Source organism: Nocardioides sp. SRI_004, assembly GCF_057586415.1.
Genome location: NZ_JBYCZV010000001.1, coordinates 55,097 through 277,139, shown reverse-complemented (window position 1 = coordinate 277,139; position 222,043 = coordinate 55,097). Strand labels below are relative to the sequence as shown.

The 222,043-nt window shown below is 72.2% G+C and carries 216 protein-coding genes and 4 tRNA genes (1 of these 220 only partly in view); 77 read left to right on the top strand and 143 right to left on the bottom strand.

Annotated features, from left to right (window positions below):
- From AC2YHB_RS01395 to AC2YHB_RS01360, 8 genes are all read left to right on the top strand, one after another.
- Positions 1-344, top strand: partial view of an MFS transporter gene (locus tag AC2YHB_RS01395; protein WP_179649319.1) — the end only. 1,033 nt of this gene lie to the left of the window's left edge; only the last 344 of its 1,377 coding nucleotides appear in the window; its start codon lies beyond the left edge, outside the window; the stop codon is at positions 342-344.
- Complete coding sequence (gene aroQ / locus AC2YHB_RS01390; RefSeq protein WP_487353299.1) at positions 341-817, top strand: type II 3-dehydroquinate dehydratase; 477 nt, start codon at positions 341-343, stop codon at positions 815-817. Before AC2YHB_RS01395 ends, aroQ begins: the two co-directional genes overlap by 4 nt.
- Positions 814-1,668 (top strand): shikimate dehydrogenase, encoded by an 855-nt coding sequence (locus tag AC2YHB_RS01385; protein ID WP_036550391.1) that lies wholly within the window; start codon positions 814-816, stop codon positions 1,666-1,668. The genes aroQ and AC2YHB_RS01385 overlap by 4 nt, the downstream gene beginning before the upstream one ends.
- Positions 1,665-3,440 (top strand): sugar phosphate isomerase/epimerase and 4-hydroxyphenylpyruvate domain-containing protein, encoded by a 1,776-nt coding sequence (locus AC2YHB_RS01380; RefSeq protein ID WP_218864697.1) that lies wholly within the window; start codon positions 1,665-1,667, stop codon positions 3,438-3,440. Before AC2YHB_RS01385 ends, AC2YHB_RS01380 begins: the two co-directional genes overlap by 4 nt.
- A gap of 197 nt (positions 3,441-3,637) precedes the next feature.
- Positions 3,638-4,603 (top strand): MetQ/NlpA family ABC transporter substrate-binding protein, encoded by a 966-nt coding sequence (locus AC2YHB_RS01375; protein WP_179649314.1) that lies wholly within the window; start codon positions 3,638-3,640, stop codon positions 4,601-4,603.
- A gap of 2 nt (positions 4,604-4,605) precedes the next feature.
- Positions 4,606-5,637, top strand: a complete 1,032-nt coding sequence (locus AC2YHB_RS01370; protein WP_179649312.1) for a methionine ABC transporter ATP-binding protein — start codon at positions 4,606-4,608, stop codon at positions 5,635-5,637.
- Positions 5,634-6,326: a methionine ABC transporter permease gene (locus AC2YHB_RS01365; RefSeq protein ID WP_179649310.1), complete on the top strand. Its 693-nt coding sequence runs from the start codon at positions 5,634-5,636 to the stop codon at positions 6,324-6,326. Before AC2YHB_RS01370 ends, AC2YHB_RS01365 begins: the two co-directional genes overlap by 4 nt.
- Before the next feature lie 523 nt (positions 6,327-6,849).
- On the top strand, positions 6,850-7,509 hold the full coding sequence (locus AC2YHB_RS01360; RefSeq protein ID WP_179649308.1) for a hypothetical protein: 660 nt from the start codon (positions 6,850-6,852) through the stop codon (positions 7,507-7,509).
- A gap of 90 nt (positions 7,510-7,599) precedes the next feature.
- Here the strand turns inward: AC2YHB_RS01360 and AC2YHB_RS01355 are convergent, their stop codons facing one another.
- The 3 genes from AC2YHB_RS01355 to AC2YHB_RS01345 are packed head-to-tail and all read right to left on the bottom strand — an operon-like array spanning position 7,600 to position 11,920.
- Positions 7,600-9,576, bottom strand: coding sequence for an ABC transporter ATP-binding protein (locus AC2YHB_RS01355; RefSeq protein WP_218864696.1), 1,977 nt, complete (start codon positions 9,574-9,576; stop codon positions 7,600-7,602).
- Positions 9,573-11,312: an ABC transporter ATP-binding protein gene (locus AC2YHB_RS01350; protein WP_179649306.1), complete on the bottom strand. Its 1,740-nt coding sequence runs from the start codon at positions 11,310-11,312 to the stop codon at positions 9,573-9,575. The genes AC2YHB_RS01355 and AC2YHB_RS01350 overlap by 4 nt, the downstream gene beginning before the upstream one ends.
- On the bottom strand, positions 11,312-11,920 hold the full coding sequence (locus AC2YHB_RS01345; protein ID WP_179649304.1) for a TetR/AcrR family transcriptional regulator: 609 nt from the start codon (positions 11,918-11,920) through the stop codon (positions 11,312-11,314). The genes AC2YHB_RS01350 and AC2YHB_RS01345 overlap by 1 nt, the downstream gene beginning before the upstream one ends.
- A gap of 229 nt (positions 11,921-12,149) precedes the next feature.
- On the opposite strand from AC2YHB_RS01345, the gene AC2YHB_RS01340 reads away from it, so the two are divergent.
- The 9 genes from AC2YHB_RS01340 to AC2YHB_RS01300 all read left to right on the top strand — a co-directional run bounded on the left by AC2YHB_RS01340 (position 12,150) and on the right by AC2YHB_RS01300 (position 21,955).
- Positions 12,150-13,088: a patatin-like phospholipase family protein gene (locus AC2YHB_RS01340; RefSeq protein WP_036550380.1), complete on the top strand. Its 939-nt coding sequence runs from the start codon at positions 12,150-12,152 to the stop codon at positions 13,086-13,088.
- A gap of 187 nt (positions 13,089-13,275) precedes the next feature.
- Positions 13,276-14,280: a 3-oxoacyl-[acyl-carrier-protein] synthase III C-terminal domain-containing protein gene (locus tag AC2YHB_RS01335; RefSeq protein WP_179649302.1), complete on the top strand. Its 1,005-nt coding sequence runs from the start codon at positions 13,276-13,278 to the stop codon at positions 14,278-14,280.
- Positions 14,271-15,131, top strand: coding sequence for an MBL fold metallo-hydrolase (locus AC2YHB_RS01330; RefSeq protein ID WP_179649300.1), 861 nt, complete (start codon positions 14,271-14,273; stop codon positions 15,129-15,131). Before AC2YHB_RS01335 ends, AC2YHB_RS01330 begins: the two co-directional genes overlap by 10 nt.
- A gap of 4 nt (positions 15,132-15,135) precedes the next feature.
- Complete coding sequence (locus AC2YHB_RS01325) at positions 15,136-16,398, top strand: F390 synthetase-related protein (RefSeq protein WP_179649298.1); 1,263 nt, start codon at positions 15,136-15,138, stop codon at positions 16,396-16,398.
- On the top strand, positions 16,395-17,360 hold the full coding sequence (locus AC2YHB_RS01320; RefSeq protein WP_179649296.1) for an NAD-dependent epimerase/dehydratase family protein: 966 nt from the start codon (positions 16,395-16,397) through the stop codon (positions 17,358-17,360). Before AC2YHB_RS01325 ends, AC2YHB_RS01320 begins: the two co-directional genes overlap by 4 nt.
- Positions 17,357-18,511 carry a glycosyltransferase gene (locus AC2YHB_RS01315; RefSeq protein WP_179649294.1) on the top strand — a complete coding sequence of 385 codons (1,155 nt, stop codon included), beginning with the start codon at positions 17,357-17,359 and terminating at the stop codon, positions 18,509-18,511. Before AC2YHB_RS01320 ends, AC2YHB_RS01315 begins: the two co-directional genes overlap by 4 nt.
- Positions 18,508-19,113, top strand: a complete 606-nt coding sequence (locus AC2YHB_RS01310) for a hypothetical protein (protein ID WP_179649292.1) — start codon at positions 18,508-18,510, stop codon at positions 19,111-19,113. The genes AC2YHB_RS01315 and AC2YHB_RS01310 overlap by 4 nt, the downstream gene beginning before the upstream one ends.
- Complete coding sequence (locus AC2YHB_RS01305; protein ID WP_179649289.1) at positions 19,110-20,369, top strand: glycosyltransferase; 1,260 nt, start codon at positions 19,110-19,112, stop codon at positions 20,367-20,369. The genes AC2YHB_RS01310 and AC2YHB_RS01305 overlap by 4 nt, the downstream gene beginning before the upstream one ends.
- A 308-nt stretch (positions 20,370-20,677) precedes the next feature.
- On the top strand, positions 20,678-21,955 hold the full coding sequence (locus AC2YHB_RS01300) for a hypothetical protein (protein WP_487353298.1): 1,278 nt from the start codon (positions 20,678-20,680) through the stop codon (positions 21,953-21,955).
- Here the strand turns inward: AC2YHB_RS01300 and pdxH are convergent.
- Positions 21,907-22,560 (bottom strand): pyridoxamine 5'-phosphate oxidase, encoded by a 654-nt coding sequence (gene pdxH / locus AC2YHB_RS01295; protein WP_179649285.1) that lies wholly within the window; start codon positions 22,558-22,560, stop codon positions 21,907-21,909. The two genes, AC2YHB_RS01300 and pdxH, sit on opposite strands and share 49 nt — an antisense overlap.
- Before the next feature lie 112 nt (positions 22,561-22,672).
- On the opposite strand from pdxH, the gene AC2YHB_RS01290 reads away from it, so the two are divergent.
- Positions 22,673-23,776, top strand: a complete 1,104-nt coding sequence (locus tag AC2YHB_RS01290) for a citrate synthase 2 (protein ID WP_036550374.1) — start codon at positions 22,673-22,675, stop codon at positions 23,774-23,776.
- Between the two features lie 185 nt (positions 23,777-23,961).
- On the opposite strand, the gene AC2YHB_RS01285 is transcribed toward AC2YHB_RS01290, so the two are convergent.
- Positions 23,962-24,522, bottom strand: coding sequence for a VldE C-terminal domain-containing protein (locus tag AC2YHB_RS01285; RefSeq protein ID WP_487353297.1), 561 nt, complete (start codon positions 24,520-24,522; stop codon positions 23,962-23,964).
- Positions 24,523-24,590: 68 nt separating this feature from the next.
- The gene (locus AC2YHB_RS01280) at positions 24,591-25,463 is read right to left on the bottom strand and encodes a LysR family transcriptional regulator (RefSeq protein WP_179649281.1); all 873 of its coding nucleotides are present in this window, start codon (positions 25,461-25,463) and stop codon (positions 24,591-24,593) included.
- A gap of 78 nt (positions 25,464-25,541) precedes the next feature.
- Between AC2YHB_RS01280 and AC2YHB_RS01275 the strand changes: the two genes are divergently transcribed.
- Positions 25,542-26,456 (top strand): EamA family transporter, encoded by a 915-nt coding sequence (locus tag AC2YHB_RS01275; RefSeq protein ID WP_487353296.1) that lies wholly within the window; start codon positions 25,542-25,544, stop codon positions 26,454-26,456.
- On the opposite strand, the gene AC2YHB_RS01270 is transcribed toward AC2YHB_RS01275, so the two are convergent.
- Positions 26,446-27,108, bottom strand: coding sequence for a FadR/GntR family transcriptional regulator (locus tag AC2YHB_RS01270; RefSeq protein ID WP_257026884.1), 663 nt, complete (start codon positions 27,106-27,108; stop codon positions 26,446-26,448). The genes AC2YHB_RS01275 and AC2YHB_RS01270 overlap by 11 nt on opposite strands.
- 36 nt (positions 27,109-27,144) lie before the next feature.
- Here AC2YHB_RS01270 and AC2YHB_RS01265 point away from each other — a divergent pair, with 36 nt between their 5' ends.
- The gene (locus tag AC2YHB_RS01265) at positions 27,145-28,368 is read left to right on the top strand and encodes a CynX/NimT family MFS transporter (RefSeq protein WP_179649277.1); all 1,224 of its coding nucleotides are present in this window, start codon (positions 27,145-27,147) and stop codon (positions 28,366-28,368) included.
- On the opposite strand, the gene AC2YHB_RS01260 is transcribed toward AC2YHB_RS01265, so the two are convergent.
- On the bottom strand, positions 28,349-29,695 hold the full coding sequence (locus AC2YHB_RS01260) for an aminotransferase-like domain-containing protein (protein WP_487353295.1): 1,347 nt from the start codon (positions 29,693-29,695) through the stop codon (positions 28,349-28,351). The genes AC2YHB_RS01265 and AC2YHB_RS01260 overlap by 20 nt on opposite strands.
- Positions 29,696-29,760: 65 nt before the next feature.
- On the opposite strand from AC2YHB_RS01260, the gene AC2YHB_RS01255 reads away from it, so the two are divergent.
- Positions 29,761-30,465, top strand: a complete 705-nt coding sequence (locus AC2YHB_RS01255) for a pyridoxamine 5'-phosphate oxidase family protein (RefSeq protein WP_487353294.1) — start codon at positions 29,761-29,763, stop codon at positions 30,463-30,465.
- Here the strand turns inward: AC2YHB_RS01255 and AC2YHB_RS01250 are convergent.
- Positions 30,440-31,102, bottom strand: a complete 663-nt coding sequence (locus AC2YHB_RS01250; RefSeq protein ID WP_036550364.1) for a response regulator transcription factor — start codon at positions 31,100-31,102, stop codon at positions 30,440-30,442. The genes AC2YHB_RS01255 and AC2YHB_RS01250 overlap by 26 nt on opposite strands.
- Positions 31,099-32,208: a sensor histidine kinase gene (locus AC2YHB_RS01245; protein WP_487353293.1), complete on the bottom strand. Its 1,110-nt coding sequence runs from the start codon at positions 32,206-32,208 to the stop codon at positions 31,099-31,101. The genes AC2YHB_RS01250 and AC2YHB_RS01245 overlap by 4 nt, the downstream gene beginning before the upstream one ends.
- A 132-nt stretch (positions 32,209-32,340) precedes the next feature.
- Here AC2YHB_RS01245 and AC2YHB_RS01240 point away from each other — a divergent pair, with 132 nt between their 5' ends.
- Both AC2YHB_RS01240 and AC2YHB_RS01235 read left to right on the top strand, forming a co-directional pair.
- The gene (locus tag AC2YHB_RS01240; RefSeq protein WP_487353292.1) at positions 32,341-33,261 is read left to right on the top strand and encodes an ABC transporter ATP-binding protein; all 921 of its coding nucleotides are present in this window, start codon (positions 32,341-32,343) and stop codon (positions 33,259-33,261) included.
- On the top strand, positions 33,258-34,157 hold the full coding sequence (locus tag AC2YHB_RS01235; protein ID WP_487353291.1) for an ABC-2 transporter permease: 900 nt from the start codon (positions 33,258-33,260) through the stop codon (positions 34,155-34,157). Before AC2YHB_RS01240 ends, AC2YHB_RS01235 begins: the two co-directional genes overlap by 4 nt.
- Before the next feature lie 301 nt (positions 34,158-34,458).
- On the opposite strand, the gene AC2YHB_RS01230 is transcribed toward AC2YHB_RS01235, so the two are convergent.
- Positions 34,459-34,950, bottom strand: a complete 492-nt coding sequence (locus tag AC2YHB_RS01230) for a GNAT family N-acetyltransferase (RefSeq protein ID WP_487353290.1) — start codon at positions 34,948-34,950, stop codon at positions 34,459-34,461.
- 108 nt (positions 34,951-35,058) lie between these two features.
- Between AC2YHB_RS01230 and serC the strand changes: the two genes are divergently transcribed.
- The gene (gene serC / locus AC2YHB_RS01225) at positions 35,059-36,180 is read left to right on the top strand and encodes a phosphoserine transaminase (RefSeq protein ID WP_179649262.1); all 1,122 of its coding nucleotides are present in this window, start codon (positions 35,059-35,061) and stop codon (positions 36,178-36,180) included.
- Positions 36,181-36,338: 158 nt separating this feature from the next.
- Here the strand turns inward: serC and AC2YHB_RS01220 are convergent, their stop codons facing one another.
- The 6 genes from AC2YHB_RS01220 to AC2YHB_RS01195 all read right to left on the bottom strand — a co-directional run bounded on the left by AC2YHB_RS01220 (position 36,339) and on the right by AC2YHB_RS01195 (position 40,771).
- On the bottom strand, positions 36,339-36,620 hold the full coding sequence (locus AC2YHB_RS01220) for a hypothetical protein (protein ID WP_036550354.1): 282 nt from the start codon (positions 36,618-36,620) through the stop codon (positions 36,339-36,341).
- 110 nt (positions 36,621-36,730) lie between these two features.
- Positions 36,731-37,225, bottom strand: coding sequence for an O-acetyl-ADP-ribose deacetylase (locus AC2YHB_RS01215; RefSeq protein ID WP_218865114.1), 495 nt, complete (start codon positions 37,223-37,225; stop codon positions 36,731-36,733).
- Between the two features lie 10 nt (positions 37,226-37,235).
- The gene (locus AC2YHB_RS01210; protein WP_179649258.1) at positions 37,236-37,538 is read right to left on the bottom strand and encodes a DUF1905 domain-containing protein; all 303 of its coding nucleotides are present in this window, start codon (positions 37,536-37,538) and stop codon (positions 37,236-37,238) included.
- A 12-nt stretch (positions 37,539-37,550) separates the two neighbouring features.
- On the bottom strand, positions 37,551-38,537 hold the full coding sequence (locus AC2YHB_RS01205) for a DNA topoisomerase IB (protein ID WP_179649256.1): 987 nt from the start codon (positions 38,535-38,537) through the stop codon (positions 37,551-37,553).
- A 45-nt stretch (positions 38,538-38,582) separates the two neighbouring features.
- Complete coding sequence (locus AC2YHB_RS01200) at positions 38,583-39,548, bottom strand: hypothetical protein (protein ID WP_179649254.1); 966 nt, start codon at positions 39,546-39,548, stop codon at positions 38,583-38,585.
- 5 nt (positions 39,549-39,553) lie between these two features.
- Positions 39,554-40,771 (bottom strand): class I SAM-dependent methyltransferase, encoded by a 1,218-nt coding sequence (locus AC2YHB_RS01195; RefSeq protein ID WP_179649253.1) that lies wholly within the window; start codon positions 40,769-40,771, stop codon positions 39,554-39,556.
- A gap of 216 nt (positions 40,772-40,987) precedes the next feature.
- Between AC2YHB_RS01195 and AC2YHB_RS01190 the strand changes: the two genes are divergently transcribed.
- Positions 40,988-43,135 carry an SGNH/GDSL hydrolase family protein gene (locus AC2YHB_RS01190; protein WP_179649251.1) on the top strand — a complete coding sequence of 716 codons (2,148 nt, stop codon included), beginning with the start codon at positions 40,988-40,990 and terminating at the stop codon, positions 43,133-43,135.
- Positions 43,136-43,156: 21 nt separating this feature from the next.
- Here AC2YHB_RS01190 and AC2YHB_RS01185 read toward each other — a convergent pair whose 3' ends face one another.
- Complete coding sequence (locus tag AC2YHB_RS01185) at positions 43,157-44,434, bottom strand: hydroxyacid-oxoacid transhydrogenase (RefSeq protein WP_036550664.1); 1,278 nt, start codon at positions 44,432-44,434, stop codon at positions 43,157-43,159.
- A gap of 91 nt (positions 44,435-44,525) precedes the next feature.
- On the opposite strand from AC2YHB_RS01185, the gene AC2YHB_RS01180 reads away from it, so the two are divergent.
- Positions 44,526-45,563, top strand: coding sequence for a FlgD immunoglobulin-like domain containing protein (locus AC2YHB_RS01180; protein WP_487353289.1), 1,038 nt, complete (start codon positions 44,526-44,528; stop codon positions 45,561-45,563).
- Positions 45,564-45,588: 25 nt separating this feature from the next.
- Here the strand turns inward: AC2YHB_RS01180 and AC2YHB_RS01175 are convergent, their stop codons facing one another.
- The 18 genes from AC2YHB_RS01175 to rplJ form a co-directional block, all read right to left on the bottom strand.
- Positions 45,589-46,473, bottom strand: coding sequence for an NUDIX hydrolase (locus AC2YHB_RS01175; protein WP_036550336.1), 885 nt, complete (start codon positions 46,471-46,473; stop codon positions 45,589-45,591).
- Between the two features lie 49 nt (positions 46,474-46,522).
- Positions 46,523-47,767 (bottom strand): geranylgeranyl reductase family protein, encoded by a 1,245-nt coding sequence (locus tag AC2YHB_RS01170; protein WP_179649247.1) that lies wholly within the window; start codon positions 47,765-47,767, stop codon positions 46,523-46,525.
- A gap of 26 nt (positions 47,768-47,793) precedes the next feature.
- Complete coding sequence (locus AC2YHB_RS01165; protein WP_179649245.1) at positions 47,794-48,315, bottom strand: DUF4232 domain-containing protein; 522 nt, start codon at positions 48,313-48,315, stop codon at positions 47,794-47,796.
- Between the two features lie 106 nt (positions 48,316-48,421).
- Positions 48,422-52,303: a DNA-directed RNA polymerase subunit beta' gene (locus AC2YHB_RS01160; protein WP_036550332.1), complete on the bottom strand. Its 3,882-nt coding sequence runs from the start codon at positions 52,301-52,303 to the stop codon at positions 48,422-48,424.
- 83 nt (positions 52,304-52,386) lie between these two features.
- Positions 52,387-55,896 carry a DNA-directed RNA polymerase subunit beta gene (gene rpoB, locus AC2YHB_RS01155; protein ID WP_036550330.1) on the bottom strand — a complete coding sequence of 1,170 codons (3,510 nt, stop codon included), beginning with the start codon at positions 55,894-55,896 and terminating at the stop codon, positions 52,387-52,389.
- 326 nt (positions 55,897-56,222) lie between these two features.
- The gene (locus AC2YHB_RS01150) at positions 56,223-57,251 is read right to left on the bottom strand and encodes a DnaJ domain-containing protein (protein WP_179649241.1); all 1,029 of its coding nucleotides are present in this window, start codon (positions 57,249-57,251) and stop codon (positions 56,223-56,225) included.
- A gap of 6 nt (positions 57,252-57,257) precedes the next feature.
- Entirely contained in the window at positions 57,258-58,004 is a 747-nt protein-coding gene (locus AC2YHB_RS01145; protein ID WP_179649239.1) for a hypothetical protein, read from the bottom strand.
- Positions 58,001-59,293 (bottom strand): MlaD family protein, encoded by a 1,293-nt coding sequence (locus AC2YHB_RS01140; protein WP_179649237.1) that lies wholly within the window; start codon positions 59,291-59,293, stop codon positions 58,001-58,003. The genes AC2YHB_RS01145 and AC2YHB_RS01140 overlap by 4 nt, the downstream gene beginning before the upstream one ends.
- Positions 59,290-60,714, bottom strand: coding sequence for an MCE family protein (locus AC2YHB_RS01135; protein WP_179649235.1), 1,425 nt, complete (start codon positions 60,712-60,714; stop codon positions 59,290-59,292). The genes AC2YHB_RS01140 and AC2YHB_RS01135 overlap by 4 nt, the downstream gene beginning before the upstream one ends.
- Positions 60,711-61,847, bottom strand: coding sequence for an MCE family protein (locus tag AC2YHB_RS01130; protein ID WP_242530491.1), 1,137 nt, complete (start codon positions 61,845-61,847; stop codon positions 60,711-60,713). Before AC2YHB_RS01130 ends, AC2YHB_RS01135 begins: the two co-directional genes overlap by 4 nt.
- On the bottom strand, positions 61,847-62,818 hold the full coding sequence (locus AC2YHB_RS01125) for an MCE family protein (RefSeq protein WP_179649233.1): 972 nt from the start codon (positions 62,816-62,818) through the stop codon (positions 61,847-61,849). Before AC2YHB_RS01125 ends, AC2YHB_RS01130 begins: the two co-directional genes overlap by 1 nt.
- On the bottom strand, positions 62,815-63,870 hold the full coding sequence (locus AC2YHB_RS01120; RefSeq protein WP_051932868.1) for an MCE family protein: 1,056 nt from the start codon (positions 63,868-63,870) through the stop codon (positions 62,815-62,817). The genes AC2YHB_RS01125 and AC2YHB_RS01120 overlap by 4 nt, the downstream gene beginning before the upstream one ends.
- Positions 63,870-65,120 carry an MCE family protein gene (locus tag AC2YHB_RS01115; protein WP_036550317.1) on the bottom strand — a complete coding sequence of 417 codons (1,251 nt, stop codon included), beginning with the start codon at positions 65,118-65,120 and terminating at the stop codon, positions 63,870-63,872. The genes AC2YHB_RS01120 and AC2YHB_RS01115 overlap by 1 nt, the downstream gene beginning before the upstream one ends.
- Before the next feature lie 7 nt (positions 65,121-65,127).
- Positions 65,128-65,955: an MlaE family ABC transporter permease gene (locus tag AC2YHB_RS01110; protein WP_036550315.1), complete on the bottom strand. Its 828-nt coding sequence runs from the start codon at positions 65,953-65,955 to the stop codon at positions 65,128-65,130.
- A gap of 4 nt (positions 65,956-65,959) precedes the next feature.
- Complete coding sequence (locus AC2YHB_RS01105) at positions 65,960-66,742, bottom strand: MlaE family ABC transporter permease (protein ID WP_036550314.1); 783 nt, start codon at positions 66,740-66,742, stop codon at positions 65,960-65,962.
- Positions 66,743-66,760: 18 nt separating this feature from the next.
- The gene (locus AC2YHB_RS01100) at positions 66,761-67,723 is read right to left on the bottom strand and encodes an ABC transporter ATP-binding protein (protein ID WP_036550309.1); all 963 of its coding nucleotides are present in this window, start codon (positions 67,721-67,723) and stop codon (positions 66,761-66,763) included.
- 253 nt (positions 67,724-67,976) lie between these two features.
- Complete coding sequence (rplL, locus tag AC2YHB_RS01095; RefSeq protein ID WP_036550303.1) at positions 67,977-68,369, bottom strand: 50S ribosomal protein L7/L12; 393 nt, start codon at positions 68,367-68,369, stop codon at positions 67,977-67,979.
- Between the two features lie 80 nt (positions 68,370-68,449).
- Positions 68,450-69,127 carry a 50S ribosomal protein L10 gene (rplJ, locus tag AC2YHB_RS01090; protein ID WP_036550302.1) on the bottom strand — a complete coding sequence of 226 codons (678 nt, stop codon included), beginning with the start codon at positions 69,125-69,127 and terminating at the stop codon, positions 68,450-68,452.
- Positions 69,128-69,392: 265 nt separating this feature from the next.
- Here rplJ and AC2YHB_RS01085 point away from each other — a divergent pair, with 265 nt between their 5' ends.
- A complete protein-coding gene (locus AC2YHB_RS01085; RefSeq protein ID WP_036550301.1) occupies positions 69,393-70,673 on the top strand; it encodes an aspartate aminotransferase type Ic in 1,281 nt (426 codons plus the stop codon).
- A gap of 89 nt (positions 70,674-70,762) precedes the next feature.
- Here AC2YHB_RS01085 and AC2YHB_RS01080 read toward each other — a convergent pair whose 3' ends face one another.
- From AC2YHB_RS01080 to AC2YHB_RS01055, 6 genes are all read right to left on the bottom strand, one after another.
- Positions 70,763-71,437, bottom strand: coding sequence for a DUF4232 domain-containing protein (locus AC2YHB_RS01080; protein ID WP_179649231.1), 675 nt, complete (start codon positions 71,435-71,437; stop codon positions 70,763-70,765).
- Between the two features lie 86 nt (positions 71,438-71,523).
- A complete protein-coding gene (rplA, locus tag AC2YHB_RS01075) occupies positions 71,524-72,243 on the bottom strand; it encodes a 50S ribosomal protein L1 (RefSeq protein WP_036550299.1) in 720 nt (239 codons plus the stop codon).
- Positions 72,244-72,306: 63 nt separating this feature from the next.
- Positions 72,307-72,738, bottom strand: a complete 432-nt coding sequence (rplK, locus tag AC2YHB_RS01070; RefSeq protein ID WP_036550298.1) for a 50S ribosomal protein L11 — start codon at positions 72,736-72,738, stop codon at positions 72,307-72,309.
- A gap of 135 nt (positions 72,739-72,873) precedes the next feature.
- Positions 72,874-73,800 carry a transcription termination/antitermination protein NusG gene (gene nusG / locus AC2YHB_RS01065; protein WP_179649229.1) on the bottom strand — a complete coding sequence of 309 codons (927 nt, stop codon included), beginning with the start codon at positions 73,798-73,800 and terminating at the stop codon, positions 72,874-72,876.
- A 46-nt stretch (positions 73,801-73,846) separates the two neighbouring features.
- On the bottom strand, positions 73,847-74,110 hold the full coding sequence (gene secE, locus AC2YHB_RS01060; protein WP_036550658.1) for a preprotein translocase subunit SecE: 264 nt from the start codon (positions 74,108-74,110) through the stop codon (positions 73,847-73,849).
- Positions 74,111-74,150: 40 nt separating this feature from the next.
- Positions 74,151-74,223, bottom strand: a tRNA-Trp gene (locus AC2YHB_RS01055).
- Positions 74,224-74,385: 162 nt separating this feature from the next.
- Between AC2YHB_RS01055 and AC2YHB_RS01050 the strand changes: the two genes are divergently transcribed.
- A complete protein-coding gene (locus AC2YHB_RS01050) occupies positions 74,386-75,405 on the top strand; it encodes an adenosine deaminase (protein WP_179649227.1) in 1,020 nt (339 codons plus the stop codon).
- A 39-nt stretch (positions 75,406-75,444) separates the two neighbouring features.
- Positions 75,445-76,077, top strand: coding sequence for a DUF4190 domain-containing protein (locus AC2YHB_RS01045; RefSeq protein WP_179649225.1), 633 nt, complete (start codon positions 75,445-75,447; stop codon positions 76,075-76,077).
- Positions 76,078-76,081: 4 nt separating this feature from the next.
- Here the strand turns inward: AC2YHB_RS01045 and AC2YHB_RS01040 are convergent, their stop codons facing one another.
- The 10 genes from AC2YHB_RS01040 to AC2YHB_RS00995 all read right to left on the bottom strand — a co-directional run bounded on the left by AC2YHB_RS01040 (position 76,082) and on the right by AC2YHB_RS00995 (position 82,305).
- On the bottom strand, positions 76,082-77,113 hold the full coding sequence (locus AC2YHB_RS01040) for a UDP-N-acetylmuramate dehydrogenase (protein WP_179649223.1): 1,032 nt from the start codon (positions 77,111-77,113) through the stop codon (positions 76,082-76,084).
- Positions 77,106-77,507, bottom strand: coding sequence for a MaoC/PaaZ C-terminal domain-containing protein (locus AC2YHB_RS01035; protein ID WP_036550289.1), 402 nt, complete (start codon positions 77,505-77,507; stop codon positions 77,106-77,108). Before AC2YHB_RS01035 ends, AC2YHB_RS01040 begins: the two co-directional genes overlap by 8 nt.
- Positions 77,504-77,899: an FAS1-like dehydratase domain-containing protein gene (locus AC2YHB_RS01030; protein ID WP_036550287.1), complete on the bottom strand. Its 396-nt coding sequence runs from the start codon at positions 77,897-77,899 to the stop codon at positions 77,504-77,506. Before AC2YHB_RS01030 ends, AC2YHB_RS01035 begins: the two co-directional genes overlap by 4 nt.
- 126 nt (positions 77,900-78,025) lie before the next feature.
- Positions 78,026-78,196: a 50S ribosomal protein L33 gene (gene rpmG / locus AC2YHB_RS01025; protein ID WP_028654832.1), complete on the bottom strand. Its 171-nt coding sequence runs from the start codon at positions 78,194-78,196 to the stop codon at positions 78,026-78,028.
- 58 nt (positions 78,197-78,254) lie between these two features.
- Positions 78,255-78,328: transfer RNA gene (locus AC2YHB_RS01020), tRNA-Met, on the bottom strand.
- A 66-nt stretch (positions 78,329-78,394) separates the two neighbouring features.
- Positions 78,395-78,467, bottom strand: a tRNA-Thr gene (locus tag AC2YHB_RS01015).
- Positions 78,468-78,540: 73 nt separating this feature from the next.
- The gene (locus AC2YHB_RS01010) at positions 78,541-79,944 is read right to left on the bottom strand and encodes an amidase (protein WP_179649221.1); all 1,404 of its coding nucleotides are present in this window, start codon (positions 79,942-79,944) and stop codon (positions 78,541-78,543) included.
- 257 nt (positions 79,945-80,201) lie between these two features.
- On the bottom strand, positions 80,202-80,918 hold the full coding sequence (locus tag AC2YHB_RS01005) for an LrgB family protein (protein WP_179649219.1): 717 nt from the start codon (positions 80,916-80,918) through the stop codon (positions 80,202-80,204).
- A complete protein-coding gene (locus tag AC2YHB_RS01000) occupies positions 80,915-81,307 on the bottom strand; it encodes a CidA/LrgA family protein (RefSeq protein WP_036550282.1) in 393 nt (130 codons plus the stop codon). The genes AC2YHB_RS01005 and AC2YHB_RS01000 overlap by 4 nt, the downstream gene beginning before the upstream one ends.
- Positions 81,304-82,305, bottom strand: a complete 1,002-nt coding sequence (locus tag AC2YHB_RS00995; RefSeq protein ID WP_308645568.1) for a pirin family protein — start codon at positions 82,303-82,305, stop codon at positions 81,304-81,306. The genes AC2YHB_RS01000 and AC2YHB_RS00995 overlap by 4 nt, the downstream gene beginning before the upstream one ends.
- 72 nt (positions 82,306-82,377) lie before the next feature.
- On the opposite strand from AC2YHB_RS00995, the gene AC2YHB_RS00990 reads away from it, so the two are divergent.
- A complete protein-coding gene (locus AC2YHB_RS00990) occupies positions 82,378-83,496 on the top strand; it encodes a glycosyltransferase (RefSeq protein ID WP_179649217.1) in 1,119 nt (372 codons plus the stop codon).
- A gap of 129 nt (positions 83,497-83,625) precedes the next feature.
- Here AC2YHB_RS00990 and mptB read toward each other — a convergent pair whose 3' ends face one another.
- Positions 83,626-85,134: a polyprenol phosphomannose-dependent alpha 1,6 mannosyltransferase MptB gene (gene mptB, locus AC2YHB_RS00985; RefSeq protein ID WP_179649216.1), complete on the bottom strand. Its 1,509-nt coding sequence runs from the start codon at positions 85,132-85,134 to the stop codon at positions 83,626-83,628.
- Between the two features lie 151 nt (positions 85,135-85,285).
- Here mptB and AC2YHB_RS00980 point away from each other — a divergent pair, with 151 nt between their 5' ends.
- From AC2YHB_RS00980 to AC2YHB_RS00955, 6 genes are all read left to right on the top strand, one after another.
- Positions 85,286-85,756, top strand: coding sequence for a nitroreductase family deazaflavin-dependent oxidoreductase (locus AC2YHB_RS00980; protein ID WP_179649214.1), 471 nt, complete (start codon positions 85,286-85,288; stop codon positions 85,754-85,756).
- A 62-nt stretch (positions 85,757-85,818) separates the two neighbouring features.
- A complete protein-coding gene (locus tag AC2YHB_RS00975) occupies positions 85,819-88,416 on the top strand; it encodes a non-ribosomal peptide synthetase (RefSeq protein ID WP_179649212.1) in 2,598 nt (865 codons plus the stop codon).
- Positions 88,416-89,432 carry an iron ABC transporter substrate-binding protein gene (locus AC2YHB_RS00970; protein ID WP_487353288.1) on the top strand — a complete coding sequence of 339 codons (1,017 nt, stop codon included), beginning with the start codon at positions 88,416-88,418 and terminating at the stop codon, positions 89,430-89,432. Before AC2YHB_RS00975 ends, AC2YHB_RS00970 begins: the two co-directional genes overlap by 1 nt.
- Positions 89,433-89,665: 233 nt before the next feature.
- Entirely contained in the window at positions 89,666-91,000 is a 1,335-nt protein-coding gene (locus tag AC2YHB_RS00965; protein WP_308645567.1) for an ABC transporter permease, read from the top strand.
- Positions 90,997-92,031 (top strand): ABC transporter ATP-binding protein, encoded by a 1,035-nt coding sequence (locus AC2YHB_RS00960; RefSeq protein WP_179649209.1) that lies wholly within the window; start codon positions 90,997-90,999, stop codon positions 92,029-92,031. The genes AC2YHB_RS00965 and AC2YHB_RS00960 overlap by 4 nt, the downstream gene beginning before the upstream one ends.
- A gap of 131 nt (positions 92,032-92,162) precedes the next feature.
- Positions 92,163-92,747: a hypothetical protein gene (locus AC2YHB_RS00955; protein WP_257026883.1), complete on the top strand. Its 585-nt coding sequence runs from the start codon at positions 92,163-92,165 to the stop codon at positions 92,745-92,747.
- Between the two features lie 85 nt (positions 92,748-92,832).
- Here the strand turns inward: AC2YHB_RS00955 and AC2YHB_RS00950 are convergent, their stop codons facing one another.
- Entirely contained in the window at positions 92,833-93,969 is a 1,137-nt protein-coding gene (locus AC2YHB_RS00950; RefSeq protein ID WP_036550253.1) for a response regulator transcription factor, read from the bottom strand.
- 214 nt (positions 93,970-94,183) lie between these two features.
- Here AC2YHB_RS00950 and AC2YHB_RS00945 point away from each other — a divergent pair, with 214 nt between their 5' ends.
- The gene (locus AC2YHB_RS00945; protein ID WP_179649207.1) at positions 94,184-95,560 is read left to right on the top strand and encodes an FAD-binding oxidoreductase; all 1,377 of its coding nucleotides are present in this window, start codon (positions 94,184-94,186) and stop codon (positions 95,558-95,560) included.
- A 60-nt stretch (positions 95,561-95,620) separates the two neighbouring features.
- Here AC2YHB_RS00945 and AC2YHB_RS00940 read toward each other — a convergent pair.
- A tRNA-Tyr gene (locus tag AC2YHB_RS00940) sits at positions 95,621-95,702 on the bottom strand.
- Positions 95,703-95,831: 129 nt separating this feature from the next.
- On the opposite strand from AC2YHB_RS00940, the gene AC2YHB_RS00935 reads away from it, so the two are divergent.
- Positions 95,832-96,323: a YajQ family cyclic di-GMP-binding protein gene (locus AC2YHB_RS00935; protein WP_179649205.1), complete on the top strand. Its 492-nt coding sequence runs from the start codon at positions 95,832-95,834 to the stop codon at positions 96,321-96,323.
- 28 nt (positions 96,324-96,351) lie between these two features.
- Here AC2YHB_RS00935 and AC2YHB_RS00930 read toward each other — a convergent pair whose 3' ends face one another.
- Both AC2YHB_RS00930 and AC2YHB_RS00925 read right to left on the bottom strand, forming a co-directional pair.
- Positions 96,352-97,860 carry a hypothetical protein gene (locus tag AC2YHB_RS00930; RefSeq protein ID WP_179649203.1) on the bottom strand — a complete coding sequence of 503 codons (1,509 nt, stop codon included), beginning with the start codon at positions 97,858-97,860 and terminating at the stop codon, positions 96,352-96,354.
- Between the two features lie 65 nt (positions 97,861-97,925).
- On the bottom strand, positions 97,926-98,429 hold the full coding sequence (locus tag AC2YHB_RS00925; protein WP_179649201.1) for a hypothetical protein: 504 nt from the start codon (positions 98,427-98,429) through the stop codon (positions 97,926-97,928).
- 216 nt (positions 98,430-98,645) lie between these two features.
- Between AC2YHB_RS00925 and AC2YHB_RS00920 the strand changes: the two genes are divergently transcribed.
- From AC2YHB_RS00920 to AC2YHB_RS00895, 6 genes are all read left to right on the top strand, one after another.
- Entirely contained in the window at positions 98,646-99,023 is a 378-nt protein-coding gene (locus tag AC2YHB_RS00920; protein ID WP_179649199.1) for a hypothetical protein, read from the top strand.
- Complete coding sequence (locus AC2YHB_RS00915; protein ID WP_179649197.1) at positions 99,020-99,685, top strand: ABC transporter ATP-binding protein; 666 nt, start codon at positions 99,020-99,022, stop codon at positions 99,683-99,685. The genes AC2YHB_RS00920 and AC2YHB_RS00915 overlap by 4 nt, the downstream gene beginning before the upstream one ends.
- A gap of 62 nt (positions 99,686-99,747) precedes the next feature.
- The gene (locus AC2YHB_RS00910; protein WP_179649195.1) at positions 99,748-100,845 is read left to right on the top strand and encodes an ABC transporter permease; all 1,098 of its coding nucleotides are present in this window, start codon (positions 99,748-99,750) and stop codon (positions 100,843-100,845) included.
- Between the two features lie 135 nt (positions 100,846-100,980).
- A complete protein-coding gene (locus AC2YHB_RS00905; RefSeq protein WP_179649193.1) occupies positions 100,981-101,361 on the top strand; it encodes a hypothetical protein in 381 nt (126 codons plus the stop codon).
- Between the two features lie 149 nt (positions 101,362-101,510).
- On the top strand, positions 101,511-102,155 hold the full coding sequence (locus AC2YHB_RS00900; RefSeq protein ID WP_179649191.1) for a hypothetical protein: 645 nt from the start codon (positions 101,511-101,513) through the stop codon (positions 102,153-102,155).
- Between the two features lie 24 nt (positions 102,156-102,179).
- Positions 102,180-102,941, top strand: coding sequence for a lytic transglycosylase domain-containing protein (locus tag AC2YHB_RS00895; RefSeq protein WP_308645565.1), 762 nt, complete (start codon positions 102,180-102,182; stop codon positions 102,939-102,941).
- A gap of 19 nt (positions 102,942-102,960) precedes the next feature.
- On the opposite strand, the gene AC2YHB_RS00890 is transcribed toward AC2YHB_RS00895, so the two are convergent.
- Positions 102,961-103,995 (bottom strand): maleylacetate reductase, encoded by a 1,035-nt coding sequence (locus tag AC2YHB_RS00890; protein ID WP_218864694.1) that lies wholly within the window; start codon positions 103,993-103,995, stop codon positions 102,961-102,963.
- Between the two features lie 40 nt (positions 103,996-104,035).
- Between AC2YHB_RS00890 and AC2YHB_RS00885 the strand changes: the two genes are divergently transcribed.
- Entirely contained in the window at positions 104,036-104,524 is a 489-nt protein-coding gene (locus tag AC2YHB_RS00885) for an SRPBCC domain-containing protein (protein ID WP_179649189.1), read from the top strand.
- Here AC2YHB_RS00885 and AC2YHB_RS00880 read toward each other — a convergent pair.
- The 5 genes from AC2YHB_RS00880 to AC2YHB_RS00860 all read right to left on the bottom strand — a co-directional run bounded on the left by AC2YHB_RS00880 (position 104,472) and on the right by AC2YHB_RS00860 (position 108,731).
- On the bottom strand, positions 104,472-104,930 hold the full coding sequence (locus AC2YHB_RS00880; RefSeq protein ID WP_036550244.1) for a hypothetical protein: 459 nt from the start codon (positions 104,928-104,930) through the stop codon (positions 104,472-104,474). The genes AC2YHB_RS00885 and AC2YHB_RS00880 overlap by 53 nt on opposite strands.
- A gap of 70 nt (positions 104,931-105,000) precedes the next feature.
- Positions 105,001-105,996, bottom strand: coding sequence for a sulfate/molybdate ABC transporter ATP-binding protein (locus tag AC2YHB_RS00875; RefSeq protein ID WP_179649187.1), 996 nt, complete (start codon positions 105,994-105,996; stop codon positions 105,001-105,003).
- Complete coding sequence (locus tag AC2YHB_RS00870) at positions 105,993-106,841, bottom strand: sulfate ABC transporter permease (protein WP_036550239.1); 849 nt, start codon at positions 106,839-106,841, stop codon at positions 105,993-105,995. The genes AC2YHB_RS00875 and AC2YHB_RS00870 overlap by 4 nt, the downstream gene beginning before the upstream one ends.
- On the bottom strand, positions 106,834-107,703 hold the full coding sequence (gene cysT, locus AC2YHB_RS00865; protein WP_036550233.1) for a sulfate ABC transporter permease subunit CysT: 870 nt from the start codon (positions 107,701-107,703) through the stop codon (positions 106,834-106,836). The genes AC2YHB_RS00870 and cysT overlap by 8 nt, the downstream gene beginning before the upstream one ends.
- On the bottom strand, positions 107,700-108,731 hold the full coding sequence (locus AC2YHB_RS00860; RefSeq protein ID WP_036550231.1) for an extracellular solute-binding protein: 1,032 nt from the start codon (positions 108,729-108,731) through the stop codon (positions 107,700-107,702). Before AC2YHB_RS00860 ends, cysT begins: the two co-directional genes overlap by 4 nt.
- Before the next feature lie 317 nt (positions 108,732-109,048).
- Between AC2YHB_RS00860 and AC2YHB_RS00855 the strand changes: the two genes are divergently transcribed.
- From AC2YHB_RS00855 to rarD, 3 genes are all read left to right on the top strand, one after another.
- On the top strand, positions 109,049-111,055 hold the full coding sequence (locus AC2YHB_RS00855; protein ID WP_051932948.1) for a 2-oxoacid:acceptor oxidoreductase subunit alpha: 2,007 nt from the start codon (positions 109,049-109,051) through the stop codon (positions 111,053-111,055).
- Positions 111,052-112,176 (top strand): 2-oxoacid:ferredoxin oxidoreductase subunit beta, encoded by a 1,125-nt coding sequence (locus AC2YHB_RS00850; protein ID WP_179649185.1) that lies wholly within the window; start codon positions 111,052-111,054, stop codon positions 112,174-112,176. Before AC2YHB_RS00855 ends, AC2YHB_RS00850 begins: the two co-directional genes overlap by 4 nt.
- A 373-nt stretch (positions 112,177-112,549) precedes the next feature.
- Positions 112,550-113,458 carry an EamA family transporter RarD gene (rarD, locus tag AC2YHB_RS00845; RefSeq protein WP_179649183.1) on the top strand — a complete coding sequence of 303 codons (909 nt, stop codon included), beginning with the start codon at positions 112,550-112,552 and terminating at the stop codon, positions 113,456-113,458.
- A gap of 16 nt (positions 113,459-113,474) precedes the next feature.
- On the opposite strand, the gene AC2YHB_RS00840 is transcribed toward rarD, so the two are convergent.
- The 19 genes from AC2YHB_RS00840 to AC2YHB_RS00750 form a co-directional block, all read right to left on the bottom strand.
- On the bottom strand, positions 113,475-113,879 hold the full coding sequence (locus AC2YHB_RS00840; RefSeq protein ID WP_036550223.1) for a hypothetical protein: 405 nt from the start codon (positions 113,877-113,879) through the stop codon (positions 113,475-113,477).
- A 153-nt stretch (positions 113,880-114,032) separates the two neighbouring features.
- Positions 114,033-114,545 (bottom strand): flavin reductase family protein, encoded by a 513-nt coding sequence (locus AC2YHB_RS00835; protein ID WP_036550222.1) that lies wholly within the window; start codon positions 114,543-114,545, stop codon positions 114,033-114,035.
- A 112-nt stretch (positions 114,546-114,657) separates the two neighbouring features.
- Entirely contained in the window at positions 114,658-115,680 is a 1,023-nt protein-coding gene (locus AC2YHB_RS00830; RefSeq protein ID WP_308645564.1) for a polyprenyl synthetase family protein, read from the bottom strand.
- Positions 115,677-117,278, bottom strand: a complete 1,602-nt coding sequence (gene nuoN, locus AC2YHB_RS00825) for an NADH-quinone oxidoreductase subunit NuoN (RefSeq protein ID WP_179649181.1) — start codon at positions 117,276-117,278, stop codon at positions 115,677-115,679. The genes AC2YHB_RS00830 and nuoN overlap by 4 nt, the downstream gene beginning before the upstream one ends.
- Complete coding sequence (locus AC2YHB_RS00820; protein WP_036550218.1) at positions 117,278-118,810, bottom strand: NADH-quinone oxidoreductase subunit M; 1,533 nt, start codon at positions 118,808-118,810, stop codon at positions 117,278-117,280. The genes nuoN and AC2YHB_RS00820 overlap by 1 nt, the downstream gene beginning before the upstream one ends.
- On the bottom strand, positions 118,810-120,756 hold the full coding sequence (nuoL, locus tag AC2YHB_RS00815) for an NADH-quinone oxidoreductase subunit L (RefSeq protein ID WP_179649179.1): 1,947 nt from the start codon (positions 120,754-120,756) through the stop codon (positions 118,810-118,812). The genes AC2YHB_RS00820 and nuoL overlap by 1 nt, the downstream gene beginning before the upstream one ends.
- 9 nt (positions 120,757-120,765) lie before the next feature.
- Positions 120,766-121,065 (bottom strand): NADH-quinone oxidoreductase subunit NuoK, encoded by a 300-nt coding sequence (gene nuoK / locus AC2YHB_RS00810; RefSeq protein ID WP_179649177.1) that lies wholly within the window; start codon positions 121,063-121,065, stop codon positions 120,766-120,768.
- Positions 121,065-121,973, bottom strand: coding sequence for an NADH-quinone oxidoreductase subunit J (locus tag AC2YHB_RS00805; RefSeq protein ID WP_179649175.1), 909 nt, complete (start codon positions 121,971-121,973; stop codon positions 121,065-121,067). Before AC2YHB_RS00805 ends, nuoK begins: the two co-directional genes overlap by 1 nt.
- Positions 121,970-122,578 carry an NADH-quinone oxidoreductase subunit NuoI gene (gene nuoI / locus AC2YHB_RS00800; RefSeq protein ID WP_051932860.1) on the bottom strand — a complete coding sequence of 203 codons (609 nt, stop codon included), beginning with the start codon at positions 122,576-122,578 and terminating at the stop codon, positions 121,970-121,972. The genes AC2YHB_RS00805 and nuoI overlap by 4 nt, the downstream gene beginning before the upstream one ends.
- On the bottom strand, positions 122,571-123,878 hold the full coding sequence (gene nuoH, locus AC2YHB_RS00795) for an NADH-quinone oxidoreductase subunit NuoH (protein ID WP_051932859.1): 1,308 nt from the start codon (positions 123,876-123,878) through the stop codon (positions 122,571-122,573). The genes nuoI and nuoH overlap by 8 nt, the downstream gene beginning before the upstream one ends.
- Positions 123,875-126,310: an NADH-quinone oxidoreductase subunit G gene (locus tag AC2YHB_RS00790; protein ID WP_179649173.1), complete on the bottom strand. Its 2,436-nt coding sequence runs from the start codon at positions 126,308-126,310 to the stop codon at positions 123,875-123,877. The genes nuoH and AC2YHB_RS00790 overlap by 4 nt, the downstream gene beginning before the upstream one ends.
- Complete coding sequence (nuoF, locus tag AC2YHB_RS00785) at positions 126,307-127,617, bottom strand: NADH-quinone oxidoreductase subunit NuoF (protein WP_179649171.1); 1,311 nt, start codon at positions 127,615-127,617, stop codon at positions 126,307-126,309. The genes AC2YHB_RS00790 and nuoF overlap by 4 nt, the downstream gene beginning before the upstream one ends.
- A complete protein-coding gene (gene nuoE / locus AC2YHB_RS00780; protein ID WP_179649169.1) occupies positions 127,610-128,326 on the bottom strand; it encodes an NADH-quinone oxidoreductase subunit NuoE in 717 nt (238 codons plus the stop codon). Before nuoE ends, nuoF begins: the two co-directional genes overlap by 8 nt.
- A complete protein-coding gene (locus AC2YHB_RS00775) occupies positions 128,323-129,663 on the bottom strand; it encodes an NADH-quinone oxidoreductase subunit D (protein ID WP_036550207.1) in 1,341 nt (446 codons plus the stop codon). Before AC2YHB_RS00775 ends, nuoE begins: the two co-directional genes overlap by 4 nt.
- Positions 129,663-130,403: an NADH-quinone oxidoreductase subunit C gene (locus tag AC2YHB_RS00770; protein ID WP_036550205.1), complete on the bottom strand. Its 741-nt coding sequence runs from the start codon at positions 130,401-130,403 to the stop codon at positions 129,663-129,665. The genes AC2YHB_RS00775 and AC2YHB_RS00770 overlap by 1 nt, the downstream gene beginning before the upstream one ends.
- The gene (locus tag AC2YHB_RS00765; RefSeq protein WP_036550203.1) at positions 130,400-130,957 is read right to left on the bottom strand and encodes a NuoB/complex I 20 kDa subunit family protein; all 558 of its coding nucleotides are present in this window, start codon (positions 130,955-130,957) and stop codon (positions 130,400-130,402) included. Before AC2YHB_RS00765 ends, AC2YHB_RS00770 begins: the two co-directional genes overlap by 4 nt.
- Before the next feature lie 19 nt (positions 130,958-130,976).
- Complete coding sequence (locus AC2YHB_RS00760) at positions 130,977-131,333, bottom strand: NADH-quinone oxidoreductase subunit A (RefSeq protein ID WP_036550201.1); 357 nt, start codon at positions 131,331-131,333, stop codon at positions 130,977-130,979.
- 262 nt (positions 131,334-131,595) lie between these two features.
- Positions 131,596-132,063, bottom strand: a complete 468-nt coding sequence (locus AC2YHB_RS00755) for a hypothetical protein (RefSeq protein ID WP_179649167.1) — start codon at positions 132,061-132,063, stop codon at positions 131,596-131,598.
- Positions 132,064-132,086: 23 nt separating this feature from the next.
- Positions 132,087-132,776 (bottom strand): demethylmenaquinone methyltransferase, encoded by a 690-nt coding sequence (locus AC2YHB_RS00750; protein ID WP_036550198.1) that lies wholly within the window; start codon positions 132,774-132,776, stop codon positions 132,087-132,089.
- Positions 132,777-132,840: 64 nt separating this feature from the next.
- Between AC2YHB_RS00750 and AC2YHB_RS00745 the strand changes: the two genes are divergently transcribed.
- On the top strand, positions 132,841-133,818 hold the full coding sequence (locus tag AC2YHB_RS00745) for a L,D-transpeptidase family protein (protein WP_242530484.1): 978 nt from the start codon (positions 132,841-132,843) through the stop codon (positions 133,816-133,818).
- Positions 133,819-133,849: 31 nt separating this feature from the next.
- Here the strand turns inward: AC2YHB_RS00745 and AC2YHB_RS00740 are convergent, their stop codons facing one another.
- From AC2YHB_RS00740 to AC2YHB_RS00715, 6 genes are all read right to left on the bottom strand, one after another.
- Positions 133,850-134,536 (bottom strand): hypothetical protein, encoded by a 687-nt coding sequence (locus tag AC2YHB_RS00740; protein ID WP_179649165.1) that lies wholly within the window; start codon positions 134,534-134,536, stop codon positions 133,850-133,852.
- Positions 134,537-134,605: 69 nt separating this feature from the next.
- Positions 134,606-135,244 (bottom strand): MBL fold metallo-hydrolase, encoded by a 639-nt coding sequence (locus AC2YHB_RS00735; protein WP_036550195.1) that lies wholly within the window; start codon positions 135,242-135,244, stop codon positions 134,606-134,608.
- Between the two features lie 30 nt (positions 135,245-135,274).
- Entirely contained in the window at positions 135,275-137,146 is a 1,872-nt protein-coding gene (locus tag AC2YHB_RS00730) for a Na+/H+ antiporter (protein WP_179649163.1), read from the bottom strand.
- Between the two features lie 5 nt (positions 137,147-137,151).
- Entirely contained in the window at positions 137,152-138,777 is a 1,626-nt protein-coding gene (gene menD, locus AC2YHB_RS00725) for a 2-succinyl-5-enolpyruvyl-6-hydroxy-3-cyclohexene-1-carboxylic-acid synthase (RefSeq protein ID WP_179649161.1), read from the bottom strand.
- A complete protein-coding gene (locus AC2YHB_RS00720) occupies positions 138,774-139,703 on the bottom strand; it encodes an o-succinylbenzoate synthase (protein WP_218865096.1) in 930 nt (309 codons plus the stop codon). Before AC2YHB_RS00720 ends, menD begins: the two co-directional genes overlap by 4 nt.
- 17 nt (positions 139,704-139,720) lie before the next feature.
- The gene (locus AC2YHB_RS00715) at positions 139,721-140,785 is read right to left on the bottom strand and encodes an AMP-binding protein (RefSeq protein ID WP_308645563.1); all 1,065 of its coding nucleotides are present in this window, start codon (positions 140,783-140,785) and stop codon (positions 139,721-139,723) included.
- Between the two features lie 37 nt (positions 140,786-140,822).
- Between AC2YHB_RS00715 and AC2YHB_RS00710 the strand changes: the two genes are divergently transcribed.
- The gene (locus AC2YHB_RS00710) at positions 140,823-142,121 is read left to right on the top strand and encodes an MFS transporter (protein ID WP_179649154.1); all 1,299 of its coding nucleotides are present in this window, start codon (positions 140,823-140,825) and stop codon (positions 142,119-142,121) included.
- Here the strand turns inward: AC2YHB_RS00710 and AC2YHB_RS00705 are convergent.
- Entirely contained in the window at positions 142,084-142,560 is a 477-nt protein-coding gene (locus tag AC2YHB_RS00705) for a MarR family winged helix-turn-helix transcriptional regulator (protein WP_179649152.1), read from the bottom strand. The two genes, AC2YHB_RS00710 and AC2YHB_RS00705, sit on opposite strands and share 38 nt — an antisense overlap.
- 54 nt (positions 142,561-142,614) lie before the next feature.
- Here AC2YHB_RS00705 and AC2YHB_RS00700 point away from each other — a divergent pair, with 54 nt between their 5' ends.
- The 6 genes from AC2YHB_RS00700 to AC2YHB_RS00675 all read left to right on the top strand — a co-directional run bounded on the left by AC2YHB_RS00700 (position 142,615) and on the right by AC2YHB_RS00675 (position 147,995).
- Positions 142,615-143,592 carry a glutamate-cysteine ligase family protein gene (locus tag AC2YHB_RS00700; protein ID WP_179649151.1) on the top strand — a complete coding sequence of 326 codons (978 nt, stop codon included), beginning with the start codon at positions 142,615-142,617 and terminating at the stop codon, positions 143,590-143,592.
- Positions 143,589-144,575, top strand: a complete 987-nt coding sequence (locus AC2YHB_RS00695) for an ATP-grasp domain-containing protein (protein WP_179649150.1) — start codon at positions 143,589-143,591, stop codon at positions 144,573-144,575. The genes AC2YHB_RS00700 and AC2YHB_RS00695 overlap by 4 nt, the downstream gene beginning before the upstream one ends.
- Positions 144,572-144,967: an MAPEG family protein gene (locus AC2YHB_RS00690; RefSeq protein WP_036550175.1), complete on the top strand. Its 396-nt coding sequence runs from the start codon at positions 144,572-144,574 to the stop codon at positions 144,965-144,967. The genes AC2YHB_RS00695 and AC2YHB_RS00690 overlap by 4 nt, the downstream gene beginning before the upstream one ends.
- A complete protein-coding gene (locus AC2YHB_RS00685; protein WP_179649149.1) occupies positions 144,964-145,644 on the top strand; it encodes a gamma-glutamyl-gamma-aminobutyrate hydrolase family protein in 681 nt (226 codons plus the stop codon). Before AC2YHB_RS00690 ends, AC2YHB_RS00685 begins: the two co-directional genes overlap by 4 nt.
- Positions 145,645-145,654: 10 nt before the next feature.
- The gene (locus tag AC2YHB_RS00680; protein WP_179649148.1) at positions 145,655-146,944 is read left to right on the top strand and encodes an MFS transporter; all 1,290 of its coding nucleotides are present in this window, start codon (positions 145,655-145,657) and stop codon (positions 146,942-146,944) included.
- A 169-nt stretch (positions 146,945-147,113) separates the two neighbouring features.
- Positions 147,114-147,995: a 1,4-dihydroxy-2-naphthoate polyprenyltransferase gene (locus AC2YHB_RS00675; RefSeq protein ID WP_179649147.1), complete on the top strand. Its 882-nt coding sequence runs from the start codon at positions 147,114-147,116 to the stop codon at positions 147,993-147,995.
- A gap of 351 nt (positions 147,996-148,346) precedes the next feature.
- On the opposite strand, the gene AC2YHB_RS00670 is transcribed toward AC2YHB_RS00675, so the two are convergent.
- Positions 148,347-148,607, bottom strand: a complete 261-nt coding sequence (locus AC2YHB_RS00670; RefSeq protein WP_036550169.1) for a DUF4229 domain-containing protein — start codon at positions 148,605-148,607, stop codon at positions 148,347-148,349.
- Between the two features lie 83 nt (positions 148,608-148,690).
- On the opposite strand from AC2YHB_RS00670, the gene AC2YHB_RS00665 reads away from it, so the two are divergent.
- Complete coding sequence (locus AC2YHB_RS00665) at positions 148,691-148,927, top strand: hypothetical protein (protein WP_036550166.1); 237 nt, start codon at positions 148,691-148,693, stop codon at positions 148,925-148,927.
- A gap of 86 nt (positions 148,928-149,013) precedes the next feature.
- On the opposite strand, the gene ccsB is transcribed toward AC2YHB_RS00665, so the two are convergent.
- Genes ccsB through hemL form a run of 6 tightly spaced genes read right to left on the bottom strand, consistent with a single transcriptional unit; the run spans position 149,014 to position 154,917 of the window.
- Positions 149,014-150,000 (bottom strand): c-type cytochrome biogenesis protein CcsB, encoded by a 987-nt coding sequence (gene ccsB / locus AC2YHB_RS00660; protein ID WP_179649146.1) that lies wholly within the window; start codon positions 149,998-150,000, stop codon positions 149,014-149,016.
- Entirely contained in the window at positions 149,997-151,553 is a 1,557-nt protein-coding gene (resB, locus tag AC2YHB_RS00655; protein WP_308645562.1) for a cytochrome c biogenesis protein ResB, read from the bottom strand. The genes ccsB and resB overlap by 4 nt, the downstream gene beginning before the upstream one ends.
- A complete protein-coding gene (locus tag AC2YHB_RS00650) occupies positions 151,550-152,314 on the bottom strand; it encodes a cytochrome c biogenesis CcdA family protein (protein ID WP_036550156.1) in 765 nt (254 codons plus the stop codon). The genes resB and AC2YHB_RS00650 overlap by 4 nt, the downstream gene beginning before the upstream one ends.
- 13 nt (positions 152,315-152,327) lie before the next feature.
- Positions 152,328-152,891, bottom strand: coding sequence for a TlpA disulfide reductase family protein (locus AC2YHB_RS00645; protein ID WP_179649144.1), 564 nt, complete (start codon positions 152,889-152,891; stop codon positions 152,328-152,330).
- Complete coding sequence (locus AC2YHB_RS00640) at positions 152,888-153,586, bottom strand: histidine phosphatase family protein (protein WP_179649142.1); 699 nt, start codon at positions 153,584-153,586, stop codon at positions 152,888-152,890. The genes AC2YHB_RS00645 and AC2YHB_RS00640 overlap by 4 nt, the downstream gene beginning before the upstream one ends.
- Positions 153,583-154,917: a glutamate-1-semialdehyde 2,1-aminomutase gene (hemL, locus tag AC2YHB_RS00635; RefSeq protein WP_242530480.1), complete on the bottom strand. Its 1,335-nt coding sequence runs from the start codon at positions 154,915-154,917 to the stop codon at positions 153,583-153,585. Before hemL ends, AC2YHB_RS00640 begins: the two co-directional genes overlap by 4 nt.
- A gap of 321 nt (positions 154,918-155,238) precedes the next feature.
- Here hemL and AC2YHB_RS00630 point away from each other — a divergent pair, with 321 nt between their 5' ends.
- Positions 155,239-156,483, top strand: coding sequence for a lytic murein transglycosylase (locus tag AC2YHB_RS00630; RefSeq protein WP_051932852.1), 1,245 nt, complete (start codon positions 155,239-155,241; stop codon positions 156,481-156,483).
- Positions 156,484-156,694: 211 nt separating this feature from the next.
- On the opposite strand, the gene hemB is transcribed toward AC2YHB_RS00630, so the two are convergent.
- From hemB to AC2YHB_RS00565, 13 genes are all read right to left on the bottom strand, one after another.
- Positions 156,695-157,690, bottom strand: a complete 996-nt coding sequence (gene hemB / locus AC2YHB_RS00625; protein WP_179649140.1) for a porphobilinogen synthase — start codon at positions 157,688-157,690, stop codon at positions 156,695-156,697.
- Positions 157,691-157,711: 21 nt separating this feature from the next.
- Positions 157,712-159,061 (bottom strand): hypothetical protein, encoded by a 1,350-nt coding sequence (locus tag AC2YHB_RS00620; protein WP_179649138.1) that lies wholly within the window; start codon positions 159,059-159,061, stop codon positions 157,712-157,714.
- A complete protein-coding gene (locus AC2YHB_RS00615; RefSeq protein WP_179649136.1) occupies positions 159,055-159,582 on the bottom strand; it encodes a SigE family RNA polymerase sigma factor in 528 nt (175 codons plus the stop codon). The genes AC2YHB_RS00620 and AC2YHB_RS00615 overlap by 7 nt, the downstream gene beginning before the upstream one ends.
- A 132-nt stretch (positions 159,583-159,714) precedes the next feature.
- Positions 159,715-161,376, bottom strand: coding sequence for a bifunctional uroporphyrinogen-III C-methyltransferase/uroporphyrinogen-III synthase (locus AC2YHB_RS00610; protein WP_179649134.1), 1,662 nt, complete (start codon positions 161,374-161,376; stop codon positions 159,715-159,717).
- Positions 161,373-162,404, bottom strand: a complete 1,032-nt coding sequence (gene hemC, locus AC2YHB_RS00605) for a hydroxymethylbilane synthase (protein WP_036550140.1) — start codon at positions 162,402-162,404, stop codon at positions 161,373-161,375. Before hemC ends, AC2YHB_RS00610 begins: the two co-directional genes overlap by 4 nt.
- Positions 162,401-163,708, bottom strand: coding sequence for a glutamyl-tRNA reductase (locus AC2YHB_RS00600; protein ID WP_487353287.1), 1,308 nt, complete (start codon positions 163,706-163,708; stop codon positions 162,401-162,403). The genes hemC and AC2YHB_RS00600 overlap by 4 nt, the downstream gene beginning before the upstream one ends.
- Positions 163,705-164,403: a redox-sensing transcriptional repressor Rex gene (locus tag AC2YHB_RS00595; RefSeq protein WP_036550135.1), complete on the bottom strand. Its 699-nt coding sequence runs from the start codon at positions 164,401-164,403 to the stop codon at positions 163,705-163,707. Before AC2YHB_RS00595 ends, AC2YHB_RS00600 begins: the two co-directional genes overlap by 4 nt.
- Positions 164,404-164,520: 117 nt before the next feature.
- Positions 164,521-164,967, bottom strand: a complete 447-nt coding sequence (locus AC2YHB_RS00590) for a GtrA family protein (protein ID WP_308645708.1) — start codon at positions 164,965-164,967, stop codon at positions 164,521-164,523.
- A gap of 29 nt (positions 164,968-164,996) precedes the next feature.
- A complete protein-coding gene (locus tag AC2YHB_RS00585; protein WP_179649128.1) occupies positions 164,997-166,052 on the bottom strand; it encodes a glycosyltransferase family 2 protein in 1,056 nt (351 codons plus the stop codon).
- 78 nt (positions 166,053-166,130) lie between these two features.
- Entirely contained in the window at positions 166,131-167,624 is a 1,494-nt protein-coding gene (locus tag AC2YHB_RS00580) for a hypothetical protein (protein ID WP_179649126.1), read from the bottom strand.
- Positions 167,621-168,172: a hypothetical protein gene (locus AC2YHB_RS00575; protein ID WP_487353286.1), complete on the bottom strand. Its 552-nt coding sequence runs from the start codon at positions 168,170-168,172 to the stop codon at positions 167,621-167,623. The genes AC2YHB_RS00580 and AC2YHB_RS00575 overlap by 4 nt, the downstream gene beginning before the upstream one ends.
- A 30-nt stretch (positions 168,173-168,202) precedes the next feature.
- Positions 168,203-168,460 carry a glutaredoxin family protein gene (locus AC2YHB_RS00570; RefSeq protein ID WP_036550129.1) on the bottom strand — a complete coding sequence of 86 codons (258 nt, stop codon included), beginning with the start codon at positions 168,458-168,460 and terminating at the stop codon, positions 168,203-168,205.
- Positions 168,457-170,067: a class I adenylate-forming enzyme family protein gene (locus AC2YHB_RS00565; RefSeq protein WP_179649122.1), complete on the bottom strand. Its 1,611-nt coding sequence runs from the start codon at positions 170,065-170,067 to the stop codon at positions 168,457-168,459. The genes AC2YHB_RS00570 and AC2YHB_RS00565 overlap by 4 nt, the downstream gene beginning before the upstream one ends.
- 69 nt (positions 170,068-170,136) lie before the next feature.
- On the opposite strand from AC2YHB_RS00565, the gene AC2YHB_RS00560 reads away from it, so the two are divergent.
- The 3 genes from AC2YHB_RS00560 (at position 170,137) to AC2YHB_RS00550 (ending at position 173,226) form a co-directional block, all read left to right on the top strand.
- Positions 170,137-171,024, top strand: coding sequence for an HAD family hydrolase (locus AC2YHB_RS00560; protein WP_179649120.1), 888 nt, complete (start codon positions 170,137-170,139; stop codon positions 171,022-171,024).
- A gap of 161 nt (positions 171,025-171,185) precedes the next feature.
- The gene (locus AC2YHB_RS00555; RefSeq protein ID WP_036550122.1) at positions 171,186-171,989 is read left to right on the top strand and encodes a sigma-70 family RNA polymerase sigma factor; all 804 of its coding nucleotides are present in this window, start codon (positions 171,186-171,188) and stop codon (positions 171,987-171,989) included.
- A gap of 139 nt (positions 171,990-172,128) precedes the next feature.
- Positions 172,129-173,226: a DUF5667 domain-containing protein gene (locus AC2YHB_RS00550; RefSeq protein ID WP_257027403.1), complete on the top strand. Its 1,098-nt coding sequence runs from the start codon at positions 172,129-172,131 to the stop codon at positions 173,224-173,226.
- Positions 173,227-173,359: 133 nt separating this feature from the next.
- Here the strand turns inward: AC2YHB_RS00550 and AC2YHB_RS00545 are convergent, their stop codons facing one another.
- The 4 genes from AC2YHB_RS00545 to AC2YHB_RS00530 form a co-directional block, all read right to left on the bottom strand.
- Positions 173,360-174,646, bottom strand: coding sequence for a lysophospholipid acyltransferase family protein (locus tag AC2YHB_RS00545; protein WP_179649116.1), 1,287 nt, complete (start codon positions 174,644-174,646; stop codon positions 173,360-173,362).
- Positions 174,639-175,700 (bottom strand): NAD-dependent epimerase/dehydratase family protein, encoded by a 1,062-nt coding sequence (locus AC2YHB_RS00540; protein ID WP_051932846.1) that lies wholly within the window; start codon positions 175,698-175,700, stop codon positions 174,639-174,641. Before AC2YHB_RS00540 ends, AC2YHB_RS00545 begins: the two co-directional genes overlap by 8 nt.
- 61 nt (positions 175,701-175,761) lie before the next feature.
- Positions 175,762-175,863, bottom strand: a complete 102-nt coding sequence (locus AC2YHB_RS00535; protein WP_008356322.1) for a 30S ribosomal protein bS22 — start codon at positions 175,861-175,863, stop codon at positions 175,762-175,764.
- Between the two features lie 274 nt (positions 175,864-176,137).
- Positions 176,138-176,353 carry a helix-turn-helix domain-containing protein gene (locus tag AC2YHB_RS00530; RefSeq protein WP_036550118.1) on the bottom strand — a complete coding sequence of 72 codons (216 nt, stop codon included), beginning with the start codon at positions 176,351-176,353 and terminating at the stop codon, positions 176,138-176,140.
- A gap of 225 nt (positions 176,354-176,578) precedes the next feature.
- Here AC2YHB_RS00530 and AC2YHB_RS00525 point away from each other — a divergent pair, with 225 nt between their 5' ends.
- Entirely contained in the window at positions 176,579-177,292 is a 714-nt protein-coding gene (locus AC2YHB_RS00525) for an HAD family hydrolase (RefSeq protein WP_036550624.1), read from the top strand.
- 16 nt (positions 177,293-177,308) lie between these two features.
- On the opposite strand, the gene proC is transcribed toward AC2YHB_RS00525, so the two are convergent.
- Positions 177,309-178,109: a pyrroline-5-carboxylate reductase gene (proC, locus tag AC2YHB_RS00520; RefSeq protein WP_207008504.1), complete on the bottom strand. Its 801-nt coding sequence runs from the start codon at positions 178,107-178,109 to the stop codon at positions 177,309-177,311.
- Positions 178,110-178,122: 13 nt separating this feature from the next.
- The gene (locus AC2YHB_RS00515) at positions 178,123-179,055 is read right to left on the bottom strand and encodes a proline dehydrogenase family protein (RefSeq protein WP_179649114.1); all 933 of its coding nucleotides are present in this window, start codon (positions 179,053-179,055) and stop codon (positions 178,123-178,125) included.
- Between the two features lie 242 nt (positions 179,056-179,297).
- On the opposite strand from AC2YHB_RS00515, the gene AC2YHB_RS00510 reads away from it, so the two are divergent.
- On the top strand, positions 179,298-180,350 hold the full coding sequence (locus AC2YHB_RS00510) for a TerC/Alx family metal homeostasis membrane protein (protein WP_487353285.1): 1,053 nt from the start codon (positions 179,298-179,300) through the stop codon (positions 180,348-180,350).
- A 56-nt stretch (positions 180,351-180,406) separates the two neighbouring features.
- Here the strand turns inward: AC2YHB_RS00510 and AC2YHB_RS00505 are convergent, their stop codons facing one another.
- Genes AC2YHB_RS00505 through AC2YHB_RS00485 form a run of 5 tightly spaced genes read right to left on the bottom strand, consistent with a single transcriptional unit; the run spans position 180,407 to position 184,267 of the window.
- Positions 180,407-181,153, bottom strand: a complete 747-nt coding sequence (locus tag AC2YHB_RS00505; protein ID WP_487353284.1) for an ABC transporter permease — start codon at positions 181,151-181,153, stop codon at positions 180,407-180,409.
- Positions 181,150-181,872: an ABC transporter ATP-binding protein gene (locus AC2YHB_RS00500; RefSeq protein WP_487353283.1), complete on the bottom strand. Its 723-nt coding sequence runs from the start codon at positions 181,870-181,872 to the stop codon at positions 181,150-181,152. Before AC2YHB_RS00500 ends, AC2YHB_RS00505 begins: the two co-directional genes overlap by 4 nt.
- 27 nt (positions 181,873-181,899) lie before the next feature.
- A complete protein-coding gene (locus AC2YHB_RS00495) occupies positions 181,900-182,490 on the bottom strand; it encodes a TetR/AcrR family transcriptional regulator (RefSeq protein WP_179649106.1) in 591 nt (196 codons plus the stop codon).
- On the bottom strand, positions 182,487-183,332 hold the full coding sequence (locus tag AC2YHB_RS00490; protein WP_036550108.1) for a sugar phosphate isomerase/epimerase family protein: 846 nt from the start codon (positions 183,330-183,332) through the stop codon (positions 182,487-182,489). Before AC2YHB_RS00490 ends, AC2YHB_RS00495 begins: the two co-directional genes overlap by 4 nt.
- Positions 183,329-184,267: a Ppx/GppA family phosphatase gene (locus AC2YHB_RS00485; RefSeq protein ID WP_036550106.1), complete on the bottom strand. Its 939-nt coding sequence runs from the start codon at positions 184,265-184,267 to the stop codon at positions 183,329-183,331. Before AC2YHB_RS00485 ends, AC2YHB_RS00490 begins: the two co-directional genes overlap by 4 nt.
- Positions 184,268-184,326: 59 nt before the next feature.
- Here AC2YHB_RS00485 and AC2YHB_RS00480 point away from each other — a divergent pair, with 59 nt between their 5' ends.
- The 3 genes from AC2YHB_RS00480 (at position 184,327) to AC2YHB_RS00470 (ending at position 186,531) form a co-directional block, all read left to right on the top strand.
- Positions 184,327-185,103 (top strand): DUF3109 family protein, encoded by a 777-nt coding sequence (locus AC2YHB_RS00480; RefSeq protein WP_207008500.1) that lies wholly within the window; start codon positions 184,327-184,329, stop codon positions 185,101-185,103.
- A gap of 74 nt (positions 185,104-185,177) precedes the next feature.
- Positions 185,178-185,816: a VOC family protein gene (locus AC2YHB_RS00475; RefSeq protein ID WP_036550101.1), complete on the top strand. Its 639-nt coding sequence runs from the start codon at positions 185,178-185,180 to the stop codon at positions 185,814-185,816.
- 22 nt (positions 185,817-185,838) lie between these two features.
- On the top strand, positions 185,839-186,531 hold the full coding sequence (locus tag AC2YHB_RS00470; protein ID WP_487353282.1) for a class I SAM-dependent methyltransferase: 693 nt from the start codon (positions 185,839-185,841) through the stop codon (positions 186,529-186,531).
- Positions 186,532-186,573: 42 nt separating this feature from the next.
- Here AC2YHB_RS00470 and AC2YHB_RS00465 read toward each other — a convergent pair whose 3' ends face one another.
- Together AC2YHB_RS00465 and AC2YHB_RS00460 are read right to left on the bottom strand one after the other, a co-directional pair.
- Positions 186,574-188,103: a S8 family peptidase gene (locus AC2YHB_RS00465; protein ID WP_487353281.1), complete on the bottom strand. Its 1,530-nt coding sequence runs from the start codon at positions 188,101-188,103 to the stop codon at positions 186,574-186,576.
- 49 nt (positions 188,104-188,152) lie between these two features.
- Positions 188,153-189,184 carry a LacI family DNA-binding transcriptional regulator gene (locus AC2YHB_RS00460; RefSeq protein ID WP_036550095.1) on the bottom strand — a complete coding sequence of 344 codons (1,032 nt, stop codon included), beginning with the start codon at positions 189,182-189,184 and terminating at the stop codon, positions 188,153-188,155.
- A gap of 65 nt (positions 189,185-189,249) precedes the next feature.
- Here AC2YHB_RS00460 and radA point away from each other — a divergent pair, with 65 nt between their 5' ends.
- Both radA and disA read left to right on the top strand, forming a co-directional pair.
- Positions 189,250-190,689 (top strand): DNA repair protein RadA, encoded by a 1,440-nt coding sequence (gene radA / locus AC2YHB_RS00455; RefSeq protein WP_036550093.1) that lies wholly within the window; start codon positions 189,250-189,252, stop codon positions 190,687-190,689.
- Positions 190,690-190,786: 97 nt separating this feature from the next.
- Positions 190,787-191,860 (top strand): DNA integrity scanning diadenylate cyclase DisA, encoded by a 1,074-nt coding sequence (gene disA / locus AC2YHB_RS00450; RefSeq protein ID WP_036550086.1) that lies wholly within the window; start codon positions 190,787-190,789, stop codon positions 191,858-191,860.
- 255 nt (positions 191,861-192,115) lie between these two features.
- On the opposite strand, the gene AC2YHB_RS00445 is transcribed toward disA, so the two are convergent.
- Complete coding sequence (locus AC2YHB_RS00445) at positions 192,116-192,907, bottom strand: hypothetical protein (protein ID WP_487353280.1); 792 nt, start codon at positions 192,905-192,907, stop codon at positions 192,116-192,118.
- A 97-nt stretch (positions 192,908-193,004) separates the two neighbouring features.
- Between AC2YHB_RS00445 and AC2YHB_RS00440 the strand changes: the two genes are divergently transcribed.
- Positions 193,005-193,898: an HhH-GPD family protein gene (locus AC2YHB_RS00440; RefSeq protein ID WP_487353279.1), complete on the top strand. Its 894-nt coding sequence runs from the start codon at positions 193,005-193,007 to the stop codon at positions 193,896-193,898.
- Here AC2YHB_RS00440 and AC2YHB_RS00435 read toward each other — a convergent pair.
- Entirely contained in the window at positions 193,883-194,461 is a 579-nt protein-coding gene (locus AC2YHB_RS00435) for a TetR/AcrR family transcriptional regulator (RefSeq protein WP_036550078.1), read from the bottom strand. The two genes, AC2YHB_RS00440 and AC2YHB_RS00435, sit on opposite strands and share 16 nt — an antisense overlap.
- An 80-nt stretch (positions 194,462-194,541) precedes the next feature.
- Between AC2YHB_RS00435 and AC2YHB_RS00430 the strand changes: the two genes are divergently transcribed.
- Positions 194,542-194,868: a DMT family transporter gene (locus tag AC2YHB_RS00430; protein WP_036550075.1), complete on the top strand. Its 327-nt coding sequence runs from the start codon at positions 194,542-194,544 to the stop codon at positions 194,866-194,868.
- 72 nt (positions 194,869-194,940) lie between these two features.
- Here AC2YHB_RS00430 and AC2YHB_RS00425 read toward each other — a convergent pair whose 3' ends face one another.
- Positions 194,941-197,505 carry an ATP-dependent Clp protease ATP-binding subunit gene (locus AC2YHB_RS00425; RefSeq protein ID WP_036550071.1) on the bottom strand — a complete coding sequence of 855 codons (2,565 nt, stop codon included), beginning with the start codon at positions 197,503-197,505 and terminating at the stop codon, positions 194,941-194,943.
- A 130-nt stretch (positions 197,506-197,635) separates the two neighbouring features.
- Complete coding sequence (locus AC2YHB_RS00420; RefSeq protein WP_036550068.1) at positions 197,636-197,977, bottom strand: histone-like nucleoid-structuring protein Lsr2; 342 nt, start codon at positions 197,975-197,977, stop codon at positions 197,636-197,638.
- 156 nt (positions 197,978-198,133) lie between these two features.
- On the opposite strand from AC2YHB_RS00420, the gene AC2YHB_RS00415 reads away from it, so the two are divergent.
- Entirely contained in the window at positions 198,134-200,236 is a 2,103-nt protein-coding gene (locus AC2YHB_RS00415; RefSeq protein WP_487353278.1) for an acyltransferase family protein, read from the top strand.
- Positions 200,237-200,273: 37 nt separating this feature from the next.
- On the opposite strand, the gene AC2YHB_RS00410 is transcribed toward AC2YHB_RS00415, so the two are convergent.
- From AC2YHB_RS00410 to AC2YHB_RS00365, 10 genes are all read right to left on the bottom strand, one after another.
- A complete protein-coding gene (locus tag AC2YHB_RS00410) occupies positions 200,274-201,047 on the bottom strand; it encodes a type III pantothenate kinase (protein ID WP_179649093.1) in 774 nt (257 codons plus the stop codon).
- Positions 201,048-201,050: 3 nt separating this feature from the next.
- Complete coding sequence (gene nadC / locus AC2YHB_RS00405; protein WP_308645561.1) at positions 201,051-201,971, bottom strand: carboxylating nicotinate-nucleotide diphosphorylase; 921 nt, start codon at positions 201,969-201,971, stop codon at positions 201,051-201,053.
- A complete protein-coding gene (locus AC2YHB_RS00400; RefSeq protein WP_179649092.1) occupies positions 201,968-203,665 on the bottom strand; it encodes an L-aspartate oxidase in 1,698 nt (565 codons plus the stop codon). Before AC2YHB_RS00400 ends, nadC begins: the two co-directional genes overlap by 4 nt.
- 13 nt (positions 203,666-203,678) lie before the next feature.
- Complete coding sequence (panD, locus tag AC2YHB_RS00395) at positions 203,679-204,098, bottom strand: aspartate 1-decarboxylase (RefSeq protein ID WP_036550064.1); 420 nt, start codon at positions 204,096-204,098, stop codon at positions 203,679-203,681.
- 37 nt (positions 204,099-204,135) lie between these two features.
- Positions 204,136-205,026 (bottom strand): pantoate--beta-alanine ligase, encoded by an 891-nt coding sequence (panC, locus tag AC2YHB_RS00390; protein WP_179649091.1) that lies wholly within the window; start codon positions 205,024-205,026, stop codon positions 204,136-204,138.
- A complete protein-coding gene (locus AC2YHB_RS00385) occupies positions 205,023-205,976 on the bottom strand; it encodes a Rossmann-like and DUF2520 domain-containing protein (RefSeq protein WP_179649090.1) in 954 nt (317 codons plus the stop codon). The genes panC and AC2YHB_RS00385 overlap by 4 nt, the downstream gene beginning before the upstream one ends.
- Positions 205,977-206,132: 156 nt before the next feature.
- Positions 206,133-206,552 carry a hypothetical protein gene (locus AC2YHB_RS00380; protein WP_487353277.1) on the bottom strand — a complete coding sequence of 140 codons (420 nt, stop codon included), beginning with the start codon at positions 206,550-206,552 and terminating at the stop codon, positions 206,133-206,135.
- A 103-nt stretch (positions 206,553-206,655) separates the two neighbouring features.
- Positions 206,656-207,402: an SDR family NAD(P)-dependent oxidoreductase gene (locus AC2YHB_RS00375; protein WP_036550059.1), complete on the bottom strand. Its 747-nt coding sequence runs from the start codon at positions 207,400-207,402 to the stop codon at positions 206,656-206,658.
- Positions 207,395-208,621 (bottom strand): AMP-binding protein, encoded by a 1,227-nt coding sequence (locus tag AC2YHB_RS00370; RefSeq protein WP_179649088.1) that lies wholly within the window; start codon positions 208,619-208,621, stop codon positions 207,395-207,397. Before AC2YHB_RS00370 ends, AC2YHB_RS00375 begins: the two co-directional genes overlap by 8 nt.
- Entirely contained in the window at positions 208,618-208,869 is a 252-nt protein-coding gene (locus tag AC2YHB_RS00365) for a phosphopantetheine-binding protein (RefSeq protein ID WP_036550057.1), read from the bottom strand. Before AC2YHB_RS00365 ends, AC2YHB_RS00370 begins: the two co-directional genes overlap by 4 nt.
- A gap of 71 nt (positions 208,870-208,940) precedes the next feature.
- Here AC2YHB_RS00365 and AC2YHB_RS00360 point away from each other — a divergent pair, with 71 nt between their 5' ends.
- Positions 208,941-209,477 carry a GNAT family N-acetyltransferase gene (locus AC2YHB_RS00360; protein WP_179649087.1) on the top strand — a complete coding sequence of 179 codons (537 nt, stop codon included), beginning with the start codon at positions 208,941-208,943 and terminating at the stop codon, positions 209,475-209,477.
- Positions 209,474-210,529, top strand: a complete 1,056-nt coding sequence (pseI, locus tag AC2YHB_RS00355; protein WP_179649086.1) for a pseudaminic acid synthase — start codon at positions 209,474-209,476, stop codon at positions 210,527-210,529. Before AC2YHB_RS00360 ends, pseI begins: the two co-directional genes overlap by 4 nt.
- Before the next feature lie 159 nt (positions 210,530-210,688).
- Here the strand turns inward: pseI and AC2YHB_RS00350 are convergent, their stop codons facing one another.
- The 3 genes from AC2YHB_RS00350 to AC2YHB_RS00340 are packed head-to-tail and all read right to left on the bottom strand — an operon-like array spanning position 210,689 to position 214,440.
- Positions 210,689-211,705, bottom strand: coding sequence for a hypothetical protein (locus AC2YHB_RS00350; RefSeq protein ID WP_036550050.1), 1,017 nt, complete (start codon positions 211,703-211,705; stop codon positions 210,689-210,691).
- A complete protein-coding gene (locus AC2YHB_RS00345) occupies positions 211,702-213,375 on the bottom strand; it encodes a hypothetical protein (protein ID WP_179649085.1) in 1,674 nt (557 codons plus the stop codon). Before AC2YHB_RS00345 ends, AC2YHB_RS00350 begins: the two co-directional genes overlap by 4 nt.
- Positions 213,376-213,387: 12 nt before the next feature.
- Positions 213,388-214,440, bottom strand: a complete 1,053-nt coding sequence (locus AC2YHB_RS00340; RefSeq protein ID WP_179649084.1) for a PseG/SpsG family protein — start codon at positions 214,438-214,440, stop codon at positions 213,388-213,390.
- 104 nt (positions 214,441-214,544) lie between these two features.
- Between AC2YHB_RS00340 and pseB the strand changes: the two genes are divergently transcribed.
- Genes pseB through AC2YHB_RS00320 form a run of 4 tightly spaced genes read left to right on the top strand, consistent with a single transcriptional unit; the run spans position 214,545 to position 219,069 of the window.
- Positions 214,545-215,534 (top strand): UDP-N-acetylglucosamine 4,6-dehydratase (inverting), encoded by a 990-nt coding sequence (gene pseB / locus AC2YHB_RS00335; protein ID WP_036550045.1) that lies wholly within the window; start codon positions 214,545-214,547, stop codon positions 215,532-215,534.
- Between the two features lie 4 nt (positions 215,535-215,538).
- The gene (locus tag AC2YHB_RS00330; protein WP_179649083.1) at positions 215,539-216,663 is read left to right on the top strand and encodes a DegT/DnrJ/EryC1/StrS family aminotransferase; all 1,125 of its coding nucleotides are present in this window, start codon (positions 215,539-215,541) and stop codon (positions 216,661-216,663) included.
- Positions 216,664-216,671: 8 nt separating this feature from the next.
- Positions 216,672-218,285: an aldo/keto reductase gene (locus AC2YHB_RS00325; RefSeq protein WP_487353276.1), complete on the top strand. Its 1,614-nt coding sequence runs from the start codon at positions 216,672-216,674 to the stop codon at positions 218,283-218,285.
- Position 218,286: 1 nt separating this feature from the next.
- Positions 218,287-219,069, top strand: coding sequence for an SDR family NAD(P)-dependent oxidoreductase (locus tag AC2YHB_RS00320; protein ID WP_179649081.1), 783 nt, complete (start codon positions 218,287-218,289; stop codon positions 219,067-219,069).
- Positions 219,070-219,164: 95 nt separating this feature from the next.
- Here AC2YHB_RS00320 and AC2YHB_RS00315 read toward each other — a convergent pair whose 3' ends face one another.
- The 4 genes from AC2YHB_RS00315 to AC2YHB_RS00300 form a co-directional block, all read right to left on the bottom strand.
- Entirely contained in the window at positions 219,165-219,533 is a 369-nt protein-coding gene (locus AC2YHB_RS00315) for a hypothetical protein (RefSeq protein ID WP_179649080.1), read from the bottom strand.
- Positions 219,530-220,243, bottom strand: a complete 714-nt coding sequence (locus AC2YHB_RS00310; RefSeq protein ID WP_218864690.1) for a glycosyltransferase family 29 protein — start codon at positions 220,241-220,243, stop codon at positions 219,530-219,532. The genes AC2YHB_RS00315 and AC2YHB_RS00310 overlap by 4 nt, the downstream gene beginning before the upstream one ends.
- Positions 220,236-221,360, bottom strand: coding sequence for a hypothetical protein (locus AC2YHB_RS00305; protein WP_179649079.1), 1,125 nt, complete (start codon positions 221,358-221,360; stop codon positions 220,236-220,238). Before AC2YHB_RS00305 ends, AC2YHB_RS00310 begins: the two co-directional genes overlap by 8 nt.
- A 65-nt stretch (positions 221,361-221,425) precedes the next feature.
- The gene (locus tag AC2YHB_RS00300; RefSeq protein ID WP_179649078.1) at positions 221,426-222,019 is read right to left on the bottom strand and encodes a hypothetical protein; all 594 of its coding nucleotides are present in this window, start codon (positions 222,017-222,019) and stop codon (positions 221,426-221,428) included.
- Positions 222,020-222,043 lie beyond the last annotated feature (24 nt).

Genomic DNA, 222,043 nt, shown 5'->3' with positions numbered 1-222,043 from the left:
TCAGCGGCATCGCGCTGGCCGGTGTCGTCTACAGCATGCCGAACGCCGTCTGGCCCGCGACCTACGCGGAGTACTTCCCCACCTCGGTCCGCCTCTCCGGCATGGCCGTCGGCACGCAGTTCGGCTTCGCCCTCGCCGGCTTCACCCCGACCATCGCCGGCTGGCTGATCGACGGCGACGCCGCCAACTGGTACCGCGTCGCCGCCTTCGTCGTCGCCGCCTGCGGGATCTCCGCGATCGCCGTCCTCAGCGGCCCGTCCGGCACGCACAGGGTCCCCACGCCCGAGGTCGGCCGCACCCGCGCCGAGGCCGCCGCCCTGCGCGTCCCGGAGCTGGCCCGATGAGCGATCCCGTACGACGCCCGGTGGTCGCCGTGCTCAACGGCCCCAACCTCAACCTGCTCGGCGAGCGGGACCCGCAGGCCTACGGCACCGCGACCCTGGCCGACATCGAGAAGCTCTGCCTCGAGACCGGCGACCGGCTCGGCCTCGACATCGACTTCCGCCAGACCAACCACGAGGGCGTGCTGGTCGACGCCATCCACGAGCTGCGGCGTACCGCCGCCGGCGTCGTCATCAACGCGGCGGCCCTGTCGCACACCTCGGTCAGCGTGCGCGACGCGCTGGCCGTGGTCGAGGGCCCCGTCGTCGAGGTGCACCTGAGCAACATCCACCGCCGCGAGGCCTTCCGGCACCACTCGTTCGTGGCCGAGGTCGCGGACGGGGTCGTCACCGGCTGTGGCGCCCGTGGCTACGCGATGGCCGTCGAGCACGTCGCCCACCTGGTCGCCGGCGCGGTCGAGGAGGTCGCGTCATGAGCGGGACGTCCTTCGCGCTCGGCCTCGTCGGCGCGGGCATCGGCCGCTCCCTGACGCCCGCGATGCAGGAGGCCGAGGGCCGCGCCCACGGCCTGAACCTGACCTACCGACGCATCGACGCGGAGGTCCGCGGCCTCGCCGTCGAGGATCTGCCGTCCGTCGTGCACTGGGCCCAGGCGCTCGGCTTCGACGGCCTCAACATCACCCACCCGTTCAAGCAGGCGGTGCTGCCCCTGCTCGACGAGGTGTCCCGCGCCGCCGACGACCTCGGCGCCGTGAACACCGTGGTGATCCGCGACGGCCGGCTGGTCGGCCACAACACCGACTGGTCCGGCTGGGGCCGCGCCTTCCGCAGCACGCTCCCCGACGCGGTCACCGACCGCGCCGTCGTGGTCGGCGCCGGCGGCGCGGGCCTGGCCGTCGCCTACGCGCTGCTCGACCAGGGCGCGGCGCACGTCGCGATCCACGACACCGACATCGACCGCGCCGAGGCCGCCGCGATCCGGCTGGGCAAGCGGTTCGCGGCCGAGCGGATCGACGCGGTCACCGACGTCGCCGCCGCGATCACCGACGCCGACGGACTCGTCAACGCGACCCCGATCGGCATGCACGGCCACGCCGGCCTGCCGGTCCCGGCGGCGCTCGTCGAGGAGCGGCTGTGGGTGGCCGACGTCGTCTACTTCCCGCTGGAGACCGAGCTCGTCGCCCTGGCCCGCGGCCGGGGCTGCCGCGTGCTGCCGGGTGGCGGGATGGCCGTCGGCCAGGCGGTCGACGCGTTCGAGCTCTTCACCGGACGCCGCGCGGACGCCGACCGGATCGCCCGCCACTTCGCGGAGCTGACGTCGTCATGACCCTGCGCCGCAGCATCGCGACCGTGTCCCTCTCCGGCGTGCTGGCCGACAAGCTCGACGCCGCGGCGGCCGCCGGCTTCGACGGGATCGAGGTGTTCGACAACGACCTCGTCGCGTCCCCGCTCAGCCCGGCCGAGGTGGCCGCCCGGTGCGCGGACCTCGGTCTGCGCGTCGAGCTGTTCCAGCCGGTGCGGGACGTCGAGGGCGTCGCGCCGTCCGACTTCCCTGCCGTCGTACGACGGGTGGCGCGGAAGCTCGACGTGGCGGCCGCCCTCGGGGCGCCGGCGGTGCTGCTGTGCTCCAACGTGCAGCCCGACGCGATCGACGACCCCGACCTGTCGGCCGCCCAGCTGGCGACCCTCGGTGACCTCGCCGCCGAGCGCGGCCTCGTGCTCGCCTTCGAGGCACTCGCCTGGGGGCGCCACGTGCACCGGGTCGGACAGGCGTGGGACATCGTGCAGCGCGCGGCCCACCCGGCCGTGACCCTCGCCGTCGACACCTTCCACATGCTCTCCCGGGGCGATGGGCCCGAGGCGCTCGAGGGCGTGCCCGGTGACCGGATCGGCTTCCTGCAGGTCGCGGACGCGCCGCTGCTCGACATGGACGTCCTCGAGTGGAGCCGCCACCACCGCTGCTTCCCCGGCCAGGGGACGATGGACGTCTCCGGCGTCGTCGACGCCGTCATCCGCTCCGGGTACGACGGCCCGCTGTCCCTCGAGGTGTTCAGCGACGTCGTCCGGGAGGCCCCGGCGGCCGAGACCGCGCGCGACGCGCTCCGCTCGCTGGTGTTCCTGGAGGACGAGCTGGCCCGGCTCCGCCCGGGCGGGACGCCGCTCGCCCCGGCGGTGCCGGAGCGCGCCGACGCCGCCTTCCTCGAGCTGCCCGCCGGCCCGGCGACCGACGACCTTCTGGTGCGGCTCGGCTTCACCCTGGCCGGCTGGCACCGGCACAAGCCGGTCGCCTGGTGGCGCAACGGGAGCGCCGACGTGCTCGTCAACGCCGCCGCCACGGAGCCCGCACTCGGCATCGTCGCCTCCCCGGTCGCCCAGGTCGCCGAGCGCGCGGAGGCCCTCCTGTGGCCGAGCGTCGCGGTCTCCCGCACCCCCGGCGACAGCCTGCTGCCCGGGATCACCTCCCCTGCCGGCGTCCCGGTCTTCGTCAGCGCGCCGGCCGGCGAGCAGGACGACTGGCAGCGCGACTTCGCCGCCGCGCCGGGGCGCTCGCCCGAGGGGTGGGTGGGGCTGGACCACCTCGGCGTCGCCGTACCGGCGGGACGGCTGAACGAGGAGGTGGCCTTCCTGCGCACCCTCCTCGGCCTGGAGCCCGCGCCGCTGGAGGAGTTCATCGACCCGCACGGGCGCATCCGCAGCCGCGCGTTCCGGCCCGCCAAGGGCGAGCTGCGCGTGGTGGTCAACGTCGCGGAGGTGGCCGACGTGCCGCGCCCGACGGGCGTCGTCCAGGTGGCCTTCGGCTGCACCGACCTGCTGGCGGAGGTCCGCCGCCTGCGGGCGGCCGGCGTCCCGCTGATGGCCGTCCCGGACAACTACTACGTGGACCTCGAGGCGCGCCTCGACCTCGACGCCGCGTTCGTGGCGACCCTGCGCGAGCACGGCGCCCTCTACGACCGCAGCGCGCAGGGCGAGCTGCTGCACGCCTACACCCCGGTGCTGCCGCAGGGCTTCTGCATCGAGCTGCTCGAGCGGCGCGGCGGCTACGACGGCTACGGCGCTGCCAACACGCACGTCCGGCTGGCCGCGCAGTCCCCGCGATGACCACTGACTGAGATCACACCCGTTCGCCGGCGCTGCGGGGAATGTCGCGCCGTGGGAGCACCTTGTGACTCCTGTCGCCCACGGCATGGTCGATTAACACTATCGACATACATGTCTTTAAGGTGACGGCAGTCCGCGGCACACCCCGCCGCTCCCCTTGGTGCGCCCACCAGCGCGCCCCGACGAACAGGAAGACGATGTCGGACGAGATCCCCCTCATCGAGGCCCCCAAGTCCCGGCTGCCGCTGCTGGCCGCAGTCGTGGTCGTCGTGCTCGCGATCATCGGCGCCGTCGCGTTCCTCGCGACCCGCGGCGACGACGCCCCGCGTGCGACCGGCGACGACGCCCCCGCCGAGCTCTCGAAGGACAAGCCGGTCAAGCTCGTGCTCGGTGCGGTCGGCGCGAGCGACCCCTACTGGGAGACGCTGACCGAGGCGGCCAAGGAGGCCGGCATCGACCTCGAGGTCCGCGACTTCGCCGACTACACACAGCCGAACCCCGCCCTCAAGGAGGGCGAGCTGGACGCCAACCAGTTCCAGCACATCGTCTACCTCGCCGAGTACAACGTCGCCAACGACGACGACCTGGTCCCGCTCGGCTCGACCGCCATCTACCCGCTCGGCCTCTACTCGCAGAAGTACGACGACGTCGCCGACATCCCCGACGGCGAGACCGTGATCGTCCCCGACGACGACTCCAACCAGGCCCGCGGCCTGCTCGTGCTGCAGTCGGCCGGCCTGATCGAGCTCAAGGACGGCGGCTCGATCTTCTCGACCGTCGCCGACGTCGACACCTCCGCGTCGCGGGTGAAGGTCAAGGCCCTGCAGGCCGACCTGACGCCGACCTCGCTGCCCGACGTCGCCGCGGCGATCGTCAACAACGACTTCGTCGAGGACGCCGGGCTGAAGTTCGACGACGCGATCGCGGTCGACGACCCGAGCGACCCGAAGGCCGTGCCCTATGTCAACATCTTCGCCGTCCGCGCGGAGGACAAGGACAACCCGGTGCTGAAGAAGCTCGTCGAGGTCTACCAGCAGACGCAGGCCGTGCTCGACGGCGCCGACGAGGCGTCGGGCGGCACCGCGGAGTTCGTCACGATCAGCCAGGCCGACCTCGAGGCCAGCCTGCGCGAGGTCGAGGCGCAGATCCGCGACCAGAAGTGACCATGGCACTGGTCGAGCTGCACCGCGTCGTCAAGGAGTTCCCCGGCGCGCGCCGCGGCGACCCCGTCCACCGTGCGGTGGACGGGGTCGACCTCAGCGTCGAGCAGGGCGAGATCTTCGCGATCATCGGCTACTCCGGCGCCGGCAAGTCCACCCTCGTCCGGCTCGTCAACGCGCTCGAGCCGGTCACCTCGGGCAGCGTGGTCGTCGACGGCGTCGACGTCACCACGCTCTCCGAGCGCGCCCTGCGCGAGCTCCGCCAGGGCATCGGCATGGTCTTCCAGCAGTTCAACCTGATGGAGTCGCGCACCGTGTGGGGCAACCTCGCGTTCCCGCTCACGGTCGCCGGCGTCGCGAAGGGCGAGCAGCAGAGGCGGATCTCGGAGCTGCTGCACTTCGTCGGCCTCGCCGACAAGGCCCACGCCCACGTCGCCGACCTGTCCGGCGGCCAGAAGCAGCGCGTCGGCATCGCCCGCGCGCTCGCGACCAACCCGCGCCTGCTGCTCGCCGACGAGGCCACCAGCGCCCTCGACCCGGAGACCACGCGCGACGTCCTCGACCTGCTCGCGAAGGTCAACCGCGAGCTCGGTACGACGATCCTGCTGATCACCCACGAGATGGACGCCGTACGCCGCATCGCCCACCGGGTCGCGGTGATGGAGAACGGCCGTGTCGTGGAGACCGGGCCCGTCCTCGACGTCTTCGCGGACCCGCAGCACGCCGTGACCCGCCGCTTCGTCGGGACCGTCGTCGACGACCTGCCGCCGGACGAGGTGCTCGCCGCGCTGCGCGCGACCCATCGGGGCCGCTTCGTGCGGCTCGCCTTCCGCGACCCCGCCGTACGCCAGTCCGACGCGTTCGCCGCGCTGCTGCGCCACGACGTCTCCTTCGAGCTCGTCTACGGCGGCATCGAGGAGATCCAGGGCAGCAGCTTCGGGAACCTGACCCTCGCCCTCACCGGCGACGACGCCGCGATCGACGCGGCGCTGGCCGAGATCGGCACGACCGTGCCCTGGACGGAGGTGGCCCGATGAGCGCGCCCGCCCTGGAGAGCCTTGCGATCGACACCCGGCTCGGCGACCTGCAGCCGGAGTTCTGGTCGGCCGCCGGCGAGACGATCATCATGGCGTCGTCCGCGCTGCTCATCGGCGGCGCGCTCGGCCTCGCGCTCGGGCTGGGCCTCTACCTGACCCGGGCCGGCGCCCTGTTCGCCAACCGGCCGCTGTTCGTCGTCCTCAACGTGGTCGTCAACTTCTTCCGGCCGATCCCGTTCATCATCTTCATCGCCGCCCTGCAGCCGCTGGCCCGTCACGTCGTCGGCACCGGCATCGGCATCCGTGCCGCCACCTTCGGCATCACCGTCGCGGCGGTCTTCGGCATCAGCCGGATCGTGGAGCAGAACCTCGTCACGGTGAGCCCCGGCGTCATCGAGGCCGCCCGCGCGATGGGCGCCAGCCGCACCCGGATCACGCTGACCGTGCTGGTGCCCGAGGCGCTCGGCCCGCTCGTGCTCGGCTACACCTTCGCGTTCGTCGCGATCGTCGACATGACGGCGATCGCCGGTGTCATCGCGGGTGGCGGGCTGGGCTCGTTCGCGCAGCGCTTCGGGTTCCGCCAGTTCGACCAGGTGGTGATGTGGGCGGCGATCCTCGTGCTGGTCGCGATGGTGATGCTGATCCAGCTCGGCGGCAACGTGCTCGCGCGACGGATCCTGCGGCGCTGACAACCCATCGGCGGCTCCGCGGGCGGGGGTCGGCGGCGGCGGGTCGGCGGCGGTCGGGACGTCCTCCGCTGCGGCTGCGGTTTGCGTCATACGAAGCGAGCGTCCGGGCGACCGGTTCGTATGACGTCCCCGCGCCGTTGGGGGCCGACCCCCCACCCCTCCCACCCGCCGGGTATGCGTCATACGAAGCGAGCGTCCGGGCGACCGGTTCGTATGACGTCCCCGCGCCGTTGGGGGCCGACCCCCCACCCCTCCCACCCGCCGGGTTTACGTCATACGAAGCGAGCGCCCCGGCGACCGGTTCGCATGACGTCCCCGCGCCGTTGGGGGCCGACCCCCCACCGCCCCCACCCGCCGGGTTTACGTCATACGAAGCGAGCGCCCCGGCGACCGGTTCGTATGACGTCACCAGCCGACGACCACCACCCGACGACCACCAGCCGCTGACAACCAATCGGCGGGTCGACGCATCACACCCGGCAGACGCTCGCCACCGCGGCGGGCCCCTGACTCGGGAGAGCTCATGTTCCGTCGTACCCCTGCCGCCCTCGCCCTGCTCCTCGCCCTCGGCGCCGCGTCACTGAGCGCCTGCAACGACGACGACAAGGCGTCCGACAGCACACCGTCGGGTACGCCGACCAGCGACACGGCGACGACCGACACGTCGAGCGACGCCCCGGCGCCGACCACGGACGCCGACCTCGGCGACGACGCCGACGCCGACGCGGGCGACGTGGTGATCGAGCCCGGCGCGATCGGTGCGGCACGGGTCGGGATGACCCGTGCCGAGTGGGAGGGCACCGGCCTCTTCGAGGACGGCGCACTCGTCTGCGAGGGCGAGCTGATCCACTGGGCGGGTGAGCCGAAGGGCTTCGGCGTCCTCACCGACGAGGACGCCACGATCACCCAGCTGACGGTGGGCACCCCGGGACCGCACACCAAGCACGGCGACATCGAGGTCGGCTCCACCTACGGCGAGCTCAAGGCCGCCTGGCCGGACCTGACCGAGCCGGTCGAGGACGGCTTCGACCAGGCGTCGGTCTACCCGCCGGGCGAGGAGGACGGCGACGTCTACATCGCCTTCCTCCTCGACGCCCCGGTCGACGAGGTCACCGATGACACCGAGGTCGCCGTGATCGGCGTCAGCGGCGGGCAGAAGCCGAACTTCCAGTACGACTGCTGATCGGCGCCTCCCCGGTTGGCGACGCACCTACCAGAATTGTCGTGAATCCCTCACGGGAGCAGCGAATTCGGTAGGTGCGTGGCCAACCCCTCAGGCCGAGGCCGCCGCGAACTGCGCCGCGTGGAGCCGGGCGAACGCGCCGTCCCGCTCCAGCAGCTCGGCGTGCGAGCCCTGCTCGACGATCCGGCCGTGCTCCATGACGAGGATCAGGTCCGCGTCGCGGATCGTGGAGAGCCGGTGGGCGATGACGAACGACGTCCGGTCGGTGCGCAGCGCCGCCATCGCCTGCTGCAGCAGCAGCTCCGTGCGGGTGTCGACGGACGAGGTCGCCTCGTCCAGGATCAGCAGCGCCGGCTGGGCGAGGAACGCCCGCGCGATGGTGATCAGCTGCCGCTCGCCGGCCGAGAGGTTCGAGCCCTCGTCGTCGACGCGGGTGTCGTAGCCATCGGGCAGCGAGTGCACGAAGCGGTCGACGTACGTCGCCCGGGCGGCCTCGCGGATCTCCTCCTCGCTCGCGCCGGGTCGCCCGTAGGCGATGTTGTCGCGGATGGTGCCCTCGAAGAGCCAGGTGTCCTGGAGGACCATGCCGATCCGCGAGCGCAGCTCGGCGCGGGACAGGCCCTTCACGTCGACGCCGTCGAGGGTGATCCGGCCGCCGTCGAGCTCGTAGAAGCGCATGATCAGGTTGACCAGCGTGGTCTTCCCCGCGCCGGTCGGGCCGACGATCGCGACCATCTGGCCGGGGTGCGCCACGAGCGAGAGGTCCTCGATGAGCGGCTCGTCGGCGTCGTACGAGAAGGACACGTGCTCGAACGCCACCTCGCCCCTCGTGTCGGCCGCGCGGACCGGCTCGGTCGAGAGCGAGGACGGGTCGACCTCCTCCTCGGCGTCGAGCAGCTCGAAGACCCGCTCGGCCGACGCGACGCCGGACTGCAGGAGGTTGGCCATCGACGCGATCTGGGTGATCGGCTGGGTGAACATCCGCGTGTACTGGATGAACGCCTGCACCTCACCGAGGCTGAGCGAGCCGGACGCGACCCGCAGCCCGCCGACGACGGCGATCACGACGTAGTTGAGGTTGCCGATCAGCATCATCATCGGCATCACGAGGCCGCTGATGAACTGCGCCCGGTACGACGACTGGTAGAGCTTCTCGTTGGCGTCCTCGAACTCCGCCTCGACCTGCGCGCGCTGGCCGAAGACGGTCACCAGCGCGTGCCCGGAGATCGACTCCTCGACCTGGGCGTTGAGCCGGCCGGTCTCGCGCCATTGCGCGATGAACTGGCCCTGCGAGCGCTTCATGACGCGTCCGGTCGTGAACATCGCGATCGGCACCGACACCAGCGCGATCAGGGCGAGCAAGGGCGAGACCCAGAACATCATCCCGAGCACGCCGACGACCATCAGGATCGAGGTGAGCAGCTGGCTCATCGTCTGCTGGAGGTTCTGCGCGACGTTGTCGATGTCGTTGGTGACCCGGCTGAGCAGCTCACCGCGCGGCTGGCGGTCGAAGTACGACAGCGGCAGCCGGTGGACCTTCTCCTCGACGTCGGTGCGCATCCGCCGCACGGTCGCCTGCACGATGTCGTTGACGAGGAAGCCCTGCAGCCAGCCGAGCACCTGCCCGCCGACGTAGATCGCCAGCGTGATCAGCAGGATGTGGCCGACCTTGTCGAAGTCGACGCCCTGTCCGGGCACGAAGTCGAGGCCGCGCAGGAAGTCGGCAAGGCCCTGGTCGCCCTTCGCCTCGGCGTCGGCAACGACCTCCGCCTTGGTGGTGCCGGCGTCGATCCGGCCGCCGATGTAGCCGTTGAACACGGCGTCGGTCGCCTTGCCCATCAGCCATGGGCCGACGGCGACGGAGGCGACCGAGCCGATGCCGAGGAGGAGTACGGCGACGGCGCGGCCGCGCGCCGGACGGAGCAGCCCGAGCAGGCGGCGCCCGGAGCTGCGGAAGTCGTCGGCCTTCTGGCCGACCATGCCGCCGGCCGGGCCCCGGCCGGGACCGCCCTGCTGGACGATCCGCTCGGTCGTCTTCATCGTGCTCTGGGGCTTCGTCCCGCTCATGCCATGACCTCCTCTCCCTTGATGCCTTGCGAGGCGGCGATCTCCTGGTAGGTCTCGTTGTCCCGCATCAGCTCCTCGTGCGTGCCACGCCCGACGACCCGCCCGTCCTCGAGGACGAGGATCAGGTCGGCGTCGCGGATGGTCGCGATGCGCTGGCCGACGATGAGGACGGTGGCGTCGCGGGTGACCGGCTCCAGGGCCGCGCGCAGCCGGGCGTCGGTGGCGACGTCCAGCGCCGAGAAGGCGTCGTCGAAGAGGTAGATCTCCGGGCGTCGTACCAGTGCGCGGGCGATGGCGAGGCGCTGCCGCTGGCCGCCGGAGACCGTCGTACCTCCCTGCGCGACGGCGGTGTCGAGGCCCTCGGGCATCTCGCGCACGAAGTCCGCGGCCTGGGCGATCTCCAGCGCCTCCCACAGCTCCTCGTCCGTGGCGTCCGGCCGGCCGTAGCGCAGGTTGGACGCGATGGTGCCGGAGAAGAGGAAGGCCCGCTGGGGGACGAGCCCGATCCTCGACCACAGCAGCTCGGGGTCGAGCTCGCGGACGTCGACGTCGTCGACCCGGACCACGCCCTCGGTCGCGTCGAGGAGCCGCGGCACCAGGTTGACCAGGGTGGTCTTGCCGGCGCCGGTCGACCCGATCAGCGCGACCGTCTGTCCCGGGCGGGCCGAGAAGCTGACGCCCGACAGCACCGGAGCCTCGGCGCCGGGGTAGGTCAGGCCGACGCCCTCGAGGTCGAGGTGGCCGGCGACGTGGACCTCGGTGACCGGTTCCCTCGGTCGTACGACGCTGGTGTCGGTCGCGAGCACCTCGCTGATCCGGTCGGCGCTGACCGCGGCACGCGGCACCATCATCAGCATGAAGGTGCCCATCATCACCGACATCAGGATCTGCATCAGGTAGGACAGGAACGCCGTCAGCGCACCCACCTCCATCTGCCCGCTGTCGACGCGGTGGCCGCCGAACCAGATCACGCCCACGCTCGCGACGTTGGACACGCCCATGACCAGCGGGAACATCAGCGCCATCCAGCGGCCCGCGCGCAGCGAGACCGCGGTCAGGTCGCCGTTGGCGTCGTCGAAGCGCTTGGTCTCGTAGGGCTCGCGCACGAACGCGCGGACCACGCGGATGCCGGTGATCTGCTCGCGCAGGATCCGGTTGACGTCGTCGAGGCGCTCCTGGACCGAGCGGAACGCCGGCACCATCTGCGAGACGACGAGGCCGATGCACAGGAAGAGGACGGGTACGACGGAGACCACCAGCCAGGAGAGGCCGAAGTCCTCGCGCATCGCCATGATCACGCCGCCGACCATCATGATCGGGATGGTCACGGCCATCAGGCAGGTCATCATCGCCAGCATCTGCACCTGCTGGACGTCGTTGGTGGCGCGGGTGATCAGCGACGGGGCGCCGAAGGTCGAGACCTCGCGGGCGGAGAAGCTGCCGATCCGCCCGAAGATCCGCTTGCGGACGTCGCGGCCGAAGGCCATCGCGGCCTGGCCGCCGAACCATGCGGACGTCATCGAGCAGGCCGCCTGGACCAGCGAGATGGCGAGCATGATCGCGCCGATCCTCAGCACGTAGCCGTTGTCGCCGCGGGCGATGCCCTTGTCGATGATGTCGGCGTTGAGGTGGGGCAGGTAGAGCATCGCGACCGTCGAGGTGAACTGCAGGACGACGATGGCTGTGAGCCAGCCGCGGTACGGCGCGAGGTGGGTGCGCAGGAGTCGGACGAGCATCAGGGGGCGCTCCTCTCGGTGCCCTTCTCGACCGTCTTCTCGACACCGTGCAGGACGGTGTCGACGATCTGGGCGGGGGTGAGCAGGTCGTTGTCGGCGATCTCCCGGTGGGAGCCGGCGAAGGTCAGCAGGCGCCACACGTGCAGCACCTGGGCGGGCGGCATGGTGAGGCGGTCGGCGTCCGGCTCGATCAGCGCGAGCAGCCGGCGTCGTACCTCCTCGAGGCCGTCGGCGATCTCGGGCCGGTCGTGCAGGTGCCGCGGCGGGCCGACCGCCCCGATCGCCCGCATCAGCTCGAAGATGGCGAGGAAGCGCTGCTGGAGGATCGAGGTCATCGCGAGCATCCGGTCGCGAAGGGGCAGCGAGAGGTCGATCTCGTCGAGCCGGGTCAGCACGTCACCGGGCTCGAAGCAGCGGGCGATCGTCGCGTCGACCAGGTCGTCCTTGGAGTCGAAGACCCGGAAGATCGTGCCCTCGGCCACCCCGGCCGCCTCGGCGATCAGCTTGGTCGTCACCCGCGTGCCGTGCTCGTACAGCAGTGGCCGGGTGGCGCGGATCAGCGCCTCCCGGCGGTCCTCCGGGGAGAGCGGCGCGGCACGAGGTGGCATGCCTGCCACTGTAAGTGAGTGAGCACTCACTCACAACTGCTTATTCGTCCGAGGGTCCGCGCATTGGTCTGGTGGGTCGGCTCAGCTCAACCACGACCTCGTCGTACCGGACCCATTGGCTGCAAATCCCCCAGATTCACAGCCAATGGGTCCGGTACGACGAGCATTATGTCCACCGTCACGCCCGTGGGGGCTGGGGCGCGGACCACCGACCCCGGACAATGGAGCCATGGCCCGCGTCGCACTCGTCCTCGGCTCCGGAGGCGCTCGCGGCTACGCGCACCTCGGTGCGGTCGAGGAGCTCCGCTCGCGCGGCCACGAGATCGTGGCCGTCTCCGGTACGTCGATGGGTGCCGTCGTCGGCGGCCTGGTCGCGGCCGGCAAGGACCGGGAGTTCGCCGACTGGGCCTCCACCCTGACCAGCCGCCGGGTGCTGCGCCTGGCCGACCCGACGTGGGCGGGCGGCGGCGCAGCGACGGCCGAGCGGCTGATGGCGGCCCTCGACGAGCTCGTCGGCGACGTGATGATCGAGGACCTCCCGATCCCCTACACCGCCGTGGCGACCGACCTCGCCGCCCGGCGCGAGGTGTGGTTCCAGCGCGGCCCGCTGCTGCCGGCGATCCGCGCCTCGATCGCGATCCCGGGCCTGTTCACGCCCGCCGTCGTCGACGGCCGGATCCTCGTCGACGGCGGCCTGCTCAACCCCCTGCCGCTCGACCCGACCGCCGCCGCGGCCGCCGACTTCACGCTCGCCGTCTCCCTGCAGGGCCCCCGTGAGCCCAACGAGCCCTCCTCGCCCGCCCGGGGCTTCTCCGTACGACGAGCCGAGTGGGCGGCCGACCTGCGCCGCCGGTTCCGCCGCGGCGAGGCGCTCGCTGCCGTGGACGATCTCGCGGACGTCGTACCGATCGGGGCGGTGGAGGCGCCCGCCGAGGTGGGCCCGGAGGTCGACGTACGCCCGGACGTGCGCACCTCCGAGGTGGTGTCGCTGTCGTTCGACGCGATGCAGAGCCTGATCACGCGCTACCGGCTGGCCGCGCTGCCGCCCGACGTGCTGGTCACCGTGCCGCTCGGCGCCGCCCGCACGCTCGACTTCCACCGGGCCGAGGAGCTGGTCGAGCTGGGCCGCCAGCTCACGAAGCAGGCGCTGGACGACGCCGATCGTTGATGCGGATCCGGGTGGTGGGAGTTTCACCGGCCGGCCGGTGAAACTCATGGTTGGACGACGAAGTTTCATCGTCCAGGCATGAGTTTCGTCGTCCAAGGACGCCAGTTTCACCGGCCGGCCGGTGAAACTCACGGGACCGCCACGCACGCCGGTTATCCTCCGAGTCACCACGACGAAGGGGGACCCGGTGCCAGCGCAGTCATCTCGGGAGAAGCGCGCACTCCGCATCCTCGGCACCGGCGCCGCGCTGCCGGACGAGGCGCTCACCAGCGCCGAGCTCGACGAGCGCCTCGGCCTCCCCGCCGGCACGGTCGAGGCGCGGACCGGCGTCCGGGTGCGGTACGTCGAGCGCGGCTCCGCCGCCGAGCTGGGCGCTCGTGCCGCCCGCAAGGCCCTCGCGGCCGCCGGGGTCGACCTCGACGACGTGGACGTGATCATCGGCGCCAGCGCGACGCCCGACCAGCCGCTGCCCTGCAACGCGTCGCTGATGCACGAGCAGCTCGCGCCGGGGCGGCCGATCCCCGCGTGGGACGTCAACGCCAGCTGCATGAGCTTCCTCGTCGCCCTGGACCTCGCGGCGACCCTCGTCGACGCCGGGCGCCACGAGCGGATCCTCATCGTGTCCTCCGACCTCGCCTCGGTCGGCCTGGACTGGGACGACCTCGGCGCGTCCGGGATCTTCGGCGACGGAGCCGCCGCGGCGGTCGTCGGTCCCGCCGGCGAGACCGGGTCGGCCGTGCTGTCGTCGGGCTTCGAGACCTACAGCGAGGGCGCGCACACGTGCGAGATCCGCGGTGGCGGCTCGCGCTACGCCCCCGACCGGGTCGAGGGCGAGTACGCCGACTGGGGCCGCTTCCGGATGGACGGCGGCGCCGTGTTCCGGCTGGCCTTCCGCCACCTGCCGCCGTTCGTGGCGGGCCTGCTCGCCGAGGCGGGCGTGACGATGGACGAGCTCCCGGTCGTCGTACCCCACCAGGCGAGCCACCACGGTCTCGACTGGGTGCGCCAGCAGTTCGGAGTCGGCGACCGGCTGGTCGACATCTACGCCGACCACGGCAACCAGGTCGGCGCCTCGCTGCCGACGGCGCTGCACACCGCGATCGAGAGCGGTCGCCTGCAGCGCGGCGACCACACACTCCTGCTCGGCACCGGCGCCGGGATCAGCCTGGGCGGGATGGTGCTGTGCTACTGACGATCGAGCAGCCCGAGGTCACCTTCCACTGGCTCCGCGTGGGCCACTGCAAGGGTCCCGAGGCGCTGGCGCGGCAGGGCGGGCGGCTGCGGCCGGTCGAGTTCCCGTCGTACGTCGGTGCGCTGCACCACCCGAGCCACGGCTGGACGCTCTTCGACACCGGCTACTCGCAGCACTTCTTCGACGCGACCCGGCGGCTGCCCGAGCTGCTCTACCGCACCACCCTGCCGGTGAGCCTGCCCGACGAGGAGCACCTGCCGCGCCAGCTCGCGGCGCTCGACGTCGACCCGGTCGACGTACGCCGGATCGTGGTCTCGCACTTCCACGGCGACCACGTCGGCGGTCTCCTCGACCACCCGCGGGCGCGGATCATCGCCGGTGCCTCCGGCGCCGAGCACGCGCTGTCGCTGCGCGGGTTCAATGCCACCCGGCACGCGATCCTGCCGGCGCTGCTGCCCGACGACCTGCGCGACCGGCTCGACCCGGTCGACGGGTTCCCGTCACTCGCCGTCGCTGGGCTGCAGACCTGGGACCTGCTCGGCGACCGCAGCCTGCTCGCCGTGGACCTGCCGGGCCACATGCCCGGCCACCTCGGCCTGCTCTTCACCTCCGGCGGCCGGCAGGTGCTGCTGGTCGGCGACGCCGCGTGGACGACGCGCTCCTTCCGCGACCTCAAGCCGCCGTCGCGGCTGGCGAAGGGGGTCATGCACGACTGGCCCAGCACCGTCCGCACGCTCGGGGTGCTGCACGAGCTCGACGCCGCCAACCCCGGCCTGCTCGTACTGCCGGCGCACTGCCCGGAGGGCCACGCGGCGTGGACCGCGGGCGCCACCGGAACCGCCGGGGCCTGAGCCGATGCCCGGAAGCCAGGCGGCGGTCGCCGCCTCGTTCGCCCGCGAGCGCTGGCTCCTCCCCGGCGTGTACGACGCCGCGCGGGCCCGTGCGCTCGAGCGGTTCCTGCGCGAGGACCTCCCCCGGGCGTCCTTCTACGCGGGCCTCGCCGGCCGACCGCTGGGGGACCTCCCGGTGGTCGACAAGCGCACCGTGCTGGCCGACTTCGCGGCCTTCAACCGCTACGGCATCACCCTCGAGCAGGCGCTCGCCGTCGCCGAGGCGGCCGAGCGCTCCCGCGACTTCACCGCCACCCTGCCGGGCGGCGTCACCGTCGGGCTGTCGTCCGGCACCACCGGCACCCGCGGCGTCTTCCTCGTCTCGGAGCAGGAGAGCCGCCTGTGGGCAGGGATCCTGCTCGGTCAGATGATGGCGCCCGCGTCCCTGCGCGTGCTCGCCCGGCGACCGCTCCGGGTCGCGCTCTTCCTCCGCGCCAACAGCAATCTCTACGAGACCCTCGACAGCCGACGCGTGGCGTTCTCGTGGCACGACCTGACCGTCCCGGTCGAGGACCACCTGCCCGACCTGCCCGGCACCGACGTCCTCGTCGCGCCGGCGAGCGTGCTGCGCCGGATCGCTGCGTCGAAGCCGGCCGGGCTGCGGCCGATCCAGGTCATCTCCGTCGCCGAGACCCTCGACCCCGAGGACGAGGCCGTCATCCGCGGGTCGTTCGGCCTGCCGGTCGAGCAGATCTACCAGGCCACCGAGGGCCTGCTCGCCGTCAGCTGTCCAGCCGGGCGGCTGCACCTCAACGAGGGCCACGTGCACATCGAGCCGGAGTGGATCGACCACCGCCGCTTCCACCCGGTCGTCACCGACTTCACCCGCACCACCCAGCTCGTCGTCCGGCACCGCCTCGACGACGTGCTCCTCGCCGCGCCGGGTCCGTGCCCGTGCGGGCGTCCGGGCCGCAGCATCGCCGCCGTCCTCGGCCGCGCCGACGACGTGCTGACGCTGGCCGGCGACGGAGGCGCCGTGCCGGTCTGGCCCGACGCGCTGCGCCACGCCGTGGCGCTCGCCGGCGAGCTCGGCGACTACCGGATCGAGCAGCACGGCGACGAGTGGCGGGTCGCCGTGACCGGCCTGCCCGCCGGGATCTCCCGCGTCGGCGTGGAGATCGAGCGGCTGGCGGAGCGGCTGCGCGCGCGGCCGCCGGTCGTCGTACCCATGGGGTGGCCGGTGGAGGCCCCGGACCAGAAGCGCCGTCGGATCAGGAGGGTCTCGTGAGGCTGTTGGTGACCGGAGCGTCCGGGTTCGTCGGCGGACGGCTCGTGGAGAGGGCGCAGGAGGCCGGGCACGAGACCTTCGGGATCGGCCGGCGGCGGCTCGACCGCGACGACTACGCCAGCGTCGACCTCGGCCGCGTCGGCGACCCGGCGGGGCTGCCCGCGCTGCCCTGGCAGCCCGACGCCGTCATCCACTGCGCGGCCCGCGCGACGCCGTACGCACCCCGCAAGGCCTACGACCGCGACAACGTCACCGCCACCCGCACCGTCGTCGAGTGGTGCCGGCGGCTCGGCAACCCGCGGCTGGTGCACGTGTCGTCGAGCTCGGTGCTCTACCGCGACGGCGACCAGCTCGACCTGACCGAGGAGTCGCCGGTCGGCCCGACGTTCGCCAACGACTACGCCCGCACCAAGGCCGAGAGCGAGGCCGTCGTCCGCGAGTACGACGGCAGCTGGGTCGTCGCGCGCCCGCGCGCCGTCTTCGGGCCGGGCGACACGGTGCTGTTCCCGCGGATCATCGCCGCCGCGAAGGCCGGCCGTGTCCCGCGGCTGACCGGACGTGCCGAGCCTGCCGTCGGCGATCTGATCTATGTCGACAACCTGGCGGCCTACCTGATCGAGCTGGCAGCCCGGCCCGAGCTCGGCGGCGTCTACCACCTGACCAACGCCGAGCCCGTGGAGATCCAGGCGATGCTGCTCGAGGTCATCGACCGGCTCGGCCTGCAGCCGCCGACCCGCGAGGTCAGCCTGACCACGGCGATGCGCGCGGCGACCGTGCTGGAGCGGGCGTGGCGGCTGCTGCACCTGCCGGGCGAACCGCCGATCACTCCCTACGGCGTCGGCGTGCTGAGCTGGTCGAAGACGTTCGTGCCCGACAAGATGCTCCGCGACCTCGGCACGCCCCGGGTGTCGGTGGCCGAGGGCGTCGACCGGTTCGTCGCGTGGCAGCGGGAGCGCCTGTGAGTCGCCGAGCCACCACCGCCGCTGCCGTCGGCTACCTGGGCCTGCAGGCGGCGAAGGCCGCGATCACGCTGCGCACCGCCTCCCGTGCGCCCGCGGCCGTCGAGCCCGGCCCCGCCGAGATCGGGAAGGTCGTCGTCGTGCAGCCGATCCTCTCCGGCGACCCGGGCCTGGAGGACGCGCTGCGCGACAACCTGCTGTCGCTGGACGGGGCGCGATTCTGCTGGCTGGTGGACGAGGACGACCCGGAGGCGCAGCGGATCGTCGGCCGCCTCCGCGACCAGCTCGCACGCTCCGGCGCGACCGGCACCCGCCTCGACATCCGCATCTGCCCACCCGCCCCCGACGGCACCAACCCCAAGCTCGCCAAGCTGCAGCCCGCCCTGGACGAGGCCGCGGACGACGAGATCTTCCTCGTGCTCGACGACGACACCCGTCTGCCCCGGGCGAGCCTGGGCGCGCTGCTCGGCGGCCTGGAGCGGGCGACGCTGGCGACCGGCCTGCCGGCGTACCTCCCGGGCGGGACGCCGTGGGCGCAGCTCGTCGAGCAGTTCGTCGACAACAACGCGGCCATGACCTACCTGACCCTCGACCCCGTCACGATCAACGGGATGACGTGGGCGATGCGGGTGCGCGACCTGCGCTCGCTCGGCGGGTTCACGCCGATCCTGCGCAATCTCACCGACGACCTCGCCGTCGCGGGCGCCGTGCAGCGCACTGGCGGGACCATCTGCCAGACCGCGTCGCCGCAGTGGATCACCACGACGGTCGACTCCCCCGGCGCCTACGTCCGCCTGCTTCACCGCTGGATGCTCTTCGCCAACCTGCTGCTGCGGCGCCAGCCGCTGAGGACCGTCGCCGCGATCAGCGTCCTGCACGGCACCCACCCGAACCTGCTGTGGGCGGTGCTCCTCGGGACCGTCCGCGAGCGGCGTCTCGGGCCCCTAGCGGCGCTGCTCGGTGGACGGTTCCTGCTGCTGCGGCTGGTCCAGCTGCGCATCTACGGACGGCCGCTGCACCGCCCGGGGATCTCGCTGGTGTCCGAGCTGGTGCAGCCCCTCCACCTGGGGCACGGCGCCGTGCAGCGGACCATCCGGTGGCGGACGCACACCTACCGCGTCGTCGCCGACGACGACTTCCGGGAGGTGCGGTGAGGCTCCAGGTCCTCCACCTGACCGGCCAGAGCGACCCGCGCAGCTGCGCGCTCTCCCCCGTCCAGCAGGCCTTCCTCGACGACCTGCCCGTGCCGGAGGCCGCGAAGGTCCGGCTGAACTTCCCGTACGACGCCACGCTGGCGCCGTACCGTGCCGTGCCGTTGTGGCTGGGCAGCCTCCGGCACCTCGTGCTCTTCCTGCGGGTCCGGCTCCTCAGGGCGGGCTGGGCCGCGACACACCGACCGCGGGTCGAGGAGCAGCTCCGCAGGGCCGAGCACACCCTCGTCCTGGCCGGCTCGATCGGCCTCGACCTGCTCGGGCGGCTGGACCTTCCCCGCGACGTCCTCGACCGGCTCACCGTCGTCGCGTACGGCGCCGTCGCCACCCGGCCGCCGGACTGCCGCACGATCCGGGTCGCGAGCAGCAGCGACCACCTCGCGCGGTGGTGGCCGCGCGACCTCGAGGTCGCCGCGGGGCACCTGGACTACCTCGCCTCGCCGGAGCTCGCGGCGCTCTGCCGGCGGCTGGCCGTCGAGCTGACGCCCGCCCCGGTCGTCGAGGAGGTTGCGCAGCAACCGTCACGAGACGCACTGGACGCATGAAGCACGTCGACCTCGTCGCGCCCCCGATGGCCGGGCACCTGCACCCGGTGCTCGGCATCGCCGAGCGCCTGGCCGCGGAGCCCGGCCTGTCCGTGCGGGTGGTCAGCACCGCCGCCGCACAGCCGGCGATCCGCGCCGCGGGCCTGACCGGGCAGGCGCTGCTGGACGGCGCCGACGAGGTCATCGAGACGGTCGTGAACCCGCCGTACCGGATCGGCAGCAACCCGCGGAGGCTCTTCCGCCAGTTCCGCGCCGCGGTGCGGCTGCAGCAGGACTTCCGGGCCGAGCTGCTGGCCCTGTGGGAGCAGGGACGGCCCGACCTGGTCATCGCCGACTTCACGATGGGCGCCGTCGGCACCGCCGCCGACGAGGCCGGCCTGCCCTGGTGGACGGTCCACCCGTCGCCGTGCGCGATCGAGGGACGGAGCGGTCCGCCGGCGTACCTCGGCGGGTGGCGGCCGGGCGTCGGGCTGCCCGGCCGCGCCCGCGACGCGATCGGGCGCCGGTGGGTGCGCGGCTTCAAGCGGATCGCTCCGCGGCTGGCCGGGGTGCGGCTCGCCGACGTCGGCGTGGAGCGGATCTACCGCCCCGACGGCTCCGAGGCGATCTACTCCGCCGACCGCACCTTCGCGCTCACCCCCGCCGCGATCGAGTACGAGCGCCACCTCCCCGCCGCCGTCCGGTACGCCGGCCCGGTGCTGTTCACCCCGCCCGTGGACGCCGCTCCCGTGACCCTCGCGCCGGGCCGGCGGCACGTCCTGCTCACCGCGGGCACGCACCTGCCCTGGCACAAGCAGGCGCTACTCGACACGGCCGTCGCCGCCGTCGCGGACCTGCCCGACGACGTGATGGTGCACCTGACCCTCGGCGGCTGCGCGGGCCCCGTCGGCGGACCCGGAGTCGGGCTGCCGGAACGGGTGGTCGTGCACGACTACGTCAGCTACGCCCGCGACCTCCCCCGGTTCGACGCGGTCGTGCACCACGGCGGGGCGGGCGTGCTCGGCCACACGCTGGCGGCCGGCCTGCCGTCCGTGGTGTGGCCGGTGGACTACGACCAGTTCGACCACGCCGTGCGACTCGTCGATGCGGGCGTCGCCGTACGCCTCTTCCAACCCGCCGGACTCGCGAACCGGATCCGCCAGGTCCTCGACGACCCCCGGTACCGTCGCGCCGCCCAGCAGGTCGCCGCCGACATCGCCGCCCGTCCCGCGGTCGACCTCATCGCCGACGAGGTCCGCGCCCGCCTCCTCCCCTGACCCCCTCCCGCCGAGTTGCCGCTTCGGCCGCGCGACTTGCCACTTTCGTCGGTCGACTTGCCGGTGTCGTCGGTCGACTTGCCGGTTTCGTCGGTCGACTTGCCGGTTTCGTCGGTCGAGATCGCACGAAGGGGCAACTCGACGCACCTCACCGGCAACTCGGCGGGCGGAACCGGCAACTCGGCGGGCGAAACCGGCAACTCGGCGGGCGGAACGCACAAGTCGGCGGGTACGACGGCCGCGTCCCACGCCCGCGCGGGTTATCGGATTCGGCCACGAAATCGGCATCTGCGGGGCATCATGCGCCCATGGACATGGGGCAACCGTCGGACGAGCGCGCCCAGCTGGACGCGCTGATCTCTGCGGCCGCACCCGACCCGCTCCCCGCCGGGCAGGCCCTCCCCCTGCTGCAGCAGTCGGGCGAGAAGGATGCGGCGGTCCTCGGGCGACTCGCTTATCACGCGCTGACCGGTGTCGACCCCGGGGAGGGCGACCCGCCCCCGCCCGGTGAGGTCGCTCCCGGCTTCCCGCCGTTCGCGGCCGAGGTGCTGATGCGCGCCATCTGCGGCCCGGACCACCGGCGCCCGACGGCGCAGGCGCTGCTCATCGTGCTGGACACGGTGCCGCTGGCGTCCTGGCCGGGCGCCGACCGGCCGTTCGTCACGCTCGGCGAGGCGGCGCCGGCAGCAGTGGCCGACGTGGCGCCGGCGACCGTCGAGACGCCGGTCGTGGACCGCGCACCCGCCACGGTCGAGACTCCCGTCGTCGCCCTGCCCGAGCCTGAGGTCGAGCCCGAGGCCGAGCCCGCGGTCGAGGTCGAGGTCGACGAGGAGGTCGAGGAGCGCGCTCCCGAGCCGAGCGTCGCCGCGATCCACCATGACGAGTTCCGCAGCCTGCTGACCCCGTCGCGGGCGGTGCCGCGGTTCGACCCGCTGAACGACCCGCTCACCGATCCGTGGGATCCCGACACGGGCGAGATCGCCCGCATCGACCTTGACCTCGTGACCGGTACGACGGAGCCGGAGCCGGTCGTCGAGGAGCCGGACGCCATCGAGGCCGACGTCGAGCCCGTCGAACCCGAGCCCGTCGAACCCGACCCCGAGCCGGTCGACGAGGTCGTCCAGGAGGTCGAAGAGGTCGAGGAGGAGGTCGTCGACGACGGGCCGCGCGGCATGCACGACGAGTTCCGCAACTTCGTCTCGCCGAGCTTCGCGGTGCCCCACTTCGAGCCGCTCGAGGGCACGCTGCCGGCGGGGAGCGACCGGGTCCGGCGGCGTCGTACCCGGAAGTCCTCGCGGGACGTGGAGCCCGAGCCGGCCAGGGAGCCGGCGAAGCCCGCCAAGGCCCCGAAGGCATCAAAGGCATCGAAGCCCCCGAAGGTGCGCGCCGAGCGGACCCCCGTCGCGAACGCCTCGTCCGACGACGACCGGCGCCAGACCCTGCTCCTGGTGGGCGTGATCCTGGTCCTGATCATCCTCGGCGTGCTCTGGGCGACGCAGAACGGCGGCGACGAGGACAGCAACGGGGCCGGTGCGCCTCAGGGCGCGAGCCGGGTGACCTCCCAGCCATTCGACGCCCTGCCGTAGCGGATCCGGTCGTGCAGGCGGCCGGGCCGGCCCTGCCAGAACTCGAAGGACGCCGGCTCGACCCGGTAGCCACCCCACTCCGGGGGCACCGGGACGTCCTGGCCGGCGAAGCGCTCCTCCGCCTCGCGGTGGCGCAGCTCGAGCTCGTCGCGCCCCGCGACCACCTGGGACTGGGGTGAGGCCCACGCGCCCAGCTGGGAGCCCCGCGGCCGCGAGGCCCAGTACGCCGCCACGTCGCCGGCCGGCAGCGGGCGAGCGAGCCCCTCGACCCGCACCTGCCGCTCGAGCGGGTGCCACGGGAAGAGCAGTGCACAGCGGGACTCGTGGGCCAGCGCCGCGCCCTTGCGGGAGGCGGTGTTGGTGAAGAAGCGGAAGCCGTCCGGCCCGACGCCCTTCAGCAGCACGGTCCGGGCGGACGGCGCGCCATCGGGGTCGACGGTGGCGACGACCATCGCGTTCGGCTCGTGCAGGCCCGCTGCGGCCGCCTCGTCGAACCACTGCTGCCACAGCTGCCAGGGATCCGCGCCGGCACTCGCCTCGTCGAGCCCGGCGTCGCCGTACTCCGCTCGCAGGGCGGCCAGGTCCACCGATCGGTCATCCGACATGGACCCAATCTAGGCCGCGGCTCCGAGGCCCGATGCGGGGTGGGGCAGAATGCCTGTGGCCCGCGGCCTGCCGGCTCCCGGCCGGCCGCCCGAAGGAACGAAGGAGTCGCCGATGGTCGAGGTACACCACGGACTGGAAGGCGTCGTCGCCTTCGAGACCCAGATCGCGGAGCCGGACAAGGAAGGCTCGGCGCTGCGCTACCGCGGCGTCGACATCGAGGACCTGGCCGGCCGGGTCCCCTTCGAGAACGTCTGGGGCCTGCTGATCGACGGCTCGTTCACCCCCGGCCTGCCGCCGGCGGAGGCGTTCAGCCTGCCGGTCCACACCGGTGACGTCCGCGTCGACGTCCAGGCCGCGATCGCGATGCTGGCGCCGGCGTTCGGCTTCGGCCAGACCTATGACATCTCCGACGAGCAGGCCCGCGAGGACCTCGCCCGGGTCGCCGTGATGGTGCTGTCGTACGCCGGCCAGTCGGCCCGCGACATCCACCTGCCCGTCGTACCCCAGCGGCTCGTGGACGAGGGCAGGACCCTCGCGGAGAAGTTCCTCATCCGCTGGCGCGGCGAGGCCGACCCCAAGCACGCGCACGCGATCGACGCCTACTGGTCGTCGGCCGCCGAGCACGGCATGAACGCCTCCACCTTCACCGCGCGTGTCATCACCTCCACCGGTGCCGACGTGGCGGCTGCCTTCTCCGGCGCCATCGGCGCGATGAGCGGCCCGCTGCACGGCGGCGCCCCCTCGCGTGTGCTCGGCATGATCGAGGAGGTCGAGAAGTCGGGCGACGCGCGTGCCTACGTCAAGGGCCTGCTGGACTCCGGCGAGCGGCTGATGGGCTTCGGCCACCGCGTCTACCGGGCCGAGGACCCGCGCGCGCGGGTGCTGCGTCGTACCGCCAAGGAGCTGGGCGCCGCCCGCTACGAGGTGGCCGAGGCGCTCGAGCAGGCCGCCCTCACCGAGCTGCGCGAGCGTCGCCCCGACCGCGTGCTGGAGACGAACGTGGAGTTCTGGGCGGCGATCGTCCTCGACTTCGCCGAGGTCCCGGCCAACATGTTCACCTCGATGTTCACCTGCGCCCGCACGGGTGGCTGGTCGGCGCACATCCTGGAGCAGAAGAAGACCGGTCGCCTGATCCGTCCGTCGGCGGTCTACACCGGCCCCTCGACCCGCCCCGCGAGCGACATCGAGGGCTGGAACCCCGACTGGGCGAAGTGACGTCGTAGCCCCAACGGGCCCGTACGACGGGGGGAGCTGCCAGCCGGCGGCTCCCCCCGTCGGCCGTTTTCGCCGCGAAGTGTGAGGGTTTCTCCTGCGAAGTGCGAGGGTTTCTCCATCGAGATGTCACGTCTCGATGGAGGGGAAGACGCACTTCGGCGGAGAAAGCCTCACACTTCGCGCCCTCAGAGGCGCCCCACGAACCAGGAGGTGTGGCCGGCGGCCGCGCTCCGGGTGAGGGAGACGTGCACGTGGTCGAGGTGGCGCAGGGTGCGGGAGCAGCGACGCAGGGACGGGCAGGAGGAGCTGCGGTAGGGGCGCGGCTCGAAGCCGTCCCACGCCGACCAGATCCGGTCGTTCCAGATGAGGTACATGATGCCCATCCGCCGGGCGAGGGCGTCGGCCTCGCCGGCCGCGTCGGCCGCGTCGGCCGCGAAGAGGTCACGCATCAGGCGGGCGACGCGGGCGCGGTCGGCCGGGCGTCGTACGTCGACGGACCAGTCGAACGCGCGACCCTCCTGGTGCTCCGAGCGGCTCCCGCCGCAGGCGCGGGAGATCCCGCCGAAGCGGCCGCCGTACCTGTTCACCGTCCAGCGGGCGAACAGCACGGTGCCCGGCTTGGCGGCGGGCGCGCAGCGCGTCGCCGGCTGGTACGGCGCGTAGTCCTCCAGGTCCGCGGCAGCGGCCGGGCGCGCGAGCGCCAGCGAGGTGACGACGACGAGCAGGAGCAGGGACAGGCGGCGCACGGTTCCTCCAGGGCGGATGACAGATCTGTCCCATCGGCAGCGCCGACGGCGACCTGAGCGGGGGCTCGTCAGACCGTGATGCCCAGCTGCCCCAGGAGTACGACGGCCGCGGGCGCCGGCCCGAACGGGCTCCACGCGACGTGCTCGGTGCGGCCGGGACCGCCCACCACGGGGATCGAGACGAGCTCCGGGAGATGTGCGACGAAGGTCGACGGCAGCAGGGCGACGGCGAGGCCGGCGCGCAGGATCCGCGCCATCAGCAGCATGTCGGTCACCTCGAACGCGACCTCGCGGACCAGTCCCGCGCGCTCGAAGGCGAGGTCGGTCTGCAGCCGCCCCGGGCTCGTCGCCGGGAAGTCCACGAAGGTCTCGTCGGCCAGCCGGTCGAGCCGGAGGCGTCGCCGGCCGGCGAGTGGGTGGTCCGGCGCGACGACGGCCCGGTGCCGGTCCCGGGCCAGCACGCGGCTGGCGACCCCGGCGACCTCCTGCCCCTCGGGCAGGCCGAGGAAGGCGAGGTCGAGCCTGCCCTCCGCCACGCTCCGGACCAGCTCGTCGCTGCTGCCGCTGGCGAACCGCACCTGGACGCCGGGGTGCTCGGCGCGGAAGGCCTGGAGCGTGGCGGGGACGTCGACCGCGGCGACCGTCGGGATGACACCGACCGACAGGGGGCCGCGGATCTCGCCGGTCGCGGCGGCGACCTCGGCGGCCGCCCGGTCGGCCGCCTCCAGGCACTGCCGCGCGACGGGCAGGAAGGCCTCCCCCGCCGCGCTCAACCGCACCTGGCGGCTGGTGCGGTGGAACAGCCGGGCGCCGAGCTCCTGCTCCAACCGCGCGACCTGGTGGCTGAGGGCGGACTGGACGACGAAGCACCGCTCGGCCGCGCGGGTGAAGCTGCCGAGCTCGGCGACCGCCACGACATACCTCATCTGCTGGAGCTCCATCGATCAATCGTGCATCACGATCGATCCGATGAAAAGCATGCGTTGGACTCATCAATGCGGAGGCCGCAGGCTGGATGCATGACCACCGCCACCGTCTCCGCCCCGGCGCCCAGCTCCGACTCGGCAGCCGGCTCCACCGCCGCGCTCACCCTGCTCACCGCGCTGGCGCCCATGGTGTGGGGGACGACGTACGTCGTCACCACCGAGCTGCTGCCGCCCGGGCACCCGCTCTTCGCCGGCCTCCTCCGGGCCCTGCCCGCGGGCCTGGTCCTCCTGGTCCTGCTCCGCCGGCTGCCCGAGGGCGTGTGGTGGTGGCGCGCACTGGTGCTCGGCACCCTCAACATCGGCCTCTTCTTCCCGCTCCTCTTCATCGCGGCGGAGCGGCTTCCGGGTGGTGTCGCCGCGACGGTCGGTGCGATCCAACCGCTCCTCGTCGTCCTGCTCGCACTCCCCGTCCTCGGCGAGCGGCCGACCCGGTCGCGGGTCGGCTGGGCGCTGACCGGCGCCGCCGGCGTGGCCCTGGTCGTCCTCAACCCGGCGGCCGAGCTCGATGCGCTGGGCATGGTGGCGGGCGCCGGTGCGGCGCTGTCGATGGCGGCCGGCATCGTGCTGACCCGGCGCTGGGGCCGGCCGGACGGCGTCTCCTCGCCGGTGCTCGTGAGCTGGCTGCTCACCGCCGGCGGGCTGGTGCTGCTGCCGGCCACCTTCCTCGTCGAGGGGGCTCCCCCGACGATCGACGGCCCGGCGGCAACCGGCTACCTGTGGCTGGGCGGTGTCGGCGGGCTGGCGGCGTACCTGCTCTGGTTCCGCGGGGTCGGCCGACTCCCGGTCGCCGCCACGGCGCTGCTCGGCCTGCTGTCACCGGTGGTCGCCGCGACCCTCGGCTGGCTGCTGCTCGGCCAGGACCTTCGCCCGGTGCAGCTCGTCGGGTTCGCCGTGGCGCTGGCGGCGATCGTCGGCGGCCAGCTCGCCGCCTCCCGGGTCAGCGCGTGACGTGGTCGAGCAGCTCGGCGCCGGCCGCGGCGGCCCCGTCGGCGTCGCCGCGGCGGATCGCCTCGAGCACGGCGTCGTGCTCGGGGAGCATGGCCGGGTAGCCCTTCGTCGGGTCGTCGATGCTGGCCCGCAGGGTCTCCACGAGGCCGTCGTAGAGCTCGCTCAGCAGCGGATTGTGGGCGGCCGCGACGACCGCGACGTGGAAGTCGACGTCGGCGTCGACGAAGCCGGCGCCGTCACCGGCGTCGAGCGCCGCGAGCCGTCGGGCGGCGATGGCGTCGAGCGCCGCCAGGTCCGCCCGTGTACGACGACCGGCGGCCAACGCCGCGGCCCGTACCTCGATCGCGTGCCGCACCTCCAGCAGGTGCTCGATCTCGACGCGCTCCGCCTGCCGGCGCATCAGCGCCTGGACCTCGGTGGTGGCGGCGACATAGGTCCCGTCGCCGCGGCGTACCTCGAGGACGCCGACGTGGGCGAGCGCCTTGACCGCCTCGCGGACGGTGTTGCGGCTGACGCCGAGGTCGGCGGCGAGCTGCGGCTCGGGCGGGATCCGGGTGCCGAGGGTCCACTCGCCGGTGGCGAGCAGGGCGCGCATGCCCTCGATGGCCTGGTCGACCAGGGAGGTGGGAGCGGCGGGAGCCAGCGGCATCATTCGTCCAATCATCCGATGTCTGTCATGCTAGGGGACATGGCCACCGTCGTCCACCAGATCCCCACCGGTGCCACCCCATCATCCCCCGGCCCGGACGCGGCCTCGCGCCGCCGAGCCGGGGCCGGACTGGTCCTCGCGGTGCTCCTGATCGCGTTCAACCTGCGGATCGCGGTCACCAGCCTCGGCGCGCTGCTCGACCGCCTCGGCGACCTCGGCGTCTCCGCGACCACGCAGGGCCTGCTGACCTCGCTGCCCGTGCTCTGCTTCGCCCTCGTCGGCGCCACCGCGATGGCCGTGACCCGCTGGATCGGCGTCGACCGCGGCCTCGCGCTCGCGCTCGTCATCCTCACTGCCGGCCTCGTGCTGCGCGTCCTCGACGGCACCCCCGCGCTGCTCGCCGGCACCTTCGTCGCCTGCGCGGGCATCGCCCTGGCCAACGTGCTGATCCCGGCGATCGTCAAGGAGCACTTCCCCGGCCGCGTCGGCGCGATGACCGGCGCCTACACCGCCGTCCTCTCGCTCGGCTCCGCCGCCGGGGCCGCCCTCGCCGTGCCCCTCACCAACGCGACCGGCACCTGGCGCCTCGGCCTCGGCCTGTGGGCGCTCGTCGCCGTCGCCGCCGCCCTCGCCTGGGCGCCCTTCGCCCGCGGCCGCGCCGTCGCGCGCTCCACGGAGCGCGGCGCGTCGATGTGGCGCAGCCCGACCGCGTGGGCCGTGACGGTCCTCTTCGGCACGCAGTCCCTCTACGCCTACGTGATGATGAGCTGGCTCCCGAGCCTGTACGCCGACGCCGGCTTCAGCGACGAGACGGCCGGCCTGCTCCTGGCGATCAGCATCGTCATCGGCGTCCCCTTCTTCTTCCTCGTCCCGAGCGTGGCCGGCCGGCTGCGCCACCAGGGCCACCTGGTCGCCGGCCTGACCCTGCTGACCGTGATCGGCTGGACCGGCCTGTGGGTCGCCCCCGAGGGCGGCGCCTGGGTCTGGGCCGCCCTGCTCGGCGCCGGCGGCGCGGTGTTCCCGGTCGTGCTGCTCTGCTTCGCGCTGCGCACCTCGACCAGCGCGGACACCGCCGCGCTGTCCACGATGGGCCAGAGCGTCGGCTACCTGCTCGCGGCCGGCGGTCCGTTCCTGATCGGCACCCTGCACCACGCCACCGGCGGCTGGGCGCTCCCCTGTGCGCTGCTCGTCGGGCTCGGGGTCGTCCAGGTGAGCGCCGGCTACCTCGCGGGGCGGCCGGTCGTCATCGGCGCGCGCCGCTGAGCGAGCCGACCAGCACCGCCAGCGCACGGTCCAGCTCCTCGTCGGTCGGGCCGCCGAAGCCGACGACCAGACCGCTGAGCCGCGCCGTCCGGCAGTAGTCGCGCAGCAGGTTGACCCGGAAGCCCGCCTCCTCCGCCGCGGCCCGCGCCCGGGCGGCCCGGGCGTGCGGCAGCAGCCACGTCGAGTACATCCCGGCGACCGGCCCCGCGAGCTCGGCGTACGGCTCCAGCGCGGCGACCACCCGCGGCGCCCGCTCCGCGTAGACCCGGCGCGCGGAGCGGACCACCGCGTCGACGTACCCGTCGCGCAGCAGGGTCACCATCGCCCGCTGCACCGGCCACGGCGGCGCGTCGTGGATCAGGTCGCGGTGGCGGTCGAAGGCGTCGAGCAGCCGGTCCGGTACGACGGTCCAGCCGAGCCGCAGCGAGGGCAGGATCGACTTGGACGCGGTCCCCAGGTAGGCCACCTGCTCGCGGTCGAGCGTGGCGAGCGCCGGCACCGGCGCGACGTCGTACCGGAACTCCGAGTCGTAGTCGTCCTCCACCACCAGCGCCCCGTCCCGGCGGGCGGTGGCCAGGAGCGTGAGCCGGTCCGCGGCCGGCATCACCCGCCCGAGCGGGTGCTGGTGCGCCGGCGTCGTGTACGCCGCCACGCAGCCGGCGAGGTCGTGCACGGGCTCCAGCGCGGGCAGGTCGCGCACGGTGCGCCCGGACTCGAGGACGGTCGCCACCGCCGCGCGGTAGCCGGGGTCCTCGACGGCGACGGGGCCCCGCGGGAGGACGGCGAGGAGGTGCCGAAGGCCGGCGCCGGTGCCGCCGGTGATCCGCACGCGGTCGGCGTCGACGGCGAGCCCCCGGGTGCGGCCGAGGCGCTCGGCCACCAGGGTGCGCAGCTCGAGCAGGCCGCGCGCGTCGTCGTACCCCCGCGGCGGGGTGGCCGACGACACCTCGCGCCACGCCCGGCGCCAGACGGCCTCGTGGCGTGGGTCGATCCACGGCGTGCCCGCGTCGAGCATGACCAGCGGACGCGCGGGACCCGGCGCCCGGCGGCGCGCGGGCCGCGCCGCACCCTCGGCGCCGGCACCCCCCGCGACCCAGGTCCCCGATCCTTGCCGGGCCTCGAGCCAGCCCTCGGCGAGCAGCTGGTCGAAGGCCTGCTCCACCACCGACCGCGACACCCCGAGGTCGGCGGCCAGCCGCCGGGAGGCGGGCATCCGGTCGCCGTGGTCGAGGACGCCGTCGAGGACCAGCCGGCGGACCTGGTCGGCCAGCTGGGTGCCGAGCGGACGGGGGTCGGCGCGGTCGAGACGGACGGGGAGAGTCGGCATTGGCCTGTCCAAGTCGATCGGAACTGGCCCGTGCATGCAGGCCACTTGTCGCCCACGATGGTGCCATGAGCACCGTGACCGAGGCGAGACTCGAGCCCACCGGACGCACCCGGATCAACCGCGGCCGCAACCGCGCCGTCGCCGACCGTGCGGAGCTGCTGGACCTGCTGGCCGATGCACTGGTCGCCCACGTCGGCGTCCAGGCGCCCGGCACCGACGGCCGGCCCGGCCACCCGGTGGTGCTGCCGACGGCGTACGCGGTCGACGTGGACGGACCCGACGGGGGCGGGACGCTCTACGTGCACGGCTCCGTCGCGGCCCGGTGGCTGCGCGCGTCGGTCGATCGAACGGTCTGCGTCACGGTCACCGAGCTCGACGGCCTGGTCGCCGGCCGCTCGGCCTTCCACCACTCGATGAACTACCGCTCGGCCGTGGTGATCGGCCGGGCGCGCCTGGTCGACGACCCCGACGAGCGGCAGCACGCGCTCGACCTGATCGTCGACCACATGCTCCCCGGGCGTGCGGCGACACTGCGCCCGAGCACCCGCAAGGAGCTGGCCGCGACGGCGGTGCTCGCGGTCCCGCTGCACGAGGCATCCATGAAGGCCCGCGCCGGCGGTCCGGTCGACGAGCCCGAGGACGTCGAGGCCGGCGTCTGGGGCGGGCACGTGCCGGTGCGCCGGGTGATCGACGCGCCGGTCCCCGCCGAGGACAACCTCCCCGGCCTCGCCGTGCCCGACGACGTCAGCGGCGCAGGCCGGACTCGATAGCGAAGACGACCAGCTGGGCCCGGTCGCGCGCCTGCAGCTTCACCATCGCGCGGCTCACGTGGGTGCGCACGGTGTCGGGGCTGACGACCAGCTCGGCGGCGATCTCCGCGTTGGACCGGCCGGTCGCGACCCAGCCGAGGATCTCGCGCTCCCGCTCGGTCAGGTCGCCCAGCCGCGGGTGCGGCTTCTCCGCGCGGCGGGTGCCGAAGTGGTCGATGACCCGGCGGGTGACCGACGGGGCGAGCAGCGAGCCGCCCTCGGCGACCACCCGCACCGCGTCGAGCAGCGCCGTCGGCTCGGCGTCCTTGAGCAGGAAGCCACTGGCGCCGTTGCGCAGGGCCTCGAAGACGTACTCGTCGAGCTCGAAGGTCGTCAGCACGACCACCCGCACGTCCGCGAGCGACGGGTCCGCCGCGACCTCGGCGAGCAGCGCCAGACCGTCCATCACCGGCATCCGGATGTCGCAGAGCACGACGTCGGGCGTCGTACGCCGCAGCAGCGCGAGGCCCTCCCGGCCGTCGGCGGCCTCGCCCACCAGCTCGAGGTCGGGCTCCGCGTCGACGAGGGTGGCCAGGCCCATCCGGACCAGCGGCTGGTCGTCGACCAGCGCGACCCTGATGCTCCCGCCGGCCCTCATGCCGGGAGCACCGCGGTGACCTCGAAGCCGCCGTGCTGCTGCGGCCCGGCCCGGAACGTGCCGCCGATCGCGGTCACCCGTGCCCGCATGCCGCCGATGCCCATGCCCTCATCCTGCACCTCACCGCCGCGGCCGTCGTCGGAGACGCGCAGCGCGACCGAGTCGCTCCCCCGCTCCCACACGATCGTCGCGGTGGTCGCGACCGCGTGCCGCAGCACGTTGGTCAGCGCCTCCTGCAGCACCGCGTACGCCGCCTCGCCGACCGGCTCCGCAAGCGTGCCCGGGTCACCGATCACCTCGACCCGCAGCCCGGCCGAGCGCACCCGCTCCACCAGCGCCGGCACCGCCTCCACGCCCGGCGCGGGCCGGCGCGGCGCCGGCTCCCCCGCGATCGTCGCGAGCTCGGAGCGCAGCGACTCGAGCGCCTCGCGGCTGGTGGCGCGGATCGCCTCCAGGCTCTCCCGCGCCTTGGCCGGGTCGCGGTCCAGCACGTGCAGCGCCACCCCGGCCTGCATCGCGATCACCGCGAGCCCGTGGCCGACGCCGTCGTGCAGGTCCTGGGCCATCCGCAGCCGCTCCTCGGTCGACGCCCGCTCGACCCGCTCCGCGCGCGCCTCGAACCGGTTGCGCGTCGCGGTCGCCACCGCCCCGGCCGCGAGCACGACGCCGAACATGCCGATGCCCTGCCACAGGCTCTTGTGGGGCTCGTCGGCGTACCACTGCCAGCGTCCCGCCAGCCCACCCGCGAGCAGCGCGGCGCCGACCAGCGCGCCGGGCAGCCAGCGGCGGACGGCGACCACCGAGGCGACGAGGAAGGTCGCGGTCGGCAGGGCGAGGAAGATCGGCCCGTCGGCGTACCCGAGCGCGAAGTAGGCGCCCGACAGCGCGCCGGACGCGAGGAGCGGCCCCGAGGCCAGTGCGCCCGGCAGCACCGGCAGCACCGCCGGCACCGTCGCGAGCACGGCCAGCAGCACCCCGCCGAGGACCGCGTTCTCGACGTCGTTCTTCCCGTTGGAGGCCGCCGTGCCCAGCAGGACGATCGCCAGCACGGCCCACGGCCACCACGAGCGGTGGGCGCGGTGCATCTCGGCCAGGGAGTGGTTCATGGCACCGAGGCTAGGCGCGCCGCGTCCCACGCGTGTACGACGACGGGCGCCGTCGGCGTACGCAGTCCTGCGTACGCCGGAGCCGCGCTCCGTCGGACGCGCGAAAGGCGCGGCCGCAGCACGCTGGAGGACATGAACGCACACGACACGGTGGCCTCCACCGAGAACCTCACGAAGGTGTACGGCGACCGGGTCGCCGTGGACAAGGTGACGATGACCGTGCGGCGCGGCGAGGTCTACGGCTTCCTCGGGCCCAACGGCGCCGGCAAGACCACGACCCTGCGGATGCTGCTGGGCCTGATCCGGCCCACCTCCGGCACGGCGTACGCGACCTCGCCGGTCGGCGCGCTGATCGAGGGCCCCGGCTTCTTCCCCTACCTGTCCGGGCGCGCCAACCTGCGCACCCTCGCCCGGTACCGCGGCTTCGACGACGCCGAGGTCGAGCGGGTGCTCGAGCGGGTCGACCTGGCCGGCCGCGGCGACGACAGGTTCAAGGGCTACTCGCTCGGCATGAAGCAGCGACTGGGCGTCGCCGCCGCGCTGATGGGCGACCCGGAGCTGATCGTCCTCGACGAGCCGACCAACGGCCTCGACCCCGCGGGCATGGCCGACATGCGCGCACTCGTCGTCGACCTGGCCCGCGGCGGCCAGACCGTTCTCCTGTCCAGCCACCTGCTGGCCGAGGTGCAGGAGATCTGCCACCGCGTCGCCGTGATCAACGACGGCCGGCTCCTGCGCGAGGGAGGCGTGGCCGAGCTCCGCGGGGGCATCTCGATCCGGGTCCGGGCCACCCCCGAGCCGGAGGCGCTGGCGGTCGCGATGCGGCTGGCCGGCGACGACGGCATGCAGCGCACCACCGACGGAGCGCTGCAGCTGACCCTGCCGCCCGACCAGGCCCCACGGGTCACCCGCGAGCTGGTCAGCGCCGGCATCGACGTCCACGAGATCACCGCCGCCGAGCGCAGCCTGGAGGAGGTCTTCTTCGACCTCACCTCCGGCAGCACCACCGGCAGCACATCCGGCAGCACTGCAACCAAGGAGGCCGTCCGATGAGCGCCACCACCGCACCCCGCACCGTCGTACCGTCCACCGGCCTCGTCGCCAGCACCCTGCGCAGCACCCGCGCCGAGCTGGGCCGGCTGCGCGCCTGGCCCGCCGTGTGGATCACCCTCGGCGCCTGGCTCGCGCTGAGCCTGATGTTCGGCTACCTGTTCACCTACCTGTCCTACACGACCGGCGACGCCAGCTTCGCCGACGAGGGGACCACGCAGGCCGAGCAGCTCGCCCGGCTCCTGCCGGACGCCGTGCCCAACGTCTTCCTGCAGGGCATGCCGATGTTCGGTGGCGCGCTGATGATGGTGCTGGGCGCGCTCGTGGCCGGCAACGGCTACGGCTGGGGCACGTGGAAGACCGTCTTCTCCCAGGGGGTACGCCGCAGCTCCGCCGTCATCGGCTCCGTCGCCGCGCTGACCGCGTTCGTCGTCGCGACCCTGGCCGTGACGCTGGTCTTCGACCTCGGCATCTCCCTCGTCATCACCGCGACCGAGGGCCAGGACGTCGTGCTGCCGTCGCTCGGCTCGACGGCGGAGGCGTTCGGCGCGGGCTTCCTCGTGCTCGAGATGTGGGCGGTGCTCGGCTTCGCGCTCGGCACCCTCGCCCGCGGCCCGGCCCTGTCGGTCGGCCTCGGCCTGGTCTGGGCGCTGGTCGTGGAGAACCTGCTGCGCGGCGTCGGCCAGCTCCTCTCGTGGGTCGAGGCACTGACCGAGGTGCTGCCCGGGACGAGCGCCGGCTCGCTGATCGGCTCGATCGTCGGGGTCGGCGAGGGCGACGGGACACCCGGCGTGCTCGACACCGTCCCGGGTCCGCAGGCGGCGCTCACGGTCACCGTCTACATCGTCGCCGCGATCGCGCTCAGCCTGCTGCTGGTCCGCCGTCGCGACGTCGCCTGAAGTCTTTACCTTCACGCGTGTTTGGGGCGGGCGGCCCCGGGCATGGACCGGTCGGGAGAACTGAGCGGCCGTCCATCTCGGGGCCGCTCAGCCCGTTTTTGGGGCTCCGCCGGGGCTCGCCGTCAGGACGTCATACGAATCGAGCGTCATCGCGCGCGGTTCGCATGACGTCACCCGCTTGCGGCGGCCCCTGGCCCGGGAGGTCATGCGAAACGGTCGTCCGGGCGACCACTTCGCATGACGTCCGGACGTCCGCCCCCAGACCGTCGCCCTACTGTCGAGGCTCGCCGGCACGCGGACCTCAACCAGCGGCGGCGATCCGCTTCCCGAAGCACCGCGACAACGGATAGCCGGCGTAGAAGCCGAAGCCCGGGATCTCCACGTAGCCCTCGCTGAGGTAGAGCGCGATCGCCTCCGGCTGCTTCAGGCCCGTCTCGAGGACGACGAGGTCGTGCCCCAACGCGGCCGCGGTCGACTCCAGCTCCGCCAGCACGGCCCGCGCGAACCCCCGCCCCCGCCGCTCCGGGACGACGAACATCCGCTTCACCTCGACCGCGCTGGACCCGCCGAGGGCGTGGACCGGCGAGCGACGCCAGGCGCCCGTCGCGACCGGGTCCGCGCCGTCGTACCCGACGAGGAAGAGGCCCTCCGGCGGGTCGAAGAGCGCGGGGTCGACGGGGCTCTCGTCGGGCGAGCCGTAGCGCTCGACGTACTCCCGCTGGACGCGGGCGACGAGGCTCGTCGCGTCGGGGTGGAGGTAGCCGACGGGGCGGAGGTCGAACGGGGCTTGCATGGCGAAACCGATTGAACACGGGCGTGATCTGCCTGTCACAATGGGGACATCTCTGACAGCGTCGTCAGCCTGTCCTCTCTGCCTGTGCCGATCGAGAAGGTTGACCACGTGACCGACATCCAGATCCCCGCTGACCTCAAGCCCGCCGACGGCCGCTTCGGCGCGGGACCGTCGAAGATCCAGACCAGCCACCTCGACGCGCTGGCCGCGACCGGCGACGCGCTCATGGGTACCTCGCACCGCCAGGCACCCGTGCGGAACACCGTCGGCCGCGTGCTCGAGGGCCTCGCCGACCTGTTCTCGCTGCCCGAGGGCTACGAGGTCGTGCTCGGCAACGGCGGCGCGACCGCGTTCTGGGACATCGCCGCGTTCGGACTGGTCGAGAGGAAGTCGCAGCACCTGGCGTTCGGCGAGTTCTCGTCGAAGTTCGCGTCGTCGGTGAAGGCCGCGCCGTGGCTCGACGAGCCGTCGGTCATCAAGGCCGACCCGGGCTCGCGGCCGGTCGCCGTCGCCGAGGAGGGCGTCGACGCCTACGCCTGGGCCCACAACGAGACCTCGACCGCCGTGATGGCCCCCGTCGTGCGGCCCGAGGGCACCGAGGGTGCGCTGGTCCTCGTCGACGCCACCTCGGGCGCCGGCGGCCTGCCGGTCGACCTGACCGAGTCGGACGTCTACTACTTCGCCCCGCAGAAGTGCTTCGCCTCGGACGGCGGCCTCTGGTTCGGCATCTTCAGCCCGGCCGCGATCGAGCGGGCCGAGCGGATCGCCGCGTCGGAGCGCTACATCCCGCCGTTCTTCGACCTCAAGACGGCCATCGACAACAGCCGCCTCAACCAGACCTACAACACCCCGTCGGTCGCCACCCTGTTCCTGATGGCCGAGCAGCTCGACTGGATGAACGGCCAGGGCGGACTCAAAGGCATGGTCGAGCGGACCACCGCGTCGTCGGACGCCCTCTACGGCTGGGCCGAGCGGACGTCGTACACGACGCCCTACGTGGCGGACCCGAGCCACCGCTCGCTGGTCATCGGCACCATCGACTTCGACGACGCGATCGACGCCGCCGCGGTGGCGAAGGTGCTGCGCGCCAACGGGATCGTCGACACCGAGCCCTACCGCAAGCTCGGCCGCAACCAGCTGCGGATCGCGATGTACCCGGCCATCGACCCGGCCGACGTCGAGGCGCTGACCCGGTCGATCGACTACGTGGTGGAGCAGCTCGGGGTCTGAGCGGGGCGGCTGGCGGGAGTTTCACCGGCCGGCCGGTGAAACTCATGGCTGGACGACGAAGTTTCGTCGTCCAGGCATGAGTTTCGTCGTCCAAGGACGGGAGATTCACCGGCCGGCCGGTGAATCTTGTGACAGGAGTGACGCCCCCCGCGGCCCGATCAGGCCATCACGTCCACCCGTGGGGCCCCGAGCGCGACCATCAGGTCGCGCCGGGCCTCGCCGGTGACGGCACCGGGCGTGGCGAGGGCCTCGGCGACCGAGCGCCGCAGGTCCTTGTGCTCGTGGAAGTGGTGCAGCGCCGCGGAGCGCCACTCGTCGGCACTCGCGGGAGCGGCGGGCACGGGGGCCAGCGCGATGACGTCGCGGCCGCGGGCCAGGCTGCCCGCGCAGACGAAGGCGACGACGACCAGCAGGGCTGCTGCGAGGAGCTCGATCGACATGGTCCGCACCTTTCGTCGGGGCTGGTTGGTTCGGTAGCGGACCAACGACGCCCGGGCGCGTGCGGTGACGACCGGTCAGTGGATTCGGGACGAAGTCCCGGCCCGTGGCCTCAGAGCCGCCGCACGATGAGCTCGTACGACGACCGGCCGAACGCCACCATCCGCGCGAGCTCGACCCGGGTGGGCGTCCCCCGGAGGGTCTCGAGCGCGGCGTCGACCGCGTCCTCCTGCGGCCACCCGTAGGCGCCGGCGCTGACCAGCGGGAAGGCGACGCTGCGGGCGCCGAGATCGTCGGCGACCTCGAGCGCGCGGCGGTAGCAGGAGGTGAGGAGCGACCGGTCCCGCTCGCCCCGGTGGTGGTTCGGGCCGACGACGTGGATCACCCAGCGGGCCGGCATGTCTCCCGCCGTCGTCCAGCCGGCGTCGCCCGTCGCCAGCCCGTCGGGGAAGCGCCGCCGGCAGTCCTCGAGCACGGCGGGCCCGCCGGCGCGGTGGATGGCGCCGTCCACGCCGCCGCCGCCCCGCATCGCCCGGTTGGCGGCGTTGACCACGGCGTCCACCTGCTGCGCGGTGATGTCGCCCTCGACGACCTCGATCTCCATCAGCGGGTCCTCCTCAGACCGTCCGCAGCCGAACGCGGCACGGGCCGCCCTCGACCAGTCCCTCGGCGGCGCGGACCGCCTTCTTCACCGGCAGCACGAAGGTCTTCTCCTCGGCGCTCGGGAACACCGACGTCCGCCACGTGCTCGCCCCGATGTTGACCTCCACCCGCACGCTGCCGAAGCCCTTGCGCGGACCGGCCTCGTCCAGCAGGTCGGAGACCTCGAAGGGCAGGCTGACGAAGAACCACGCACCACCGGTCTCCTCGTCGCGGGCCTGCCAGCGCCACAGGTCGGCCGTGAACTCGTGCTCGGTCACGAGCCGATCGTGTCACCGACCACCGACCAGGCGCAGCGTCGCGCGCTCCAGCGCCGCCCGGCGGGCGTCCGGGTCCACCTCGCCGGCCGTACGACGGACGGCGGCCCGGATCGTCCGGTCCTCCTCGTAGGCGTCGACGACGCGCGGGTCCACGTACGCGGAGCGGGCGAGGGCGGGCGTGTTGCCGAGGAACTCGGAGACCTCCCGCATCGCGGCCGCCACGGCTCGCTTCCGTGCGGTCTTCGACGACTCGGACGCCGGCGGCGCCTCGGCGAGCGCCGCGGCCGCCAGCACGGTCCCGTGCCAGGTGCGGAAGTCCTTGGCGGTCACGTCCAGTCCGCTGACGCCGCGCAGGTACTCGTTGACGTCGGTCCCCGTCACGTCCAGCAGCCTCCGGTCCGACCGGCGGCGCCGGCGCCGCCGGTCGAGCGCCTCGACGGCCACGACGTCGTCGATCTCCACGTGGTGCTCGACCCCGGACTTGCCCATGAACTCGAACACCATCGCGTCCCCCGACCGGCGCACGTGCTGGCGCTCGAGGGTGGTCAGCCCGAACGAGCCGTACTCCTCGGCGTACATGTCGTTGCCGATCCGGAAGCAGCCCAGGTCGATCAGCCGGACGGCGAGGGCGCAGGTCGCCTTCTGCCCCAGGTCGTCCTCGCCGAGGTCGGCGAGCACCTCCTCACGGATCCGCGGCAGCCGGCGCCCGAGCCCGATCACCCGCGCGTGCTTCTCGTCGCTGCGGCGGGAGACCCAGTCCGGGTGGTAGATGTACTGGCGACGGCCGGCGTCGTCGGTGCCGACGGCCTGCAGGTGCCCGTTCGGGAACGGGCAGATCCACACGTCGCGCCAGGCCGGCGGGATCACCAGCGCGCGGCACCTGTCGGCGTCCTCGGCGGGCAGCGGCCGGCCGGACTCGTCGAGGTGAACGAAGCCTCGCCCGGCGCGACGCCGGGTCCAGCCCGGCTGGTCGGGTGAGCTGCGACGGAGACGGGCCACGGCTCGTCGGTATCCCGCGACGCCCGGTTCAGCCTCTCGGACCCGTCAGCGGGGTCGGAGCGAGCGCACCAGCACCGCGATGATCGCCGCGCCGGCCAGGCCGCCGAGCGCCCACGGCCACCACTCCGTGTGGTTGGCGACCTCGTCGTGGCCCGTCGCGGCGTCCGGTGACAGCGACGGCGACGGCGACGCGGAGGTGCCGGCCAGCTGCGCGCGGACGTCGGCCGGCAGCTCCACCCGCAGCACCTCGGCGTCCTGGCCCTCCGAGCTGAGCAGGATCTCGCCGTCGGCGGTCACCGCGACGCCCTCGCCCTGCTGCTGCGCGGGCAGGTCGAGCAGGGCGACCCGGTCGAGGTCGGGCCAGGTGTAGACGGCCGCCTGCGTGTAATTGCGGATGATCACGTGCCTCCCGTCAGGGAGGAAGGCGCCGTCGGTCGCGATCCCGAGGACCTCGTCGACCGGGGTGAGCTGGTTGACCGCATCGGGGTCGAGCTCCTCCGGCGCCGCGTAGACCCGCCCGAACACGCCCTTGGTGACGACATAGAGCCGCCCCGTCGTCGGGTCGCTCAGCAGCGTCTCGGCGTCCTGCGGCGCCCCACCGTAGGAGAGCTCGTACGACGCCCCGCGGACCTCGCGCTCGCCGCGGCCGAAGGGCACCTCGGTCACCGTGATGGTGTCGCGGGCATGCTCGTTGTCGCCCGTGTCGCCGACCCACACCTGCCCGTCACCGGCCGGCGCGAGGGACTCGATGTCGTCGGCCTCACCCTGCCAGCGGGTCACCCCGACGGTGTCGCCCGTCGCCGGGTCGACGGTGAAGATCCGGTTGCTGTCGCCGGAGTCGTTGACGGTGACGACGAGCCCGTCCTGCGCGACCAGGCCGCTGGACTCGACGATCTCGGGGTCGGTGAAGTGGAAGGCCACCTCGGACGCGATCGGCTCCTCGACCGGTCCGGGGGCGAGGAAGCCGATCCCGAAGGGCACGGGCAGCAACGCGAGCAGGACCTTCTCCACCCGCCTCACGTCCCCAGGAGCTCGCCGAGGCGAGGGTGGATGCCCCACGTGGCCACCAGGTCGTCGTACTCGGTCAGGGGCTGCACGCCGCCGGTGCGCACCGCGCGCAGCAGGGTGTTGCGCGGGGTGTGCGCGCTGTCGACGAACTCCATCACGTCGACCCGGTAGCCGCGGCTGCGCAGCAGCTGCGCCCGCAGCGCGTCGGTGAGGGTGTCCGCGAAGCGCTCGCGGAGGATGCCGTCGCGCACCAGCGCCGTGTACGGCGTCGGGGTGTCCGCCTTGCGCAGCTGGGCCGCGATGTCGTGGTGGCAGCAGGGCGCGGCCAGCACGAGCGAGGCCTCCCAGTCGACGGCGCGGGCGAGGGCGTCGTCGGTGGCGGTGTCGCACGCGTGCAGGGCGAGGACGACGTCCGGCGCCTCCGCCAGGACGGCCTCGCCGATCGTGCCCGCCACGAAGGAGGCGTCGATGCCGAGGCCGGCCGCGACGGCGGCGTTGTGGTCGCGCGACTGCTCCTTCACGTCGACGCCGGTCAGGTGCACCGGCAGGCCGCGGCGCTCGGTGAGGAAGCGGTGCGCGGCGAAGGTGAGGTAGCCGTTGCCGCAGCCCAGGTCGACGACCCGCAGCGGGTCCTCGGCGGTCGGCTTGCGCAGGTGGCCGCGCGCCCGGGCGTCGGCGACCGAGCGGTCGAGGATGCGCAGGAAGTCCTCGACCTGCCGGTACTTCGCCATCCGGCTGGGCTTGATCCGGCCCTGCGCGTCGGCCAGCCCGAGGGCGGCGAACAGCGGGTCGTCCTCGGCGAGCATCCGCTCCTTGGCGCGGTCGTGGCCCCGGTCGGGCGCCACCGCCGCGCCGGCCGCCGGCAGCGTGCGGGCCGAGGTGTGCAGTGCGGCGTCGCCCTTCTTGGTGACCCGCAGCGACAGCAGGTGGGCCGTGGTCTCGACCGTCCAGTTGCCGAACGGCTCGGCGAGGAGGTCCTCGACCACGGCAGCGGCCGCGTCGCCGGCGAGGTGGTTGGAGGTGTGCGCCTGGGTGGCGTCGTACCGGACGACCTGCAGGTGCCGGCCCGCCTTGAGGTCGACCCAGCGCAGCTCGACGCGACGCCAGTCGGGGGTCGCCGAGCGGCGCCGGCCGGACGCGACGGCCCGGACCAGCCGGTCGTCGGCCAGCAGGTCCTCGCGCACCCGGGCCAGTCCCTGCTCCAGCGTCTCCGTACGGCTCGCCATCAGGGCCTCACTTCACGAGCGCGGCGACGACCACGATCAGCAGCAGGACCACCAGCGCAGCCGGGATGACGAGTCGACGGTGGCGCGGGTTCACACCCCCAGCCTACGGAGCCGCGAGCACGCGTGAAATTTCGGCCGAACCGGTGAACGGCAGCGCGACCCGTCGCTACCCTCGCCAGGGTCCACCCCTGGGGAGGGGGACGAGGAGCTCGCAGCGTGCGGAACGCCCTGCGCATCGCGCTGGTCGTGGCCCTGGCCTGCCTGCCGCTCGGGCCGGTCCTCGCGTCGCCGGCCGCCGCGGCGACCCCCACGGTGGAGTCGGTCACGGTCTTCCCGCAGGTCGGCGGCGAGCTCACCCTCCTCGGCTCGTCGGCCGGCGACGGGCCTGCCTCGCCGGCGGACGTCGCCGTCGAGCGTTGGGTCTCCGGCCCCGGCTGGACCGCGGTCGACGCGACCGCGCGCCTCCTCGACGACGGCCGGCTCGCCGTCACGGTCCCCCTCGACCACGGCCCGATGGCCCTCGCGGGCGCCGGCTGGGTGCGTCTCGTCGTCCCCGCGTCGACCGGTACGACGAGCGTGCCGTCGGAGGCGCTCGGCATCTACGTCTTCGCGGACGCCGCGCCGCCGTTCACGACCGCTCCCCTGCCGACCGTGACCGGCGAGCTGACCGTCGGCTCGGTGCTCGAGGCCACGACGGGCACCTGGTCGCCCACGCCGGCGACGACCGGTCTCGAGTGGAACCGCGACGGCGTACGCACCTCCGTGACCGGGTCGTCGTACCCGCTGACGGGCGCCGACCTGGGCCACGTGATCACCGTGTCCGCGACCGCCTTTCCCAGCGGCGGCTCGTCGTCGAGCTTCGTCGTGCGCGACAGCCGGCCGACCGGCGTCGTGCGGGAGGGCAGCTTCGTCGCCCCGCAGCCTGCGGTCATCGGACTGCCCCGGCTGGGCGAGGAGGTCCGGGTCGACCTGGACGGCTGGCGCCCGGCGCCCACCACGCTCACCTACCAGTGGTCCCGCGACGGGGTGCCGGTCGAGGGCGCGACCGGGGCGTCGTACACGCTGACGGCGGAGGACGCCGGCACCACCCTCACGGTCGCCGTGCACGCGGAGGCCGACGGGGTCGCGCCCGTCGACCGGACGACGGCGCCCTACGCCGTCCCCGACGACCTCCACCCCCGCGGGCCGCGGCTGGCCGAGCTGATGAGGCCGAGCAGCACCACCCCGCTGACGACCAGCCAGGTACGGGTCGCGGTCACCACGACCCGGCCCGGGTGGAGGGACCTGCGGCGCCGGTGGTGGTACGACGGGACGGCGTTCACCCACGCCGGCCGGCCGGTGCCCTTCCTCACCCTCGCGAGCGCGAAGTCCGGGTCGAACATCGCCAGCGCCTCCAAAGGCGGCGAGTACGCCGGCACGAACGCGAGCGTCAAGAACGTCGACGTCACCTTCACCATCACCGCCCGGCGGTTCGCCATCGCCTTCCGCGGCACCCGCACCCACGACGCGATGGTCTGGCTGAACGGGCGCCCGGTCGCGGCGCGCCCGCTGCGCGTGCAGAGCTCCGGCGACCGCACCTACGTCCTCAACTGGGTCGTGGTGGTCCTCCCAGCACGGGCGACCACCCGGGTCCGCTTCGCCGGCCCGCTGTCGTTCACCGGCGTCGACACGCCCGCCGGCGACAAGGCGGTCATCAAGGCGACGCCGGCGCCCTTCACCGTCGGCGTCGTGTCCGACTCGATGTTCGACAAGTGCACCCAGGCGCTGTGCATGAGCCGTGCGGCCGTCCCCACCCTGGGCCGGCTCACCGGCTGGCGGGTGTGGAACCTCGCCGAGGGCGGCACCGGCTACCTGTCGAAGTCGTCGGCGCCGTCGTACGGCAGCTTCGTGCCGAGCGTCTTCGGCTCCGACCGACGCCTCGCCGCGGTCAGGCGGGCACCGCTCGACCTCCTCATCGTCAACGGCTCGTTCAACGACGCGCCCGTCGCCTCCTACAGCGCTGAGGCACACCGGGCCGCGGTGGACGCCTACCTCGACGACCTGGCCCGGCTGCGGCCCGACCTGCCCGTCGTCCTCGTGGGCATCGAGCCGCTCGGGCGCTACCAGGCGAGCTACTGGGACACGCGGTCGCGGGCGATGAACGCCACCCTGGCCGCGACCCTGGGCCGCCACCCGAACGTGATCGGGTTCATCGACCCGTACACCGACCGCTGGCTGACCGGGACCGGCTCGATCGTCGACCCCCACGGCGACGGCAACCAGGACGTGTACGTCGGCACCGACGGCGTGCACCCGAGCGTCGCCGGCGTCGCCTACTACGTCGTCCGGGTGGTCACCGGGCTGCGCGAGGTGCGCCTGCCCTGACCGGTCGTGACCGGCGCGGGATCACCAGTGCTCGAGGGAGGCCCCGATGATCCCCGCGAGGTCCTCGCCCGTGACGTCCTTCGGCGCGGTGGCCAGCAGGCGCTGCTGCTTGAGCGCGCCGTCGACGAGGTCGTCGACGTCGGCCTCGCCGTAGCCGACCGCGCCGAGGCCGTTGGGGATGTGGATGTCCTGCATCAGCCGGGCGAGCACGTCGGGCAGCACGTCGGGGCCGTTGCCCTGCGCCGCCGGGTCCAGCAGCCGCGCGGCGCGCAGGTGGCGCTCCGGCGAGGCGTCGAAGGTGAACCGGAAGGCCTCCGGCGCGGTCAGCGACACGGCCATCCCGTGCGGCACCATCGGCTCGTCCTGCGGGTAGTCCGCGGGCGTGAAGTCCCGCACCCGCCCGGCGATCGGGTAGGCGTTGGCGTGCGGGATGTGGACGCCGGCGTTGCCGAAGCCGAGGCCGGCGAAGGTCGCCGCGAGCGCCATCTCGTCGGCCGCGGCCACGCCGGCCGGGTCGTCGGGGTCGCGGTGCACGGCGGCCCGGAAGGCGGTGGAGAGCAGGCCCAGCGCCTTCTCCGACCACAGGTCGGCGATCGGGTTCGAGCCGCAGTAGGGCACGCGCTGCTCCGGCGTCTTCGCGTCGAAGTCGGCGTACCAGCGCGCGGTGTAGCTCTCCAGCGCGTGGCACAGGATGTCCATCCCCGCGGCCGCCGTGACGCCCGCCGGCTGGGTGGCCGACAGGGCCGGGTCGACGACGGCCAGTCGCGGCCGCAGCGCCGCGTGGCTGATGCCGGTCTTCACCTTCAGCGACAGCACGTCCATCACGCAGATCGTCGTCGACTCGCTGCCCGTCCCGGTCGTCGTCGGTACGGCGACCAGCGGGAGCACCGGGTTCTGTGGCGCCCGCGCCTTGCCGACGGGAGCGTTGACGTAGTCCATCAGCTCGCCGGGGTTGGTCACCAGCAGGGCGACCGCCTTCGCCGTGTCGATCGACGACCCACCGCCCACGGCGACGACGGCGTCGAAGGGCCCCTCGGAGCGGGCGAACGCGACCGCCTCCTCCAGCGAGACGTCGGTCGGCTCGACCCGCGAGCGGTCGAAGACCACGACCTCGATGCCGCGGCCGCGCAGGCCGCCCGCGACGTCGTCCGCGTGCCCGGCAGCGGCGACCCCGGGATCGGTCACCAGCAGGACCCGGCGCGCGCCCCAGCCGCTGACGTCGTACCCGATCTCGCGGGAGGCACCGCGGCCGAACTTGAGCGCCGGTGCGGCGTAGGTGAAGACGGTCTCGAGGCTCATCCGGTCACCGTAGGCCATCCCGGCGAGGGTTCCGTCGGGCGCCCGCCCTACTGTCCGGGGCGTTGCACCCGTCCGACCGGAGGTTCCTTCCATGTCCGTCCTCGTCCGGAGGCTCGTCCTCCTGCTCGCCACCCTGGCCTGCGTGTCGGCCGTCATGGCCGTCGTGTCCGCGCCGGCGCGCGCCGGGACCAACCCCGTCCTCATCGCGCCTGTCGACGGCAGCCAGGTCGAGCTCGGCTTCACCGGCCCGATCCAGCTCGACATGGGCGACTCCGGCGACTGGTTCGACGTACGCGTCGCCGGTCCGAGCGGCGTGATCGCCGAGACCACGCTCTACGGCTACGACAGCGTCGAGGAGTTCAGCGTCCCCGCTCTCGTCGAGGGCGGCGACTACCGCGTCCAGGTGTCGTCGTCCACCACCGCCGGCTGGACCACGATCGGCACCTTCAGCGCGCCGTGGGCCCCGCTGAGCCTGGGCGACCCGGTCGTCTCACCGGCGACCTTCTACCCGATCGTCCGCGACGGCTACCGCGACCGCGTCGGGTTCAGCATCACGCTCAACCAGCGCGCCGAGGTCACCACCATCGTGCGCAACTCAGCCGGGCGCACCGTACGGATCTTCTCCCAGGAGCTGCACCGCGGTCGCCGCACCGTCTATTGGAACGGGCTGACCAATGCGGGCGCGAAGGTGCCGGCGGGCCGCTACAGGATCACCCTCGAGGCACAGAACGGCGCCGGCGAGTCCCGGTCGGTCAGCCGCGTGGTCACGGCGACGACGGCCGTGGTGACCCGGACGGCCACCAAGCGCCCCAACGCCACCCAGGCATCCCCCGCGACCCGCGGCAGCTGCTACATCACCTGGCAAGACGGCTCGGCCGAGCTCGACTGCTGGGGCGGACGCTATGCCCGGCTGTCCTTCGGCTTCGCGATCCCGGCTAGCGCCTGGGAGATCAGCTGGTCCGTCAGCGGCGAGCGCTCCGCCCTCGACCGCTGCTGCGACGGCTCCATCCGCAAGAGCGGATCGCGTCCGAGCCAGACCCGTTACGTGGTGGCCACGACCGTCACCGGCTGGCGGGCCTACTGGGTGCACTCCGCGACGCTGCGCTACAAGTACCGCGCGCGGATCTGAGCCCACCGGCTGCGGGGTCGCCGGCTCACACCTGCACGGTATCGCCGGCGACCTCGATGGCCGCGCGCACCGAGCCGTAGACCTTGAGCCGGCCGGCCGCGATGTCGGCGAGCGGCACCCAGGCCACCGCGTCCGTCGTACCACCCTCCTCCACGACGCGCGGCTCCCCCGGGCCGACCTCGGCGCGGTAGATGATCCCGATCGCGTGGAAGTCCTCGGCCCGGCCGTTGGGCGCGGTGCCGGTGAAGTGGTGGTCGAGCACCGTGAGCAGGGCGGTGGCCGAGCCCTCCAGGCCGGCCTCCTCCCACAGCTCGCGCCGGATCGTGTCGGTCGGCGACTCACCGTGGTCGATGCCGCCACCGGGCAGGTGCCACGTGCCGGGGTCGGGTGCGAGGTCGGAGGTGCGGGTCAGCAGGATCGCGCCGTCGCGGACCACATAGGCGTAGGCGGCCGTGCGCTGCCGCTGCCGGACCGTGTACGACGCCAGGGCGTCACCCACGAGGCTGACCGTCGGCACGGAGCCGTCCAGCACCCCGGCGACCGGCTTCCACGCCGCCTCGGCGGTGCTCCCGTCGACCTCGGTGACGTGCGGCTCGGGCGCATCGGCCGGGACCCAGCCCTCGTAGACGATCCGCACCGAGTGGGCGTCGACGCGCCGGCCGCGCCGCCAGGAGTCCTCGACGTGCAGCGAGTGGACCTGGGCCGTCCGGTCGATGGTGACGTCGAGCCCGGTCTCCTCGTAGACCTCGCGCACCACGGCGTCCGCCGGGTCCTCGCCGTGGTCGACACCGCCACCCGGCAGCGACCACAGCTCCTTCTTCGTCACCCGCTCGGAGAGCCGGGAGAGCAGGATCTGGTCGCCCCGGACGATGACGGCGTACGCCGCCAGTCGTTGCACCCGCTGCGCCATCGCCGCCTCCTGTCCGTCGCCCTCCACCCTAGTGGCGCGACGGTTCGGGTCAGGCAAAGGGCGGTCGGGCGTCGCGCGCCAGCGAGCGCCGGCCGGCCCACCGCCAGACCCGGGCGGAGCGGTCGCGGTCCTCGTCGGTGACCAGGTTGCCCATCCAGCGAAGGGCGAGGGTCATCAGCAGGTCCGAGCGCATGCCGACCGGCCCCAGGGCCGGCAGCAGGCGCGGCACGGTGACCAGGCCGGCGAGGCGGCGGGCGATGGAGAAGGACTCGCCGTAGTGGGCGCGGAGGATCTCCGGCCACACGGTCGCGAGGTCCACGTCGGGGGTCTCGGCGAGCAGCTCGGCGACCAGGCGGCCGGTCTCGAGGCCGTAGTCGATGCCCTCGCCGTTGAGCGGGTTGACACAGGCAGCGGCATCGCCGATCAGGGCCCAGTTGCGGCCGGCGACGTGCGAGACCGCGCCGCCCATGGGCAGCAGCGCCGACGTCGGCATCCGCAGCTCGTCGCCGAGGCCGAACTCCTCACGCAGCCGGTCGGCGTAGAGCTTCATCAGCGGCTTGATCGCCACGTCGGCCGGACGCTTCGCGGTCGCGAGGGTGCCCGCGCCGAGGTTGACCTCGCCCGCCCCGGCGCCGAGCGGGAAGATCCAGCCGTAGCCGGACAGGATCTCGTCCTGCTCGCCCCGCAGCTCCAGGTGGGAGCTGATCCAGGGGTCGTCGGCACGGGTCGACTTCACGTAGCAGCGCCCGGCCACGCCGTACACGGTGTCGCGGTGCCACTCGCGCCCGAGCACCTTGCCCAGCGGCGAGCGGACGCCGTCGGCGACGACGAGCCGCTTGCAGGCGACCTCCCGGCCGTCCTTGAACACCACGGCCGCGACCCGGTCGCCGTCCATCCGTACGTCGACCGCCCGGGCGCCCTCGAGCCCGGCCGCGCCCGCGTCGAGGGCGGTGGTGCGCAGGTGGTCGTCGAGCTCGGTCCGGGCGACGGCACTGCCCCAGTCCGGCAGATTGCCGCCGGGCCAGGGCAGGTGCAGCGTCTGGCCGAAGCCGTGGGCCCGCAGGCCCTGGTTGACCGTGTGCGAGCGCACCCAGTCGCGCAGGCCGAGCCGCTCGAGCTCGCCGATGGCGCGCGGCGTGAGGCCGTCACCGCAGGTCTTGTCGCGGGGGAAGGTCGCCGCATCGGCGAGGACGACGTCCAGGCCGGCCCGGGCGGCCCACGCCGCTGCCGCGGAGCCGGCCGGCCCCGCGCCGACCACCAGGACGTCGGTGCTCAGGGAGGGCGCGTCGCTCATGCGCCCATTCTCGCAGTTGCCCCGACTCACCCGACCTTGCGGTACGCCGTGTGGGAGATCAGGTGCACGGCCGGGTTCAGGCAGCCGCGGGTGCGATGGGCGATGAACTGCGACCGGGTGGCGTTCGGGACGTAGACCCGGAAGCCGTCCACGGCGCGCGGGCGGCAGGTCGCGGCGTCGTACAGATCGGCGACGACCTCGTCGACCCGGCTCACGGCACGCTGCCCGGGGGCCAGGACGAACGACGTGGCGGTGCCCTCGCGGGTCGCGGGTGCGCCGATCTGCGTGCCGTCGCCACCGCCGACGTACGACAGCCCGCCGAAGCCGCCGGTGCGGCAGGAGTGGGTCGACACGTTGGTCAGCACGATCTTCCCGTAGCGGTGTCCGGCCCCGTTGTCGGTCGCCCGGTAGCGCGCGTGGAGGTCGGCGTTGCGACATCCGGGCACGCCCACCGCTGCGGCGGCGGTCGCGGGGCCCGGGGAGGGCACGAGGAAGGATCCCGCCACGAGGAGTGCGGTGGCGGCCAGCAGGCGGAGGAGGGTCTTCATGCCAGGTGTGACGCCGCCTGCGGCCCTCCGGTTCTCGCCTCCGGTGCGCGGAAATGCGGAACGCCCGCCCTCCCCGAGGGAGGACGGGCGTTCCGTTGCGACGGACTCAGTTCTGGTAGGAACCGAAGTCGAAGTCGTCGAGGGCCACGGCCTGGCCGGCCGCGTTGCCGAACTCGTAGTCGTACGACTCGTAGCCCGTGACGGCGTACGCCGCGGCGCGCGCCTCCTCGGTCGGCTCGACGCGGATGTTGCGGTAGCGCTCCAGGCCGGTGCCGGCCGGGATCAGCTTGCCGATGATCACGTTCTCCTTCAGGCCACGCAGGCTGTCGGAGCGGCCGTTGATCGCGGCGTCGGTGAGCACCCGGGTGGTCTCTTGGAAGGAGGCCGCCGAGAGCCACGACTCGGTCGCGAGCGAGGCCTTGGTGATGCCCATCAGCTCCGGACGACCCGAGGCCGGCTTGCCGCCCTCGGAGACCACGCGACGGTTCTCCTCCTCGAAGAGGACGCGGTCGACCAGGTCGGACGGCAGCAGGTTGGTCTCACCCGACTCGAGCACCGTGATCCGGCGCAGCATCTGCCGCACGATGATCTCGATGTGCTTGTCGTGGATCGACACACCCTGGCTGCGGTAGACCTCCTGGACCTCATCGACGAGGTGCTGCTGCGTCCGGCGGACACCGAGGATGCGGAGCACCTCCTTCGGGTCCGGCGTGCCCTTGGTCAGCATCTGGCCGACCTCGATGTGGTCGCCGTCGCCGACCAGCAGCGCCGAGCGGCGGCTGACGACGTACTCGATGACCTCGCCACCGTCGTCGGGCGTGACCAGGACCTTGCGGGCCTTGTCGGTCTCCTCGATCTCCACGCGGCCGGCGGCCTCGGAGATCGGCGAGACACCCTTCGGGGTGCGGGCCTCGAACAGCTCGACGACGCGGGGCAGACCCTGCGTGATGTCGTCGGCCGACGCCACACCACCGGTGTGGAAGGTACGCATGGTCAGCTGCGTGCCGGGCTCACCGATCGACTGGGCGGCGATGATGCCGACCGCCTCACCGATGTCGACGAGCTTGCCGGTCGCCAGCGAGCGGCCGTAGCACTTCGCGCAGGTACCGGTGCGGGCGTCGCAGGTGAGGACCGAGCGGACGGTGACCGTCTCGATGCCGGCCTCGATGAGCTCGGCGATCTTGACGTCGCCCAGGTCCTCGCCGGCGCCGGCGAGGATCTCGCCGGTGTCGGGGTGCGCGATGTCCTTGGCAGCGGTCCGGGCGTACGCCGCGGTCTCGGCGTTGTCGTCCTTGACGACGACGCCGTCCTCGCCACGGACACCGATCACCTTGGGCAGGCCACGCTCGGTGCCGCAGTCGTCCTCACGGATGATGACGTCCTGCGAGACGTCCACCAGACGACGGGTCAGGTAACCCGAGTCGGCGGTCCGCAGCGCGGTGTCGGCCAGACCCTTGCGGGCACCGTGCGTCGAGATGAAGTACTCGAGCACGGAGAGACCCTCGCGGAAGTTGGCCTTGATCGGCCGCGGGATGATCTCGCCCTTCGGGTTCGCCACCAGGCCTCGCATGGCGCCGACCTGGTTGATCTGGTTGAAGTTACCCGAGGCACCCGAGTGCACCTGCACGTAGATCGGGTTGGTCGGGTTGGCCTCGAACGTCGACCGCAGCGCCTTGCCGACCTCCTGGCTCGCCTTGGTCCAGATCTCGATGAGCTCCTGGCGGCGCTCCTCGTCGGTCACCAGACCGCGCTCGAACTGCTTCTGGATCTTGGCGGCCTGGGCCTCGTACTCGCCGAGCAGCTCCGCCTTGTTCTCCGGCGTGATGACGTCGTCGATCGAGACGGTGACACCCGAGCGGGTGGCCCAGTGGAAGCCGTTGTCCTTGAGGGCGTCCAGGGACGCCGCCACGACCACCTTGGGGTAGCGCTCGGCGAGGTCGTTGACGATCGCGCCGAGGCGCTTCTTGCCGACCTCCTCGTTGACGTACGGGTAGTCGGCCGGGAGCGCGTCGTTGAAGATCGTGCGGCCCAGCGTGGTCTCGAGCAGGACGGCCTCGCCCTGCTCGTGGCCCTCGATGGCGTAGTCGGTCAGCATGATGCGGACGCGGTCCTGCAGCGTGATCTCGTTGCGGTCGTAGGCCATGATCGCCTCGGCCGGCGACGAGAAGGAGCGCAGGTGCGCCTCGCCGTCCACCTCGACCGTCGCCTCGCCACGCTCGGTGGTGAGGAAGAACAGGCCGATGATCATGTCCTGGGTCGGCATGGTCACCGGACGGCCGTCCGACGGCTTGAGGATGTTGTTGGTCGACAGCATCAGGATCCGGGCCTCGGCCTGCGCCTCCGCGGAGAGCGGCAGGTGCACGGCCATCTGGTCACCGTCGAAGTCCGCGTTGAAGGCGGTGCAGACGAGCGGGTGGAGCTGGATGGCCTTGCCCTCGATCAGCTGCGGCTCGAAGGCCTGGATGCCGAGGCGGTGCAGGGTGGGCGCACGGTTGAGCAGCACGGGGTGCTCGGTGATGACCTCTTCGAGGACGTCCCACACGACCGGGCGGCCACGCTCGACCATCCGCTTGGCCGACTTGATGTTCTGCGCGTGCGACAGGTCGACGAGCCGCTTCATGACGAACGGCTTGAAGAGCTCCAGCGCCATCTGCTTGGGCAGACCGCACTGGTGCAGCTTCAGCTGCGGACCCGACACGATGACCGAACGGCCCGAGTAGTCCACGCGCTTGCCGAGCAGGTTCTGGCGGAAGCGACCCTGCTTGCCCTTGAGCATGTCGGAGAGCGACTTGAGCGGGCGGTTGCCCGGGCCGGTCACCGGACGGCCGCGGCGGCCGTTGTCGAACAGCGAGTCGACGGCCTCCTGGAGCATCCGCTTCTCGTTGTTGACGATGATCTCCGGCGCGCCGAGGTCGAGCAGCCGCTTGAGGCGGTTGTTCCGGTTGATGACGCGGCGGTACAGGTCGTTGAGGTCGGAGGTCGCGAAGCGGCCACCGTCGAGCTGCACCATCGGGCGCAGGTCCGGCGGGATGACCGGGACGGCGTCCAGGACCATGCCGACGGGCTTGTTGCCGGTCTTGCGGAAGGCCTCGACGACCTTGAGCCGCTTGAGCGCGCGGACCTTGCGCTGGCCCTTGCCGGTGGCGATGGTCTCGCGCAGGCTCTCGACCTCGGCGTCGAGGTCGAAGTCCTGCAGGCGCTTCTGGATCGCCGTGGCGCCCATGTGGCCCTCGAAGTACTTGCCGAACCAGTTCTTCATCTCGCGGTAGAGGACCTCGTCACCCATGAGGTCCTGCACCTTGAGGGTCTTGAACGTGTCCCAGACCTCGTCGAGGCGGTCCAGCTCGCGCTGGGCGCGGTCACGCAGCTGCTTGAGCTCGCGCTCGGCACCGTCGCGCACCTTGCGGCGCTGGTCGGCCTTGGCACCCTCGGCCTCGAGGGCCGCGAGGTCCTCCTCGAGCTTCTTGGTCCGGTCCTCGAGGCCCGCGTCGCGGCGCTTCTCGATGGACTGGCGCTGCAGGCCGATCTTGCCCTCGAGGTCGGAGAGGTCGCGGTGGCGCGCGTCCTCGTCGACGGAGGTGATCATGTAGGCCGCGAAGTAGATGACCTTCTCGAGGTCCTTCGGGGCCAGGTCGAGCAGGTAGCCGAGGCGGCTCGGGACACCCTTGAAGTACCAGATGTGGGTGACCGGGGCGGCGAGCTCGATGTGGCCCATCCGCTCACGGCGGACCTTGGACCGGGTCACCTCGACGCCGCAGCGCTCGCAGATGATGCCCTTGAAGCGGACTCGCTTGTACTTGCCGCAGTAGCACTCCCAGTCCCGGGTGGGACCGAAGATCTTCTCGCAGAAGAGGCCGTCACGCTCGGGCTTGAGCGTGCGGTAGTTGATGGTCTCCGGCTTCTTCACCTCGCCGTGGCTCCACGTACGGATGTCGTCCGCGGTGGCCAGGCCGATCTGAAGCTGGTCGAAGAAGTTCACGTCGAGCACGATGGCTGCTGTCCTTCGTTAGTTCTTGGAAAGTGAAGTAGGTGGGGTGGAGGCGTGGCGCGCCCGGAGGCGCGCCACGCGGCTCACACCTCTTCGACCGAGCTGGGCTCGCGACGGGACAGGTCGATGCCGAGCTCCTCGGCGGCGCGGAAGACGTCCTCCTCCGCGTCACGCATCTCGATGGGGGTGCCGTCCTGGGACAGGACCTCCACGTTGAGGCAGAGCGACTGCATCTCCTTGACGAGAACCTTGAACGACTCCGGGATGCCCGAGTCGGGGATGTTCTCGCCCTTCACGATGGCCTCGTAGACCTTGACGCGACCCGGCACGTCGTCGGACTTGATGGTCAGCAGCTCCTGGAGGGCGTAGGCGGCGCCGTACGCCTCCATCGCCCAGACCTCCATCTCACCGAACCGCTGGCCACCGAACTGGGCCTTACCGCCCAGCGGCTGCTGCGTGATCATCGAGTAGGGGCCGGTCGAACGCGCGTGGATCTTGTCGTCGACCAGGTGGTGGAGCTTGAGGATGTACATGTAGCCGACCGAGACCGGGTCCTTGAACGGCTCGCCGGAGCGACCGTCGAACAGGTGGGCCTTGCCGGTCTCCTTGACCATCCGGACGCCGTCGCGGTTGGGCAGCGTCTGGCCGAGGAGGCCGGTGATCTCGTCCTCGCGGGCGCCGTCGAAGACGGGGGTCGCCAGCTTGGTGTTCGGGTCGGCCTGGTCGGCACCGATGGCCGTCAGGCGCTGGGCCCAGTCCTCGTTCTTGAGGTCGGCGTCGATGTGCCAGCCCTGCTTGCCGAGCCAGCCCAGGTGCAGCTCGAGGATCTGGCCGATGTTCATGCGTCGCGGAACACCCAGCGGGTTGAGCACGACGTCGACCGGCGTGCCGTCCTCCATGAACGGCATGTCCTCGACGGGCAGGATCTTCGCGATGACGCCCTTGTTGCCGTGACGGCCGGCGAGCTTGTCACCCACGGAGATCTTCCGCTTCTGCGCGACGTAGACGCGCACCAGCTGGTTGACGCCCGGCGGGAGCTCGTCGCCCTCCTCGCGGTCGAAGACCCGGACGCCGATGACCGTGCCGGTCTCGCCGTGGGGGACCTTCATCGAGGTGTCGCGGACCTCGCGCGCCTTCTCACCGAAGATCGCGCGGAGCAGGCGCTCCTCGGGGGTGAGCTCGGTCTCGCCCTTGGGCGTGACCTTGCCGACCAGCAGGTCGCCGTCGCGGACCTCGGCACCGATGCGGATGATGCCGCGCTCGTCGAGGTCGGCCAGCATCTCCTCGGAGACGTTCGGGATGTCCCGCGTGATCTCCTCCGGGCCCAGCTTGGTGTCGCGGGCGTCGACCTCGTGCTCCTCGATGTGGATCGAGGTGAGGACGTCCTCCTGCACCAGGCGCTGGCTGAGGATGATGGCATCCTCGTAGTTGTGGCCCTCCCACGGCATGAACGCCACGAGGAGGTTGGTGCCCAGGGCCATCTCGGCGTTGTCCGTGCAGGGGCCGTCGGCGATCGGCGAGCCGACCTCGAGGCGGTCGCCGGCCTCGACCAGCGGACGCTGGTTGATGCAGGTGCCCTGGTTGGAGCGCTTGAACTTCGCGAGGCGGTACGACGAGTAGCCACCGTCGTCGTCCATGGTCTCGACCAGGTCGGCCGACACGGACTTCACGACGCCGGCCTTGGTCGCGACGACGACGTCACCGGCGTCGACCGCGGCGCGGAACTCGATGCCGGTGCCGACGATCGGGCTGTCGCTCTTGATGAGCGGAACGGCCTGACGCTGCATGTTGGCGCCCATGAGCGCACGGTTGGCGTCGTCGTGCTCGAGGAACGGGATCAGGGCGGTCGCGACCGACACCATCTGGCGCGGCGAGACGTCCATGTAGTCGACCTCGTCGGCCGGGACCTCGGCGACCTCGCCGTTGCGCTGGCGGACCAGCACGCGGTCCTCGACGAACTTGTTGTTCTTGTCGAGCGCCGCGTTCGCCTGGGCGATGACGTAGCGGTCCTCGTCGTCGGCGGTGAGGTAGTCGATCTGGTCGGTGACCGTGCCGCCCGCGACCTTGCGGTAGGGGGTCTCCACGAAGCCGAACGGGTTGATCCGGCCGTAGGAGGCCAGCGAGCCGATCAGACCGATGTTCGGGCCTTCCGGCGTCTCGATCGGGCACATGCGGCCGTAGTGCGACGGGTGGACGTCACGGACCTCCATGCCGGCGCGGTCACGGGACAGACCACCGGGGCCGAGCGCCGAGAGGCGACGCTTGTGCGTCAGGCCGGCGATCGGGTTGGTCTGGTCCATGAACTGCGAGAGCTGCGAGGTGCCGAAGAACTCCTTCAGCGCCGCCACGACCGGGCGGATGTTGATCAGCGACTGCGGCGTGATCGCCTCGACGTCCTGGGTCGTCATCCGCTCGCGGACCACGCGCTCCATGCGGGCAAGGCCCGTGCGGAGCTGGTTCTGGATCAGCTCGCCGACCGTGCGCATGCGGCGGTTGCCGAAGTGGTCGATGTCGTCGGCGGAGACCGGGAGGTCCTTGCCGTCGGCGTCCTTGCGGATCTCGCCACCGATGGCGGTGACGAACTCGTCGCCGTTGTGCAGCTGGACGATGTACTTGATGGTCGCCACCATGTCGGCGATCGTCATCGTCTGCTGGTCGAACGCCTCGTGCTGGCCGAGCTTCTTGTTGACCTTGTAGCGACCGACCTTGGCCAGGTCGTAGCGCTTCGGGTTGAAGTAGTAGTTCTTCAGCAGCGTCAGCGCGGCCTCGCGCGTCGGCGGCTCGCCCGGACGGAGCTTGCGGTAGATGTCGAGCAGCGCGTCGTCGGGACCGGAGGTGTTGTCCTTCTCCTCGGTCAGCTGGATCGACTCGTACTGGCGCAGGTCGGCCATCACGGCGTCGTAGTCGTAGGCCTCGCCGGTGTCCTCGGCGATGGCCTGCAGCGCCTTGAGCAGGACGGTGACGTTCTGCTTGCGCTTGCGGTCGAGACGGACGCCGACCATGTCGCGCTTGTCGATCTCGAACTCGAGCCAGGCCCCGCGGCTCGGGATGAGCTTGGCGGTGTAGATGTCCTTGTCGGACGTCTTGTCGGCGGTGCGCTCGAAGTACACACCGGGCGAGCGGACCAGCTGCGAGACGACGACGCGCTCGGTGCCGTTGATGACGAAGGTGCCCTTGGGGGTCATGAGCGGGAAGTCGCCCATGAAGACCGTCTGGCCCTTGATCTCACCGGTCTCGTTGTTGGTGAACTCGGCCGAGACGTAGAGCGGAGCGGAGTAGGTGAGGTCCTTCTCCTTGCACTCGTCGACGGTGTACTTCGGGTCGTAGAACACGGGGTTCTCGAACGAGAGCGACATCGTCTCGGAGAAGTCCTCGATCGGGGAGATCTCCTCGAAGATCTCCTCGAGACCGGACTTGAAGGTGGCGTCGACGCCGGCGGCGATACGAGCCTCGATACGAGCCTTGTGGGCCTCGTTGCCGATCAGCCAGTCGAAGCTGTCGGTCTGGAGCGAGAGGAGCTGCGGCAGTGCCAGCGGCTCGGAGATCTTCGCGAAAGAAATGCGGGACTTACCGGGGGTGGTGCGCGCGGCCAAGAGTTGTCCTTCGACGGGTTCGACTCTTCGAGAGCGCCCTGTCCACCACGTCATCGGCCACCGGGCAGGCCGAAGCGCATCTGAGGGCAGGCGCAAGGAGCCACGATACCCGATACTCGAGCACTCCACAATGTCGGCTGCGCAACTTTCTCGCAGTCGAGGAGCGGCTCGGCCTCACAGCCGTCGAACCGGTGCGCCGATCATGCTGCGCGAGACCGCCAGAGGTCAAGGCCGCCACGCCTGAGCGCAGCGAAGGCGTGGTCGAAGGCCGCACGTCGAGACGCGTCACGAGACGCGGCCGCCACGCGTGCGGACCACAGCGACCGCTAGCTGCCGGGCTTGTCGCAGTTCGAGTCGACGCACACGTCGTCGATCAGCCAGCCGTCGGCGCTGCCGTCGTCGTGCACCATCCGGAGCGACACCCACATCCGCAGCGGCGTCTGGTCGACCCCGTTGCGGGTGCTGTCCTGCACCAGGAACACCACCACCGTGGCGTCCTTGCGGTCGGGGCTGACCCGGGTGAGCGCCACCGCCTCGGCACGCGCCTGGACCACGAGCTTCTGGTCGGCGGCGTCCTTGGCGATGTCGGGCCATCCCTTGGCCTGCTTCGCGCCGAGCTCCGGCGTGACGTACCGCTGGGCGCGCTCGAGGTCGGCGTCCATCGTCTTGTAGTTGTACGAGAAGACGTCGGCGATCATCCGCTCGGCAGCACCCTCGACCGACAGCGACGCCTTCTCGAAGCTCGCGTTGGCGGCGGCGACGTCCTTGGGCGAGTCGTCGGCGAACACGTTGCCGCCGGGCTGCAAGAGCAGCACGACCGCGAGGGCCAGCGCGGCGAGCGCGCCCACGCCGGCCGCGCCCAGCGCCCAGCCCGGAGGACCGGCACTCACCGGCTTCGCCGGCGCCGGGTCGGGAGCCGGCGCCGGGACCGGCTTCGGTGCCGTGACGGTGCTCGCTGCGCTGGCGGTGTCGGCGGTGCCAGCGGTGTCGACGGCGTCCTTGACGGCGGTGTCTTCCCCGGCCGCAGTGCCGGTCTTGGTGAGGGTCACGGGTGCCGGTGCCGGCTCCTCCCCCGCGGTGCTCGCTCCGGCGTCGTCGGCGGCGGCGGCAGCCAGCTCGGCGTCGTCGGCGGCGGCGGCAGCCAGCTCGGCGTCGTCGGCGGCGGCGGCAGCCAGCTCGGCGTCGTACGCCGCCCGCTTGTCGGTGTCCAGCAGCACGGCCGCGGCGTCGTTGAACGCACGGAAGCGGCGGTCGGTCGGGTCGAGGTCGGCGACCGCGGCCTTCCACGCGGACCGGATCTCGTCGACGCTCGCGGACTCGTCGACATTGAGGATGTCGTAGAGGTTGGCGCTCACGGTGCGTCACTCACTCCCCTCGGTGGCCGCGCCGGACGGCTCGCTCGTCGCACTGCCCGACGGCGCGCCGCTCGGCGTGCCCGACGGGCCCTGGCCGTCGGGCACGGTGTCCTGGGAGGAGGAGTTGGCGAACGACGGCAGCCCGTCGTCGACGTCGTCGAGGTCGTCGACGACCCAGGTGCCGTCGATGCGGACCAGGGTCACCTCGTAGCGGAAGCGCTGCGGCTCGAAGTCGACCCGCTCGTCCGGGTTGTCCCCGCTCGGGTACGACGACACGACCTCGGCGCCGACCAGCACGGTCGCGGAGTCGGCATCGATCGCGGAGATGCCCACGCCGTACACCGTGGCGACGCGGTCGATGCCCGTCTGGGCGACGGCCTTCTCGGCGATGGTGAGGTTCTCGTCGAAGGCCTTGCGGAACTTCGCGGTCATCAGGTCGCCGACGGCGCGGTAGTCCGGCATCTCGCCGGACTCCTCGAGCATGTCGGGGCCGTAGGTGTTGAACCGCTGCACGAAGGTGCGCGACGCGGCCAGCACCTCCTCGCGGTCGCGGGAGCCGTCCTTCGGTGGGTCGAAGACGGACGAGACGCGGTTGCCCAGCCCCGGCCCCGCCCCGTTGCCGAAGACGACGAGGGCGGACACGGCCAGGCCCGCGACGAGGACGCCGACCAGGACGGCGAGGACCGTCCAGCGCAGGGCAGCGCGACCGCCCGTGCTCGTCGTGCCGTCCGTCGCCTTGTCGTCCGCCGTCACCGGCTGCTGAGCATCGGTTGGACGTACAGCCACTTCCACGAGTCCTCTCCGAGCGTCGGAGGGGCCACGTTACCCCGGCCACTCGAAGCACCCTCGGGGACATCCCAGGTCAGGTCGCCGGTGGCCCTGTCGTAGCGGACGGCGATGTCGTACGCCGCACCACCGGGCGCCGGGCGACGGAGGTTCTGCAGGCCGCGCGGGTTGCTCTTGGTCGCGGGCTCGGTGCAGCCGACGTCGCTGGGCAGCGGCAGGTCACCGCGGTCCGACTCCGGGTTGCGCCGCTTCTTGAGGTAGCCGTCGTAGCAGGGGGTGGAGGTCGGGGCGATGATCAGGCCGAAGTGGGCGTCCCAGAAGCCACTGCCGCCCTGGGCGACGGAGCGCCTGCCGACGACGACCTGGCCGGCGCCGACGGCGTACGGGTAGACCACCAGGAGCTGCTTGATCCCCGCCAGGTGCTTGATCGTCACGCGGCCGGTCGTGACCAGGTTGGAGAGCAGCTCGCTGAGCTCGACGCCGTTCTGCTCGAGGAAGGTGCGCAGCTGGGTGGCCGCGACGGAGCCGGAGTCGATGACCTTGCGCAGGTCCTTGTCGGCGCCCGCGAGCGAGGAGGTGAAGGCCGACAGCTGCGACGCGAAGGCCCGCAGCGAGGTCTCCGAGGCGAGCTGGCCCCGCAGCACCGTGTTGCTGTCGCGGATGAGCGCGGTGGTCACGTCGAAGTTGTCGTCGGCGGTCTCGATGAACGAGTTGCCGGTGTCGATGATCTTCTGCAGGTCCGGGCCGGTGCCGGCGAAGGCCTTGCCGAGCTCCTCGACCGTCGTCGCGAGCGAGTCGCGGTCGACGCTGGCCACGGTCGCGGACAGGTCGCCGAGGAGCTTCTCGGTGGCGATCGGCGTGGCCACGTCGTCGATCTCCGAGCCCTCGACGAGGTAGGGACCGTCGTCGGTCTGCGGCTGGAGCTCGACGTACTGCTCACCGACCGCGGAGCGGTTGCCGACGAGGGCGATCGTGTCGCGCGGGATCTTGTCCCACTTGTTGTCGATGTCGAGCTTCACGTCGACGCCGTCGGACGTCAGCACCAGGTCGCCGACCTTGCCGATGCCGACGCCGCGGTAGGTGACCTCGGCGCCGGTGAAGATGCCGCCGGAGTCGGGGTAGTGCGCCGTCACGGTGTAGTCGCTGTCGACGATCGCCTTGTCGAGCTGCGCGTAGCGGGCGCCGACATAGGTCACGCCGAGGAGCGTGATGACCGCGAACACCAGGAGCTGGATGCGGGTACGACGGGTGATCATCGGTCGGCGCTCCGTCCCTGGGCCGGCGCCACGAGGGCGGCAGAGTACACGTCGACCAGGTCGGCGTCGTACCTGTCGTCGAAGGTGCGCCACATGTCGTTGACGTCGTCGGTCGCGCCCGGTCGTGGTCGGCCCAGGCCGCCACCGTCGAGCACGCTGCCGAGCAGGTTGCCGATCGGGTCACCGCTGGCCCGGGCTCCACCGAGATTCAGCCCGCCACCACACAGCAGCTTGACCGCGTCGCAGACGTCGTCGAGGAGGTACTGCGGGAGCTTCGCGCAGGCGGCGACGTCGGGCGGCGTGCGCAGGCAGCCCTGCAGCGTCTTGGTGACGCCGTTGCACAGCGTCTTGACGTCGATGAGCACGTCGAGCGGCAGGTCCGGGATCTCGTTGATCGGGATGCAGGCCAGGTCGGGCAGCCGGAGGTTGCCGAGGTCGAGCTGGAGGTCGACCGACAGGTTGACGTAGTCGCCCATGTGCAGGTTGCGCGCGGTCTGCGGGTTGCGGCCGACCGACTCGTCGATGAACGGGTAGGTCAGGAAGGTGCTGAAGCCCTTGGCGAAGTTGTCGCCGGACGCCGCGATCTGGGTCAGGATCGGGTCGAGCGACTTCAGCGTGTTGACGGTCGACGCCTGGGTCGCCTTGATCACCCGGACACCGACGTCGCTCAGCTTGGTCAGGCCGTCGAGCATGGCCACCAGGTCATCGCGCTGCCGGTCGAGCGAGTCGAGCGCGCTCGGCAGCTCCTCCAGCGCCGCGTCGATGCTGTCCTGGTGCTGCCGGGCGCTGATCGCGAGCCGGTTGATGGACTCGATCGCGTCGACGATGTCGCCCTTGCGCGCGTCGAGCCGGCTCATCAGCGACTCGACCTGCGTGAGCACCGACTTCGCGGAGTCCTCGCGGCCGTCGAGGGCGAGGTTGAGCTCGGAGGCGATGGTCTTGATCTGCGCCACGCCACCGCCGTTGAGGACCAGGCTCAGCGCGCCGAGGACCTCCTCGACCTCCGGGTTGCGGCCACCGTTCTCGATCACGTCGCCGTTGCCGAGCCGGCCCTCCCCGCCGTTGGACGGCGCGGCGAGGGAGACGAACTTCTCGCCGAGCAGGCTGGTCTGGCGGATCGAGGCCACCGGCTGGTCGGGCAGCTTCACGTCGTTGCGGAGCTGGAGCTTGACGACGGCCTGGTAGCCGTCGAGCTCGACGTCGGTCACCTGGCCGACGGTCACGTCGTTGACCTTGACCGACGACTTCGGGACCAGGTCGAGCACGTCGTCGAACTTGACGGTGACCTCGATCGGGTCGTCGCCGACGTCGGCGCCGCCGGGCAGCGGCAACTGGTAGACGTCGAAGTCGCAGCCGGACAGCGCGACCATGCCGACGAGGACGGCAGCGACGGTGCGGGCTCGGTTTCGCAGGCTCTTCATCGCTCGGCCCCCACCAGTCCGAACAGGGTCGGGTCGTAGGGCTGCGAGAAGGCCGAGCCGGTGCCGAACGGTGCGCCGCGCGGCAGCAGGGCCCCGATCAGGTCGCACAGGTCGCCCTTCGGGTCGTTGGCCGACACCAGCGTGCACAGCACGGCCTCCGGGTCGGACGTGAGCTCGTGCACCAGGTTGCCGATATTGGCGTTGGTGTCGAGCGTGCCGTCCTTCGGGTTGTAGGTGTGGTAGAGGTTCGTGAGCGCGAGCGGACCGGCGTCGAGGATCTCGTCGAGGTTCTCGCGCTGGCGGACCAGCACCTTGGCGACCCGGTTGACGTCGCGGATGTTGCGGCCCAGGACGGCCCGATTGGACTTCACGAAGCGGGCGACCTCGTCGAGGGCGGTGCCGAGGTTGGACAGCGCCGTGGTCAGCTCCTGCCGCTCGTCGGCGAGCAGGCCGGACACGTCGCCGAGCGACTTGTTGAAGCTGCGCACGGTCTGGTCGTTGTCGGCCAGCGTCTTGATGAAGCCCTCGAGCTGGGCGGCCGAGTCGAAGAGCTCGTCCTTGTTGTTGTCGAGGGTCTCGCTGAGCTTGCCGAAGTCCTCGATCGTCTGGTGGAACTCCTCGCCCTGGCCGCCGAAGTTCTTCGCGGTCTGCTCGAGCAGGTCGGTCAGTGCACCCTCACGGTTGGCCCCCTCGGGGCCGAGCGCGACGGTGAGCTTGTCGATGCTGGAGTAGATCTGGTCCAGCTCGAGCGGGATGGCGGTCTTGTCGACCTTGATCACCGTGTTGTCGGCCATGACCTTGTCGCCGTCGTCGAACGCCGGCGTCAGCTGGATGTAGCGGTCCCCGACCACCGAGGGCGACACGATGACCGCCTGGGCGTCCTGCGGCACGTCGACGTCGCTGTCGTAGGTCATGACGACCTTGACCTGGGTGCCCTGCGGGACGACCTCCTCGACCTGCCCGATGGCCACGCCGAGGACCCGGACGTCGCTGCCCTCGTACACCGAGACGGTGCGGGGGAAGTAGGCGGTCACCCTCTTGGCGTCGTTGCTCCCGGCGAACATCCACACCACTCCGGCGAGGAGCAGCAGGACGATGACCGCGACCGGCAGGAAGCGTCGCACGTCGCTCATCAGTTGGCACCTCCCGCACCCGGGATCGGAGGCAGGTTGAACAGGTAGGTGTCGAACCACGGCCCGTTGCCCAGGGTGCTCGCGAACACCCGGTAGAAGGGCGCCATCGCCTTGATCGCGTCCTCCAGGTTGTTCTCGTTCTTCTTGATGACCTGCAGCACGGAGTCGAGCTGGTCGAGCGCCGGCTTCAGGTCGGCCCGGCTCTCGCGGATCAGCCCGGTCAGCGTCTTGCTCAGCGTCGTCGTCGACACCAGCAGCCGGTGGATCTGGGCCTTGCGCTGCAGGAGCGCCTTGAAGAGCGTGTCGGCGTCGGCCATCAGCGCCACGATGTCCTCGTCGCGGGAGTCCAGCACCGTCGAGACCCGGTCGAGGTTCTTGAGCAGCGAGTTGATCTCGTCGTCGCGGGACGCCACGACCTTCGACAGCGCGGAGACGCCGGCCAGCGCCGAGCGGAACTCCTCCGGCGTGTTGCGGGTCAGGTCGGCGAGCGTGGTCAGCGCGCTGGCCAGCTGGTCGGTGTCGATGTCGGCGGACGTCTCGGCCAGGCCGCTGAAGGCCTCGACGACGTCGTACGGCGAGCTGGTGCGCTCGGTCGGGATGGTGGTCCCCTCCGCGAGCTGGCCGGAGCCGCCCGGCGTGAGCGAGAGGAACATCGAGCCGAGGATCGTCTTCACCTTGATGTCCGCACGGGTCGCGTCGCCGAACTCGGCGTCGGTCTTGATCTTGAACCCGACCTTGACCGAGTCGCCCTCGAGCTCCATCGAGGTGACCTGGCCGACCCGGACACCCGCGATGCGGACCTCGTCCTTGACCTTCAGGCCGCCGGCCTCGTCGAAGGAGGCGTAGTAGGTGTCACCGCCACCGATGAGGGGCAGGTCCTGGGCTCGCAGCGCGGCGACCAGCATCAGGACGAGGACGGCGATGCTCGCGGCACCGACCGCGACGGGGTTGCGCTCGCGGAAGGGGATCACTCGCCGACCTCCTTCTTGAGCGAGCACCGGGGCGCGTCGACCGGGATCGTGGTGCCGAGCGGGTTCTTCAGGCCGGGCACCTTGATCGTGGTCTTGAAGTGGCAGAGGTAGAAGTTGAACCAGGAGCCGTAGATCGCCGTGCGGCCGATCTTCGTGAGCTTCACCGGGAGCACCTGCAGCGCCCGGTCGATCTCCTTGCGGTTGCGGTTGAGGGTCGTGGCGACCTTCCGCAGCTCCTTGATGTCCTTGACGAACGGGTCCTTGATGTCGGTGACCAGGGCCGCGGTCTGCACGGACAGCTCGGAGATCGAGTCCAGCGAGGACAGGATCGCCTCGCGGTCGTCGTTGAGCCCACCGACGAGCGAGCGGAAGCTGTCGATCAGGTTGGTCAGCTGCTTGTCGCGGTCGGCCACGTGGTCGAGGACGTAGTCGAGGTTCTCGAGCAGCTCGCCGATCACCTTGTCGCGGTCGGCCAGCGTCTGGGTGATGGAGGCCGTGCTCGAGAGGAGGCCCTCGAGCGTGCCGCCCTCGCCCTGGAAGACCTGGACGATCTCGAAGGACAGCTTGTTGATGTCATCGGGCGAGAGTGCCTCGAACAGTGGCTTGAAGCCGTTGAAGAGGACGGTGAGGTCGAGGGCCGGCGTGGTCCGGTCGACCGGGATGCCCTCGCCCTCCTCGAGCCGGTCTCCGCCGGAGCCGTCCTGGGCCAGCGAGATGTAGCGCTGGCCGAGCAGGTTGCGGTAGCGGATCGTCGCGTGCGTCGCGTCGTCGAGCTTCGTGTCGGCGTCGACCTTGAAGGTGATCTTCGCCCGGTTGCCCTTGATGATGTCGATGTCCTCGACGCTGCCGACCTTGACGCCCGCGATCCGGATGTCGTCGCCCTTGTTGACGCCGGTGGCGTCGACGAAGTCGGCGGTGTACTCCTTCGTCGCGCCGAAGGACAGGTTGCCGATCGTGACGATCAGGACGCCCGTCGCCAGGGCCGTCGTGACCATGAAGATGACCAGGCGGATCAGGTCGCCGCTGGTCCGCTTGTCGAGTCCGCGCACCATCAGCGACCACTCCCCGCGGCCACGGCCGGACCGGCCAGCAGCACGTTGATGTCGGCGCCGGCGCCGTACTCGGCCTCGAGGGCACCGCGCAGCGCCGTCACGTCGTCCGGCGTGCCCTGGTAGGCGGCGCTCGGCCGGAGGTTGCCCTTGCCGGTGTCACCGTTCATGCCGTCGTTGAGGTGCGGCAGCGGCGGGTAAGGGTTTTCCTGGCTGTAGGGGATGTCCGGCAGGCCCAGGCAGTCGGGACCGCGGTCGTCGCCGAAGAAGGGCGCGTCCTTGGCGGTGTACTTGCGCGGCTGGTCCTGCAGCGTCTCGAGCACGATGTGCAGCTCGTAGCCGCGGAAGGCCTCCGCGAGCCGGCCCTGGGCCTTGACGATGGCCGCCGACATGCAGGGGAAGGTCGGTGCGTAGCGCGCGACGGCCCGCAGGATCGGCGTGCTCAGCTCGCCGGCCTCGCGCAGGTTGGCCTCGTTGGCGGCGAGGAAGGAGCGCGCCGTGTCGGAGAAGCTCCGGATGTCGCGCAGCGTCGCGGTCAGCGCCGCCTCCTTCTCCTCGATGGTGCCGGTGGTCTTGACGGTGTCGTCGAGGATCTGCGCCACCTCGGGGAGGATGTCGGCGTAGGTGTCGGACACCTGGGCGGTGAGCTTCAGGTCCTCGAGCAGCGCCGGGATCTGCGGGTTGATCCGCTTGAGGTACGAGTCGACGGTCTCGAGGTTCTCGCCGAGCTGCTCGCCGCGGCCCTCGAGCGCCGTCGCCAGCGCGCTGAGCGTGGCGTTGAGGTCGGCCGGGCGGACGGTGCGCAGCAGCGGGTAGATGTCCGAGAGGACCTCTTCGAGCTCGGTGGCCACCTTGGTCCGGTCGATGACGGCGCCGGCCCGGATGGTGCCCGACGGACCGCTGTCGGGGACCACCAGCGAGACGTACTTCTCGCCGAACAGCGTCTTCGGGACGATCGACCCGGTGACATTGGCCGGGATCTCGTCCAGCTTGTCGGGGTAGATGCCGAGGGTCAGCTCGGCACCCTGGTCCGCGCCGGCCTTGGCCTCGAGGACCTCGCCGACGATGACACCGCGGATCTTGACGTCCGCGCGGGTGGGCAGCTGGAGACCGACGTTGGAGGTGGTCAGGGTGACCTCCTCGTAGTCGGCGAACTTCTTCGTGAAGGTGGCGTAGGTCAGCCAGACGCCGAGCAGCAGCAGGCAGACGAAGACGACACCCAGCACCTTGTGGGCAGCGAGGACCTTGTTCATCGCGTCGTCACCCCGCCAGCCTGACGGTGGTGGACGCGCCCCAGATCGCCATCGACAGGAAGAGGTCGATCACGTTGATGGCCACGATGCTGGTCCGCACCGCACGGCCCACCGCGACGCCCACGCCCGCGGGACCGCCCGAGGCCGTGTAGCCGTGGTAGCAGTGGATCAGGATGACGACCACCGCGAACACGAGCACCTTGCCGAAGGACCACAGCACGTCGCCGGGTGGCAGGAACTGGTTGAAGTAGTGGTCGTAGGTCCCCGCGGACTGACCGTAGAACTTGGTGACGACCAGCCGGCTCGCGACGTACGACGACAGCAGGCCGACGACGTAGAGCGGGACGATCGCGATCAGGCCACCGACGACCCGGGTCGTGACGAGGAACTGCATCGACGGGATCGCCATCACCTCGACGGCGTCGATCTCCTCCGAGATCCGCATGGCGCCGAGCTGGGCGGTGAAGCCGCAGCCGACAGTCGCGGCCAGCGCGATGCCGGCGACCAGCGGGGCGATCTCGCGGGTGTTGAAGTAGGCCGAGACGAAGCCCGCGAAGGCCGCCGTGCCGAGCTGGTTGAGCGCGGCGTACCCGGACAGGCCGACCTGCGCGCCGGTGAAGAAGGTCATGCCGGCGATGACGCCGACCGTGCCGCCGATGACGGCGAGCGCGCCGGAGCCGAGGGTGACCTCCGCGAGGATCCGCAGGATCTCCCGCGGGTAGTGCATGACGGAGCGCGGGAGCGCCATCAGCACCTTGAGGTAGAAGGACAGCTCGTGGCCGAGGGTGTCCAGGCCCTTCACGGGCCGCTCGTAGATCGCCTTGATGTTCGCCATCGCGCTAACCCGTCTTCGGGGGCACGACCTGCAGGTAGATCGTGCTCAGGGTGAAGTTGACGACGAACAGGAGGAGGAAGGTGATGACGACGGACTCGTTGACCGCGTCGCCGACGCCCTTCGGGCCACCGGCGGCGTTCATGCCCTTGTAGGCGGCGACGATCGCGGCGATGAGGCCGAAGACGAGCGCCTTGATCATGCCGATCCACACGTCGGGCAGCTGGGCGAGCGCGGTGAAGCTGGCGAGGTAGGCACCGGGCGTGCCGTCCTGGAGGATCACGTTGAAGACGTAGCCACCGCCGACACCGACGACGCTGACCATGCCGTTGAGGAAGACGGCGACGAGCATGCAGGCGAGCACGCGCGGCACGACCAGGCGCTGGATCGGGTCGATGCCCAGCACCATCATCGCGTCGAGCTCCTCACGGATCTTGCGGGCACCGAGGTCGGCCGCGATGGCCGAGCCGCCGGCACCGGCGATCAGTAGCGCCGTCGCGATCGGTCCGGCCTGCTGGATGACCGCGAGCACGGACGCGGAGCCGGTGAACGACTGCGCGCCGAACTGCTTGATGAGGCCACCGACCTGCAGCGCGATGACCGCGCCGAAGGGGATGGCGACGAGCGCGGTCGGCACGATCGTGACCGAGGCGATGAACCACGCCTGTTGGAGGAACTCACGCGTCTGGAACGGACGTCGGAAGAGTCCCCGCCCCACGTCGAGCGCGAAGGCGAAGAGCTTCCCAGCCGTTCCGACAGGCTGGAGAACCCGAGCGGCTGTCAGAGACATGGGGCGAAGGTGCTCCGGTCAGTGCTGCGAGGATCCACTGGCGTGCTCGGCTTCCTTGGTGAAGGAACCCGGGGGCGGCGTGATGCCGTTCTCCCGGCACCAGGCGCCGGGCGCGCGCTGGGCGCGACGCGGGATGCCGTTGGAGGGCTCGAGCTGCAGCGGGATGGGCGGGAGCGGCGGGAGGTCCATGTCCTTCTCAGCGGCCAGCTGGTCGGCGTCCTTCTCCTCGGACATGCCGATCGGGCCGACGGTCTGCGCGTTGAGGAACTGGCGCACGACCGGCTCGTCGGACGACAGCAGCATCTCGCGCGGGCCGTACATGGCCAGGTGCTTGTGGTAGAGCAGGCCGATCTGGTCGGGCACGATCCGGACCGAGTGGATGTCGTGCGTCACGATCAGGAAGGTCGCGTCGATCTGGGCGTTCAGGTCGACGAAGAGCTGGTTGATGAACGACGTGCGCACGGGGTCGAGGCCCGAGTCCGGCTCGTCGATCAGCAGGATCTCGGGGTCGAGCACCAGCGCGCGGGCCAGGCCGGCACGCTTGCGCATACCACCGGAGATCTCACCGGGGAGCTTCATCTCCGCGCCGAGCAGACCGACGAGGTCCATCTTCTCCATGACGATGTCACGGATCTCGGACTCGCCCTTCTTGGTGTGCTCGCGCAGCGGGAAGGCGACGTTGTCGTAGAGGTTCATCGAGCCGAACATCGCGCCGTCCTGGAACAGCACGCCGAACAGCTTGCGGACCTCGTAGAGCTCCTTCTCGGAGCAGGAGGCGATGTCGGTGCCCTCGATGACGATCGAGCCCTCGTCGGGCTTGACCAGGCCGATCAGCGCCTTGAGGAAGACGGACTTGCCCGTACCGGACGGGCCGAGCATCACGGAGATCTCGCCTGCGGGCAGGGTGAGGGTCACGCCCTTCCAGATCAGCTGCTTGCCGAACTGCTTCGTCAGGTTCGTCACCGCTACATCGACGCCCATGTTGACCTCTTCCTACGTCCGCTGACCCGGCTCGTGCTGCGAGGGAACAACGCAGCCACGTGGCGCACGTTACGCGTAAACCGTGGCGGCCGTCACGCCGACCCGTCCATCGGGATCGCGAAAGTACTTGCGAGTAGCACTACCGGGTAACCAGCGTGACCTGCTACGCGGCAGCGGGAGCCGTTGCAAAAAGGCCGAGGCCGGCAGAGCGCTGCTCTGCCGGCCTCGTGGTGCTGAACGAGTCAGCGAGGGGTCACTTGAGGGTGACGGTGGCGCCGGCGCCCTCGAGGGCCTCCTTGGCCTTGTCAGCCGTCTCCTTGTTGACCTTCTCGAGGATCGCCTTCGGGGCGCCCTCGACGAGGTCCTTCGCCTCCTTGAGGCCGAGGGAGGTCAGCGCGCGGACCTCCTTGATGACGTTGATCTTCTTGTCACCAGCGGCCTCGAGGACGACGTCGAACTCGTCCTGGGCAGCGGCCTCCTCGGCACCGCCCGCGGCGCCGCCGGCGGCGGGGGCAGCGGCAACGGCAACGGGAGCAGCGGCGGTGACGCCGAAGGTCTCCTCGAACTGCTTCACGAACTCGGAGAGCTCGATGAGGGTCATCTCCTTGAACGCGTCGAGGAGCTCGTCGGTGGTGAGCTTCGCCATGGTGGCGGTTCCTTTCTCAGGTGGTCGGCGCGCGTACGTCGCGCGCCGGCCGGGTTTCAGGTGGTGGTGACGCCGGGGCCTCAGGCCTCGGCGGTGTCGCCCTCGTCAGAGGCAGCGTCGGCGGCGGGCTCCTCGGGAGCCGCCTCCTCAGCGGGAGCCTCGTCGGCGGGGGCCTCGGCCTCAGCGGCCGGGGCCTCCTCGGCGGCGACCGGCGTACCGGCACCACCTGCGAGGATCGAGGGGTCCTCCTGGGCCTTCGCCTCCAGGGCGCCGGCGAGCCGGGCAGCCTGGGCGAGCGGGGCGTTGAGGAGGTAGACGGCCTGGCTGAGCGAAGCGAGCATCGCGCCCGCCAGCTTGCCCAGGAGCACCTCGCGCGACTCGAGATCGGCCAGCTTGGCGATCGCGGACGCGTCGAGGAGGTTGCCGTCCAGAACGCCACCCTTGATCACGAGGGTGGGGTTCGCCTTGGCAAAGTCACGCAGACCCTTGGCCGCCTCGACGACGTCGCCCTTGATGAAGGCGATCGCGGTCGGACCGGTCAGCAGGTCGTCGAAGCCATCGATGCCCGCCTCCTTGGCGGCGAGCTTGGCCAGCGTGTTCTTGACCACGGCGTAGTTGGCGTTCGCACCGAGGGAGCGGCGAAGGTCCTGCAGCTCCTTGACGGTGAGACCGCGGTACTCGGTCAGCACAGCGCCTGCGGACTCGCTGAACGACTCAGCGATCTCCGCGACGGCGGCCTGCTTGTCTGCCCGCGCCATGGGTCTCCTTCCGGTGGGAGACCGCCGCGATGGACCGGGAAATGAAGGACGCCCCGAGCGCAGGCGCTCAGGGCGTGGACATCGGGCACGTGGCGCCCGGTGCTGCTCTGATCCCCTGCGCAGGCCGTCCGCATCTCGCGGAACCTTCGGTCAGGACTGGCAGCCCTGACAACCGGCGGTCTTAAGGTTTCGTGGAGAAGGCTACGGCGCTGCTCGCGGCGATACCAAATCGCGGACCGCTCGGCCGGTGCGACAAGATGGTCCCGTGACCTCCTCGACGCCGCTCGCCGACCTGTCCGCCGACGACCTCGCCGCGCGCCTGACGACGGTCCGCGCCGACTACGACGCGCTCAAGGAGCGCGGGCTGAAGCTCGACCTCACGCGCGGCAAGCCGGGCGCCGACCAGCTCGACCTGTCGAACGCGCTGCTGGGCCTGCCGACGTCGTACAAGGACCGGGCGGGCACGGACGTGCGCAACTACGGCGGCCTCGACGGCCTGCCGGAGCTCCGCGAGATCTTCGCCGACCTGCTCGGCGTGGACGTCTCGACCGTCGTCTGCGGCGGCAACTCGAGCCTGACGATGATGTACCAGGTGCTGACCGCCCTCATCCTCAAGGGTGGCCCCGACTCCCCGCGGCCGTGGTCGCAGGAGCCGGTCGTGAAGTTCGTCTGCCCCGTGCCCGGCTACGACCGTCACTTCACGATGCTCGCCGAGCTCGGCATCGAGATGGTGACCGTGCCGATGACCCCCGACGGCCCCGACCCGGTCGCCGTGCGGGCGCTGGTCGCCGACGACCCGAGCGTCAAGGGCATGTGGATCGTGCCGACCTACGCCAACCCGACCGGAGCCGTGTGCTCCGCCGAGGTCGCCGCCGAGCTGATGGCGATGCCGACGGCCGCGCCGGACTTCCGGATCTTCTGGGACAACGCCTACGCCGTGCACCACCTGACCGACGACGAGATCAAGAGCGCCGACGCGCTCGGCCTCGCCGCCGCGTCGGGCCACCCGAACCGGCCGATCATGTTCGCCTCGACCTCGAAGATCACCTTCGCGGGCGCCGGCGTCGCGGCGCTCGCCGCCTCGCCCGAGAACCGTGCCTGGTACCTCCAGCGGCTCGGCTTCGCGGCGATCGGCCCCGACAAGGTCAACCACCTGCGTCACGTCGAGTTCTTCGGCGACGCCGACGGCGTGCGGGCCCACATGCGCAAGCACCGCGACCTGATCGCCCCCAAGTTCGCCGCGGTCGAGGACGCCCTCACCGGCCGGCTCGCGGGCCTGGGCATCGCCGAGTGGACCGTCCCCACCGGCGGCTACTTCGTCAACCTCGACGTCCTCGACGGTACGGCGGCCCGCGTGGTCACCCTCGCCAAGGAGGCCGGCATCGCGCTGACCCCCGCCGGCTCGGCCTTCCCCCACAGCAACGACCCCAACGACCGCAACATCCGGCTCGCGCCGACCTTCCCGGTGCTGGCCGAGGTGGAGGCCGCGATGGCCGGGGTGGCCGTGTGTGTCGAGCTGGCGGCGCTGGAGAAGCTGACGGCCTGAGCGGGCTGCATGAATCCCCGGTCGACCGGGGATTCATGCACTTGTCAGGTGTTGCAACGCCCGACAAGTGCAGGCATTGCCCGACAACATCAGCCGGCGACGAACGGCGCCAGCCGGATCGTCGTGAACTGGCCGATGTCGATGCGCTCCCCGTCGGCCACCGCGGGCACCGGGACGGGGACCTGGCCCGACGCCAGCTGGACGACCAGCATCGACGCCTGCTCGGACTCGGCCCCGGCGAGGTCGCCGGTCCACTCGATCAGGGCGGCGGCCCGCTCCCCCGGCGCCAGCCGGACGGGCACCGCCGCGATCGGCTCGCCGTTCAGGTCCCGGTCGGTGTGCTCGACCTCGGGCACGAACCGCGACCCCCACGCGCCACGCACGCCGATGCCGGGCACGCCCTCCACGACGCAGGACCGGTCCGAGTCGTTGCGCACCTCGATCCGCGAGTAGCGGTGGCCCAGGGAGAGGTCGAAGCCCGCCAGTCTCACGAAGACCTGGTCGCGGGTGCAATGGCCGTCGGCCGCGACCGATGCCCGTGTGCGCAGGAGCGCGGTGAGCGCGGCTCCGTCGAGGTCGTCGTCCTTGGCCGGCGGCGGGCCGTCCAGCTGCTGGTCGTAGCCGGGAGGGACCTCCTCGAGGCCCGGTGGCGCCGTGGTGCCGACGGACTCGACCGGGGCGTCCGCGCCGGGCTCCGAACCGTCATCGGTCGAGCAGGCCGGGAGCACCAGAACGACGAGCAGCGTCCCGAGAAGTCGCCTCACGCGCCCACCCTACGAAGGTGCCGGAAATGTACGACGCCCGCCGTCCCTTGCGGGAGCGGCGGGCGTCGTACTGGCTGGAGCCTGGGTCAGGCGGTGGCCTCGTCCTCGACCGCGACGTTCTTGATGCGGTTGGGGTCGACCTGGACGCCGGGGCCCATGGTCGTGGAGACGGTGACCTTCTTCAGGTAGCGGCCCTTGGAGCTGGCCGGCTTGAGCCGCAGCACCTCCTCGAGGGCGGCGGCGTAGTTCTCCGCGAGCTGGGTCTCGGAGAAGGACGCCTTGCCGATGATGAAGTGCAGGTTGGCGTGGCGGTCGACGCGGAACTCGATCTTGCCGCCCTTGATGTCGGAGACGGCCTTGGCCGGGTCCGGGGTGACGGTGCCGACCTTGGGGTTCGGCATGAGGCCACGGGGGCCGAGCACGCGACCGAGGCGGCCGACCTTGCCCATCAGGTCCGGGGTGGCGACGACGGCGTCGAAGTCGGTCCAGCCGCCGGCGACCTTGTCGATCAGCTCGTCGCTGCCGACGAAGTCCGCGCCGGCCTCGCGGGCGGCCTCGGCCTTGTCACCGTTCGCGAACACGAGGACGCGAGCGGTCTTGCCGGTGCCGTGGGGCAGGTTGACGGTGCCGCGCACCATCTGGTCGGCCTTGCGGGGGTCGACGCCGAGGCGGAAGACGACGTCGACGGTCTCGTCGAACTTCTTCTTGCTGGCGGTCTTCGCGATCTTGATCGCGGCGAGCGGCGCGTAGAGCTCGTTCTTGTCGAACGTCTCCGCAGCCGCGCGGTAGGTCTTGCTGCGCTGCATGGTGATTCCTTAAGTAGAGGAGGAGGTGTGGTCAGCGGGCCAGCGCGGCCCTTCCACGGTTCTTCAGCCGTCGATGGTGACGCCCATGGAGCGGGCAGTGCCCTCCACGATCTTCATGGCGGCGTCGATGTCGTTGGCGTTGAGGTCGGGGAGCTTCGTCGTCGCGATCTCGCGCACCTGGTCCTTGGTCAGCTTGCCGACCTTCTCCTTGTGCGGGACGCCCGAGCCCTTCTTGAGGCCGGCGGCCTTCTTGATCAGCTCAGCGGCCGGCGGCGTCTTCGTGATGAAGTCGAACGACCGGTCCTCGTAGATCGTGATCTCGACCGGGATGACGTTGCCGCGCATGGACTCGGTCTGGGCGTTGTACGCCTTGCAGAAGTCCATGATGTTGACGCCGTGGGGACCGAGCGCGGTACCGACCGGCGGAGCCGGGGTGGCCGAGCCGGCCTGCAGCTGCACCTTGACGAGTGCGGCGATCTTCTTCTTGGGAGGCATTCCTCTATCTCTTTCTCTCGTGGTCATGACGAGGAGCTGTTGGACAGCCCTCTGCCACCTGCGTGACCCGGCCGGAGCCGGGCAACCCAGACATTCTTCCGCGCGCGGGCGCGGGAGTGAAATTCCGGCGGTCGGTCAGACGCGCTGGATCTGCGCGAACGACAGCTCGACCGGGGTCTCGCGGCCGAAGATCTCGACCAGGGCCTTGACCCGCTGGGCCTCGGCGTTGATCTCGGTGATCGTGGCGTGCAGCGTCGCGAAGGCGCCGTCGACGATGAGGACCGAGTCGTTGACGCCGAAGTCGACGACCTCGACCGGCTTCTTCGCGGGAGCGGCGCTCGTCGTACCACCACCGGAGGCGGCAGCGGCCTCGGCCTCGGCGGCCGCGGCGGTGACGACGGCGGGGGCGAGCATCTTCTCGACCTCGTCCATGCTCAGCGGCACCGGCTGGTGGCTGTGGCCGACGAAGCCGGTGACCGACGGGGTGTGGCGCACGGCGGCCCACGACTCGTCGGTGAGGTCCATGCGGACCAGCACGTAGCCGGGGAGAACGGTGCGCTTGACCATCTTGCGCTGGCCGTTCTTGATCTCCGCGACCTCCTCGGTGGGGACCACGATCTCGTGGATGTAGTCCTCCATGTTGAGGGAGTGGATCCGGTTCTCGAGGTTCTGCTTCACCCGGTTCTCCATGCCGGAGTAGGTGTGCACGACGAACCAGTCGCCCGGCTTGGCCCACAGCTCGCGGCGGAACGCCTCGAGCGGGTCCTCGTCAGCAGCCTCGGCGGGCTCGTCCTCAGCGGCCTCGTCCTCGGCGTCCTCGGCGTCCTCGACGTCGTCGGCGGCGTCCTCGGCGGGCTCGTCGGCCTCGTCCTCGACGGCGGCGATCTCGTCAGCACCCTCGACGTCGACGGTCTCGTCGACCTCGACGGCCTGCTCGGTGTCGTCCGCCTCGAGGGTCGCCTCGAGGGCGTCCTCGTCAGCGGCCTCCACGGCCTCGACCTGGTCGGCCGCCTCGTCGATCTCGGGGGCCGAGTCGTACTGCTCCGACACGTGCTGCTCCATCAGTTGTTCGAAAATGTCGCCGACAACCCCACCCGGGAGGGAGGGATCAGATGTCGTCCGCGCCGGTGAAGACCTCGAACGCGAGCTTGCCGAGACCCAGGTCCAGCAGCGACACGAGCGCGATCATCACGAGAACGAACGCGAGGACGACGAAGAAGTAGGTCACCAGCTGGTCGCGGGTGGGGTAGACCACCTTGCGCAGCTCGGCGACGACCTGGCGGTAGAAGGTCACCGGACCGGTGCGCTTCTCGGGGTGCTTGCCGCCCGAGGAGTCCTTGTGACCCCCGCGGACTGCCGGAGCGTCCGACACGCTGCTCACCCTTTCGCCACTTCGACTACGTCATCTCTTGCAGGGCACGAGGGACTTGAACCCCCAACCCTCGGCTTTGGAGGCCGATGCTCTGCCAATTGAGCTAGTGCCCTTCGGGCTTCTCCCGAGTCGTTCCCGACCAACGTCCGGGCGCGACTCATCATGTGGAGGAACCACCAGTGGGTGACTCTACCCACCCGACCCACACCGGTCCAAAGCCGGCCCGCCCCGACTCCGCGGGCACGGCGCTGGAGGGGCGCCCCTACGATGGCGCCGTGCGGGACCTCCATGCTCTACCCAAGGCCCACCTCCACCTGCACTTCACCGGTTCCATGCGGCACGCGACGCTGCTCGAGCTCGCCGAGCGCGACGGCATCCACCTGCCCGACGCACTCGTGGCGGAGTGGCCGCCGCAGCTGACGGCGGCGGACGAGAAGGGCTGGTTCCGGTTCCAGCGCCTGTACGACGTCGCACGCTCCGTGCTGCGGACCGAGGACGACGTGCGCCGGCTCGTGCGCGAGGCCGCCGAGGACGATGTCGCCGACGGCGGCCGTTGGCTGGAGATCCAGGTCGACCCGAGCGGCTACGGCGGCCGCTTCGGCGGGATCACCGCCTTCACCGACCTGGTCCTCGACGCCGTGCGCGACGCGTCCGAGCGCACCGGCCTGGGCATGGCGGTCGTGATCGCCGCCAACCGGACCCGGCACCCGCTCGACGCCCGCACCCTCGCCCGGCTGGCCAGCCAGTACGTCGACCGGGGCGTCGTCGGCTTCGGGTTGTCGAACGACGAGCGGCGCGGGCGCACCGAGGACTTCGCGGGCGCGTTCGCGATCGCCGAGAGGGCGGGCCTCCTGCTGGCTCCGCACGGCGGCGAGCTGCGAGGACCGGAGCACATCCGCACCTGCCTCGACTCGCTGCACGCCGGACGACTGGGGCACGGGGTGCGGGCCGCCGAGGACGCCGACCTGCTGAAGCGGATCGTCGACACCGGTGTCGCGCTCGAGGTGTGCCCCGTCTCGAACGTCGCGCTCGGGGTCTACTCCGACCTGACCTCCGTGCCGCTGCCGACGCTGCTGGAGGCCGGCGCGACGATCGCCCTCGGCGCCGACGACCCGCTCCTGTTCGGGTCGCGGCTGGCCGGGCAGTACGCCACGATGCGCGCGGCCCACGACCTCTCCGACGCCCAGCTCGCCGAGCTCGCCCGGATGTCGCTGCGGGCCAGCAACGCCCCGCAGGATCTGCGGGAGCGCGCGCTGGCCGACATCGACGCCTGGCTGGCCGCACCGGACTCCTGATCCCGTTTCCACCGGGTCCGCGGATGGAAGGATGAGGCCATGAGCGAGCAGCCGCCCCTGGCGTCCCCGTCCGGCCCGGAGCCGAGCCCCGACGACTCCCCGGCCTACGGCGACGTGGGCGGCGCGGCGGCTCCCGGCGCGGAGCCGACCCGGATGGTCCCGCCCGCACCCAGCCCCTCCTTCGACAAGCCGACGCCCGAGGGCCCGTCGTACGACAGCGCTCCACCGCCCCCGCCCGCCGGCGGTGGGTACGGCGGCTACGGCGCGCCCGGTGCCGGCGCTCCCGGCGGGCCGGGCTGGGCGCCGTACCCGGTCAACCCTCCGGGGGGCGCGCCCTACCAGGTCAACCAGCAGTACGTCGCCTTCGGCGCCCCGACCCACCAGCTCGCGACCACGTCGCTCGTGCTGGGCATCGTCGGGATCGCGGGGATCCTGCTGACGCCGTTCCTCCTGATCACCTTCGTCGCGGCGGCCTGCTCCCCGTTCGCGATCTGGCTGGGGGTGCGCTCGCGACGCGAGATCCGCGCCAACCCGCGGCAGTACGGCGGCGAGGGCGTCGCGACGGCCGGCCTCGTCACCGGCATCATCGGGGTGGTCCTCGGCGTGATCGGCCTGCTGCTGATCCTGGCGTTCTTCGTCTTCCTGGCCGCGGTGTTCAGCACCGGCGCCTGAGCCGTCAGAGGCTGGTGCCGACCAGCACCGGCTCGTTGACCAGGGTGATCCCGAACCGTTCGCGCACCCCGTCGCGGACCTCGCGGGCCAGGTCGAGCAGCTCGGCCGTCGTGGCGCCGCCGCGGTTGGTCAGCGCCAGCGTGTGCTTGGTCGACAGCGAGACCCGCGCCCCCGGCCGGTCGAGGCCGTGGCCCTTGCCGAAGCCGGCGTGGTCGATCAGCCACGCGGCGCTGGTCTTCACGCTCCCGTCCGGCTGCGGGTACGACGGCGCACCGTCGGGCACCAGCGCAGGGTCGACGATGGGGTTGGTGAAGAACGAGCCTGCGCTCCACGTGTCGTGGTCGGCCGCGTCGAGCACCATCCCCTTGCCGCGGCGCAGGCCGAGCACGGCCTCCCGGACCTCGGCCAGCGGTGCGCGCTCCCCCTGCTCGACGCCGAGGGTGCGGGCGAGCTCGGCGTACGCGACCGGCGCGGACAGCTCGCCGGCGTGGAACTCGAAGGTGACGTCGAGGACGAGGTGCCGTGCGGGGTCGGCCTTGAACCGCGAGTGGCGGTAGGCGAAGCGGCACTCCTCGGCGGAGAAGGTGCGCTGGCCCTTGAGCACGCGGTCCCAGACCCGCACGCGGGCGATCGTCTGGGCCACCTCCTGGCCGTAGGCGCCGACGTTCTGCACCGGGGTGGCGCCGGTGGTCCCGGGGATGCCGGAGAGCGCCTCGACGCCCACCCAGCCCTCCGCGACCGCGCGCGCCACGAAGCCGTCCCACGGCTCCCCCGCGGCGACGGTCACGCTGGCGACGCCGCAGGCGTCCCCGTCGACGTGCACCCCGCCGCCGACGAGGTGGACGACCGTCCCGGCGAAGCCCTCGTCGGCCACGACGAGGTTGCTGCCGCCGCCGACGAGCAGCACCGACTCCCCGGCGGCATCCGCCTCGGTCACGGCCGCGACGAGGGCGTCGGCGTCCGCCACCGGCACGTAGCGGCCGGCGGGGCCGCCGAGCCGCAGGGTGGTGAGGTCGGCGAGCGTGGGGTCAGGCACGGACGACGGCCTTGGGCGCCCCGAGCACCTTCGTGCCGTCGACGGTGATGGTCAGCGCGAGCGGCAGCAGGCCGTCGTCGGTGCGCTCGCCGACGGTCCCGGCCAGGGTCACCCGCGCCGCGCCCTCAGCGGGTACGACGACCGGCGCGACGAACTTCGCGCCGATCTCGACGACCTCGGCTCCCCCGGTCCACTCGCCGACCGCGCGGCCGACGAGCGCCAGGGTGTACATCCCGTGGGCGATCACGCCGGGGAGGCCGACCGCGAGGGCGATCTCCTCGTCCTGGTGGATCGGGTTGTGGTCGCCGCTGGCGTGGGCGTAGGCGACCAGGTCGGCGCGGGTCACGTCGTAGGTGATCGCGGGCAGCTCGGCCCCGCTGGTCAGCTCGCTCATGCGGCACCTCCGCGGTGGACGATGGTGGCGGTCGCCGTACACACGACGGCGCCGGAGGCGTCGGTGATCTCGCTCGACGTGCTGATGATGTCGTTGCCGCCGATCGAGCGGACGCCGGTCACGGTGAGCGTGGCGGTCAGCACGTCACCGACCACGACGGGGCGCTCGTAGCGGAAGCGCTGGTCGCCGTGGACGATGCGGGACAGCTCGATCTGCTCGGCCGCGAGGAAGTCCTGGAGCGCGGCGAAGGTGACGACGATGGGGAAGGTCGGCGGGACGGCGTCGCCGGTGCTGCCACCGACCGCGTCGACGAAGGCCCGGACGGCCTCCTCGGTCACGGTCGTGGGCTGCGTCGGGGGGAAGGCGCGTCCGACGAGGGAGTCGCTCGGCATGGCCCGACCCTAGTCGGGGCCTCCGGCTACTCGCGAGTCAGTGCGGCCGGCGCGCGCGGGAGCACGACGAAGGCCCGCCACCCCGGTGGGGCGACGGGCCTTCGGAGCGCTCGGCGAGCGCTGCGATCAGCGGGTCTCGCGGTGCGCGGTGTGCTTGCGGCAGCGCGGGCAGAACTTCGACAGCTCGATGCGGTCGGGGTCGTTGCGCCGGTTCTTCTTCGTGATGTAGTTGCGCTCCTTGCAGTCCACGCAGGCAAGCGTGATCTTGGGGCGAACGTCAGAGCTCTTGCTGGCCACGGGAAGTCCTTCTGGATGCGTCTTGGGGGTACTGCTGGTGCTGCTTCGTCATCTGGCGTAGCGGGGGCGGGACTCGAACCCGCGACACCACGATTATGAGCCGTGTGCTCTAACCACCTGAGCTACCCCGCCAGGGGCGGCAGGGCTCCCGCCTCCCCGGGCCGTTTCCGGCTCGGATCGGCGGACCCTGGCTCCCAGAGCCCCTTTACGGAATCGAACCGTAGACCTTCTCCTTACCATGGAGACGCTCTGCCGACTGAGCTAAAGGGGCAACGCCGGAGAACTATATACGGGCCCCCGTGCGGCGCGAAATCGGCGTGCACTTCGCGCGCGAGGCAGGGGTTCTACGCCTGGATCCGGGCGAACGGCCGGGCCTCCTCGAGCTCGTAGGCGAGCGCGATCAGGAGCGCCTCGTGGCCCGGCGCGGCGCCGAACATCATCCCCTGCGGGAGCCCGCCCGCCGTGGTCGCGAGGGGCAGGGAGATCGCGGGGGCACCGGTGACGTTCTGCCACGGCGTGAAGGCCACCCAGTCGAGCAGCTTGTCCATGATCACGTCGAAGGACTGGGTCGGGTCGAGGTGGCCGATCTTCGGGGTCTCGGTGGCCAGGGTGGGGGTGAGCGCGACGTCGTACCGCTCGTAGTAGAGCTCGGCCTGTGCGGCCGCCCGCTTGAGGCGGGTGATCGCGCCCGGCACCCGGTGCAGGTTGCGGCGCGCGTGACGGGCCAGGCCGAGGGTGAGGTTGTCGTGGCGGGAGCGGTCCCACGTGCGCCCGTGCGCGGGTCGGCCCATCGCCAGCATCGCCTGCGCCAGCAGCGCCCAGTAGAGCAGGAAGTCGTCGGCGAACGACGGCCCGACGGGGACGTCGGACTCGGTCACCGTGTGGCCGAGGTCCTCCAGCAGCGCGGCGATCTGCTCGGTCAGCGCCTTGGTCGCGGCGTCGGCACCGCGGCCGACACCCGAGGTGTTCAGCGCGATCCGCAGGCGGCGCTTGCCGGGGCGGGTGAGGTCGCCGATCGGCGGCAGCTCGAGGGTGCGGTGGATCCGCTCGGCCTCGCGGTAGAACGCGGCCGTGTCACGCACGGAGCGGGTCACGACGCCGTCGGACACGATCCGGATCGGCATGTCGCGGAAGACCTTGTCCTGCGCCAGCCGGCCACGGGTGGGCTTCAGGCCGACGAGACCGTTGACGGCCGCCGGGATGCGGATGGACCCGCCGCCGTCGTTGGCGTGGGCGATCGGGACGACACCCGCGGCGACCAGCGCCGCGGAGCCGGAGCTCGAGGCGCCGGCGGAGTGCTCGGTGCTCCACGGCGTCCGTACGGCGCCGAGCCGGGGGTGCTCCGCGGACCCGCTGAAGCCGTACTCCGACAGCTGGCTCTTGCCGAGCGCGACCATCCCGGTCGCGAGGTACATCGCGGCGAAGTCGCCGTCCTTCCTCATCGGCCGCGGCTCCCACGCGTCCGTGCCGGAGCGGGTCGGCATGCCGGCGACGTCGACGTTGTCCTTCACCAGCGTGGGCACGCCCGCGAAGAAGGAGCTCCCCGGCTGGACGCTGCGGGCCTCGGAGCGGGCCCGCTGGACGGCCGTGTAGGCCATCGCGTTCAGGTGGTCGTCGACCGTCCCGAGCCGGGCGACGGCCGCGTCGACCACCTCCAGGGGCGAGACCTTGCCGGCCCGCAGGTGCTCGGCCAGGCCGACCGCGTCGAGGTCGCCGAGGGCATCGTCGGTGAAGGAGTGCACGCGCATGCAGGGAAACTAACGGCTCGGCGACGCCCAGGCGTCCGACCACGGTCGGAGTTTCGGAGGCTTCTGGTGGCCGCGAGGTGTGCGGTCCTCTCCGCCGAAGTGGGCCGGTTTCTCCGCCGAAGTGGGCCGGTTTCTCCACCGAGGTGTGCGATGGTCCCCAGCGGCGGCCGCACGGAGTCACACCTCGACGGAGAAACCCTCACACCTCGACGGAGAAACCCTCACACCTCGACGGAGAAAGCCTCACACTTCGCGCGTCAGAACAGCACCAGGGCGAGCACCGGGACGAGCAGGCTGATCGCGAGCGCGGTCAGGCCCATCGACAGCCCGGCGAAGGCCCCCTCCGTCTCGTCCTCGCGCAGCATCCGGGAGGCACCGACCCCGTGGGAGACCGCGCCGATCGCGAGCCCCCGGGCCCGTCGGTCCCGGACGCGGAGCAGGTTGAGGGTCGACGGGCCGATGACGGCCCCGACGATGCCGATCAGGATCACCAGCACCGCGGCGAGCGGCGGGATCCCGCCGAGCGACTCCGTGACCGCGATCGCGACCGGGGTCGTCGCCGCCTTCGGCGCGAGCGTCCGCTCCAGCTCCTCGTCGGCGCCCAGCGCCCGCGCCAGCAGGACCGCCGAGACGATCGACACGACGGCACCGACGGTGACGGCGACCAGCATCGGGACCGCGAAGCCCTTGAGCCGGTCGGCCTGGCGGTGCAGCGGGATCGCCAGCGCGACCGTCGCCGGGCCGAGCCAGAAGGCGACGAGCTCGGTGGCCGAGCGGTACGACGGGTAGTCGACGTCGAGCAGCGTGATCGCGGCACCGACGACCGCGACCGCCACGAGCACCGGCTGCGCGGCCGCGTGGCCATCGGTGCGCTCCTGGACCCACCGGCCCAGCTGGTAGCCGACCAGCGTGACGCCGAGCAGGCCGAGCGGCGAGCGGGCGACCTCGAGGGCCGCGTCGAGGGGGCTGCTCACGCCGCCCCCGGTGCCGTCGGGTCGGCCCCGAGGTCGTCGCGGGGCTTGCCGAGCAACCGCTCGAGGAGCACCGCCGTCCAGGCCACCGCGACCAGTCCGAGGAACCACGAGCCGAGGATCGCGACCGTGATCGGCAGGGCGTCGCGGCCGAGCACCGACCAGTACGCCACCACCCCGACGCCCGCCGGGATGAAGAACAGCTGCAGGTGGCGCAGCAGGCCGGAGCCCGCGCGCACGAGCGAGCGGCTGTCGTCGTACCGGCGCAGGCGGAGGAAGACGAAGAGCACCAGCATCCCGACGACCGGGCCGGGCACGGGCAGGTCGGCGACGCGCACCACCAGCTCCCCGACGAGCTGGAACCCCACCAGCCAGGTCAGGCCAGCGATCACCGGCGCTCTCGCAGGCGGGCGTTCGGCAGGCCGGGCGCGGGGATGGGCCGCAGCGGCTGGTCGGGTACGACGCCGAACCGCCCCGGCGCGACGAGGCGGCTGTCGGGCAGCACCTCCCCCGAGTCCGGGTCGGTGATCTGGCCCTGCCAGGCGGCGCGGTAGTCGACGATCTCGTCGTGGGTGCGGCCCACGAAGTTCCACCACATCACGATCGACTCTCCGAACGGCGGGCCTCCGAGCACCAGCACGCGAGCGCCCTCGTCGCCGGCGACCAGGCGGATCTCCTGGGCGCCCGTCGGCACGTAGGCGAGGTCGGACGCCTTGGCGTCGAGGTCACCGACCGTGACCGAGCCGAGGTCGACGAGGACCCCGTGCTCGAAGGTCTCGTCGACGGGGACCACGAGGGTCGTGCCGGGGTCGAGCACCACCTCGGCCCCGAGCAGCGGCGTGAAGGTCGCGACCGGCGAGCTGTCGCCGAGCAGCGAGCCGAGGAAGACGTGGGCCCGCCAGCCGTCACCGGCGACCTGCTCGGGCGCGTAGTGCTCGAAGCCCGGGTCGGTGTCGCGGTCGGCGTCGGGCAGCGCGACCCAGAGCTGGGCACCGTGCAGGACCGTGGTCTCCGGGGTCGACACCTCGGAGTGGCTGATGCCGCGGCCGGCGGTCATCAGGTTGACCTCCTGGGGGCGCACCATGGCGACGTTGCCGGCGCTGTCGCGGTGCTCGATCTCGCCCGTGAACAGCCAGCTGACCGTCTGCAGCCCGGTGTGCGGGTGGGGCGCGACCTCCATGCCGCCGCTCTCGCTCACCAGGTCCGGGCCGTAGTGGTCGAGGAAGCACCAGGCACCGATCAGCGACCGGTGCCGCTGCGGCAGCGTGCGGCGTACCGGCATCGCACGGGGGCCGCCGAGCGGCACCTCACGCGGCGTCATCAGCTCCACGCCCGCCGCCTGACGGCTCTCGCAGACGACCGGGTCCGGGTCCTTCTCGGGATTGCTCACACCTCAGTATCCTTCCGCGCCCGTCAACCGTGTGGTGGGCATCAGTTCATCCGCTGTCGTCATCGTGGCCCCGTGCGGATCGCCCAGCTGGCCAACTTCGTCGGAGCCACCTCCGGGGGCATGCGGACCGCGATCGAGCACCTCGGCCGGGGGTACGTCGACGCGGGAGCCGAGCGACTCCTCGTCATCCCCGGACCGGTCGACACCGTGACGTCGACCGAGCTCGGCGAGGTGGTCCAGGTCCGCGCACCCCGCGTCGGCGGCGGCTACCGGCTGATCGTCGAGCCCTGGCGGGTGACGGAGGTGCTCGAGCGCTGGCAGCCGACCAGCGTCGAGTGGAGCGACAAGCTGACCCTGCTGCCCGTCGCCTGGTGGGCGCGGCGCAACGGGGTGCGGTCGGTGCTGCTGTCCCACGAGCGGATGGGCGACATGTTCGCGATGCGCTCCGGCCTCGACACCACCTCGAAGGTCTCCATCGGCCTGCTCAACCGGCTGCTGGTCCGCAGCTTCGACACCGTCGTGGTGACCTCGCGCTACGCCGAGGAGGAGTTCCGGCTGGTCGCCGCCGCGGCCGGGTGCCCCGTCGAGCGGGTGCCGCTCGGCGTCGACCTGGACACCTTCCGTCCCGTCCCACGGGAGTCGCGGGCAGGCAGGCGGGAGCTGCGGCTCGTCCACGCCGGCCGGCTCTCCCGGGAGAAGTCCCCGCACCTGGCCGTCGCGACTGCCGTCGAGCTGCACCGGCGCGGCGTACCGCTGCGGATGGACGTGTACGGCGAGGGCCCGCACCGCGACGAGCTCGAGGAGATCGCGGAGGGCGCGCCCGTCCACTTCCACGGGTACGTCGACGGGCGCGACGCGCTGCGCGACCGCATCGCCGCCGCCGACGTCGCCCTGTCCGTCTGTCCCGGCGAGACCTTCGGCCTGGCCGTGCTGGAGGCGCTCGCCTGCGGCACGCCGGTGGTCACCGCGGACCGCGGAGGCGCGCGCGAGCTCGTCGACCGCGCCTGTGGCGCCTGGGGAAGCCCGACCCCGGCGGCCCTCGCCGATGCCGTCCAGCGGCTCGCGGCGCGCCCCGAGGACGTCGTACGACGGGCGGCGCGTCAGCGCGCGGAGCAGTTCGGCTGGGACCGCACCGTCGCCCGGATGCTCGCCCTGCACGCCGGGGAGCGGGTCGGGGTGCTCAGCGCCTGACACCTCGACCGTGCAGAAGTGACACTTCGGCGGAGAAGCCCTGACACTTCGGCGGAGAAACTCTCACACTTCGGCGGAGAAACCCTCACACTTCGGCGGAGAAACCCTCACACTTCGGCGGAGAAACCCTCACACCTCGGCGGGTGGGCGGGCGGGGGCGAGCGGGGCCACGACGCGGGCGACGGACTCGCGGGCGCTGCGGGTGAGGAGGAGGACCGGCATCAGCAGCGCGACGGTCATCGAGCCGAGCACGATCGCGTAGTAGGCGCCGTGCAGCGAGGAGTCGAGCGGCGCGACGAGGCCGAGCAGCATCGAGATGCCGACGAGGGCGCCCATGGCGTGCGGGCGCAGCCTCTGGGTGGCGAGGAACGGCGGCAGCATCAGGAAGTACCAGAGGTGCACGACCGGGGAGAGCAGCACGAAGGCGGCACCGGCCGTGGCGACCCCTGCCAGCGCGGTACGCCGCTCGCCCGTCCGCCACCCGAGCGCCACCCACGCCCCGATGCCCAGGGCAGTGAGCAGGCCCAGGGCGCGGACGAGGTCGCGGAAGAAGGCGGGGCCGGTGGGGATGCCGAGGTGGAGGGCCAGGAAGTCGAGGATGCCGCCGACCAGCGTGGTCGCCGACAGCGGGGTGTTGACCTCGCCGGGGACGGTCAGGGCGTGCAGCCAGCCGTTGCCGAGGCCGGTGACGACGCCGAGGCCGAGCAGGGTGCCGACCGCGACGGCGCCCACCGACGCGAGCCGGCGCAGTCGCGGCAGCAGCGCCGCGCCGACGGGCAGGGACACGAGCGCGATGCCGACGCAGACCAGTCCCCCGGGCACCTTCACCCCCGCGGCGAAGCCGGCGACCACCGCGCCCCAGGCCCAGCCGCGCTCGGCAGCCACGACGAGCGCGGCGGCCATCAGGCCGACCATGAGCAGGTCGTTGTGCAGCCCGGCGACGCCGTTGGCGATCATCAGCGGCGAGACCAGCACGACCGCCGAGGCGATCGCCGGGTTGGCCCCCGTCCAGGCGGCCAGCCGCGGCACCGACCAGGCGAGGAGCGCCAGGCCCACGAGCGCCAGGCCTCGGTGGGCGACCACGAGGGCCCACGGGTTGCCCGTCGTACCGGCGGCGAGGGCGCCGAAGAACACCGGCACCGGGCCGTAGGGCGTCGCGGTGTCCCACCACAGCGGGTCGACGGCCTGCACGATCGGCGGGGCGGTCAGCCAGGTCGGCAGCGGCAGGAAGTTGTCGGGCGCGAGCGCGCCGGGACCCCACTCGTAGGGCGAGAGCCCGACCCTGGCGAGCATGCCCTGGGCGGCGTAGGACCATCCGTCGCGGGAGAACAGCGGCGGGGCGAGCACGAGCGGCGCGCACCACACGGCCGACGCGAAGCGCACCAGCGCGACGCCCTCCCGGGTGTCGCCGGTCTCCCGGTCGCCGACCGCGACGGTGCGGCACAGCCGCAGCCAGGCGCTCGCCAGCAGGCCGAGACCGGCCAGGACGAGCACCAGTCCCGCCATCCGGCCGACCTCGTGACCGCGGATCGAGCCGAGCACGGCGATCCGCAGGACGGGGGTCGACTGCGGCAGCGTGGCCGTGACGAGACCGCCGAGGAACACCAGCACCCCGCCGAGGAGCCCACGCGTGATCACGAAGCGGACCGTAGGGCGGCCCGGCGTCGGGCGGTTGAACGAACGGGCAACGGCGCGGGTGGGAACGGCGAAGTCCGCAAGCAGGGACACCAGATGAGTGAGTCCAAGTTCTCGCACGCTCCCTTGCACTCACTCATCTAGGGTTCGCCGCATGGGCCTGTTCACCCCCGTCGCGATCAAGCTCGGCGCCCAGCCGTGGATGCCGCGCCTGCTCCCCCAGATCACGTGGACCGACCAGCACCTCCAGCGCCTCACGAGGCGCCGGGTCAGCCTCGTCGGCCTCGCCGGGCTGCCGAGCCTGCTGCTGACCGTGAAGGGCCGCAAGAGCGGCATCTCGCGCTCGACGCCCCTGCTGTGCGTCCCGTGGCAGGGCGGCTGGCTGATCGCCGGCTCCTCGTTCGGCGCTCCGAAGCCGCCCGTCTGGTCGGCGAACCTCCGCGCCGCCGAGACCGTGGAGATCGACTACCACCGCCGTCACCACACCTGCACCTGGCGCGAGCTGACCGGCGCGGAGAAGGAGAAGGCGTGGGCGCACATGGTCACCGTGTGGCCCAACTACGACAAGTACGTCGAGTGGACCGACCGGGTGATCCCCGTGTTCCTGCTCACGCCGCAGGGCTGAGCCGCCCACAAGTTAGGACAGGCTTTCTGTACTGAGGGCAGCCTTGCTTTAGCCTTCCTGTCATGGGGAAAGGCACAGCCGGTGCACAGGTCGTGGCGGGGTTCGCCGTCGACCTCGCGCGCCACGGCGACGCGCCCGCCCTCCACGCCGGCGGCCGCTCGGTCAGCTACGCCGAGCTCAACCGCCGGGTCGCCGACGCCCGCACCGCGCTCGAGTCGCTGACCGCGCAGGGCCGGCGCCACCTCGTCCGGCTCCGCCCCGAGCCCACCGTCGAGTTCGTCGTCGCGTGGCTCGCCGCCCTCACCGGCGGCCACGCCACCCTCCTGTCCCGCGACCCCGCGCTCGCCGCCGCCTACGGCACCTCCATCGAGTACGACGCCGGCGGCTGGCGCCCGACCGGCACGCTCGCGCCGGTGCTCCACCCGGACCTCCGGCTGCTGCTGAGCACCTCGGGCTCGACGGGGTCCCCCAAGCTGGTGCGGCTGTCGGCGGCCAACCTGGACGCCAACGCGGCCGCCATCGCGTCGTACCTGGGGCTCCGGGAGGACGACGTCGCGCTGACCACGCTCCCCCTCGACTACTGCTACGGCCTGTCGGTGCTGCACAGCCACCTCGCCGCGGGCGCGTCCGTGCTGCTCGACGACCGGTCGGTGACCGAGCCGGGCCTGTGGGCCGACGCGCGGTCGCACGGCGTGACGTCCTTCGCGGGGGTGCCGTACACCTTCGACCTGCTCGGCTCGACCGGCTGGCCGCAGCTGCCGACGCTGCGCCAGGTCACGCAGGCCGGCGGCCGGATGGCACCCGAGCGGGTGCGCGCCCTCGGCGCACAGGGCGAGACCGAGGGCTGGGATCTGGTCGTGATGTACGGCCAGACCGAGGCGACGGCGCGGATGGCCTGGCTGCCGCCCCACCTGGCGAGCACCCACCCGCACGCCGTCGGTGTCGCGATCCCCGGCGGCTCGTTCCGGCTGGACCCCGTCGAGGGTGCCGGCCCGGACGTCGGCGAGCTCGTGTACGCCGGCCCCAACGTGATGATGGGCTACGCCGAGTCGCCACTCGACCTGGCCCGTGGCGCGGACCTCGACGAGCTGCGCACCGGCGACCTCGCCCGGATCTCCGCCGACGGGCTGGTCGAGATCGTCGGGCGGCGCTCGCGCTTCGCCAAGCTCTTCGGCCAGCGGATCGACCTCGACCGCGTGCAGACCCTGCTCGGCCTCGGCGGCCACGACGCCGGGTGTGCCGAGGCGTCCGACGCGGAGCAGCTCGTCGTCGCCGTCCCGGGCGAGCCGGACGCGCTCGTGCTGGCCGAGGTGGCGGCGACCGTGTCCGGCGACACCGGGCTGCCGCCGCACGCCGTCCGCGTCGTGCCGGTCGCCGACCTGCCCCGACTCGCCAACGGCAAGCTCGACCAGCAGGCCCTCGCCCGCCTGCAGCCGGTTCCCGAGACCGGGCCCGGCTCGCCGGTGCAGTCGCTGGTCCGGCTCTACGGCCGCGTCCTCGGCCGCGACGTCGTCGGCCCCCAGGACTCGTTCGTCACGCTCGGCGGCGACTCCCTGTCCTACGTCGAGCTCTCGCTCCGCCTCGAGCAGCGCCTCGGCCGGCTCCCGTCGGACTGGCAGCGGCGCACGATCGCCGACCTCGCGCTCCTCGACCGCACCGGTGACGGCGCGGACGGTGCGGGCGGGGCGGACGGGGCGACGCGGGCCCGGCGGCACCGGTGGTTCGCCCGCGTCGACACCACGATCCCGCTGCGGGCACTCGCGATCGTGATGATCGTCGGCTCCCACACCAACCTCTGGGTGCTGGTCGGCGGTGCACACGTGCTGCTCGCCGTCGCCGGCGCCAACTTCGCGCGCTTCCACCTCACCGACGAGGACTCCCGCGAGCGCGTCCGGCGCGTCGTCCGGTCCGCCGCCCGCATCGCGGTCCCCTCGATCGCGTGGATCGGCGCGGTCCACGTGGCCACCGGCATGTACCCGTGGCGCACGGTCCTCCTGCTCAACGACGTCCTCGGCGGCGCCGACTGGTCCGAGCCGGCCTGGCACTTCTGGTTCGTCGAGGTCGTGCTGCTGCTCGCGCTGGGCGCCGGCCTGTTCGCGTCGGTGCCGGTGGTCATGGCGCTCGAGCGGCGGCACCGGTTCGGGCTCGCCGCCGCGCTGACCGCCCTGGCGCTCGTCCCGCGGTGGTGGGCCGACCTGGCGTCGTACGACGGCGACGTGATCCACTCCTCGCTCTTCGTCGCCTGGCTGTTCGCCGGCGGCTGGGCGGCGGCGGTCGCGCGCGGTGTCCCGCAGCGTGCCGTGGCGGCCGGCCTGCTGCTGCTCGGCACGTGGGACCTCACCGGCGACACCCGCCGCGACCTGATCATCGCGGTCGGCCTGCTGGCGCTGGTCTGGCTGCCGACGGTGCCGTGGCCGCGGGTGCTCGTCGGCGCGACCGGGACGCTCGCCAGCGCATCGCTCTACATCTACCTCACGCACTGGCAGGTCTACCCGCGGCTGGAGGACCACTGGCCGCTGGGCGGCCTGCTCGCGTCGCTGGCCGTCGGCGTGCTCGCCTGGCGCGTCGTCGAGCGGGCCCAGGCCGCGTCCTGGGCCGGGCTGACCGACCGGATCCGACCTCACTACGCTCGCCACCAACTCACCCGACAGGAAGCCTGATGAACAAGCAGCAGCTCGTGCGCGCCGTCCTCGGCGCCGCGGCCCTCACGCTGGTCGCCCCGCTCCTCGCCGCCTGCGGCGACGACGAGCCCAAGCTCGTGATCTACAACGCCCAGCACGAGCAGCTGCTCGAGGAGCTGGCGCCGAAGTTCACCGAGGAGACCGGCATCGAGGTCGAGCTGCGCAACGGCAAGGACCTCGAGCTGTCCAATCAGCTGGTCCAGGAGGGCGACGCGTCGCCCGCCGATGTCTTCCTGACCGAGAACTCGCCGGCGATGTCGCAGGTCGAGGCCGCCGGGCTGTTCGAGAAGCTCCCGGCCGACCTCGTCGCGCCGATCCCGGCGCAGTACCGGCCCACGAGCGGCCTCTGGACCGGCTTCGTCGCGCGCTCCACCGTCCTCGTCTACAACACCGACCAGGTGCAGGAGTCCGACCTGCCGGCGTCGCTGATGGACCTCGCGAAGCCGGAGTGGAAGGGCCGCATCGCCTTCTCCCCCGCCGGGGCGGACTTCCAGGCCATCGTCGCCGCGGTGCTCGACCTCGAGGGCGAGGACGCGACGAAGGCCTGGCTCGCGGGCATCAAGGCCAACGGCAAGGTGCTCGACGGCAACAACGTCGTGCTGGAGCAGGTCAACTCCGGCGAGGTCGAGGTCGGCATCGTCTACCACTACTACTGGGAGCGCGACCGCAAGGAGAACGGCGACGTCAGCGACCACTCCGCGCAGTACTACTTCACCGACCAGGACCCGGGCGCCTTCGTCAGCGTCTCCGGCGCCGGTGTGCTGAAGTCGAGCGACATGAAGGACGAGGCGGAGCAGTTCATCGAGTTCCTCGTGGGCGAGAAGGGCCAGCAGGTCCTCGCCGACAGCTACGCGCTGGAGTACCCGCTCAACCCGGCCGTCGAGCTCCCGGGCGTGACCAAGAAGTTCAGCAAGCTGCAGCCCCCGGAGGTCAACGTGTCCGACCTCGACTCGAAGAAGGTCGTTGACCTGATGACCGAGGTCGGCTTCCTCTGACCGACGGGACCAGCACGCGACGACCCCTCGCAGCCACGCGGCCGCGAGGGGTCGCCGCGCCCACCCCGCCGCTCCTCCTGGTCGGCCTGGCGATCGCGGCGCTGACCCTCGTCCCGCTCGGCTACGTCCTCTTCACCACCGCCGAGCTCGGCGGTGGTGAGGCCGCCGACTTCCTGTGGCGGCCACGCATCGGCGAGCTGCTGTGGAACACCACCCGCCTCCTGCTGGTCGGGGTGCTGACCAGCGTCCTGGTCGGGGTCGCCGGCGCCTGGGTGGTCGAGCGGACCGACGTACGAGGCCGGGGCTGGTGGCACGGACTGCTGTGCGCACCGCTGGCCGTCCCCGCGTTCGTCAACGGCTTCGGCTGGGTGTCCACGACCCACGCGGTGCAGTCCTTCCCCGGCGCGGTGATGGTCGTGACGCTGTCCTACTACCCGCTCGTCTACCTGCCGACGGTCGCGGCGCTGCGCCGGCTGGACCCGGCCGTCGAGGAGGTCGCGACCGCTCTGGGCAAGGGCCCGTGGCAGGTCTTCCTGCGGGTGACCCTGCCGGCGGTCAGCCCCGCCGTCCTCGGCGGGGCGCTCCTCGTCGGGCTGCACCTGCTCGCCGAGTACGGCGCCCTGCAGCTCCTCAACTACCCGACCCTGACGACCGCGATCCTCCAGCAGTACGCCACCGTCTTCAACGGCCCCGAGGCGACCCTGCTCGCCCTCGTCCTGGTCACCTTCTGCCTGCTCCTGCTGGGCATCGAGGTGCTCCTGCGCGGGCACCGGCCGCGCAGTCGGGTGGGCGCCGGCACCAGCCGCGCCGCCACCCCCGTCCGGCTCGGCCGGCTGCGCCCGGTCGTCGGCGCCGGCCTGGCCGCGCTCGTCGCGTGGTCGCTGGCCGTGCCCGTCTACGCGCTCGTCCGGTGGCTGGTCCGCGGCACGTCGAGCGGCCTCGAGGGCGGCGAGCTCACCAGCGCGCTGGGCAACACCCTGCTGCTCGCGGTCCTCGGTGGCGCGGTCACCACGGCCGCCGCGGTGCCCGTCGTGTGGCTGGCCGTGCGGCACCGCGGCCTGCTGACCACCGCCATCGAGCGCAGCGTCTACACCGCGAGCGCGATGCCGGGCATCGTGATCGCGCTGGCGCTGGTGACCGTGTCGATCCGGGTCGTGCCGGACCTCTACCAGACCCTCGCGCTGCTGCTGACCGGCTACCTGATCCTCTTCCTGCCCCGCGCCGTCGTCAGCGTGCGCGGGACCTTCGAGCTGGTGCCGCCCGGCCTCGAGGAGGTGGCCCGCAGCCTCGGCTGCAGCGGACCGGAGGTGGCGCGCCGGGTGACCCTGCCGCTCGTCGTACCCGGTCTGGCGTCGGCCGCCGCGCTCGTCGCGCTCGCGGTCTCGACCGAGCTGACCGCCACCCTGCTCCTCGCCCCGATCGGCACGGAGACGCTCGCCACGAAGTTCTGGTCCGACGCCTCGTCGATCGCGTACGGCGCCGCGGCGCCCTATGCGCTGGCCCTGGTCCTGCTCTCCGTCCCCTCCACCTGGCTGCTCGCCCGCCTCTCCATCAGGAGCGACCGATGACCGCACTCGAGATCCGCGCGCTGGAGGCCGGCTACGGCAAGGAGCCCGTGCTCCGCGGCATCGACCTGACCGTCACGTCCGGCGTGACCGCGATCCTCGGTTCGTCCGGCTGCGGCAAGACGACCCTGCTGCGGGCGGTCGCCGGCTTCGTCGAGCCGAGCGCCGGCACGATCGACGTCGCCGGGGAGCGGGTCGTGGGCAAGGGGCGCAGCGTGCCGGCCCGCAAGCGCGGCATCGGCTACGTCCCGCAGGAGGGCGCGCTCTTCCCGCACCTGACGGTCGCCCGCAACATCACCTTCGGCCTCCCCCGCAGCGAGCGGCGCTCGGCAGCCGCGGTCGTCGACGAGGCCCTGGCGATGGTCGAGCTCGCCCCGGAGCTCGCGACCCGGTTCCCCCACCAGCTCTCCGGCGGCCAGCAGCAGCGGGTCGCCCTCGCGCGGGCGCTGGCGCCGCGCCCCAGCCTCGTCCTGCTCGACGAGCCGTTCTCCTCCCTCGACGCGGGCCTGCGCGAGGAGACCGGCCGGGCCGTCGTACGCGCGTTGCGGGCGGCGGAGGCGGCGGCCGTGCTGGTCACCCACGACCAGGGCGAGGCGCTCTCGCTCGCCGACCAGGTGGCGGTGATGGCCGCGGGCCAGTTCCTCCAGGTCGCGGCGCCCGCCGAGGTCTACCTGCAGCCGGCCGACCCGCGGGTGGCTTCCTTCATCGGCCACGCCACGCTGCTGCCCGGTCGGATCACCGGCGGCGGACGCGGCAGCTGCGCGCTCGGTGAGGTCGCCGTGAAGGCGGGCGACGTGGCCACCGGCCCCGCCCAGCTGGCCGTCCGCTCCGAGCAGCTCCAGATCCGCACCGACGGCACCGGGACGCCGGGCGAGGTCGTCGACGTCAGCTTCTTCGGCCACGACGCGACCATCCGGCTGCGGCTCGAGACGGGCGAGCAGGTCGCCGCCCGCACCCCGGCCGACTCGGTGCCCGCCGCGGGCGACCGGGTCCGGGTGGCCGTGGTCGGCGAGGTCGTCGCCTTCCCGGGCTGACGACGTCCGAGGGCCGAAGGTCCCCCGCGGGGACGGCATCGTGGCCCTGCCGGCCGGCCGGGCGCTGCACGAGGCTGGTGCTGCAAGCACCCGCCACGGACAGGGGATCGTCCCCGGACATAGGAGCAGTGATGGCCCTCCTGCAGCGCCCCACCCACCTCGCCACCATGGTCGAGCGCGACATCGTCACCGACGGCGCGGCCCGGCGCGGCCTCGCCGTCCTGCGCCTCGGCTTCGGCCTGACCTTCCTGTGGGCCTTCTTCGACAAGCTGCTGGCGCTCGGCTACGCCACCGGCGTCAACGGCGAGACCGGAGCGGTCGACCGCTTCGGCCCCGACGCCTGGATCCACGGCGGCAGCCCGACCTTCGGCTTCCTGACCTTCGGCGTCCCGGCGGACAACCCGTTCCACGACTTCTTCACCGGCATGGCCGGTGACGCCTGGGCGGACTGGCTGTTCATGATCGGGCTCGCGGGCATCGGCACGGCCCTCGTGCTCGGGATCGGCGTCCGGATCACCGCCGTCACCGGCGGCGCCCTCTACCTGCTGATGTGGCTCGCCTCGATGCCGCTGGAGAACAACCCGGTCATCGACGACCACCTGATCGGCGCGGTCGCGCTCGTCGTCCTCGCCCTCACCCTCGCCGGCGACACCTGGGGCCTCGGCGCTGCCTGGGCACGCACGTCGCTCGTCCGGCGGTTCCCCGTCCTGCGCTGAGCAGCGTCGGCCGGCCGGACGCTGGGGCCCGTCTTCCCACGGCGGGCCTCAGTCGTGCGCCATGAGCAGTGCGTCCGGCGGTTCGTCAGGCGAACCAGCCCGACGGCGCCAGCTCGCCGCCCATCCGCGGGACGTACTGGTCGAAGTAGATCCGCGCGATCAGCTCGCGCCGCGAGCGCACGTCGGCCTTGTCGAAGACCGACTTGAGGTGGTCCTGGACCGTGTACGCCGACAGGTGCAGGGTCCGCGCGATCTCCTTGGTGTCCACGCCCTGCAGCACCAGCTGGGTGACGTCGCGCTCGCGCGGGGTCAGCCCGAACGCGGCGACGACCAGCGCGACGATCTCCGGCGGGCGCGCCTCCTCGATGGTGATCACCACGTCGCCGTCGCGGTCACCGAACGAGCTGAGCGGACCGGCCTGCAGCACGAGCCACATGCCCGACACGGTGCGCAGCCGGCACCGCGGGATCCGGTCCCACTCGCCGCGCGCGTAGCGACGGGCGGCGCCGATGAGGGCCGCGATCGGGGACAGCGGGTCGCAGTGGGCGGGGCCGGTGACGAGCTCGCCGAGCCGCTGCTCGGCGGCCGGCGTCATCTGGGTGATCTGGTCGTCCGGGCCGACGATGATCACGGCGGGACCGGTGCTGGGCGCCTCGGCCACCGGTACGACGTCGGCGAGCCGGGTCAGCATGCCGGCCCGCACCCCGTGGGCCAGCGCGGTCGACAGGGAGCCGAGGAAGTCCACCTCCGCCTGGTCGAACGGGTCGTCGTCGGTGCCGCGGAAGAGCGCCATCGCGCCCCAGACCTCGCGGCCGTCACGGAAGGCCATCCGCGCCTCGTCGCCGTAGCCGAAGTTGGGCCTCATGAACGTCGACAGGCGGAACGAGCGCTCGACCTCGCCGCCCGTCACGAGGTGGACCCCGGCGGCCGCGACCTGGCCGCGCGCCAGCTCGGTGAACGACGTCTCCTCGACGGTGCCGTACTCGATCAGCCCGAACTCGTGGTCGTGGCTGTTGCGGACCCGGAGATCGCCGTACTTGCGGGCGCTGGTGAGCATGTGGGTGCTCGGGTCGTGCGTGCCGATGCAGACACTGACCCACGGCACGGCCCGCTGGATCGACGCGACGGCCTCCTCCAGGAAGGACTCGAGGTCCAGTCCCGCGCGCGCGACGACGTCGACGTCCTGCCGCACGCGCTCAGCAGTCAGTCCGCTGGTCGTCATCTCTCGAGGCCCTTCGTGTGTCCGCGCCCCGAGCACGCACCGCCATGCCAGAAGTGTGGAGCAACCCGCCGCGGCGCGGTATCCCATATTTCTGGGTCTGGTCCGCCCCCAGAGCGCGGGGTCATGATTTCCCCACGGATCGGGGATGGTTCGCGACCGTTCCCGGACCTGATCGTTCTCGGCGTCAGGCACCCGAGAGAACGAAGGCTCCACCATGACCACCACCCCCGACACCAGCACCCTGTCCACGCTCGACAGCGGCTGCGAGGTGCACCTCCCCGGCGATCCCGGGTACGACGCCGCCAGCACCCCCTGGAACCTGGCGGTCGAGCAGCGGCCGGCCGCCGTCGCGGTCCCGCGCACGATCGAGCAGGTCAGCGACGTGGTCCGCGCGGCCGTCGCCGCCGGACTCCGGGTCGCCCCGCAGAGCACCGGCCACGGCGCGGCCGCGCTCGGCGAGGGCTCGCTGGCCGACGTCGTCCTGGTCCGGCTGCACGAGCTGACCGGCGTCAGCGTCGACGCTGCCGCCGGCACCGTCCGGGTCCTCGGCGGCACCCTGTGGCAGGACGTCGCCGTCGCGGCCGCCGCTCACGGCCGGTCCGTGCTGCACGGCTCGGCCGGCGACGTCGGCGTGGTGGGCTACGTGCTCAGTGGCGGACTGTCCTTCTACGCCCGTCGGCACGGCGTCGCGGCCAACTCGGTGCGCGCCGTCGAGGTGATCACCGCCGACGGCGACCTGCGGCGGGCGACGGCCGACGAGGACCGCGACCTGTTCTGGGGGCTGCGGGGAGGCGGCGCCGGCAACTTCGGCATCGTCGTCGCGGTCGAGCTCGGCCTGCTGCCCTATGCCGACGTCTTCGCCGGCATGCTGCTGTGGGACCGCGAGCGCGCCCCCGAGGTGGTCCGCACCTGGACCGAGTGGAGCCGCACCGCCCCCGACAGCGCCACCACGTCGCTGCGGGTGATGAGCTTCCCGCCACTGCCGGAGCTGCCGCCCTTCCTCTCCGGGCGGGACCTGGTCGTCATCGACGGCGCGATCCTCGAGACCGACGAGCGGGCGGCCGAGGTCCTCGCCCCGCTGCGGGCGCTCTCCCCGGAGATGGACACCTTCGGCCGGATCCCGGCCCCGGCGCTGCTCCAGGTCCACATGGACCCGCCCGGCCCGACGCCGGCGGTCGCCGACCACAGCGTCCTCGGTCCGCTCGACGACGCCGCCGTCGAGGCGTTCCTCGCCCAAGTGGGTCCCGGGACCCGCAGCGGCCTCATGTTCGCCGAGCTCCGCCACCTGGGCGGCCAGCTCGCGAAGCCCGTGGCGGGCGGCGGCGTCCTGTCGTCGGTCAGCGGCGAGTACGCCCTGATGTGCCTTGCGCCCGCGCCGACGCCGCAGGCCGCCGTCGCGGGCCGCGCCGCCGCCTTCTCGGTCGTCCGGGCGATGTCGGCATGGTCGCGGGTCGCCCTCGTCCCGACCTTCGCCGAGACGCGGGTCGAAGCCAGCCGGTTCTACGACGGCTACGACTGGGCCGCGCTGTGCCGGCTCCGCGACGAGGTCGACCCCGGCCGCGTGTTCGTCGCCAACCACCCGCTCTCCTGAGCGGTCCCGAGAGATGCGCGAGGGGCCCGGTCCAGTGGACCGGGCCCCTCGTCGTACCCGTGGCAGATGCAGGATTCGAACCTACGTAGGCAATGCCGGCTGATTTACAGTCAGCTCCCTTTGGCCGCTCGGGCAATCTGCCGGGTTGTGCCTCCGACCCGCTCCCTGCCTACGGAGCGTCTCCTGAGTTGGAAGGTCGGCGACGACGCGAAACAATAGCGCAGCAACACCGTCCAACCGAAAACCTCAACGACGCGCAGGTGACGAACCCATGGCCGACTCCTCCTTCGACATCGTCAGCAAGATCGACCGCCAGGAGGTCGACAACGCGCTCGGGCAGACCGCCCGCGAGATCGCGACCCGCTTCGACTTCAAGGGCACCGGCGCCAGCATCGAGTGGAAGGGCGAGCACGCGATCGAGATCAGCGCGTCCGCCGACGACCGCGCCAGCGCGGTGCTGAGCGTCTTCCAGGACAAGCTGATCAAGCGCAACCAGTCGCTGAAGATCCTCGACGCCTCCGAGCCGCGCCAGTCCGGCCAGGTGTCCAAGATCGGGATCACCCTCAAGGAGGGCATCAGCTCCGAGGACGCCAAGAAGGTCTCCAAGCTGATCCGCGACGAGGGCCCGAAGGGCGTCAAGGCGCAGATCCAGGGCGACGAGCTGCGCATCTCCTCGAAGAAGCGCGACGACCTGCAGGCGGTCCAGCAGCTGGTCAAGGCGCAGGACTACGACTTCGCGGTGCAGTTCACCAACTACCGGTGACCCACCACCGCGGGCTGGCCGAACCCCGCTAGCCGTACACGCCCTCCGTGCAGACGGTGCCGGGGTCGGTGAGCAGCACGGTCATCATCAGCGTCTGGGAGACGTCGAAGTCGCCGGTCTCGTCGTTCACACCACCGGACTGCTGTGCGGCTGATCCCCACTCACGCCAGATGCGAGCAGGCGGGCGGAGCTTGCCGAACTGGAGCGCGCAGGCGACCGCCTGCTTCGTGAAGACGGCGCGCAGGTCGGACTCCTCGAGGCCTTCCCAATCGGTCCTGATGGCCTGCAGCGTCGGCGGGTCCTCCCGACCGCAGCTCTGGGCGTAGCGGTAGGCGAGGCTGCGATCGACCAGAGTGCTGCTGGTGTCCCGCGCAACGCGGACCGCGGAGGAGCCCCACCGGGAGCACAGGGATGCTCCGTCGCGCAGCAGCAGTTGGAAGACGCCTGTCACCGGTTGGCCCCGATCCTTCGGAGGGCTCGCGACCGCCAGCATGCTCTCCGCCTCTGCAGAGGTCGCCCCCAGCGCGAGGAGCACGCGGGCTCGTGGCTCCGTCGGGAGGTCGGCAGAATCGACGAGCAAACCCGCGGGCACCTTGCGGCCGGCCAGGTCGAGCGTGCGAGCAACAGCCGCTGCGGCGCTCGGGGAGAGCCGCTGGACGACCGGCGGACCACCCATGGCCAGCACCGAGCGCAGGTACGCCGCGAGCTCGGTGGAGATGTGACCCTCACCGGGCGTCTCCGACAGGGCGAACGTCACCGTCAGCGGATCGACCACGTCGCCTCTGGCGAGGCGGGCGAGAAAGGTGGACTTGAGACCGCTGACCGCCGCAGCCTGCACGGGCGTCCGGGCCACGGCGCCGGTCGCACGAAGAAGGAGCGCCGTGTCACCGGAGAGCGGCTCCTTCGTCGGGACCGAACGCAGGGTCGCGATCTCGTCGTCGACCATGGAGTCGCGTTGAGCCTGGTCGCAGCCCGTGTCGGTCACCTCGACCCGGACCAACGTGGCCTGGAGGAAGAGCGCCTCGGAGCCTCGGCACCCGACCGTCGCCACGGCCCGTCGTACGTCGCGGGCCGGGAGCGCACCGGCGACCGGCTCACCCTCCTGCGCGGCCCACTGCTGGACGAGGGCCGCCGCAGCCAGGTCGTAGATGTCGTCGTCGGCGCCCCTCTGCGCAAGCCCACGGAGCGACGCGTCCACGTCTCGGGAGTAGGACCGGCCGGCGGCCTGCGACGCAGTCACCAGTTGCGCTCCCAGGCTGAAGGGCCCCGCGTAGCCATCGGCCAGCTCGCTCTTGAGACTGCTCGACACACGTTGGTCGAACTCATCCCAGTCGCGGTCCTCGAGCTCCCCGAAACGAGCCAGAGCGGTGACCGCCTGGGCCATGCGATACGAATCGACGTCGCTCGGCGGCACCACCAGGTGCGGCGGCGGGCCGACGTTCAGGGACTGCGCGATCATCGTCCCGGTGCGCGCGACCCACGCGGCACCGGGCGGCTCGGCGGAGCTGTCCCGTTCGTGCAGCGTGACGACGACCAAGGTCGCGAGGAGGAGCGCGGCGCCCGCTGCAACGACAGTACGCAGGCGCCGCGCTTCGATGGTGTTCAGCAGCCGACGTCCTCGGTGTCGGACGCGCTGTTGCCGATCCACTGGTCGCCGAAACGGATCGCGCCCTGGGCGGTCAGCTTCACGGAGCAGATCCAGGCGTAGGTGCTCGCCTTGCAGAAGACGCCGTCACCGTTGTCGATGCTGACCTGTCGAGAGTTGAGGCGGCTTTCGTACCACTCCGACATCCCGCATCCGTTGGACAGCGGGGACACGCTCGCCGAACCAGAAGGTCCACTCATCGAACCGCCGACGGAGAAGCCCATCTGCGCACCGGTGAACGTGGTCTGAACCTTGATACGGGCCTTGTTGCCCTTGACCTCCCCGCCGGTCCGGCCGATGAATCCGTAGACCTGGCTGACCTGGTCGCAGTCCTTGAGGCCACAGCCCCAGTTGTACTGGTAGCCAGACCCGGACACGAGGATCTGCATGCCTTGGACGGTGTAGTACTTGTTGGCGCTCAGGAAGCTTCCCCAAGCGGCGTTGGCGGTCGGTGGCGCCATGAATGTCCCGACGATCAACAGAAGTCCTGCTACGCAACCCGCTGCGATTTTTCGCATCTGAAACCCCGCTGTCTCGATGTGGAGCCACTTTGTAACACCTCCCATCACGGCCCACAAGGGTTCTAAAAAATGTCGCGCCGGCGACGCCCCGGGGCGATCTCGGCACTGGTAGTGTCCCGGCCCGACGCGTCGACACGGGAGCCTCGGGGGTTTCGCATGCAGCGACAAGGCCGGGTCCGGCGGTTCGGCGCAGGCCTGCTGGTCGCGTTCGTCGTGAGTCTTGCCGTCGTTGTCGTCGTGCTGGTGGTCTCCACGTCGCCCGACGAAGCCAGGTCCGCGCGGCGTCCCCCACGGCTGGGCTCACCGACGGCGACGGTGGTCGCCGAGTCGGCGGGCGACTTCGCCGTACCGTCGCTGGCCCTGTTCGACGCCCCGAGTGGTGATCGTGCAGTGCGCCCCGCGGACGGCGGGCCGGACGTCCCGGTGACAGTCGTCGAGGAACGTGACGGGACCGTGGTCGTGTCCGGCGACGGACTGTCCGACGGGCTCCGCGTCCAGCTCGGGGCCTACGTCGGACTGGGGCAGGACCGATGAGCCTGATCGAGCTGGGCGACGTCGGCTTCGAGGTGTCCGGGGAAGTCTCGCGCACCGTGCTCCATCCGACGTCCTTGCAGATCGGTACCGGCGAGCAGATCGCGATCACAGGTCCGTCAGGCGCCGGCAAGACAACGCTGGCCTCGATCATCGGCGGACTCCAGAGCCCGTCGACCGGCGACTACCTCTTCGACGGCGAACCGATGACCGCCCGGTCGCCCAGGGGGCTCGCCGCCTTCCGCGCCACGAACGTGGGCTTCGTCTTTCAGTCGGCGCACCTGATGGACGAGCGAACGGTGCTGGAGAACGTCGCCTTGGGGGTGGTGTCGACCTCCGTGTCCCGCAAGGTGGTGGTGCAGCGCTCGGAGGAGGCGCTGGCCAAGGTCGGGCTCGAGCAACGTGTCGGCCAGCGGGCCGCCACCCTCTCTGGTGGCGAGCGCCAACGCGTCGCGGTGGCTCGCGCACTGGTCAAGGCACCGCGTCTCCTGATCGCCGACGAGCCCACCGGCTCGTTGGACCAGGCCACCGGAGCCGCCGTTCTGGAGCTGCTCTTCGGCCTCTCCGCGGACGGTGTCACGTTGATCGTCGTGTCCCACGACCCGCGCATCACCGACTACGCCGCGAGGGTGGTCCGCGTGGTGGATGGCCGGGTGTCCGCGTGAGCGCCCCGTATCCACTTGCGTTGCTAGCGAGGGACGCCTACGCCTCGCTCACGGTCAAGCCGATGCGGACCGTCGCCCTGATGTTCGGGATCCTGATCGGTGTGGCGACCGTCGTCAGTGCGGTGACACTCGCCGACACCCAGCAGGTCAAGGTGGACCGGGCCTTCGACCAGCAACGTGCCAGCACCGTCGTGATCGCGGGGCGCAATGTCCCCGAGTCCGGCTTCCCGGAGGAAGGCCGGGAGCAGGTCCTCTCGCTGTCGGTCACCGCCGGGGCCGGGGAGCTGTCGATCTGGCGCGACAACGTCGCCGTCGCGCGTGCGGGCGCGTCCGACACCACGACCGTCGTCCCGGTGGTGGTTGCCGACGCGCCCGGATTGGACCTCATCCGAGCCCGGTCGACCGCAGGTGCGGCGTTCGGCCAGGCGCCGGCCGGTGTCTGGCTCGGGCAGGACGCCGCCGCCCGACTGGGGGTGGGCCTGGACCTCGATGGCGGCAACCGCGTCGAGGTCGACGGCCGGGAGTACGACGTCCGGGGCATCCTCGAGGCGCCCCCGACCTATGCCTACGTGAACAGCAGCGTGATCATGACCCGACCTGCCGCCGACGCCGCTCTCGGCGCTGGGGAGAACGTCCGGCTGTTGATCGGAGTACGCCCTGGTTCGGCCGCGCCGGTGGCGGCGTTCGCCCTCTCGGCACTCGATCCCGGAAACGTGATGTTGCTGCACAACGCGACCCCGCCCGACTCGGCCCGGCTACCCCAGCAGGTGGGCGACCAGCTGCGCATGCTCGGCATCGGGCTCGGCGTCTTCGTGGGCGTGGTCGGTCTCATCGGAGTCGCCAACACGCTGGCCATGACGGTGGCCTACCGGATACGCGAGCTGGGCCTACGCTCCGCGCTGGGCTGGTCCCGACGTCGGCTCGCCGGCCTTATCCTGGTGGAGTCATTGCTGGCAGGCGCGTTGGCCTCGGTCATCGGCGCGGCGGTCGGGCTGCTCGGGTTGTCGCTGTGGTGTGCCGGCCAAGGCCTGGAGCTGATCGTCGACCCACGCTGGGTACTGGCCGCGATCACGGGCGGGGTGGGGGCCGCGGGCCTGGGGGGCATCCTTCCCGCAATCCAGGCGGGCTCCATCTCACCCATGGAGGCCTTGCGCAGCTGACGAGTGCCGTCGCGTCGACGCCCGTCCTCCGCTCGGCAAAATTCTCGTTCTTGAGAAGATTCACCGATCTGTCGCCGAATCCGCTGTTACGCTGCAGCCGCCCCTTGTGGTTCATGTCACAGCTCGGAGGAATCCATGAACACTCTCGTCAAGTGCGCCGTCACGGCCGGCCTCGCGATCGCCAGCCTCGCCACTGTCTCCCCGGCAGCCGAGGCCGGCACCTTCACGTGCGCCCTCGCCCCCAAGATGACCCACGTGAGTCTCGGGGCGTCCCAGAACTTCAAGGCGACCTCCGACTGCGAGGGCGTCTTCGCCACGGGCACGACACAGCGCGCCGACGACATCCGCGGCCGCTACTACAAGGACGGCGAGTGGAAGATCAGCAGCCTCGGTTGGACTCGGGTCAACCGCGGGGATGACGGAGTGGTCGACATGGTCGTGGGCAACACGATCACCGGACGCGACATCAAGGGCCAGGCCAAGGTCGTCATCCAGCAAGTCGGCTACGCCTACTGAAGGTCGTGCTGACTCGATCGGCAGCCCGGATCGCTCTCCTCGCCGCTCTGGCGGCGTGCACCGCCTGCAACTCCACTGAAGATGGAGAGCCCGGCAGCTCGGAGCCGTCGCGGACCCTGGGAACGCTTCCTGCCACGGTGGAGCCGCAGGTGCTCCAAGACGTCATCTCCGCTGCCTTCGAGATGCCCGGAGGCCAGATGCGCCGTGCCATGCGCGTCCTGCAGTTCACGCGCAACCTCGGGATCGAGGAGTGCGGCGGCGAGCCCGGTGCCGTCGACGGCACCTACAACCGCGAGGATCAGAGCAGGTTCGCCGACCTCGACCTCATCCGCGAGAAGGGGTTCTTCGAGCAGGACGCCGTCGAGGACGAGGACAAGCGCCTCGAGGGTCTCGACGCCGACTGCACAGACCTGGAGCCGGACCTCCCGCACTACGCCGGGTGGCGCCAGGCGTCGGACTCCTGGTACGAGGTGGTCCTGTCCGCCGAGCAGTCCGCAGCGGTGCAGGACAAGAAGCCCGGTCTGGCCCGATGCCTGAGCGAGAAGTCCGGCTCGAAGATCTCCGTCGCAGACCCGGTCAACGACTACCTCAAGCAGGTCAACGACGAGAACGCCGGTGGTGCCAGCGAATCGAGGCTGTTGGATCTCGGCGTCTTCTACGCGGATTGCGCCCAGGACTACTTCTCGACCCTGCGCAAGGAGCTGCAGAGATCGCGTCCGAGGTTCATCGACCGCAACCGCGAGACCCTTGACGACTTCGCAGCCGAGCTCGTCGCCGCCGGCTACGTCCCCTGACCTTCCATCAGGCACACTGCGTCGGTGACCCACCATCGCGGACTCGCCGCGGCGATCGGCGTCGTGGCGGCCGGGCTGGCGGTGCTCATCGGCCTGGCCGTCGCCGTCGCGTACGCCGGGCAGGGCGGCCCGCTGCCCCAGCCACCCACGACGGAGACGGCCGCGCCCACCGCGGCCGCCACCGTCGGTGGCGCCCAGCAGCAGGCGGACGCCCCGGTCGCCGACCCCTACCTGCCCGACCCCACCTGGCTGGAGACGACGGCCGCCCGCACCCAGATCCCGGTCCGGGCGCTGGCGGCGTACGCGCGGGCGCACCTGCAGGTCGCCGCCGAGCAGCCGGACTGCAAGGTCGCGTGGAACACCATCGCCGCGCTCGGCGGCGTCGAGTCGCGCCACGGGTCGGTCAACGGCTCGGTGCTGGGCGCCGACGGCCTGCCGCGGCCGGCCATCCGCGGCCCGGCCCTCGACGGCGGTGCGTTCGGCGCGGTCCACGACACCGACGGCGGCTCCCTCGACGGTGACACGCGGTGGGACCGTGCGGTCGGTCCACTGCAGTTCATCCCCTCGACGTGGGAGACCTGGGCCGCCGACGCCAACGGCGACGGCGTCGCCGACCCCAACCAGATCGACGACGCGGCCCTCGCCGCGGGCCGCTACCTGTGCCACAGCGGCGAGCTCACCGGTGCCGCCGCCTGGCGCCGGGCGGTCTTCAGCTTCAACCACTCCGACGCCTACGTGAACGACATCGCGGGGCTCGCCAACACCTACGCCCAGCGCGCCGGCTGAGCCCGGGCCCCACGCAGCCTCACCAGGCGGCGCGGAGCACCGCCTCGACCGAGGCCGCGTCCGTCGGACCCGGGTTCGGGTACGGCGCCGCGGCGACCCGCTCCGCGACCGCGGCCAGGCCGTCGGCGGGCACCCCGAGGTCGCGCAGCCGCCGCGGCCCGTCGTACGCCGCCGCCAGCGCGGCGACCGCCGCGACGGGGTCGTCCCCGGTGATCGCGCGCAGCCGGTGGGCGGCGGTCGGGGCGTGTGGCAGGTTGTGGCGCAGCACGTGCGCCAGCAGCATCGTGTGCAGCTCGGCGTGCGGCAGGTCGAAGGTGCCGCCGAGGGCGTGCGCGAGCTGGTGGTGCAGGCCCATCCGCGCCGTGGCCAGGCAGGTGCCCGCGAGCCAGGCGCCCTCCTGCAGCGCGGTCCTCGCCGGGAGGCCGGCGGGGTCGCCGAGCACCGTCGGGAGCGCCTCCAGGAGCAGCCGGGAGGCCTCCGTGGCGAGGGCGTCGCTGACCGGCGTCGCATCCGGCGCCCAGAGCGCCTCCACCGCGTGCGCGAGGGCGTTGACGGCACTGGTCAGGGTCAGGCCGAAGGGCATCCGCAGGGTCAGCTCGACGTCGTACACGACGGTGCCGGGGAGCAGCGCCGGGTCGCGGCGGGTCTGCTTCACGCCGTCGGTCGTCTCGCCGAGGACGGGCGTGACCTCCGAGCCGGCGTAGGTCGTCGGCAGCGCCAGGTGCGGGATGCCGGCGCGGGCGACGATCGCCTTGCCCAGCCCGATCGCCGACCCGCCGCCGATCGTCACCACGGCGTCGGCGGCGGCCTCCTCGACGACGGCCATCGCCTGCCCGGTCACGGCGACGGGCGTGTGCACCACGGCGCCGTCGAAGCGGGCCACCGCCCGCTCCCCCAGCGCCGCCTCGAGCTCGTCGCGGGCCGCGCGGGCCGACCCGGTCGCGACGAGGAGGACCCGGGTCGCACCGAGCCGCTGGACCTCCTCGGGGACGGAGTGCCGGGCACCCGCGCCGAGCAGGACCCGTGAGGCCACGGTCTCGTGGACGACCACCATGCCCCGACCGTACCGGCCCCTCGTCCGGCATGATCGCGCCATGAACCCGTCGGCCAGCATCGACATCGACGCCCCGCTCGACCAGGTCTGGGCGATCATGCTCGACACGGAGCGCTACGGCGAGTGGAACCCCTTCGTTGAGCGCGCGGAGACCGCGCAGCCGGCGGCCGTCGGCAACCCGATCGTGCTCCACGTGGTGTGGGCCAACGGCTCCCGCACCCGCTCCCCCGAGCGGATCACCGCGCTCGAGGGCCCCACCACCGACGCCTCCGGTACGACGACCGCGCGGATGTCCTACGTCTACGAGGGCCTGCCGTCACGACTGGGGCTGGTGCGCGGCGTGCGCCACCAGGCCCTCACGCAGCGACCCGGCGGCCCGACGTCGTACGAGACGGTCGAGGAGTTCCGCGGCCCGCTGGTGCGGCTGGCCGGGCCGGGGCGCGTGGCCGACGGCTTCCGGCGGCACGCGGAGGGGCTCAAGCGTCGCGCTGAGGAGCGCTCGCCGGGGTCTTCGCAGCCGGCGGGATGAGCTCGCTGGAGTTGCGGGCCGCCCACAGCGCGAAGCCCAGGACCGCCGCGCCGCAGGCGATGTCGAGGACGACGTGCGTCTGGCGCCACCAGACCATGTCGGTAGCGCCGGCCACGGTGTAGTGGCCGATGCCGATGAGGCCGGAGACGGAGTAGGCGGTCAGGAAGACCGCCGAGGTGGTGATGTGGCGGCGGAACCACAGCAGCAGCCCGATGCCGCCCAGTGCGGTGAACACGAACCAGCTGATCGCCACCAGGTCCTTGGTGACCGTCGGCAGCGCCGAGTCGGCCGGCTGGACCGGGTAGTCGTCGTAGTTGACGTAGTTGTCGACGTAGTGGACGACCGACACCACGAACGCGGCGCCGAGCAGCCAGCACACGATCCTGGTCGCCCGGAGATAGCTCACGGGTCCCAGACTAGGAGACGGGCAGTGGGGGGCGCGGGACCAGGCCCGCACCCCCCCACCGACGCGTCGATCAGGCCAGCGCCTTCGTGGCCGGGGACCCCAGCACCGGCACCGAGGTCGCACCGGTCGTCGGCCGCAGCCACACCTGCGCGCCCACGTCGAGGTCCAGCGCTCGCGCGTGCGTGCGGGACAGGACGACGAGCGTCGGCTCGGCCTGGCCCTCGACGTCCACGGTGAAGCGGACCTCGAAGCCCACCCGCAGCGCCCGGACGACCCGGCCGGCGACCGCGTCCGGGGCACCGGGGGTGGTGGCCAGGTCGATGTCGTGCGGCCGCAGTCGCACGCCACCCAGCTGGGTCACCTCGCCGAGGAAGCCCATGACGAAGTCGTTGGCCGGCTCGTCGTACAGCTGGTCGGGCGTGCCGATCTGCTCGATCCGGCCCTCGTTGATGACGACGATCTCGTCGGCGACCTCGAGGGCCTCCTCCTGGTCGTGGGTGACGAACACGGTCGTCACGTGGACCTCGTCGTGCAGCCGGCGCAGCCAGTCGCGCAGCTCCTTGCGGACCTTCGCGTCGAGGGCACCGAACGGCTCGTCCAGCAGCAGCACCGACGGCTCGACCGCGAGGGCGCGGGCCAGGGCGAGGCGCTGGCGCTGGCCACCGGAGAGCTGCGAGGGCAGCCGGTGCGCGAACTGCGAGAGGTGCACCAGCTCCAGGAGCTCGGCGACCTTCGCCTTCACCTCGGCCTTGGGCCGCTTGCGGATCTCGAGCCCGAAGGCGACGTTCTTCGCGACCGTCATGTGCTTGAAGACGGCGTAGTGCTGGAAGACGAAGCCGACGTTGCGCTTCTGCGGCGGGAGCTTGGTCGCGTCGACGCCCTCGATCTCCACCGAGCCGCCGTCGGCGCTCTCCAGGCCGGCGATGATCCGCAGCAGGGTCGACTTGCCGCCACCGCTCGGCCCGAGCAGGGCGGTGAGCTGGCCGGTGGGCAGGGAGACGTTGATGTCGTCGAGGGCGACGAAGTCGCCGTAGCGCTTGCCGACACCCCTTACTTCGATGCTCATGCGTGATCCTCCTTGCGGATCAGGGACACGACGACGAGGGCGAGCACGGAGGCGAGCACGAGCACGAACGCGGCGGCGTACGCCGTGGGCTCCTCGTAGTTGGTGTAGCGGTTCTGGATGAGGAGGGTGGCGGTCTCGCCCCGGCGCTCGGCGCCCGGGCTGACGATCTTCACCGCGCCGAACTCCCCGAGCGAGCGGGCCATGCTGAGCACCACGCCGTAGATCACGGCCCACTTGATGCTCGGCAGGGTGATCCGCCGGAAGGTCTGCCAGCCGCTGGCCCCGAGGCTGCTGGCGGCCATCTCGGCGTCGGTGCCGATCTCCTCCAGGACGGGGACGATCTCGCGGATCACCAGCGGCAGGCTGACGAAGGCGGTGGCCATGATCAGCCCCGGCGTCGTACCGATGACGAAGAAGCCGATCGACTCCAGCGCCTCCCCGAACCAGCCCTTGCCGGTGCTGTAGGCCAGCACCAGCGCGAGGCCGACGACGACCGGCGAGACCGACATCGGCAGGTCCACGAGCACGGACAGGATCCGCCGACCGGGGAACTGGTAGCGCACGATGAGCAGCGAGATGCCCACACCGAAGACGGTGTTGATCACCACGGCCCAGAACGCCACGGTCCCGGTCAGGTTGAAGGCGTAGGTCACCGAGGGGTCGGTGAGCCGGTCCATGAACGCACCGAACCCGGCCTCCGCCCCCTTCTTGGTCGGCGCGAACGTCTGCTTGCCGACCTCGTAGAGCGGCCAGATGACCAGCACCGTGAGGTAGACGATCACGAACACGCGCAGCGCGTAGGCGACGGGGCCCCGGCGGGCCCGGATCTGTCGGGTGTCAGCCACGGCGCGCCACCCTTCGCGAGATCACGTCCAGGGCCACGATCGTCACCACGGCGACGATGAGCAGCAGGACGGCGACCGCAGCGGCGCCGTCCTGGTTGTCACCCTCGAGGAACTTCAGGATCTTCAGCGACGCGACCTCGGTCTCGTACGGCGTGTTGCCCGAGATCAGCACCAGCGAGCCGAACTCGCTGATCGCACGGGCGAAGCCCAGCGACGAACCGGCCGCGATCGCCGGCACCAGGCTCGGCAGGATGATCCGGCGGAAGGTCGTGAACCGCGAGGCACCCAGCGACGCCGCCGCCTCCTCGACGTCCGCGTCCAGCTCGATCAGCACGGGCTGGACGGTGCGGACGACGAACGGCAACGTCACGAACAGCAGCGCCAGGAAGATGCCCTGCCGGGTGTTCACGATGTTGACGCCGACCGGGCTGTCCGGCCCCCACAGGCTGAGCAGGATGAGGCCGGCGACGATCGTCGGGAGCGCGAACGGGATGTCGATGACGACGTCGAGGATCCGCTTGCCGAAGAACTGGTCACGGACCAGCACCCAGGCCACGACCGTGCCGATCACGGCGTTGGCGAGGGTCACCAGGAGCGCCTCGACCACCGTCAGCCTCAGGGCGGCGAAGGTCTGGGCATCGGTCAGCGTGTCCCAGAAGTTCGACCACCCCCCGGCCGCAGCCGCGCCGACCACCGCCGCCAGCGGGATCAGCACCAGGATGCTGAACCACACCAGCGCCACGCCCAGGCCGATGCCCGAGGCGGGGGTCAGCGGAAAGCGGCCGGAGCTGCCCTTTCCACGGCCCGAGGGCCGGCCCCGTGACGGAGCCGGCCCTGCGGGTGACACGAGCGTGTCGGTCACTGCTTCGTGGCTTCGGCGTACAGCTTGTCGAAGCGCAGCTTCTCGCCGTCCTTGCCGAACCACTCCTTGTTGATGGCCGACCAGCCACCGAGGTCCGCGGCCGTGCTGAGGTCCTTGACCGCCGGGAACGGGTTGGCCGGGTCGTTGGCACCGTCGACCTCGACACCGGCGATGTCGACGTCGGTCACGGGGCGGAAGCCCTTGGAGACGAAGGCGAGCTGGCCCTCGTCGCTGAGGATGAAGTCGAGCCAGTCGGTGGCGACGGGAGCGGCGTCCTTCAGGACGGCGCCCGGGTTCTCGATCTTGAAGGTGTGGTCCGGGACGATGTAGTCGAGGTCCTCGCCGTTCTGCTTGGCCAGGATGGCCTCGTTCTCGTAGGTCAGCAGCACGTTGCCGACGCCCTTCTTGAACGCCTCGGTCGCCTCACGGCCGCTGGCGGCCCAGGTGGTGACGTTCTTGAAGACCTTCTTGAGGAACTCGTCGGCCTGGGCCTCGGTCGCGCCGGTCGACTTCGCGTAGGTGTAGAGGGCGAGGATGTTCCACTTCGCCGAGCCGGAGCTGGCCGGGTCGGGGGTGACGATCTTGACGTCGGGGCGGGTCAGGTCGTCCCAGTCCTTGATGCCGAGCGGGTTGCCGGCCTCGGTGGCGATGACCGCGACGGAGCTCGAGACGATGCCCTTGTTCTCGCCCTGGTTCCAGTCCTCGGCGACGAGGCCGGCGTCCACCAGGCGGGTCATGTCGGGCTCGAGCGAGAACACGACGTAGTCGGTGTCCTTGCCCTTGGTGTCGACGACCTTGCGGCTCTGGTCGCCGGAGGCGCCGTACGAACCGGAGAAGGTGACGTCCTTGCCGGCGTCGGTCTCGTTGAACTTCTCGGCAGCGGCCTTGTTGGCCGCCTCGGGAACGGCGAAGCCGACGATGTTGATCGTCTTGCCCGCGTCGTCACTGCCACCGTCAGCGCTGGCGCAGGCCGTCAGCGCCAGAGCGCCCGTCACTGCCAGGGCTGCCGCCTTGATCACTCGCTTCATTGCACCCATTCCTTGCTGTCCCGGTCTGTCACGCCTCGCACCCTGCAAGGTCGCACTAAATTCGAGTGGAATAATACACATTGGCGAGTTACTCGACACACTTTGAGACAGAGGCCACCCCGGAGTGGCGCAGGTCACGTCACCCACGGCCCCTCGGGCCGCCCATCTGGCGGCGCCGGATGGGTCGGTCGCAGTCGGCCGTCTATCGTGGGGAGGTCGCGGACCGCGGGGTCCGCCCGGCCGAACTGGACAGGTGTCCACCAAAAGTGGAACGCGTTCTAGATTTGGCCGTAGAATCAGCAGCGCCCGCCGTCGGCATCGGGACGGCGCGGGCGCCGCGACCGTCGTGCGAGAGAGTTGGACCGAACGTGAGCCAGACCAAGCAGGTCAAGCAGCTGGACCGGGTGATCATCCGGTTCGCGGGTGACTCCGGTGATGGCATGCAGCTGACCGGTGACCGGTTCACCCAGGAGTCGGCCGTCTTCGGCAACGACCTGGTGACGCTGCCGAACTTCCCGGCCGAGATCCGGGCGCCCCAGGGCACGATCCCGGGTGTCAGCTCGTTCCAGATCCACTTCGCCGACCACGACATCCTCACCGCGGGCGACCGGCCCGACGTGCTGGTCGCGATGAACCCTGCCGCCCTCAAGGCCAACCTGGGCGACCTGCCGAAGGGCGCGACGATCATCGTCGACACCCACGACTTCACCAAGCGCAACCTGGACAAGGCGGGCTACTCCTCCAACCCGCTCGACAAGCTGGGCGAGGTCGACGACATCCTCGCCGGCTTCCAGGTCCAGCCCGTCGACCTGACCGGCATCACGGTCGAGGCGGTCAAGGAGTTCGGCCTCTCCCGCAAGGACGCCGCCCGCGCGAAGAACATGTTCGCCCTGGGCCTGCTGTCGTGGATGTACGGCCGCCCGACCGAGCCGACGATCGCCTTCCTCGAGAAGAAGTTCGCCAAGGTCGCCGACATCCTCGGCGCCAACATCGCCGCCTTCAAGGCCGGCTGGAACTACGGCGAGACCACCGAGACCTTCGTCGTCCAGTACGAGATCAAGCCCGCCAAGATGCACGCGGGCACCTACCGCAACATCACCGGCAACCTGGCCCTGTCCTACGGCCTCGTCGCCGCGGGCGTCCGGTCCAAGCTGCCGGTGTTCCTCGGGTCCTACCCGATCACCCCGGCCTCCGACATCCTGCACGAGCTCTCGAAGCACAAGGCCTTCGGCGTCACCACGCTGCAGGCCGAGGACGAGATCGCCGGCATCGGCGCCGCGATCGGCGCCTCGTTCGCCGGGCAGCTCGCGATCACCACCACCTCGGGCCCCGGCATCGCGCTCAAGTCCGAGGCGATCGGCCTGGCCGTGATGACCGAGCTGCCGCTGGTCGTCGTCAACGTCCAGCGCGGCGGCCCCTCGACCGGCCTGCCGACCAAGACCGAGCAGGCCGACCTGCTCCAGGCCATGTACGGCCGCAACGGCGAGGCGCCGGTTCCGATCGTGGCGCCGCAGTCGCCCGGCGACTGCTTCGCCGCCGCCGTCGAGGCCGCCCGGATCGCGGTCACCTACCGCACGCCCGTCTTCCTGCTCTCCGACGGCTACCTCGCCAACGGCTCCGAGCCGTGGGCGATCCCGTCCGTCGACGAGCTGCCGGTGATCGAGGCCGACTTCGCCACCGAGGCCAACCACGACAAGGGCGATGGCACGAAGGACTTCTGGCCCTACCTGCGCGACCCCGAGACGCTCGCCCGCCCGTGGGCCGTCCCCGGCACCGCCGGTCTCGAGCACCGCATCGGCGGCCTCGAGAAGGGCGAGGGCCACGGCAACATCTCCTACGACCCGGCCAACCACGACAAGATGGTCCGGATCCGCCAGGAGAAGGTGCAGCGCATCGCCGACTCCCTCCCGCCGCTCGAGGTCGACGACCCGTCCGGCGAGGCCAAGGTCCTCGTGATCGGCTGGGGGTCGACGTACGGACCGATCGGTGCCGCGTGCCGCCGCGTCCGCCGCGCCGGGTACGACGTCGCGCAGGTCCACCTGCGCCACCTCAACCCGTTCCCGAAGGACCTCGGCGAGATCCTCAAGGGCTACGACAAGGTCCTCGTCCCCGAGATGAACCTCGGCCAGCTGAGCAAGATGCTGCGCGCCGAGTACCTCGTCGACGCCCAGGGCTACAACCACGTCTACGGGCTGCCGCTCAAGGCCGCCGAGCTCGCCGAGGCCATCGGCGTGCTCGTCGGCGAGGCCGAGGGCCGCGAGGTCGACCTCGGCGAGCACGGCCTCAACCTTCCTGCCGACCACGAGGAGGCTCCGCTCCGATGAGCACCCCTACGACAAGCGCCGATCTCCCCATGCCCACTGTTCATTCGGGGGGCACCGCGCTCGTCCCGACCCTGGCCGAGGGCGAGACCCAGACCGCGAAGGACTTCTCCTCCGACCAGGAGGTCCGCTGGTGCCCCGGCTGCGGTGACTACGCCGTGCTCAAGGCCGTGCAGTCCTTCCTGCCGGACCTGGGCCTGCGCCGCGAGAACATCGTCTTCGTCTCGGGCATCGGCTGCAGCTCGCGCTTCCCGTACTACCTCGACACCTTCGGCATGCACTCGATCCACGGCCGCGCGCCGTCGATCGCGACCGGCATCGCCACGGCCCGCGAGGACCTCTCGGTGTGGGTCGTCACCGGTGACGGCGACGCGCTGTCCATCGGCGGCAACCACCTGATCCACGCCCTGCGCCGCAACGTGAACATGACGATCCTGCTGTTCAACAACCGGATCTACGGCCTCACCAAGGGCCAGTACTCCCCCACCTCCGAGGTCGGCAAGGTCACCAAGTCCACCCCGGTGGGCTCGCTCGACCACCCGTTCAACCCGGTCTCCCTCGCGCTGGGCGCCGAGGCGTCCTTCGTCGCGCGGACCATCGACTCCGACCGCAAGCACCTCACGGCGGTGCTCGCCGCTGCCGCTGCCCACCGCGGCACGTCGTTCGTCGAGATCTACCAGAACTGCCCGATCTTCAACGACGGTGCGTTCGACGCGATCAAGGACCGCGACAACGCCCACGCGCTGATCCCGCTCACCCACGACCAGCCGATCACCTTCGGCGTGCGCGACGAGGCGACCGGGCTCGGCGACAAGGCCCTCGTGCGCGGCGCCGGCGGTGCCGTCGAGGTCGCCGACACCGCCTCCGTCGCAGCCGAGGCGATCATCGTCCACGACGCACAGAACCCCGACCCGTCGACCGCCTTCGCGATCTCGCGGCTGACCGACGCGGGCTACCTCAACCGCAGCCCGATCGGCATCTTCCGCCAGGTCGAGCGCCCGACGTATGACGACCAGGCCCGCGCCCAGGTCGCCACCGCGTCCGAGGCGGTCGCCGCCCAGGGCTCGCCGGAGGAGCGCCTCACCGCGCTCATCAACGCCGGCGACACCTGGACCATCGACTGAGGTCCGAGCGCAGCGACCGTGCGAGGAACGAGCACGGTCGCTGATCAGCGAGGAGGTCGAGGAGCGCCGACGCACTCGCGCAGCGAAGCAAGCGAGGGCATGGCGCGTCACGAGCCCGGAGCCTGTTGCGCGGCGAGATGGCAACGGCACAGCAGGTGCACCGGAGCGAGGCGTCTCGTGACGGTCGCTGCGCGACCTCCTCGACGAACGACGGAACGTGACGGTCGCTGCGCGACCTCCTCGACGAACGACGGAACGTGAGGGTCGCTGCGCGACCTCCTCGACGAACGACGGAACGTGACGGTCGCTGCGCGACCTCCTCGACGAACGGTTCGATTGGTGAGGTCTCTTCACGGAGGGCTAACCTCGCCGGGTGGCTGACGCACGACGGGGATTCCTGCTCGGCGTCACCGCCTACGTGCTGTGGGGTGCGTTCCCGCTCTACTGGCCACTGCTGGAGCCGAGCGGGCCGGTCGAGATCCTGGCCCACCGGATCGTGTGGTCCGTGGTCGTCATGGGTGTGCTCGTCGTGGCGCTGCGCCGGGGTGCCGCCCTGCGCGACATCCTCCGCGACCGTCGTACGACGCTGCTGCTGGTGGTCGCCGCGATCACGATCACGTCCAACTGGGGCACCTACATCTACGGCGTCAACAACGACCGGGTGGTCGAGACGTCGCTGGGCTACTTCATCAACCCGCTGGTGACGGTGCTGATGGGGGTCCTCGTGCTCGGTGAACGGCTGCGGCCCGCGCAGTGGTGGGCGCTCGGGCTCGGGTTCGTCGCGGTGGCCGTGCTGACCGTCGACTACGGACGCCCGCCCGTCGTGGCGCTCGTGCTCGCCTTCTCCTTCGGCACCTACGGCCTGGCGAAGAAGTCGGCCGGCGTCGGCACCTTCGAGAGCCTGGCCTTCGAGACGGCGGTGATCGCGCCGTTCGCCCTCGCCTACCTGGTGTGGCTCGGCAGCACCGGCGATGGCCACTTCACCGGCGAGGGCGCGGGCCACGTGGCGCTGCTGGTCGCGAGCGGCGTCGTGACGGCCGTCCCCCTCCTCTGCTTCGGCGCTGCGGCCACCCGCGTCTCGATGACGACGCTGGGGCTCTTGCAGTACCTCGCGCCGGTCCTGCAGTTCCTGCTCGGCATCACCGTCCTCGGCGAGCACATGCCCCCGGGCCGCTGGGTCGGCTTCGCGCTGGTCTGGCTGGCACTCGCGGTCTTCACGTTCGAGGCCCTGCAGCACAGACGGCGGACGCTCGGCCTGGTGGCCGAGGCGTCCGCCGTCTGAAGCAGGTCGCGCGAGGTCAGCTGCAGGTGACCGTGCCGAGCTGGCGCACCAGGTAGGTGTAGTTCACCGTCGGCTTCAGCACGATCCGGTACGTCGTGTTGCACCGGCCGACGAAGCGGATGGAGAAGGCGCCGTTGGTGCGGGCGGAGACCACCGAGGTCACGCCCTGGTAGCCGGGGCGGCCACCGTTCTTGTGGGCCTGCAGCCAGACGCGGATGCCGGGCTGCGAGGTCACATTGCCCTTGGTGTAGAAGATGCCGTCGCGAGCGGACTCGAAGGTCCGCAGGTTGGCGACGGTGTGCCGCGGCAGGGCCTTCTCGGCGACCGGCGCCGCGGCGCGGGCGTCGGTGGTGGCGGTGAGGCCGACGATCGTCGCGATGACGACGGCGAGAAGAGCGGTGGCGAAACGGGTCATGCGCATGGGTGATCCCCCTCGAGATCGAATCAACGGTGCGTGCGCCGGGCCTCCTGCCCCGTGGCGCACCGGGGGAAACCCGTGCATGGAGGCCTCGTGCGGCAGCGGACGGGGTGCACGTCGCTGCCGCACGAGGCGATCGAGGGGGGAGCCGCCTGGTCAGGCGCTCCGCTCGAGGCGGCCGAAGCCGCTGCGGTGGAAGACGAGGGGGTGGCCGGCGTCGTCCTCGGCGCCGTGCTCGACCGCGTGGACCTGCAGCAGGACGATGACGTGGTCGCCGGCGTCGACCTCGCGGTAGAGCGAGCAGGAGAAGCGGACCAGGCCCTCGTCGAGGGTGACCGCTCCTTCGTCGGTGACGGTGACGTCGATGCCGGCGAAGCGCTCGCCGACGGGCCCGGACAGCTGGCGACAGACGGCTCCGTGGTGGTCGGCCAGCACGGTCACGCCGAAGTGGCGCGCCCGGCGGAGGTCGGGCCACGTCTTCGACGTGCGCGCGACCGAGACGGAGACCAGGGGTGGATCGAGGCTGACCGAGGTGAACGAGCTGGCGGCGAGGCCGACCGGCTCGTCGTCGATCTCGGCAGCGAGCGCGACCACCCCGGTCGGGAAGACCCCGAACGCCTGTCGCAGCGCGACCGGGTCGAGGTCCTGGTTGGTGGCCATCGTGCTCATGACAATCAAACTTAACTGACTTGGTACAGATTGCCGAGGGTACGCCGAGACGGAACGGCCGAGCCCATGGAAGGCGTCGCCGATCAGCCTGTGCCGGGCGGCGCCGCGCAGCTCAGGCGGAGCGGACCGCCACCACGTCCGCGAACGCCTCGAGGGCGCTCCGCACCGAGCCCTCGGGAAGCACCTCGAGCAACCGCTTGGCCTCCTGCGCACGGGCGACGACGTAGGCCTGGGCCTCCGCCATCGCCGGGTGCTTGCGCAGCAGGTCCAGCGCCTCGGCGTGCAGCTCGGCGTCACCTGCCAGGTCGGAGCGCTCGGGGTCGAGCAGCTCCAGCAGCCGGGCGTCGGCCGGGTCCGTCGAGGCACGGGCGATGAGCACCGGCAGCGTGGGCACGCCCTCCTTGAGGTCGGTGCCCGGCGTCTTGCCGGACTCCTCGCTCTCCGAGGCGATGTCGAGGATGTCGTCGGAGAGCTGGAAGGCGGTGCCGACCAGCTCGCCGTACGCGGTGAGGGCGGCGACGACCTCGGGGGCGGCACCCGAGAAGAGCGCGCCGTAGTGGGCCGACGTCGCGATCAGCGAGCCGGTCTTGCCGGCGACGACCTCGAGGTAGTGGGCGAGCGCGTCCTCGTCGGGGCCCGGCTTCACCGTCTCGAGGATCTGGCCCTCGACCAGCCGGGTGAAGGTCTCCGCCTGGATCCGGACGGCCTCGGGGCCGAGCTGGGCGGTGAGCTCCGACGACTTCGCGAAGAGCCAGTCGCCCGTGAGGATCGCGACCAGGTTGTCGTAGCGCGCGTTGGCGGAGTCCTCGCCGCGACGCAGCTCCGCCTCGTCCATCACGTCGTCGTGGTAGAGCGAGCCCACGTGGGTGATCTCCACGACGCACGCCGCGGTGAGCACCTCGTCGGCGTCGGGGCGCGGCCCGGCCTCGGCCGCCAGCAGCACCAGCAGCGGGCGGAACCGCTTGCCACCGGCGGCGAGCAGGTGCCGCGCCGCCTCGGTGACGTACGGCGCCCGGCTGGACGCGTGGGCGTAGAGGGCGTCCTCGACCGTGGCCATCCGGCCGCGCAGACGCTCGGCCAGCGCCTCGTCGAGGATCGGGAGGGCCAGCTCAGCGGGCGATGGAGCACTCGTCACCTGATGAAGTCTCCCGTATGGGTGACCAGCTCGAGAACCGGGCCCGGCACCACGCCGAGGACGAGGGTCGCCGCGAGGCAGACGACGACGGTCACCGAGGTCAGCAGCGACGGCGTCGTGACCGCGCCACCACCGTCCGGGTGCGCCTCGGTGAAGAACATCAGCCGGATGTGGCGCACGTAGAAGGTGATCGCGACGATGCTCGACGCGATCGCCACGAGCACGATCGGCCAGGCGCCGGCGGACATCGCCGAGGTGAAGACCGCCCACTTGCCGATGAAGCCGGCAGTCAGCGGGATGCCCGCCATCGACAGCAGGAAGAAGGCGAAGGCACCGGCCACCAGCGGCGAGCGCTTGCCCAGCCCGGCCCAGCGGTCGTAGTGGGTCGCCTCGCCGCCCGCGTCGCGCACCAGGGTGACGACCGCGAACGAGCCGATCATCGCGAAGCCGTAGGTCGTGAGGTAGAACAGCACGCCCTCGAGCGAGGTGTACTGGCCCTCGGCCAGGTCGCCCGCGCTCTGCACGCCCAGCACGCCCACGAGCAGGAAGCCGGTGTGCGCGACGGAGGAGTAGGCCAGCATCCGCTTGACGTCGTTCTGTACGACGGCCAGCGCGGCGCCCAGCACCATCGACGCGATCGCGACGACCCACAGCATCGGCTGCCAGCTCCAGCGCTCGCCGCCGAACGCGACGTAGAGCAGGCGCAGCAGGGCGCCGAAGGCGGCGACCTTCGTGCCGGCGGCCATGAACGCGGTGACCGCAGTCGGGGCGCCCTGGTAGACGTCCGGCGTCCAGGCCTGGAACGGGGCGGCACCGACCTTGAACAGCAGGCCGACCGAGAGCAGCGCGATGCCGGCGAGCAGGAGGCCGTGGTTGGCCCCGCCCGCACGGACCGCCTCGTTGATCCCGGCGAAGGTGACCGACCCGGCGTAGCCGTAGACCAGCGCGGCGCCGTACAGGAAGAAGCCGGAGGCGAAGGCGCCGAGCAGGAAGTACTTCATGGCCGCCTCCTGGCTCAGCAGGCGGCGCCGGCGGGCGAGCCCGCAGAGCAGGTAGAGCGGCAGCGAGAGGACCTCGAGCGCGACGAACATCGTCAGCAGGTCGCCCGAGGCCGGGAAGAGCAGCATGCCGCCGACCGCGAAGAGCAGCAGCGGGTAGACCTCGGTGTGCTCGAGCCCGCGGGTCGACGCGTCGCGCTCGGTGTCCGTGCCGGGCAGCGCGGCCGCCTGGCCGGTGAACGCCGAGACCCCGCCCTCGAGGCGACGCTCGGCGAAGAGCGCGACCCCGCCGATGGCGAAGACGAGCAGCAGGCCCCAGAGGTAGACGGTCGGGCCGTCGACGACGACCGAGCCCATCGCGCCGACGAGGCCCTTGCCCTCGGCGCCGGCGATGCCGGTGTGCTCGTCGAGGTCGGCCCCGACGAGGATCGTGGCGACCAGGGCGGAGATCAGGGCGGCGAGGCTGAGCGCCACCTGGGGCAGGCGGCGAAGGTCGCGCGGCAGGAGCGCCTCGAACAGGACGCCCACGCACGCGGCGCCGAGGACGATCAGCAGCGGCAGGAGCTCGGCGTACTCGAGCTCGGGCTTCACGAACTCCATCAGTGCGCCTCCGCTTCCTGCTCGTCGTGCTCGACATCGGTCGGATCCACCGTCGGCGGGTCGTCGTCGACGCCCACCTGCTCGTGCAGGAGCTCACCGACGGTGGGGTTGCTGACGTCGGTCAGCGGGGCCGGGTAGAAGCCGAGGAACACCAGCGCCACGACCAGCGGGGCGACGGCTGCGATCTCGCGCAGGCCGAGGTCCGCGGTGCCCTCCACGTCGGCCGGCGTCGGCCCGGTCATGGTGCGCTGGTACATCCACAGCACGTAGATCGCGGCCAGCACCACGGCGGTGATGGCGATCGCGCCGACGTACCAGGCGTAGCCGAAGGCGGCGAGCAGCACCATGAACTCGCTGACGAACGGCGAGAGGCCCGGCAGGCCGAGCGTGGCGAGGCCGGCGACCAGGAAGAGCCCGGCCAGGACCGGGGCGACCTTCTCGATGCCGCCCATCTCGCTGATCAGCGAGGTGCCGCGCCGGTCGTAGAGGTAGCCCGCGACGAGGAAGAGCGCCGCCGTGCCGAGGCCGTGGTTGACCATGTAGAGGATCGAGCCGGTGCCGCCCTGGGTGCTCATCGTGAAGATGCCGAGCGTGATCAGCCCGAAGTGGCTGAGCGAGGTCAGGCCGATCAGGCGGAAGACGTCGTCCTGGCCGATGGCGAGCAGCGCGCCGTAGACCACCGAGATCAGCGCCAGGGTGATCACGAACGGGGTCGCCCACTGCGAGGCCTCCGGGAAGATCCCGAGGCAGAAGCGCAGCATCCCGAAGGTGCCGATCTTGTCGAGGATGCAGACCAGCAGCACGCCCGTGCCGGGCGTCGCCTTCTCGGTGGTGTCGGCCAGCCAGGTGTGCACCGGGAACAGCGGCGCCTTGATCGCGAACGCGATGAAGAAGCCGAAGAACAGCCAGCGGCCGGCCTCCGTGCCGATGTCGAGCTTCTCCAGGTCCGAGAGGAGGTACGACGGCTCGCCGGCCTGCGAGGAGACGACGTAGAGACCGATCACGGACGCCAGCAGGATCAGGCCGCCGGCGAGCTGGAACATCAGGAACTTCAGCGCCGCCGCGCCCCGGCCCTCGCGGCCGAAGCTGCCGACGAGGAAGTAGGCCGGGATCAGGGTGGCCTCGAAGACGACGTAGAAGAGGAAGACGTCGGTCGCGCAGAACACCGCGAGCGAGAGGCCCTCCAGCGCGAGCGCCCAGGCCACGAACGCGCGGGCGCCGCCGCCGGCGGGGTCGTCGGCCTTGAACCACTCGGCGCCGAGGACGAGCGGCACCAGGAGCACGGTCAGCAGGACCATCAGCAGGCCGAGGCCGTCGAGGCCGAGGGCGTAGTGGACGCCGAAGGCCTCGATCCACTCGACCTCCTCGACGAACTGGCGGCCGCCGTCGACGTCGTACTGGACAGCGGCGACGACCGCGACGACCAGGGTCGCCAGCGCGATGCCGAGCCCGAGCGTCTTGCTGAGCGAGCGGGGCGCGAACGCGACCACCGCCGCTCCGACGACCGGGAGCCAGATCAGGAACGACAGCATCAGTTCACCGCCACCAGGGTCAGGACGAGGAGCACGGCGCCACCGAGGATGCCGAGCGCGTAGGAGCGGACGTAGCCGTTCTGCAGCCGCCGGAGCAGCTCACCGGTGCCGGCGACGATCGTCGCTCCCCCGGTGAACAGCCCGTCGACGAGGGTGCGGTCGGCGCCGACGGAGCCGCGGACGGTCGCCAGGCCCGGGTTGACCACGAGGGTGTCGTTGATCGCGTCGCCGTACAGGTCGGCACGGGCGGCCTTGGTCGCGAAGGACACGTCGGCCGGGGCCTCCCGCGGCACCTCCTGCTTGCCGACCAGGAACCAGGCGAGCGCGACGCCGGCGGCGACCACCGCGATGGTGATGAGCGTGATGAGGATGACCGGGATCGGCGGCTCCTCGTGCTCGGCGTGGCCGACGACCGGGCTCAGCCAGTCGACGATCCAGTTGCCGGCGAGCATCAGGCCGCCGAGGGCGGACAGCGCCGCGAGCACGATGAGCGGGATGGTCATGACCTTCGGGCTCTCGTGCGGGTGGACGCCCTTCTCCCACCGCTTCTGGGTGAAGAAGGTCATCAGCATCATCCGGGTCATGTAGAAGCCGGTGATGCCGGCACCCAGCAGGGCGCAGATGCCGACGACGGGGTTCTCGACCAGCGCGGTCTCGATGATCTTGTCCTTCGACCAGAAGCCGGCGAAGGGCGGGACGCCGATGATCGCGAGGAAGCCGAGGGCGAAGGTCGCGAAGGTGACGGGCAGCGCCTTGTTGAGCGCGCCGTAGTGGCGCATGTCGACGTCGTCGTCCATCGCGTGCATCACCGAGCCGGCGCCCAGGAACATGTTGGCCTTGAAGAAGCCGTGGGTCAGCAGGTGGAAGATCGCGAAGGCGTAGCCGGCGACGCCGAGGCCGGCGCCGAGCATCATGTAGCCGATCTGGCTCATCGTGGAGCCCGCGAGGCCCTTCTTGATGTCGTCCTTGGCACAACCGATGATCGCGCCCCACAGGAGCGTGACGGTGGCGACGATGACGACGGCGGTCTGCGCGGCCGGCGCCAGCTCGAAGATGAAGTTGGAGCGGGTCACGAGGTAGACCCCGGCGGTGACCATGGTCGCCGCGTGGATCAGCGCCGACACCGGGGTCGGGCCCTCCATCGCGTCGAGCAGCCAGGCCTGCAGCGGGACCTGCGCGGACTTGCCGCAGGCACCGACGAGCAGGAGCACGCCGATCCAGTTGAGGGTCGTCTCGGTCGCGCCGCTCGACAGGGCGCTGATGCCGCTGAAGCTGGTGGTGCCGAAGGTCGCGAACATCAGGAAGATCGCCAGGCCCAGGCCCATGTCACCGACGCGGTTGATGACGAAGGCCTTCTTGGCGGCAGCGGCCGCGGAGGGCTTGTGCTGCCAGAACCCGATGAGCAGGTACGACGCCAGGCCGACGCCCTCCCAGCCCAGGAACAGCCCCACGTAGTTCTCCGCGAGGACGAGCGTGAGCATCGCGGCGACGAAGAGGTTGAGATAGGCGAAGAAGCGCGACCGGCGCGGGTCGTGCGCCATGTAGCCCACCGAATAGAGGTGGATCAGCGAGCCGACGCCGGTGATCAGCAGCAGGAAGAGCGCCGACAGCGGGTCGTAGAGGATGTCGAAGCCGACGTCGAGACGGCCGGCCTCCATCCAGGTCCACAGGTGCTTCGCGACCTGCCGGTCGCCCTCGTCGCGCCCGAGCAGCGTGACGAACGAGACCAGGCTGAGCAGGAAGGACACCGAGATGGTGCCCAGGCCGATCCAGTGGCCGTAGCCCTGGCTGCGCCGGTTGCCCAGCAGCAGCAGGACGGCCGCGCCGGCCAGGGGCAGCGCGATGACCAGCCAGAGCAGGTTGAGGACACCGTCGGCCTCGGCGGGGGCGACCACCGGGACGTGCGTCTCGCTCGAGGCGAGCGCGAGTGCGGAGAGTGCGTGCATGGGGCGTCCTCAGAACTTCAGCAGGCTGGCGTCGTCGACCGAGGCCGAGCGTCGGGTGCGGAAGATGGTCATGATGATCGCCAGTCCGACCACGACCTCGGCCGCGGCGACCACCATCACGAAGAAGGCGGCGACCTGGCCGTCGAGGTTGCCGTGCTGGTGGGCGAAGGCGACGAAGGCGAGGTTGCAGGCGTTGAGCATCAGCTCGACGCACATGAACACGACGATGGCGTTGCGCCGGGTGAGCACCCCGATCGAGCCGATCGTGAAGAGGATGGCTGACAGGACGACGTACGGCGTCAGTTCCATCAGTGGTCACCTCCCTGAGAGCCTTCAGTCACGGTGCCGTTCGCAGCACCGGGCCCGGTCGGGTCGTCGCCAGGGGACAAGCTGGCCGTGCCGATGGGCGCGGCGTTCTCCTCCGTGGAGCCGCTGGCGGCCGTCCTGCCGGCGGTCTCGGGCGCCTCGGCGGGCTCGACGCCCAGCTGGTCCTTGATCGCCTCGATGTCCTTGAGGCCGGTCGCCTGCATCGTGCCGCGCGCGGCGAGCACGCGGGACACCGACGCCGGGGCCGGGCTGCCGTCGGGCAGCAGGGCCGGGGTGTCGACGGCGTTGTGCCGGGCGTAGACACCCGGTGGCGGCAGCGGTCCGAGGTGGGCGCCGGTCTCGGCGTAGGCCCGGATCCGGTCGGCCGCGATGTCCGCCTGGGTACGACGCGGCGTGAGCCGCTCACGGTGCGCGAGCACCATCGCCCCCACCGCCGCGGTGATCAGCAGCGCGCTGGTGACCTCGAAGATGAAGACGTAGCGGGAGAACAGCAGGTTGGCCAGGGCCTGGACGTTGCCGCCCTCGTTCGCCTCGTCGAGCCCGACCGCCGTGCCGAAGGTGAGCTGCGTGAACCCGACGACCAGCACGACGACGAAGGCCAGGCCGGTGAACCAGGCGAGCGCGCGCTGGCCCTTGATCGTCTCGACGACGGAGTCGGACGCGTCGACGCCGACGAGCATCAGCACGAACAGGAAGAGCATCAGGATGGCGCCGGTGTAGACGATGATCTGCACCGCGAACAGGAAGGGCGCCTCGAGCACCGCGTAGAGCACGGCGAGGCTGATCATCACCACGGCCAGCAGCAGCGCGGCGTGCACGGCCTTGCGGACGAACAGCAGGCCCAGCGCCGCGACGACCATGATCGGCGCGAGGATCCAGAAGGCGGTCACTTGCCCGCCCCCTCGCCCGGGACGGCCGGCACGGGGACCGGCTGCTGGAAGTCGCCGCGGTAGTAGGCGTCGTCGTTGCCGAGCAGCTGCGCGTGCGGCGGCTCCTGCATGCCGGGCAGCAGCGGGGCGAGCAGGTCGGACTTCTCGTAGATCAGGCTGGCGCGGCTGTCGTCGGCCAGCTCGTACTCGTTGGTCATCGTCAGCGCCCGGGTCGGGCAGGCCTCGATGCACAGGCCGCAGAGGATGCAGCGCAGGTAGTTGATCTGGTAGACGCGGCCGTAGCGCTCGCCGGCGGAGTAGCGACCGGACTCGCCGTCGGCGAGGTCGTCGCGGTTCTCGGCGCCCTCGACGTAGATCGCGTCCGCGGGGCACGCCCACGCGCACAGCTCGCACCCGACGCACTTCTCCAGGCCATCAGGCCAGCGGTTGAGCTGGTGGCGGCCGTGGAAGCGCGGCGCGGTCGGCAGCTTCTCCTTCGGGTACTGCTCGGTGACGACCTTGCGGAACATCGTCCGGAAGGTGACCCCGAACCCGGCGACCGGGTCCCAGAGCTGTTCCTTGAGCGACGGGCCCTTCGGCCCGGACTGCCCCGGCTGCTCAGCCATTGCTCACCCCTGCATCGGTCGGCTGGACGGATGTGTGGTCGGTGCGGAACACCAGCGGCGCGGCCGCACCGCGGACGGCGCCGCCCGTCGGCATCGGCGGGACCGGGAAGCCGCCGGCACGCGGCGTACGGACCTGGGTCGGGGCCTCGGGCGTCTTCTCCGGCACCAGGAAGGTCACCAGCAGCACCACGAGGACGACGCCGATCATGATCATCCAGAACTGCGGGTTGCCGCTGAAGCCGTCCTCGAAGGCGCCCTCGTTGCGGGCGACCCGCATGGTCGCGACGGCGACGATCCAGACCAGCGAGATCGGGATCAGCCGCTTCCAGCCGAACGCCATGAACTGGTCGTAGCGCAGCCGCGGGAGCGAGCCGCGCAGCCAGATGAAGACGAAGATGAAGGACAGCACCTTGCCGAAGAACCACAGCACCGGCCAGTAGCCCTCGTTGGCGCCCGCCCAGAACTCGTCGATCCAGAAGGGCGCGTGCCAGCCGCCGAGGAAGAGCGTCGTGGCGAGCGCGGAGACGGTCGCCATGTTGATGTACTCGGCGAGGAAGAAGAGCGCGAACTTCAGGCTGGAGTACTCGGTGTGGAAGCCGCCGACCAGCTCGCCCTCGGCCTCGGGGAGGTCGAAGGGCGCACGGTTGGTCTCGCCCACCATCGCGATCGCGTAGATGACGAAGGACGGCAGCAGGATCAGGCCGAACCACAGGTCGTCCTGGGCGGCGACGATCTCGCTCGTCGACATCGACCCGGCGTACATGAACACCGCGACCAGGGCCAGGCCCATGGCGACCTCGTAGGAGATCATCTGCGCGCTCGAGCGCAGCCCGCCCAGCAGCGAGTACGTCGACCCGCTGGACCAGCCGCCGAGGACGATGCCGTAGATGCCGATCGACGCGATCGCCATCACGAACAGGACCGCCACCGGCATGTCGGTCAGCTGGAGCGGTGTGCGCTCACCGAAGAGCGTCACCTCCGGGCCGAACGGGATCACGCTGAAGGTCACGAACGCCGGCACCACGCAGATGACGGGCGCGAGCACGAAGACCACCTTGTCGGCGGCCTTCGGGATCAGGTCCTCCTTGAACGCCAGCTTCACGCCGTCGGCCAGCGACTGCAGCAGGCCGAAGGGGCCGTGCACGTTGGGGCCGATGCGGTGCTGCATCCGGGCCACGACCCGGCGCTCCCACCAGATGTTGAACAGCGTCAGGAGGACCAGGACCACGAAGACGAGGAGCGTCTTGACCAGGACGATCCACCAGACGTCGTTGCCGAACGCGCTGAGTGCCGTGTTCATCCGTGCGTCCCTTCCGCTCCGCTGATCGTGACCGTCGTCCCGGGCGACGCCAGGTCGGCGAGCACGCCGTTGCCGACCGAGTTGGCCGGCACCCACACGACGCCCTCGACGAGGTCGTCGGCGATCTCGGCCGGCAGCGTGATCGCGCCGCGGTCACCGGTGAGCGTGACGGTGGGCCCGTGGGCGTCGTACACCTCCCGGGTGACGAGCGCGACGGGCGTGCGGGCCGTGGCCTTGAGGTACTTGTCGCCGTCCTGGAGCGAGCCGTTGTCGAGCAGCTGCTTCCAGGTGGAGAGCGCGAGGGTGCCGGGGTCTCGTGACGGTCGCTGCGCGACCTCCTCGACCGCCGCTGCGACCCGCTCGCCGTCCCACGGACCCAGCTGGCCCATCTCGGCGCGGACCTCGTCGACGGTGCGGAAGCCGAGCGGGGCGCCCAGCTCGTCGGCGATGCCGGAGAGCGCGCGCAGCTCGGGCAGCGAGGACGGCTGGTGCAGCGCGGCCTCCCAGGACCGGACGCGGCCCTCCCAGTTGACGAAGGTGCCGGACTTCTCCGAGGTCGGGGCGACCGGGAAGACGACGTCGGCGGCGTCGGTGACCTCGGTGCGGCGGATGTCGAAGGCGACCACGAAGGGCGCCGCCGCGAGGGCGGCCCGGGTCGCGGCCGGGTCGGCCGTGTCGTCGGGGTCGACGCCCGCGACGACCAGGCCGCCGAGCTCGCCGGACGCGAGCGCGGCGACGATGCCGTCGGCGTCGCGACCGTCGGCCTCGGGCAGCGCGTCGACGCCCCAGGCCGTGGCGACGTCGACGCGGGCGGCCGCGTCGGCGACCGGACGGCCACCGGGCAGCAGGGTCGGCAGGCAGCCGGCCTCGAGCGCACCGCGGTCACCGGCACGGCGCGGCACCCAGGCCAGCCGGGCACCGCTGCTGGCGGCGACGGAGGCGGCGGCGCTCAGCGCGCCGGGCACGGTCGCGAGCCGCTCGCCCACGAGCAGCACGCTGGTCGCGTCGAGCTCGCCCGCGAGGGCCTGCAGCGCGGCGGGCTCGTCGCCGGGCGCGGTCGGGACCAGGCGCGCGGCGAGCTTGGCCAGCCCGCGGGTCGTGTACGGCGCCAGGCTGACCACCTCGGTGCCGCCCGCGAGGACCGACTTGCGCAGGCGCAGGAACACCGCGCCGGACTCGTCCTCGGGCTCCAGGCCCACGAGGACGACCTTCGCGGCGGACTCGAGGTCGTCGTACGTCACGGCGCCGCCGGCCGGTCCGGTGAGGACCACGTGGCTGGCCAGGAAGGAGGTCTCCTCCGCGGACAGCGGACGGGCCCGGAAGTCGATGTCGTTGGTGCCGAGCGCGACGCGCGCGAACTTGCTGTAGGCATAGGCGTCCTCGACGCTCAGCCGGCCGCCGGTGAGCACGCCGACGCCGCCGGCCGCCTTCGCGGCGGCGAGGCCGCGGGCCGCGACCACGAACGCCTCGGGCCACGACGCGGGGCGGAGGGTCCCGTCCTCGTCGCGCACCTGCGGGTAGCCGAGCCGGTCGTCGGCCTGCGTGTAGGCGAAGGCGAACCGGTCCTTGTCGGTGATCCACTCCTCGTTGACCGCCGGGTCGTTGCCGGCCTGCCGGCGCAGCACCTTGCCGCGGCGGTGGTCGACGCGGATCGCCGAGCCGCAGGCGTCGTGCTCGGCGATGCCGGGCGAGGAGACCAGGTCGAAGGGGCGCGAGCGGAAGCGGTACTGCTCCGAGGTGAGCGCGCCGACCGGGCAGATCTGGATGACGTTGCCGGAGAAGTACGACAGGAAGGGCGCGTCCTCGGCGATGCCGATCTGCTGCTGGGCGCCACGCTCGACGAGCGCGATGAACGGGTCGCCCGCGATCTCCTCGGCGAAGCGGGTGCAGCGCTGGCACACGATGCAGCGCTCGCGGTCGAGCAGCACCGTCGGCGAGAGGTTGATCGGCTTCGGGAAGGTGCGCTTCACGCCGCGGTTGCGCTCGTCGGAGAAGCGGGACTCACCGCGGCCGTTGGACATCGCCTGGTTCTGCAGGGGGCACTCGCCGCCCTTGTCGCAGACCGGGCAGTCGAGCGGGTGGTTGATGAGCAGCAGCTCCATCACGCCCTGCTGCGCCTTGTCGGCGACCGGGCTGGTGACCTGCGTGCTGACGACCATGCCCTCGGCCACCGGCAGCGTGCAGGAGGCCTGCGGCTTCGGGAAGCCGCGGCCGTTGCCCGCGTCGGGGACGTCGACCAGGCACTGGCGGCAGGCACCGACCGGGGCGAGCAGCGGGTGGTCGCAGAAGCGCGGCACCTGCACGCCGATCTGCTCGGCGGCGCGGATGACCAGGGTGTCCTTGGGGACGCTGACCTCGACGCCGTCGATGGTGAGGGTGACCAGGTCGGTCCTCTCGACACCACCGGTGGTCGAGCCTGTCGAAACCGTCATGCCGACACCTCCTGCCCGGCCCAGGCCGTGGACTTCGCGGGATCGAACGGGCAGCCGCCGTGCGAGAGGTGCGCGAGGTACTCGTCGCGGAAGTGCTGGATCGAGCTGGAGATCGGGCTCGTCGCACCGTCGCCGAGCGCGCAGAACGAGCGGCCCAGGATGTTGTCGCACTGGTCGAGCAGCTGGTCGAGGTCGGCCTCGCTGCCCTGGCCGTTCTCCAGCCGGGTGAGCGCCTGCACCAGCCACCACGTGCCCTCGCGGCAGGGCGTGCACTTGCCGCAGGACTCGTGCTTGTAGAACTCCGTCCAGCGCAGCACGGCGCGCACGACGCACACGGTCTCGTCGAACAGCTGCAGGGCGCGGGTGCCGAGCATCGAGCCGACCCCGCCGACGCCCTCGAAGTCGAGGGGTACGTCGAGGTGGTCGGCCGTGAGCAGCGGCGTGCTCGAGCCGCCGGGGGTCCAGAACTTCAGCTGGTGGCCCTCGCGGATGCCACCGGCCAGGTCGAGCAGCTCGCGCAGCGTGATGCCGAGCGGCGCCTCGTACTGGCCGGGCTTCTGCACGTGGCCCGACAGCGAGAAGATGCCGTGGCCCTTGGACTTCTCCGTGCCCATCGACGCGAACCAGGCCGCGCCCTTCTTCACGATCGCGGGGACCGAGGCGATGGACTCGACGTTGTTGATGACCGTCGGGCTGGCGTAGAGGCCGGCGACGGCGGGGAACGGCGGGCGCAGGCGGGGCTGGCCGCGACGACCCTCGAGGCCCTCCAGCAGGGCCGTCTCCTCGCCGCAGATGTAGGCACCGGCGCCGGCGTGGACGACGACGTCGAGGTCGTAGCCCGAGCCGTGGATGTCCTTGCCGAGGTGACCGGCGGCGTAGGCCTCGGCGACCGCGGCCTGCACCCGGCGGATCACGTGGACGACCTCGCCGCGGATGTAGATGAACGCCTTGTTGGCGCGGATGGCGTAGGAGCTGATGATCACGCCCTCGACGAGGACGTGCGGGTTGCCCATCATCAGCGGGATGTCCTTGCAGGTGCCCGGCTCCGACTCGTCGGCGTTGACGACGAGGTACTTCGGCTTCGGGTTGTCCTGCGGGATGAAGGACCACTTCATGCCGGTCGGGAAGCCGGCGCCGCCACGGCCGCGCAGGCCGCTGTCCTTGACGGCGGCGATCACGTCGTCGGGGCTCATCGCGAAGGCGGCGTCGAGGGCGTCGTACCCGCCCCTGGCGGCGTAAGTGGCGAGCTTCCAGCCCTGCTCGGCGTCCCAGGTGTCCGACAGGACCGGGGTCAAGGTGTCAGCCATCGGAGCCCTCCGCCTTCTTCTCCGCCTCGACGGCCGGGGTCGTGACCGCGTCAGGGGCGCTCCACCCGCGCTCGCGGGCGATCTCCAGGCCCACCAGCGACGCCGGGCCCGCCGTCGGGCCCTCGTCGACGCGGCCGTCCGGGAAGCCGGCGAGCACCCGCTCGGCCTCGCGCCAGGTGCACAGCTTCGGGCCGCGGGTCGAGCTCACGTCGTGGCCGGCGCGCAGCGCCTCGACCATCTGGACCGCCGAGTCCGGGGTCTGGTTGTCCATGAACTCCCAGTTGACCATCACGACCGGGGCGTAGTCGCACGCCGCGTTGCACTCGATGTGCTCGAGGCTCACCGTGCGCGAGTCGCCCTGGCGCTGGACGGCCACCTCGTCGTTGCCGACGTCGAGGTGGTCCTTGAGCCGGGCGAAGATCTCGTCGCCGCCCATCACCGCGCACAGCGTGTTGGTGCACACACCGACGTGGTAGTCGCCGACGCCGTGCTTCTTGTACATCGTGTAGAAGGTCGCGACGCCGTTGACCTCGGCGGGGCTGATGTCGAGGATCGCGGCGCAGGCCTCGATGCCCTCGGGAGTGATCCGCCCCTGCACCGACTGCACGAGGTGCAGCATCGGCAGCAGGCCCGAGCGGGCCTCCGGGTAGCGGGCCGCGATCTCGCGCAGCTCGCCGATCGTCTTGTCGTCAATCGGTGGGGTGCTCACCTGTCGACGCCTCCCATCACGGGGTCGATGCTCGCGATGGCGACGATGACGTCGGCGATCTGGCCGCCCTCGCTCATCACGCCCATCGCCTGGAGGTTGTTGAACGACGGGTCGCGGAAGTGCGCCCGGAACGGGCGCGTGCCGCCGTCGGAGACGACGTGCGCGCCGAGCTCGCCGCGCGGCGACTCGACCGGCACGTAGGCCTGGCCGGCCGGGACGCGGAAGCCCTCGGTCACCAGCTTGAAGTGGTGGATCAGCGCCTCCATCGACTCGCCCATGATGTGGCGGATGTGGTCGAGGCTGTTGCCCATGCCGTCGCTGCCGATGGAGAGCTGGCTCGGCCAGGCGACCTTCTTGTCGGCCACCATCACCGGCGCGCCCTCGAGGCGGGCCAGTCGGTCGGCGGCCTGCTCGATGATCCTCAGCGACTCGTGCATCTCGTTGAGGCGCACCCGGAAGCGGCCGTAGGAGTCGGCGGTGTCCCAGGTCTGCACGTCGAAGTCGTAGGTCTCGTAGCCGCAGTAGGGCTGCGCCTTGCGGAGGTCGAAGCCGTAGCCGGTGCTGCGCAGGACCGGCCCGGTGAGGCCGAGCGCCATGCAGCCCTCGAGGTCGAGGTGGCCGACGTTCTCCAGGCGGGCCTTGAAGATCGGGTTCGCGTTGCAGAGGGCGGCGTACTCCGGGAGGCGCTTCTTCATCAGCGCGACGAAGTCGCGGATCTGGTCGAGCGCGCCCGGGGGCATGTCCTGCGCGACGCCGCCGGGGCGGATGAACGCGTGGTTCATGCGCAGGCCGGTGATCAGCTCGAACAGGTCGAGGACCAGCTCGCGCTCGCGGAAGCCGATCGTCATGACCGTCAGCGCGCCGATCTCCATGCCACCGGTCGCGATGCAGACCAGGTGCGAGGAGATCCGGTTGAGCTCCATGAGCAGGACCCGCATGACCTGGGCCTTCTCCGGGATGTCGTCCTCGATGTCGAGCAGCCGCTCGACGCCCAGCACGTAGGTCATCTCGTTGAAGAACGGCGAGAGGTAGTCCATCCGGGTGCAGAACGTGACGCCCTGCGTCCAGGTGCGGAACTCCATGTTCTTCTCGATGCCGGTGTGGAGGTAGCCGATGCCGCAGCGGGCCTCGGTCACCGTCTCGCCCTCGATCTCGAGGATCAGCCGGAGCACGCCGTGCGTCGACGGGTGCTGCGGGCCCATGTTGACCACGACCCGCTCGGCCGCGTCGCCCTCGCCGAGGCCGGAGGCGATGTCGCCCCAGTCCTGGCCGGTGACCGTGAAGACCTTGCCGTCGCTGGTGTCGGCGGCCGGGTCGGCGTAGAAGTCGGTGCTCATCAGTTGTAGCTCCTCCGCTGGTCCGGCGGCGGGACGGTGGCGCCCTTGTACTCGACCGGGATGCCGCCGAGCGGGTAGTCCTTGCGCTGCGGGTGGCCGGGCCAGTCGTCGGGCATCAGGATCCGGGTCAGGGCCGGGTGCCCGTCGAACTGCAGGCCGAACATGTCCCAGGTCTCGCGCTCGTGCCAGTCGGCGGCGGGGTAGACCGCGACGACCGACGGGACGTGCGGGTCGGCGTCGGGAGCGCTGGTCTCCACCCGGATCCGCCGGTTCCACGTGTACGACGCCAGGTGGTAGACCGCGTGCAGCTCGCGGCCCGCGTCGCCGGGGTAGTGCACGCCGTTGACGCCGGAGAGGAACTCGAAGCGCAGCGCCGCGTCGTCGCGCAGCAGCTTCATCACGGCGACCAGGTTGTCGCGGTGGACGTGGAAGGTGATCTCGCCGCGGTGGATGACGACCTGCTCGATCAGCGGGTCGAGCTTGTCGGCGACCGCGTCGAACCAGCCGCCGTAGGGCCGCTGCGCGGCGCCCGGCAGTACGACGGGGGCGACCAGTCCGCCGTACCCGCTGGTGTCGCCGCTGCCCTTCACCCCGAACATGCCGTGGCGCTCGCCGACGGCGCGGACCTCCAGGCCCGGCTCGCCCAGCGCCTCGGGGGCGTTCTCGGGCGACTGCTCGGTGGCCGGCTGCTCGACGGCCTTGTCGGGGCCCTGCTTCTCGGCCGGCTTCTCGTCGCTCATCGGAGGAGTCCTCGCTGGTCGCCGGTCGGCAGCGTGACGAGGGCCTCGGCCTCGAGCTCGCGGATCTGGGCCTCGCGGTTCTTGCCGAAGGGGGTGTCGTGCTGGACCTTGTCGTGCAGCTTGAGGATCGCGTCGATCAGCATCTCCGGCCGCGGCGGGCAGCCGGGGAGGTACATGTCGACGGGGACGACGTGGTCGACGCCCTGGACGATCGCGTAGTTGTTGAACATGCCGCCGCTGCTGGCGCACACGCCCATCGCGAGCACCCACTTGGGCTCGGCCATCTGGTCGTAGATCTGGCGCAGCACCGGGGCCATCTTCTGGCTCACCCGGCCGGCGACGATCATCAGGTCGGCCTGGCGGGGGCTGGCGCGGAAGACCTCCATGCCGAAGCGGGCGAGGTCGTACTTGGGGCCGCCGCTGGTCATCATCTCGATGGCGCAGCAGGCCAGGCCGAAGGTCGCCGGCCAGAAGCTGGCCTTGCGCATGTAGCCGGCCAGGCCCTCGACCGTGCTCAGCAGGACTCCGCTGGGGAGCTTCTCCTCGATACCCATGGGTGCGTGTTCCTCCGGGTCAGTCCCAGTCGAGCCCGCCGCGACGCCACACGTAGGCGTAGGCGACGAAGACAGTGGCGATGAAGAGGACCATCTCGACCAGCCCGAACCACGCCATGTTGTCCAGCTGCATGGCCCACGGGTAGAGGAAGATGATCTCGATGTCGAAGACGATGAAGAGCATCGCGGTGATGTAGTACTTCACCGGGAAGCGGCCACTGAGGGCCTGCGGCGTCGGCTCGATGCCGCACTCGTAGGAGTCCATCTTCGCGCGGTTGTAGCGGCGCGGGCCCACCATCGTGCTCATCGCGACCGAGCCGACCGCGAACAACGCGGCGAGAGCGGCGAGCACCAGGACCGGTGTGTAGAGCTCCACTGAGCCTCCCTCTCGTGATCTTGTGAACAGAATCACTAGTGGCGTGGCACACATCCTGCCACTCCCCGGATGCGAGCGCACAGGGGGGTGGCGCAGACCACGTCGGGACGTCGATCCACCGTCTGACCTGCGGATTTAACGCATGAGAGGGTTGCGAAAATCGGCGGCCTCGGTACGCCTGTCGGCTCGCGGCCGGCAAGCCGTGACCTGACCCCGTCGAGTGGGCACGCACGAGATCGAGCCAGGGCCGAGAGCCCGGGGATCAGGCGTCGCGCGCCGCCGCGCCCACGCGGTCCAGCCACGCTTCCGGGAACAGCTGGCGCGGGACCATCAGCCAGCGCTTGGTGACGCGGTCGCGAGCGATCAGGACGACCGGGCCGAGGCGCGGGCGGCCGAAGCGCTCCCAGGCGAACTCCGCGCGACCACGGGCCGTGTGCAGGACGAGGCCGTCATCGGTGGCCTCCGCCGAGACCGTCGTACCGACCGGGTACGCCGTGCCGAGCACCTCGCGCGCGCCGCGCAGTGCCGAGTAGCCGGACCAGCCCAGCCACAGGGCGCCGACGGCGAGCAGCAGGAGCCCGAGGCCGCCACCGCTGAGCGCAGCCGCCACGAAGCCGATGCCGACCACGAGGACCGAGCCCGGGATGGCGACGGCCCGCCAGTGGTGGCGCGCGGTCGCGCGGACCAGCGCGTCCAGCTCGGGCTCGGTCGGCGTCCATTCCTGCTGCACGCAGGAATGATCACACGAGCCGCTCAGGCGGTCGCGCGGTGCAGGGCGACGATGCCGCCGGAGAGGTTGCGCCACTGCGCGCCGGTCCAGCCGGCGTCCTTGATCATCTCCGCGAGTCCCGCCTGGTCGGGCCAGGCGCGGATCGACTCGGCGAGGTACACGTAGGCGTCCGGCGACGAGGAGACGGCGCGCGCCACGGCGGGGAGCGTCTTCATGAGGTACTCGAGGTAGACCGTGCGCCACGGCGCCCAGGTCGGGTGGCTGAACTCGCACACGACCAGCCGGCCGCCCGGCCGGGTGACCCGGCGCATCTCCGCGAGGCCCGCGACCGGGTCGACGATGTTGCGCAGGCCGAAGGAGATCGTGACCGCGTCGAAGGTGTCGTCACGGAAGGGCAGCCTGGTGCCGTCGCCCGCGGTGAACGGCAGGTGCGGCAGCTGCTGCTTGCCGACCTGCAGCATGCCGACGGAGAAGTCGCACGGGATGACGGTCGCGCCGGCGTCCTGGAAGGGCTGGCTCGACGTACCGGTCCCGGCCGCGAGGTCGAGCACGCGGTCGCCGTACGACGGGTCGACGGCGGCCAGCACCTCCTTGCGCCAGCGCCGGTCCTGCCCGAACGAGAGGATGTCGTTGGTCAGGTCGTAGCGCCGAGCGACCGCATCGAACATGCGTCGGACGTCGGCGGGCTGCTTGTCGAGCTCTGCGCGGGCCACCCCGGAAGGGTATCGGCGGAAAATCGCGCGCAACCAACCGGTGGGTCGTGGCGTCTACAAGGGCATGAACACCAAAGCCCGCATCGCCCGCCGGATCACCCTGCTCACCGTGATCGCGGCCGTCTGCTCCGTCATGGCGTACGGCGTCGGCTGGGCCGTGCGCGGCGAGTCACTGCCCTGGGAGGACTCGCACCCGGCGGCCGCCCAGCAGCGCGACGACCAGCCGGTGGCGATGCCCCACGAGGACGGCACGGCCACGCCGTCGGACGACCCGTCGGACGACACGTCCGACGACCCGTCGGCAACGCCGTCCGACGAGCCGGACCCGAGCGAGGAGCCCGACCCGACGAAGGAGCCCGAGCCGAGCAAGGAGCCCGGCCCGCCCCCGGCCGGCCCGGCGCTGCTGTCCCCCGGCGACAAGGGGCCGGAGGTCCGCGACCTCCAGGCGCGGCTGAAGCAGATCGACTGGTTCAGCGGCGACGTGACCGACAACTACGGCGACGTGACGACCGAGGCGGTGCGCGGCTTCCAGGCCAAGCGCGGCTTCCAGGTCACCGGCGAGGTCGACCAGCGCACGCTGGACCGGCTGCACGAGATGACCCGCCAGCCGACGAAGGCGGAGCTGACCAACCAGCCCCCTCCGGGCGACGGCGGCAACACCCCCGGCCCGCTCGACGCGCGCTGCACCACCGGCCGCGTGCTGTGCATCGACAAGTCCAGCCGCACGCTGCGCTGGGTCGTCGACGGCGACGTGCGCAAGACGGTCGACGTGCGCTTCGGCTCGGCCGAGCTGCCGACCCGCGAGGGCGTCTTCTCGATCCAGCGCAAGAGCCGCGACCACGTCTCGACGATCTACCACACGTCGATGCCGTTCGCGATGTTCTTCTCCGGCGGGCAGGCGGTGCACTACTCACCGGACTTCGCGGCCCGTGGCTACAACGGCGCCTCGCACGGGTGCGTCAACGTCCGTGACCACGACGCCGTGGCCTGGCTCTACGACCAGGTCAACGTCGGCGACAAGGTCGTCATCTACTGGAGCTGAGCTCCGCCCGGACAGGAGCGGGCGGCGAGGATCAGTCCTCGCTGCCCGTCTTGCCGAGGACCAGCTCGAGGTAGTGGACGACCTCGTCGGGCGTGAGCCCGTTGCCGAACAGGTCGTAGGTGAGGCCGTCGCGCTCGGCGCGGCACTCGACCTGCTGGTAGTTCGACCCGGTCGGCTTCTCGCCCGTGGGGGCCCCGGTGGTCGGGTCGACCGCCTCGGCCCAGATCAGCGAGCAGCGGTAGCCGTCGATGACCTTGAGCTCGTAGTGGGTCCCCTGCTGGGAGGCCTGGAACGGGCCGCTGGGGATCACCAGGCCCGCGTCGCCGGGCACCACGGTGACGGCGAACTGGGCGGGACGCACCTGGGTCTGCGCGATCTGGCCCATCGCCTTGACGTCGATGTACGAGCGGGTGACCGCGGCGTCGTAGATCGCGGAGAGGTTGCTCGCGGCATCGGCGTCACCGGTCGCGGCGTTCTTCGCGACGGTCTCGAACTCGGTCGCCTGCTCGGCGGTCGCGCCCGCCTCCTCGGCCGTCACGGCGCCGAGCGCCACGAACCGGTCGTCGATCCGGTCCGGCAGCTTCGGCAGGTCCCCGGCGGACACCGAGGTGCCCGGGTCGTCGACGGCCTTCGGCAGGCCGACGCCGAACCCGACGGCACCGGCGAGGAGGACGGCGCCGGTGGCGACACCGGCGTAGGTGGAGCGTGCGATCGGCATTCGGCCATCATGCCTGTCGTTCCTGAGAGCCTGCCGAGGGGGCCTGACGGTCGAGACGACCGGCGCCGCCTACAGGTCGCTGCCGTCGGGGAGCCGGACGTAGTCGAGCCCGCGGGCGCCGAGCAGCCGCCCGAACTGCATGTCGACGATGCCGAGGCCCTCGGCGGAGTACACGCGGTCGTGGATGGCGACATTGCGACCGGCGCCGACGGCACGGGCGAAGTCGATGCCCTCGCTGGCCCGCATCCACGGTGCGCACACCGGCGCGAGGAGTACGTCGACCGGCACGCCCGGAACGGTGAGGGCGTCTCCCGGGTGAAAGACCGACTCCTCCCCCACCGTCATCAGGTAGCCGCTGTTGTGGAAGCGCGGCAGGTCCGGGTGGATCACCGCGTGCAGCTCGCCGATCGCGCGCACGCCGATCCCGCCGATGCTCCACGTCTCGTCGGGCGCGACCACGCGCACCCGCTCCGCGACGTCGGGTGCCGACTCGCGGATCTGCGCCGCGACGGCGGCGATCGTGAAGATCGGGGCGTCGGTGGCGCGGAGGTGGTCGGCGTCGTAGTGGTCCGGGTGCTCGTGGGTGATCAGCACCGCGTCGGCACCCTCCACCGACTCGCGCTGGCTCCACATGCCGGGGTCCAGGACCAGGGTCGTGCCGTCGTGCTCGATCCGGACGGCGGCGTGGCCGAACTTGGTCAGGCGCATGTGCCCACCGTAGCCGGAGGGCTCAGGAGCTCAGCCGGTCTGGTGGTGGACGTAGCACCAGCGCCAGTCCTCGCCCGGCTCCACCGAACGGATCACCGGGTGCTGGGTCTCGCGGAAGTGCGCAGTGGCGTGGCGTCCCGGCGAGGAGTCGCAGCAGCCGATCGTCCCGCAGGTCAGGCACATCCGCAGCGCCACCCACTGGGTCCCGTCGGCGAGGCACTGCGCGCACGCGAGGGCGGGCGGCGGGTCGAGCAGCGGCGTGGACTGCAGGTGCTCGCACCCGCCGGCGATGGGGCGGCTGGCGGCGGCCCTGATCTCCGCGCGCTGGGCGGCGGCGTGGTCGAGCATCGACTCCTCGACGTCGAGCATCGCCAGCACCTCGCTGACGATCTCCGACGGCACCTTGCCGGTGGAGCGGATCTCCAGCACGCGGCGCCGCTCCTCCTCGATCATCGCGCCGCGCCAGCGGGCGTAGAGGTCGCTGGGGCTCTCGAGGTCGGCGGTCGTGCCGAGCCGCTCCCACGCGGCGAAGTTGCGCTGCTCGATGCGCTGGATGATCAGGTCCCGCACCTGCAGCGGGTCCTCGTCCTCGGCCGCGAGGGCATCGAGCTTCTTGATGCCCGCCTTGGCCGCCTGCTGCAGCAGGGTCGCGCGGGCGAGCGCGTCGTCCTGGGCGTCGGGCCCCGGAACCCGCAGGGTGCGGGCGAGGGCGGGCAGGGTCATGCCCTGGCCGAGCAGGGTCCCCGCCACGACGGCGAAGGCGATGATCAGCAGCACCTCGCGGTGCTCGGTGTCCTCGGGGACCGTGAACGCCGCGGCGAGGGTGACCACGCCACGCATGCCGGCCCAGCCGATGAGGAAGGAGCTGCGCCACAGCATCGGCATCGGCTCACCGGTGCGGGCCTCGGGGCCACGGCGCAGCAGCAGTCCGCTGGCGGCGAAGACCCAGAGGAGGCGCAGCACCACGCAGGTGGCGAGGGCGGCCGCGCAGGCGATCGCGATGGTGCCGGCCCCGAACTCGCTCTCGCCGACCTCGCCGAGCAGCCAGTCGGCCTGCAGCCCGATCAGCAGGAAGACGGTGTTCTCCAGGACGTAGGCGATGGTGCGCCAGTTGGTGCGCTCGGCGATCCGCGACTGCGCGCTCTGCAGGATGGGCGCGACGTGCCCGAGCAGCAGGCCCGCGACGACGACCGCGACCACGCCGGAGGCGTGGATCTCCTCGGCCACGATGTACGACGCGAACGGGATCACCAGCGAGATGGCGGTGTCGAGCAGCGGGTCGGTGACCTTCTTGCGGATGAAGCCGACCACCAGGAACACCACGCCGCCGATCGCGGCGCCACCACCGGCGGCGATCACGAAGTCGAGGCCGACCTCCCACGCCGCGACCGTCGCGCTGAGCGCGCCGACGGCCGTCCGCAGCGCCACCAGCGCGCTGGCGTCGTTGAGCAGCGACTCCCCCTCGAGGATCGTCACGACCCGCCTCGGCAGGCCGATCCGGCGCCCGATCGCGGTCGCGGCCACGGCGTCCGGCGGCGCCACGACGGCGCCGATGGCCAGCGCCAGCGCCCAGTGCAGGTCGGGGATGACCAGCTTCACCACGGCTCCGACGCCGACGGTCGTGAACGCGACGAGCCCGACCGACAGCAGCAGGATCGGTCCGCGGTTGGCGTTGAAGTCGACGAGTGACGTGTTGACGGCGGCCGAGTAGAGCAGCGGTGGCAGCAGCCCCAGCAGCACGACCTCGGGCTCCAGCCGCAGCTCCGGCACGCCCGGGACGTACGACGCCGCGACGCCGACGACGACCAGCGTCAGGGGCGCGGGGATCTCGACCCGCTCGGACAGGGCGGTGACCGTCAGGACGACGACCGCAATGGCGACGAGCAGGAACGCGATCTCCACGGGACCTATTCTTCCGGGTCGGTCGCGAAGGATCGGATCCGCGCGTCCAGCTGCCGGCGGTCGGCCCGTCCGACGACCGCCTCGACGACCTCGATCCCGCCGTTCGGCGAGGCGAGCGCCTGCTCCAGCTCGGGCCGCGAGGTGACCCTCAGGTGCGGGACCCGCGCCGCCGCGCAGAGGCTGGCGAGGTCGGTGCCGTGGGGCGTCCCGAAGAGCCGCTCGAAGGAGGCCGCGTGCTCGGGTGCGCCCTGCTCGAGCATCGAGAAGATCGCGCCGCCGTCGTCGTTGGGCACCACGATCGTCAGGTCCGGACGGGGCTCGTCCGGGCCGAGGACCAGCGCCGTCTGGTCGTGCAGGAAGGTCAGGTCGCCCATCAGGGCGAGGTTCCGGGTCGACCCCTGACGGCCGAGCGCCGCGCCCACGGCCGTGCTGATGGTGCCGTCGATGCCGGCCAGCCCGCGGTTGGCGATCACCTTGCGCCGGCTGCCGACCGGGGTCGGCCGGGCCACCAGGTCGAGGTCCCGGATCGGGCTCGAGGCGCCGACGACGAGCAACCCGCCGGCGGGGAGCGCTGCGTGCGTGGCCGCCGCGACGTCGTACGGCGTCAGGGCGGGCTGCTCCGCGAGGAACCGGTCGACCCGGCGGGCCAGCGCGCGGTCCGCCGTACGCCACTCGTCGAGCCAGGCGGGGTCGTCCGGCCCGTCGCCGACCCAGCGGGGTGCGCCGATGGCGGTCGAGCCGGGAGGCGCCGGCGGCCAGACGCCGGGGCAGGGCACGACCAGCACCTCGACGTCCTCGCGCTCGAGGAGCCGGGTGACCGGCCGCGACAGGCTCGGCCGACCGAGGACGACGACCCGCTCGACGCGCGCGCCGAGATCCGTGCCGAGCAGGAGCCGGTAGGTGCGCAGCGCGTGGTCGCCCGTGCGCGCGCCGCTGCTCGGCTCCGCCAGCAGCGGCCAGCCCGCTGCCTCGGCCAGCTGGCGCGCCCGGGGACCGGCGTCGTCCCCGGCGACCACCACCGTCCGCGGCCCCTTCTGCAGGTCGGCCGGTTCGCCGTTCACCAACCATTCTTGTCGTGAATCCGCCGTTTCCACGACGAATTCGGTAGTTGCGTGGCCAACAGGAGCGGCGGGGACGAGGGGCGCGTCGAGCTGCAGGTTGAGGTGGAGCGGGCCGGCGGCGGTGACGGGGACGGCGTCGAGGGCGGCCACCGACGCGAGGTCGTGGGTGGTGACGAAGGGGCTGAAGATGCCGACCTGGTCGGTGGTCTGGTTGGCGCCGGTGCCGCGGAGCCGGGCCGGCCGGTCGGCGGAGACCACGACGAGGTCGATGCCGGAGTGGACCGCTTCGAGGACGGCGGGGTGGAGGTTGGCGACGGCGGTGCCGGACGTGGTGACGACCGCTGCCCGGGCGCCCGACTTGGTGAGCCCGAGCGCGAGGAAGCCCGCGGTGCGCTCGTCGATCCGCGTGTGCAGGCGCGGGCCGCCGGCCGGCGCGGCCGACCAGAGCGCGAGGAGGAGCGGCGCGTTGCGCGACCCGGGTGCGAGGACGACGTCCGTCACGCCGGCGCGGGCCAGCCAGGCCACGCACGCCTCGGCGAGGGCCGCAGCGCTGTCCGCGTCGGTGCTCATGGCCGACGATCCTCCCGCAACGCCCGCACGGCGGCGAGCCGGGCCTCCCAGTGCGCGACCCGATCCGGCGCCGCGCCCACCCCCGCCACCTTGTGTACGTCGACCGCGGGCCGTCGTACCGGCAGCGCCCCGTCCACGGGCAGGAGCGGCTCGGACACGACGTCCGCGGTGAGCAGCTGGACCGTGGCCAGCCCGCACGCGTGCGGCAGCGACGGCAGGGCGGCGGCGAGCGCGACCCCCGCCGCGATCCCGACCGAGGTCTCCAGCGCAGAGGACACGACGACGGGGAGCCCGATCCGCTCGGCGATCTCCAGGCAGGCGCGCACCCCGCCGAGGGGCTGGACCTTGAGCACCGCGATGTCGGCGGCCTCGAGGTCCCGCACGCGGTAGGGGTCCTCGGCCCGGCGGATCGACTCGTCCGCGGCGATCGGCACGTCGACGCGGCGGCGGACGCGGGCGAGGTCCTCGACGGAGGCGACCGGCTGCTCGACGTACTCCAGGCCGCCGGCGGCACGGTCCAGCCGGCCGATCGCGGCGACCGCTTCGTCGACGGACCAGCCGCCGTTGGCGTCGACGCGCACGTGGCCGCCGGGGCCGAGGGCGTCGCGCACGGCCTCGACGCGCGCCTCGTCGTCGGCGGTGGTCTGGCCCGGCTCGGCGACCTTCACCTTCGCGGTGCGGCAGCCGCCGGCGAGCACGATCTCGTGCGCGCGCTCGGGCCCGACCGCGGGCACGGTGACGTTGACCGGGACCGACGAGCGCAGTGGCGCCGGCCAGTCGCCCGCCATCGCCTCCTCGGCGCAGCGCAGCCACGGCTCGGCGACGTCCGGGGGGTACTCCAGGAACGGGCTCCACTCCCCCCAGCCCGCGGGACCGCGCAGCAGCGCGACCTCCCGCACGGTGATGCCGCGGAAGCGAGTGCGCATCGGGATGGCGACGACCTTCACGACGCGGTGTCCTCGAGGGCGAGCGCCCGGAGGGCCTGCCGGTCGGGCTTGCCGTTGGGCAGCAGCGGGATCGCGTCGAGCACCACCCACTGGCGCGGCGCCCAGGCCCGCGGGTGGGCGCCGGCGACCCAGTCGCGGAGCTCGTCGACGGACGGCCGGGGGTCTCGTGACGGTCGCTGGTCGACCTCCTCGGCCACCGGGGACCCGGGGACGACGAAGGCGACGACGCGGTTGCCCCACTCGTCGTCCGGTACGCCGAGCACCTCGACCTCCCCGATCGCCGGGTGCGCGCGCAGCCGCTCCGCCACCGCCGGTCCCGGCACGTTCAGCCCGCCGGTCACGATCACGTCGTCCAGCCGGCCGATCAGCGCCAGCCGGCCGTCCTCGTCGAAGCGGCCGGCGTCGGACGTCAGGAACCACCCGTCGACGAGCACCTCGCGGGTCAGGTCCGGCTGGCCGTCGTACCCGGAGAACAGGGTGGGCCCGGCGATCCGCACCCGGCCACCGGCGCCGAGGGCGACCGCGACGCCGTCGAGCGGGACGCCGTCGTACACGCACCCTCCGGCGGTCTCGGCCGAGCCGTAGGTCGCGACCACGTGCACCCCGGCCTCCTCCGCCCGCGCGCGCAGCGTGGCGCCGATCGGGCCGCCGCCGAGCAGCACCGTGTGCGCGCGGCGCAGCGCCGCGACGTCCGCCGGCGACGAGAGCATCCGGGTCAGCTGGGTCGGGACCAGCGAGGTGAACCAGCCCTCGCCGGCCGGCCACCCGTCCCGCTCGAGCAGGGTCGGCTCGTGGCCGGCGACGAGCGAGCGGAGCACGACCTGCACCCCGGCGACGTACGACGGAGGCAGGGCCAGCACCCACGGTCCGCTCGCGCCCAGCCGGGCCGCCGAGGCGCGGACCGAGGCGAGCACGGCGTCGCGTGGCAGCACGACCCGCTTCGGCGTCCCCGTGGACCCCGAGGTCGCGATGAGAAGCGGGACGTCGCCGGGTCCACCCAGCCAGGCGCGCGCCTGAGCGGCGACATCGGCGGGAGAACCGCCGGGGACCCAGAAATCCACGCGACAAAACCTAGTGCCAGGGAGAAGATGTCCGGCGATGAGCATCTCGGCCGAAGCGACGAAGCAGGGGTTCTGGCGGCGCCTGGTCCCACCGACCCCGATGTCGCGGCGCCTCGCCACGCAGTCGATCCTCTTCTCGACGGGCGAGGGCGCGTTCAACACCGGCAGCGCGGTCTTCCTCACCCAGGTCGTCGGGATGTCGGCGAGCAAGGTCGGTCTCGCGCTGACGATCGTCAACGTCGCCGAGTTCCTCATGGCCTACCCCGCCGGCCGGCTGGTCGACCGGCTCGGCCCGAAGCGGGTCTGGGCCGCGACGACCTGGGGCCGCGCGGCCTGCTTCGCGGCACTGCCCTTCGTCGGCTCCTTCGGTGAGTACGTCGCGGTCGGCATGTTCTTCGCGCTGTTCGGCTCGGCCGGGCACTCCAGCTACCAGGCCTACGTGGTCGACGTGCTCCCGCCGAAGGAGCGCGTCGAGACCCAGGCCTACCTCTACTCCTCGCTCAACCTCGGCTTCACCCTGGGCGCGATCATCGGTGGCATCGCGCTGGCGACCGACAGCCTCGAGGTGATCCGCTGGTCGCCGCTCTTCGCGGCGGTGCTGATGGGCTTCAACGGGTTCTGGATCGCGCGCCTGCCGGCGGCTCCGCACGACCTGCGCGTCGCGAGCGGCGAGGCGCGGGTGCGGCCGACGGGTCCCGGCCCGCTGCGCAACCCGGGCTGGATCCTGGTGACCTTCTGCCTCGGCGTCCTGTGGACCAACCAGACTCTGCTCAACGTGGTGATCCCGCTGTGGCTGGTCGAGGCGACGGACGCACCGCACGTGCTGCTGGCCTGGCTGTTCGGGACCAACACGGTGCTGTGCATCTTCCTGCCGGCGTACACGTCGAAGGGGGTGAAGGACCTGCGCGACGCGATGCGCTACGTCTGGATCTCGACCGCCTTCTTCGTCGTGTCCTGCCTGATCACGCTGGTCACCCACTCGACCGTCGGCCTGGTCACCGTGCTGCTGGTGTGGCTCGGCCACGTGACGGTGACCGGCGCCGAGCTGTTCATCTCCGGCGCGAGCTGGTCCTTCCAGGCCGAGCTGATGGACCCGAAGCGGCGCGGGGAGTACCAGGGCGTCGCCGACGTCAGCCGTGCGATGGGCTCGATGTGGGCGCCTGCGCTGTTCACCTTCCTCGCGATGCAGTGGGGCGAGGAGGGCTGGCTGGTGATCGCCGCGATCGTCACCGCCGCCACCGTGCTGACCGGTCCGTCGCTCGGGCTGGCCGTGCGCTTCCGCGACCAGCACTTCCCGGTCAGTCCGGAGCCGGAGACCCAGCCAGCAGCTCCCTGACCCGGGCGAGCACGCGCCGGGTCGTGGCGAGGTCCTCCTCGCCGAACTCCTCACGCAGCATGTCCTCCACCTCGAGGATGTGGTCGAAGCCGCCCTGGGCGACCTTCCGTCCGTAGTCGGTGTACCGCACGATCTTGGCGCGCCGGTCGGACGGGTCCGGGACCATCTCCACGATCCCGAGCCGGGCCATGTCGCGGACCACCTCGCCCATCGACTGACGGGTGATCCCCGCTCGTGTCGCCATGTCAGCGGCTCGTGCGCCCTCCGGCGGGAGGGTCGCGAAGACGGCGTCGTGGGCTCCCGCGAGCTCGGTGAAGCCGCGGGCGTGCGCGCTCGTGAGCATGTCGTTGCGCAGCGCCCGGGCGCACTTGTCCGCGAGCGCGATGAACGGCTCGAAGTGCGGTCGCTCGAGATCCGGCTGCTCGGAGGCTCTTGACATTGACAGGCTACCTTCCAATAATCGACAGGCAGCCTTACTTTATCAGGAGATGCCATGGACACCCAGACCCGCACCGCACCGGTCGCCGCCGAGGTCGCCCGCCTGTTCCGCCCGCGGCACCGCACCACCCGGGTCGCAGTCGAGCAGGAGCTCTTCGCCCTCGACCTCTTCAACGGCAGCAGCGCCGCCCCCGACCGGGTGCGCCGCGCGAGCGCCGGGCGCCCCTACGAGCCCTGGCTGGCGTTCGAGCCGGGCGGCCAGGTCGAGCTGAGCCTGCCGCCGGCCGCATCGGCGGAGCAGGCCGGCACCCACCTCGTCGCGGCGACCTGCGCGCTCGCCCGCGACCTGCAGGGCGACGGCGTCGTCCTCTCCTCGCTCCCGGTCCGGGCGGCGGACCCGGCGACACCGCGCCACCTCCGCACTCCCCGGTACGACGCCATGGAGCACCACCTCGACACGATCGGCCCGGCCGGACGCCGGATGATGCGGTCCACCGCCTCGACCCAGCCCTGCCTGGACTGGTGGCCCGGGCAGGCCGGCCGCGAGCAGTGGCGGCTCCTGCTCCTGGCGGCCCCCTTCATCGCCGCGGCCACGGCACGCAGCACCGGTCCGACCGGGCGGCTGACCACCTGGCTCGCCGTCGACCCCGGCCGCACGGCCTTCGACGACCGGCTGCTCCACGGCGACGACCCGGTCGCCGCCTACGCCCAGTTCGCCGCGGGAGCGACCCGCTTCGTCGACGGCGACCCCGCCCACCTCAGCACCCTCTTCCCGCCCGTCCGGCCCCGTGGGCGCTACCTGGAGGTCCGCTTCCCCGACGCCCAGCCGACCCGCCGCGTCGGCAGGCTGCTGCAGGCCCTCGCCGCCCTCCTGTACGACGACGCCCGGCGTCGTACCGCCCTCGCCTCGCTCGCGGGCGAGCAGCGGCGGCTCGCCGACCACTGGGCTGCGGCCGCGGCCGGGACCGGCGACGTGGAGCGCGGCCTGGCCCTGCTCGACTGGCACCCCGACGTGCTCCGGGAGGCATCATGAGCATCCTCGTCGTCGCCGACCCGTGGGCCGGCCTGGACCCGTCCATCGACGCGACCGTCGGGCTGGTCGCGGCGGCCCAGGACCTCGGTGTGGCCGTGCGGGTCTGCACCCCCGAGGACCTCTCGGTGGTCGCCGGCCGGGTGCGCGCGACCGCGAGGCCGGTGACCCTCGGGCCGCGTGCCCGCGGGGCCGACCACCGCTGGCTGGTCGGCACCCCGTGGTCGCGGCTCGGCACGCCGCAGGTCGTCGACGTCGCCGACGCCGTCCAGCTCGTCCTGCTCCGCATCGACCCGCCCGTCGACGACCGCTACCTGCGCACCACCCACCTGCTCGACCTCGTCGAGTCCGCGGGCACCCGGGTCGTCAACCGGCCCGCCGGGGTGCGGGCCCTGCAGGAGAAGCTCCTCGCCCTGCACTTCCCGGAGCTCTGCCCGGCGACGCTCGTGACCGCCGACCCGGCGGAGGTGCGGCGCTTCGTCGCCGCGCACGGGGCCGCGGTCGTGAAGCCGGTCGACGGCTTCGGCGGCCTGGACGTGTGGCTGCTCCGCGACGACGGTGCGGCGCTGGCGCTGGCCCAGTCGGCGACCGGCGGCGGACGACGGCACGTGGTCGCGCAGGAGTACCTCGCCGCCGTACAGGAGGGGAACAAGCGGCTCTTCCTGCTCGACGGCGAGGTGGTCTGCGCGGTGCTGCGCCACCCGTCGCCCGGCGACTTCCGGATCGACGCCCCCTCCGCGCCTGCGGTCGTCGACGACGCCGACCGCCGCATCGTCGCCGCAATCGCCCCGCTGCTCGCCCGGCACGGCGTCGCGATGGCCGGGCTCGACGTGATCGACGGCCGCCTGATCGAGGTCAACGTGACCTGCCCCGGCGGCACCGCCAAGGCCGACGCCCTGCTCGGCACCGACCTGTCCGGCGCGTACGTGCGCCGGCTCCTCCACCTCGAGAGCTCCACCCGACAGAAAGTGATGGCCGCGTCATGAGCACCACCGTGATCACCTGCATCGCCCTCATGGGCATCCTGCTGTTCGTCCTCGGCGCCAACGTCACCCGACACCGCGCGATGCGCGGCGCGAACGGGCCGCAGATGCCGACCGACCCGGCCGACCGCCTGCTCATCGCCCAGCGCGCCCACGGCAACGCCGCCGAGTACGTGCCGACCCTCGTCGTCCTGCTCGTCGTCTGCTCGACGCTCACCGACGGGTGGTGGCTCGACGCCCTGGCGATCGTGGCCGCGGCAGCCCGCCTCCTGCACGCCTACGGGATGCTGTCGGCGAAGACCCTCGCCGCGCACGGCCCGGTGCGCGACTCGGGGGCGATGTTCACCTACGCCTCCGGCATCGCCCTCGGCGTCACGGCACTCGTCGCGATGTGAGCGGCGTACGACGCCCGGTGATCGGCATCGCCGGCCACCACCAGCTCGTCCCGCGACCGTTCGGCGAGCTGCCGGTGCACGGCGCGGCCGCGGCGTACGCCGCCGCCGTCACCGCGTGCGGGGGCCGGCCCGTCGTCGTACCTCCCGGCGCCGGGCCCGGCCTGCTGGACGTCCTCGACGGCGTGGTGCTCACCGGCGGCGACGACGTCGGGGCGGACCCCGCCCGCGACGCGGACGAGACGGCGCTCGTCCGCGCGGTCGTGGCCGCCGGCGTACCGCTGCTCGGCGCGTGCCGCGGGTTGCAGGTGATGGCGGTCGCCCTCGGCGGGGTCCTCGACGACGTGACCGGCCATTGCCGGCCGGCGGCCGGCCACGCCGTGACGACACGGCCCGGCTCCGTGGTGCACGGCCTGGTCGGCGCGGCCGTGACGACCACCGCCCTGCACCGACAGGCCGTCGCAGCTCCCGGACGGCACTGGCGGGCGACGGCGTGGGCGATGGACGGCACGATCGAGGCGATCGAGGCGACCGATCCGGCGCTCCCCGCCCTGGGCGTGCAGTGGCACCCCGAGCTGTTCTGGAACGATGCTCCCCAGGACCCCACCGGGCCGGCGGTCTTCGCCTGGCTGGTGCGGCTCGCCGAAAATGGTTCGACAGGAGCCCGACGGCGCGCGTAGAATTGTCTTGATGTCAAGATATATCTCGGACCGCATCGCCCGCCTGGCCGGCCCCACTCCCCTGGTCCGGCGGCTGTCCGCGCAGTCGGTGCTCTCGGCGTTCGGCGACGGCGTCTTCCTCACCGGCAGCGCGGTCTTCTTCACCCAGATCGTCGGGCTCTCCGCGGCCCGGGTCGGCCTCGGCCTCTCGATCGCCGGAGCCGTCACCTTCCTGCTCGCGGTGCCGCTCGGCAAGCTCAGCGACCGGTTCGGCGCCAAGCGGGTCTGGGCGCTCGCCTCGCTCGTCGAGGCGCTGCTCTACCTCGCCTGGCTCGCCGTCGGCGGCTTCGCCACCTTCGTCGCGATGCTCGTCGTCCTCGAGCTGGTCGTGACGACGAGCCGGTCCGCCCGCAACGCCTACCGCTTCGACATCTTCCCGCGGGAGGAGCGGGTCTCCTCCAACGCCTACTTCCGCGCGGCCCGCAATGTCGGCTACACCCTCGGCGCGCTGCTCGCCGGCGTCGCGCTCGCGACCAACGACGACGCCATGATCCGCGCCGTCCCGGTCGCCACCGCCGCCCTCCTCGTCCTCAACGCCGTCCTCGTCTCCCGGATGCCGTCCGTCATCCACCACACCGAGGAGGCACCACTCGAGGCCGCCCTCGAGACGGTGCTGGACGGCGGGAAGGGCGACAAGCGCAGCGCCCTGCGCAACCGCGGCTACGTCGCCATGGCCGTCCTCGGCGGCGTCCTCGGCACCCACCAGGTGCTCCTCAACGTGGTGATCCCGCTGTGGCTGGTCGAGGAGACCGACGCCCCGCGCGTGCTGCTGGCCTGGCTGTTCGGCACCAACACCGTGATGGCCGTGCTGCTGCAGGTGGCGGCGGCCCGCGGCATCACCACGGTCGCCGACTCGCTGCGCGCCCAGCGCCGCGGCGCCTTCTTCTTCGTGCTCTCCTGCGGCATCGTGCTGGTCACCCACGACACCGTCGGCTGGGTGACGATCGTGCTGGTCTGGGTCGGCCACGTCACGGTCACCGGCGCCGAGCTCTTCCAGTCGGCCGGCGAGTGGGGCCTGCAGGCCGAGCTCTCCGACCCCGCCCGCCGCGGCGAGTACCAGGGCGTCTCCCAGCTCGGCTACACCCTCGGCACGGTCTGGGCGCCCGCCCTCTACACCTTCCTGGCCATGCACTGGGGTGCCCAGGGCTGGCTGGTGATCGCCGCGATCGTGCTCCTCGCCGCCGTGCTGATCCACCCCGCCGCCCGGGCCGCCGAACGACACCTGACCCGGATGGGAGTGCCGGCCCCCGAGCCTGCCTGACCTCATCGCGCCGCCCTGCGACGGCCGGGCGGCCCCACAGGGGCGCGCTGGCTGCGTTGCCGACGCTCGACAGTCGGCCAGACTGCCGTCGCGCCGGGCGCCTGCATCACACCCATCTGGACCCGCCCAACTCGTCGCAGCTCGGCGGGATGAGGTTAGATCGACGGCTATGGCCACCGCGAAGCACTGGATTGCCGGCGCCCGACTCCGCACCCTCCCCGCGGCCGTCGCCCCGGTCCTCGTCGGCACCGCCGTCGCCGTGTACGACGACAGCGCGGTCTGGTGGAAGGCACTGCTCGCCCTCGTGGTCAGCCTCGCCCTCCAGGTCGGCGTCAACTACGCCAACGACTACTCCGACGGCATCCGCGGCACCGACGACGAGCGAGTCGGCCCGCTGCGCCTGGTCGGCTCCGGCCTCGCCACCCCGGCCGCGGTGAAGCGGGCGGCCTTCCTCTCCTTCGGGGTCGCCGCCGTCGCCGGCATCGCCCTCGCCGCCACGACCGCGTGGTGGCTGCTCGCCGTCGGCGCGGTCAGCGTGCTCGCCGCCTGGTTCTACACCGGCGGCTCGAAGCCCTACGGCTACCTCGGCCTCGGCGAGGTGATGGTCTTCATCTTCTTCGGCCTCGTCGCCGTCGTCGGCACCACCTGGGTGCAGACCGAGCGCTGGGGGGAGATCGGCTGGGCGTCGGTCGCCGCCGGCACCGGCGTCGGTGCCCTGGCGTGCGCCATCCTCGTGGCCAACAACCTGCGCGACATCCCCACCGACACCGTCTCGGGCAAGATCACCCTGGCCGTGCGGCTCGGCGATCGTCGTACCCGGGGGTTCTACGCGGTCCTGGTCAGCGTCTCCGCCGCGGCCGTGGTCGTGCTCGCCGCGCTGACGTCATGGTGGGCGCTGCTCGGCCTGGGCTTCCTGCTGCCCGCCACGAGGGCCGCGCGGATCGTGCTCGGTGGCGCCGGCGGCCCGGCGCTCATCCCCGTCCTGCAGCAGACCGGCATCGCCGAGCTCGGCTGGGCGGTCCTGGCCGGACTCGGCCTCGTGCTCGCCTGACCTGCCACTTCGAGTCGACTTGCCACCTTGGCCCGTCGACTTGCCACCTTGGCCCGTCGACTTGCCACCTTGGCCCGTCGACTTGCCACCTTGGCCCGTCGACTTGCCACCTTGGCCCGTCGACTTGCCACCTTGGCCCGTCGACTTGCCACCTTGGTCCGTCGACTTGCCACCTTGGTCCGTCGACTTGCCACCTTGGTCCGTCGACTTGCCACCTTGGCCCGTCGACTTGCCACCTCGGCCCGTCGACTTGCCACCTTGGTGCGCGGCGCGCGACCCGAGGGGCAACTCAACCGGCCAAATCGGCAACTCGACCCGTCAGAGTGGCAACTCGCGCAGGGGTGAGGACGATCAGTCCTCGTCCTCCTTGGCGCGCATCTCCTCGTACTTCTCGGTGATCCGGCCTGCGCGGCCCTCGACCTTCACGGCGAACGCAGCGCGCTGCCGCTCGAGGAGGACGTAGGACGCCGCGCCACTCACCAGGAACGCGATCACGAAGACCCACAGCAGGTTGACCGAGTCGGCGACGAGGAACCACACCCCGAACACGATGCAGAACGCGCCGACGAACAGACCGGCGCGCAGGGCGGTGTAGATCCAGAACTCCTTCACCGTCCAAGGGTAAGTCGCAGCGTTGCCGGATCGAGACCCGGGGACCGGGCGCGGGATCACCAGCCCCGCTCTACTCTGGTGGAGTGAAGCTGCTGCTCGTCGTCGTGATCTTCGCGGCGGTCACCTACCTCGCGGTCCGCTGGATGCAGGACCGCGGGCTCGGGGGCGAGCAGATGCCGCGGCGGCCCTCCCGGCCGAAGCCGCCGACCCGGCCGGTCGCGCCCGACGACGACGAGTCGTTCCTGCGCGACCTGGACTGGCAGCGCCGTCAGCAGGAGCGCCGGCAGCACAAGAACCCACCGGACCAGCCCGACGGCTGAGGCCCGACTGCCGTCGTACCGGACCCAGTGGTCGTGGGTGCGGGCCTCCGGCAGCCACTGGGTCCGGTACGACGGGCGGTCGGTCGTCAGCGTTGGTCGATGAACGCCGGGCGCTCGACGGCGTACGAGTGCTGGCTCGCGGTCGAGAAGTAGTTGATCCCGATGAAGTTGAACCACAGGGTGGCGACGCCGACGAGCGCGAGCATCGCGGCGCGGCGACCCTTCCAGCCGGCGGTCGCCCGGGCGTGCAGGTAGCCGGCGTAGACGACCCACGTGATGAACGCCCAGACCTCCTTGGGGTCCCAGTTCCAGTAGCGCGACCACGCCTCGTGGGCCCAGATCGGTCCGGTGATGAGGACCGCGAAGGTCCACACCGGGAACGCGAAGGCGTGGACCCGGTAGGCGAGCCGGTCGAGCGCGTCGAGCTGCGGCACCCGGGCGATCCAGCCGCGCAGCTGGCGGCCGGACGCCTCGGCCCGGCGCTCGGCACGCATCCGGACGAGGTACATGACCGAGGCGATGCCGCCGAGGGTGAACGCGCCGGTCGCGATGACGGCGGAGATCACGTGGATGACCAGCCACGGGGAGTTCAGCGCCTCGGTGAGCGGCGCGACCTCGTCGTGCAGCCAGATCACCGCGACCATCAGCGTGGTGACGACGAAGCCGACGACGAGCGGGCCCATCCAGCCGAGGCCGAAGCGGCGGTAGAGGGCGACGTACAGCAGCGTCACGACGAACGTGCCGGTCAGGGTGAACTCGTACATGTTGCCCCACGGCACCCGGTTCGGGTCCGCGGCCATGCCGCGGCCGACGAGGGACACGAAGTGCACCACGCACGCGAAGCAGGTCAGCAGGAAGCCGAGCCGGCCCAGGAAGGCGGTCCGCTCCGGCTCCTCCACCGGAGCGGAGTCCTTGGCTAGGTCGACGCCGCCGGAGCCCACCAGCTCGCGGTCGGCGGCCGGCTGGCGCAGCGAGGCCCACTCGGCGAGGTGCACCAGCAGCGCGATGAAGTAGAGGACGCCCGCCACCGCGACGGCCTGGTTGCTGAGGTTCTCCCAGTTGAGGTCGGTCATTGCTTCTCCTTGAGCTGGCCGAGCAGGGTGGCGAGGACCTCGTCCATCTCACCGTTGCCGGACCTGTCGAGTACGGCGACCTCGACCCGGGTCGCGCCGTCGTCGGTCATTGTGCCGGGCACCGCCCGCACCCACACCCGGCGCGGCCGGATGAAGAGCGATGCGCAGAGGCCGATCAGGGCCATGATCATGCCGATCAGCGCGACACCCTTGCCGGGCGTCTGGCTGATCTGCACGCGGATCCACGGGTCGACCCGGTCGAAGGTGACCGTGCCGAGGTTGTCGGGCAGCGTGAAGGTGTCGCCGACCTGCAGGTCGACACGGACCGGCTTGCCGTCCTTCTGGATCGGCTTGGCGTTGGTCTTGTCGAGCACGTAGACCGACTGCGAACGGCCCGACTCGTAGCCGAGGTCGCCGGTGTAGGCGAGCATCGACAGGGTCGGGTTGAGGTCGTCGCCGAAGACGGTGACCGGGTTGCCGTCGCGCATGTCGAAGGACGGGTAGAACAGGCCCTCCAGGCCGATCTGCGGGTCGACCACGGGCGGCTTGATCACGCCGAAGGACAGGAAGCTCGCGTCCTGCGGGAGGAAGGGCGTCGGGCCGGTGTAGGTGACCTTGCCGTCGCCGTCGCGCACGGTCACGACGGGCGCGTAGCCGTGCCCGATCAGGAACACGTCGGTGCCGTCGATCTCCAGCGGGTGGTTGACCCGGAGGTCGTACTCCTTCTCCGGGGCGTCCTTCGTGGTGTGGTAGCTGAGGTGCGCCTCGAACTTGCGGGCCTGTCCCGCCCGCGGCCCCTTGGTCAGCCAGTCCACGTCGAAGTCCTCGACCGTGAACCGGAAGTCCTGCATCTGCTGCTGGCGGAACAGGCCGCCGGGCTTGAAGTCGTCGTACTGCGTGAGGTTGTTGCTGAACGTGCTGCCCTCGACGAGGATCACGCCGCCCTGGTAGCCCCACAGGCCACCGACCGCGAAGCCCGCCAGCACCACGAGCACCGACAGGTGGAAGAGCAGGTTGCCGGCCTCGCGGAGGTAACCGCGCTCGGCGGCGACGAAGTCGTCGCCGTCGGCGACCGGCCGCAGTCGGTGCCGGCGGCCGAGCACCGTCCGCGCCTGCTCCAGCACCTCCTCGGCGCTCCGCTCCGTCGTGTACGCCGCCTGCACGGGCATGCGACCGAGGTGGCGGGGAGCCGCCGGGGGCTGGGCCCGCAGGGCGCGGTAGTAGACGAACAGCCGGGGAACGATGCAGCCCACGAGCGAGATGACGAGCAGCAGGTAGACGGCCGAGAACCACGGCGAGGAGTAGACCGAGAACAGGTCGAGCTTCTCGTAGAGGGGCGTGAGCTTGGGGTGCTCGCTCTTCCAGCGGGTCACCGCCAGGGAGTCGACGTCGGCCTGCGGGATCACCGAGCCGGGGATGGCGGCCAGCGCGAGCAGCAGGAGCAGCATCAGCGCGGTGCGCATGGAGGTGACCTGGCGCCACACCCAGCGCAGCAGCTCGCGCGCGGTGAGCTCGCCGGCCTTCCGGCCGGTGCCCGCAGGCTCGGTGCTCACAGGATGGTCTCCCCGAAGTCCACGGTCTGCAGCTGGGCCCACTGCACGACGTGGTCCCACCAGCCGGTGACCATCAGGACGCCGATGACCACGAGGAAGGCGCCACCGACGCGCATGAAGGCGACCTGGTGGCGGCGTACCCAGCCGAGCGCGTTCGACAGCCGGTTGTAGGCGACGGCCACGATGATGAAGGGCAGCCCGAGGCCCAGCGCGTAGCAGAGCGCCAGCAGGCCACCGCGGGCCGCGGTGGCGCCGTCGGCGAAGGTGAGGTTGAGGATCACGCCGAAGGTCGGACCCACGCAGGGCGTCCAGCCGATCGCGAAGAGGGCGCCGATGAGGGGCGCGGCGCCGAGCCCGACCGCGGGCACCTTGTGGATGCGCAGGTCGCGCTGGAAGATCGAGAGGACTCCCGCGAAGACCAGGCCCAGCACGATCAGGACGACGCCGAGGCCGAGCTGCAGCTCGTCCTGCCACCGGCGCAGCGGCTGGCCGATGGAGCCGAAGGCCGTGCCGTAGAAGACGAAGACGACGGCGAAGCCGAGCACGAACAGGATCGACCCGAGCAGCATCCGGCCGCGCCGCTTCCCGGCCTCACCGGCGGCGAGGTCCGCGCCGGACAGCCCGGTCGCGTAGGAGAGGTAGCCCGGCAGCAGCGGCAGCACGCACGGGGAGAAGAAGGAGACCAGCCCGGCGATCGCGGCGACCGGCACGGCCAGGCCGAGCGACCCGGCGGCGGCCTGCTCCTGGAACCATTCACCCATCAGCCCGCCACCCTCAGCCCTTCTCCGCGAGGACGTCCCGGACAAGGGTCACCAGGGTGCTCTTCGAGGGCACCGGACCGTTCATCAGCGCGGCGACCCGGCCCTCGGTGTCGAGGACGTACGTCGCCGGCACGGACCGGGTCTCGTACTTGCCGAGCGAGCCCAGGGTCTCGCTGCCCGGGTCGTAGAGCGAGGGGTAGTCGACGCCGCGGTCGTCCTCGAAGGCGGCGGCGTTCTCGGGGGCCAGGTCGCGGATGTTGATGCCGACGAAGGCCACCTCGTCCTTGCCCAGCTCCTCCTCGGCGTCGACCAGCATCGGCATCTCGGAGCGGCACGGCCCGCAGCCGGACCACCACACGTTGAGCACGACCGCCTTGCCGCGCAGGTCGCTGATGTCGAGCGGCTCGCCCTGCACGGTCTCCCCGCTGATCTCGACCGGGTCCTCGCGCTTGTCCTTCGCGACCTCGACGACCTTGCCGTCGCCGCCGACGTACTCGAGGTCGTCGGTGCCCTTGACGCCCGAGCAGCCGGACGTCAGGACGAGCACGGCCAGGCCGGCCAGGGCGCGACGGATCATGCGGGCGGTGTCCCCTCCGGCTTGTTCTCCTCGGGGGCGTCACCGGCCGAGAACGGCGCGGCGATGTCGCCGGTCGGGATCAGGTCGATCGCCGGCTCAGCGTAGGAGATCTCGACGAGCTCGTCGCCCGCGAACCCGAAGGAGGTGATCGAGCACAGGGTGCACTGCCGCTTGCGCGGGTCGTGCAGGAAGGACCGCTTCTCCGCGGCGAGGCGGGTCGTCCAGATCGGCAGCTGGTGGGAGACCAGCACCGCCTCGTGGCCGGCGGCGTCGCGGCGGGCGTCGTGGACGGCCGTCATCATCCGCTCGACGATCGCCCGGTAGGGCTCGCCCCACGACGGCTTGAACGGGTTGTAGAGGTGGCGCCACAGCAGCGGGTTGCGCAGCGCGTTGTTGCCCTTGCCGAAGGTGAGGCCCTCGAACCGGTTCTGCGACTCGATGACCCGCGGCTCGAGGCCGACCTCCAGGCCGAGCGCCGACGCGAGCGGGGCCGCGGTCTCCTGCGCGCGCTCGAGCGGCGAGGACCGGATCAGGGTGATGTCGTTGCCCTTGAGCGCCTCGCCCACGCGGTCGGCCATGGCCCGCCCGCGCACCGACAGGTGGAAGCCGTCACGGCGTCCGTAGAGGATGCCCTGCGGGTTGTGGACCTCGCCGTGGCGGACGAGGTGGACGATCGTGTCGGGGATGCCGGTCACTTGCTCGCTCCGAAGGTCTCGGCGGCGGCGCGGGCGGCCACCGGAAGGGCGTCGAGGACCTGCTGGACCGCGCGGTCGTCGTGGGACGACGACACGAACCACGCCTCGAAGGCGGACGGCGGCAGGTGCACGCCGTGGTCGAGCATCGCGTGGAAGAAGGCGGCGTACGCCGGCACGTCGGTCCGCTGCGCCTCGGCGTAGTCGGTGACCGGGTCCTCGGTGAGGAAGACGGAGAACATCGAGCCGGTCGACTGGATGACGTGCGGGACGCCCGCGGCGGTGAACGCCTCGGCGGCCCCGGCCCGCAGCGCGTCGGCGACCACGTCGAGCCGGGCGTAGACCTCGTCGGTCGCGGCATCGAGCGTGGCGAGGCCGGCTGCGGTCGCGACCGGGTTCCCCGAGAGTGTGCCGGCCTGGTAGACGGGGCCCTCGGGGGCGAGGTGGCCCATCACGTCCGCGCGGCCGCCGAAGGCCGCGGCGGGCAGGCCGCCGCCCATCACCTTGCCGAAGGTCATCAGGTCGGGGACCCAGCCCTCGACGGCACCGTCGGTGCCCCACTGGCCCGCCTTCGAGACGCGGAAGCCGGTCATCACCTCGTCGCTGATGAACAGCGCACCGTGGGCGCGGCAGGTCTCGGCGAGGAACTGGTTGAAGCCGGGTGCCGGCGGGACCACGCCCATGTTGCCGGGCGCGGCCTCGGTGATCAGGCAGGCGATCCGGTCGCCGTGCTCGGCGAACGCGGCGGCGACCGCCTCGCGGTCGTTGTACGGCAGCACCAGGGTCAGCTCGGTGGAGCTGGCCGGCACGCCCGGCGTCCCCGGGATGGAGAAGGTGGTCAGCCCGGACCCGGCCGCGGCGAGCAGCGAGTCGACGTGGCCGTGGTAGCAGCCGGCGAACTTCACGATGACGTCGCGCCCGGTGAAGCCGCGCGCCAGCCGGATCGCCGACATGGTCGCCTCGGTGCCCGACGACACCAGGCGCAGGCGCTCGACGGGGGTGCGGGCGACGATCGCCTCGACGAGGGCCACCTCCCCCTCCGTGGGCGTGCCGTACGACGTACCGCGCGACAGCGCCGCCTGGACCGCCTCCACCACGGCGGGGTGGCCGTGGCCGAGCAGCATCGGCCCCCACGAGCAGACCAGGTCGACATAGGTGTTGCCGTCGACGTCGGTGAGCCACGGGCCGGAGGCCGAGCGGATGAACCGCGGGGTGCCGCCGACGGCGTTGAACGCCCGGACCGGGGAGTTCACCCCACCGGGGGTCACGGCGCGGGCCCGGGCGAAGAGGTCGTCGGAGCCGGTGGTCGGGCCGGTGGTCACGAGGTCGGGCACTCCAGCATTGTCACCGATCCCCCCGCGGCGCCCCTCATCGCGGTCCCTTCCTGAGAGCCACCTGAGCGGCCGGGCTCCCGGGAGGGAGTGGTGTCACATCCGGCGTCTTTGTGCCGCGTGCACATACCACGGGGACCGCATTGTGGTCCGGATCATGTGACACCCATAACTTCGGTGTGTCACGATTCGTTGACCAGGAGCCGTGCCGTACGCCGGTCCACGCCTCGTGGGTCGGACGCACGCGGCCGGCGCACAGGTGGGGGCTTAGAGGGAGCGGCCCACGCGAGACGGCCAGTGATGGCCAGGGGAGAGAGACGGGACATGTCGAGGAAGCGTCTGGGGCGGCTGCAACGCGTCGCCACCATCATTCCGCTCGCGCTGCTGTCGGCTGCCTGGACGGCGTCCGTCGCCGGCATCGGCGGCGTGGCGGCTCCGGTCGTCGCGGCGGAGAATCCGGGTCAGGTCACCGACGGCACGAGCGTGCCCGAGGAGTCGATCGACGACCCGGCGAGCCTGTCCGACCCCGCCGAGGTGGAGGGCCTCAACGGCGGCAACGCGGCGGGCATCGTCAACGCGGCGTCGACCAACGCGATCCCGGCTGCCGCGCTGGCGGCGTACCAGCGCGCCGAGACGGTCATCAACTCCGCCGACAAGAGCTGCAAGATCACCTGGCAGCTGATCGCCGCGATCGGCCGCGTCGAGTCCAACCACGGTCGCTTCGGCGGCAACGTCCTCAACGACGACGGTGTGGCGACCCCGGGCATCTACGGCATCCCGCTCAACGGCAAGAACAAGACGAAGGCGGTCTCCGACACCGACGCCGGCGTCTACGACAACGACACCCAGTGGGACCGCGCGGTCGGCCCGATGCAGTTCATCCCGTCGACCTGGCAGGTCGTGGGCGTGGACGCTGACGACGACGCCTCCCGCAACCCGCAGGACATCGACGACGCTGCGCTCGCCGCGGCGGTCTACCTCTGCTCCGGCGACGGCGACCTCTCCACGGTGGCCGGCCAGCGCGCGGCGGTCTACCGCTACAACCACAGCGACGCCTACGTCGACCTGGTCCTCAAGATCATGAACGCCTACCTCGAGGGCGACTTCACCTCGGTGCCGAACAACTCGACCGCCGCGGGCTATGTCGTCCCCGAGCCGCCGAGCTTCAACGTCGGCGGCCCCAAGGGCACGAAGGGCCGCAACCACGGCGGCACGACCACGGGCGGCGGCTCGACCGGTGGCAGCACCGGCGGCTCGACCGGCGGCTCCGACGGTGGCAGCACCGGCGGTGGCGACGGCGGCACGGGCGGCGGCGACGGCGGCACCGGTGGTGGTGACGGCGGCACCGGCGGCGGCAGCGACCCGATCAAGGGCGGCACGGACGCGGTCAAGGAGACGGTCGAGACCGTCGACAAGGGCGTCGGCACCGTGACCTCCAACCTGATCAGCGGCCTCCTCGGCCCGCTGACCAAGGCCGAGGCGCAGAGCGCCTGCCAGAGCACCTACCCGAAGCTGACGCAGACGGTCCAGCTGCTCAACTGCCTGCTGAGCTACGGCCTCGGCAAGTAGCACCCACGCACGACCCGCAAGAGCCCCGGCCACACCCCCCAGGCCGGGGCTCTTGTCATGTCCCGCGAAGTGTGTGGTCTTCTCCTTCGAAGTGTGAGTGTTTCTCCGGCCAGGTGCGGCGACTGCTCGTCGAGGCGGTTCTGACCAGGAGAAACCCACACACCTCGAAGGAGAAACTCCGCCACTTCGGCGGAGAAACAGTCACACTTCGTCAGCGCAACAGGCGGGCGGCCTCGGTGGCCCAGTAGGTCAGGATCATGTCCGCCCCGGCCCGGCGGATCGAGGTGAGCGTCTCGAGGATGGCCGGCTCGCGGTCGATCCAGCCGTTCGCGGCGGCGGCCTCGACCATGGCGTACTCCCCCGAGATGTTGTACGCCGCCACCGGGACGCCGAGCTCGCCGGCGGCGTCGGCCACCTGGCGCAGCACGTCGAGGTAGGCCAGGGCCGGCTTCACCATGACGATGTCGGCCCCCTCCTCGATGTCGAGCAGGGCCTCGCGCACGCCCTCGCGGCCGTCGCGACGGCCGTCCTGCTGGTAGGTGCGCCGGTCGCCCTCCAGCGAGCTGTCGACGGCCTCGCGGAAGGGCCCGAAGAAGGCGGAGGCGTACTTCGCCGAGTAGGCGAGGATGCCGGTGTCGGTGTGGCCCGCGGCGTCGAGCGCCTCTCGGATGACCCGCACCTGCCCGTCCATCATGCCGCTGGGGCCGACCAGCGCGGCGCCGGCCTCGGCCTGCACGACCGCCATGTCGGCGTACCGGGCGAGGGTGGCGTCGTTGTCGACGCGGCCGTCCGGCGCCAGCACGCCGCAATGGCCGTGGTCGGTGAACTCGTCGAGGCACAGGTCGCCCATCACGACGAGCGCGTCGCCGACCTCGGCGGCGACGTCGGCGAGGGCGACGTTGAGGATGCCGTCGGGGTCGGTGGCGCCCGAGCCGTCGGCGTCCTTGGTCTCCGGGATCCCGAACAGCATGATCCCCTTCAGGCCCACCTCGGCGGCCTCGACGGCCGCCTTGCGCAGCGTGTCGCGGGTGTGCTGGACGACGCCGGGCATCGAGCTGATCGGCGTCGGCTCGCTCGCGCCCTCGCGGACGAACACCGGCAGGATCAGCTGCTCGGGCCGCAGGGAGGTCCGGGCGACCAGGTCCCGCATCGCCGCCGTGGTGCGCAGGCGGCGGGGGCGGACCACGGGACGCTGGATGTCGCTCATGGCTCCGAGTCTAGGAGCGGGTCAGGAGCGCCAGCGGACCAGCCACTGGGTGGCGCCGGGGATCGGCTCCTGCGGGTCGCTGGCCTTCCCGACGGGGGTTTCCCACATCAGGTAGCCGTCGGGCAGCGGACCGCCTCCCAGGGCGTACGACGACACGCCGTCGCTGACGCGGACGAACCGGCCGCTGTCGGGCTCGTAGACGTAGCTCCCGGCCGTGCGCCCGGCGTACGCCGTCACCTTGACGAGCCCGCCCGTGACATAGCCGTCGAGGCCGTTGCCCTGGATCGTCGTCACCGGCTCGCCGGCGGTCGTGAGCACCTGCACCCGGTCGTCGCGGCCGTCGTCGTAGTCGCCGCAGTACTCGCTCAGCACGACCTTGTCGTCGACGACGCCGAAGGACAGGACGTTGCACCGCTCGCCCGAGCGGGGGTCGAAGTCCTGCTCCTCGCCGGTCGCGAGGTCGCGCACGTGGATCCGGTCGTTGGTGCCATTGGTCCGCGCGGTCCAGACCAGCGAGTCGTCGGCGAAGGCGAAGCTCCCGACGCGCAGGCGCTCGTCGCGCACGTCGGCCGTGTCGTCCAGCGACACCGACCAGAGGTCGTAGGTGTCGCCCTCCGCCGCCGAGTCGTCGGCCTCGCCGTCCTTGCCCGTGGGCCAGCCGCCCGGCGGCGGGGAGCCCACGGTCGCCGGCACGCCCACGTACAGCCGGCCGTCGGGGCCGAGCTTCGCCGACCACGCGTTGGCGCTCTCCGGGAGGTCCGGCCAGGTCAGGTCCGACCAGCGGCGGGTGCCGCGGTCGAAGGCCACCGCCCGCATGCCCTCACCCTGGTCGGTCACCCAGGTGACGAGCACCAGCCGGTCGCGGCCGAGGGCGACCGGCTGCGGCTGGCTCCCGAGGTCGTGGGCGGGCAGCCAGTCCTTGTCGCCCGTCGCCGGGTCCAGGAGCGCGAGGCGGAAGCTGTTGTCGACGCCGTGCGGGCCGTCGCGGAACAGGATCAGCCCGTCGTCGGTGACACCGTCGTAGTACTGCCCGTTGGCGGCGTCCAGGTCCTCGTTCGTGTACGACGCCAGCACGTCGTAGTCCGTGCCCTCGGCCGCCGGCGTGGCGTCGCCGAGGTGCAGCACGGGCCCGTCCGGGCGGGGCACGGTGCGGTTGGCGACCTGGTCGTCAGCGTCGTCGCCCCCACCGGCCACCAGCGCGGTGCCCGCGACGGCCGCGACCGTCGCCGCTGCCGCGACCACCGTGGCCAGGCCACGGCGCCGGCGGCGTACCCGGCTCCGGCCACCGGCCAGCACCGCGCCCAGGTCGCTGTCGCCCTCCGGCGGGGACGCGACCAGCTGCTGCATGAGGTCCCGCAGTTCGTTCACCATGACGTCGCTCCCAGGGTCAGCTCGCCGAGCGGCGAGTCCTCGAACACGGAGCGGAGGCGATCGAGCGCACGGGCGGTCTGGCTCTTGACGTTGCCCTGGCTGCACCCGAGGGCGGTCGCCGTGTCGGCGACGCTGAGGTCCTCGAAGTAGCGCAGCACCACGCACGCCCGCTGGCGCGGCGGCAGGCCCGCCAGGGCCTCCATCAGCGCGGCCCGGGCGGTCAGGGTGTCGACGAAGTCGCCGTCGGCGGGACGCTCGGGGTCCGGCTCGATGACCAGCTCGGTGCTCGAACGCCGCCGGGCGTGGTCGAGCACGGCGCTGACCACGGCCTTGCGGGCGTAGGCGTACTCGCGCCCGGCCCGCTCGAGACGCGGCCACGCCGCGTAGACCCGGATCAGGCCCTCCTGGACGTGGTCCGAGGCCCGGTCCCAGTCGCCGCACAGCAGGAAGGCCGTACGCCGCAACCGCTCCCGGGCGCCCTGCGCGAAGGCGACGAACTCGGCCTCGTCCCGTTCACGCATCGATCACTCGCTCCATGTCCTGCTCAACGCGGTGAGCCGGAGGTCAGGTTGCACGGAGGCGCCGAAAACGAGTCGTGTGCCTGAGACCCCGGATGTCGAGGGTCTCAGGCGCACGAGTCGGACAGGGAGTCCTCAGGCCTTCTTGCGGCGGGCCGACGGCTTGCGGTCGCTCGGCTTGGTGACCGGGTCACCGGCCTCCAGCATCGCGGCGCGGCGGTCGGCACCGAAGCCGGCGAGCGCCTCGACGAGCAGGTCGACGTCGGGCTGCGGCGCCATCACGTCGACGCGCAGGCCGTGCTCCTCGGCGGTCTTGGCCGTGGCGGGGCCGATCACCGCGATGACCGTCGACGGGTGCGGCTTGCCGGCGATGCCGACCAGGTTGCGCACGGTCGAGGACGAGGTGAAGACGACCGCGTCGAACTTGCCCGTCTTGATCGCGTCGCGGGTCGGCGCCGGCGGCGGGGCGGCCCGGACGGTGCGGTAGGCGGTGACGTCGTCGCACTCCCAGCCGAGGTCGATCAGGCCGGCGACGAGGTTCTCGGTCGCGATGTCGGCGCGCGGCAGGAAGACCCGGTTGATCGGGTCGAGCTGCTCGTCGTACTCGGGCCAGTCCTCGAGCAGGCCGGCGGCGGACTGCTCGCCCGACGGCACCAGGTCGGCGCGCAGGCCCCAGGCGGCGATCGCCTGGGCGGTCTTGTCGCCGACCGCGGCGATCTTGAGGCCCGAGAAGGCGCGGGCGTCGAGGCCGTACTCCTCGAACTTCTCGCGCACGGCCTTGACCGCGTTGACCGAGGTGAACGCGATCCACTCGTAGCGACCCTCGACCAGGCCGCGGACGGCCTTGTCCATCTGCTGCGGGTTGCGCGGCGGCTCGACCGAGATCGTCGGGACCTCCTCCGGCACACCACCGAACTCGCGCAGGCGGTTGGACAGCGAGGCGGACTGCTCCTTGGTGCGCGGCACCAGCACCCGCCAGCCGAAGAGCGGCTTGGTCTCGAACCACGACAGCTTCTCGCGCAGGTCGACGACCGAGCCGATGACCGTGATCGCCGGCGGGGCGATCCGGGCGGCGCGGGCGTCGGCGGCGATCCGCTCGAGGGTCGAGGTGACCGTCTGCTGCTCGGTGGTCGTGCCGACCCGGGTCATCGCGACCGGGGTCTCCGGCGAGCGGCCGATCGCGATCAGCTGCTTGGCGATGTCGGCGATCTGGCCGACGGCGGAGAGCAGGACGAGCGTCGGGGTGTCGGCGTAGCGGGACCAGTCGACCTTGTCGCCGCAGGTCACCACGGCCACCTCGCGGTGGTCCTTGGTGGTCAGCGGGATGCCGGCGTACGCCGGGACGGCGCCGACGGACGAGACGCCGGGGACGACCTCGAAGCCGATGCCGGCCTTGGCGACGGCCTGCGCCTCCTCCGGGCCCGAGGCGTAGAGGAACGGGTCGCCACCGAGCAGGCGGACGACGCGCAGGCCGCGCTTGGCCTGCTTGACGACGACCTTGGCGCGGGCGGCGTGGGTGAGGGGCTGGCCGTCCTCGCCGAACCCGCCGTCGACGAACTCGACCTCGTCGGTGGTCTCCTCCCCGACGACCGCGGCGCGGGCGCGCACCACGCGGACCAGGTCGGCGTGACCGGGGTCCTCGGTGATGACGACGTCGGCGTCCTCGATGAGCCTGACGGCGCGCACTGTCAGCAGGTCGGGGTCACCGGGGCCGGTGCCGACGAAGGCGACGCCGCCGGGCTTGACCTGGGCGGCGGGAGTCGGGGCAGCCGACTTGGCTGTCGTGGCTCGCGTCATGCGTTGTGCACCTCTGCAGATCGTGCGGATGGGTGGACTGGGGTCTCAGTGGTGGGGTCGCCGGGAGCGGGTGGCCCGACGAGGTCCCCGGCGCCGTCATCGAGCATCTCGGCGGCGAGTGCCTCCCCCAGGGCGGCGGCCGCGGCAGGCCAGCCCGCCGGGTCGGCACCGAGCTCGGCGGAGGCGGAGCGGCGCACGGACAGGGCACCGTCGGTGGACAGGACCACCGCGCGCAGCCAGATCTCGGGGCCGTCCTCGCCCTCGGCGAGCTCGGCGAGGGCGCCGATCGGGGCGGCGCAGCCACCCTCGAGCCGGGCCATGACGACCCGCTCGGCGGTGACGGCGGCGTGCGTGCCGGCGTCGTCGAGCCGGGCGAGCACGGCGAGCGTGGCGGCGTCGTCGCTGCGGCACTCCACCGCCAGCGCGCCCTGGCCGGGGGCCGGCAGCACCTGGAGCGGGTCGAGCACCTCGGTCGCCTCCTCGAGCCGGCCGAGGCGGGCCAGGCCGGCGCGGGCGAGCACGACGGCGTCGTACTCACCGGAGCGGACCTTGCCGATGCGGGTGTCGACGTTGCCGCGCACCCCGCTGATCTCGAGGCCCAGGCCGAGCGCCTCGACCTGCGCGACCCGGCGCGGGGACCCGGTGCCGAGCCGGCTGCCGACGGGCAGCTCGCCGAGGGTGAGGCCGTCGCGCGCGACGATCACGTCGCGCGGGTCCTCGCGGGGAGGTACGGCGGCCAGGGTGATCCCGTCGGCGGCGTAGGTGGGGAGGTCCTTCAGCGAGTGGACGGCCACGTCGACCTCGCCCGACAGCAGTGCGTCGCGCAGCGCGCTGACGAAGACCCCGGTCGAGGGCGCGCCTGTGAGCGGGGTGCCCGCGGCCTGGCTGCGGTCGCCGTCGGTGGTGATCTCGACCAGCACGGTCTCGACGCCGGTCAGCTCGGTGATGGCGTCGGCGACGTGGCCGGACTGGGTCGTGGCGAGGGCGCTGCGGCGGGTGCCGATCCTCAGCTTCGCTGGAGTGGTCATGCGCCCGCCTCCTCGACACCGATGGGACGGGTGACCGCGTCGACGGCCTCGGGGTCGAGCGCGAAGAGCTCGGCGAGGGCGGCGGCGTAGGAGACGGCGCCCTGCTCGTTGGCGAGCTCCTTGACGCGCACCGTCGGCTCGTGGAGGAGCTTGTCGGCGACCCGGCGCACCGTGTGCTGGATCTCGCGGCGGGTGACGTCGTCGAGGTCGGGCAGGCGGCTCTCGAGCCGGCTCATCTCCGCGTCGACGACATTGGTGGCCATCGAGCGGAGCGCGACGACGGTCGGGGTGACGCTGGCCTGGCGGCGGGCCGCGAGGAAGGCGGTGACCTCCTCGCCGAGGATCCGCCGGACCTCGAGCACCTCCTGGCCGGTGGCGCCGCCCTGCAGCACCTCGGCGAGGTCGGCGAGGCCCACGAGCGAGACGCCCGCCAGGTCGCGCACGCCGCGGTCGATGTCGTGCGGCAGGGCCAGGTCGATCAGCCCGATCGGGCGGTCGACTCCGGCCCGCGCGGCGGCGAGCGCCGGGGCGTCGATGATCGCGCCGGCTGAGCCGGTGCAGGAGATGACGATGTCGGCGCGGCCGAGCTCGGCGGCCAGCTGCTCGAGCGGGACCGCGTGGGCGTCGTACTGCGCGGCGAGGCGCTCGCCGCGGTCGCTCGACCGGTTGACCACGGTCAGGTGGCCGGCGCCGAGCCGGCTGACGGTGGCGGTGGCGAGGCCGGCCATCGCGCCGGCGCCGACCACGACGACGTACGTGCCGGCGACGTCGCCGACGGCCCGGGTGGTCTCGTCGAGCGCGGCGCTCACCAGCGTCGGGGCGACCTGGTCGATCTCCGTCTCGGCGCGGGTGCGCTTGCCGACCCGCAGCGCCTGCTGGAAGAGCAGGTTGAGGGCGGGGCCGACCGTGCCGAGCTCCTGGCCGCGGCGCAGCGCCTCCCGGGTCTGGCCGAGGATCTGGCCCTCGCCGACGGCCATGGAGTCGAGGCCGGCCGCCACCTGGAAGAGGTGCGAGATCGCGCCGTCGTCGTAGTGGACGTAGAGGTGCGGGAGCATCGCCTCGACGCCCTCGCCGGCCCGGTCGACGAGCAGCTTGGAGATCTGCTCGATGCTGCCGTGGAAGCGCTCGACCTCGGTGTAGATCTCGAGCCGGTTGCACGTCGCGATCACGGTCGCCTCGGTGACGTGCTCGCAGGAGGCGGCGTCGGCGACGAGCTTCTGCACGCCGTCCTCGTCGAGGGCGACCCGCTCGAGCAGCGCCATCGGGGCGGAGTTGTGGGAGATCCCCACGACCAGCACGCTCATGCAGCACCTCCGTCCGCGCCGACGACGGTCGCCGGGTCGGCGCCGCCCGCCTTGCGCTGCTCGTGGTAGGCGAGGATCTGCAGCTCGATCGACAGGTCGACCTTGCGCACGTCGACGCCCTCGGGGACGGCCAGCACGGCCGGCGCGAAGTTGAGGATGCTCGTGATGCCCGTCGCGACCATGCGGTCCGCCACGTCCTGCGCCGCGACGGCGGGGGTGGCGATCACGCCGATGGCGACGTCGTTGGTGCGGACGGTCTCCTCGAGCTCGTCGAAGGGTCGCACCTGCACGCCGGCGACGGTCTGGCCGACCAGCGCCGGGTCGGCGTCGAGCAGCGCGACGACCCGGAAGCCGCGGCTGCGGAAGCCGGAGAAGTTGGCGAGCGCGTGGCCCAGGTTGCCGATGCCGACGATGACGACCGGCCAGTCCTGGGTCACCCCGATCTCACGGGCGATCTGGTAGCGGAGGTAGTCGACGTCGTACCCGACGCCGCGGGTGCCGTAGCTGCCGAGGTAGGACAGGTCCTTGCGGAGCTTGGCGCTGTTGACGCCGGCGGCGGACGCGAGGTCCTCGCTCGAGCAGGTGCGGATGCCCTGGTCGGCCAGGGCCGTCAGCGCCCGCAGGTAGACGGGCAGGCGGGCGACCGTGGCCTCCGGGATGACCCGGTTGGCATCCGTCGAACTCCGTGCGGTCACAGCTCCACTTTCCAGCCACGCCCAGCAGTCCGGAGGGGCGCGACTCGATCACTGTAGGAGTTTGTGAACGTGAGAACAAAACCGGCGGGAGTGCAAGTTCGGGCGGTCGGAGATGCGTCACACACCCTCGCCCGACGACGCCTGTGGCGCGTGCTCCTCGCCGCGGTGCTCCACGGGCCACACGACGTAGCGGTAGGCCAGGAAGTTGAGCACGAGGCTGCACGCGATCGAGGCGAGCTTCGCCAGCCAGATCCGTACGTCGCCGGCGGACATCCCGCCCAGGGCGACGTCCGGTCCCTGTTCCAGCACCCACAGCCAGCCGTGGATCAGCAGCGGCTGGGCGACCCACATGACCAGGCCCGTCGAGGCGACGAAGAGGGCCGCGTGCCGCAGCGTGAGCCTCTCGGCCCGGAAGGTGAACAGGCCGTTCACGACGAAGCTGAAGACCATGCCCGCGCTGCTCGAGACGAAGTTCGCCAGGGTGATGCCCAGGTGGTCGTGGAGCAGCACGAACAGCACCGCGTCGATCGCCGTGTTGCAGACGCCGACGGCAGCGAACCGGATCGCCGCGCCGCGGTGGCTGCCCGGGTCGCTCAGGACTCGGCCCCCGGGTCGAGGGCGCCCATGTCGCGGTGGCGGCGCGGCCCGCTCCGGCCGGTCCCGGACTCCGGGTCGGCGCCGCGGTCGCGCGCGACCATCGCCAACGTGTAGAGCGGGCGGTCCTGGGCCTCGACGTACACACGGCCGAGATAGCTGCCGATCACGCCCATCATCACCAGCTGGATGCCGCTGAGCATGAACATGCCGACGCCGAGGAACGCCCAGCCCGGCACGGACTCCTCCGGCCTGAAGACCCGGATGAACAGCACGTAGCAGGCCAGCAGCACGCTGAAGAGCGAGATCGCGTAGCCGAAGCGGGAGATGAGCTTCAGCGGCGTGGTCGAGAAGCCCAGGATGCCGCTCGCGGCGAAGCTGAGCATCTTCTTCAGCGGGTAGCCGGTCTCGCCCGCGAAGCGCTCGTCGCGGTCGAAGAGGAGCGCCTCCTGGCGGAAGCCGACGTGGGCGACGATGCCGCGCAGGAAGCGGTCGTGCTCGCGGTAGCGCGAGATCTCGGCGACCACGCGGGCGTCCATGAGCCGGAAGTCGCCGACATTGCGCGGGATCTGGATCGACGCGAGCCGGTCGAGCACCCAGTAGAAGCCCCAGGCGGTCGCCCGCTTGAAGGGCGTGTCCTTGCGGGTACGACGCTGGGCGTAGACGACCTCGACGCCCTCCTCCCAGCGCTCGATCATCTCCAGGCTGACGCGCGGGGGGTCCTGCAGGTCGGTGTCCATCACGATCACCGCGTCCGCGTCGCCGCTCTCCGCGACGAGGTCGAGCCCGGCGGTCACGGCCAACTGGTGGCCGAAGTTGCGGGAGAACTGGACGACCGTGACCCGCGAGTCCTTCGCGCGCAGCTCCACGAGGCGCTCCAGCGACGCGTCGCGGCTGCCGTCGTCGACGTACACGAACTCGAAGTCGAGGTCGGGACGGGCGGCCGTCGCCTCCACCAGCGCGGCGTGGAACACCGCGATGTTCTCCTCCTCGTTGTAGACGGGGAGGACGTAGGCGACCCGACGTGGGGCGCTCGAGGGGTCGCGGTCGTGCATGGCCACCGACCCTAGGCCATGTCCGGTCGTCCTCGGTGGATGGGCGGCCGGGCCGCCGCCGCGGATGCCGGACGCGAACTAGAGCACGACGGCGGCGAGGACCGCGACCGCCACGATCGCGACCGCGGCTGCCAGCACGACCTGGATCCGGTTGAGCCACCGCTCCACCGTGCGATCGCCGTCGGTGACGACTCCCGTCGCGGGGGCGGGGAGCCGGCCGGCACGGACCAGCCGCTCGACCACGAAGGTCGCCGCGGCGAGCCCGAAGAAGGGTGCGGCCGTGGTCCAGTAGCGCCCACCGGCGACGTGCACGAAGGGCTGGACGAGCAGAGCTCCGAGGCACAGCTTCACCAGGACGTCGACCAGCCGCGCCTCGAGGCTGCGCCGGACGACCGAGAGCAGTGCCGCGACGACCAGCAGCAGGGCCGGGAAGTACACCAGCCAGGTCGTCACCTTCACGGTCCAGGCCGCAGCGGAGCCCGCCGGCCCGCGCTCGTCCTCCGGCACCACGTGGTCGACGAAGACGGCCGGCTGGAGGGAGTACGCGGCGAGGTTGTGGCCGACCTGGTCGAGGTAGCCGTGGATCGTCATATCGCGCCGGGCGTAGGCGGACATCTCCTTGAGGACGTCGACCTCGCTCGTCCCGGTGGCGCGCCCGACCTCGCGGGCGTAGCGCAACGGCCGGAACCACAGCGTGCTGTCCGGGTCGCAGGGACCGAAGCACACCTGCTCACGGTCACCGAAGGTGTTGGCCTTCGACGTGGCGACCGTGGTCGTCGTCAGCACGCGGGCGTCGAGCACGTGCGACGCGTACGCCGACCACGGGGCCAGGAGCAGGAGGAACACGACGCCGGCCACCGCCGCGGACCCGACCGCCCGCCAGCGGGGCGCGCCACGGAGGAGCACGACCGCCGTGGCCAGGGCGACCACGCCGAGCCCCGCCAGCAGCACCGAGGTGCTCGAGCGGAGGTAGAGCGTGACCACCGACAGCAGCCCGAGGACCAGTCCGTCCCGGACCGTCGGCGCCTCCCCCCGCCGCAGCGTGCGGAACATCTCGACCAGGCGCAGGACGACCAGCAGGAGGACGAGGCCCGCGTTGAGGTCGCCCCAGGCGCCGTACCCGAAGTAGACCCACATCGGCACCAGGCCGGGGAAGACGGCCAGGGCGACCGCCCAGCGGTGACCGAGCACGCGCACGACGCTGCGCAGGGCCACGACGTAGAGCGCGAGGGTCACGATGCCGCAGTAGCCGCGGACCAGGGCCGGACCCGCGTCGGGGAACACGACGTAGAGCGGGGCGACCACGATCGACATGCCGGGCATGAACCACCCGGACGCGACGACATTGCGGTCGAGCTCGGCCCGGTCGGGGCTGGTGAAGGAGAAGAGGTCGCGGATGGCGTTGGACAGCGCCATGCTGCCGTTGAGGTAGGCCTGCTCGTCGCCGTGCGGCGGCGCGGACATCACCACGGGGAAGAGGGCGACCTTCAGCAGCACGTGCGCGACGACCAGCCAGCCGAGCAGGACCGGGGCCGGGGGCAGCCGGTGGGCGAGCGTCGTCAGGCGGCTCATCGATCCCCCCAGCGCTTGGTGGACTTGGGGTCCGCGCACACCGGGTCGTCCGGCCGGGCCGGCTCCGCGACCGGCAGGTCGAGGACGAAGGTGCCGCGGACGAGGGTCTCGGCGCTGGTGCCGGGGAGCTCGGTCACGGTGATGGTGACGCGCTCTGCGCCCTTGGACAGCGTCAGCGAGTCGTCCGACGGCAGGGCGGAATGCTCGGACGGGTCGGGCGCGAACCCGACCGCGGTGAAGGACGCGACCAGTCGCTCGACTGCCTCGTCGAGGTCCACCAGGTCGTACTGCCCGCGCAGGATCCGCCGCTCCCCCTGCGCGGTCTCCACGTCCACGTCCCACCGCACCTGGTAGGGCAGGTCGAGCCGTGCGTTGCCCGGCAGCGGGTAGCAGCCGCTGGCGATCGCGTCGGTCGTGATGAGCGGGCGGTAGTTGTTGGTGGGGACGGCGCGGCCGAAGGAGTGGCTCAGCAGGAGCAGCACGAGAACGGCCAGCGCACCGACCGCGATGCCGATCCGGCGCTGTCGCGGATGGAGGTGCGGAAGCATGATCCGCAGAGGATAGTCGGGGGCCGGGCGCTACCCGCGGAGGGCACGGCGCAGCCGGTCCGGGCTCACCCGCCAGAAGTCGTGCTGCCGGCCGTCGACGAAGGTCACCGGGATCTCGTGGGCGAAGCGGTCGGCGAGCTCAGGGTCGTCGTCGATCGAGACCTCGACGTAGCTCTCGCCCAGCTCGGCGCAGACGGCCTCGATCACGGCCCGGGCGTCGTCGCACAGGTGGCAGCCCGGACGGCCGTAGAGGGTGACGCGGGCGGGCTGCGCGGACTGCTCCGTCATTCGAGGATCCCCAGCGCCTTGCGGCGCTCGTAGCCGCGCAGCATGCCCTTGCGGATCTTGCCGGTGACGGTTCGTGGGAGCGCGTCGACCACCTCGACCCGCCCCGGTCGCTTGTACGGCGCCAGCCGCTCCTCGGCGAGCGCGTGGACCGCTGCCACGAGGGCGTCCGCGTCGGCCTCGGCGTCCGCCGGGACGACGTACGCGACGACGGCCTCGCCGGTGCGCTCGTCGGGCGTGCCGAGCACCGCGACCTGCCGGACCCCGTCGACCTGGCCGACGACCGCCTCGACCTCGGTCGGGTAGACGTTGAAGCCGGAGACGATGACCAGCTCCTTGACCCGGTCGACGAGGAAGAGGTCGCCGTCGGCGTCGAGGAAGCCCACGTCGCCGGTGGACCACCAGCCGTCCGCACCGGGCCCGTCGGCGCCGTCGGGCCAGTAGCCGCTGAAGAGGTTGCGGCCGCGGATCTGGATCTCGCCGGCGTCGTCGGCCTCGGCACCCTCGAGCGGGTGGCCGTCGTCATCGACGAGGCGGAGGTCGATGCCGCTCAGCGCGGCGCCCACCGAGCCGGGCTTCGCGTCGGCGGAGAGCAGCGTGGTCGTGACGACCGGAGCCGCCTCGGTCAGCCCGTAGCCCTGGTGAACCGGCACCTTGACCAGCGCGGTGAACTCCTCGACCACCTCGGCGGACAGCGGCGCGGAGCCGGACAGGATCATCCGCACCGGACCGAGCCGCTCGGCGAGCGCGTCGACGCCGCGCCAGGCGGCGAAGACCGGCGGTGCGACCGGGACCACGCTGCACGCCTCGTCCTCGATCAGGTCGAGGGTGCCCTCGGGGTCGAACCGGTCGGTCAGCACCAGCTTCGCGCGGTGGCGGATCACGCCGCCGAGGACGGCTCCGAGGCCGTAGACGTGGAAGAGCGGGAGGACACCGAGGACGACGTCGTCGGGACTGATCATCGGCGGCTCGACCGTCGCCACCTGCTCGACGTTGGCGAGCAGCGCCCGGTGCGTGAGCATCGCGGCGCGCGGGCGCCCGGAGGTGCCGCTGGTGTAGAGGAGCACGGCGAGCTTCTCGGGGTCCGGCAGCGGCGGCACCGGCCGGACGTCGGAGGCGCGCAGGTCGTCGTACCCGATCTCGGCGGTGGCCGCCTCGACGCCGACGACGACCAGGCGCGGCACCGGACGGCCCTCGTCGCGGGCGGCGGCCACGACCTCGGTGCGGTCGACGGCCTCGCGGGCCGCGTCGACGGTGTCGGCGTCGACGACGACGGCACGGGCGCCGGAGTCGACCAGCATCGCGGCGAGCTCGGTCACCGTCGAGCCCGGGTTGACCGGGACCGCGACCGCCTGAGCGCGCAGGATGCCGAGGTACGTCGTGACGAACTCGATCCGGTTGCCCATCGCGATCATCACCCGGTGGCCGGCGAGGATGCCGTGGGAGCCCAGGCCTGAGGCGACCCGGTCGACCTCGTCGTCCAGGCCCGACCAGGTCAGCCCGCGGCCACCCGCCTCGACGACCGCGAGGCGGTCCGGCAGGTCCTGGGCCGCGGCCTCGACCAGCGCCGCCACGTCGGGAGCGACGCGGGCGTGGTCCGTCTCGGGCATGGGGGCGATCCTACGGCGTGGTTGCGGGACGGGAACCCGCAGGAAACACGGAATCCCTAGAGTGGAGCCATGGGATCGTCGGCCGAACGGCCTCGCCGCCTCAACCTCCAGCAGCGCTCCAAGCTCGCCGGGGAAGCGGCCGCTGCCGCAGCCGAGGTCGAGACCGCGCTGGCGCAGCCGGCGGACCCCCATGCGGCAGCCTTCTTCGACGTCGACAACACCGTCATGCAGGGCGCCAGCATCTTCCACCTCGCCCGCGGCCTCTACCGGCGGGACTTCTTCACGACCCGCGACCTGATCGGCGCAGCGTGGAAGCAGGCGTACTTCCGCTTCGTCGGCGTCGAGGACCCCGAGCACGTCGCCGAGGCCCGCAACTCCGCCCTCGCGTTCATCGCCGGCCACACCGTGCAGGAGCTCGAGGAGATCGGCGAGGAGATCTTCGACGAGGCGATGGCGCACCGGATCTGGCCGGGCACGCGCGCCCTCGCCCAGCTGCACCTCGACCAGGGGCAGCGGGTGTGGCTGGTCACGGCGGCGCCCATCGAGATCGCCAACCTGATCGCCCGTCGGCTCGGCCTCACCGGCGCCCTCGGCACGGTTGCCGAGCACGTCGACGGGGTCTACACCGGCAGGCTCGTCGGCGACATGCTCCACGGGCCCGCCAAGGCGATCGCCGTGCAGGCACTCGCCGAGCGCGAGGGCCTCGACCTCGCCGCGTGCTCGGCCTACAGCGACTCCGCGAACGACCTGCCGATGCTGAGCCTCGTCGGGGATCCCTGCGCGATCAACCCGGACCCGAAGCTGCGGTCCTACGCCCGCTCCCACGGCTGGCGGATCCGGGACTACCGCACCGGGCGCAAGGCCGCACGGGCCGGCCTCGTGGTGGGCTCCGCCGCCACTGGCGCAGCCGTCGCCGGCACCTTCGTGCGGCGCCAGGTGAAGAAGAGGCTGGGCTGAGCCGGGGGTGGCACCGGATGTGGTCACGACGTGACCGGATCTGGTCCGAAATGACTACTTCACGGGCGTATTTCCGGGTCGCTCGGTTATCGCGTTCCGGTACCACTGCGAAAGGATCCGCCGTAGGATCCCGTGCGGGGGCACAAGGGAGGGGACCGGGTATGACCTGGGATCGGAGCGATGTCGCGCGCGGGCTGGACGCCCTGCGTGCCGCTGTCGTCGCTGCGCTCACCCTGGAGCCCACCCCGGCCCTCGCGGTCGCCGGCGGCCCGTACGCCGCCGCACCGGGCCGTCGTACCGACGCCTGGCTGCTCAGCGAGGCGCACGCCGAGCGCGACGACTCCTTCGAGCGCGGCTCGGCCGGCTCCGGCTACAACGACTCGACCCTGGCGACCTCGTCGGAGGACTCCCCCGAGGAGCGCGAGCGGCTGATCGGGCTCGTCGAGCTCGCCCGCGGCGGCGACGCCGAGGCGTTCGGCCTGCTCTACGACCACTACCAGCCGTCGGTCTACCGCTTCCTCTACTACCGCACCCGCTCCGTGGTGGTCGCCGAGGACCTGTGCTCGGAGACCTTCTTCCGCGCGCTGCGCAACATGCCGTCGTTCCGGTGGCAGGGCAAGGACTTCGGCGCCTGGCTGATGACGATCGCCCGCAACCTGGCCACCGACCACTTCAAGGCCGGCCGCACCCGCCTCGAGCTGACCACCGAGGACATGGGCCAGCACGACGACGCGACCGAGGGCCCGGAGAACGCCGTCCTGGCCAGCCTGACCAACGAGATCCTCCTCGACGCGCTCACCAAGCTGCCCAACGAGCAGCGCGACTGCCTGATCATGCGCTTCCTGCAGGGCATGAGCATCGCCGAGACGGCGGCCGCCCTCGGCCGCAGCGACGGGGCGATCAAGCAGCTCCAGCTCCGCGGCGTGCGCAACCTCGCCAAGCTGATGCCGGAGGGGATCCGATGACGGCGCGGCGACCGATGGTCAATTCGGACTACTCCAGCATGGTCATTCGGACCGTAACCAGCCGGGCCCCCAGGTCGTTGGATGTCTGCAAGGGCATTCCGGGCCACACGGCCCCCTGGACACGAGGACGGACGTTGTGATGCGCGGGAACGGCTGGTCGCGCGGCGCGGAGGAGTTCGACGCGCTGGTCTCCGGACGCGCCGGAGACGGCGCGGAGCACGCGGAGCTGCTCGAGCTGGTCGCCGCCCTGCGCTCCGTGCCCCCCGTGACGGCCCGCCCGGAGTTCGTCTCCTCGCTGCGCACGCAGCTGGTCGCCGCCGCCGAGCGCGCGCCGGCCGTCGCTCAGGACGACCTGGCCGCGCGGCTCACGCCGCGCCAGCGTCGCGGCTCCCGGGAGCGCCGTATCGCGGCCCTCGTCGGCGGCTTCGCAGTCGTCTCGGCCACCGGCTCGATGGCGATGGCCGCGCAGGACTCCCTGCCCGGCGACGTGCTCTACCCGGTCAAGCGGGCGATCGAGAACGCGCAGACCAACCTGCAGTCCGACAACGCCGGGAAGGCCGACTCCCTGCTCTCGCACGCGGAGGCGCGGCTCGAGGAGGTCCAGGAGCTCACGGCCCGCGACGCCGACAGCGACGTCATCGCCTCGACGCTGCAGGACTTCACCGACCAGACCACGCAGGCCTCCGAGCTGGCGCTCGACGACTTCTCCCAGACCGGCAAGACCGACGGGATCGCCGACCTCCGCGCCTTCGCCGCCGACAGCATGGACGTGCTCGGCGCGCTCGGCCCGCTCGTGCCCGAGGAGCTGCGCTCGCCGCTGATCACGGCCACCCAGACGGTGCGCCAGGTCGACGCGGCGGCATGGGAGGCGTGCCCGACGTGCGCCGACGGCGGGATCGCCGAGCTGCCCGACATCGCTGCCCTCGAGCAGGTCCGCGCCCTGCTGAACGTCCCGGTCATCGACCAGGCCGAGGCGACCGCCCCGCCGAAGGACCGGCCGAAGCGCGACAAGCCCGCGCAGCAGTCGACGGACGGGGCCGCGCCCAGCGACGCACCGACCACGACCGGGCCGGTCGACGACCTGACCGACAAGGTCGGCGGCGCGATCGACGACATCACCGGCGGACTCGGCGGCGGCTCCACCACCGGGCCGAAGCCGACGACCCCGACGACCGACACGGTCATCGGCAACGTGCTGGACGGCCTGGGCGGCGTCCTCGGCGGCCTGCTGAAGTGACGCTCCGCGCCTGAGCTCGCTAAGGCGCGGATGACCGCCGAAGGTCGAGGAGCGTCGGCGAGCTCGCGCGGCGGAGCAAGCGAGATCGCGACGCGTCACGAGACCCAGCTGGGTCGCGCAGCAGGACTTCCTGCTACTTGAACACGCTCTCGCGCTGCATCAGCAGGCTGTAGAGCGTCTGCTGGATCGTCTCGCGGACCTGGTCGGTCACGTTGAAGACCAGCATCGGGTCCTCGGCCGCGCCGTCGTCGTACTCGTCGGTCCGGATCGGCTCGCCGAACTCCAGCAGCCACTTCGACGGGAGCGGCACGAGGCCGAGCGGGCCGAGGAGCGGGAAGAACGGCGTGATCGGGATGTACGGGACGCCGAGCAGGCGCGCCAGCGACGGGATGTTGCCGACGAGGGGGTAGATCTCCTCGGCCCCGACGACGGACAGCGGGATGATCGGGACGCCGGTGCGCAGCGCGGCGGACACGAAGCCGCCGCGGCCGAAGCGCTGCAGCTTGTAGCGCTCCGAGAACGGCTTGCCGATGCCCTTGAAGCCCTCGGGCCAGACACCGACGAGCTCCCCGCCGCGCAGCATCCGCTCGGCGTCCTCGTTGCACGCCAGCGTTGCGCCGCCCTTGCGGGCGAGCGAGCCGACGACGGGCAGGCGGAAGACCAGGTCGGCGCCGAGCGGGCGCAGGTGGCGCCCGGCGTGGTCGTGGATCGAGACCATCGTCATCAGGCCGTCGACCGGGATCGTGCCCGAGTGGTTGGACACGACCAGCGCCCCGCCCTCGGTGGGGATGTTCTCGACACCGCGCACCTCGATGCGGAACCACTTCTGCGCGATCGGGCGCAGCGCCGCCATGAAGAAGCGCTCGGTGACCTCGGCGTCGAAGCCGTACTCGTCGACGGTGTAGTCGCCGGTCAGGCGCCGGCGCAGGAAGGCCAGGAAGCGGGCGAGCTGCGGCTCCCACTGGTCGCCGAACAGCTCGCGCGCGGCGTGCTGGAAGGCGGCCAGCCAGTCGCCGACGGGGATGCCGGCCAGCGGGCTGAGGCCGCGCTCCTCGGTGCGGGCCGCTGGGACCGTCGACGGCGCGTCCTGGCCGAGGCCGTCGAGCAGGGAAGCGGTCGCGATGACCGGCTCCGGGGCGGGCGCCACCGGCTTCGGGGCGGCCTGCTTGCGCGGGGCCGGCTTCTTCGCGGCCGGTGCGGGGCGCGGCGCCGTCGGCTGCTTCGAGGCCTGCTCGGACGCCTGCTTCGCGGCCGGCGACGCGGGCTTCGCGGCGTCCGCGGTGGCGGGGGCGTCCGAGGCGGGCTTGCGCGGCGTACCGGACTTGGGCGCGAGGCCGCGGGCCGCCGACGACGGGCGGGTGCCGGTGCCGCGTCCGGGACGTCCGCGGGTACCGATCGGGATGATCTCGGCGTCAGCCATCCTTGCCTCCGGCAACGGTGAGCTGGGCGGGACGGTCGTCGTCGACCGGCGGGAGGTGGTCGGCCAGGGCGCCCAGCACACGGTCGGTGCGGCGGGAGCCCGGCGGGATCGTGGCGACGAACTCGGCGAACGCCGCCGCCGTCGAGTACGTCGGCTCGAAGCCGAGTTCGGTGCGCATCCGGGTCGTGTCGACGCCACGGCCGTAGGTCAGGAAGGCGACCAGCTCGGGCGAGAGGTCGGCCATCCGCGCCGACTTGAGGATCCCGCCCACGCCGCCGAAGGCGGGGCCCGGGAGGGGGACGCTGGTGCGACCCATCCGGCGCAGGGCCTGGGAGAGCATCAGGAGACCGTCGCCGGCGATGTTGAACGTGCCGGGGACGTTGCTCAGCACCGCGTGCCGCAGCACCCGGTTGAGGTCGGTCTCGTGCAGGAACTGCAGGCGCGGGTCGAAGCCGAGGACGGTGGGGATCACCGGCAGGCGGAAGTACGACGCCAGGGGGCTCACCACGCGGGGCCCGATCACGTTGGCGCAGCGCAGCAGGGTGACCGTGGCGTCGGGGCGACGTCGCGCGAAGCCGCGCACGTAGCGCTCGACCTCGTTGACGTCCTTGGCGTAGCCGCTGCGCGGGGGCCGGCGCGGCTCCATGTCCTCGGTGAACATCGCGGGGTCGCGGCTGCTCGCGCCGTAGGCGGTCGTCGAGGACTTCACCACGAGCTGGCGGACCTGCTCGGACTTCTGGCAGGCCGCGAGGAGCTGCATCGTCCCGATGACGTTGAGCTCCTTCATCGTGCCGCGCGCGCCGGCGGAGCCGGGCGTGGCGATGACGCTCATGTGGACGACCGTGTCGACGTCCTCCTTGGCGATCACCTTGGCGATCACCGGGTTGCGGATGTCGGCACGCACGAAGGTGACGTCGCCGAGGTCGCCTCGCGGCGGGACCACGTCGACACCGACGACGCGGTCGACCCCGGGGTCATTGGCGAGCGTGCGCGCGAAGGTCCGGCCGAGGTCTCGCGAGACCCCGGTGACCAGGACCGTGCGACCGGTGCCCATCCGCTGACTCCTCAGGGTGCGGCCGGTGCGCGAGGCGCGCACCGGCGACGGCAGGCTGGCGTTACTTGCCGAGCTTGCGACGCTGGACGCGCGTCTTCTTCAGCAGCTTGCGGTGCTTCTTCTTCGCCATGCGCTTGCGACGCTTCTTGATGACAGAACCCACGTGGAACCTCTCCAGAGCGTCGGACGAGGCTCGCCCGACGGTGCTACGACGCTCCGGGCACACCCCGGAGCTCCGGGTCAGCCTATCGGGCCCCCGCGGGGCGCGGTGAATCAGCGGCTGCGATGGGATGAAGATCGCATCACGGCGGTCGGTGCGGCCTGCTGCATGAATCCCCGGTCGACCGGGAACTCCAGCACTTGTCAGGTGTTGCAACGCCCGACAAGTGCATGAATCCCCGGTCGACCGGGGATTCATGCAGCTCCGCGAACCGCCGTCAGCCGGCGGAGTAGAACGACTTGCGGAGGTACTCGTTGACGTTGTCCTCGGTGACCCGGAACGAGCGGCCGACCCGCACCGCGGGGAGCTCTCCGTTGTGGACCAGGCGGTAGACCGTCATCTTGGAGACCCGCATCACCGAGGCGACCTCGGCGATGGTGAGGAACTTCGGGTCTGGGAGGGACTCGGTGCGCTCGCGCGACGTAGGAGCCATGACAACCACGCTTTCTGCGCGTCCGTCACCGCCTTCCCCAGCTGTGAACCCTGCGGACGCCTCTGCGTGAGAATAGGGCCGGATGTGACTCGTGGGGAAGAGTTTGACCTGTGAAACTTTTGGGGCGCGGCGTGTCGGCTTGACCCGGCCGGATCCGACCCTCGTGAACTACACGGTTGTCATCCCGTCGTGGTGCTGTCGGCGGTCGCTGGCAGACTGCTCGTCATGACGATCCAGGCCCTGCTGCTCGACCTGGACGACACGCTGGTGGACCACCGCGGCGCGGCCGACCGCGGCCTGCGGACGTGGCTGTCCGGGCTGGGCCTGGCCGACTCCCCCGCCGCCCTCGAGGAGCTCGTCGAGCGGTGGTTCGTGCTCGAGGCGCGCCACTACGAGCGCGCCCAGCGCCGCGAGCTGACCCACGCCGAGCAGCGCCGGGTGCGGATCCGGGAGTTCCTGCCCGGCTGGGACCTGGCCGACGACGCCCTGGCCGACGACGTCTTCGCCGGCTTCCTGGGCTGCTACCAGGCCGCGTGGCGGGCCTTCGCCGACGCCGCGGCCACGATCGAGCGCGCCCTGCGCGCCGGGCTCCCGGTCGGCATCCTCACCAACGGCGACCAGGCGATCCAGACCGAGAAGCTGCGCCGCACCGGACTCCTGCGCGCCGACGTCCCCGTCTTCGCCTCCTCGAGCCTGCCGGCGGCCAAGCCCGACCCGCGCTCCTACCTCACCGCGTGCGCGCGCCTCGGCGCCGACCCGGCACGCACCCTGATGGTCGGCGACTCGCTGCGCCACGACGTGCTCGGCGCGCGCGAGGCCGGCCTTCAGGCGCGGCTGCTCGACCGCCACGGACGGTACGACGCCCGCCGCACCCCGCCCGGCGTGGTGGCCGTGCGCGGCCTGGCCGAGCTGGCCTGGCAGGCGGCAGCGGCGAGCTGACGCCGCTCGCGAGGTCCTAGCTGCCGAGCTCGGCGGACCGGTCCCGGGCCGCCTCCAGGGCGGCCAGGAAGGCCGCCCGCACCCGGTGCACCTCGAGCTCGCGCAGCGCCGCGGCCGTCGTACCTCCGGGCGAGGTGACCTGCTCGCGCAGCACCGCGGGGTGCTCGTTGGTCTCGCGCAGCATCGCGGCCGAGCCGACGACGGTCTGCACGGCCAGCTCGTGGGCGATCGTGCGGGGCAGGCCGAGGTGGACGCCTGCCTCGATCATCGCCTCGACGACGAAGAAGATGTAGGCGGGGCCGGAGCCGCTGATCGCGGTGACCGCGTCCTGCTGCTTCTCGGGCACGCGCACCACGTGGCCGACCGAGGTGAGCAGGTCCTCGGCCTCGACGAGGTGCCCCTCGTCGCAGTGGGTGCCGGGCGAGATCGCCGCCATGCCCTCGTCGACGAGCGCCGGGGTGTTGGGCATGACGCGCACGACCGCGACGCCCGCGGGCACCCGGGACTCGATGAACGAGGTGGTGATGCCGGCGGCGAGCGAGACGAGCAGCTGGCCGGGGCGCAGCGCGGGGCCGATCTCGGCGAGCACGTCGGCCATGTCCTGCGGCTTGACGACCAGCAGCACGGTGTCGGCCTCGGCGGCGGCCGCGACGTCGGCGACCACCGGGACGCCGTACTTGGCGGCCAGCTCGGCGGCGCGCTCCTCGCGCTTCTCGACGACGACCAGGTCCTCGGCGCTGCGGCCGGCGCGGATGAGGCCGGAGAGCAGCGTCTCCCCCATCACACCGGCACCGATGACGGCGGTGCGCTTGCTCACTGCGGTGACTCGCTCACTTCTTGGAGACCAGGGACGTCAGGAAGAGTGACAGGTTCCGGGGACGCTCCGCCAGTCGCCGCACGAGGTAGCCGTACCACTGCGCGCCGTAGGGCAGGTAGACACGGACCCGCTCGCCGGCGGCGGCCAGCCGACGCTGCTCGGCCGGCCGCACGCCGTAGAGCATCTGGAACTCGTAGGTGCCGGGCGCGCGGCCGTAGCGGCTGGCGAGCGCGGCGGTGATCTCGATGAGCCGGGGGTCGTGGGTCGCGACCATCGGGTACCCGTCACCGGCGAAGAGCGCCTTGAGGCAACGGACGTAGGAGCGGTCCACGTCGCCGGGGTCGGTGAACGCGACCTCGGCGGGCTCGTCGTAGGCGCCCTTGCAGAGGCGGACCCGGCTGCCGTCGTACGCGAGGGAGCGGCAGTCGGCCTCGGTGCGGTGGAGGTAGGCCTGCAGCACGGCGCCCGTGCCGGGGAAGTCCTCGCGCAGCGCGCGCACGATCGCGAGCGTGGCGTCGGTCGTGGTGTGGTCCTCCATGTCGATGGTGACCGTGGTGCCCGCACCGGCGGCGGCACGACAGATCTTGCGGGCGTTCTCGAGCGCGATCCGCTCGCCGTCGGGCAGCCGCAGGCCGATCGCGGTGAGCTTGACCGAGACCTCCGCCCGCCCGCCGAGCCCGGCGTCGGCGATCTTGTCGAGCAGGATCCGGTAGGCCTGCACGGCCGCGGTCGCCTGCGCCTCGTCGAGCGTCTCCTCGCCGAGGTGGTCGATCGTCGTGTCGATCCCCTCGGCGGCCAGCGTCGCGACGACGTCGAGCGCCTCACGCACCGTCTCGCCGGGCACGTAGCCGCGCACGATCGCCGACGAGATCGGCAGGGTCGAGACGAGCCCCTTCACCGCACCGCTGCGCGACAGCAGGAGGAGCGCCTCCCGGACCGGTCTCATGCCCCCGAATCTACGGCGAAGCCGGTCGGCGGGGCGGGTGGGTCCCTGACGAGGGAGTCCCTCGCGCGACGACTTCGGTCTCCTTGGGTGGGCAGGTATCCTTCTCGGTGAGGGGAGTACCTCGAGACTCTTCCCCGGTCAGTACGGAGCCGCAACCGGTTCCCCGGGTGGAGGCCGTGCGGTCCACGTCGTGGGCCGAGCGGTGAGGGAGACCTCGTGCCTACAAGCACGAGGAGATTCCTGTGTCCATCACCCCCTTTGCCGCCACCGAGACGGTCGCGACCGGCCTCGACAGCATCGGTACGCCGACGCTGTGGGCGCTCACCATCGCCGCCGTCATCGGCCTCCTGGCCCTCGACTTCCTCGCGACCCGCAAGCCACACGAGGTGTCGATGCGGGAGGCGGCGCTCTGGTCGCTGTTCTACATCTCGCTGCCGGTCGCGTTCGGCGTCTGGGTGCTCAAGGCCCACGGGAGCGAGATCGGAGTCGGCTACTACACCGGCTACATCGTCGAGAAGTCGCTGAGCGTCGACAACCTGTTCGTCTTCATGCTGCTGCTCTCCGCCTTCGCCGTCCCGAAGGCCCTGCAGCAGCGGGTGCTGTTGTTCGGCATCATCGGGGCGCTGGTGCTCCGCGGCATCTTCATCGCGCTCGGCGCGGCCGCGCTGTCGGCGTTCACCTTCGTCTTCCTCATCTTCGGCGTCATCCTGCTGGCCACCGGCGCGAAGCTGCTCAAGGACGCCCTCAGCGGTGAGGCCGAGGAGGAGCCGGACCCTAACGACATGCGCGTGGTGAAGGTGCTGCGCCGCTTCTGGCCGGTCACCGAGGACTACCGGGGCACGCGGATGACGGTGAAGCAGGCCGGACGTCGCGCCCTGACCCCGCTGGCCCTGGTGACCGTCGCGGTGTTCATGACCGACATCGTCTTCGCCGTCGACTCGGTGCCCGCCGTGTACGGCATCACCGCCGACCCGTACCTCGTCTTCGCGACCAACGCCTTCGCCCTGCTCGGCCTCCGGGCGCTCTACTTCGTGATCGAGGGCCTGCTCGCCAAGCTGGTCCACCTGTCCTACGGCCTGTCGGTCATCCTCGGCTTCATCGGCGTCAAGCTGGTCCTGCACTGGGCCCAGACCCAGTGGGACGGCGTCCCCGGGATCGGCAACCGTACCTCCCTCGCCGTCGTCGTGGGCGTCCTGGCCGTCACCACGGTCACCAGCCTGATCGCCGTACGACGCGAGGAGCGGGCCGCGGCGGAGGCCGGCGCGACGGACGGCGACGAGCTGCCGACGCACTGACGCACGGCACGGCGGCACCGGCGCCCGCAGGCCCACGGCCTGCGGGCGCCGCGCCGTCAGTCGGTACGACGCCGCAGGGTCGCCGCCCCGAGCGCGAGCGCGGCCACGGCGAAGCCCGCCACCACCGCGATGTCGCGCCACACCTGTCCCGTGGCGCTGGTGGTCGCGAGCTGCTCCATGGCGTCGACCGCCCAGGACAGCGGCATCCCGTCGGAGACCACCTCGAGCACCCGTGGCAGGTCGTCGCGGGGCACGAGCAGTCCGCACAGGAGGATCTGCGGCACCACGATCGCCGGCAGGAACTGCACGGCCTGGAACTCCGTGCGCGCGAAGGCCGAGACGAAGAGGCCGAGGGCGGTGCCGAGCACCGCGTCCGCCACGCCGACCACCCCCAGCAGGACAGCGGGCCCGCGGACGTCGAGGTCGAGCAGCACCAGCGCCACCGACGCGGCGACGGCGGCCTGGACGGCGGCGACCGCGCCGAAGGCGAGGGCGTAGCCGGAGAGGAAGTCGAGGCGGCCCATCGGCATCGTGAACAGCCGCTCCAGCGTGCCGCTGGAGCGCTCGCGCAGCGTGGTGATGCTGGTGACGAGGAACATCACGAAGAACGGGAAGATCGCCAGCAGGGCCGGGCCGATCCGGTCGAAGACCAGCGGCGTCGACTCGAAGATCCACCACAGCAGCGCCTGCAGCAGGCAGGGCAGGACGAGCAGCATCGCCAGCGTGCGGTGGTCGCGACGCAGCTGGGTGAGCACGCGGGCGGCGACCGCGAGGGTGACCCGGGGCGTGACGACAGAGCTCATGCGGCGGCACCTCCGGCCCGCTCCACCAGCGCGAGGAAGGCACCCTCCACGTCGTCGGTGCCGGCCTGCGCCTTGATCGCCGCCGGGGTGTCCTGCGCGATGATCCGGCCCTCCCGCATCAGCAGCAGCTGGTCGCAACGCTCGGCCTCGTCCATCACGTGGCTCGAGACGAGGACGGCCGTGCCCGCGCCGGCGATCCGGTGGAAGAGCGCCCACAAGTCCCGCCGCAGCACCGGGTCGAGGCCGACCGTCGGCTCGTCGAGCACCAGCAGGTCGGGCCTGCCGAGCAGCGCGACGGCCAGCCCGACGCGGGAGCGCTGCCCGCCGCTGAGCCGGCCGACGACCTGGTCGCGGTGACCGGTCAGGTCGACCGCCGTCACGGCCTCCTCGACGGAGGCGGCCGGCCGCCCGAGCACCCGGGCGAAGAAGCGGAGGTTCTCCGAGACCGTCAGGTCGTCGTACACGCTGGAGGACTGGGTCTGGTAGCCGACCCGGTCGCGCAGGGGCGGGCTCCCGGCCGGCTCGCCGAGGACGGTGACCGTGCCACCGGCCACCCGCTGCACGCCGACGACGCTGCGCAGCAGCGTGGACTTGCCGCAGCCGGACGGGCCGAGCAGGCCGGTCACGCCGGGCCCGACCGCGAGGTCGAGGCCGTCGAGGACCGGGCGCCCGCCGCGCACGACGCGGAGCCCGTCGATCGCGACGACGGAATTCATCATGTGATGAATAATGCGCCTGTCGGCCGCTCAGGGCAAGGGGCCGGCGAGGAAGCCGTCGAGCACGGGCGCGTAGGTCGCGACGACCAGGTCGGCGTCCCAGTCGGCGAGCGGCGCGGCCCGGACGACGTAGCGGAGCAGGATCACCCCGATGACCTGGCTGGCGACCAGCGGCATCCGGCGCTCCGGCCGTTCCACCCCCAGCGCCTGCCCCAGCGGGAGGAGTACGACGGGCAGGAAGCCCTCGCGGAAGAGCGCGTCCCCGCCCGGCTCGACCAGCCGCCGCACCATCGCCAGCAGCGCCGGCTGCACCTGCGGGTCGTCCCACACGCCCAGCAGGGCCCGGAGCAGCCGCTCCCCCGCACCCTCGAGCGGGCCCACGACCTGCTGGGCCATCACCGCCCGCGGGTCGACGGGGAGCTCCAGCGCCGCGACGAACAGGTCGTCCTTGGAGCCGAAGTAGTGGTGGACCAGCGCTGGGTCGACGCCCGCGGCGCCGGCGATGGAGCGGATCGTCGTACCCCCGAAGCCGGAGGCGGCGAACCGCTCGCGCGCGGCGGCGAGGATCGCGGCGCGAGTGTCCGGGTTGCCGCGCCGGCGCCCTCGGGGCTGGGCGGTCATCCCTCGGCGCCCGGCCCGACCGGCTGGCCGTCGGCGGCGCCGACCGACAGGTGCTCGACCGCGAACTCCAGCGACTCGCGCAGGTCCGCCTCGCGCTCCTCGCGGGTCGTGCAGCGACGGGTGTTGATCTCCAGCACGACCTCGCCGGCGAAGCCGGAGCGCACCAGGTGGTGCAGGAACTCCGCGGCGCCGGTGTCGCCCCGGCCGGGCACCAGGTGCTCGTCCTTGGCCGAGTCCGTGCCGTCGGTGAGGTGGACGTGGCGCAGCCGCGGCCCCAGCCGCTCGGCCATCGCGACGACGTCGGCGCGCGCGATGGCGGCGTGCGAGAGGTCGATGGTCGTGTTCGCGTACGGCTCCTCGGAGGGGTCCCAGCCGGGGAGGTACATCTCGAGGTGACGACGCGAGGCCCGCCACGGGTACATGTTCTCCACCGCGAACGCGATGCCCGACGACTCCTCCAGCGCCGCGATCCCGTTGACGAAGTCGCGAGCGTACTCCCGCTGCCACCGGAACGGCGGGTGCACGACGACCACTCCGGCGCCCACGGCACGGGCCATCTCGGCGGACCGCTCGAGCTTGCCCCAGGGCTCGACGCCCCAGACCCGCTGGGTGAACAGCAGGCACGGCGCGTGGATCGCGCTGACCGGGACCTGGTGGTGCTCGGACAGCTGGCGCACCGCGTCGGCCTGCTGGGAGAGGGCGTCGATGCCGACCATCACCTCGACGGCCTCGTAGCCGATCGCGGCCGCCCAGGAGAACGCGTGCGCCGTCGACTCGGGATAGACCGAGCTCGACGACAGCCCGATCCGCGGCCGGTTGCCCGAGCCGGCCCCCGCACTCATGACTCGTCGTTGACGCTGAGCTTGTCGATGCGCTCGAGGATCACGCCCTCGCGCAGCGCCCACGGGCAGATCTCGAGCTCGGACAGGTCGAAGATGTCCATGCAGGCCTCGGCGACGAGCGCGCCGGGGACGATCTGGTGGGTGCGGCTCGGTGAGACGCCCGGCAGCTCCGCGAGCTCCTCCGGCGTCATCGCCACCAGCTTGGGGATCCACTGGCGCAGCTCGGCGAGCGGCAGCACCCGCGGGACCAGCTGGCCCTCGCCCGACGGCGCCGCGCCGCAGATGCGGGCGAGCGAGCGGAAGGTCTTGGACGTGGCCGACGCACGGTGCGTCGTACCGGCGCGCAGGAGGTGGCCGGCATCGCGGGCGATGTCGGCGCGGATCCGGCGGCGGATCTGGCGAAGCCGCTCCTCGTCGGGCCGCTCCGCGAAGTCGGCCCGCGCCAGGCGGGCCGCTCCCAGCGGCAGCGACCAGGCCACGTCGGGCCGCTCGTCCGAGCCGGCCGCGATCTCGAGCGAGCCGCCGCCGATGTCGAAGACCGCGAGCCGGCCGGCGGACCAGCCGAACCAGCGGCGTACGGCGAGGAAGGTCAGCCGCGCCTCGTCCTCACCGGGCAGCACCTCGATGCGGACGCCGGTCTCGCGCTCGACGTGGGCCAGCACCTCCTCGGAGTTGCCGGCGTCGCGGACCGCCGAGGTCGCGAACGACAGCATCTCCTCGCAGCCCTTCTCCTCCGCGACGCGCAGCGCCTGCGCGGTGAAGGCGGACAGCGCCGCGATCCCCGTCGGCGAGACGTCGCCGCTGGCGTCGAGGTGCTCCGCGAGTCGCAGCGGCTCCTTGTAGGAGAAGGCCGGCAACGGGGCGGCGCCACCATGGGCGTCGACCACGAGCAGGTGACCGGTGTTGGAGCCGATGTCCAGGACGCCCAGACGCATGCGTCCACGGTACTAGCAGCCGTGCGCGCCCGGTGCACGCGACCGACTACGATCGTCAAGTGCCAGAGGTGTCGCTCGACTTCCCGCGTGCGTGGGTCGAATTCGTCAACCCCGCCGACGAGGACGAGGTCCTCAAGTGCGACCTCACCTGGCTGACGTCGTCCTTCACGTGCATCTTCGGCAGCGGCTGCGCCGGCATCTACGCCGACTCCCCCGACGTCGGCTGCTGCACCCTCGGCGCCCACTTCGCCGACAAGGAGGACGAGCGCCGCGTCGAGGCGTTCGTCGAGCAGCTCACGCCCGAGCACTGGCAGCACCACCCCGGCCGCAAGGTCAAGAAGCGCGACTGGGTGGAGAAGGACGAGGACGGCGAGCGGAAGACCCGCATGCACGAGGTCGACGGCCAGCGCTCGTGCGTGTTCGCCAACCGCGCCGACTTCGCTCCCCCGTCGGGAGGGGGAGGAGCAGGGTGCGCGCTGCACGGGCTCGCCCTCGAGCAGGGGCGCAACCCGCTCGAGACCAAGCCGGACGTGTGCTGGCAGCTGCCCATCCGTCGTACCTTCCGCGAGGTCGAGCGGATGGACGGCACGTCGTACGTCGAGGTCACCATCACCGAGTACGACCGCCGCGGCTGGGGGCCGGGTGGCCACGACCTCGACTGGTACTGCTCCGGCAACACCGAGGCGCACGTCGGCGTCGAGCCGGTCTACGTCACCAACGAGGCCGAGCTGGTCGCCCTCATGGGCCGCAAGGGGTACGACGCCCTGGTGCTCCACTGCGAGGCGCACCTGCGCTCGCGGTCGGCACTGGCGCTGCACCCCGCCGACCCGAGGTGACGACTACCTCTCGACGTCAAGAGGAACCCACCCCGATTCACCGCTTTCCTCAGCGCATGTTCAGAATGTCTGACATGCGCCTGGATCATCTCTCCTACGCGGCAGGACCCGACGGACTCGCGAGCACGGCTGCGCGCCTCGGCTCAGCCCTCGGGCGCGACTTCACCGACGGTGGTGTCCACCCCCGCTTCGGCACCCGCAACATGATCCTCCCGCTGACCGACGACACCTACATCGAGGTCGTCGAGGCACTCGACCACCCGGCGTCCGACAAGGCGCCCTTCGGCCAGGCCGTGAAGGCCCGCTCCGCCCTCGGCGGCGGCTGGCTCGGCTGGGCCGTCGCGGTCCCCGACATCTCGGTCATCGAGCAGCGCCTGGGCCGCTCGGCCGTCCCCGGCTCGCGCCACCGCCCCGACGGTGCCGAGCTGCGCTGGCAGCAGATCGGCATCAACGGCCTGATCGCCGACCCGCAGCTGCCCTTCTTCCTGCAGTGGGACACCCCCGCCGAGCTGCACCCCTCGCGTGGCGCCGACGGCACGGTGTCGCTGGCCGGCATCGAGATCGCCGGCGACCCGCAGCGGGTCAGCGAGTGGCTCGGCGAGACCGTCGAGGCGCCGCTGGAGGACGTCAAGGTCGAGTGGGTCGCCCCGCACGGCACGCCGGGCATCCTCGCCGCGCAGGTCCTCACGCCGAACGGCATCGTCAGGATCTGAGCTCGCCGCGGTGAAGCCGGTCGTGGGAGCGATCCCCAGCCCGAACATCTGGCACCACACGGCGACCTACGAGCTCGAGAACCGCGCGGCCGACCCCGACGGCCGGCTCTGGGCGGCCATGGAGGCGCGGGCCGACTGGACCGACCGGGTCGTGCTCGACCTCGGCTGCGGCACCGGCTTCCACCTGCCGCGCTTCGCGGAGCGGGCGTCGAGGGTGATCGGCGTCGAGCCGCACCCCGGCCTGTGCCGGCTGGCCGAGCGGCGGCTCCGCACCCACGGGGTGAGCGGCGCCGAGGTGCGACTGGGCACCGCACAGGAGATCCCGCTGCCGGACTCCTCGGTCGACGTCGTGCACGCGCGATGGGCATACTTCTTCGGCCGCGGCTGCGAGCCCGGCCTGGTCGAGCTCGACCGGGTGCTCCGTCCCGGCGGGACCGCGCTGGTCATCGACAACGACGGGTCCCGGTCGACCTTCGGCGCGTGGTTCCGGCGCGGCTACCCCCACCTCGACTCCCCCGCCGAGACCGAGCGGTTCTGGAGCATCCGCGGCTGGACCCTCGACCGGGTCGACATGGGCTGGCGCTTCGCGTCGCGCGCCGACCTGGAGGCGGTCGTGCGGATCGAGTTCAAGCCCGAGGTCGCCGACGAGATCGTCCGGCACCACGAGGGCCTCGAGGTCGACTACGCGGTCAACCTCTGGAGCAGGACGCACTGAGGCGGCCGGCCCGGAGATCCGGACCGACCGCCCCAGCCGAGGTCACTGCACCGCGTCCAGCGCGTCGACGACACCGTCGCCGTAGTAGCTGTTCTCCGCGTCGGTGCCCACGCACGGCGCACCCGCGGTGGCCACCACGCACGCGTGGTCGTCGGCCTGCGCCCGCAGCTTCGCGACCATCTGCGCGGGGGTCCAGTCCGGGTGGACCGACTTCATCAGCGCGAGGACGCCGGCGACGTGCGGGGACGCCATCGACGTACCGGACTTGAGGCCGTAGCCGTTGTCCTTGACCACGGTGGACAGGATCCGCGAGCCGGGAGCCGCGACGTCGATGACGCCGAGGCCGCGGTTGCTGAAGCCCGAGAGGCGGTTCTCCAGCGTGCCGGCCGGGAAGCGCTCCAGCGACGACACGGTCACCACGCCGTCGAGCTCGGTCGGGATGTCCTGGCACGCGTTGTTGATCGTGCGCTCGACGGTCGTGCCGTCGTCCGGGCTGGTGGCGTCGGTCGTCTTGTTCGCCAGGTCGTACGACGAGTTGCCGGCCGCCGCCGCGTGCACGACGCCCTGGTCCGTGGACCACTCGACGGCCCGGCGCACGGCCTCCTTGGCGGCGTACTGGTCGGGCTGGTCCTCGCAGTAGAACTGGAACGGGTCGACGTAGTAGCTGTTGTTGGTGACGTCCATGCCGTGCTGGCCGGCCCACACGAAGCCGCAGACGGCGTACTCGGGGTAGATGAAGCCGTCGTCGTTGACGACCTTCACCGACGCCATCCGCACGCCCGGCGCGACGCCGACGATGCCGGTGCCGTTGCGGGCCGCGCCGATGGTGCCCGCGACGTGCGTGCCGTGGTCGCTCGTGGTCGGCGCCCAGCCGGTCGGCGAGGTGTCCGGGCGGCCGGCGTCGGTGCAGTTGACGGAGTCCTCGACGTCGATGTTGGCGACGAGGTCGGGGTGGTCGGGGTCGATGCCGCTGTCCAGCACGCCGACGACCACGTCGCGCGAGCCGTCGGTGATCTCGTGGGCCCGGTCGGCCTTGATCATCGCGAGGTCCCACTGCTCCGACCCGCGCGGGTCGGCCGTGGTCGCGAGCGTCGCCTCGGCACCGGTCGAGTCCTCGCTGCGGTCGACGGCGGCACCCTTGCGGACCTGGCCCTTGCCGGGACCCCAGGGCGCGGGCAGGCCGTCGGGCGTCCCCTCGGTGACCGGGACGGAGCGGGTGGCGCCGACCGACTCCAGCGCGTGGCCGGCGAGACGTCGTACGTCGTCACGGAAGGCCGCGCGGTCGCTGTGGGCGACCACGACGCCGATCTGCGGCCAGGTCTGGACGACCACGCCGCCCGCCGCACGGACCGCCCGCTCGACGAGCCGGGTCTGGCCCGGGTTGGCCTTGGCCGCATTGAGCAGGTAGGCGGAGACGACGCCGTCGGGCGTGCTGAGCGGCACCGGCGTGGACACCGGGTCGGCCGGGGCGGCGGTGGCTCCGCCTCCGGCCACCGCCAGGCCGGCCACGGTCAGGCCGGTCGCGACGGAGAGGGCAGCGGCTCGGAGCCGCCGGGAACTGCGCAAGGACATGGGTGATTCCTCCCGGGATGTGGCGCAGGTCTTCCTGCGGCCGTCATCCTCACACGGAGGTCTGCCGGATGGCGAGGGTCGGAGCGAGAAGAATTCCGTGGGTTGTCCGCTCGGTCGGCGCCAGGAGGTCGGCCAGGGCGCCGATCAGCTCGACGGCCACCTCCTCCAGCGGCTGCCGGACGGAGGTCAGGCCCATCACCTGCGCGACCTGCGAGTCGTCGAAGCCGACGACCGGGAGACCTGGTCCGGCGTGGAGCCCGCGCTCGCGCAGGGTGTGCAGGACGCCGACCGCGAGGGTGTCGGACGCGCAGACGAACCCGGTGGGGGCGGTGGTGTCCAGGAGCCGCGCCGCGGCCTGCCGGCCGGCGTCGACGGTGTCGGCGACCGCGGCCTCCAGGCCGGCCGTCGACAGGCCCGCCGCCACCATCGCCCGGTGCCAGCCGGCGCGGCGGTCCTCGCCGATCCGCGAGCCCGGCTCCCAGCCCAGCCAGGCGATCCGCTCGTGGCCGAGGTCGCGGACGTGCTCGGTCGCCGCCGCGACACCGGCCGCCCCGTCGACGTCGACCCACGGGTGGCTCGCGACCGGGTCGTCCCACGGACGGCCGAAGGCCACGAACGGCGCCCGGCGGCGGGTCAGCTCGACCGCGACCGGGTTGCCGAGGTAGGTGTCGGTGACCACGAACGCGTCGACGGCGGTGGAGCGGAACAGGTCGTCGTACCCGCCGAGCGGGTCGGGGAGCTCGCCCTCCTCGACCGGGCCGCCCGAGAAGAGCAGCACGTGGTAGCCCACCTCGCGGGCCGCCTCGACCAGCGCCCGCACGAAGCGGTCCATCGCCATGTTGGCGGTGAACTCCTGCGCGGGCGTGAGCCGCAGGCCGACGAGCCGCGACGAGCGGGTGCGCAGGTGCCGGGCCGCCTGGTTCGGCGTGTAGCCGAGGCCGTCGATCGCCTGCTGGACCCGCGCGAGGGTGTCCGGGCGCAGCAGGTCCGGGTTGTTGATCGCGTTGGAGACCGTCTGGCGGGAGACACCGGCGCGCTCGGCGACGTCGGCCAGGGTGGCCGGCGGGCGGGGGTTCTCCACAGCGAAGATCCTGCCACGCCGGGTCCGGTCGTGGATTTGTCGGACGGGTGCCCTACCTTCGGAGCATGGCTGCTTCGAAAACACGTTCGAACTACCGCTGCGGCGAGTGCGGCTGGACCACCGCCAAGTGGGTGGGCCGGTGCGGCGAGTGCCAGGCGTGGGGTTCGGTCGAGGAGGTCGCCGCCGCGGGCGGCGCGACGACGAGCCGTACGACGGCCGCGCCCGTGACGCGCAAGGCGGTCCCGATCGGCCAGGTCCCGGCCGACCACGCCATCCACGTGGCCTCCGGCGTCCCCGAGCTCGACCGGGTCCTCGGCGGCGGCCTGGTCCCCGGCGCGGCGGTGCTCCTCGCCGGCGAGCCCGGTGTCGGCAAGTCGACATTGCTCCTCGAGGTCGCGGCCCGCACGGCGCAGCGCTCGCAGCGCACGCTCTACGTCACCGGCGAGGAGTCGGCGGCCCAGGTCCGGCTGCGGGCCGACCGGACGGACGCCGTCCACGACGAGCTCTACCTGGCGGCCGAGACCGACCTCGGCGCCGTGCTCACGCACATCGAGCAGGTCCGCCCCCGCATGGTGGTCGTCGACTCGGTGCAGACCATCGGCGCGGCCGAGGTCGACGGGGTGCCCGGCGGCGTCACCCAGGTCAAGGAGGTCGCCCAGGCGCTGGTGCGGATGGCCAAGAGCCGCGACATCACCGTGGTGATGATCGGCCACGTGACGAAGGACGGCGGGATCGCCGGGCCGCGGGTGCTCGAGCACCTCGTCGACGTCGTGCTGCACTTCGAGGGCTCGCGCGACTCCCGCTTCCGGATGGTCCGCGCGGTCAAGAACCGCTTCGGCCCGGTCGACGAGGTCGGCTGCTTCGACCTCGGCCCCGACGGCATCCGCGCCGTCGACGACCCGACCGGCCTCTTCACCGAGCGCCACCACGGCCGCGTCCCCGGGACGTGCATCGCGGTCACCATGGAGGGCCGCCGCCCGCTCCTGGCCGAGGTGCAGTCACTGGTCACCCTCTCGCCGGCCGAGCGCCCCCGTCGTACGACGTCCGGGCTGGACTCCTCGCGGCTCGCGATGATCCTCGCCGTGCTCCAGCAGCACTGCGGCATCAAGCTCCACCAGCACGACGTGTTCGCCTCCACGGTGGGCGGCGCCCGGCTCACCGACCCGGGCAGCGACCTCGCGCTCGCCGTCGCGCTGGCCTCGTCGACCTTCGTCAGCGCGCCACCGGCCGGCGTGGTCGCGATGGGCGAGATCGGCCTGTCGGGCGAGCTGCGCCGGGTGCGCGACCTGCCCCAGCGCCTCGCGGAGGCCGCCCGGTTGGGCTTCGAGATGGCCGTGGTGCCCGCCGATCCCGGCAAGGCGCAGGGCCAGCGGGGTCCGGCCCGTGACCGCGACATCGACGGGATGCGCGTGATCGAGGCCCCCGACGTGCTGTCGGCCCTGCGCCTGCTCAACCTCGACCGGCGCACCAAGCACGCCCTGGAGGTGGTCGAGGGCGCCGAATAGGACGGATCACCCGGGTCCTTGCACCGATATTCAGGCATGGCGCGCCGCCTGCGCGGATAAGGTACGAGCGTCCGTCCAACCAGAGTGAGGAGCGCAGGTGGTCACGTCGGCCGATCCCCGACTTCGCGAGACCCTTGCGTCCATCGCCCCCGGGACGCCCCTGCGCGACGGGCTGGAGCGCATCCTGCGCGGCCGCACCGGCGCGCTGATCGTCATCGGCCAGGACCGGCTGGTCGACAGCCTGTGCACCGGCGGCTTCGAGCTCGACGTGCCGTTCACGGCCACCGGCCTGCGTGAGCTGGCCAAGATGGACGGCGCGATCATCGTCGACAGCAGCCTCACCCGGATCGCGCGCGCGGCCGTGCACCTGATGCCCGACCAGTCGATCCCCTCCGAGGAGACCGGCACCCGCCACCGCACCGCCGACCGCGTGGCCAAGCAGACCGGCCACCCGGTCATCTCGGTCTCGCAGTCGATGCAGATCATCGCCGCCTACGTCGGCGAGACCCGCCACGTGCTGGAGGACTCCGGCCAGATCCTGTCCCGTGCCAACCAGGCGCTGGCGACCCTCGAGCGCTACAAGCTCCGCCTCGACGAGGTGTCGAGCACGCTGTCGGCCCTGGAGATCGAGGACCTCGTCACGGTCCGCGACGTCGCGGTCGTCGCGCAGCGGCTCGAGATGGTCACCCGGATCGCCCGCGAGATCGAGGACTACGTCCTCGAGCTCGGCACCGACGGCCGCCTGCTCGCCCTCCAGCTCGAGGAGCTGGTCACCGGCGTCGACACCGAGCGCGAGCTCGTGATCCGCGACTACGTCCCGTCCCGGCGCCGCAGCCGCGACCCCCTGGAGCTCCTCGGCAAGCTCGAGCAGCTCTCCGCCACCGACCTGGTCGACCCCTCCGCCGTCGCCAAGGTGCTCGGCATCGGCACGGGCGAGCACCTCGACGGCGCCGTCGCCCCGCGCGGCTACCGCCTGCTCACCAAGGTCCCCCGGCTGCCGTCCAACGTCGTCGAAGGCCTCGTCGACCACTTCGGCACCCTGCAGAAGCTGCTCTCCGCGGGCATCGACGACCTCCAGGCCGTCGAGGGCGTCGGCGAGCTGCGGGCCCGCAGCGTGCGCGAGGGCCTCAGCCGGCTCGCCGAGTCGACCATCCTCGAGCGCTACGTCTGAGTCCGAGCGCGACGGCACCGCGAGGCACGAGCGGGGCCGTCGATCAGCGAGGAGGTCGAGGAGCGTCGGCTCCGGCCCGAGCGCAGCGAGGGGCTGAGCGACGCGTCACGAGACCCCAGGCCGTCGCGAGTGCGATGCCGACGCCACAGTCGCTGCACCGTGGCCCGGCGTCTCGTGACGGTTGCTGCGCAACCTCCTCGACGACCGGGCGTTGCTGCGCAACCTCCTCGACGACCGAGTGCCGACGACCATGGGTCAGTTGACGGGCGTCTTCGACTTCTTCGGCTTGTCCGTCGCCTTCGACGTCGCGGTCGAGCTCGGCGTCACCTCGACCGTCCGCGCCGTGGGCCGGACGAGGGTGAACTCCGCCTCCGCGGGCTCGCCACCCAGGGCGGCGGCGGCGATCGTGTAGTCGCCCGGCAGCACCCATGCCGTGCGCGGCGTACACCGGGCAGCCGACTCGCGGGCGTTCCAGGTGAGCTCGACGACGGTGGCGACGTCGCGTCGTACGACGACGGACTCGGTCGGCACCACGGCCGGGCACTGCTGGGTGGTCCACAGCTCGTCGGAGCCGTCGGAGATCTTCACCGTGATGCTGTTGCGGGAGACCTGCCAGGTGCAGGCCTCGGACTCCAGGGTCTGCAGCGAGAGACGGAGCGTCACGTCGTCACCGGCCTCGGCGCCCTTCGCGACGCTCGGCGTGACGACGACATCGGAGGGCTCGCAGGTGCCCTCGGGGGCGGCGAGGGTGGGTGTCGCCGATGCGCCCTTCCGGCCGGTCGGCGACGCGGTCGTCGTGGCGGTGGCCGTGGACTGACCGGCGGTCACCGTCTCCGTGGCCTGCACCTGCGCTCCGGCCTGCTCGGCGACGCCGGCGTCCTCGGACCTGCCGTCGCTGCTCCCGGTCAGCCAGCGCGCGATGACGAAGACCAGCGCGAACGCCGTGCCGAGCACGAACACCCGGCGCCGCCAGTAGACGCCGGCCGGCAGCGGTCCGCGCGTCGTACGACCGCGCGTGGGCGCGGGACGACGGGGCGCGGCGGGCATGGGACGACGGTAGTCAGCGCCCGCGCGCGAAGCGGGCTGACCCGCCGGACGGGCCCGAACTCGGACGACATCACACCCGAGGCGACAATGTCCTGCGATGACCGCCGAACCCACCGCCGATCCCGCGACCGACCTCGTCCAGCCCATCCTGGACTGGTACGACGCGAACGCCCGCGACCTCCCGTGGCGCCGGCCCGAGGCGTCGGCCTGGTCGGTGCTGGTCAGCGAGTTCATGTTGCAGCAGACGCCGGTGGTCCGCGTCCTCCCGGTGCACGAGGCCTGGCTGGAGCGGTGGCCGACGCCGGCCGCCCTCGCGGCGGACTCGTCCGGCGAGGCGGTCCGGGCGTGGGGCCGGCTCGGCTATCCGCGCCGCGCGCTGCGCCTGCACGCCGCCGCCACCGCGATCACCGAGCAGCACGGGGGCGAGGTGCCGTCGTCGTACGACGACCTGCTGGCGCTGCCCGGCGTCGGCGACTACACGGCCGCCGCCGTCGCCGCCTTCGCCCACGGGCAGCGGCAGGTGGTGCTCGACACCAACGTGCGACGGGTGCTCGCCCGCGCCGTCAGCGGTGTCGAGTTCCCGCCCCGCTCGGTCACCAGGGCCGAGCGCGACCTGGGCGCCGCGCTGCTGCCGGCCGACCCGCCCACCGCCGCGACCTGGTCGGTCGCGGTCATGGAGCTCGGTGCCCTCGTGTGCACCGCCGACCGGCCGCGCTGTGACAGCTGCCCGGTCAGGACCGCCTGCGCGTGGCAGGCCGCGGGCGCCCCGGCGTACGACGGACCGCCGCGCCCCGTCCAGGCCTGGGCGGGCACCGACCGCCAGTGCCGGGGCCGGCTGCTCGCGGTGCTGCGCGACGCCCCCGGGGCCGTCGGCAAGGAGCGCCTCGACGCCGCCTGGGACGTGACCGAGCAACGCGAGCGCGCCCTGGGCTCGCTCCTCGACGACGGCCTGGTCGTCCGCACCTCCGACGGGCTCTACGCGCTGCCCTGACCGGCGATCGCGGCGACCGCCCCGGCGAGGTCGACGACCGAGCCGTCGAGCGCGTCGGTCCCCCGCTCCAGCGGCAGGTCGAGGTGCAGCCCCATGAGGGCGGCGTCGAGCAGGTTGGCGGCCCGTGGGGCGAGCTCGGCGCTGCAGCCGGCGGAGACCAGCCAGTCGGCGAGGGCCTGCAGCCAGGCCCGGTTGGCGTCCCGGACCACACCCGCCCACGGCTCGCGGCCGAAGAGGCCGAGCGCCGCGGCCTCGACGTACAGGCGCTGGCACCGCTCGAGCTGGCCGCCGTCGCTCGACGCCCGCCACAGGACGAGCACGGCCTCGCGCACCGACGGCGCGGCCGGCAGCGAGCGCAGGTGGGCGATCGAGCGCTCGTTGGAGGTGTGCAGCACCGCGGCGACGAGGTCGTCCTTGCCGTCGAAGTGGTAGAGCAGCATCCGGTCGCTGGTGCCCAGCGACGCGGCGAGCGGGCGCAGGCTGAGCTCGATCAGGCCGTGGTCGAGCACGTAGTCGGTGGCCGCCTCGGCGAGCTCGCGCCGGCGCTCCCCGTCCGTGGCCACACGTCCCCCCTCCGCCGATGAGCACCCTCAATGTAGCAGGTGCTACAGTTGTAGCAGTTGCTACATCGAAGGGACATGTCATGGTGATCGCCTGGTCACTCCTGCTCGCCGCCATCGGCGTCGAGGTCGCGGCGAGCGCCGCGCTGCCACGCACCGAGAGCTTCCGCGACCCGGTGTGGACCGCGGTCGTGCTCGCCGGGTACGCCGCCTCGATCTGGCTGCTCGCCCTGGTCGTCAGGCAGGTCCCGGTCTCGATCGCGTACGCCGTGTGGGCCGGCCTCGGCACGGCCGGCATGGCGGTCGTCGGCTACCTCTTCCTCGACGAGCAGATGGACCCGCTCAAGGTGCTCGCCCTCGCGCTCGTCGTCGGCGGCGTCGTCCTGCTCAACCTCTCCGGCGCGCACTGACGCGCTCCGCGCGCCCGCGAAAAGCACACCGACCCGCCCGGGGGTCCGGGCGGGTCGGTGTGGTGCAACAGGTCAGGCGGTCTCGGAGTCGTCGGGCGCGATCTCCGCACCCTCGGCCGGGGCCTTACCCTCGACGACCGTCTCGAGCGGCGGCAGGTCCGGCAGCTCGCCGACCTTCTGGCCCTCGAAGGTGAACTTGGCGTTGGCACCCTCGCCCTCGACGCCCACGAGCACGATCTGGCCGGGGCCGACCTCGCCGTAGAGCATCTTCTCGGCGAGGATGTCCTCGATCTCGCGCTGGACGGTACGACGCAGCGGGCGGGCGCCCAGGACCGGGTCGAAGCCCCGCTCGGCGAGCAGGTTCTTCGCGGCCTGGGTGAGCTCGATCCGCATGTCGCGGTCCTTCAGGCGGACCTCCACCGCGGCGATCATGTTGTCGACCATCGCGATGATCTGCTCCTGCGACAGCGGCGGGAACACGATGATCTCGTCGACACGGTTGAGGAACTCGGGACGGAAGTGCTGCTTCAGCTCCTCCGAGACCTTGCCCTTCATCCGCTCGTAGGAGCCCGCGGCGTCGCCAGCCTGGTTGAAGCCCAGGTTGATGCCCTTGGCGATGTCGCGCGTGCCGAGGTTGGTGGTCATGATGATGACGCAGTTCTTGAAGTCCACGACCCGGCCCTGGGAGTCGGTCAGGCGACCTTCCTCCAGGATCTGCAGCAGGCTGTTGAAGATGTCGGGGTGGGCCTTCTCGACCTCGTCGAAGAGCACGACCGAGAACGGCTTGCGGCGCACCTTCTCGGTGAGCTGGCCGCCCTCCTCGTAGCCGACATAGCCCGGAGGCGAGCCGAACAGCCGCGAGACGGTGTGCTTCTCGCCGAACTCCGACATGTCGAGCTGGATGAGCGCGTCCTCGTCGCCGAAGAGGAACTCCGCGAGCGTCTTGGACAGCCACGTCTTACCGACGCCGGACGGGCCGGCGAAGATGAACGAGCCACCGGGACGCTTCGGGTCCTTCAGCCCCGCGCGGGTACGACGGATCGCCCGCGACAGTGCCTTGACCGCCTCGTCCTGGCCGATGACGCGCTTGTGGAGCTCGTCCTCCATCTTGAGCAGGCGGGTGGACTCCTCCTCGGAGAGCTTCACGATCGGGATGCCCGTCGCGACCGCCAGCACCTCGGCGATCAGCTCCTCGTCGACCTCGGCGACCTCGTCCATGTCGCCCGAGCGCCACTGCTTCTCACGCTCGGACTTGGCGAGGATCAGCTGCTTCTCCTCGTCGCGCAGGCGGGCCGCGGCCTCGAAGTCCTGCCCGTCGATGGCCGCCTCCTTGCGCTGGCGGACCTCGCCGATCTTGTCGTCGTACTCGCGCAGGTCGGCGGGCGCCGTCATCCGGCGGATCCGCAGGCGCGAGCCGGCCTCGTCGATCAGGTCGATGGCCTTGTCCGGCAGGAAGCGGTCGGAGATGTAGCGGTCGGCGAGGGTGGCCGCGGAGACCAGCGCCTCGTCGGTGATGGTCACCCGGTGGTGCGCCTCGTAGCGGTCGCGGATGCCCTTGAGCATCTCGATCGTGTCGGCGATCGAGGGCTCGGGCACCTGGATCGGCTGGAAGCGGCGCTCGAGCGCGGCGTCCTTCTCGAGGTACTTGCGGTACTCGTCGAGGGTGGTCGCGCCGATGGTCTGCAGCTCGCCGCGGGCCAGCATCGGCTTGAGGATGCTGGCGGCGTCGATGGCGCCCTCGGCCGCACCGGCACCGACGAGGGTGTGGATCTCGTCGATGAACAGCACGATGTCGCCGCGGGTGCGGATCTCCTTGAGCACCTTCTTGAGGCGCTCCTCGAAGTCACCGCGGTAGCGGGAGCCGGCGACCAGCGCACCCAGGTCGAGGGTGTAGATCTGCTTGTCCTTGAGCGTCTCGGGGACGTTGCCCTTGACGATGTCCTGGGCCAGGCCCTCCACGATCGAGGTCTTGCCGACGCCGGGCTCACCGATGAGCACGGGGTTGTTCTTGGTGCGGCGCGAGAGCACCTGCATGACCCGCTCGATCTGCGCGGCACGGCCGATGATCGGGTCGAGCTTGCCCTCGCGGGCGTCCTGGGTCAGGTTGCGGCCGAACTGGTCGAGCACCAGCGACGACGACGGGGCGTCGCCACCGCTCGTGGAGCCCGAGGTCGACGCGGCGGCGCCGGTCTCCTTGCCCTGGAAGCCGGAGAGCAGCTGGATGACCTGCTGGCGGACGCGGTTGAGGTCGGCGCCGAGCTTCTGCAGCACCTGGGCGGCGACGCCCTCGCCCTCGCGGATCAGGCCGAGCAGGATGTGCTCGGTGCCGATGTAGGAGTGGCCGAGCTGCAGCGCCTCGCGCAGGGACAGCTCGAGGACCTTCTTGGCGCGCGGGGTGAAGGGGATGTGGCCGGACGGCGCCTGCTGGCCCTGGCCGATGATCTCCTCGACCTGCGCGCGCACGGCCTCGAGGGAGATGTCGAGCGACTCCAGCGCCTTCGCGGCGACGCCCTCGCCCTCGTGGATGAGGCCGAGCAGGATGTGCTCGGTCCCGATGTAGTTGTGGGAGAGCATGCGGGCCTCTTCCTGGGCCAGCACGACCACCCGGCGGGCTCGGTCAGTGAACCGCTCGAACATTGCACGCTCCTCACACGTCCTGGGGTGTTCACGGGATACAACCCCGCTCACACCCTACGCGTTCCGCCGAAACGGATCCGGGCCGTCCGCTGTCAGCGAACAGCCCGGATCAGGTCGGCACGGGAGGGTCTCAGTGGGCGGCGTCGTACGCCTCGCGCACGTCGGCGGGGATGCGGCCGCGCTCGGGCACCGCGTGGCCGTTGTCGCGGGCCCACTCGCGGATCTCCTTCGCCGAGGCGCCGGCTCCCGAGGAGGCAGCAGCCCGGCCGCCGCCGCGCTTCGCGCCACCGCCGCCGCGACCCACCTTGCGGCCGTGCCCGACGTAGGGCGCCAGGGCGTCGCGCAGGGCGGCGGCGTTGTCGTCGTTCAGGTCGATCTCGTAGCTGGCGCCGTCGAGGCCGAAGGCCACGGTCTGCGTCGCATCGCTGCCGTCGATGTCGTCCACCAGGACGATGTTGACGCGCTGGGCCATGATTTTCTCCTCGATATTCGCGATATCCGACGATTCGGATATTTGGATAATCGGATATTAACGAAATTCGGGAATGGGGCAAGCGCGCCACCTCGAACAGCGAAAGGTATTTCCGACTAACGCCCGGCGCCGATTCCGTGTCAGGCTGGCAGGGTCATGAGTGCGCGGGAGGGGACGGTGCTGCGCACCGACATCCAGGGCCTGCGCGCTCTCGCCGTCGCGCTCGTGGTCGTCTACCACCTGCACGCCGCGGCGGTGCCGGGCGGGTTCGTCGGCGTCGACGTCTTCTTCGTGATCTCCGGCTTCCTGATCACCGCCCACCTGGTGGCCCGGCCGCCGCGCAGCGCCCGGGACCTCGGCGCCTTCTGGGGGCGCCGGATCCGCCGCCTGCTGCCGGCCTCGCTGCTCGTGCTGGTCGCCAGCCTGGTCGCGACCCGCCTGCTGGCCCCGGAGACGATGTGGGCCGCGACCGCCTCCGACGCCCGCGCCGCCGCGCTCTACGTCGTGAACTGGGCGCTGGCCGGGCGGGCCGTCGACTACCTCGCCTCCGACGACGCCCCGACCGCGGTGCAGCACTTCTGGTCGCTCTCGGTCGAGGAGCAGTTCTACTTCCTGTGGCCACTGCTCGTGGCCGGCGTCGTGCTGCTCGCGCGCCGGCGCGGGGTCAGCACCCGCACCGCGCTCGTGGCCGCCTTCGCGGTGGTCACCGCGGCGTCCGTCGCCTGGTCGGTGCACCTGACCCGGGTCAACCCGGCCGCGGCGTACTTCGTGACGCCCGCGCGGGTGTGGGAGCTCGCCGCCGGTGGACTCGTCGCGGCCTGGCTGACCGACCGGCACCAGCGCGGCAAGCGGGCCGCCGAGCGCTCCCCCGGCGCCCTGCCCGCACTGGGCGCGTGGACCGGCCTCGCCCTCATCGGGCTCGCGGCGGCGACGTACTCGGCCGCCACGCCCTTCCCCGGCCACCACGCCGCGCTCCCCGTGCTCGGCGCGGTGCTGCTCATCGCCTGCGGCGCCCCCCGCGAGAGCCGTCTGGGGCCCGGCCGCCTCATGGCGCTGCGGCCGGTGCAGTGGCTCGGCGACGTGTCCTACTCGGTCTACCTGTGGCACTGGCCGCTCGTGGTCATCACCGTCGCCGTGACCGGTCACGAGATCGGTCCCCGCACCGGCGCGGCCGTCCTGGTCGCGACCCTGCTGCTCGCCGCCGGCACCGAGCGCCTCGTCGAGCGGCCCTTCCGGGCGCCGCGGCTCTCGCTGCAGGTCCGGCGGACCTACGCCGTCGGCGCGCTCGCGATGGGCGTGGTGGTCGCGCTCGCCTCCGTCCAGCTGGTCGAGGTGCAGCGCCGCTCCGACGAGGCCGCCCGGCAGCTCGCGGCCGCCCTCCAGGACGGCGGGCCGTGCTTCGGCGCGGCCGCGGTCGGGCGCCGCTGCCCCGAGGCGTCGTACGACGACCTGGTGCCCGCCGCCGCGGTCGCGGCCGACGACAAGGCCGAGGCCTACGGCGACGTCGGTCCGCGCAGCTGCTGGAGCGCGGAGCCCGACTTCGCCGACGTCCCGTGCACCTTCGGCGACGCGGACGGCACGGTGACGGTCGCCCTCTTCGGCAACTCCCACGCCGGCCAGTGGCTGCCCGCGCTGCAGGCGCTCGCCCAGGACCACGGCTGGCGGATCGAGACCCGGCTCGCCTCCCGCTGCGCGAGCGCCGACATCGAGCAGGACTTCGACGAGCCGGAGGCCGTCGGGACCTGCGCCGACTGGGTACGACGGACGGCCGCCGAGCTGGTGGAGACCAAGCCGGACCTCGTGGTCGTCTCCAACCGGATGCAGGCGCAGGCCGTCGGTCTCGACGACGCGGGGACCGCGGAGGCCTACCGCGAGGGCTACGCCCGGGTGCTCGGCGGGATCGCCGACGCCGGGATCCCGGTGCTCGCCATCCGCGACACCCCGGCCCCGGGGCGCAGCATCCCCGACTGCGTCGCCTCGGAGCGCGACGACTACGACGCCTGCGCCGGACCCCGCCGGACCTGGCTGCCCGAGGACCCGGTGGTCGACGTCGTGGCGGCGGCCCACGACCCGCTGCTGCGCCTGGTCGACCTCACCGACCGGTTCTGCGGCCGCACCGAGTGCCGGGCCGTCAACGGCAACGTGATCACCTACTTCGACGGGCACCACATCACGGCGACGTACGCGCACACGCTGGCGCCGTACCTCGAGCCGGCCGTGCTCGACGCCCTGGCCGCGGGCCGGTCGCGGCCCAGCTGACGTCGGGGCAGCCGCGTCGCGGCGCCGACGGGTGACGTCAGGTGTTGCGGGCGTAGACCAGACCGAGCCCCCGCAGGGTCAGCCACGGCGCGTGGTCGGTGAAGCAGCGGCACTCGTCGATCACGAGCGGCGCGAGGTAGCCGGTGGCGATCACGGCGACGTCCTCGACCGGGGCGCCGAGGGCGGCGACGAGGCGCTCGACCATGCCCTCGACCTGGCTGGCGACGCCGAAGACCATGCCCGACTGCAGGGCCTCGACGGTGTTCTTGCCGATGACGCCGCGCGGGCGGACCAGCTCGACCATGCGCAGCTGGGCGCCGCCGCGGCTGAGCGCGTCGAGGGAGATCTCGATGCCGGGGGTGATCGCGCCACCGACGTACCGTCCGGCCGCGTCGACCACGTCGAAGGTGGTGGCGGTGCCGCCGAAGTCGACGACGATGGCGGGGCCGGAGTAGTCCGACGCGGCGGCGAGCGCGTTGATGATCCGGTCGCTGCCGACCTCGCGCGGGTTGTCGACGACGATCGGGACGCCGGTGCGGATGCCCGGCTCGACGATCACCCGCGGGACGTCGCCGAAGTGCGCGGCCAGCATCTCGCGCCACGCATTGAGCACCGAGGGCACGGTCGAGCAGACGGCGACACCGCTGACGGTGTCCTCCTCGCGGCCGAGCAGGCCGCGCAGCAGCACGCCCCACTCGTCGGCGGTGCGGTGCTCGTTGGTGGAGACCCGCCAGTCGGCGACGACCTCACCGTCCTCGAGCAGCCCGAGGACGGTGTGGGCGTTGCCGATGTCGGCGGCGAGCAGGCTCATGGCTCAGCCTCCGGTGGTCCGGAAGTCCAGCCCGAGGTCGAACACGTTGACCGAGTGCGTGAGCGCGCCGACGGAGATGAAGTCGACCCCCGTCTCCGCCACCTCGCGGGCCCGCTCGAGGGTCAACCCGCCGGACGCCTCGAGGGTGGCGTGCCCGCCGGCGGCGGCGTTGATCCGCACTGCCTCGGCCATGTCGGTGGTCGACATGTTGTCGAGCAGGACCTCGGTGCAGCCGGCGGCCAGCACGGCGCGCAGCTCGTCGAGGTCCATCACCTCGACCTCGACCCGCAGGCCCGGGTTGGCCGCGACGACCGCCTCGTACGCCGCCACCACGCCACCGGCGGCGACCGCGTGGTTGTCCTTCACCATGGCCCGGTCGACGAGGCTGAAGCGGTGGTTGACGCCACCGCCGCAGCGCACGGCGTACTTCTGCAGCGCGCGCCAGCCGGGGAGTGTCTTACGGGTGTCGAGGACGCGGGCGCGGGTGCCGGCGAGCGCCTCGACCCACTGCGCGGTCGCGGTCGCGACGCCGGACAGGTGCGAGGCGAAGTTGAGGGCGGTCCGCTCGGCGGTCAGCACGCCCTGCACGGGACCGGAGACCGTCAGCACGACGTCGCCGGGCTCCACGTGGGTGCCGTCCGGCACCCGGCCGGTGACCTTGACGGTGTCGCCGAGCGCGTAGGCGAAGGCGAGCTCGGCGATCGCGAGGCCCGCGACCACACCGGGCTCGCGGGCGGCGAAGTCGGCGACCGCCTCGCCCATGTCGGGCATCGCCGCGCTGGTCACGTCGTCGGCGCCACCGGGCAGGTCCTCCTCGAAGGCGAGCACGACGTGGTCGTAGACGGCCCGCGGGTCCAGCCCCGCGGCGGCGATCTCCTCGACGAGCGCGGCCGGCAGGGCGTCGTACGGCGTCCGGGCGATCACGGCGCCACCACCCCGGCGACGGGGCCGACGGATGGATCGGTCTGCGGCGACGGCACGAACTCCGCGGCGACGGCGCCGTCGGCCATCCGGACGTCGAAGTGGCCCGCGTACAGGTCGTCGTCGCGCTCGGCGAAGTCCTCACGCCAGTGCGAGCCGCGGGTCTCCTGGCGGAGCCGGGCGGTCATGGTGAGGGCGGTCGCGATGGTGAGCAGGTTGCTGGTCTCCCACGACTCCTGGTCGACGGCGGTGGCGGCCCGGCCCGCGAGCCCGGCCAGCACGTCCGCGCCCGCGGTGAGCCCGGCCGCGGAGCGGAGCACGCCGGCACGCGACGTCATCGTCTCCTGCAGCTCCTTGCGGGCAGCACCGGCGATCAGGCCCGGCGCGCGCTCGTCGGCCGACGGCTCGCGCCACTCCCCGAGCTCACCGGGCAGCACCTTCGCGATGCGGCGGGAGAACACCAGCCCGTCGAGCAGGGAGTTCGACGCGAGGCGGTTGGCGCCGTGGACGCCGGAGCAGGCGACCTCGCCGCTGGCGTAGAGACCCGGCAGGTCGCTGCGCCCGTCCAGGTCCGTGTGGACGCCGCCCGACACGTAGTGGCACGCCGGCGCGACGGGGATCAGGTCGACCACCGGGTCGACGCCGTGCGAGCGGGCGGTGGCGAGGATCGTCGGGAAGCGGCGCTCCCAGAACTCGGCGCCGAGGTGGCGGGCGTCGAGCCACATGTGCGGGCGGCCGGTGTCGAGCATCCGCTTCATGATCGCCTTGGCGACGACGTCGCGCGGGGCGAGGTCGGCGAGCTCGTGGACGCCCTGCATGAACCGGTTGCCGTCGTCGTCGACGAGGAAGGCGCCCTCGCCGCGGACCGCCTCCGAGATCAGCGGCTGCTGGCCACGCGAGTCGGGGCCGAGGTACATCACGGTCGGGTGGAACTGCACGAACTCCAGGTCGCGCACGGTCGCACCGGCCCGCAGCGCGAGCGCCATGCCGTCGCCCGTCGAGACCGCCGGGTTGGTGGTCTGCGAGAAGACCTGCCCGAAGCCGCCGCTGGCCAGCACCACGGCCCGGCACAGGACGGCGCCGACGCCGTCGCGCTCGCCCTCGCCGATGACGTGCAGGGTCAGCCCCGCGACACCGGTCGCGCCCGAGGAGTCCTCGCCGAGCAGGAGGTCGACGGCCAGCGCGTGCTGGATGACCTCGATGTCGGGGGCGGCCTGGACGGCGGCGATGAGGGCCCGCTGGATCTCGGCACCCGTGGCATCGCCGCCGGCGTGCGCGATCCGGTCGCGGTGGTGCCCGCCCTCCCGGGTCAGCGACAGCTCGCCGTCGGCCGTGTGGTCGAAGTTGGTGCCGAGGGCGATCAGCTCGCGGACCGCCTCGGGGCCCTCGTTGACCAGGATCCGCACGGAGTCGAGGTCGCAGGCGCCGGCGCCCGCGACGAGGGTGTCGAGCTCGTGCTCCTCCGGTGTGTCGCCGTCACCGAGCGCGGCGGCGATGCCGCCCTGCGCCCACTGGGTCGAGCCGGCGGCCAGCACGTCCTTCGTGACGACCAGGACCTTGCCGACCTCCTTGCGCAGACGCAGTGCAGCGGTCAGCCCGGCGATGCCGGAGCCGACGATGACGACGTCGGCGCGGGTCGTCCACCCCGGGCTCGGCGCGGTGAGGCGCCCGGGCAGGCGCTGCTGGTCCTGTGGCATCCGAGCAGGCTACTCAGCGACCGGCCGTGACGTCGCCCCGGGAGAGCGTCGGGTCGCCGAAGGTCTCGGCGGGGTCGAAGCCGGTCGCCATGATCTTGTTGTCCGCGTCGACGAAGACCACGTGCGGCTGGTACTCCTTCGCCTCCTCGGTGCTCATCTGGCCGTAGGCGATCAGGATCACCAGGTCGCCCGGGTGCACAAGGCGGGCGGCGGCACCGTTGATGCCGATCACGCCGCTGCCCCGCTCGCCGGCGATCGTGTACGTCTCCAGGCGGGCGCCGTTGGTGATGTCGACGATGTGCACGAGCTCGCCGGCCAGCAGGTCGGCCGCGTCGAGCAGGTCCTCGTCGACCGTCACGGAGCCGACGTAGTGCAGGTCGGCCTGCGTGACGGTGGCGCGGTGGATCTTGCTCTTCATCATGGTGCGCAGCATGGGAGTCTCCCTGGGTTCAGTACTGCTCGGAACTGCTTCAGAAATGCAGGGGCATGTTGTCGATGAGCCGGGTCGTGCCGACCCGGGCCGCGACGAGGATCCGGCCCTCGGTGCCGCTCTCCGGGTAGTCCGGCAGCTCACCGAGGCCGGTCGTGGTGAGGGCGAGGTAGTCGAGCTCGATGCCGGGCTCGGCCTTGAGCACGCCCATCGCCGCCCAGCGGGCCGCCGGGACGCCGTACTCCGCGCGGTCCTGGCCGGCGCGCAGCGCGCGGCTCAGCACGGCGGCGACCTGGCGCTGCTCCGCGTCGAGGTAGCGGTTGCGGCTCGAGCGGGCCAGGCCGTCGGGCTCGCGGTCGGTCGCGCCGCCGACGATCTCGATGCCCAGGCAGAGGTCGGCGACCATGCGGCGGATCAGCGCGAGCTGCTGGTAGTCCTTCTCGCCGAAGACCGCGACGTCGGGTCGGACCAGGCCGAAGAGCTTGGCGACGACGGTGAGCACGCCGCGGAAGTGCCCGGGACGGCTGGCGCCCTCGAACCGGTCCGCCAGCGGGCCGGGCTGGACGGTGACGGCCTCCGAGGCGACGCCCTCGTGCGGGACGCCGTCGGGGTACATCTCGGCGACGACCGGGGCGAAGACCACGTCGACACCCTCCTGACCCGCCATGTCGAGGTCGGCGTCGAAGGTCCGCGGGTAGCGGTCGAGGTCCTCGCCGGCCCCGAACTGCAGGGGGTTGACGAAGATCGACAGCACCACCGTGCCCTCGGCACCCGCGCGCTCACGGGCGATCCGCAGCAGCGTCGCGTGGCCCTCGTGCAGCGCGCCCATGGTCGGCACGAACACGACCGGGCCTCGGCCGCGGCGCGGCGCGACCAGCGCGTCGAGGTCCGACCGGCTGCGCGCGACAGCCGGGGTGGTGGCGACGGTCATGCCTGCTCCGAGCGCTCCGTGCGCTCCGTGCGCTCCATGTGCTCCGTGTGCTCCACCCGCGACGGCAGGATCCGGCGCTCGCCGTACGCGCTGAGCACGGTGGCGATCTTCTGGCCCTGGATCGGGAGGAGCCGGCCGTCGGTGACCGAGCGGTCGAGGGTGGCCCACGCCATCGCGACGTACGACGGCAGCGTGTCGGGCGCGTTGGCGGAGATGTCCTTCAGGTGCGCCGCGACGGTCTTCACGTCACCGCGGACGATCGGGCCGGTCAGCGCGGCGTCGCCGTGCGCGAGGGCGTTGTCGAGCGCCGCGTCCAGCAACGGGCGCAGGGTGCCGGCCGGGTCGTCGACGCCGGCGGCGGCCAGCAGGCCCATCGCCTCGCTGACGAGGGTGACGAGGTGGTTGGCGCCGTGGGCGAGGCCCGCGTGGTAGAGGGTGCGCATCTCCTCGGGCACCCAGTTGGCCGTGCCACCGAGGTCGGCGACGAGGCCGGCGGCGAGCTCGCGCTCGCCCTCGCCGGCGGTCAGGCCGAAGACGCAGCCCCGGAGCCGGTCGATGTCGACGGCCGTGCCGGTGAAGGTCATCGCCGGGTGCAGCGCGATCACGCGCGCGCCGACGGCCGCGGCGGGCGCGAGCACGGCGAGGCCGTGCCGGCCCGAGGTGTGCGCGACGACCTGGCCCTCGCGGATCGCGCCGCTGTCGGCCAGCACGCGCACCACGTTGGGGAGCATGTCGTCGGGGACGGTCAGCAGGAGCAGGTCAGCAGCCCGGGACACGTCGCTCGGCTTGCGCAGCGGGACGCCGGGCAGGAGCTCGGCGGCGCGGCGACGCGAGGCGTCGGACTCACCGGCAGCGGCGACGACGGGGTGACCGGCAGCGCGGAGACCCGCGGCCAGGACGGCGCCGACGCGACCCGCGCCGACGACACCCACGCTGAGCGTGTGGGACATCGTGAACCTTTCGTTCCGGTCCCGCCGACCACTGCCCTCGCGGGCAGCCGGTGTGGGTACCGGACGTTGTGCTCATGGGCGCCCCGGGGTTCCGGGACGGTTCAACCGTACGCCGGTGCGCGGGGCCGCGAAAACGGTTCGGGTCGGTGGGATGGGTCACACGGCCGAACGGTTGCGGGCGACGCTGACGACCACCGTCGTGCCCGGCTCGGGGTGGAGGCGGCCGGTGACCAACTCGATGCCGGGGCCGGCGTCCGCGTCCAGGCCGCCGCGCTGGAGGAGCACCACGGGGACGTCGGTCAGCTTCGCCAGGCACTCCAGCCGGGTCCAGCGCTCCCAGAACCCCGCCTCGCCGTGCCGGGCGGCCAACGCCGGCGGGACGGGTCGGTCGATCTCGGCGTCGACGGCCACCGCGCGGTCGACGGGTCCCGTCCAGGCCACCACGCGACCGTCCGAGAGGTGCGAGCGGGCGGCGTACCGGCTCAGCTCCGCGTCGGTGCCGACGCGGAGCAGCTGCAGGGCGTCGACCCGGCGCTGGGCGCCGTCGCGAGCGTCGTCAGGCGGGTGTGATGGCAAGGCGCAGGCGCGACGGCGGTCTGGTTGCACCATCGAGCGTCTGCAACGCAGCCAGCGCGCCCGGATGGCGGCGCGCAGCAGGGGTCCAGCGCCGGGTCGGCGCCTAGATGGAGCCGCCACCGTCGATGACGATCGCCTGGCCGTTGATGTTGGTCTGGTCCAGCAGCAGCGTGCGGACCACGGGCACGACGTCCTCGGGCGAGGTCATCGCGCCGGAGGGGGTACGACGGACGATCGACTCGAGCTGGTTGGCGCCCAGCACCGCCGACATCTCCGAGGCGAAGAAGCCGGGGGCGACCGAGTTGGCGAGCACCCGGCCGGCCATCTCGCGGGCGATGGCCCGGGTGGCCCCGTCGAGGCCGGCCTTCGTCGAGGAGTAGGCGACCAGGCCCTGGTAGCCGCGCTGGCCGCAGATCGAGGTGATGTTGACCAGCCGGCCCTTGCGGCCCTTGCCCATCAGCCGGCGCAGCCAGAACCGGGTGAGCACGAGCGGCGCGGTCAGGTTGGTCTCGATGATCCGCGCGATCTCGTCGGCGGAGGTGTGGACGTGGAGCGAGTCCTGGCCCACGGCGGCGTTGTTGACGAGGCCGTCGATGATGCCGAGCTTCGCCTCGACCTCCTTGACGAAGGCCTGGGTGGCCGCGGCGTCGGTGATGTCGACGGAGCCGAAGTGGCTGGTGTCCGGGAAGCGCGCGGCGAGCGCGTCGAGCTCCGGCGTGACGGTGCGGGCGAACGCGGCCACCTTGACGCCCTGCTCGAGGAGGTCGGTGACCATGGCGAGGCCGAGGCCGCGCGAGGCGCCGGAGATGAGGACCACGCCGGCGGGCGGGACGAGGGTGGCTTCAGACATCGCTCTTCAGGGTCTCCTTGGTCGGGATGGCGGCCAGCAGCTTGATCCGCCGCGGGACGCCGTACTCCGGCAGCCGCTCGGCACACCAGCGGTTGAGCTCGGCCAGCACGTCGGGGGCGGTCGTCTCGCCCGAGGTGAGGACGACGTCGGCGACCACGAGGTTGCCGACCAGCGGGGCCTTGCGCCCCCGCACGTGCGCCCACGCGACGTCGGGGTGCGACTGCAGGACCGCGCGGACGACGCCCGCCGACACCTTGGCGCCGCCGATGTTGATCTCGTCGGAGTCGAGGCGACCGGTGATCAGCACGCGACCGTCCTCGACGACCACGGCGTCACCGGTGCGGACCGGGCCGCCGAGGCCCTCGCCGTGGTGCGGGGAGGTGATGACGAGCTCGCCCTCGACGACGTCGATCCGCGGCCGGCCCTCGGCCTCGCGGCCCAGCCACTCGACGGGGAACCCGGCGCGGCCGTCGTGGACGACGATCGACGCGCCGACCTCGGAGGAGGCGTAGAGCCAGGAGATGCGGGCGTCGGGGAAGAAGGTGCGCAGCTGGTCGAGGATCGCCTGGTCGACGGGCTCGCCGCCGAGGCTGACCTGCTGCAGCGGCACCTTCGCGAGGTCGTCGGCCTGCGACATCGTGGTCTGCCGCCAGAAGGTCGGGGTGCCCGAGGCGGCCGTGACGCCGTGCTCGATGCCGGCGGCGACCCACTCGTCCAGCCGCGAGGGGTCGACGACGACGAGGTCCTGGCCCGCGGAGCCGAGGCCGAGGGTGACCACCTGCCACCAGGCGTAGGTGCCGGGCGAGTAGGGGCACAGCCAGGTCCGCGGCGCCATGTCGCCGGCGACCGTGGTCAGGGAGTCGAGGGTGTGGCCGATCTGCTTCGGGCGGCCGGTCGAGCCCGACGTGAGCAGCCACAGCCGACCCGGCTCGGGCTCGCGGGTCACCGAGGCGAGCTCGACCGAGCCGTCCGGGTCGACGATGTTGAAGCCGGCGGCGCGCAGCTCGGCGCGCAGGTTGGCCTCCATCCGGCCCGCCGCGACGACCAGGAACTCCGCCCCGGTCTCGGCGTGCTGCTTGACCGCGCGCAGGGCGGCGTACGACGAGTCGACGACCACCGCGGCCGGCGCCGGGTAGTCCAGCGGCTCGAGGTCGCCCCAGGTGACCTGCTCGCCGGTCGAGGCGTCGGTCAGGCGGTTGGACGGGTGGCGCAGGCTCACGCGGCCTGGATCTCGGTCAGCAGGTCCAGCACGTGGCCGACGGTCGTGATCTGGCGCAGGCCGGCCGCGTCGAAGTTGAGCTCCTCGTCGATCTCGTCCTCGACCCGGAGGGCCAGCTCGCTGAAGTCGAGCGAGCGGAAGCCGATGTCGGCGAGCAGCGCGTCGTCGCTGTCCGGCAGCGTCTTGTCCTGGGCGGCCAGGACCTCACCCATCAGCTCACGAAGGCGATTGCGGGGAACCGTCGTCATGTCGGGCAGACTACCGTTAGCCCCGGACGAGACCGCACTCCCAGCGGTCCCTGCTGGTCGAGGAGGAAACCATGCTGCGTCCCGCCGCCGACGGCGACGTCGACGCCATGCGTGTGTGGCGCAACCAGCCGGCCAACCGCGCCGTCAGCATCAACGACCACGTCATCACCGCCGAGGAGCACGAGGCGTGGTGGGAGCGCACCCGGAGGGACCCGACCCGGCTCACCCTCGTCTTCGAGTACGCCGACCGCCCTCTCGGCATCGTGAACTACTTCGACATCGCCGACGACCGCTCCCGATGTTCGTGGGGCTTCTACCTCGACAGCGAGACCGTGGAGGCCGAGGGCCTCGCGCTCCTCGCCTGGATGCAGGTCATGAAGGAGGCGACCGCCTACGCCTTCGACGAGCTGGGCGTCGACGTACTGCACGGCGAGGTGCTCAGCGAGAACGAGGCGGTCCGCTCGATGAACCGCCGCTTCCGCTTCGTCGAGGGGCCCGCCGAGACCCGCAGCAACGGTGAGCGCACCCTCACCGTCCACCCGATCAGCCTGCGCCGCGAGGACCGCCGCGGTGCCCGCAAGACCACTGCACAGGAAGGCACCCGATGAGCCTCGAGGCCATCCAGGTCGGCACCCGCACGATCGGCCCCGACCACGAGCCGTTCGTGATCGCCGAGATGTCGGGCAACCACAACGGCGACCTCGAGCGGGCCCTCGACATCGTCCGGGCCGCCGCCGACGCCGGCGCGCACGCGGTGAAGATCCAGACCTACACCGCCGACACGATCACCCTCGACGTCGACTCCCCCATGTTCCGGCTCAGCGCGGACCACCCGCTGTGGCCCAACCGCCGGCTCTACGACCTCTACACCGAGGCCCACACCCCCTGGGACTGGCACGAGCCGATCTTCGCGCTCGCCCAGGAGCTCGGCATGCTCGGCTTCAGCGCCCCCTTCGACCCGACCGCCGTCGACTTCCTGCACGGCCTCGGCGTCCCGATGATCAAGTCGGCCTCCAGCGAGATCACCGACCTGCCGCTGATCCGCTCGATCGCCGCCACCGGGCTGCCGACGATCATCTCCACCGGCACCGCCACCATGGGCGAGATCGACGCGGCCGTCCGTGCGGCGCGCGAGACGGGCAACGAGCGGCTCGTGGTGCTGGCCTGCACGGCGTCGTACCCTGCGCCGCCGGAGGCGTCCAACCTGCGCGGCATCCCGGTCCTGCGCGACGCGCTCGACGTCCAGGTCGGCCTCTCCGACCACACGCTCGGCATCGGCGCCTCGGTCGCGGCGGTCGCCCTCGGTGCCACCGTGATCGAGAAGCACCTCACCCTCGACCGCGCCGACGGCGGGGTCGACGCCGACTTCTCGCTCGACCCCGGCGAGTTCGCCTCGCTCGTCCGCGAGACGAAGATCGCCTGGCAGGCCATGGGCGAGGCCCGGATCGGCCCCAAGGAGATCGAGGCCGAGGGCCTGCGCTTCCGCCGCTCCCTCTTCGTCTCCCGCGACGTCAAGGCCGGCGAGAAGGTCTCCGCCGACAACGTCCGCTCGGTCCGCCCCGCCGACGGCATGCCGCCGGACTCGTTCCGCGACATCGAGGGCCGGGTCTTCCGCGAGGACGTCCCCCTGGGCACCCCGATGTCGCTGGACCTGCTGTAGCACTGCGCGAGCGCGGCTCCGCCGCCAGGGCGGCAGCAAGCTGCCGGGAGGCGGCTCCCGTCGCGCTGCCGCGCCGCGGTTGTCCTCCGTAGGCCCACACGAGGTCTGGCGGCAAGCCCGCCGCAACCTCGGCGGATCCTCAGCCGTTGGCTGGTCCCGTCAGCGGACGGTGACGGCCCAGTCGACCAGGGACGGGGCGCCGCCGGGGGTGGACTTCTGCAGTCGGACCAGGACCGGACCGGTGCCGGCGGGGAGCTCGAGGACGGGGCCGTCGATCCGGGCCCCGGGGACCTCGTCGCCGTCGAGCGTGAGCACGCTCAGGGCGATGCCGTGGGTGCGGTCGACGGTGCGGTCCTGGGCGAGCTCGCGTACGGCGCGGCCGGGGTGCTTGACCCGGGCGCGGCGGCCGCGCAGGCGGTCGCCACCGATCCCGCGGACGGCGACCTCGACCCGGCTGCCCCGGTCGGGCTCACCGGGGTTGACCACGAGGACGCCGCTCTGGCCGAGCACGAGCGCACCCTGGTCGTCGCGCCGGCCCACGGCGACGCGCGGCTTGACGGGCTCGGCGCCCAGGCGCAGGTGGACACGGGAGATCGCGACGCCCACGGCGCCGTCCTCCATCGCCGCGCCGTTGGGCCAGGCGCGGTCGTCGGCGCGGGTCGACTCGAGGCCGATCATCAGCAGGCCGTCCTCGCCGATCTGGTCGGGGGTCACCTGGAAGACCACGCGCTCCGTGCTCGCCTCGCCGTCGAGCGGACGGAGGCCGAGCACGGCGCCGGCGACGGCCCGGCCTTGAGCGGTGATCCGCAGCGAGCGGTGACGGCCGGAGACGTCGGGCATCTCGACCTCGGCGTCCTTGTCGTCGTTGCGCTTCATCTTCGCGCGGGTGCCGATCAGGTGGTCGTGCCACATCCGGTTCGACAGCGCGTCGACGCGGAGGTCGACCTGCACCGTGAGCACCTCGGTGGTGGGCACGATCGACAGCCCGAGCAGGCCCGAGGGCCGTACGACGCGGGCGAGCCGGTGCGGCGCCCGGACGGCACCGTCGATCAGCGCGACCGCCCCGGGCACGTTCTGGTCGAGGCTGATCGGCAGCTCGTGGCTGACCGACTCCTTGTCGAAGTCGGTCGCGACGTGGAGCGACGGGAGCTCGAAGACCTTGGGCTGCTGGGTCATGCCGTCACCGCCCCGAGCTGGATCGCCAGCGCGTCGGGTGAGACCTCCCAGTCGAACCGTGACAGGAAGGGTTCACGGCGCCGCCACATCCGTTGCACGGCCGCGAACGCCGGCTCGCCGTCGGCCTCGACGTGCAGCATGTTGATGGAGAGGATCTCGAAGAGCCGGTCGCCCTCGCCGACGGGCCACTGCTGGACCAGGCCGGACGGGACGTCGCTGGCGCAGCGGTAGAACCACATCCACAGCCGGGCGCGCTCGACCTGGTCGGGGGTGATCAGCACCTCGCCGGCGAGCAGGCCCTCGATGTGGCGGGTGAGCTCGGAGAAGTACTCCTCGACCGACTCGGTCACGGTGGTGAACCCGCAGGCGCTCCACTCCGACCAGCCGCACTGGAGGGCGGGGATGCCGAGGGCGGGGTACTCGCTGCTGACGCTGCCGCGCACGGTGAGCACGAGGTCGGTCAGGGCCGTCAGGTAGTTCTTCGAGAGGTCGAGGCTGCGCATGAACTTCATGTGCGGCTGGTCGGCGTAGCGGGCCGCGACGCCGTCGAAGAACCCCGTGGCGTCGTACATGTGCTGGTGGGGGTGGTCGAGGAAGAGCCAGTTGACCTCGTCGTGCTCGGCCGCCCAGGCCGCGGTCTTCTCGATCCAGTCACCGAGGTCCTCGAAGACCTCCCAGTTGGTGCCGAGCGCGTCGGACACCGCGTGGTTGAAGACCGAGATCGTCGGCTTCGAGGGGTCGAGGCCGACCCGGCGGCCCGCAGGCACCCGGACGGCGGCCCGGTCGGCGGGCGTGCGCAGCTCGACGCTGGAGAAGTCGGCGCCGGCGCGCCACCACGACGGTCGGCCGAGGGTGGCCTTGGCACGGGCCTGGGTGAGCTCCGAGCTGCGGTGCAGCAGCTCGCGGTTGGGCCACACGTGCTTCTCGAAGAACTCGCCGAGCTGCGTGGTCAGCCCGGCGCGGATCGGCGCCCCGGCGGGCAGCTTCTCCGGGAACAGCCCGTAGACCTTCAGGCCGCCCGTGGACTGCGGGAAGAGGACGGGTACGTCGTGGCGGATCGCCGCCTCGACCGCGAGCCCGAAGTTGTTGTAGTCGACGTGGCTCGAGATCAGCGCGACGACGTCGTTGTTGGCCAGCAGGGCGTCGTAGATCTTCGCGAACTCGACGCTGCGCGCGGTGACCTGGTCCTTCTTCGCCTGGATCTCCGGGGAGTCGTCGAGGCGGGCGACCAGCGCCATCCGGCAGGTGGTGGCGTAGACGATCTCGTCGAGCTTGTCGGCGGGGATGCCGGAGTCCGGGAGGTCGCCGCCGAGGTCGACCCCGGCGATCTCCATCGGCTCGGCCGTGCCGGCGACGCGGGCGTCGACCAGCGCGTGGGCGTCGAAGACCGCCTCGGCGCCGTACGCCGTGGCCATCGCCGAGATCTCCTCGAGGTTGAAGTAGGTCCAGATGATCTGGTTCCAGTCCTCGTCGGCGCCGCTGTAGACGACGATCCGGGCCGGCTCCATCCGGCGCAGCGCGTTCGCCACCGTGAGATTGCGCAGGGTCACCCGGAGGTCCTGGCTCATCGCCTCGACGAGGATGATCCGCTCCGACGGGGGCGGGACGTTGTTGCGCCAGAAGACGGTGGAGGTCCGCAGGAACGGCCGGAAGTCAGTCAGCTCGCGCACCCCGCAGTTATATCAACCGGAGGCCGGTTCCCCGGTCTCGAGAAGGCTCTCCACGACGCGGCTCCGGCCCTGTCCGTCGACCAGCTCCCAGCCCTTGCGACGCAGCCGGTTGCGGGCGTCGGCGTCGTCGAGGGCCGCGCCGAGGACAGCGGTCGCCGCCTCCGGCTCCTGTCGTACGACGTCCAGCAGGCCGAGCGGGAACGTGAGCCCTCCGTCGACGACGCGCCCGTAGGACTCGACCTGGTTGTCGGCGACGCACACGAAGGCGACCGCAGCCCCCAGGCAGAGCAGCTCCCAGCTCGACGTGCCGGCGGCGCTCACCACCAAGTCGGCCGCGCGGACCTGCTCGGCGAGGCGGTCCGTGGGCGGGATCACCTCGATCTCCTGGCCCTCGGCGGGCCGGACCGCGGCCAGCGCGGCGCGGCTCTCGTCGGTGGCGGCGACCACGGACAGCCGGAACGGGCGACCGGTCGCGACGAGCGCATCGGTCAGCACGGGCGCCGCACCGTAGGCGTCGGTGCCGCCGAAGAAGGCGAAGACCCGCGGCGGGCCGGTCGGTGCCGGCACCTCCGGCGTGGCCGGCCGGTGGCGCAGCACCTCGTCGCGCATCAAGGCGTAGCGCAGCCCCGCGAGCCGCACCGCTCCCTCCGGCAGCGCGCGACGGTCGTCCTCGGCGCCGATGTTCTGGTCGAGGAAGACGTCCGCGACCCGGCCACCGAGGTCGCCGTCCACGAACGCCAGCGTCCGGTACGACGCCCGCACGGCGTCGTACACGGTGGGCGGCAGGCGGTAGGAGTCGATGACGACGGCCTCGGGCGCGAGCTCGTCGACCTGGCGCAGCTGCTCCTCCACGGTCGGCGCGGGCGGGACGGAGGCGAAGCCCCGAGCGGCGAGCTGCGCGGCCGCGAACGGGACGGCGGACGCATCGACGAGGAAGCGGACGTCGCGGCCGCGGGCGTGCAGCTCCTCGGCGAGCGCGAGGCAGCGCATCAGGTGGCCGACCCCGATGTCGGGTCCGAGGTCGCACCAGACGACGACGGTCCCGCTGGTTGTGCCCTGCGACACCCTCAACCACCTCAATTCCGGCCGTGACCGCGCGCAACGGTATCGTCGGTCCGATTCATCGTGGCGGGGACGGGCCCCGCCCCCGCCCGACGGAAGGCGTCCGCGTGTCCATCCTCCAGGGGTCCAGCATCCTGATCACCGGTGGCACCGGTTCGTTCGGGAAGGCCTTCATCCGCTACGCCCTCGACAACCTGAACCCGCGCCGCCTGGTGATCATCAGCCGCGACGAGCTCAAGCAGTTCGAGTGCCGGCAGATGTTCAACGACGACCCCCGGCTGCGCTGGTTCATCGGTGACATCCGTGACCGCGAGCGGCTGACCCGCGCGATGCACGACGTCGACTACGTCGTCCACGCGGCCGCCCTCAAGCAGGTCGACACCGGCGAGTACAACCCGTTCGAGTTCATCAAGACCAACGTCCTCGGCTCGCAGAACGTCGTCGAGGCGGCCATCGACTCCGGCGTGAAGAAGGTCGTCGCGCTGTCGACCGACAAGGCCTCCTCGCCGATCAACCTGTACGGCGCCACGAAGCTCACCGCCGACAAGATCTTCATCCTCGGCAACAACTACGCGGCGTCGTACCCGACCCGCTTCGCCGTCGTCCGCTACGGCAATGTCACCGGCTCGCGCGGCTCGATCATCCCGAAGTGGAAGGCGATGGCCGAGCGCGGCGAGAAGCTGCCGATCACGGACCTGCGCTGCACGCGCTTCCTGATCACGCTGCCGCAGGCGGTCCAGATGGTCGTCGACACCTTCGACCTGATGCAGGGCGGCGAGCTGCTCGTCCCGCACATCCCCTCGCACAAGGTCGTCGACCTGGCGCACGCGGTCGTGCCGGACGCCGAGTTCGTCGACATCGGCCTGCGCCCGGGCGAGAAGCTCCACGAGGAGATGATCAGCCCCGAGGAGGGTCGCCGCGCGGTGATCATCCAGGGCGGCAAGTACTACGTGATCGAGCCGGAGACCCCGCAGTGGGGCTACAAGCCGATCGCCGACGCCGTCCCGGTGCCCGAGGGCTTCCACTGCGCCTCGGACAAGAACGACATCTGGTGGGGCGTCGAGGACCTCCGCAAGGTGCTCGAGTCGGGCATCTGAGCCGATGCTCCCCTACGGTCGCCAGTCGATCACCGAGGACGACGTCCAGGCGGTCGCCGAGGTCCTCCGCGGTGACTGGCTGACGACCGGTCCGACCGTCACCCGGTTCGAGGAGGCCATCGGCGCGCTCGCCGGCGGCCACCGGGCCGTGTCGTGCACGTCGGGCACCGCCGCGCTGCACATGGCCTACGCCGGTGCCGGCGTCGGCGCGGGCGACGAGGTCGTCACGACGCCGATGACCTTCGTGGCCACGGCGTCCGGCGCCTCGATCCTCGGCGCGAAGGTCGTCTTCGCCGACACCGAGGAGGACACCGGCCTGATCGACCCGGCCGCCGTCGACGCGCTCGTCACCGAGCGCACCAAGGTCGTCGCCGCCGTCGACTACACCGGTCACCCCGCCGACTACGCCGCGCTGCAGCCGATCGCCGACCGGGTCGACGCGCTCACCCTCGCGGACGCCGCCCACTCCATCGGCGGCTCGGCCGGAGGACGGCCGGTGGGCGACCTGGCCGACATCACGACGTTCTCGTTCTTCCCGACCAAGAACATGACGACGACCGAGGGCGGGGCCGTGGTGGCCAAGTCCGACGCGATCGCCCAGCGCGCCCACGAGTTCCACTTCATCGGCATGGTCCGCGACGCCGACCGGTTCAAGAACCCCGACCAGGGCGCGTGGTGGTACGAGGTCCACGAGGCCGGCCTCAACTACCGGCTGACCGACGTCGCGTGCGCGCTCGGGCTGTCCCAGCTCGCGCGGCTCGAGGCCTTCAAGCAGCGGCGCGCGGAGATCTGGGCCCGCTACAACGCCGCCCTCACCGACGTCGACGGCGTGCGGATCCCCGTGCAGCGCGACGGCGTCGACCCCGTGTGGCACTTCTACTGCGCCCGCATCCTCGACGGCCGCCGCCGCGAGGTGTTCGACAAGATGCGCGAGCGCGGCATCGGCGTCCAGGTCAACTACATCCCGGTCTACTGGCACCCCGTGTACGCCGACGCCGGCTACCAGCGCGGCATGTGCCCCAACGCCGAGGCGTTCTACGCCGAGGAGCTGTCGCTGCCGCTCTTCCCCGACCTCACCGACGCCGAGGTCGACCGCGTCATCGAGACCCTGATCGACGTCCTGGGCTGAGGCTCGCAATGACCGCGCGCGTCCAGGTCGTGCTCCAGTCGCGGCTCAGCTCCTCACGGCTGCCGGGCAAGGCGCTGCTGTCCGTGGCGGGCCGGCCGATGGTCGTCCTCGCCGCGCAGCGGGCCGGCAACGCCGGGCACCCGGTGCTGGTCGCGACCAGCGACCAGCCCGAGGACGACGTCATCGCCCTGGCCTGCGCCGACGCCGGGGTCGCGGTGGTCCGGGGGCCGCTGGACGACCCGCTGGCCCGCTTCTTGCTGGCTGCCTCGGGCCTCGAGGACGCCGACGTCGTCGTACGGCTGACGGCGGACAACGTGGTGCCCGACGGCGACGTCGTGGGCCAGCTGGTCGCCGCCCTGCAGGCCTCGGGCCGGCGCTACGCCCGACTCGGTGGCGACGACCCAGCGCTGCCCTACGGCGTGGCGGCCGAGGCGTTCACCGCGGGCCTGCTCCGCGAGGCCGACGCCGCGGCGGTGACACCCTTCGAGCGCGAGCACGTGACGCCGTGGATGCGGGAGCGCGAGGGCGACCTGCGCACCTCCCTGACCGGCATCGGCGACTGGGCCGGGCTGCGCTGCACGGTCGACACCTTCGACGACTTCGTGGCGGTCGCCCGGATCCTCGCCGGGGTGGGCGATCCCGTCGGGACGGACTGGCGGACGGTCTGCGAACTGGTCGCCGCCGCATCCGACCTGCGTCCCCCGCTGCCGGTCCGCGACAACCCGCTCGGCCAGTCCGCGCTGGTGCTCGGCACCGTCCAGCTCGGCGTCGAGTACGGCGCCGCCAACTCCGGCGGCCTGCCGTCCGACGCCGTCGTGGCCGACGTGCTGGCCGCGGTACGACGCAACCGGATCACCCACCTCGACACCGCCCGTGGCTACGGCCGCTCCGAGCAGCGCCTCGGCGTCGCCCTGCGACGCGGGCTGTCGGAGCACGCGGGCGTGGTCACCAAGGTGATCCCGCTGGCCGAGGGCGACGGCGCCGCCGCGGTGGAGGCATCGGTGCAGACCAGCCTGCGCGCGCTCGGGTCGTCGTCGGTGGCCGCGCTGCTCGTGCACCGGGCCGCGGACTGGCACCGCCCCGGCGTGGCCGACGCGCTGGCGGGTCTGGCCGCGGCCGGCACCGCGGCCGTGGTCGGAGCCAGCATCTCCTCCCCCGACGAGCTGGTCACGCTGCTGGCGGACCCGCGCTGCGGCTACGTGCAGCTGCCCTTCAACGCCCTCGACCGCCGTTGGCTCGCACCCGACGTCCAGTCGGCGCTCGCGGCCCGCCCCGACGTCGTCGTGACCGTCCGCTCGGTCTACCTGCAGGGGCTGCTCGCCGCCGGCACCGACGCCCGCTGGCCCGCCCTGCCCGGTGTCGACGGGTCGGCCGTGACCGCCTCGCTGGACCGGGCCGTCGAGGAGCTGGGCCGGACGTCGCGGGCCGACCTCTGCGTCGCCTACGTCCTCGGCCACCCGTGGGTGACCTCGATCGTCGTCGGCGCGGAGACGGCCGACCAGGTCGACGACACCGCCGCGCTGGTGCACCGTCCCGCCCTCACGCCCGACGAGATCGAACGGGTGCACGCGCTGGTCGCGCCCGGCCCGGTCGCGCTGGTCGACCCGAGCAACTGGAGCTGACATGTCGTCCCTGTTCGACCTGACCGGCACCGTCGCGATCGTCAGCGGCGCCTCCGGCCGGCTCGGCCCCGCGATGGTGACCGCGCTGGCCGGCGCGGGCGCCACCGTCGTCGCCGTGGGCCGCTCCTCCTCCCGCCTCGCCGAAGCGGTCGGGGACGTCCCCGGCGTCGAGCTCGCGACCTGCGACATCACCTCCGACGAGTGGCCTGCCCTGGTGGCCGACGTCGCCCAGCGGCACGGCCGGCTCGACGTACTCGTCAACAACGCGCACGTCGCCCGCGGCGGCTCGATGCGCACCTCCACCGACGACGACTACCGCGAGGCCTTCGACCTGGCCGTCACCGCCTCCGCGCGCGCGATCAACGCCGCCCGCCCGGCCCTCGCCGCCTCCGCCGCGGCCGGCGGCCCGGCGTCGGTGGTCAACGTGTCGTCGATGTACGGCGTCGTCGCGCCCGACCTCTCGATCTACGCCGCCGAGGCCCACCGCAACCCGCCGTTCTACGGCACCGCCAAGGCCGCGATGCTCCAGCTGACCCGGTACGCCGCCGCCGAGCTCGGCCCCGAGGGGATCCGCGTCAACGCGCTGGTCCTCGGCCCGTTCCCCGGCGAGCCGGGCACGCCGGAGGCGGAGGAGCTGCTCGGGAGGATCGCCGGCCTGACCCTCCTCGGCCGGGTCGGGCAGCCCGAGGAGGTCATGAGCGCGCTGCTCTTCCTGGCCTCCCCCGCCTCGTCGTTCGTGACCGGGTCGACGGTCGAGGTCGACGGGGGCTGGACCGCCCGCTGAGGCGAGCCGGTCTTCCCGTTCAACTACCGAATTTGTCGTCCCTGCTGGGCGATCACGACAATTCTGGTAGTTGCGTGGCCAACCGACCGGCCCGCTCAGGCCTTGTCGAGGCCCGTTGCCGAGTCGACGCCGGCCCTCTCCTCGAGCACCCGCAGGCGCTCCTCGAACACCGTCGCGGCGCTGATCCGCGCCCGGACCCGGGCGTGCTCGGCCCGGACCTCCTCGAGCACGTTGCGGGCGGCCTCGACGTCGGCGGCATCGCCGGTGGGCGAGGGAGCGAGGCGCGCGGCCAGCTCCTCGACCCTCGTCTCGAGGGCCGCGAGCTGCGGACCCATCCGGCCCAGCTCGCGGACGGCGTCGGCGAGCCGGCGCTCGAGGTCGGCCATCCGCGGCCCGACGTCGTCGGGCAGGCGGTGCGCACGGCGCAGCGCCCGCACCACGTCCTTCGGACCGGGTCGGCTCATGCTGCTTCCTCCTCGGAGTCGGTCGGCCAGAACCGTACCTGCCCGTCCTTCCACCACCGCTGCAGGAGCGCGCCCTCGGCGGAGATCCGGTGCTCGGGGCCGATCCGGCCGCGGGCACCGGACTGGTAGTCCCACCGCTCGGGCGAGGGGTCGGCGACGTAGGACAGGCCGGTCAGGTGGACCTGCGCCTCGGGGAACAGCACCCGGGCGAGCCAGGCGGCCGTCGTACCGGTGGTCGGGGCGATGCCCTCCTCACGCCACGGCACGCCCAGCTCCTCGAGCAGCGGGACGGCGACGGCGTCGTTGCGGGCGACGACCAGGCCGAGGTCCGCGGGCCACGAGCCCGGCCAGACCTCGGGGCGGTGGAACATCCGCATCGGCTCGAGCAGGACGTAGAGCCGGGACGGGTAGTCGGCGAAGGACGAGGGCGTGGCCCGCACCATGCGCCCCCACAGCACGACGCTGGTACGACGCCCGGCGACCGGGTCACCGCCCGGCTGGTCGAGCACGAAGCTGTTCGTGCGCAGCACCAGGTCGCAGCCGTCGATCATCGCGGCGCGGGCCGGGGAGGGAACCATCGGCGCGTTGCCGACGACCGCGATCGACCGCACCTCGCCGGGGGCCCCTGGACCACCGGAGCCCGCTGGGCCACCGGGCCGGGCGTAGGACGCGAAGAGGTCGCGCAGCGGCACCAGCCGCGGATCAACCACGGAGCCTCCGGGCGATCGCGCCGCGCACCCGCGCGGGCAGCGGGCGGGGCGCGGGCGGGAGCGCCTGCGCGACCGCCTCCTCGGCGCGACGCTGGGCGCGCTCGTCCAACCGCTGCTCGATCGCCTCGTGCTGGCGGATCAGGGCCTCCAGGGCGGCGTCGAGCAGCTCGGAGTCGGAGATCTCCGAGGGCAGTCGCACGGCGTCGACGACATTGGCGGCGAGGTCGGCCGGGTCGCCCACGACGTCGACCTCGCCGGACAGGGCGGCCAGCTGGTCGACCATCTGCTGCGAGCGCTCGGTCACCCACGGCACGTACGGCGCCGGGACGCCGATCTTGCCGGGGTTCGGCGCGGTGAAGAGTCCGTCGCGCATCAGGTTGTCGCGCACGACCCGGATGTAGCGGTCCCGCATCGGGAAGCGGTCGCCCAGGCGGTCGTTGAACCGGCGGAGCAGCTCGGCCTCGGCCAGGCCCAGCGACGGGTTCTGCATGCCCTCGGGGGCGTTCGGGACGTCGGGGTCGAAGCCGACGATCGAGCAGAAGCGGTGCCACAGCAGCTTCGGGTCCGCGCCCGGCGGGGGCACGGTCAGCACGTGGAACCGGCCGGGCTCGAGGAACTCGCCCCAGCGCCGGTAGACCTGCACCGGGTCCTGCACCTGCCAGAACGCCTGCTCGGGCTCGTCGCGCAGCCGGTCGAGGTAGTGCTCGTAGGTGATCGACGAGCGTGCCCTCAGCGACTGCTGCCACTCCGCCGGGACCTGCCGGGCGAAGTCACGCGCGGCGTGGATGACGTGGACCGGGATGGGCGCGAGCGAGCTGACGATCCGCTCGATCTGCTCGGGCGGGGTGCCGCAGAGCAGCTCCTCGCTGATCAGGGCGACACCCTCGTTGAGGTGCGCCCGCTCGACGACGAGGTCCCAGGTCGCCGCGAGCTCCTTGTCGGCCCAGATGCCGCCGCGCAGGTCCGCCACGGCGTCGAACTGCATCCGGCGGTTGCCGGGCGGGAAGAAGAAGCCCTGCGCCCGGAGCTCCTCCTTGTTCAGCCAGATCATCCGCTGGAGGAAGCTGGTCCCCGTCTTGGGGGCCCCGATGTGCAGGTAGATGGCGCTGGCAGTCAACGGGGCGGGTCCTTCTCGGTCGGGCGGCGTGCAGCCATCCTAGGAGAGGGCACGAGGGCGGCGGGTCAGGCGGTCTTGCCCTTCTGCCACTTGCCCGCGGCGGCCCGCTCGGCCTGCAGCTCGCTGGTGACGACGTCGAGCTCGGCCTCCAGCTCCGCCATGCGTACGACGGCGTGGTGGGCGCGCTCCTCCGCGTCGGCCAGGCGGCCGTTGAGCCGCTCGGTCTCCCGCCGGGCCTCGGCTGCCTCGTCGCGGGCCTCGCTGAGGTCGCGGCGGGCGTCGGCCAGCTCGGCCGCGGCGTCGCCGAGGCGCTTCTCGAGCCGGGAGATCGTCGCGTCGCGCTTGGCGACCTTGCCGGTCATGTCGGCCGCGAACTCGACGTTCTCGGCGGTGCGGACCTCGGTGAGGTCGGCGTACGCGCGCGCCTGCTGGGCGCGGTCGCGGGCCGCCTCCTCACGGGAGTCCAGCAGCTCGGAGTGGGTGATCTTGGTGGCCGTGGCGCCGAGCAGCACCGCCACCAGCCCGGCGACGGTGACGAGCAGCCAGGATCCGGTCAGGGCCGTGGCGACGACGGCTGCCGCCGACACCACGATCATGAGCGCGGCGACCACGAGACGGGTCGACCGCTGGCGACGACGGTTGCCGACGGGGGAAGTCATACCAGCACGTTATGCCTCGGGAGG

Bases quoted from the DNA above. Each gene is read 5' to 3' on its own strand.
- AC2YHB_RS00600 (WP_487353287.1), bottom strand. From the start codon at position 163,708: ATGAGCGTGCTGGTCGTGGGGATCTCCCACAACTCCGCCCCGATGGCG.
- AC2YHB_RS00580 (WP_179649126.1), bottom strand. From the start codon at position 167,624: ATGAGCCGCCTGACGACGCTCGCCCACCGGCTGCCCCCGGCCCCGGTC.
- AC2YHB_RS00950 (WP_036550253.1), bottom strand. From the start codon at position 93,969: ATGACGACCAGCGGACTGACTGCTGAGCGCGTGCGGCAGGACGTCGAC.
- AC2YHB_RS00975 (WP_179649212.1), top strand. From the start codon at position 85,819: ATGGGGAAAGGCACAGCCGGTGCACAGGTCGTGGCGGGGTTCGCCGTC.
- AC2YHB_RS00820 (WP_036550218.1), bottom strand. From the start codon at position 118,810: ATGCTGTCGTTCCTGATCTGGCTCCCGGTCGTCGGAGCGGCGGTGGTC.
- AC2YHB_RS01165 (WP_179649245.1), bottom strand. From the start codon at position 48,315: ATGAAGACCCTCCTCCGCCTGCTGGCCGCCACCGCACTCCTCGTGGCG.
- AC2YHB_RS01030 (WP_036550287.1), bottom strand. From the start codon at position 77,899: ATGCCGAGCGACTCCCTCGTCGGACGCGCCTTCCCCCCGACGCAGCCC.
- AC2YHB_RS00545 (WP_179649116.1), bottom strand. From the start codon at position 174,646: ATGGCTGACGCCGAGATCATCCCGATCGGTACCCGCGGACGTCCCGGA.
- AC2YHB_RS01170 (WP_179649247.1), bottom strand. From the start codon at position 47,767: ATGAGCGACGCGCCCTCCCTGAGCACCGACGTCCTGGTGGTCGGCGCG.
- AC2YHB_RS00500 (WP_487353283.1), bottom strand. From the start codon at position 181,872: ATGATGAATTCCGTCGTCGCGATCGACGGGCTCCGCGTCGTGCGCGGC.
- nuoK (WP_179649177.1), bottom strand. From the start codon at position 121,065: ATGGAACTGACGCCGTACGTCGTCCTGTCAGCCATCCTCTTCACGATC.
- AC2YHB_RS01365 (WP_179649310.1), top strand. From the start codon at position 5,634: ATGAGCGCGCCCGCCCTGGAGAGCCTTGCGATCGACACCCGGCTCGGC.
- AC2YHB_RS00490 (WP_036550108.1), bottom strand. From the start codon at position 183,332: ATGAGTGCGGGGGCCGGCTCGGGCAACCGGCCGCGGATCGGGCTGTCG.
- nuoL (WP_179649179.1), bottom strand. From the start codon at position 120,756: ATGCACGCACTCTCCGCACTCGCGCTCGCCTCGAGCGAGACGCACGTC.
- AC2YHB_RS00540 (WP_051932846.1), bottom strand. From the start codon at position 175,700: ATGGGCACCGGTCGCACGGTCCTGGTCACCGGGGTCTCGCGAGACCTC.
- AC2YHB_RS00675 (WP_179649147.1), top strand. From the start codon at position 147,114: ATGGCCACCGCGAAGCACTGGATTGCCGGCGCCCGACTCCGCACCCTC.
- AC2YHB_RS00425 (WP_036550071.1), bottom strand. From the start codon at position 197,505: ATGTTCGAGCGGTTCACTGACCGAGCCCGCCGGGTGGTCGTGCTGGCC.
- AC2YHB_RS00875 (WP_179649187.1), bottom strand. From the start codon at position 105,996: ATGAGCATCGAAGTAAGGGGTGTCGGCAAGCGCTACGGCGACTTCGTC.
- rplJ (WP_036550302.1), bottom strand. From the start codon at position 69,127: ATGGCGCGGGCAGACAAGCAGGCCGCCGTCGCGGAGATCGCTGAGTCG.
- AC2YHB_RS01250 (WP_036550364.1), bottom strand. From the start codon at position 31,102: ATGAGGGCCGGCGGGAGCATCAGGGTCGCGCTGGTCGACGACCAGCCG.
- AC2YHB_RS01110 (WP_036550315.1), bottom strand. From the start codon at position 65,955: ATGGCGAACATCAAGGCGATCTACGAGCGGCCCGTGAAGGGCCTGGAC.
- AC2YHB_RS00475 (WP_036550101.1), top strand. From the start codon at position 185,178: ATGCGCCTGGATCATCTCTCCTACGCGGCAGGACCCGACGGACTCGCG.
- AC2YHB_RS01100 (WP_036550309.1), bottom strand. From the start codon at position 67,723: ATGGGCGTCGATGTAGCGGTGACGAACCTGACGAAGCAGTTCGGCAAG.
- AC2YHB_RS00980 (WP_179649214.1), top strand. From the start codon at position 85,286: ATGGGCCTGTTCACCCCCGTCGCGATCAAGCTCGGCGCCCAGCCGTGG.
- AC2YHB_RS00775 (WP_036550207.1), bottom strand. From the start codon at position 129,663: ATGAGCACCGACTTCTACGCCGACCCGGCCGCCGACACCAGCGACGGC.
- AC2YHB_RS00495 (WP_179649106.1), bottom strand. From the start codon at position 182,490: ATGACCGCCCAGCCCCGAGGGCGCCGGCGCGGCAACCCGGACACTCGC.
- AC2YHB_RS00365 (WP_036550057.1), bottom strand. From the start codon at position 208,869: ATGACGACGGTTCCCCGCAATCGCCTTCGTGAGCTGATGGGTGAGGTC.
- AC2YHB_RS01385 (WP_036550391.1), top strand. From the start codon at position 814: ATGAGCGGGACGTCCTTCGCGCTCGGCCTCGTCGGCGCGGGCATCGGC.
- AC2YHB_RS01370 (WP_179649312.1), top strand. From the start codon at position 4,606: ATGGCACTGGTCGAGCTGCACCGCGTCGTCAAGGAGTTCCCCGGCGCG.
- AC2YHB_RS00615 (WP_179649136.1), bottom strand. From the start codon at position 159,582: ATGCGTGAACGGGACGAGGCCGAGTTCGTCGCCTTCGCGCAGGGCGCC.
- AC2YHB_RS00920 (WP_179649199.1), top strand. From the start codon at position 98,646: ATGCAGCGACAAGGCCGGGTCCGGCGGTTCGGCGCAGGCCTGCTGGTC.
- AC2YHB_RS01260 (WP_487353295.1), bottom strand. From the start codon at position 29,695: ATGCCGACTCTCCCCGTCCGTCTCGACCGCGCCGACCCCCGTCCGCTC.
- nuoF (WP_179649171.1), bottom strand. From the start codon at position 127,617: ATGGCTGACACCTTGACCCCGGTCCTGTCGGACACCTGGGACGCCGAG.
- nuoI (WP_051932860.1), bottom strand. From the start codon at position 122,578: ATGGCTGAGCAGCCGGGGCAGTCCGGGCCGAAGGGCCCGTCGCTCAAG.
- AC2YHB_RS01355 (WP_218864696.1), bottom strand. From the start codon at position 9,576: ATGAGCGGGACGAAGCCCCAGAGCACGATGAAGACGACCGAGCGGATC.
- AC2YHB_RS00840 (WP_036550223.1), bottom strand. From the start codon at position 113,879: ATGCGCATGACCCGTTTCGCCACCGCTCTTCTCGCCGTCGTCATCGCG.
- AC2YHB_RS01195 (WP_179649253.1), bottom strand. From the start codon at position 40,771: ATGGCGAGCCGTACGGAGACGCTGGAGCAGGGACTGGCCCGGGTGCGC.
- AC2YHB_RS01235 (WP_487353291.1), top strand. From the start codon at position 33,258: ATGAGCGCCACCACCGCACCCCGCACCGTCGTACCGTCCACCGGCCTC.
- rplK (WP_036550298.1), bottom strand. From the start codon at position 72,738: ATGCCTCCCAAGAAGAAGATCGCCGCACTCGTCAAGGTGCAGCTGCAG.
- AC2YHB_RS00350 (WP_036550050.1), bottom strand. From the start codon at position 211,705: ATGACCCAGCAGCCCAAGGTCTTCGAGCTCCCGTCGCTCCACGTCGCG.
- AC2YHB_RS01300 (WP_487353298.1), top strand. From the start codon at position 20,678: ATGGACATGGGGCAACCGTCGGACGAGCGCGCCCAGCTGGACGCGCTG.
- AC2YHB_RS01380 (WP_218864697.1), top strand. From the start codon at position 1,665: ATGACCCTGCGCCGCAGCATCGCGACCGTGTCCCTCTCCGGCGTGCTG.
- AC2YHB_RS00525 (WP_036550624.1), top strand. From the start codon at position 176,579: ATGACGATCCAGGCCCTGCTGCTCGACCTGGACGACACGCTGGTGGAC.
- AC2YHB_RS00585 (WP_179649128.1), bottom strand. From the start codon at position 166,052: ATGCACGACCGCGACCCCTCGAGCGCCCCACGTCGGGTCGCCTACGTC.
- AC2YHB_RS00530 (WP_036550118.1), bottom strand. From the start codon at position 176,353: ATGGCTCCTACGTCGCGCGAGCGCACCGAGTCCCTCCCAGACCCGAAG.
- AC2YHB_RS01185 (WP_036550664.1), bottom strand. From the start codon at position 44,434: ATGAGCCTCGAGACCGTCTTCACCTACGCCGCACCGGCGCTCAAGTTC.
- AC2YHB_RS00835 (WP_036550222.1), bottom strand. From the start codon at position 114,545: ATGAGCACGATGGCCACCAACCAGGACCTCGACCCGGTCGCGCTGCGA.
- AC2YHB_RS00740 (WP_179649165.1), bottom strand. From the start codon at position 134,536: ATGCCGATCGCACGCTCCACCTACGCCGGTGTCGCCACCGGCGCCGTC.
- AC2YHB_RS00710 (WP_179649154.1), top strand. From the start codon at position 140,823: ATGAGCATCTCGGCCGAAGCGACGAAGCAGGGGTTCTGGCGGCGCCTG.
- AC2YHB_RS01045 (WP_179649225.1), top strand. From the start codon at position 75,445: ATGAGCGAGCAGCCGCCCCTGGCGTCCCCGTCCGGCCCGGAGCCGAGC.
- AC2YHB_RS01325 (WP_179649298.1), top strand. From the start codon at position 15,136: ATGCCCGGAAGCCAGGCGGCGGTCGCCGCCTCGTTCGCCCGCGAGCGC.
- AC2YHB_RS00650 (WP_036550156.1), bottom strand. From the start codon at position 152,314: ATGGGTGAATGGTTCCAGGAGCAGGCCGCCGCCGGGTCGCTCGGCCTG.
- rplA (WP_036550299.1), bottom strand. From the start codon at position 72,243: ATGCAGCGCAGCAAGACCTACCGCGCGGCTGCGGAGACGTTCGACAAG.
- AC2YHB_RS00695 (WP_179649150.1), top strand. From the start codon at position 143,589: ATGAGCATCCTCGTCGTCGCCGACCCGTGGGCCGGCCTGGACCCGTCC.
- AC2YHB_RS00910 (WP_179649195.1), top strand. From the start codon at position 99,748: ATGCGGACCGTCGCCCTGATGTTCGGGATCCTGATCGGTGTGGCGACC.
- rplL (WP_036550303.1), bottom strand. From the start codon at position 68,369: ATGGCGAAGCTCACCACCGACGAGCTCCTCGACGCGTTCAAGGAGATG.
- AC2YHB_RS01305 (WP_179649289.1), top strand. From the start codon at position 19,110: ATGAAGCACGTCGACCTCGTCGCGCCCCCGATGGCCGGGCACCTGCAC.
- hemC (WP_036550140.1), bottom strand. From the start codon at position 162,404: ATGACCACTCCAGCGAAGCTGAGGATCGGCACCCGCCGCAGCGCCCTC.
- AC2YHB_RS00970 (WP_487353288.1), top strand. From the start codon at position 88,416: ATGAACAAGCAGCAGCTCGTGCGCGCCGTCCTCGGCGCCGCGGCCCTC.
- nuoN (WP_179649181.1), bottom strand. From the start codon at position 117,278: ATGGAGTTCGTGAAGCCCGAGCTCGAGTACGCCGAGCTCCTGCCGCTG.
- AC2YHB_RS00630 (WP_051932852.1), top strand. From the start codon at position 155,239: ATGTCGAGGAAGCGTCTGGGGCGGCTGCAACGCGTCGCCACCATCATT.
- AC2YHB_RS01135 (WP_179649235.1), bottom strand. From the start codon at position 60,714: ATGAAGAGCCTGCGAAACCGAGCCCGCACCGTCGCTGCCGTCCTCGTC.
- AC2YHB_RS00690 (WP_036550175.1), top strand. From the start codon at position 144,572: ATGAGCACCACCGTGATCACCTGCATCGCCCTCATGGGCATCCTGCTG.
- AC2YHB_RS00300 (WP_179649078.1), bottom strand. From the start codon at position 222,019: ATGACTTCCCCCGTCGGCAACCGTCGTCGCCAGCGGTCGACCCGTCTC.
- AC2YHB_RS01255 (WP_487353294.1), top strand. From the start codon at position 29,761: ATGAGCACCGTGACCGAGGCGAGACTCGAGCCCACCGGACGCACCCGG.
- pseI (WP_179649086.1), top strand. From the start codon at position 209,474: ATGAGCCTCGAGGCCATCCAGGTCGGCACCCGCACGATCGGCCCCGAC.
- AC2YHB_RS01345 (WP_179649304.1), bottom strand. From the start codon at position 11,920: ATGCCACCTCGTGCCGCGCCGCTCTCCCCGGAGGACCGCCGGGAGGCG.
- AC2YHB_RS00860 (WP_036550231.1), bottom strand. From the start codon at position 108,731: ATGAAGCGAGTGATCAAGGCGGCAGCCCTGGCAGTGACGGGCGCTCTG.
- AC2YHB_RS01230 (WP_487353290.1), bottom strand. From the start codon at position 34,950: ATGCAAGCCCCGTTCGACCTCCGCCCCGTCGGCTACCTCCACCCCGAC.
- panD (WP_036550064.1), bottom strand. From the start codon at position 204,098: ATGCTGCGCACCATGATGAAGAGCAAGATCCACCGCGCCACCGTCACG.
- AC2YHB_RS00330 (WP_179649083.1), top strand. From the start codon at position 215,539: ATGCTCCCCTACGGTCGCCAGTCGATCACCGAGGACGACGTCCAGGCG.
- AC2YHB_RS00320 (WP_179649081.1), top strand. From the start codon at position 218,287: ATGTCGTCCCTGTTCGACCTGACCGGCACCGTCGCGATCGTCAGCGGC.
- AC2YHB_RS00485 (WP_036550106.1), bottom strand. From the start codon at position 184,267: ATGCGTCTGGGCGTCCTGGACATCGGCTCCAACACCGGTCACCTGCTC.
- AC2YHB_RS01180 (WP_487353289.1), top strand. From the start codon at position 44,526: ATGTCCGTCCTCGTCCGGAGGCTCGTCCTCCTGCTCGCCACCCTGGCC.
- AC2YHB_RS01270 (WP_257026884.1), bottom strand. From the start codon at position 27,108: ATGATGCCGCTGGCTCCCGCCGCTCCCACCTCCCTGGTCGACCAGGCC.
- AC2YHB_RS00415 (WP_487353278.1), top strand. From the start codon at position 198,134: ATGAGTGCGCGGGAGGGGACGGTGCTGCGCACCGACATCCAGGGCCTG.
- AC2YHB_RS01290 (WP_036550374.1), top strand. From the start codon at position 22,673: ATGGTCGAGGTACACCACGGACTGGAAGGCGTCGTCGCCTTCGAGACC.
- AC2YHB_RS01105 (WP_036550314.1), bottom strand. From the start codon at position 66,742: ATGTCTCTGACAGCCGCTCGGGTTCTCCAGCCTGTCGGAACGGCTGGG.
- AC2YHB_RS01280 (WP_179649281.1), bottom strand. From the start codon at position 25,463: ATGGAGCTCCAGCAGATGAGGTATGTCGTGGCGGTCGCCGAGCTCGGC.
- AC2YHB_RS00430 (WP_036550075.1), top strand. From the start codon at position 194,542: ATGGTGATCGCCTGGTCACTCCTGCTCGCCGCCATCGGCGTCGAGGTC.
- AC2YHB_RS01265 (WP_179649277.1), top strand. From the start codon at position 27,145: ATGGCCACCGTCGTCCACCAGATCCCCACCGGTGCCACCCCATCATCC.
- AC2YHB_RS01010 (WP_179649221.1), bottom strand. From the start codon at position 79,944: ATGCGCGTGCACTCCTTCACCGACGATGCCCTCGGCGACCTCGACGCG.
- AC2YHB_RS01245 (WP_487353293.1), bottom strand. From the start codon at position 32,208: ATGAACCACTCCCTGGCCGAGATGCACCGCGCCCACCGCTCGTGGTGG.
- AC2YHB_RS00700 (WP_179649151.1), top strand. From the start codon at position 142,615: ATGGACACCCAGACCCGCACCGCACCGGTCGCCGCCGAGGTCGCCCGC.
- AC2YHB_RS01115 (WP_036550317.1), bottom strand. From the start codon at position 65,120: ATGAACAAGGTCCTCGCTGCCCACAAGGTGCTGGGTGTCGTCTTCGTC.
- radA (WP_036550093.1), top strand. From the start codon at position 189,250: ATGGCTGCTTCGAAAACACGTTCGAACTACCGCTGCGGCGAGTGCGGC.
- AC2YHB_RS00905 (WP_179649193.1), top strand. From the start codon at position 100,981: ATGAACACTCTCGTCAAGTGCGCCGTCACGGCCGGCCTCGCGATCGCC.
- AC2YHB_RS00375 (WP_036550059.1), bottom strand. From the start codon at position 207,402: ATGTCTGAAGCCACCCTCGTCCCGCCCGCCGGCGTGGTCCTCATCTCC.
- AC2YHB_RS01340 (WP_036550380.1), top strand. From the start codon at position 12,150: ATGGCCCGCGTCGCACTCGTCCTCGGCTCCGGAGGCGCTCGCGGCTAC.
- AC2YHB_RS00445 (WP_487353280.1), bottom strand. From the start codon at position 192,907: ATGCCCGCCGCGCCCCGTCGTCCCGCGCCCACGCGCGGTCGTACGACG.
- AC2YHB_RS01375 (WP_179649314.1), top strand. From the start codon at position 3,638: ATGTCGGACGAGATCCCCCTCATCGAGGCCCCCAAGTCCCGGCTGCCG.
- AC2YHB_RS00955 (WP_257026883.1), top strand. From the start codon at position 92,163: ATGGCCCTCCTGCAGCGCCCCACCCACCTCGCCACCATGGTCGAGCGC.
- AC2YHB_RS00560 (WP_179649120.1), top strand. From the start codon at position 170,137: ATGGGATCGTCGGCCGAACGGCCTCGCCGCCTCAACCTCCAGCAGCGC.
- AC2YHB_RS01035 (WP_036550289.1), bottom strand. From the start codon at position 77,507: ATGAGCGAGCTGACCAGCGGGGCCGAGCTGCCCGCGATCACCTACGAC.
- AC2YHB_RS00575 (WP_487353286.1), bottom strand. From the start codon at position 168,172: ATGCTTCCGCACCTCCATCCGCGACAGCGCCGGATCGGCATCGCGGTC.
- AC2YHB_RS00360 (WP_179649087.1), top strand. From the start codon at position 208,941: ATGCTGCGTCCCGCCGCCGACGGCGACGTCGACGCCATGCGTGTGTGG.
- AC2YHB_RS01120 (WP_051932868.1), bottom strand. From the start codon at position 63,870: ATGGTGCGCGGACTCGACAAGCGGACCAGCGGCGACCTGATCCGCCTG.
- AC2YHB_RS01140 (WP_179649237.1), bottom strand. From the start codon at position 59,293: ATGATCACCCGTCGTACCCGCATCCAGCTCCTGGTGTTCGCGGTCATC.
- AC2YHB_RS00555 (WP_036550122.1), top strand. From the start codon at position 171,186: ATGACCTGGGATCGGAGCGATGTCGCGCGCGGGCTGGACGCCCTGCGT.
- AC2YHB_RS00515 (WP_179649114.1), bottom strand. From the start codon at position 179,055: ATGAGACCGGTCCGGGAGGCGCTCCTCCTGCTGTCGCGCAGCGGTGCG.
- AC2YHB_RS00790 (WP_179649173.1), bottom strand. From the start codon at position 126,310: ATGACGGTTTCGACAGGCTCGACCACCGGTGGTGTCGAGAGGACCGAC.
- AC2YHB_RS00440 (WP_487353279.1), top strand. From the start codon at position 193,005: ATGACCGCCGAACCCACCGCCGATCCCGCGACCGACCTCGTCCAGCCC.
- AC2YHB_RS00735 (WP_036550195.1), bottom strand. From the start codon at position 135,244: ATGCGCCTGACCAAGTTCGGCCACGCCGCCGTCCGGATCGAGCACGAC.
- AC2YHB_RS00610 (WP_179649134.1), bottom strand. From the start codon at position 161,376: ATGACGCGAGCCACGACAGCCAAGTCGGCTGCCCCGACTCCCGCCGCC.
- AC2YHB_RS00325 (WP_487353276.1), top strand. From the start codon at position 216,672: ATGACCGCGCGCGTCCAGGTCGTGCTCCAGTCGCGGCTCAGCTCCTCA.
- AC2YHB_RS00890 (WP_218864694.1), bottom strand. From the start codon at position 103,995: ATGGTGGTCGTCCACGAGACCGTGGCCTCACGGGTCCTGCTCGGCGCG.
- AC2YHB_RS01130 (WP_242530491.1), bottom strand. From the start codon at position 61,847: ATGAGCGACGTGCGACGCTTCCTGCCGGTCGCGGTCATCGTCCTGCTG.
- AC2YHB_RS00765 (WP_036550203.1), bottom strand. From the start codon at position 130,957: ATGGGTATCGAGGAGAAGCTCCCCAGCGGAGTCCTGCTGAGCACGGTC.
- AC2YHB_RS00915 (WP_179649197.1), top strand. From the start codon at position 99,020: ATGAGCCTGATCGAGCTGGGCGACGTCGGCTTCGAGGTGTCCGGGGAA.
- AC2YHB_RS01240 (WP_487353292.1), top strand. From the start codon at position 32,341: ATGAACGCACACGACACGGTGGCCTCCACCGAGAACCTCACGAAGGTG.
- menD (WP_179649161.1), bottom strand. From the start codon at position 138,777: ATGAGCACCGACGCGGACAGCGCTGCGGCCCTCGCCGAGGCGTGCGTG.
- ccsB (WP_179649146.1), bottom strand. From the start codon at position 150,000: ATGACCGACCTCAACTGGGAGAACCTCAGCAACCAGGCCGTCGCGGTG.
- AC2YHB_RS00565 (WP_179649122.1), bottom strand. From the start codon at position 170,067: ATGCCCGAGACGGACCACGCCCGCGTCGCTCCCGACGTGGCGGCGCTG.
- AC2YHB_RS01275 (WP_487353296.1), top strand. From the start codon at position 25,542: ATGACCACCGCCACCGTCTCCGCCCCGGCGCCCAGCTCCGACTCGGCA.
- AC2YHB_RS00745 (WP_242530484.1), top strand. From the start codon at position 132,841: ATGAACACCAAAGCCCGCATCGCCCGCCGGATCACCCTGCTCACCGTG.
- aroQ (WP_487353299.1), top strand. From the start codon at position 341: ATGAGCGATCCCGTACGACGCCCGGTGGTCGCCGTGCTCAACGGCCCC.
- nuoH (WP_051932859.1), bottom strand. From the start codon at position 123,878: ATGAACACGGCACTCAGCGCGTTCGGCAACGACGTCTGGTGGATCGTC.
- AC2YHB_RS00945 (WP_179649207.1), top strand. From the start codon at position 94,184: ATGACCACCACCCCCGACACCAGCACCCTGTCCACGCTCGACAGCGGC.
- AC2YHB_RS00645 (WP_179649144.1), bottom strand. From the start codon at position 152,891: ATGATCCGTCGCGCCCTGGCCGGCCTGGCCGTGCTCGTCCTGACGTCC.
- AC2YHB_RS00385 (WP_179649090.1), bottom strand. From the start codon at position 205,976: ATGTCCCACACGCTCAGCGTGGGTGTCGTCGGCGCGGGTCGCGTCGGC.
- AC2YHB_RS00400 (WP_179649092.1), bottom strand. From the start codon at position 203,665: ATGCCACAGGACCAGCAGCGCCTGCCCGGGCGCCTCACCGCGCCGAGC.
- AC2YHB_RS00925 (WP_179649201.1), bottom strand. From the start codon at position 98,429: ATGGCGCCACCGACCGCCAACGCCGCTTGGGGAAGCTTCCTGAGCGCC.
- nusG (WP_179649229.1), bottom strand. From the start codon at position 73,800: ATGGAGCAGCACGTGTCGGAGCAGTACGACTCGGCCCCCGAGATCGAC.
- AC2YHB_RS00410 (WP_179649093.1), bottom strand. From the start codon at position 201,047: ATGAGCCTGCTCGCCGCCGACATCGGCAACGCCCACACCGTCCTCGGG.
- AC2YHB_RS00420 (WP_036550068.1), bottom strand. From the start codon at position 197,977: ATGGCCCAGCGCGTCAACATCGTCCTGGTGGACGACATCGACGGCAGC.
- AC2YHB_RS00465 (WP_487353281.1), bottom strand. From the start codon at position 188,103: ATGTCCTTGCGCAGTTCCCGGCGGCTCCGAGCCGCTGCCCTCTCCGTC.
- panC (WP_179649091.1), bottom strand. From the start codon at position 205,026: ATGACCGTCGCCACCACCCCGGCTGTCGCGCGCAGCCGGTCGGACCTC.
- AC2YHB_RS00885 (WP_179649189.1), top strand. From the start codon at position 104,036: ATGAACCCGTCGGCCAGCATCGACATCGACGCCCCGCTCGACCAGGTC.
- AC2YHB_RS00315 (WP_179649080.1), bottom strand. From the start codon at position 219,533: ATGAGCCGACCCGGTCCGAAGGACGTGGTGCGGGCGCTGCGCCGTGCG.
- AC2YHB_RS00720 (WP_218865096.1), bottom strand. From the start codon at position 139,703: ATGCGCACTCGCTTCCGCGGCATCACCGTGCGGGAGGTCGCGCTGCTG.
- AC2YHB_RS00770 (WP_036550205.1), bottom strand. From the start codon at position 130,403: ATGAGCGACGAGAAGCCGGCCGAGAAGCAGGGCCCCGACAAGGCCGTC.
- AC2YHB_RS00550 (WP_257027403.1), top strand. From the start codon at position 172,129: ATGCGCGGGAACGGCTGGTCGCGCGGCGCGGAGGAGTTCGACGCGCTG.
- AC2YHB_RS00620 (WP_179649138.1), bottom strand. From the start codon at position 159,061: ATGGTGAACGAACTGCGGGACCTCATGCAGCAGCTGGTCGCGTCCCCG.
- AC2YHB_RS00935 (WP_179649205.1), top strand. From the start codon at position 95,832: ATGGCCGACTCCTCCTTCGACATCGTCAGCAAGATCGACCGCCAGGAG.
- pdxH (WP_179649285.1), bottom strand. From the start codon at position 22,560: ATGTCGGATGACCGATCGGTGGACCTGGCCGCCCTGCGAGCGGAGTAC.
- AC2YHB_RS01175 (WP_036550336.1), bottom strand. From the start codon at position 46,473: ATGGCGCAGCGGGTGCAACGACTGGCGGCGTACGCCGTCATCGTCCGG.
- AC2YHB_RS00960 (WP_179649209.1), top strand. From the start codon at position 90,997: ATGACCGCACTCGAGATCCGCGCGCTGGAGGCCGGCTACGGCAAGGAG.
- AC2YHB_RS00505 (WP_487353284.1), bottom strand. From the start codon at position 181,153: ATGAGCTCTGTCGTCACGCCCCGGGTCACCCTCGCGGTCGCCGCCCGC.
- hemB (WP_179649140.1), bottom strand. From the start codon at position 157,690: ATGAGCGACATCCAGCGTCCCGTGGTCCGCCCCCGCCGCCTGCGCACC.
- AC2YHB_RS00570 (WP_036550129.1), bottom strand. From the start codon at position 168,460: ATGACGGAGCAGTCCGCGCAGCCCGCCCGCGTCACCCTCTACGGCCGT.
- AC2YHB_RS00680 (WP_179649148.1), top strand. From the start codon at position 145,655: ATGTCAAGATATATCTCGGACCGCATCGCCCGCCTGGCCGGCCCCACT.
- AC2YHB_RS01220 (WP_036550354.1), bottom strand. From the start codon at position 36,620: ATGTCGATCGAGCTCCTCGCAGCAGCCCTGCTGGTCGTCGTCGCCTTC.
- AC2YHB_RS00850 (WP_179649185.1), top strand. From the start codon at position 111,052: ATGAGCACCCCTACGACAAGCGCCGATCTCCCCATGCCCACTGTTCAT.
- AC2YHB_RS01350 (WP_179649306.1), bottom strand. From the start codon at position 11,312: ATGCTCGTCCGACTCCTGCGCACCCACCTCGCGCCGTACCGCGGCTGG.
- AC2YHB_RS01360 (WP_179649308.1), top strand. From the start codon at position 6,850: ATGTTCCGTCGTACCCCTGCCGCCCTCGCCCTGCTCCTCGCCCTCGGC.
- AC2YHB_RS00705 (WP_179649152.1), bottom strand. From the start codon at position 142,560: ATGTCAAGAGCCTCCGAGCAGCCGGATCTCGAGCGACCGCACTTCGAG.